Source organism: Plantibacter sp. AC185, assembly GCF_979258065.1.
Genome location: NZ_OZ409831.1, coordinates 2,086,481 through 2,311,785, shown reverse-complemented (window position 1 = coordinate 2,311,785; position 225,305 = coordinate 2,086,481). Strand labels below are relative to the sequence as shown.

The following is a 225,305-nucleotide window of genomic DNA, read 5'->3' as shown; positions in this document are numbered from 1 at the left end:
AGCGGGGCTTCGTCCGTTCGACCGGCACCGCCCGGCAGGTCGTGGATCCAGCGGTCGAGCGGGTATCGGTACTGCCGGGCGAGGAGCACGTCGTCGCCGTCGATGATCAGCGAGGCGACGGAGAAGGGAACGCTCTCGTCGACGAGATACCTCGATCGCGACCCGTCAGGCAATCGGACCTCGTGATCGACCAAGGTGACCCGACCTCGGTGGACCGTCGTCCTCTCGAGCGTGGTCCAACGTGATTCATCCGGAACAGGCATCCGCCCACCCTACGGTCGAGCGCCGTCCGGCGATCATGTCCTCAGCGGAAGTCGCCCAGCTGACGCTCGACGGGCACCGTGCCCTCGACGATCACGTCGCCGGTGTGGGCGGTCGTGACGGTCTCGATCAAGACGATCTCGACCTCCTCGTCGGCGATGGGATTGTGCTGCACGCCCCGCGGCACCACGAAGAACTGGCCCGGCGTGAGCACGACTTCCTCATCGTCGGGGAGCTGAATACGGAGCGTGCCCGAGACGACGAGGAACATCTCGTCCTCGTTCGCGTGGTCGTGCCAGACCAACTGCCCGAGGAGCTTCGCGACCTTCACGTATTGATCGTTGACCCGCCCGACCACTCGGGGAGTCCAATGGGCCTCGACCTGTCGGAGTTCGGCGGCGATATCGATTCCGGAGAGAGCGGTCATGCCTCCATCCTCTCCCGGCTGTCGTGCGTCGTGGCGCAGTATAGCCCCTCGGGCTCGGTGCGCGCCGGCTCGGTCAGCCGTCCAGCCGGTCCGCCGTCGACGGCTCCTCCGCGCTACGGTTCGCGATCGCACGGACGATCGCCAGGACGTCCTCGACGGCCACCCCGGCCGCATCGCTCGCCTCGACGAGCGCACGAGCCCGTTCGATGACCGCTTGCGGCGCCCGCGAGGCTCCGGGGGCGACGCGGGTGCCGGCCGCGGTACGGGTCACGACGAGACCTTCCTGTTCGAGCGCACGATAGGCCTTCGCCGCCGTGGCTTGAGCGACCGCGAAGTCCCGAGCGGTCTGCCGCACCGTCGGGAGGCGTTCGCCGTCTCCCAGCAGCCCTGACCGGATCGCGCCGCGGAAGAGTTCGGTGATCTCGTCGGCCGACAGGTGGTTCATCGAGCCGACCCGGCGAACTCGACGTCCGCGTCGGAGCGCGTTCGTGTGGCGAGCGCCGCTCTGACGGTGTCCACCGCGATTCGGAGCGCCAGAGCGACACCGGCTCCTTGGAGGGCGTAGCCGGCGAGGTTCATCGGCCGGGCGATCGCACTGTATCCGCCGTCGATGAACAGGCGCGTGTTCGAGACGTTCTCCGACACCCAGTACTCGTCGATCCCGACGAGCGACGTCCCCGCCGAACCCACGTGCATCCAGACTGCGCCGAGTGTGGCGGTGAGGCCGGCGAGCATGAGGAGCGTGAACACCCGGGCGGTCGACTCGCGATCCGGGCGAACACTCGGAGCGGTGGATCGGGCGAGGATCGGCCGGTTGGCGTCGGTGCGGAGCACGAAGACCAGCGTCAGTGCCGCGAGCAGGATGACGATGACCGTGGCGAGGTGGTTCGGCCATCCCGAGCCGGACACATAACCGAACCCGTTGTTGAAGTTCGTGTAGATCGGCAGGGGCGAATAGTCGGGGACGTGTCCGAAGAACTGGCCGTTCTCGGGCGCCGTCGTCGCACTGGCGATCTGCCAGGTGGCGGTCAGGAGGGCGAGCGATGCCGTAGTGCCCGCGATCCACAGCGACACCCGCGGTGCGAAGGTGTTCCACGCCCGCAGTGGCGTGATCGCTCGGTCACCCGGTGCGGGCACGGGGACACGACGCAGGGCGAGCGCCGCGATGACGATCACGAGGGTCGCCACGACGAGCGGTGCCGGTCGCCGCCACCAACCGTCGTATCCGGACGCGTCGTACACGCCGACGTTCAGTGCACTCGCGAGCGTCGCGGTGACCACGATCGCGATGGCGCCCGCCGTCCCTGCCCAGCGGAGCACGGTGTGACGGAAGCCTCGCTCGGGCAACGAGACGATGCGACCCGGGCGCACCCAGGACAGCGCGAAGATCGCCAAGCCGAAGGTCAGTGCGTTCTCGAGGGGCAGGATCTGCTTGACCTCGAACAGCAGCGTGAGGAGTGGCGTGAGCATCGGTACCTCTCAGAACGTCGGACGGAGCGCAGCGCGCCTTGTGCTGACAAGGTAGCACAAACTTGTACTGCGAACGCAGCTCAAGTTCGGATCAGGGCTCGAAAGTGCGCGTTCTACTCACTGCGAGGGGCCGATGAAGCAGAACGGGCACTCTGGGCGGCGACGTCACGCCGGCCGATACCGCATGGCGACCGCGCCTGAGCGGAACTCCCGGCGGTCCACGAGTTGGAGCTCGATGCGCTCACGCAGCCCGGCGAGCAGGGTCGGCCCGCGTCCGGCGAGCACCGGCTGCACGAAGAACTCGTACTCGTCGATCAGTCCCAGGTCGGCCAGCGCGAGCGGCAGCGTCACCCCGCCCACCCACAGGCCCTCGCCCGGTTCCTGCTCGAGCCGCCGGACCGCCTGCTCGAGGTCGCCTCTCATCAGCTCCGCGTTCCAGTTGGCGTCACCCAGCGTGCTCGAGACCACGTGCTTCTTCGCCCGGTCGATGGTCTCCGCGAAGGGGACCTGCCACGGCTCGACCCAGTCCGGCCAGGTGCCCGAGGCCGGTCTCCGCCAGGCGGACTCCATCATCTCGTAGGTCACCCTGCCGAACAGGAGGGCGTCGGCCCGCGCAAGCTGCGCGGTCCAGTACTGCATCGACTCCTCGTCGGGCGGGAGTCCCGCCTCGTGATGACAGCACCCGTCGAGCGTGACGTTGATCGAGTATCGGAGTGGTCTCATCGCACTGCGCTCCCTCACGGATCGACGGCCTCCCGACGCTGGGAACCCGTCTTGCCAGCGAACCACGTCACTGGTCGGATGTCGATCACGTGTGCCTCGTCGCCCTGCCAGACTGGCGTCGATGATCATCCGCACCGAACGAACCAGCCTCGAACCGATCTCACCGGCGCTCGCACGACGCATCGTCGAACGCGACGAGCGCGACGGTGACGACTGGCACCCGGAGTATCCGTTCGCCGATGAGCTCGGCCCGCTCCGTGGCCTCGCGGAATCGACCACTGGCGACCCGATCTTCACGCTGTACGTCATCCGTGACGCCGACGTGACGGCCGTCGGTGGACTCGGCTTCTTCGGCCCACCCGACAGCGATGGCCGCGTCGAGTTCGGCTACGGTCTCGTTCCCGCCGCTCGTGGGGTCGGACTCGCGACGGAAGCGGTCGTCGGCGCACTGGCGTTCGCCGCAGCGCACGGCGCAGAACGGGCGGCCGCTGAGACCGACGTCACGAACGTCGCATCCCAGCGGGTCCTCCTGAAGGCGGGACTCGCAGAGACCGGACGCACGGCCACAACGGTGTCGTTCGCGCGCGAACTCTGACAGGAGATGCCAGCCATGATCGAGGCCTGATGTCCCCCTCCGCCCGCACGGAACGTGAGCAGACCGTCTGGGTTCCGGGGAACGACGTATGGATCCCGTGAGGACCGCGACTCGGGCAGACGGTGAGGCGTAGACCGGAGGTCATGACCCTCACGACGATCCTGCCCTCGCTCCGCCGCAGCATCCCGGACCCGTTCGTCCCAGACCGCTGGCCGGCACACACCCACCTCAGCACCACGGACGTGATCGTCGACGACGTTCCGATGCTGCGTCTGGTCGAGCAGTGCGGAACCCCGTGCGTCCACTCGGCGGCAGCGGTGATCCCCGGCACAGGCGGGTGCCCGTCCCCGGCCGCACTCACCTCCGTGGTCGTCGCCCGCGTGAACACGGCGATCTTCGACGAGGACGGCCATCACCTCTCCCTCGACGCCCGCCTGTCGCACGTCGAGCCGTGCTGGTCGGAACTCCGGCTGATCGGGCGAGCGTCGACGACGCACACGGTGTCGTTCCACCTCGACAGCGAGGCAGGAACGGAGCAGCGCGTGCCGCTCCCCCGCGACCTCGCGCCCGGCGACCTGCTCGCCGTGCCGTGTCGCGGCGACGTCGCTCAGGCGGTCGGTTCGGCGTCGGGCTTCATCCAGAACGGCGAGTAGTGGTACCCGTCGGGGTCGTCGAACTGGCGCTGGTACATGAACGGGTAGTCGTCGGTGTCGCCGATCCGTCCACCCGCGGCGCCGGCCCGTTCGATGAGCTCGTCGACCGCCTCGCGGCTCCCGAGGTCGAAGGAGACCGTGACCTTCGAGGGCGTGTCTGGTCCGCCGATCAGCTCCTCGGTGCCGCCGACGCTCGCGTACATCTCGCGGCTGCCGAGCATGACGTACTGCTCGGGCGCGATCTCGAAGCACGACACCTGGTCGGTGGACATCGCGGCGTTGCGGGTCCAGCCGAGGGCGTCGTAGAAGGCGGTCGCGCGTTCGACGCTCTCGACCGGACAGGTGATGAAGAGGCTCATGCGGTCAAGCTACGCCCGGCGTGAGCACACCCACAAGGACGTCTTCCGAGATTCACTCGCGCGGCGCCCATGGCACGGTCGGATCGATCGTCGTCGCGATCTTCGCGCTGATCTCGGCCAGTTGCCGCACCTGCGCCTCCGTGAGCGAGCCGAAGACGAGCTCCTCGACCAGGGCGTGGTGCTCGGGCGTGGACCGGGCGACGTGGGCGTGGCCGTCGTCCGTGAGGACGGCGAGGGTGAACCGGCCGTCGGTCGGGTCGACCTCGCGTCGCACCCAGCCTTGCTTCTCCAGTCGCGAGATCGCGCGGGAGAGCCGGGAGAGCGTGCTGCTCGCATACCCGGCGAGTGTGCTCATCCGGAGCGTGCGGTCCGGGGCGGTGTCGAGCGCGAAGAGCAAGCCGTGCTCATAGTGACTCAGCCCGCTGTCGCGCTGCAGCTGGGCGTCGAGCGCCGCGGGAAGCCGCTCCATCAGGGTGGCGACCGAGGCCCAGGCCGCGAGCCGGTCGCCGCTGAGGCCGGGGCGTTCGGCGGATTCGGTCATGGGGCAAGCCTATTCGACTTGCTTGAGCAAGTGAACCAGCCTAAGGTGACTTGCTTGAGCAAGTGAATCGGCGCATCGCCGACAGAGGGAGACGACATGGACCTACAACTCCGAGGCAAGACGGCCTTCATCAGCGGATCGACCGGTGGCATCGGCGCAGCCATCGCCCGGACGCTCGCCGCGGAGGGTGCACGGGTCATCGTGAACGGGCGCTCCGAGCAGGCGGTGCAGGATGCGGTCGCCGCGCTTCGGCGCGCGCACCCCGATGCCGGCCACGACGGGATCGTCGCAGATTTCGCCGATCCCGCCTCCGTCGAGCGACTGCTCGGTGACCTCGGCGCCGTGGACATCCTCGTGAACAACGTGGGCCGGTTCGGTCTCGCGGAATTCGAGTCCATCTCGGACGACGAGTGGTCCCACGTCCTCGAGGTCAACCTGATGAGCGGCGTCCGGTTGTCCCGGCACGCCCTGCCAGGCATGTTGGATCGCGGCTGGGGACGCATCCTGTTCGTCAGCAGCGAGTCCGGCGTGAACATCCCCGCCGACATGATCCACTACGGCGTCACGAAGGCCGCGGTGATCGCCCTCGGCAACGGACTCGCGAAGCTGACCCGCGGCACCGCCGTGACGGTCAACACGATCCTCGGCGGCCCGACCTACTCGGACGGCGTCGCCACCACGATCGAATCCATCGCCGCCGACCAGTCCGTCCCGGTCGAGGCAGTGAAGGCCTCGATCATCGGTCGCAACACCACCACGCTGCTCGAACGGTTCATCGAGCCCGAGGAGATCGCCTCGCTGGCGGCCTACCTCGCGAGCCCACTGGCGTCGGCGACGAACGGCGCGGCCCTGCGTGCGGACGGCGGAGTCCTGACCGGGATGCTCTGAACCCAGCCAAGCACTCCGCCGCTCGTCGAGATCACGTCGTCTCGCTGAGGAACTCGGCTCAGGCGTTCCGGCGGCGGACGAGCAGGAACGCCGCGCCTCCGGCCAGCAGCGCCAGTGCGCCACCCACCGACGCCCACAGCTCCGCACCCGTTCGTGCCAGCTCTCCTCCGGGACGCCCATCGGTGGGCACGACAGGAGTCACTGCCGCAGGGACGCCCGTGTACCACGAGGCATCCGAAACCGACACGGTCTCCAGGTCGGGTCGTGCGGCGCCGGTCGAGTCGGCAGGGACACCGACGGCCGTCGCGGTGTTCATGTAGGGCCCGTCGATGGCCGTTCCGTTCGCGACGCAGGTCACCGACTCGCCGGGGGCGAGCAGCGCGATCACGTTGCCGCCATCACCACAGACGATGTCGGCGCCGTCGACCTGGTCGTCCGTGACGACGACCTCGGCGAGGTGGGTGTTGCCGGCGTTGCCGACCCGGTAGGTCCAGGCGACGGCGCTGTCGATCACGATCTCCGGGCCGGGTGCCTCGGTGACATCCTGATCGTTGGTGAACTTCTCCATCGAGATTGCTGGCGCGACCGCCTCGAGCGGGAGTTCGAACGCCCACCACAACCCGGACATGGGAGTGGTGTTCGGCGAGGAGCCGTTCAGCGTGATCGTGAGGTCGGAGATCTCGGTGTTGGTGGTGAAGGTCTGCGTGACGCCGTTCGCGCCGGCCGGGCACACCGAACTGATGTCGACCTGACCCGTCTCCGCATCCACCGTGACCGCGCCGGGGGTTCCGGATCCGGTGTCCGCCCGGTAGTCCAGCCAGGACCCGGCGACATCGGAGGACAGCTGTGCGCTCTCCGACGCCGCGTCGCCGCACACGTCGACGTCGTTGAAGGCCAGGACCGCGCCGGCGGGAAGGGCACCACCTTGCAGACCGGAGAAGTCGAAGGTGTAGGTGGCGCTCCCCTCGTTGTTGAAGACCGTCCAGGAATCCGCGTACACCTGCCCGACGGGCGTCTGTTCGGCGTTGTTGAACTTGGGTCCGATCGTCGGCAGGAAGGTACCGGCATCTGTCCGACCACTGGTCGACACGGCCATCTGGACCTCGCCGATCGCTGCCGGCGGGAGCACCTTGCCGGTCGACGGGTCCGGCTCGCGGAATCGCAGTGGGTAGGTCTGGCCATCAGCCAGCGTGGTCTGGTCCATTCCGGTCAGGCCGGTCACGCCATCGCTGGTCAGAGGCGGGACGGTGGTTCCGATCGGGTGGTCCGGCGTCATCGGTGCAGACGCCGCGTGAGCCGGCGCGGCCATCAGCGTCGAGCCGACGGTGGCGAGGACCGCCAGAGTGATGAGGTTCGTCGTCCGTTTCGTGGACATGGTTCTCCTAGGGGGCGCGGTGCATGGGTGGGCCTCACCGAAGCTGTCGCGAACGCGGGTCATCGACATCCGGTGAAGGGGCGGTGCGGCGGAACGTCATGACGACGCCTCGGGGAGGACGTCAGGTCTCGCCACATATCGACTCGTTTGAGTAACTGATATGTAAGACGTTATACGACGAATGCGAAATACTCAACCGTCGTTGCGGAGTGCAACCGCACGGTCGACGTCACTCGGTCGAGCGACGCTCCCGGACCGCGTCGAAGGTCCGCTGCAGCGCACCGATGGACGACTCGGAGTCGACCTGGGCGACACCGATGAAGAGACAGTCGACGACCATGAGCTGTGCGATCCGACTGCCGAGCGCTCCCGAGCGGAATGCCGTCTCCCGCGCGGACGTCTGGAGGACGATGTCCGCGCTGGTCGCCAGGGTCGACTCAGCATGGTTGGTGATCGCGATGGTCGTCGCCCCGGAGCGGGCCGCGAGCCGGAGGTAGTCGACGGTGTCAGCGGTCGCGCCGGAGTGCGAGATCGCGACGGCGACCGCCTGCTCGTCGAGGATCGCTGCGGCGGTCCAGGCGGCATGCGGGTCTGGCCATTCGAGCGCCACCCGTCCGATCCGCGAGAGCTTCCGCTGCAGGTCGACGGCGACGATGGAGCTCGCTCCGACACCGAAGATGTCGACCCGGCGAGCGCCGGCGACCGCTGCGACCGCACGGGTGAGGGCTGCCGTGTCGAGCGCCTGCGCGGTGTCGGCGATCGAGAGCGATTCGTTCGCGGCGACCTTCGCGACGATGTCGTCGAGGCTGTCTCCGGCGACGATGTCGGGTGACTGCACGTTCGTCCCGGCGAGCGCGAGCCGCTCGCGGAGGTTCTCCTCGGTCAGGTCGTGCCGGAAGTCCTTGAAGCGGTCGTAGCCGATCTTGCGCGTGAAGCGCACCACCGTCGTCGTCGACGTCGAGGCCTCCTCCGCGATCTCGGCGACCGACCGCGTCGCGAAGGCGCCCGGGTCGGTGAGCAGTGATTCGGCGATCCGACGCTCGGAGGGACGGAGTTCGTCGAGACGCGCGCGCACCTCGGTGGACACCGCCCGTGATGTCCGGTGGACGTCGGCTCCCATCGGTGCTCCTCTCGACCGTCAACACTGTACCGTCGGCACCCACCGGCGGGATGTATGGAAATTACCATCCACCATCGAATTGTGTATGTTTGTTGCACCGACTCGCGACCAGTGCCCTCCTCAGGTGCGGACTGGCCGACACGTGTAGCGGAGTACCGCGGGTGCTGCCGGCATGCACGATCCAGGAACCAAGGGAGGTCCCGTGACCAGCTCCACACCACGCAGCGACGTGATCAGCAGCACCGCCCGACGCCGGGCCATCGTCGCCGGCAGCGTCGGCAACTTCATCGAATGGTACGAGTTCGGGATCTACGGGTTCCTCGCCACGATCCTCGCCGCGCAGTTCTTCAGCGATGGCCAGCAGACCGGTATCGAGTCGCTCATCGCGACCTACGCGTCCTTCGCGATCGCCTTCTTCTTCCGCCCGGTCGGGGCGGCGCTCTTCGGCCGGATCGGCGATCGGATCGGCCGCAAGCCGACGCTCATCCTCGTCCTCGTCATGATGTCCGGGGCGACCGCACTCATCGGCATCCTCCCGACGTACGCCTCCATCGGCATCGCGGCGCCCATCCTGCTCACGATCGTGCGCATCCTGCAGGGCCTCTCCGCCGGCGGCGAGTTCGGTGGCGCCGTCTCGGTCATGACCGAGTTCGCCCCGGCCGGGAAGCGTGGCTTCTACGGATCGTGGCAGTCGTTCACGGTCGCGCTCGGACTCCTCGGCGGCGCCGGTACCGTCGCGCTGCTGGCATCCCTGCTGTCCGAAGCCGATCTGGCGGCGTGGGGCTGGCGGATCGCCTTCCTGCTCGCCATCCCCCTCGGCGCGGTCGCCCTGTTCCTCCGCCTGAAGCTCGAGGAGACCCCGGAGTTCCAGAAGGTCGCCGCCGCCGACACCACCACGGTCGCCGAGCCGGTCGTGCGTGCGGGTGCCGCAGAGACCGCCAAAGCGATCCTCCTGGGGATCGGTCGCCTGATGGGCTGGTCCGCCGCCGGGTACACCTTCCTCGTCGTCATGCCCTCCTACCTCCAGAGCAGCCTCAACGCCTCGTTCCAGGAAGCACTGATCTCCACGGTCCTCGCGAACGCCGGCTTCGCCGCGACGATCCTCCCGGCCGGCTGGCTGTCGGACAAGATCGGTCGGCGTTGGGTGATGCTCACCGGCACCGGGCTCATCGTGATCCTGGCGCTGCCCCTGCTCAACGTGCTGCAGAACCCGGACCTCGGCGTCGGAGTCCACGGCCTCGCCGTGTTCGTCGCCGGAGCGGTCGTCGGCCTGATCGCGGGCCCGGGCCCCGCCATGCTCGCCGAGATGTTCCCCACCTCCGTGCGGTACACCGGCCTCGGACTGTCCTACTCGATCTCGAACGCCGTCTTCTCGGGCAGCGCCGGCCTCATCATCACGTCGCTGATCGCCTCGACCGGCAACGTCGACGTCCCGGCGTACTACGTGATGGCGACCTGCCTGGTGAGCGCGATCGCCATCGGCACGCTCCGCGGGAACGCCCACCGGGCGGAGCTGCGCAAGTGAGCCGCCCGATGCGCGTCATCGGCCTCATGTCCGGCACCTCGCACGATGCGATCGACGCCGCCGCAGCCGAGATCAGCGTGGACGGCGACACCCTCGTCGTCCGCCCCCTCGGGATGCTCACCGCCAGGTACGACCCGGAACTGCGAGCCGCGATCACCGCAGCCCTGCCACCGGCGACCACCAGTGTCGACGACATCTGTCGGTTGGACACGCGGATCGGGCAGGCCTTCGCCGACCTCGCGGTCCGAGCGGTCGCGGAGCTCTGCGACGGTGACGCCGACCTGATCGTCTCCCACGGCCAGACGATGTACCACTGGGTCGAGGACGGCCGGGTCGAGGGCACGCTCCAGCTCGGCCAGCCGGCCTGGATCGCCGAACGCACGGGCTGCACCGTCGTCGCCGACCTGCGTTCACGTGACGTCGCGGCCGGCGGGCAGGGTGCTCCGCTCGTCAGCATGATCGACGCGCTCTGGCTGGGCGGCGAGACCGCAGCGGCCGTCAACCTCGGTGGAATCGCCAACGCCACCATCGTGCGGCCCGGCCAGGACCCGATCGCGTTCGACAGCGGACCGGCGAACGCCCTCATCGACGCCGTCGTCGCCGAGCACACCGACGGCGCCCGGCAGTTCGACGCCGACGGCGAGCTCGCCGCGCGTGGCACCGTCGACGAGGAGACGCTCGACCTCCTCCTGCGCGAGCCGTACTACCAGCGCCCCGCCCCGAAGTCGACGGGCAAGGAACTGTTCCACCTCGACTACCTCCGCGAGCAGCTCGCCGGCCGTCCGACGCTTCCGATCGAGGACCTCGTCGCGACCCTGACCGAATTGACCGCACGGACCGTGGCGGACGCCGTCCGCGGGGTGGAGCGCGTCATCCTCGCCGGCGGAGGGGTGCGCAATCCCCAGCTCGTCGCGCGCATCCGGGCTGCACTCCCCGAGGCCGACGTCGTCAGCAGCGACGACGCGGGCCTCCCGTCCGACGCGAAGGAGGCGCTCGCCTTCGCCGTCCTCGGCTTCCTGACGGTGAACGGCCAGGCGGGGTCCCTCCCCTCGGCCACCGGCGCCTCGCACGGCAGCGTCCTGGGCGCGATCGTCCCGGGGCACTCGCTCCCCGCGCGGACGCTCGACGGGCCGCCTCGCTCGCTGCGGTTCGAAGCATGACCGTCGACAGCCCCACGGACCACCACGACGGCGCCAGCCCGTCCGACCCAGAACGGAGGGCCGATCGTGCCTGAAGCATCGAGTACCTTGGCAGCGCTCTCCACCGAGGGACGCAACCCACGCACGGTCGACCTCGACACGCTGGACACGCTCCGGCTGCTCGAGGTGATCAACGACGAGGACCGACTCGTCGCCGACGCCGTCCGAGCGGAACTGCCGAGCATCGCGCGCGCCGTGGAGCGCATCACGGAGGCTCGTCGGCAGGGTGGACGACTGATCTACCTCGGCGCGGGGACGAGCGGTCGGATCGGACTGCTCGACGCGGTCGAGTGCCCGCCGACCTTCGGCACCGACCCCTCCGAGGTCGTTGGGCTCATCGCCGGGGGCGAGCACGCCTTCGTCGTCGCCGTCGAGGGTGCTGAGGACGACATCGAGCTCGGCGCCTCGGAACTCATCGCGGCCGACCTCCGCCCCACGGACGTCGTCGTCGGTCTCGCGGCCAGCGGTCGCACCCCGTACGTCATCGGCGGCCTGCGCTACGCACGCCACCTGGGCGCGGGGACGATCGCGGTGTCCTGCAACCGGAACGCCAGGATCAGCGCCGAGGCGGACATCGCGATCGAGGTGATGACCGGCCCCGAGGCGCTCACCGGTTCGACCCGTCTGAAGGCCGGTACCGCACAGAAGCTCGTGTGCAACATGCTGTCCACCGCGTCCATGGTGCGCTCGGGCAAGGTCTTCTCCAATCTGATGGTCGACGTGAAGCCGACCAACGAGAAGCTCGTCGACCGCGCGCAGCGGATCGTCGCCGACGCCACCGGTGTCGAACGGCCGATCGCCGACGCCGCCCTGGAGCAGGCCGGCGCCCACGCCAAGGCTGCCGTCGTCATGCTCCTCGCCGACGTGGACGCAGCGACGGCCGCCCGGCTGCTCGAATCACACGACGGCGACGTCCGCTCGGCCGTGGCCGCGGCGAGCGCCTGAGCAGGAACGAGAGGACACCGTGGAGATCATCATCCTTCCCGACGCCGCCGAGGTCGGTCGCGTCGCCGGCGCGAAGATCGCGTCGATCGTCGCCGGGCGGCCCCAGGCCGTCATCGGGCTCGCGACCGGGTCCAGCCCGCAGGGCATCTACGCGGAACTGGCCCGTCGCGTGCAGGCGGGCTCGCTGTCGTTCGCCGAAGCGCGCGGCTTCGCGCTGGACGAGTACGTGGGCATCCCCGCCGACCACCCCGAGTCGTACGCCAGCGTGATCGCGCGTGAGGTCGTCGCCCCGCTCGGCTTCGACCCCTCGCGCGTCCGCGTCCCGGACGGTCGCGCTGCGGACCTCGCGGCCGCCGCGAAGGAGTACGACCGGGCCATCGCCGAGGCCGGCGGCATCGACGTGCAGATCCTCGGCATCGGGTCGAACGGACACATCGGGTTCAACGAGCCGACGTCGTCGTTCGCGTCACGCACGCGCATCAAGACCCTGGCGCCGAAGACCCGCCAGGACAACGCCCGCTTCTTCGACTCGCCCGACCAGGTGCCGACCCACTGCATGACGCAGGGACTCGGGACCATCCTCGAGGCGCGCGAGCTCGTGTTGGTCGCCCAGGGGGCGGGGAAGGCCGACGCCGTCGCGGCCGCCGTCGAAGGACCGCTCAGCGCGTTCGTCCCCGGGTCGGCGCTCCAGCTGCACGAGCACGCCACCGTCATCGTCGACGAGGCAGCGGCATCAGGGCTGCAGTTGTCGGACTACTATCGCTACACCTACGACAACCGGCCGGACTGGCAACGCTTCGAATGAATCGGCCGGGCGATGGCCGACGACGCCCCATCCTCTGAGGCGTCCGGCCACCGCAGCCGCAACCCAGCACCCCGCTCCCCTGCACCCCGCTGACGCCCGCATTCGAGAAGGAAGCCTCGTGGCACACCCGACCACCGTCCCATCCCTCATGACCGAAGCCATCGGCGAAGCCGTGGGTGACCCCTCCCGGATCCGCACCCGGGCAATCGACCTGGCCGCGTACGCCGGGGATGCATCGCACTACCTGCTGACGCCCGAGGCGGTCGTCATCGCGGAGAGCGCCGCCGAGGTCGCATCGATCCTCCGGGCGGCGACGCGGTCCGCCGCGCCCGTCACGTTCCGGTCGGGCGGCACCAGCCTGTCCGGTCAGGCCTCCGGTTCCGGCATCATCGTCGACACCAGGCAGCGGTTCAAGTCCATCGAGGTGCTCGACGACGGCAAGCGTGTCCGGGTGCAGCCGGGGGCGACGGTGGCGCAGGTCAACGCGCGACTCACGCGACTCGGCTACCGCCTCGGCCCGGATCCGGCGAGCGAGGTGGCGTGCACGATCGGCGGCGTCATCGCGAACAACTCCAGCGGCATGGCCTGCGGGATCGACGAGAACACCTACCGGACGCTGGAGTCGATGGTGTTCGTCCTCCCGTCCGGCACCACGATCGACACGGCCGACCCGACGGCCGACCGACGGCTCCACGAAGCGGAACCGGAACTCGCCGAGGGCATCGAGCGCCTGCAACGCCGCGTGCGATCGGACCCGGCATCCGTCGCGTCCATCGAGCGCCAGTTCTCCCTGAAGAACACCATGGGGTACGGGATCAACGCGTTCCTCGACTTCGAGTCGCCCGTGGACGTCCTGCAGCACCTCATCATCGGCTCGGAGGGCACGCTGGCATTCGTCGCCGAGGCGACCTTCCGCACCGTCCCCGTCCTCCCGCTGGTGTCGACGGCGCTGGCCGTGTTCCCCTCCCTCGACGCGGCGACGCGCGCGCTGCCCGAGCTGGTCGCGTCCGGAGCCGCGACGCTCGAGCTCATGGACGCCACGTCCCTGACGGTCGGGCAGCGTCTCCCCGGCAGCCCGGCGGAGATCCAGGGCTTCACGCCGCAGGATCACGCGGCACTCCTCGTCGAGTACCGCTCCGAGGACGCCGTCGAACTCAGGGACCGCGCGACGGCGGGCGGTGTGCTCCTGAACGGTCTGGACGTGCACGCGCCGGTGGTGTTCTCGAGCGATGCATCCCAGCGGTCGCGCGCCTGGGCACTCCGGAAGGGCCTCTACGCCTCGGTCGCGGGAGCGCGTCCCTCCGGCACCACGGCCCTCCTCGAGGACATCGTCGTCCCGACCGCCGCCCTCGCAGACACCTGCGCGAGCCTGCAGGAGCTCTTCGTGCAGCACGCCTATCGCGACTCGGTCATCTTCGGCCACGCGAAGGACGGCAACATCCACTTCATGCTGACCGACCGGTTCGAGGGCGACGCCGCACTCGGCCGGTTCAACGGCTTCACCGAGCAGATGGTCGACCTCGTCCTCGCGGCGGGCGGCAACCTGAAGGCCGAGCACGGCACGGGTCGCGCCATGGCACCGTACGTCCGCCGGCAGTACGGCGATGAACTGTACGGGGTGATGCTCGAGCTGAAGCGGTTGGTCGACCCGGCCGGGGTGATGAACCCCGGCGTGCTGATCGACGAGGATCCCCAGGCGCACCTCCAGGGGATCAAGCTCCAGCCGACCGTCGAGGAGGAGGTCGACCGCTGCGTGGAGTGCGGGTACTGCGAACCCGTCTGCCCGAGTCGCGACCTGACGCTGACGCCGCGGCAGCGCATCGTCGTCCGCCGTGCCGAGGAGTCCGCTCGCGCTCGCGGGGACATCGCCCTCGCGGAGGAGCTCGCGGACGACTACGACTACGCCGGCGTGCAGACCTGTGCCGTCGACGGGATGTGTCAGACCGCCTGCCCGGTCCAGATCAACACTGGCGCGCTGGTCAAGCGCATCCGGCGCACGGAGGCGGCTCCGGTCGCCGCCGCGGGCTGGAAGGCGGCCGCCACCGGTTGGGGGCCGGTCACCAGGATCGGTTCGGTCGCGCTCTCCGGCGCGAAGCTCCTGCCGGCTCCGGTGGTCGGTGCGGTGACGAACGTCGCGCGTGCCGTCCTCGGCGCGGACACCGTGCCGAAGTACTCGGGCGATCTGCCGGGCGGCGGACGCTCGCGGAAGGCGCTCGGTCGGACGGTGGGCGCCGGTGACGGTCCGACCGTCGGCATCTACGTCCCGGCGTGCGTGAACAGCATGTTCGGCGCGGCGGACGGCGGGGACGGCGTCATGGGCGCCTTCACCCGGCTCCTTGAGCGGGCAGGCCTGAGCATGCTGGTGCCCGACGGCGTCGAGTCGATCTGTTGCGGCACCCCGTGGTCCTCGAAGGGGTTCGCGTCCGGTGCTGCGGTGAACGAGCAGCGCACGGTCGAACGCATCCGAGCGGCCGTGGCCGACAGTGGCCTCGTGGTCGTCAGCGACGCGTCGAGCTGCACGGAGGGCTTCGCGAAGCTCCTCAGCGAGAGCGGCGTGGTCGTCGAGGACGCGGTGGCTTTCGCAGCCCGGGAGATCCTGCCTCGGGTCGATGTCTCAGCGCAGATCGAGCAGCTCGTCCTCCACCCGACCTGCTCCTCACGGCAGATGGGCCTCGACCCGGCTCTCGTGCTGATCGGCGAAGCCGTGGCCGAGCGCGTGCACGTCCCGGACGACTGGGGCTGCTGCGCCTTCGCCGGCGACCGCGGCATGCTGCACCCCGAGCTGACGGCGTCCGCGACGAAGGCCGAGGCCGCCGAGGTCGCCGCCCTCGGCGCCGATGCGCACGCATCCTGCAACCGCACGTGCGAACTCGGGATGACCCGTGCGACGGGCGAGGACTACCGCCACGTGCTCGAGCTGCTCGACGCCGCGTCGTCAGCGCCCGCGGGCAGCGCGTCCGTCGGCCCGCGCTGATCCCCGCACCGGGTTGCCGGCCGGTTGGACCGACCTGTCACGATCCCACCAGTTGGTGTCACGTATGCGCGTTAAGTGTCACTACGTGGCCGGGCTGGCGTCCGTCGTGGCGATGGGCGTGCTCGCGTTCCTCCCGTCGACCGTCCACGAGCGGGTCGACGGCGATGATCATCCCGGATACACCACCGTGTGCTCATCCGTGGTCGTCGCCGGCTGGCCCCGCGAGCTCGGCGCGGGAGGCGACCGGATGGTCGCTCGCGGGATCGTCTCGACAGACACCTCGGAGCCGCCCTACGACGTCTGCGCCAATCGGCGCTCCCTCTCCGCCGCGGGGATGGCTGTACTCGCCATCCCAGCCAGCTCGCTGCTCGTCCTCGCCGGGGGCTCCGTTCGCCCGGCCCGCCGCGCCGGAACACGCATCCGGTGACCGTGGATGACGACTCGGACCGGCATCCAGCCAGGAGGTGATCGTCGACAGACCGACGACCAGGGCTTCCAAGCCGAATGACCCCGCACTCCACTGCCCCCACCATGGGCAGGGCAGGCGTCGACTACGGTGCGGGATCCGGTCGCGCGCGACCTGCGAGGAAGGCCCCGACGAGTTCGGTCTGGTAGTAGGTGCTCAACGACATGTCCAGTTGCGGCTCTCGGAGTGCCGGGTCGGCCCCACGCTGGCGGAGGAGGTCGAAGATCCGCGAGAGGTCTTCGACGAGCTCCGGGTTCAACGGTCTGCCGTCTCGCGCATCGGGCTGTCCGTGCGGCCTGCGAGGAAGGACGTCGTGTGCTGCGCGTGCGGCGCGACCGAGCGGCGTGCATCCTTTCGAATCCACTGCGCGTACATCGGCGCCCGCATCGAGCAGCGCCACGACGACGCTGTACGCGTCGTCCGACTTCGATGCGCTGTTCACCGTTCGGAACGCTCGCTCCGACTGCGCAGTGAACGTCTGACGCATCCAGCGTGAGCGTTGCACTGCAGCCACGAGCGCATCGTGGAGCACAGGTTTGGCCCATCCACTCGGCGAATCGACGTCGACGAACCCGGGATCGGCGCCGCTCGCCAGCAAGAAATGCGCGATGGCGAATTCGCCGGAACGGACTGCCACCTGCAGAGTGGATTGTCCGGCGTACTGCTTCGGCGTACCCGCGGCGACGGCTCCGACGACCGACGGATCCTGTGCGATCCGGTCTCGGACCTGCTGCTCGGCCCCGTTGACGATGTCCGTGAAGATTGCGCGCATGGCCCCATCCTCACCCACTCGGTGGCCGGTCTCGTGTCCGACGCTCTGTGGCGGACACGAGACCGACTCTCGACAGACCGATCAGTGACCGGGCCCACCGTAGGCGGCGTCGGCGACGAAACCGCAGGACGCCTCCCAGGTGCTCTGCTCCGACTCGGGGAAGGAGTAGTCGTAGCCGGTGGCATCCAACTTCCACTGGTGGCTCTCCTCCGGAGACAGGCCGTCGGGCATTCCGGTCGCCTGCTGACCTTCGGGATACGGGTAGGCCTGGAGCGTCATGTCGACGGCGCCCACGAACTCGTGACCGCGGTCGGCCATGCATGAGCGCATCGCATCGATCCAGCCCTGATACTGCGTCGCGAACGCCAGTGCCGTGGCACGCTCCTCGTCGGTCGGGACGTAGGCCGCCTCGGCAGCAGCGGTCGCCTCGTCGCGCTCCTCCAGGCAAGGGACCGCAGCCACCTGCCAGGCGTCCTGGTCGGCCTCGCTCAGACCTGGCGGCATCCCGTCGAAGCTGGTGTCGTCGAACCCGAACCCCGCTTCGGTCATGCAGGACGCCATCGCGGCTTTCCCAACCTCGAAGAATCGCTGCCAGAGGCCCTGCAGGTAGAACTCGTTGATGTGCGTGGACTCGGTGGGCGGCGTGGTCGCGGTCGGCGACGCGGTCGGCGTCGCGCTGTCGGTCGGCGTCGCGGTCGCCTCCGCCGGCGCCTCCGCGGAGCTCGCCACGGCCTGCGCCGCCACACCGCCGAGTCCGCCGGCGACCACCAGTCCGGACGTGAGCAATACCAGGATCTTCTTGCGAATCATCATCTCCCCCAATGTTCTTGGAACGTGTTTATAGGAAGATAGCTTCCCCAAACGGATGTCGCAACCGGTTACTGAGTCGGAACACGTCTCTCGGCCACTCGTCGAGCAGTGCGGCGGTGCCTCTACCCTGGTTCTGTGAGCATTCCTCGGAACGACAGTGGGCCGGTGCGTGGCTGGCTCGGCCCGGATTGGGAAGCGAGCGTCGATCCTCGCCGCCTCGACGAGTTGCGGTGGAGCATCGAGCAGGAGATCAGCACCCTCGGCGGCTTCCGTCGCCGGTTGAAGACTGAAGGCGAGTACTCCCTACTCGGGCTGGTGCTCGGGATCCCGTTCCTGATCCCACAGGTCTTCGGACTGGTCGATGCCTTCACGACAGCATCCGAGCCCGGCATCGGCGTGCTCGGGGAATGGCTCTCGAGGCCGGCCGTGGCAGGGTGGGTCGCCACGGGCCTCCTGCTGATCGCCATCTCGGTGGTGTCGATACAGGTCCGTCTCCGGCGAGAGTTCGGGATCTTCCGCAAGGACGGCTGGGTCGCCCTGCAGGCACCGAGCGGCCTCGCCGAATGGGGTGGCGAGGGTTCGCCCACCATCACGTACGACCAGCGTCTGGTCGGCGGCAGGGGTGAAGCTCGCGCTCGTGATCTCCAGAAGCCGTTCATGCTCGTCTCAGGCCCGCGGATGCCGACGTGGGTGTTCGCGGGCGCCCTGCGCACGGTCCGCGCGGCCACGGTGGCGCGTGCATTCGACATCCACCGACTGGCGGTGCTCAAGCAGCAGATCGGCGTCTTTCGCGCCATTCCCGCGACGGTGGTGTTCCCTCAAGCGGACGGTTGCCTGTTCGGCGCCCAGGACGAGGGACCGCTCACCGTGGCCCTTCCGCGACCAGTGAAGGGCGGGCAGCGGATCCGCCTCGCCCGGGTCAAACTCACCCGCGCCGAGCGGGAGAGCGTCACGATCGGCCATCCGTCCTGATGTACCCGAGGCCGTCCCGACCGTGGTGATCGCCGTTCACCATGCTCGGGATCGCGATCTGTATTCGGGTTAATTTCAGTAACCCCGAATAAGGTAGCGCCATGATCTCGCCTACCGACTCCGCAGGGCTGGAACGGTCCTGGCCGGCGACGAGTTACGAACCGCGGCCATGGACGCACGACAGCGACGCGGTCGCGTCCAAGCGACGCCGCCGGTTGGCCGCGGGCCCATACCAGGCGGCAGTCCCACCCTTCATCGCGGATCTGTCTGTCGAGCTGCCCGCGGACCTCGTGGCTGCAAGCGAGGACGCCGGCCGCGAGCTGACCCGCTTCGACGCCGAGGTCGGCACACTCGCGGCTCCGTTCTCGTCGATCCTGCTGCGGACCGAGAGCGCATCGAGCTCCGAGGTGGAGCATCTCACCTCGAGCGCGAAGCAGGTGGCGCTCGCCGAGATCGGCGACTCGACGTCGGTCAACGCCAAGCTCGTCGTGCAGAACGTCGCCGCCATGGAGGCGGCCGTGGCGCTGGCGGACCACCTGGACCACGAGGCGATCCTCACGATGCACCGCGCACTGCTGGAGCGGTCCGATCCCGACATCGTGGGTCGGTGGCGCGACGACCAGGTGTGGATCGGCGGAACCGGCTTCTCCCCGCATGGCGCTGCGTTCGTCCCCCCGCACCAGGATCGTGTGCCTGAGCTCATGACGGATGTGATGACGTTCGCGAACCGTCTCGATGTGCCCGTCATGGCGCAGATCGCGATCGCTCACGCTCAGTTCGAGACGATCCACCCCTTCCCGGACGGCAACGGACGCACTGGCCGCGCGCTCGTGCAGGGCATGCTGCGGGCAGCTGACGTGACGAGGAACGTCACTGTACCCGTGTCCGCTGGCCTGCTCGGCGACACTGACCACTACTTCCGCGCGCTCACGGCGTACCGATCCGGTGACCTGCGCCCGATCATCGAGACGATGACGGAAGCCGCGTACGCGGCGGTCGCCAACGGCCGAACGCTGGAGCGCGACATCACGTCGATCGCAGAGCGGTGGGACGAAACCGTGAAGGTGCGCAGCGATTCATCCGTGCAGCGTCTGAAGCAGCTGCTCCTGCGGCAGCCGGTGATCACGACGTCGCTGGTGGCATCGACCCTTGGGCTGCACTTCTCGACGGCGGACACCTCGGTGCAGAAGCTCGTCGACGCCGGGATCCTCGTCCAGTCCAGCGCCGGCCGACGGAACCGCCACTGGCAGGCCAGCGACGTCCTGCAGGCGCTGGACGCCTTCGGCGCACGGGCCCGTCGTCGGCGGGGAGGTTCCTGACCTCTGGTCGGCCCGGGGCTGTCGGTCACCAGTCACTGGCATCATCGACCCATGAGTGAATCCCCGATCGAACGAACGACCCTGAGCACGATGACGCTCGATGGGGCTCCGAGCTTCGCCTCCGTCGAAGTGCGACGCATCACGATCGCCCCCGACTTCCACGTCGGGCCGCACTGGCACAACGGCCCGGTCTTCGGCACCATCGAAACCGGCTCCGTGAACTTCCAGGTGGGGGCTGGGCCTCGGACCGTCCTGCGCGCCGGCGACACCTTCCATGAGCCGGCGAACGAGACGATCGTCTTCGACGCGACCGACGAGGGCGTCACCTTCCTCGCATGGTTCCCGCTGCCGGCCGGCGTCGAGCCGGAACTGACGATGGGCGAAGTGCCCGCCTGACGTCCGACCAAGCGGCATTGGGCGTGGACGTGACGGTCGGTGTCGGAGGTGTCGGACCCGCACGAATCCGGGTCTGACCGCGGACTGGCCCCCAGAGGTCCCCCGGGGCCCCGATGCCTCGCGAGGATCGGCTCGGCGCGGTGCCGACCAGTCCCGACACGGACGATCGCGGTCGACGACTCAGCGTTCGACCGGTGGCGCGAGGTCGAGCGCATCGAGTTCCAGGACTAGTTCCATGCACCGCAGGCGTGCGCGGGAGAAGTCGTAGGGCATCATCCGGACGGCCTCGGTGAGGCTCGTCGAGCCGCACGTCGAGCCTCCGCCGTCCTCGTCGTCGGGAAGGGGGTGCGACTCGTCCCACGCGTCGAAGCGGTCGTCGTCAGTCTGCGCCAGGCCGGAGTCCTCGATGACCGTACGGAGAGCCGCCTCGAAGGCATGCCGTTCGGTGGCGATCTCCGCCACGCGGGGATCGTCGACCGCGACCGTGTCGTCGAGTGCTGCTTCGGCGGCGTCGACTCGGTCGGACTCCTCCCGCAGCTCCGGGTGGGTGGCCAGGGCGATGAACCGCGACGCCTGGACGGACGCGCCGAGCCCGCCGAAGATCCGTTCGGTCACGAGCAGGGTGTCCAGGTCGTCCTGCCGCAGAGCGCCCTCGGGCAGGTCTGTGAGGCGGTCGCTCACGACGTCGGAGAGCAGCCCCAACCTGCTGCCCTGCGTACGCATGCGCTGCACGGCGGTCCGCTGCTGCTCGAGTTCCGCCTGCCGAGCGACGAGGGAGCCCTCCAGGCGGTCCAGGATGCGCGCGACATCGTCGTCGGTATCGGTGATGCCATCCGCGAAGGCGTCGCGGATGTCGTCGAGGGCGATGCCGGCGTCCGCCATCCGACGGATCCACAGCAGCCGGATCATCTCGTCGTAGCCGTAGCGGCGGCGATCGTCACTCCCCCGCTCGGGCTCAGGGAGCAGACCGATCTGGTGGTAGTGACGGATCGCCCGTGGGGTGGTGCCGACGAACGCAGCGGCGCCTCCGATCGTGACCTGGCGCGGTGGGGTGAAGGACGAGAACATGTGGGGGCCTTCCTCGGTGGGCGGAATACGTCCACTGCACCACATGACGCTACGGCAGGTGCAAGTCGACCCACGGCCGTGCCCCGGGAGACGGGTCCCCGATCGAACGAACGCCCCTGGGCACGGTGACGTTCGATGGTGAGCGGTCCCCATTCGCTGAGCCGATTGCGACCGGTACGGTTTGGCCATGGGGAATCGCATCGCACGCATCACAACACTTCGGGACGCACTGCGAGAACATGCGCTGAGCGCGACCACAAGGTTGCGAGGAACCCCATGATCACGAGCATCGAGATACTCGGCACTGAGGAGCTGCTGCTGCAGCGGAATCCGCGAGCGGCAGCCGTGCACCAGGCGATCGTGGCTCGCGGCCGCGAAGCCGTGATCGCGCTGAACGAACGATTCAACGACCCGTCGGACGACACGGCGATGAAGCGACTCGACGCCGAGCTCGAGGCGATCGTCCAGCGGAGCGTCAGTGAGTACGTCCGTCAGGCCAGTGGGCTGTTCAGCGCCGAGGACGTCGACCTGTGGACCGCGAAGATCAGCCGGGTGCCCGGCAGCTATGTCGGACGGGCAGCTGCCGTGGGTGTGCCCGGAGCCCTGCTGCTGACGGAGTCCGTGGAAGAGGCGGAGTCGGACGAGAACACCACCTTCGTCTCACTCGACGACACCCTTGCCAACATCGCGGGGTATTGCCAGTGCGGCTATGCCACGAGCCGCATCGTGCCCAAGCAACTGTGCCGCCTCTGCTCCGGCGGCGTGCTCATCGCGTGGAGGACCGAGGAGGACCAGGTCATCGCGACAGCCCCCAAGGTCCGTTCCGAGCTGCACGCGGTGTTCGAGGAGTTGCTCGACGAGCTCGCCACCATCCACCTCGCGACGGGCGACGCCTCGGCCGAGACCCCTGCGCGCCGTCGAGCGGGCAACACTGGGATCACCCGGGTGAACGAGACGTATGCCGAGGAGATCGCGCTGCTCGACCTCACACGATGGCGGGAACTCAGCGATCTGAACCAGCTCAGCCAGATCACGGCGGTGACGGCTCACGCGAAGCACTGGTCGCAGTGGGGTCTCGGATCGGCGCGGTTGGCGATGTTGGCGATGCAGAGCGATCCGGAGATCCAGGCACGGATGCGCCGGATCGCCGGCAGTCGGCCCGCTCCGAAGCCCTCGCTGTTCGAGCGGCTCTTCTCCCGACGATGAGGTCCGCGACGGCGACGATCAGAGCCCTTGCGGCCGTCGTCGGTACCGGCCGCCTCCGCCGACGCAGGTCGGCCACCCAGGAAGTGGTGTGAGATGTTCTTCCAGCCGACCCTTCGCGAACCCCGGCCGAGACCGCCGCGCACCCGTCGCAGTAGGGCCGGCCGGATCGTCGTGCTCGTCCTCCTCATCGCCATGGCCTGCATCGCAGCGCTGATCCTGTACTCCTGCTCGACGATGAAGATCGCCTCCTGGCGGGTGACACCGGTCCTCCAGGAGGTCGTCGGCGATCACGGCACCGTCTCGGCGTACGCGAAGGAGTTCACCTACAGCTCCGGCTCAAGCTGCACCCTGTCGGTGGACCTCGACGAGGACATCACGGTCGATGAGACGGCGACGGTCCTGCAGTCACTCGCACCCACCGACCGCTTCGCGCCCTGCGACATCAGCACCGTCGAAACGGCCACCCGTTCGACCGTGTTCGCCGAGAACTGGAACACCATCTCCGACGACGGCTGGGTGTCGGTCGCCGAACACCTGGCCGGCCCGGGGCCGATCACGCTGTACTTCGCCACCGACGCCCCAGCCCATCTGGACGCTTCCGAGCGGGGACGGTACACCGACTTCGTCGACCTGCTCCGTCAGCACACGACCGGCGACCGCCTCGAGGACACCGTCGGTCCCGTCCGGTGGACCCTGACCTGGGACAGCGGCACCGGCGCCTACAAGGGCGTACGCATCACCACTGACGAGACACCGCCCGCCGCGCTCGCCGAGTTCCTCGACGCGCTCACCATCCCGTTCCAGGGATCATCGGGCCTGGACAGCATCATCTACACCGTCGCCGACGGCGAAACCACGCTCCACGCCAACCTCAGCAAGCCGGATGACCAGGTCACCGCCGCCATCCAAGCGGCGTTCGCAGCCTCCGGACTCCCCGGCGAACTCACGATCAACCCGCCAGCGGCCTGAGCCGTCCGAGCCGGACGCGCCGCCGCTGATCGGTTCAGGTGGAGGGACCGACCCGCCGGGCTAGGCGCTTCGGTCAGTCGTCCGGAGCCAGTCCGTGATGGTGTCAGCGACCTGGTCGAGGTCGGATTCGAGGAGGAAGTGTCCGCCGTCGACGAGTTCGACGCGAGCATCGGGGGCGTCGCGGGTGAACGCTGTGGCGCCGGCGGCGGCGAAGATCTCGTCGTCACGACCCCAGATCGCGAGCACCGGTACCTGTGAGGTGCGGAGCCATTCGTGCACCGCGGGGTAGAGGTCCCGGTTGGTGGCGTAGTCGCGGAAGAGCGCCAGCTGCACGTCGTCCTGACCCGGACGGGCGAGGAGCGCGAGGTCGTGCTCCCAGGCATCGGGGTCGACGGTCGTCACGTCCGGTACGCCGTGGGTGTATTGCCATTCGACGGCTTCCCGTCCGAGGGCTGGACGGAGCGCGTCGCGCGTCTCGGTGGTCCGCTCGGCGGCGTCGGCCCAGATCGGGTCCCAGAAGCTCGGCACGAAGCCTTCTTCGTAGGCGTTGCCGTTCTGGGAGATGACTCCGACGACGGCAGTGGGGTCGTTGAGGGCCAGTCGCCAGCCGACCGGGGCGCCGTAGTCCTGGACGTAGATCGTGTACTGCGTCACTCCGATGGTCGAGAGGAACCGGCCGGTGACCCCGGCGAGGGCCGCGAAGGTGTACTCGAACTCGTCGGCCGAGGGGGCGGAGGAGCGACCGAAGCCGATGTGGTCCGGAGCGATGACGCGGTACTGGCCGGCAAGGGCCGGGATGAGGTGCCGGAACATGTGGGAGCTGCTCGGGTACCCGTGGAGGAGCAGGAGCACGGGAGCGTCTGCCGGGCCGGCCTCGCGGTAGAAGACGTCGAGCCCGTCGATCGAGACGGTGCGGTGGTGGACGGTGACCATTGCTAACCCCTTTAGATTGTTTTACTGGTTAGCCAGACGGTAGCATGGATCCAGGGCGCTGGCCGGCGCACGAGAACGGAGAACGATGCTTCGCGACGAGGAGCTGCTGCTGGGCCTGTTGAACAGTGCGCCGGTCGTCGAGGGCACCCCGACCGACCGTCTCGAGGGGGCGACCGGACGGGACCTGGCGCGCAGCTGGGGCGGCACGGGATCCGTGGACGAGGTGGCGCGCCTCCGACGTGCGAGACAGGCGCTGCAGACCATGGTCCGTGGAGATGACGGAGGAGCGATCAGAGACCTCGCGGGCATCCTCGACGATGCCGTGCGCATGCCGCGCATCACCCCGGACGGCGTGGTCTGGGAGCTTCAGGTCCCTGACGACGATCGCCTGGTGGCGGGGGTCGTGCTGGCGTGGTCGAGCGTGATCACGGAGTTCCCCGGGCGCCTCCGCGCCTGCGCGAACCACGAGTGCACGCAGTTCCTCGTCGACCACAGTCGACCTGGCACCGCGAAGTGGTGTTCGATGGCGGTCTGCGGCAACCGGATGAAGGCGCGCACACATGCGCGCCGCGCTCAGAGCTGAGCGGCCCGGCACACGCTCGGATCAGGACGAACGTCGTATTACGGCATCAGTTCGCGGCGGCAACATGAATCCCTCTCAAGCTGACGACCGGCGCACCAGGCTCGTTCCAGCGGAAGAGCACCAGATGCCAGAGCCCCGGTAGCTTGCGCGAGGGATCGATCAATCCGTTCGCGCCGCCGGCAAGGAGGCGGTCGCGGACCCTCCACGACGTCGGCGTGCCTCCGGCGGCGGCGAGGTCCTGCCACGGGGCTGTCGCGTCGGCGAGGTCGATGCCTGCCGACTCCAGCGCTCCCACGTCGCGCAGGTCGACGATGCCGGACGCCTCGACATCGACCTCCACGATCTCGCGCGCCGCCGCCCGAGCATCCTGGTGTGCGATCATCGCGGCCTCGACGCCATCGATGGACGAGCTCAGGTAGAGCGTCGGCTCGTTCGCCCGCGAGTAGCGCCCGGCGGCACGCGATCCGGCGATCGCGAACTCGCGGAAGCTCGGGTCGACGGCGCGATAGAACGTGCCCCTCAGCGGTGGCGCGAAGGTCAGGTCGATACCGGTCACAACGCAAGCTTCTCACCGCGGAATGTCGCGCGCGACCCGGTGCCGATCCAGAACCGACGATGGGCAAGGTGCCAAACTCAGGCGCAGGCAGTGTTCGCGATCTCGTGCGGAAGTCATGATTGGGGTGAGCAGTAGGGTGAGAAGATGACGAGCACCGGCATCGACGGCGTGGACGACACCGTGAGCATCGACGTCCCGAAGTTCGGCGGGTAGCCGTGACGCGTATCAGGAGCTGGACGTGACTCGTCCGCCCCGCCCCGACTTTCGTCGTGGGCCGTTTCCCTGGCTGACCGACGAACGGCAGGCGGGTCCGCACTTCTGGCCGGTGGTCAGCCCCTGGGGGCTAGGCTCCCTCGGCCTCCTCATGCTCGGCGCCGCCGCGCTCTTTGTCGTCATCGGAGTTACGAGTGGCGATCAGGAGAGGCTCACGGCGGGGATCTTCATCGCGATCCTCCCTGGCGGCGCCGGCGCGGTGGCGCTCGTCATGGCGATCATCCGCTGGCGTTGGTTCCGTGGAGCGCGTCGCTCGCGACCCACCCCACCACGAGAAAGCAGCATTCCCGACCATCCCGCTTTCGATGGTGAGAGAAACCAGCATCGACGGGCTTCACGCTAGAACGTAGGCCCTGGGTCGGTGCGGGGAACGGACATGAGGATCGAGCCGACCTACTGACCGTCCCACAACAGCGTGTGACGTTGGCGTTATCCACGATAAACCGCTGAGCGCCCTCCAGTAACGATGGCGGTCTCAACCGGTCGCCGTGCACCATGAGGTCGGCCGCGTATCAGATGTCGACAATGTCCACTCACCGGCGAGAACCGTGTGTCGTCCGATGCCCTTGCCGACGTGAACACCGACTTCTGCGTTGGCCAATACGGTAGGACGCCCAATCCGGAGTGGCTGAACATCGACGCAAGAGCGAACCCGAACTGCACCGAAGTGATCGCCTTCCGGATCGATCAGCGTCATGGCGTGGCAGCGACGGGTAGGCTCGACGACCGAGAGGAGCCAGCCATGACGATCTCCATCGAACTGCAACGCAGCAAATGGTTCGGCCCGGTATCGAGCGCGACGGCTGCGGATCGCGCAGCAGCACTGCGTGCCGCGCGGACGCCGGACGAGTACCTTCTCGCAGCACTCGACTCCTTCAGGGTCGGCGATCTCGATCCGAAGAGCATCCTCATCGATCTTCTCAATACGGTGCGTCACCAGCCATTCACGGACTTCGCTGTCCGAGTGTTCGCGTCGGTTGCGACGCACGACGACCTGGCCGACCTCGAGACGATGGCATTCCTGACGAATGCGGCTCCGTCCACGGTCGTTACCTTCGCGCACAGCAGCACGTCGATGATGTCCATCGAGGCTGTGGCGCTGATGTTGGGTTTGCTCGAGGACTGGAACGAAGACCCGGAGATCTCCGAGGCCCTGCTCCAGGCCATCGCCAGCCTGGTGCCGTTCCAGGCGGAACTCGGCGATTCTCCGTCCCCCGACGAACTCGCCGAGCACGTCGGCCGTGCCATCCAGTCGACTGATCGGACGGCATACGTCCTCTACGGTCAGCCCGCTCACCCCTCGCTGTTGGCACGGAGACTCGTCGAACACGCCTCGATCGCTGCGGCTTCCGGGGAACAGCTCGGGATCATCGTTCCGGGGAGTCTCCTGTCGATCTGGTCCGGTGTCGACTGTCCCGTCGACTACGACACGCAGATGAACGGCGACCGGCTCGACGCCGTGCACGCCTACGTCGAAGCACTCAGTCGCCAGGACTGGGTCCGCGGGGCGAAGTATTTCTACGGCCACCGACTCTGACTCGGAGCGACCGTGCAGTGCTCGGAATCTCACTCGATATGCTCCTCACGACCCCTGGGAGGCTCCCATGAACGGATCCCGCGACAACGAACAGCTTGTAACGGTGGCGGAGCGGTACTTCGCTCAACTCGATCCCGACGCAGAACTGCGCAGTATCCCGCTCGAGAACGGTGCAGGAGTCTGCGTCGTGCATACCACGCGCGGGGGCGGGACGATCTACGTCGCTCCCGACGAGAGTGCGCTTTTCGTCGGCTCCGCCATGGATTTCGACGCCGGACTCGCCGCGTTCCTCGCCGGCACTCGTACCCCGCCGGAGAAGTTCGTCCGCCCGACGTCCTGAACCCCGTCCCCTCGGAGCTGTTCTCATCCAGCTCCAGTCGCGGTGCTGCACCCGTTTCCCCGAACGACCGCAGCACTGCACTTCCGAGCGGAAGTGGATACGTCGCTCGGGCCCCACGGCTACTCCGGTCCCCTCCGAATAGCCGTGGGGCTTCTCCGTTCCAATCCCTTTGCACAGTCACGGTGACGCTAGAGTGCGTACCGACGTCGGGTAGTCGACACCACCTGCAAACTCGAGTTCGCATGAGCCCGGTTTCGTGGCCTCAGCCCACGTACACAGACGCCAAGCAGCCCAAAGCTTCCCCCGCACACTGAGATCTGCCGATCTCGTACGGTGAACCGCTGGGTAGACGAACTCGAGTGACTTCACCTACCAAGGTTGAAAGCAGGCCGCGGCGGATCGGGTTCCGCCACGGCCGGACCAGAGGGCAATTCGGGTTTGCTCTCACCGGGGCGCCCCGTCTCTTGTGCTGAAGAGACGCGCCGAGGCAGAAATGCCAAATAATCTGTCGCGCTTCACACGAAACGACGAGAAGTTTGGCCACGCGATACTTTGCGTGGCGCGTTCACAACTACATCCCCGGCGCCATGTCGGCGAAGCGCGAGAAGTGCCCATGGAAGCCCACGGTGATCGTGCGCGTCGGTCCGTTGCGGTGCTTGGCGATGATGAGGTCGGCCTCGCCCGCTCGCGGGCTGTCCTTCTCGTAGGCAGACTCACGGTGCAGGAGCACCACCATGTCGGCGTCCTGCTCGATCGAGCCCGATTCACGGAGGTCGGACAGCGCCGGCATCTTGTCGGCACGCTGCTCCGCACCACGGTTCAGCTGCGACAGCGCGATGACCGGAACCTGGAGCTCCTTCGCCATGAGCTTCAGCGCACGGGAGAACTCCGAGACCTCTTGCTGACGGCTCTCGACACGCTTACCGGAGGTCAGCAGCTGGAGGTAGTCGATGACGACCATCTTCAGGCCCACGCGCTGCTTGAGTCGACGGCACTTCGCGCGGATCTCCACGAGCGTCATGTTCGGGCTGTCGTCGATGTAGAGCGGAGCGTCGTTGATGCGGCCACGCACCTGCGCGATCTTCGTCCAGTCCTGCGAGTCGACGGTTCCCTTACGCATGAGCTGCAGCGGCACCGACGCCTCCGCACTCATGAGGCGCATCGCGATCTCACTGCGCCCCATCTCGAGCGAGAAGAAGATCGACGGCTGGTTGTAGTGGACCGAAGCTGCACGGGCGAAGTCGAGCGCGAGCGTGGACTTACCGATAGCGGGTCGGGCGGCGACGATGATGAGCTGACCCGGGTGCAGACCGTTCGTCAGTTCGTCGAGCTCGCGGAAGCCCGTCGGCACGCCGGTCATGGAACCGTCGGTGTGCTTGGCGGCCTCGATCTCGTCGATCGCAGCGCTCACCGCGTCGGTCAGCGGGACGTAGTCCTCGACCTCTTGGTTGCCCGAGACGGCGTAGATCTCGGCCTGAGCGGAGTTGACGAGCTCCACGGCCTCACCCTCGGCCGCATAACCCATCTGCACGATGCGGGTGCCCGCTTCGACGAGACGACGCAGCAAAGCGCGCTCCGCGACGATGCGGGCGTAGTAGCCGGCGTTCGCCGCGGTCGGCACGAGGCTCGTGAGCGTGTGGAGGTAGTCAGCTCCACCGGCGCGGGACAGTTCACCCGTCTTGACGAGCTCGTCGGTGACGGTGATGACGTCGGTCGGCTCGCCGTGCGAGTACAGCGTCAGGAGGGCGTCGTAGATGACCTCGTGCTTCGGGATGTAGAAGTCCACGCCACGGAGCGTCTCGACCACGTCGGCGACCGCGTCCTTCGACAGCAGCATGCCGCCGAGTGCACTCTGCTCCGCGAGGAGGTCGTGCGGAGGGACCCGCTCGTTGCCGCGCGGCTCATCGTACGAACCGCCGCCTTCGGAGCGGTTGAGGTGAGCGATCGACAAGTGGACATCCCTTCTCGATGTGGACTCGGGTGGTGCTGGTGGTGACGACTCAGGTGTAGCAGGAGCATCCGACACGCACGGGCCCTGCGGGACGCTCGAGGGCTACGGACGAGGGCTGCTCAGCCTGCTCGCCCGGCTGTTCCGAGACGCCGATGACTCACGATAGGGCCACTCGTCTCCACAACCAACTCTGCCTGTGGATAACTCTGTGGAGAGATCGGGGGAAACGCCGCGTGTCGTGTGCACAAGCTGTGGGAAACCCTGTGGAGAGAGAAGTTTTTCTGCCACGCAATACGCCTCTGACCAGCAAATTCTGATTCCACAGGCTGTGTGTGGAAAGTTCTTTCGATCCTGTGTCGAACGTTGGGGAGAACGGGGGTCACCTGTGTACAACTTGCTTGACGCAGAGGGCGAAACGGGTGTAGCACACAGGTGTCGGGGCGACGCGTCGCCCCCGTTCTGGGCACAGAAAAACGCGATGGCAGCAGACCTCTCGGTCCACCGCCATCGCGCTCATCACGACGTGCATGAGGCGCCGGACCCGAAGGCCCGACACCGCACGGCGGGTACTACTTGGCCGCGACCACCTGAAGGGTGATCGTGGCGACGATCTCGTCGCGGAGGCTGATGGTGGCCTCGTGCTCGCCGACGTACTTGATCGGGGTGTGGATTTCGATCTTGCGCTTGTCGACCTCGCCCAGCCCGGCTTCCGCCACGGCCTTCGCGATGTCGGCCGGCTTCACGGAACCGAACAGACGGCCTTCGCCACCCGTCTTGACCGTGAGCTTGACCTTGGTGGCCTGGAGGCGAGCCTTCAGGTCCTGGGCCTCTTCGATCGTGGCGTGCTCGCGCGCAGCGCGGGCCGACTTGATCTGCTCGACCTGCTTCTCGCCACCGCGGGTCCACGGGGTCGCGAAACCCTGGGGCACGAGGAAGTTGCGAGCGTAGCCGTTCTTGACGTCGATGACGTCACCAGCGGAGCCGAGGCCGGAGACCTCGTGCGTCAGAATAACTTTCGACATGTGCGGCGCCTCCTAGCGGCCAGAGCCGGCGTAGGGCAGGAGCGCCATCTCGCGTGCGTTCTTGACCGCACGTGCGATGAGTCGCTGCTCCTGGACGTTGACACCGGTGATACGACGAGCACGGATCTTTCCCCGCTCGGAGATGAACTTGCGAAGCGTGGCGACATCCTTGTAATCGATGACACCAACGCGGATCGCCTTCGCGGGAGCGACGTTCTTGCCGCCCTTAGCACCGCGGGCAGGCTTGCGGCGGTCGCCGCTCGACTTTCCAGCCATGGTTGTTCCTTTGCGTGTGAATGGAGTGATCGGCTAGCCGGCAGAACCGGACCGATCGAATCTGTTTAGAAGGGGGTCTCGTCGCTGTAGCTGCCCGGAGTGTTCCAGGCATCTGCACCGCCGTTGCCGCCGGAAGCTGCGGGTGCGCTCTGAGCCCAGGGCTCGTTCTGCTGCACCTGCGGAGCTCCGCCGCCGCGCTGCTGACCACCGCCGCCACCACCCGAGGGTGCACGGCTGATGGTCGCGGTCGCGTACCGGAGCGAAGGGCCGATCTCGTCGACTTCGAGTTCCATCGAAGTCCGCTTCTCGCCTTCCTTCGTCTCGTAGGAACGCTGCTTGAGACGCCCGGTCGCGATGACGCGGCTTCCCTTGGTGAGCGATCCGGCCACGTGCTCGGCGAATTCACGCCAGACGCTCGCGCGCAGGAACAGCGCTTCGCCATCCTTCCATTCGTTCGTCGCGCGATCGAAGTTGCGCGGCGTGGAAGCGATGGTGAAGTTGGCGACAGCCAGGCCGTTCTGCGTGAAACGCAGTTCCGGATCGCTGGTCAGGTTGCCCACCACGGTGATGACGGTCTCGCCGGCCATGAGCCCTAGGCTTCCTTGGTCTCAGCCGCAGCCGGAGCCGCGTCTGCCTTGGGAGCCGCGGCGACAGCAGCAGCGGGCTTGGCGGCAGCCTTGCGGGCGGCCTTCTCTTCGCTGCGCTTCGTCTCGGTGGCGACCTGAGCGATGGCCTCTTCGGCACGCAGCACCTTGGTGCGCATGACGGCCTCGGAGAGCTTCAGCTGGCGGTCGAGCTCCTGCGTGGCAGCGCTCGATGCAGTGAAGTCCACGACGGCGTAGATGCCTTCGGTCTTCTTGTTGATCTCGTAAGCGAGACGACGACGGCCCCAGATGTCGACCTTGTCGATGGTTCCACCATCGTTGCGGATGACGTTGAGGAACTTGTCGAGGCTCGGTGCAACCGTGCGCTCGTCAATCTCGGGGTCGAGGATGACCATGAGTTCGTACTGATGCGTCACTAACCCACCTCCTTCGGACTCGAACGGCCACAGACTTTCTGTGGCAGGAGGGTGTAAGCATCGTTGCGATCGGGTGAGAACAGAGCGGACGCACCCGGGCAACCTTCACAGCGTACCGGACGGGAGCCCGTACCGCCACCGCGGGCCTGTCGCGGGGCCGCCGCGCGTGGGATGCTGGACCCGATGAGCACCCCAGCCAGCCGACAGCGCGCCGACCGACTGATCGGTCTCGACCTCGCGCGCTTCCTTGCGCTCATCGGCATGATGGCCACGCACGTCTGGGCGTTCGACATCGCGACCGGTGGACACACGCCGATCACGGAGGTCCTCTCGGGCAAGGCCGCGGCCCTGTTCGCGGTGCTGGCCGGGATCGGGATCGTGCTCACGAGCCGCCGCGACCTTGCCGCCGGCTCTCCCGCAGCAGCGCGCCTCAACCTCTTCGGACGCGGCTTCGCCCTGCTCGTCCTCGGCCTCACCCTCGGCGTCCTGCCCGGCGGCATCTACGTGATCATCGCGTATTACGGCGTGACCTTCTGGCTCGCGATCCCGGCCGTCACGTGGCGTCCACGCACACTGTTGATCGTCGCGGCCGTCTGGGCGGTGGTCTGGCCGATCTGCTCGCAGGCGCTCCGGGTGCCGCTCAGTGGCGTCGACTCCCCCGAGATCGGCAGTGCGTCCTGGTTCGGCGTCTCGGGCGGCGGGTTCGCCCGCGGGCTGCTCCTCACCGGGGTGTACCCGGCGCTCACCTGGATCGTCTACGTCCTCGTCGGGATGGCGGTCGGTCGGCTACTCATGGATGCTCGGGCGAACGGGACCCTGCGGCGGTTCGCACTCCGGCTCGCTGCGATCGGACTCGTCGTCGCCATCGCCGCGGATCGCCTCGCCGCCCTGCTCCTCGGTCCCGTCGGCGGTGTCCAGGGCATCGCGCGCGCCTGGACCGGCGGCCTCGAGCCCGATCCGACGACGATCACCGCCGTCGAGGACGCCCTCGCCGAAGGGATGTACGGCACGAGCCCCACGGAGTCCTTCTGGTGGCTCGTCGCCCGCGCCCCGCACTCGGGCACCACGCTCGACCTCGTCTTCACGATCGGGATCGCGGCGGTCGTCATCGGCCTGTGCCTGGCGCTCGGCACCATCCTGAACCGCGGGTGGTCGCTCGCACTCCTGCCGGCGACCGGGGCCGGGGCCGCGCCGCTCACCGTCTACTCGGCGCACGTCTTCATGGCGTCGGTCGGCGCCTTGATCGCTGCGATCGCCGGGACGTATGCGGACACGGCGTGGCTCATCTCGAGCCCGCAGCTCTGGCTCATGCACGTCGCCGGCGCGCTCGTCCTCGGCTGGATCATCGCCCTCACCAAGCGTCGCGGTCCGCTCGAGGCCCTCGTCCACGCGGCCGGCCGGGCACTCACGGTCGTCGCGAACCGCCCTGGCCGGACGCCCGCGACGATGACGCCCGCGCCCGAACCGCACGGAACACCCCACGTGCGATGACCGCACCGACGACACGAACCACGACGCTGGACACGCGACCACTCACCGAACGGATCGACCGACGCGCGCTTCGCGAGTACCGCACGGGCCTCCCGGGCGAGGTCCGTCCACCACTCATGGCGGCGATCTGGCCCGCCGTCGTGCTGGCGGTGCTGCCGATCTTCTTCCTCTCCGCCTGGTGGTTCGTACTCGAAGACGGCTCGATGCCGGATGAGCCATGGGACTGGTCGGCCCTGATCCTCCTGCCCTACCTCGCGCTGCCCGTCGGCATGCTCGTCCTGCTGGTGCGGACGGTCCGACGACGCAGCGGCGGCCGCCAGTACCGGCTGGACCGGTTCGCGCGGGCGAACGGCCTGAGCTACCGGCCGTTCGCCATACCGGTGGCGCTGCCCGGCCTCATCTTCACGATGGGCGGGACGAGCGTGGTCAGGGACCTGCTGTGGCGGGACGGCAGGTCGCCGCTGTCCGTCGGGAACCTGCGCACGACCATCGGTTCGGGACGGAACCGCAAGGAGCATCGGTGGGGCTACGTGGCGCTCCGGCTGCCGCTGGCGCTCCCCCACATCGTCCTGGACGCCGTCGGCAACAACTCGCTCCTGCACCCCCGCCTGCCCGTCACCTACGCCAAGGATCAGCGGCTCTCACTCGAAGGCGACTTCGACCGCCACTTCGAGCTGTACTGCCCGCGCGGGTACGAGACCGACGCCCTCTACCTCTTCACGCCCGACATCATGGCGCGGTTCATCGACACCGTCGCCGAGCTCGATGTCGAGATCGTCGACGACCACCTCTTCCTCTACTCACCCAAAGACCTCTCGACCCTCGACCCCGAGGTGTGGACGTGGCTGATGTCGGTCGTCGACATCCTGACCGAGCGCATCGCGCAGTGGGAGCGCTGGCGGGATCGCCGTCTGGAACCGGTCGACGCGGCGATGATGCCGGGTTCGTTCCCGCTGATCCGTCCGCCCCGAGGCGTGGCCGGGCAGGGCAGACGCCTGTCCCGGCGGACGGGCTGGTGGTGGTTGATCGGGCTCGCCCTCGCCGTCTACGGGTGGTACCTCATCATCGGCGACGCGGTCCGGGCGATCACCGGCGGCTGAGCCCGTCCCAGCCCGCGAACTGTCACTTCGGAACAGTGCGGGCCGCGCACACCCGCATCTACTGACAGTTCGGGGGCTACTTGGCGTCGGCGTAGGAGGTGACGACGGCGGTGGTGACCGGGAACTCGACCGGGGCCGTGCCGAAGATCAGGCGACCGGCCTCCGCAGCCGCCTCGCGCACGAGGGCGACGACCCGCTCGGTCTGCTGCTCGGGGCAGTGGACGACGATCTCGTCGTGGAGGAAGAAGACGAGGTGGGCCGACCCGGTGAGCGCGGCCGCCGGACCGACCGTCTCTGCGGCGAGCGCCTGCAGCCGTGTCCGGAGGCCGGCCATCCAGCACAGCGCCCATTCGGCGGCTGTGCCCTGCACGACGAAGTTGCGCGTGAAGCGACCCCAGCTGCGCGCCTCCATGCGGGCGCGTTGGGTCGCGGCGGCGTTCGCCCCCTCCATCGAGGCGGCCGACTGGATCTCCCGCCAGTCGGCACCGGGGAGCGGAGAGGTCCGACCGAGTCGGGTGCTGACCCGCTCGCCGCGTTCACCGGCCCTGGCGGCCGTCTCGACGAACTCGATCGCCCGAGGGAACGCCCGCGTGAGCCGGGGCAGGAGGCGCCCGCTCTCCCCCGTCGTCGCGCCGTACATGGCACCGAGCATCGCGATCTTCGCGTGTGGTCTGGTGTCGACCGCGCCGACGTCGACCATGCCCTGGTAGAGGTCGACGCCGCGTCCGGCATCGGCCATCGCGCGGTCGCCGGACATCGCGGTGAGGATGCGTGGCTCGAGCTGGGCGGCGTCGGCGACGACGAAGCGCCACCCCTCGTCCGCGAGGACGGCACCGCGGACCTGGTGCGGCAGCTGGAGGGCACCGCCACCGTCGGACGCCCAGCGCCCGGTGACGACCCCGCCGGGAACGTAGGTGGGACGGAAGCGTCCGTCCTTCACCCAGGTCTCGACCCACGTCCAACCGTTCGCGGTGAGGAGACGCGACAACTTCTTGTACCGGAGCAGTGGCTCGATGACGGGGTGCTCGATCTCCTGCAGCTCCCACTGCCGGGTGGAGGTCGCGTTGATGCCGGCACGCTGGAGCGCCTTGAGGAGCTCGCCAGGTGACTCGGGGCTGAGCTCCTGCACCCCGAGGGCGGCCTTGACCTCCTCGAGGACCGCGGCCAGCTTCGCCGGACGGACACCGGGCGGCACCTTGGGACCGAGGGCGTCGGCGAGGATGCGGTCGTGGGCCTCGGCGTCCCACGGGAGACCGGCGAAGGTCATCTCCGTGGCGATGAGGGCACCGGCGGACTCGGCGGCGAGGAGGAGTCCGAGCTGCGAGCGTCCCTGCGGTGTCGCGCCGTCGACGGCGTCACGCTGGAGCGTGAACTCGGCGACGGGATCGCGTTCGCCGCCCGGGAGGTCGAGGTCGAAGAGGGTCCCGACCGCCTCCGCACGCTGGGCGACGCGCGGATCGAGGACCTCGTCCCACGGGCCGGCCGGAGCCGTCGCGAGGGCGGAGTCGGCGGTGAAGGCGGCGTTGCGGAGGAGGTTGTGGGAGAGCCGGAGGTCGACGCAGCGGGCCACCCGGACACCCGCGGCGAGGAGCGCCGGGTACCAGAGCGTGGTGTCGTCCCACACCCAGCGCGGCGGATTCGGCTCGGCTTCGAGACGCCGGACGAAGGCCGCGAGGTCGGCCCGCGGCATGGTGGTCCCGGACACCGGAGGTGGCTCGCCGGACGGAGTGGGGCGGTCCTCGAGGTGCACGACGCGCACGCGGGCGCCGTCGAGCTGCTGGAGGACGATGTGCACCACCCCAGTCTGCCGTCACCCGCCGACCTCGCCCGACGCGACCTCTCGCTGGAGACACGAGACCCGGACGGGATCGCCCGTTCCCTCCGGGTCTCGTGCAGGCAGCACTCGGGCGTTCAGCGCCTCCGGCCGCGGGCCAGGTTCACCCGCGTCATGACCAGGTACGCCGCGAGAAGCAGCTCGGCGAAACAGAGCGCCGAGCCGAGATACTCGGCGACGCCGAAGCCCGCTCGGACGCCGATGGTGATCGTCAGGAACGCGGCGACGATCGATCCGGCCGTGAGACCCTGGCGGATCTGGAGCGGCCGCGGGCCGTGCGTGGTGATCGGCGATTCGGGGTTCGACATACAGATATATTAGATTGCCTCGTATCAGCCGCCTCGACATCCTCGGCGCACGATATCGGGGGTCCCTGAGCCTGTCGAAGGGTCAGGCGCCACCGTGCTTGCACTTCGACAAGCTCAGTGACCGAGAAAGGTCGGCGACCGCGGAAAGGTCGGCGACCGGGGAAAGGTCGGTGACCGCTGTGAGGCCCGGGAGACCGGGACATCCCCCCTATGGGGGTGGGCGCAGCGGTGCCAGACTGCGAGCATGCTGATCTCGACGATGAACGATGTCCCCGGCCGCCAGGTCACCGAGGTGCTGGGCGAGGTGACCGGCCTCACGGTCCGTGCACGCAACGCGGGCGTGCAACTCGGCGCCAACTTCAAGGCACTGCTGGGCGGTGAGCTCTCCGGGCTCACCAAGCAGCTCGCTGAGAGCCGCGAGGAAGCGAAGCAGCGACTCATCGAGGCGGCCACCGCGCTCGGTGCCGACGCGGTACTCGCGATGCGGTTCGACGCGGCCGAGGTCGGCCAGAACTACCAGGAGGTCGTCGCCTACGGCACCGCCGTCAAGCTCGGCTGATCACGGGGCCTGAGCCATCCCGGTCCCTGGGCCATCCCGGTCCCGGTCCCTGAGCCTGTCGAAGGGCGCACTTCGACAAGCTCAGTGACCGGGTGGGTGGCTCAGGGACCGAAGAAGGATCAGGCGCGGAGGCGCTTGAGCTCCTCGCGACGGACGGCCTGCTCGGCCGGGTCTGGCACGGGGAGCGACGCGAGGAGACGACGCGTGTAGACGTCGCTCGGCGCACCGAGCACCGCTGAGCCAGGCCCCTCCTCCACGATGTCGCCGCGGTACAGCACGACGATGCGGTCGGCGAGGATGTCGACCACCGCGAGGTCGTGGCTGATGAACAGCGACGCGAACCCGAACTCACGCTGCAGCTCGGCGAAGAGTTCCAGCACGCGAGCCTGCACCGACACGTCGAGTGCCGAGGTCGGTTCGTCTGCGACCAGCAGTGCCGGTTCGAGCGCCAACGCCCGCGCGAGCGAAGCGCGCTGCCGCTGCCCACCGGAGAGCTCGTGCGGGAACCGGTCGCCGAACGCCTTCGGCAGCTGCACCGCTTCGAGGAGTTCGTCCACCCGGCGTCGGGCAGCTCGGGCGTCGCCGAAGCGGCCGTGCACGATGAGCGGCTCCGCCACGCACTCCGCGATCGTGAGCAGCGGGTTGAAGCTCGTCGCCGGGTCCTGGAACACGAACCCGATCTCGCGGCGCTTCGGGGCGAACTCGCGCTCCTTCACCCGGTTCATCTCCACACCGAGCACCGACAGCGAGCCGCCGGTCACCTTGGTGAGCCCGGCGATCGCGCGGCCGATCGTGGTCTTGCCCGACCCCGACTCCCCCACCAGGCCGAGGACCTCGCCCGCGTGGATCGTGAAGTCGACGCCCTTGACCGCCCGGAACCCGGCACGGCCGAAACGACCCGGGTACTCGATCTCGAGCCCCTTCGCGACGACCACCGGCTCACCGAGCTGCAGCTGCTTGCCGCGTTCGACCTCGGCCGGCGCGGAGCTCTTGCCGCGGCCGACGTGCGGCACCGACGACAGGAGCTTCTTGGTGTACTCGGCCTTCGGTGACGAGAACAGCTCCTGCACGGGAGCCTCCTCGACGATGTCGCCCTGGTACATGACCACGACGCGGTCGGCGAGGTCGGCGACGACGCCCATGTTGTGGGTGATGAGGACGATGGCCGTCCCGAACTCGTCGCGGCACCAACGCAGGAGGTCGAGGATCTCCGCCTGCACCGTGACGTCGAGCGCGGTCGTCGGCTCGTCGGCCACGATCAGTCCGGGGTCGAGCACGAGCGCCATCGCGATGACGATGCGCTGCTTCTGTCCGCCGGAGAACTGGTGCGGGAAGTAGTCGACCCGCTCCTCCGGCTCCGGGATGCCGACGCGGCGCAGGATGTCGATGGCCTTGGCCCGCGCCTCGGCCTTCGTGTACGACCCGTGCGCGCGGAGACCTTCGGCGATCTGCCAGCCCACCTTGTAGACGGGGTTGAGGGCCGTCGACGGCTCCTGGAACACCATCGCCGCGTCGCTGCCGCGGATGGACCGCAGCTGCTCCGCCGACGCCGTGACGACGTCCTGCTCGGTCGAACCGTCGCGGGAGCGCAGGACGACCGCGCCGGAGGCCGTCGCCGTCTCCGGGAGCAGACCGAGGATGGTCTTGGCCGTGACCGTCTTGCCCGAACCGGACTCGCCGACGATCGCGACGATCTCGCGCGGCGCGACCGACAGCGAGATGTCGTTGATCGCCTTCACGGCGCCGGCGTCGGTCGAGAACGAGACCCCGAGGTCGCGGATGCTGACGATGTCCTTGGTGCCGAGGTCGCGTGGACCGGTGGTCGGCGTCGACTGGCTCATGAGCGCTCGTCCTCTCGTCGGTTCTCCAGATCGCTGTCCGCCGCGGCGTCGCTCACGGCGCCCAGCGACTCGGCGTCCATCATCCCGGCGCCACCGGGGCTGTCGGGCGTGCCACCGGTGGTCGTGATGCTCGACGTCGCAGCGACCGACCCGCTCGACGCGCCCACCCGACGACGGCTGCGCAGACGCGGGTCGGACAGGTCGTTGAGGCTCTCACCGACGAGCGTGATGCCGAGCACGACGAGCACGATCGCGAGGCCGGGGAACAGCGCGGTCCACCAGATGCCGCTCGTGACGTCGGAGACGGACCGGTTGAGGTCGTAGCCCCACTCGGCGGCCGCGGTCGGCTCGATGCCGAACCCGAGGAAGCCGAGCCCCGCGAGCGTGAGGATGGCCTCGGAAGCGTTGAGGGTGATGATGAGTGGCAGCGTCCGGGTCGCGTTCCGCAGCACGTGACGGAACATGATGCGGGAGCTCGACGCACCGATGACCTTCGCCGACTCGACGAACGCCTCGCTCTTGATGCGCACGACCTCGGAGCGGATCACCCGGAAGTACTGCGGGATGAAGACCACGGTGATCGAGATCGCGGCGGCCAGGATGCCGCCCCAGAGGCTCGACTGCCCGCGGCTGATGACGATCGACATGACGATCGCGAGCAGCAGCGACGGGAAGGCGTAGACCGCGTCGCACACGACCACGAGCACGCGGTCGAGCCAGCCACCGAAGTACCCGGCGACGAGCCCGAGCAGGACGCCGATGAAGATCGACAGGATGATCGCGGACACGATGACGAAGAGCGCGGTCTGGGCGCCCCAGAGCACGCGGGACAGGACGTCGTACCCACCGACGGTCGTGCCGAGGAGGTTCGTCGCGTTCGGCGCCTGCTGCGTACCGAACGAACCGTCGTCGCCGCGCAGCTGGTTGTAGCGGTACGGCGCGACGAGCGGCGCGAGGATCGCGATGAGCACGAACACGCCCGTGACGACGAGACCGATGACGAGCATCGCCCGCTGCAGCCCGACCGACTGGCGGAACTGCTTGACGACGGGCAGGCGGTCGCGCAGCGGACGCTTCGCTGGCGCGGTCTGCACGGCAGTGGTGGCTGTCGGAGCACTCATGCTCAGTACCTCACCCTCGGGTCGATGATCGCCGCGATGATGTCGACGATGAAGTTGGTCAGGGCGACGATGACGGCCAGCAGCGCGACGATCCCCTGGACGGCGACGAAGTCACGCGCCTTGAGGTACTCGCTCAGCATGAACCCGAGGCCCTTCCATTCGAACGTCGTCTCGGTGAGGACTGCTCCCGCGAGGAGGAGCGCGATCTGCAGGCCGATGACCGTGATGATCGGGATGAGCGCCGGACGGTAGGCGTGCTTCGTCACGAGCCGGAACTCGCTGACGCCGCGCGACCGGGCCGCATCGACGTAGCCGGAACCGAGCGTGCCGATGACGTTGGTGCGGACCAGACGCAGGAAGACTCCGGCCGTCAGCAGGCCGAGGGCGATCGCCGGGAGCACCGCGTGGGCGAGGACGTCGCTGATCGCCGTCGGATCGCCGAGGCGGATCGCGTCGATCAGGTAGATGCCGGACGGGTTGGAGATGGTCTGGAGGGTCAGCTCGGTGCCGGTACTGGCTCGACCGGCGACCGGGAGGATCCCGAGCCAGACGGAGAAGATCAGCTTGAGCAGCAGGCCGGCGAAGAACACCGGGGTCGCGTAGCTGAGGATGGCGAAGACGCGGAGGCCCGCGTCCTGCCAGCGGTCGCGGCGGGCGGCGGCGAGCATGCCGAGCGGGATGCCGACGATGAACGCGACGATGAGGGCGTAGATCGCGAGTTCGAGGGTCGCGGAGCCGTAGGTGAGGAGGACCTCGATGACCGGGCGGTTGTCGGAGATCGTCGTGCCGAAGTTGCCGACGGCGATCTGTCCGAGGAACTCGAAGTACTGGACGAAGAGCGGCCGGTCGTAGCCGGCGGCGCTGATGCGTTCCGCAAGTTGGTCGGCTGGGAGGCGACCGCCGAGCGCCGCGGTGATCGGGTCACCGGTCAGGCGCATCAGGAAGAAGACCATGGTGACGAGGATGAACACCGTCGGGATGATCAGCAGGAAGCGGATGACGAGGTACCGCCAGAGTCCGCCACCTCCGGAACGTCTGGCCGCCTTGGGGGGTGGGGTTGCGACAGCTGCCGTCATTGCAGTGGATCCTCCTCGATCACCGACTCGGTAGAGCCCGGACAGACGATCGGGGCGGCTCTGTGGAGCCACCCCGATCGCGACGTCCGACTCACCATAGTCGGATATCAGTTGGTCAGGCTACTCAGCCCTTGGTGATGGGCGCGTAGCGGAACTTGAACGACGCATCGAGGACGGTGCCCTCGATGTCCTTGCCGACGACCGCCACCTGAGCGCCCTGGAGCAGCGGGATGGTCGACAGGTCGGCCGCCTCCGTGTCCTGGATCTGCTCGATGAGCTTCGTCCGTGCGTCCGCGTCCGTCGTCGAGCGCTGCTCGTTGATGAGGTCGTTGACGGCCGGGTTGTCGTAGTGGTTCGCGAGGAAGTTGTCCGTAGCGAAGAACGGCGTCAGGTAGTTGTCCGCGTCGGAGTAGTCCGGGAACCAACCCAGCTGGTACGCCGGGTAGACGTCCGTCGTGCGGTCCTTCGAGTACTGCACCCACTCGGTCTGCTGCAGGTTGACGGTGAACAGGCCGTCGGCCTCGAGCTGGTCCTTGATGAGCGCGTACTCGTCGCCGGAGCCGGAACCGTAGTGGTCACCGTTGTACTGGAGGTTGAGCGCGACCGGAACGGTCACACCGGCTGCCTCGAGCGTCTCCTTCGCCTTGGCGGCATCCGGGCCGCCGCCGCCGTCGCCGTAGAGGCCCTTGAGGGACTCGGTGGCACCGGTCAGGCCGGCGGGCACGTAAGAGTAGAGCGGCGTGTAGGTGTCCTTGTAGACGTCCTTGGCGATCGCAGCGCGGTCGATCAGGTCGGCAGCGGCCTGGCGGACGGCGAGCGCCTTCGCCGGGTCGGCGTCAGCAGTGGTCGCTCCGTAGGGCATCGTGTCGAAGTTGAAGACGAAGTAGCGGATCTCACCACCGGGGCCGTCGACGACCTTGACGTTCTTGTCCTTCTTCAGGTCTTCGATGTCGGTCGCGGAGAGGCTGCGCGATGCGACGTCGATGTTGCCCTGCTTGACGTCGAGCTTCAGGTTGGACTCGTCGGTGTAGTACTTCACGTTGACGGTGTCGTTCTTCGCCTCGCCGAGGAGGCCCTGGTAGTCGGCGTACTTCTTGTACGAGATGAGCTCGTTGAACTTGTAGCTGTCGATCGTGTACTGGCCGGCGAAGGCCTTGCCCTTGACGATGTCGTTGTCGGGCGTGACCTCGGTGGCGGAGAAGACGTCCTCGTCGACGATCGGGCCGACGGGGCTCGAGAGCACCTGTGGGAAGGTCTGGTCGTTCTCGGTCTTCAGCGTGAAGACGACGGTGAGGTCGTCGGGCGCGTCGGTCTTCTCGAGGTTGCTGAGGAGCGACGACGGGCCGTTGTCGTCGGCGATGGCCAGCTGGCGGTCGAAGCTGAACTTCACGTCCGAGGAGGTGAGGTCGTTGCCGTTGGCCCACTTGAGGCCCTTCTTGAGCTTCACCGTGTACTCGGTCGGCGAAGTGAACTCGGCCGACTCGGCGATGTCGGGCTCGACGTCGGGGCTGTTGTACGGCGTGTTCAGGAGGAAGGGGAAGACCTGGTTCATGACGGCGAAGGAGCCGTTGTCGTACGATCCGGCCGGGTCGAGCGTCGTGACCTTGTCGGTCGTGCCGATGACGATCGTGCCGCTGGCACCGCTGCTGGAGCCGCTGCCACCGGCGGCGCAGCCGGCGAGGGCGAGGGCGGTGATGGACAGACCCGCGAGCGCGACGGCGCTCTTCCGGAATCCACTACGTGGGGATGACATTGATGTCGACCTCGTTTTTCTGTGTGTGAGAGACGGCACGGCTGTGTGCAGGTTCTTCGCACGTGCTTGTAGAGGATTACAGCACGCTCCGAACAAATCCCTCAAACCGAGAAGCCTTCCGGTGCAGATTCGTTACGAGCACGAAACGTGCGCGAGTGACATCTCTAGCGCAATGACCGCGCGTTTCGCCAGGTTCGGACGCCACCGAGATCCCGGGCTCGACGCCCCGATGGCCGGGGTCGGTCAGTACCCGCGCTCGGCGTCGAACCGGTTCAGCAGCGGTCCGCCTGCACGGTAGCGGGCGAGGTTCTCGATGAACAGTGCCGTGAGCGTCGCGTTCTCGCTCTCGACCGTAGACGCCGAGTGGGGCGAGATGAGGACGTTGTCGAGGTCCCAGAGCGGTGAGTCCGCGGGCAGCGGCTCCTCGCGGAAGACGTCGAGCGCCGCGCCACCGAGCTTGCCCGACCGAAGTGCCTCGATCAGCGCGTCCTCATCGACGACCTGCCCTCGGGAGATGTTGACGATGGCGGCGCCGTCGGGCAGGAGCGCGATCCGGTCGGCGCTGATGAGGTTCTCGGTCTCGGGCGTGAGCGCCGTGCAGAGGACGAGCACGTCGGTGCCCGGCAGCACCTCGTCGAGCCGGTCCACATCGCTCAGCTCGACGCCGTCGGGGAGCTCATAGGTGCCACCGATCCGACCCACCGCGGTCACCCGTGCGCCGATGGCGTCGAAGGTCCGCACCACGTTCGACCCCATGCCGCCGACGCCGACGACCGTGACCCGCATCCCGGCGAGCTGCCTGGTCGTGTACCGCTCGAACCGGCGCTCACGCTGCCGTCGCTGGAGGAACGGAACACCCTTCACCACGAAGAGCGCCCCGGTGAGGGCGAACTCGGCGAGTGGGACGGCATGCACGCCGCCCGCCGTCGTGACGGTGATGCCGCTGCCGTCGAGTCCGGTCCGGCGCATGAACGCACCGATGCCGGCGCTCGTCGCCTGGATCCATCTCAGGTTCGGGGCGCGCTCCGGCAGTGCCGCCGGGTCCTGCCAGTCGAAGTCGAACGCGACGTCGGCCCGGGCGAGCATGTCCGCCCACCGTTGCTGGTCCGCTGCGGACAGCTCGGGTGCCGGCCCACGGTGATCGGCGACGTACTGCGGGACCGCGACGAGCGTCGGGTCGTACAGCACCTCGACATCCGGGTGGGAGGCGCCGATCGCCTCGACGTACTCAGGCTCGAGGTGACTCGCGATGAGGATCCGCATGATGGTCCATCATGCCCTGCGATACCCTGCGCCCGGACTCAGTCGTTGATGGCGGCGTTGGCCGCCTCCTGCGCCTTCTTGAGACCGTCGGCGACGGGCGTCGTGCCCGCGAAGATCTCCTTGAAGATCGGGTCGTAGGCGGCGAGTCCCTTCGCGTACCCGGCACCCGTCGGCGGCGCGATGGTCTTCGCGTCGTCGGCGATCACGTCGAAGAAGGGCTGCACGTCGACGTCCTGGCCCTTCCAGTAGTCGAAGTACTGCTTCTGGGCCGCGGTGACGGCGGGGACCGCCGAGCCGGACGAACCGACGGGGGCGTTGCCCTCGGTGCTGCCCAACCAGGCGAGCACCTTCTTCACCTGGTCGGGGTGCTTCGTGGCCGCGTTGCCCGCTGCGGCGATCCCGTTCGTGACGCTGACCTTGCCCGCAGGGCCGGCCGGGAGCTCGGCGACACCCCAGCGGAAGTCGGCACCGTCGTGCACGGCCTTCAGGCTGTAGAGCCCCGACTGGAACATCGCGACCCTGCCCTGGAGGAAGGCGTCGCGGGAGAAGTCACCGTCGGCGTTCGTGGAGGCGGCCGGTGGGGCGACCTTGGCGCCGTTGATCGCGTTGACGAGGTAGCTCACCGACTCGCTCGTCTTCGGGTCGTTGAACGCGAAGTCGTCGCCGTCCTGGTACTTCCCGCCGTTCGAGCCGATGAACGGCAGGAGCGCGGCCTGCAGGTCGTACCCGAGGCCGGTGCCGTAGGTCGCGGGCGCCGCGGGGTTGAAGCCGGGCTGGTCGGCCGAGACCCCGGCCGCGTCCTTCGTCAGCTTCTTCGCCAGGGGCAGGAAGGTGTCCTTCGTCGCGTCGGGCGACCAGGTCGCCTCCTCGAGCTCGGCGGGCTTCACGCCGGCCGCGTCGAGGAGGTCGGCGTTGTAGTAGACCGCGATGCCGGCGTCGGACAGTTGCGGGACGGCCCAGAGCTTGTCGTTCCGGGTGAACTGGCTGACGACGCTCGGCGCCCAGTCCTTCGAGGCGTCCTTGCCGAGCGTCTGCCCGACGTCGAGCACGCTCCCGCTGTCCGCGTACCCGGCGAGGTAGGAGTTGTTCAACCAGAAGACGTCGGGAGCGGTGTCCGCCGCGACGTCGGTGCGGAGCTTCGTCCAGTAGTCGGCCCACTCGACGACGTCGACGCGGACGCGGATGTCGGGGTTCTCGCGCTCGAAGGCGGCGAACGAGGTCTCATAGGCGTCGGCGACGGCGGCATCCCACACGCGCACCGTGACCGTCGTGCGCTCCGTGGATCCGGCGGCGCAACCGCTCAGCATCAGGGCGGAGGCGGCCGCGATCGCGAGGGCGGCGTGGCGCTTGAGCATGAGAATCCTTCGTTCCGTGAACCTCAGGGAGGCTAGCAGTTCAGTCTGAACGCTCGCGAGCTGTCAGAAACGGTCAGTGTGACGCCGTCTGACTGTGCGTTTGTGACAGTTCGCGGGCAGGTGGGGTGGTCACCGGGAGGACCACCAGTCGAGGAGGCGGCGGGTGGCCTCCTCCTCGCCGAGCGGGCCCTCGTCGAGACGCAGCTCCAGCAGCCAGCGGTACGCCTCGCCGACCTCGCGACCGGGTGCGATGCCCAACACCTCCTGGATGCGGTTGCCGTCGAGGTCGGGCCGGACGGACTCGAGCTCCTCCTGCTCCTGGAGCTCGACGATGCGCTGCTCCAGGTCGTCGTAGGCGAAACCGAGGCGGTCGGCCTTGCGCCGGTTGCGGGTCGTGACATCGGCGCGGACGAGCATGTGCAGCCGCTCGAGCAGCGGACCGGCGTCGCGGACGTAGCGCCGCACCGCGGAGTCGGCCCAGACGCCCTCGGAGTACCCGAAGAACCGCATGTGCAGCTCGACGAGCCGCGCGACGCTCTTGATCGTGTCGCCGTCGTACCGGAGCGCGGTGAGGCGCTTCTTCGCCAGCTTCGCCCCCACGAGGTCGTGGTGGTAGAAGGTGACGGCTGCGCCGGGGCCGGTCTTCTTCGTCGCCGGCTTGCCGATGTCGTGGAGCAGCGCGGCCCACCGAAGGACGAGGTCGGGCGCCTCACCGGGGTGCCGCGAGTGCTCGTAGCCGATCGCCTGCTCGAGCACCGTGAGCGAGTGCTGGTAGACGTCCTTGTGGTGGTGGTGCTCGTCGGGCTCCAGCCGGAGCGCGGGCAACTCGGGCAGCACGAGGTCGGCGATGCCGGTGTCGACGAGCAGCTCGAGGCCCGCGCGCGGGTGATCGGTCGCCAGCAGCTTGCCGAGCTCGGCCTGGATGCGCTCGGGGCTCACGATGGAGATGGTCTCGCGACGCTCCTCCATCGCCTCGATCACGTCGTCGGTGGGCCGGAAGCCGAGCTGCGAAGCGAACCGCGCGGCCCGGAGCATGCGCAGCGGGTCGTCACCGAAGGACACCTCCGGCGAGCTCGGCGTCCGCAGCAGGTGGGCGACGAGGTCCTCGACGCCGCCGGACGGGTCGACGAGGGTGATCTCGGGGATGCGGAGCGCCATCGAGTTGACGGTGAAGTCGCGCCGACGCAGGTCGTCTTCGAGGGTGTCGCCGAACGCGACGACCGGCTTGCGGGTCACGCCGTCGTAGGCGTCGGCCCGATAGGTGGTGATCTCGACCGTGTCGGCGTGCTCGACGCCGTCGTCGTCGGTGACGGTGACCTTCGCGCCGATCGTCCCGAAGTCGCGGCCGACGTCCCACCAGGCACTCGCCATCGGCTTGAGGACCGCGAGGATCTGGTCGGGCGAGGCGTTCGACGTGAAGTCGAGGTCGCTCACGGTGCGACCGAGCATCGCATCGCGAACCGGTCCGCCGACGAGGGCCAGTTCGTACCCGGCTTCGGCGAACGCCGACGCCACCCGAGCGACCACGGGCGACGAGGCCAGGTCCTGCAGGCGCACCAAGGATTCCGCCACGCTCACCATGGGGTCAATCGTACCCGGACGCCGCCTGCGACCCCGTCGCCGTCAAGCCGCGAGCGCTCCTGGGCGACGGCCGTACAATAACGAGGAACCCACTCCCCAGCAGACCAGAGGCGGACACGATCACGAACGAACTCGACGACCAGCGGCCAACCGTCGGCACTCAGGCACCGACGGCCTTCACCAGTACCGCGAAGGACCCGATTCCGCCGGAACTCCCGTTCACCACCGCCCCTGAGCTCGTCCTCGTGACCGGTGGCTCCCGATCGCAGCGCTTCGACCGCCCCGACGTGGTGCAGCGCAAGGGCGTCTACACCCTCATCAACGGTCACCTGACCCCACAGCAATCGATGGTGGAGGACCTGCTCGCCGTCGCCGACGTGCTCGACGCGGCCGAGATCGAGTACCTCCTCATCCGGGGCGAGCACGACCGCCCCGTCATCGTGGTCGACCGCTCCCTGCGCAAGCGCCTGCAGACCGCACTCGCGGAGGCGTTCGCCGACGAGCCCTTCTACAGCGTGCCGCTCAAAGCGCGCATGTCGACGGTGAAGCCGGCCGGCGATCCGCACCTCCTCTCCGACGGCCTGCTCACCGGCGCCCGCAAGGCCGAGGTGTTCCGGCTGTACCGGCCGCGCATCGAACCGCTCGGCCGCCTCCGCTACGGCATGGAGACCGCCCTGCAGCTCGAACTCTGGCGCTTCGGCGACGAGGAGATCACCGCTCCCGTGGAGAACGTCCTCATGCGGACGTACATGCCGCGGACGGAGGCCGTCGAGACGACCGTCGAACGATACGGCCGCAGCTGGCGGACGCTCGAGCACATGTTCGGCGCACTCGCGAGCGACGTCACCTTCGACATCGACCTCGTCTTCTCGTGGGTGGACGGCTCCTCCGAGGAGTTCCAGCGCGCCCGTGCCAAGCGGATGCAGAGCTACGTCGTCGGCGACGGCGACGACTCCGACGCCCGCTTCCGCCAGATCAACGAGCTCAAGTACGCCCTCCGCAGCGTGCACACCTTCGCCCCCTGGATCCGACGCATCTTCATCGCGACCGATTCCCCCGCGCCCGAATGGCTGGCGGAGCACCCGAAGGTCACCATCGTGCGCAGCGAGGAGTTCTTCGGCGACCTCGACGCCCTGCCGACGCACAACTCCATGGCCGTCGAGAGCCAGCTCCACCGCATCGAGGGGCTGTCGGAGCACTTCCTCTACTCCAACGACGACATGTTCCTCGGACGACCGATCAGTCCCGAACTGTTCTTCTCACCGGGCGGCATCAGCAAGTTCGTGGAGGCGACCACCCGCATCGGCCTCGGGGCGAACGACCCCTCGCGCAGCGGCTTCGAGAACGCGGCCCGCGTGAACCGTCGGCTCCTGCACGAGCGCTTCGGACGCGTCACCACCCGTCACCTCGAGCACTGCGCCGCACCCCTCCGCCGGAGCATCATGGCGGAGATGGAGCAGGAGTTCGCCGAGGAGTTCCGCGCGACCTCCCACAGCGCGTTCCGTGCGGCGGACAACATCTCGGTGACGAACTCGTTCTACCACTACTACGGCCTGATGACGGGTCGCGCGGTGCAGCAGACCCAGGCGAAGGTCCGCTACATCGAGACGACGCTCAAGCAGTCGCTCGGGCAGATGGAGCGACTCCTCAAGCGACGCGACCAGGACATGTTCTGCCTGAACGACGGCAGCCGGCCGGAGATCTCGGTGGAGCAGCGCACCACCGCGGTGATCGACTTCCTCGAGCGGTACTTCCCGTTCCCGGCCCCGTGGGAGCGCGAGGCCGCCGTGCCGAACGCGCTCGAGATCGAGCCCGCCAAGCTCAGCTGACCGCCCTTCGACAGGCTCAGGGACCGAGACGGTCACCGCCCTTCGACAGGCTCAGGGACCGGACGGGTGCCCAGGGACCGGAAGGGCGCCCAGGGGCGGGGGCCGATCAGGGGACGATGCGCTCCTCGCGGAGGCGGTCGAAGATCGCGGTGAAGGCGTCCAGCGTCCGCCGGTAGCCGGTGAACCCGGCGAGTCGGCTCTTGCTCATGTCGGTGACCACCTCGATGTCCCGGCCGAGGTCGCCGTCGGTGTGCCACCACGACGCCACGCGGGAGAGGTCGGCCTCGACGAGACCGTGTTCGGCCACCAGCTCGGCCCAGGTGCCCTCGACGCCCGCCATCTGCTGCTCGAGCGGACGAGGCTCGGTGTCGAAACCCTCCGGCTCGACACCGAGGTGCGCAGCCAGTCGCGGCCACATCCAGCGCCAGCGGAAGACGTCGCCGTTGACGATGTTGAACGCCTCGTCCGCACCGGCCGGTGAGGTCGCAGCCCAGAGCATCTGCTCGGCGAGGAGTCCGGCGTCGGTCATGTCGGTGAGGCCGTTCCACTGGGTCTCGGAACCGGGGAACACGAACGGTCGGTCGAGCCGCTTGCAGAGCGCCGCCTGCACCGCGAGCGTGGACGCCATGTTCATCGCGTTGCCGACCGCATGTCCGATCACGGTGTGGGAGCGGTGTACCGACCAGGTGAACCCCGCTCGCGCAGCCGCGGCGAAGAGCTCGTCCTCCTGCTCGTAGTAGAAGTTGGGCGTGTCGAGTCGGTCCTCGTCCTCGTGGAACGGGGTGTCGGGCATCTCGCCCGCCGCATAGGCCTCGAACGGGCCGAGGTAGTGCTTCAGGCCGGTGACCAGGGCGACGTGCTGAACGGGCTCGGCGGAGAGGGCTGCCAGCAGGTCGCGGACCATGCCGCCGTTGACCCGGATGTTCTCGGCCTCGGTGTCCTGACGTGACCAGGCGGTGAAGAACACGTGGGTGACGCCGGTGCCGCCGAGGGCGCGCGCGAGGTCGTCCGCGTCCCGGAGGTCGGCCGCGACGTGCTCGACCTGCGGGTGGGCCGCCGGCGCTCGGCGAGCGAGGGCGAGGATCCGCCAGCCACCGTCCTCGAGGAGCTGCGACACGATCGCGGAACCGGTGATGCCGCTGGCGCCGACGACGAGTGCGGTGCGGGGTGCTTCTGGGGAGGTCATCCGTCCACGATAGGCGCGTCGGTCTGGGGAGGCTCCCGGAACGGCGGACCCGCCGGGCTGCGGTACCCTGCCCGGGTGCGGCCCTTCGACAGGCTCAGGGACCGGAGAACGTGCGGCCCTTCGACAGGCTCAGGGAGCGAGGCAAGGCGAGGCCCTTCGACAAGCTCAGGGACCGGGGGAAGCTCAGGGACCGGGGGAAGTTCGGGGACCGGAGGGAAGTTCAGGGACCGGGGAGGTGCAGCCCTAGACGAGGACGCCGATCGGCATCGTCAGCGGCGGCTCCGGCTGCACCGACACCGTGTCCGACAGGGGCAGCTCGATGCCGTCGCGAGCGAGCAGGCGTGCACTCTCCTCGGCGTCGATGTAGTGCAGCGGCGGGGTCTCACCCAGCGGCACCACCGAGTGCAGGACCGTCTTGCCGTAGACGTGGACGAGGTTGAACGCCCGCGCGCCGTCGCGACCACGCGTCCCGCCGACGGGCACGTTGAGGTCCTGCGTGTAGCACGTGGCCGAGGCGACCGACACCGGGATGCCCGCGAAGGTCGCGGTCGACGAGTAGTGCAGGTGACCGGCGATGATGCTCCGGACGTCGGATCCCTCGAGCACTTCGGCGAGCTTCGCCTGATCGCGCAGCTCGACGCTCACGGCGAGGTCGAGCACACTCGGGACGGGCGGGTGGTGCATCGCGAGGATCGTGCCGTGAGGCGCCTTCGTCGAGAGTTCCTCGGCGAGCCAGTCGAGCTGCTCGTCCGAGATCTCGCCGTGGTGGTGACCGGGCACGCTCGAGTCGAGGGTGATGACGCGGAGGCCGTTGACGTCGTAGACGCGGTCGACCGGGCGGGTGGTCGGCACCTCACCGAACAGCCCGGCCCGGAACGCCTGGCGGTCGTCGTGGTTGCCCATCACCCAGATGATCTGCGATCCGAGGCGCTCGGCGACCGGCTCGACGATGGAGCGGATGCGGTCGTACGCGTCGGGTTCGCCCTTGTCGGCGAGGTCGCCCGTGAAGACGATCGCTTCGGGCCGACCGCCGGACGCCTCGAACTCGGCGAACAGGTGACGCAGATGCGTCTCGCTGTCGACGCTGTCGTAGAGGCTCCCCCCGCCGGCGAGGAGGTGCGTGTCGCTCACATGGAGCAGGAAGTGATCGGGCCTCGGGTACTCGGCCGTGCGAAGACTCACGTGACAACTCTCGTTCGAGCGATGCTCTCCGAACCGCATCGCAGCTGTTTGACCATCTGACCAGACTCGGTTGAACGGCAACGGAACGCCACGCTACGACGCGGGAAACTCGTGAGCAAGGTCACGAGCCGACATCCAGGGGACTCACACCTGACGGTGGGCTGCGGGAGGATGTCCGCATGCCCTACCTCGACGACGATGAGCAGCCGCTGCAGCGGATCGATCTGGCGCAGATCCCCCCGGCCGGACGCCGGTTCCGGCTCGAACGGCGGATCGGGTTCCAGGAGCACGCCCCTGACGGTCCCGTCGTGTGGGCACCGGCGTCCGACGGCGGGCACGACGGCGGCCGCACGGAGGGATGGACCGACCTCGCGTCCGTCCCGGGCGTCCTGTGGAGCTTCATCGGCAGCTACGGCCGGCAGTCCGCGCCGGCCGTCGTGCACGACCACCGGGCGCTCCTCGCACTCGGGCTCCCGCCGGACCAGGCACTCGAGCAGCGGTTCGAGGACGATCGACAGTTCCGCGTCGGACTCCGCCAGCAGCGGGTGCCGCTCCTCCGGGCCTGGCTCATGTGGGCGGTCGTGTCGGTCGAGCGGTACGTCAGGCACGCTCCAGGCATCGCCGCCGTACTGATCGGGCAGTCGGTCCTGGGCGTCATGGCCGTCTGGGTCGCGACGATCGGACTCGTCACGCCCGTGCTCGGCGCTCCGACGCCCGGGTGGCTCGGCCTCGCGATGGCACCCGCGGTCCTCGCCGTGTGCTGGCGGGAGGAACGGAGACTCCTCGTCTGGCTGCCGTACGCCGGTGCGCTCCTCGGGCCGCTCCTCCTCGTCCAGCTCGCGGCGGTCGGCGCGTTCCGCCTCCTCGAACTGCTCGTCCGGGAGACGATCGACCGCCCGTTCATCGACGACTCCCCCGGCCCGGTCGGCCCGCCGACCCTCCGCTGACCGTTCCCTGACTCAGGAACGCCTCGGCGTGTCGAGCGCGGGGGACCCGACACGCCGAGACGCTCCTGAGACAGGGACGGAGCAGGGGTCCGGCTAGGCGCCGGGGAGGGTGCCGAGTCCGTCGACGACCGGGATCGCCGCGAGGAGCCGCTGCGTGTAGGCGTCCTGCGGGTCGGACCAGACGCGGTCGACCGGACCGTGCTCGACGATGCGACCGGCGCTCATGACCGCCACGTCGTCCGCGATGACCCGCACGACGGACAGGTCGTGGCTGATGAACAGGAGCGCCGCGCCGGTCTCGACCGCGAGCTTCCGCATGAGCTTCGCCACCCGTGCCTGCAGGGAGGCGTCGAGCGACGCGATCGGCTCGTCACCGATGAGCAGCTCGGGGCCCGCCGCGATGGCCCGGGCGATCGCGATGCGCTGCCGCTGGCCGCCCGAGAACTGGTGCGGGTAGCGGGTGCGGCTGGCGGCGTCGAGTTCGACGTGCTCGAGCAGCTGACCGACGTCCCACGCGTCGCGCACCGGGTTGACCCGGAGGCCGTCCTCGATCTGACTCCCGACCGTGCGGCGCGGGTTCAGCGAGGCGTACGGGTTCTGGAAGACCATCTGGATCCGCAGCAGCTCCGGTGCGCGCTTCCGGAGACCCAGCTTGCCGATCGGCGTCCCGTTGAACGTGATCGCGCCACCCGAGGTCGGTTCCAGCCCGCAGACCGCTCGCGCGAGGGTCGACTTGCCGCAGCCCGACTCCCCCACCAGGCCGAGCACCTGTCGCGGCTCGAGGTCGAAGCTCACGCCGTCGACCGCGTTCAGCGTGCCGCGACCGGGCAGCTTGTACGTCACGTGGACGTCGTCGAGGTGCAGCAGCGTCATGACGCCGCCTCCGTTCCCGTGTCGGGCAGCGCGTCGATGAGCGCCTTGGTGTACTCGTGCTGCGGATCGGTGATGACCTGGTACCGGCTGCCGTGCTCGACGATCTCGCCGAGCCGCATGACCGCGATCGTGTCGGCGAGCGCCGACATCACTCCGAGGTCGTGGGTGACGAGGATGATCGCGATCCCGAGCTCGTCGCACAGCTTCCGCAGCAGGCGGAGGATGCCGGCCTGGACCGTGACGTCGAGGGCTGTCGTCGGTTCGTCGGCGATGAGCACCGAGGGCTCGCACATGAGCGCCGAGGCGATCGCGATGCGCTGCAGCTGCCCGCCCGAGAACTGGTGCGGGTACTTGCGCAGCGCCGCCTCCGGGTTCGGGACGGCGACGAGGCCGAGCATCTCCAGCGCCCGCGCGTGGGCGGCCGCCTTCGAGGCTCCCGTGTGGTGCCGGTAGTGGTCGACGAGCTGGGCCTCGACCGTGAGCATGGGGTGCAGGCTCGCGGTCGGGTCCTGGAAGATCATCGCGATCTCCGTGCCGCGGTACCGGTTCATGGTGCGCTGCTTGAGCCCGACGAGTTCAGTGCCGTCGAATCGGATGCTGCCGCCGAGGTCCGCGCCGGCCGGCAGGAGCCCGCAGATCGCGAGCCCGGTCATGGTCTTGCCGGACCCCGACTCACCGGCCAGCCCCGTGATGCGACCGGCGGGGACCTCGAGGTCGATGCCGCGGAGGATCTGCTTGGCGGCGGCGCCGCGACCGAAGCCGAGCGTGAGCCCCTCGATGACGATCCCGCCACCGCTGCCGCCTGCTGCCTGCGTCATGTCGCGTCCTTTCGGGTCGCTCGCACCGCGCGCGCCGCTCACAGCGCGCGCCCCTGCACGGCTTCCTGCGACCGGGGATCGAGGGCGTCGCGGAGGGCGTCGCCGAGGAAGTTGAAGGCGAGCACCACCGTGAGGATGGCGAGTCCAGGGAAGACCGCGATCCACCAGGAGGAGAAGTTCTGCACCCCGTCGGACACCATCGCGCCCCAGTCCGGCGTCGGCGGGACGGCACCGAGGCCGAGGAACGAGAGACCCGACAACAGCAGGATGGCCGTACCGACGTCGAGTGTGGCGAGCACGACGACCGGCGACACGACGTTCGGCAGGATGTCCTTGCCGAGCGAGGTGAACGGTCCGTTGCCGAGCAGACGACCGGCGATGACGTACTCGGCACCCCTGGCTCCGATGACGAGCGAACGCGTCACGCGGGCATAGGCCGGCCACGACACGATGAGCATCGCGATGACGGCGTTCGTGAGGCTCGGGCCGAGCGCTGCGGCGATGACCATCGCGAGGATGATCGTCGGGAACGCGAACACGAGGTCGGCGATCCGCATGATGGTCTCGTCGAGGGCTTTGCCGAAGTAGCCGGCGATCGCCCCGAGGAGCGAACCGATGAGCATCGCGAAGATCACGAGCATGAGGGCGAGCGGGATCGAGACCTGCGCGCCACTGACGACCCGGGACAGGACGTCGCGGCCCACCTGGTCGGTGCCGAACCAGTGCGCGGCACTCGGGGCCTGCAGCCGGTCGAAGTCCTGGGCGAGCGGGTCGAACGGCCGGATCCACGGCGCGAGCACCGCGACGAGCAGCCAGAAGAGCACGATCACACCACCCGCGACGGCGAGCGGGGTGCGCAGCTGCTTCGAGATGCGGAGGCGGCCCTTGCGCTTGGTCTGGACGGCGAGGACGTCGGTCATGCCACCCTCACTCTCGGGTCGATGAAGCCGTACAGCACGTCGACCAGGAAGTTCAGGCCGATGTACACGAAGCCGACGATGAGCCCGACGCCCATGATCGCGGGCAGGTCGAGTTTGGTCGCCGCGGAGTACGCGTACTCGCCGAGGCCGTGCCACGAGTACACCTTCTCGACGAGGACCGTCCCGGACAGCAGCGACCCGAAGGCGACGCCGAGCACGGTGATGATGGGGACGAGCGCACCGCGGAGGACGTACCGGGTCACGACGACGTGGCCGGGAAGGCCCTTCGCCCGCGCTGCCCGGACGTAGTCGAGGTCGAGCACCTCGAGGATCGCCGACCGTGCGAACCGGGTGAGCAGGCCGATCGTGTAGAGCGCCAGAACCGAGGCGGGCAGGATCAGGTGGGCGATGGCGTCGCCGAAGGTCGACCACTGGCCGGCGAGCAACGCGTCGATCGTGTACATCCCGGTGACCTTCGTCGGCGGGATCGCCGCGGGCGAGAGTCGCCCGGAGCCCGGGAACCAGTGCAGCTGGGAGAAGAACACGAAGTAGACGACGAGTGCGAGCCAGAACGACGGCACCGAGATGCCGATGAGGCTCACGACCCGGATGACCTGGTCGGTGATCGTCTTGCGGCGCAGCGCGGCCCACATGCCGAGGCCGACGCCGATGACGATCGAGATGACGATGGCGGTGAGCGCCAGTTCGGCCGTGGCCGGGAAAGCGCGACCGAGTTCGTCCGCGACGGCGCCGCGGGTCTGCTGCGAGGTCCCGAGGTCACCCTGGAACAGGTTCGCGACGTACGTGACGTACTGGACGGGCAGTGGCTTGTCGAGGCCGGCGCTCTCGCGGAACTGCGCGACGATCGTCGGATCCGCTGCGGCCTGCTCACCGAGCGCCGCCTGCACGGGGTCCGCGGGGACGAGGTTGGTCAGCGTGAAGGTGACGAGCGTCACCCCGAACATCAGGAGGACCGTGAGTCCGAGCCGGATGCCGAGGTAGCGCGCGAGCGGGTGGAGACCCGCTCGCGCGCTGGACGTCGTCGGTGCGACGCTACTTGATTCCGGCAAGATCGACGGTCCAGGTCGGGTTCAGCGGAACCTCGGTGATCGTGGTCGCGGTGACCACGTTCTGCGCCGGCTGCAGGAGCGGGATGAACGGTCCGCTCGCGTTCTGCGCCTTCTGGAGGTCCTGGTACGCGGCGGCACGGGCGTCCGTGTCGGTCGCGGCGAGCGCCGCGTTCGCGAGGTCGGTCACGGTCGGGTCGGCACCGGCCGGCCAGCCCGCACGGAGGCCGACGAGCTCGCCCGGCGTGAACGCGAGGTAGTTCGACGGGTCCGGGAAGTCCGGGCCCCAGTACCAGAGACCCACGGTCTCCTTGCCGTCGCGGTAAGCGTCCAGCTCGGTGGCGACCGGAGCCGGGGCCAGCGTGATGGTGATGCCGACCGACTTCAGCTGCGCCTGGACCGACTCGGCGATGCTCTGGAGCGACAGCCCCTGCACCGTGATGTCGTTCGGGAAGTTCAGCGTGACGGCTTCGCCCGCGTAGCCGGACTCCTTGAGGGCCGCCTTCGCCGCATCGGCGTCGAACTGGTTGCCGTCGGCGGCGTCGAGCGCACCGTTGAAGATCGAGGGGATGAAGCCACCGGGACGGACGGAACCGTCGCCGGCGAGGTCGACGATCTTGTCGTAGTCGATGCCGAGCTTGACGGCCTCGAGGAACTTCGGGTTGCTCGTGATGTCGCTGATCGCGGGGTCCTGGTTGAGCATGAGGAAGATCATGTAGCGCGAGGGGTTCGCGATGATCTTCACCTTCGAGTCGTCGAGCTCGGAGACCTGGTCGGGGTTCAGGTCGAGGGCGACCTGCGAGTCACCGGCCTCGACGTTGAGCTTCTGGGTCGGGCCCTGCACGTTGCGGAGGACGACGCGCTCGTACGCGGGCTTGGTCCCCGTGTACTCGGGGTTCGCCGTGAAGACGACCTGCGAGGCGGCGTCGAAGGATTCGAGCTTGTACGGGCCGGAGCCCGCGGAAGTGGTGTTGAGGAACGACTCGGCCGCGTCGTCGGCGGTCGCGCTGCCACCGTTCTCTTCGACGACCTTCTTGTTCACGACGCCGAGGGCTGGGTTCGGCAGGATGAACGGGAGGGCGGGGTTCGGCGTCGCCGAGGTGAGCGTGAGGGTCGTGTCCGAGGTCTTCTCGATCGTGACGCCGTCGAGCAGGAAGGACGGGTTGCCCTTCACGCCCTGGACGCGCTGCAGCGAGAACACCGCGTCGTCGACGGTCACGTCGGAGCCGTCGGAGAACTTCTTGCCGTCCTTCATCGTGAGGGTCATCACCGTGTTGTCGGCGTTCATCTCGTAGCTCGCGAGGCCGTCGACGGGGGCGGTGACGTCGTCGCCCTTGAAGGTGAGGAGGGTCTCGTAGAGCGCCTTCGCGACGATCGAGCCGGTCGTCTCGTACTCGCGGTTCGGGTCGGCGGTCTTGAGGTCGAAGGACGCGTCGACGACGAGCGACTTGCCCGCGCTGTCATCGGAGCCACCTGAGGGGGAGCAGGCGCTGAGCGCAAGGCCGGCGGCGAGGGCGAGGCCGAGGGCCGCCATGCCGCGCCGGCTCGTGCGGCTGAAGGATCGTGACAAGGTGGAGCTCCTTATCTGGTTGGAGGGATGAGCTGAAAGTAGTGCGATACGCGATCATTCGTCAATCCACAAGCCGTTACCAAAGAAGAATTGTCTCGATTTCGCGGCGAATCTGCCATATCCTCTCAATCGACCGCCAGGACCACCGCCGAATCTGGACGTTTGGAGCAATCGATGCAACTCGACGACACCCACATCCGCATGTTGGAGCTGCTCCGGGAGGACGGGCGGGCTTCGGTCGCCGCGCTCGCGGAGGAACTCGGGATCTCCCGCTCGAACGCCTACTCGCGCTACGAGGCGATGCTCCGCGCCGGCGTCCTGAAGGGGGTCCACGCGGAGATCGAGCCGGCCACGGTCGGGCTCGGTGTCGCGGCCATGGTCTTCATCACGCTGCGCCAGAGCCAGTGGGCGGACTTCCGCGCGCGGCTGTCCTCGGTCCCGGAGCTGGAGTACTTCGCCGTCACGACCGGCGAGCACGACGCGATGATGCTGATCCGGGCCCCCGACGTGGCGGCGATCCACGAACTGGTCGCCACCCGGCTCGCGCAGTGGCCGTCCATCAAGGCGACGACGACCGTCTTCCTCATGGACGAGGAGCGGTCGAACGTGTCGCTCCGCATGACGAGGTCCGAGCGCACGAGCGTCGAGGACTCCGGCGAGCGCTTCGGCATGACGCGGTTCGTCCGCACGAGCGACGAGCGCGCCCAGCGGGTGCCGGAGCGACGCGGACGCTGACCGGGCGTCGGTGGCGCGCCGGCCCTGGCCGGTTCAGGCGGCGGCGATCTCCCGACAGACGCTGACGTGGGCCTGCCCGTCCGGGCCGATGAAGTCCTCGGTGAGGACGAACGAGCCGTCCTCGGCGCGGGAGATGATCGAGCTCGCTTCGCCGCGCGTCGTCAGGTCGCCGGCACGATTGCGGTGCACGAACGAGATGTCGATGCGTTCGCCGGTGCGCACCCCGCAGAACCGTCCGACGGAGACGGTGTCGCCGACGTATTCGCCCCAGAGCACGCCGTGCGTCTCGTGGTAGACGAATCGCGTGGGCGCGTCGGCGTCGACGACGCTCGCGGACGACGACACCATGTCGAACACCTTCGCATCGAGGTTGAAGTCGAGCGTGGCGCTGGTGCCGGTGTCGGCGGTTCCTGTCATGCCGTCATTCTGCGGAGGCGTCCGAACAGGTGTCAACCTGCCGACGATCCGTCCATCCCGCCGGTCGCCTGAGCCGGTCGGACAGGACGAAACGCCGGATCAGACGGTACGGACGAGATGTTCCGCTGGCTCCGGGACCCGCAGCTTGACGGCGTCCACCTCGGGTGGCTTACTGATCTCCATGTGTCCAGACAGCCTGCAGTTCCGCGACCCCCGCACCCAGCCACTCCCCCGGGACGACGCGTTCCGCGAGTACCTCGCGACGGGCTGGGGCGCAGTGGACCGCTCCGTCGACCTCGCCGAGGGTGCCGGCGCAGCCGCAGGGCGTCACCGCGACGTCATCAGCGCCCAGTTCCCCGGCCACTGGCTCGTGGTCACCGCGGGACGCGCCGTGACGCGCGCGAACGACACCGAGTTCCCGTTCCGGCCCGACAGCGATTTCGTGTGGCTCACCTCCTGTCAGGCGGAGGGCGCGGTCCTCGTCATGCAGCCGACCGCCGGTGGGCACGACGCGACGCTGTACCTCGCCGAGCCCGTCGGTCCCGGTGAGGAGGCGTTCTACGCCGACGCCATGCGCGGCGAGCTCTGGATCGGCCCGTCCGCCGGACTCCCCCAGTGGGCGGAGGCGCTCGGCATCGAGGTCCGCTCACTCGAGGTGCTGGAGGAGTCCCTCGCGCTCGTGCCCGCCGACGCGCTCCGCGCAGGCGCCCCGGAACCCCGGGTCGACGGTCGATTCGCGGCGTCGCGAGCGCTCCTCATCGCCCTGTCCGCCGCGAAGCTCGTCAAGGACGACTGGGAGATCGCGCAGCTCCGCGCCGCCGTGGACGCCACGGTCGGCGGGTTCCGCTCCGTGGCACGCGAACTGTCCGCCGCCATCGAGTTCGGCGGCGAACGCTGGTTGCAGTCGACCTTCGAGCGCCACGCCCGCACCTTCGGCAACGGTGTCGGGTACTCGACCATCATCGGCAGCGGACCACACGCTCCCACGCTGCACTGGACGCGCTGCGACGGTCCGGTCCTCCCCGAGCACCTCATCCTCATGGACGCCGGTGTCGAAGCGCGCTCGCTGTACACCGCCGACGTCACGAGGACCTTCCCGGCGAGCGGGTCCTACACCGCGGCCCAGCGCGAGGTCCACGACCACGTCGAGCGGGCCCACCGCGCCGCGATGTCGCAGGTCGGCCCCGGCCGGTCGTTCATCGACATGCGGAACACGGCCTACGAGCAGATCGCCACGAGCCTCCGCGACCTCGGCATCCTGCAGGTGTCGGTCGACGAGGCGATGTCGCCGAACGGCCAGCAGCACCGCCGCTACCTGCCGAGCGGCACCGGCCACCATCTCGGACTCGACGTGCACGACTGCGCCCGCATCGGTGACGAGCGGTACCTCGACGAGCCGTTGCAACCGGGCGCCGTCCTGACGGTCGAACCCGGCCTCTACTTCCACGCGAACGACCTCACCGTGCCGCCGGAGCTGCGCGGCATCGGCGTCCGCATCGAGGACGACCTGCTCGTGACCGCCACCGGCCACGAGGTCCTCTCCGCAGCGCTCCCGATCAGCGCGGACGGTCTCGAGGCCTGGTTGCGGAGCTGACCGACGGTTCACGACTCAGGACGGTCGCCGCGTGTCGCGGCCCTTCCGTTCGGCGCGAGCAGCGACTCGCCGGGGCGTCCTGCGTTGTGAACGCGCCTAGGCTTGCACGGTGAGTCAGCCCGACGCGCCCATGCGCACCGCCGTCCGCCCGAGCCCCGGCGTCATCGCGACCCTGCGGAACCCCAGGGCTTTCAGTGTCGAGATCCTCGCCGGGATCGTGACGACGCTGGCGCTCATCCCCGAGGTCATCTCCTTCTCGATCATCGCCGGCGTCGACCCGAAGGTCAGCCTTATCGCCTCCGTCGTCCTCGCGATCTCGATGTCGATCCTCGGCGGGCGCCCGGCGATGATCACGGCCGCCGCGGGAGCCGTCGCCCTGGTCGTCGCGCCGCTCGTCAAGGATCACGGCGTGGAGTACCTGCTCCCCGCGGTGATCCTCGCGGGCCTCATCCAGATCGTGTTCGGCGTGACCGGTCTCTCCCGACTCATGCGGTTCATCCCCCGCTCGGTGATGATCGGCTTCGTCAACGCGCTCGGCATCCTCATCTTCGTCGCCCAGGTCCCCCACCTGCTCGGCGTCCCGTGGCTCGTCTACCCGCTGTTCGTCATCACGGTGCTGATCGTCCTGCTGCTCCCCAAGCTCACCACCGCGGTGCCGGCGCCGCTCGTCGCCATCGTCGTCGTCACCGCGATCACGATGATCGCGCACGCCGCCGTGCCGACCGTCGGCGACCAGGGCGACGTCTCCGGCGGCCTCCCCGGGCTGACCGCGCTGCTCGTGCCGCTGAACCTCGAGACGCTCGGGATCATCTGGCCGACCGCGCTGAGCGTCGCGTTCGTGGGGCTCATGGAGACCCTCCTCACGGCGAAACTCGTCGACGACATCACCGACACGACGTCGTCCAAGGGGCGCGAGTCATGGGCACTCGGCGTCGCCAACATCCTGGCCGGTTGGTACGGCGGGATCGCCGGCTGCGCGATGATCGGTCAGACGGTCGTGAACGTCAAACTGGGCCGCGCTCGGACGAGGATCTCCACCTTCGTCGCCGGCCTCTTCCTCCTGCTGCTCGTGACCGCGCTCAGCCCGGTGATGGCGCAGATCCCGATGGTCGCGCTGGCCGCCGTGATGATGATCGTCGCCATCAAGACCGTCGACTGGCACAGCGTGCGCCCGTCGACCCTGCGACGGATGCCGATCCCCGAGACGGTCGTGATGGCGGTGACCGTCGCGGTGGTCGTCATCACCCACAACCTCGCGATCGGCGTCGCTGCAGGAGCCGTCCTCGCGATGGTGCTCTTCGCGCGGCGCGTGGCCCACGTGATCCGCGTCCGCCGGGTCCTCGCGGACGACGCCGCCTCCGTCCGCTACAGCGTCATCGGCCCCCTGTTCTTCGGCAGCAGCAACGACCTGGTCGAACAGTTCGACTACGCGGCCGATCCCACTGACGTCGTCGTCGACTTCACCGCCTCGCAGATCTGGGACGCCTCGAGCGTCGCCGTCCTCGACGCCGTGCAGGAGAAGTACGCCGCACACGGCAAGCAGGTCGTGTTCACCGGACTCGACGAACGAAGCTCGGCGTTCCACGGAAAGCTCACCGGCCACCTCTGAGCCGATCGCTCCGGCACCACCTCAGAGGTGCAGCACTCGCCGGAGCCCCGCGTCCAGATCCAGTGACAGGGTGACGGGAACCCTCCCGGCGGCCGGACCGAGGTCGTCCTCATCGAGGGTGAGCAGCTGCGTGGTGTTCACGACCGAGTCCTTCGGCAGGCCGGAGGCCGTCGCAGGGAGGAACACGTTGCCCGGGAGCTCGGCGAGCGCCGTGTTCGACGTGACGACCGCGATGATTACGGTCCGGAGTGCGCTCCGCGTGTAGGCGTCATGTTGGACGACGACGACCGGGCGCCGACCGGCGGGCGCACTCCCCCGTCCGCGAGGGCCGAGATCGACCCACCGGATGTCACCGCGGCGGATCACCAATCGTCTCCGGCAGTGAGTTCGGCAAGGCGGTCGCGTCCGGCCGCGGCGACGCCCCGTGCTTCCTCCGCTGAAGCGACTCCCGCACGCCGCAGCGCGGTGTCCACTGCGTCAGTGAGACCGGCGGCATCGGTCTCGTCGAGATACCGACTCGCCGCCGCCGCGAAGAATTCGGACCGGTTGACACCGAGCTCGGCGGCGCGAGCCTCGACGCGGGTGAACAGTTCATCAGGCAACGAGATGGCGGTCTTCACAGGTGAGAGTATAACCGGGTATAACTTGGGTTGCGACCCTGGGCTGAAGATGTCGACGGCGTGACTGGGCATGCGACCACGGTACGCAGCCCAGGTCGGTCACGGCCTGGCCGGCGCAGCAGCGGTGACGAGGAGCCCCGCAAGCGGGGCTGTGGAGGACTGAAGTCGCCGATTCGCGGGCCACCAGAGGATGATGGAGTCATGGCAGAAACCGGAACGCCCAGAGTCGCGGTCTACATCGACTTCGACAACATCGTCATCTCGCGCTACAACCAGCTCTACGGGAAGGCGGCGTTCAGCCGGGATCGCGCGCGGTCCCACGTGCCCTCCGCCGCACCCGAAGGCGACGAGATCTCCGAGCGCCTGCAGGCCGCTCGCGTCGACGTGGGCGCCATCCTCGACTACACCTCGTCGTTCGGGAACATCGTCATCAGCCGTTCCTACGCCGACTGGTCCGAGCCGGTCAACTCCGCGTATCAGAAGGACCTCGTGGACCGCGCGGTCGACCTGACGCAGATGTTCCCCACGACGAAGGCGATGAAGAACGGTGCCGACATCCGCCTCGCCGTCGACGTCGTCGAGGACCTCTTCCGCCTCCCCGACCTCACGCACATCGTGATCGTCGCAGGCGACTCGGACTACATCTCCCTCGCGCAGCGCTGCCGACGCCTCGGACGCCACGTGATCGGGATCGGTGTCGCCGGTGCGACGAGTCGTGCGCTCATGGCGGCGTGTGACGAGTTCTCCGACTACGACGACATCCCCGGGATCGTCCGCCCGGTCGTCACGCGCACGCCCCGGACCCCTGCCGCCGTCGAGAGCACGGCGGAGGTCTCCGCTGAGGAGACACCGAAGTCCACGCCCAAGTCCGGCGGGCGTCGTCGCGCCTCGTCCGGGTCTACGCCGACGGCCGAAGCACCAGTCGCCCAGACACCTCCGCGGATCGGCGGCCTCTTCACCGAGCCGGTCTTCAGCCACCGCGACGCCGACGACCTGGACGACACCGACGACGAGACCGCGGACCCCTCCGGCCCCGACGCACAGCGTGCGGCGACCGAGCTCCTCGTGCGTGCGCTCCGCCTCGTGCACGCCAAGAACGACGACGAGGACTGGCTCCTGAACGCCGAGGTGAAGAACCAGATGATCCGCATGGATCCGGCGTTCAAGGAGAAGCCGCTCGGCTACCGCTCGTTCAGCGACTTCATCAACTCCCGCTCCGACCTCGTCGAGGTGAACCCGGACGCGAGCCCCGACGGACGTCGTCTGCGACTGCGCGAACTGGGCTGAGGCCGGCCCCGCAGCCGGAGATCAGCGCCGCAGCAGGACCGTCCGCCTTCGGGCGTCCTGTTCCCGCGCGGATGTCCTGCTGCGGCGCTGCTCAGGCGCCTCGGAAGAACGCCTGGACCGCTGCACTCAGGGCGGTCGGATCGTCGATGTGGCACAGCTCGCGGGCGGAATGCATCGACAGCAGCGGCGTCCCGACGTCGACCGTCCGGATGCCGAGCCGTGTCGCGGTGAGTGGACCGATGGTCGAGCCGCACGGCACCGTGTTGTTCGACACGAAGTCCTGCGAGGGCACACCTGCGGCGGCGCAGCTCCGGGCCCACAGCGCGGCCCCGAGGGCGTCGGTCGCGTAGCGTTGGTTCGCGTTGATCTTGAGCAGTGGCCCGCCACCGGCGATCGGCCGATTGGCCGGGTCGTGGCGCTCCGGGTAGTTCGGGTGGATCGCGTGGCCGGCGTCTGCTGACAGGCACCAGGAGGCCGCATAGGCCTGGAGCCGTTCGGACGTCGTCCCGCCCAGCGATGCGCCGATGCGGGTGAGGACGTCGTCGAGGAACGGACCGCTGGCACCGGACGTCGAGGCCGAACCGAGCTCCTCGTGGTCGAAGGCGGCGAAGACCGTGATGTGTGCGGCGTCGTCGGTCGCTCCCCCGTCACTCGCGGCCAGCAGCGCCGCGAGTCCGGCGTGGACCGAGGTCAGGTTGTCCATGCGTCCGGCGGCGAACAGCTGACCGTCGAGACCGAATAGCCGGGGCTCCTGGGTGTCGGCCACGAGCACGTCGTACCCGGCGATCGCGGTGGGATCGATGCCTGCGATCGCCGCCAGGTGCGCGAGCACGTCGGCGTGGGCGAGGTCACCGACCCCGTACACCGGCTGCAGGTGGCGCTGGCGATCGAGGACGAGGCCGTCGTTGACACCTCGATCGAGGTGCACGGCGAGCTGCGGGATGCGGAGGAACGGGCCGGTCCGGACGAGGTGCACGGTCCCGTCGAGCGTCACCAGGCGTCCGGCGAGTTCGAGCTCGCGGTCGAGCCAGGAGTTGAGGAGCGGTCCGCCGTAGACCTCCACCCCGGCCTGCAGCCACCCGTGGGCGCCGGTCGTCGGCTTCGGCTTGAGCTTGAAGCTCGGCGAGTCCGTGTGCGAGCCGAGAATGCGGAACGGCGTCGTGGCGTGGGCCTGCTCAGGTTGCACCCAGGCGATCACCGCGCCCTCGCGTTCGACGAAGAACCGGCCGGCGCCGCCGTCCCAGGACTCGGTCTCGAGCCGCCGGGTGAAGCCGGCCGCCGTGAGGCGCCGAGCACTCTCCGCGACCGCGTGATACGAGGTGGGTGAGGCGACGATGAAGTCGGCAAGGTCGGTGATGTGGGCGACGGAGTCCATCCCACCATCCTCCCACCACCCACGCACCCGGCACGTGGATGCACCAGGCCCTACCCTGGACGGGTGACGAAGACCCGGAGCGACCTCATCGGGCCCGCAAGCGGCCTGTCCGAGGATCGTCGCGGACGGATCGCACGCATCGTCGACGGTTGGTTCTTCGCCTTCGGCACGGCGGCGGCCGTCTTCCTGGCGTACGTGCTGCTCACCGAGGCGTTCGCCCGCGGTTGGGCCCAAGCCTGGTTCATCCTCGTCATCTACCTCGTCATCGCCTACCTGATCCTCCCCCGCCTGCACACCGTGCTGTCGCGCGTCTACCTGCCCGACTACTTCATCGGACGCACCCGCACGCGCGAGGGCATCCTCGGTGATCCCGTGAACCTCGGCCTCCGAGGTCGGGAGGAGCAGATCCACATGGCGATGCTCTCGGCGGGCTGGACGCTCGCCGACGACCTCGGCCTGCGCGCGAACCTGCGGATCGTGACCTCGACGCTGACCAGGCGCAGCTACTCCGAGGCACCCGTCTCGTCGCTCTACCTGTTCGGTCGTCCCCAGGCGTTCTGCTACCAGCAGGAGGTCGACGGCAGTCCGGGGAAGCGGCACCACGTCCGGTTCTGGCCGACCCCCGAGGGCTGGCTGCTCCCGGGCGGCTACCAGGCGGATTGGCTGGCCGCCGGGACGTACGACAGATCGGTCGGCATCAGCGTCTTCACCCTGCAGGTGACCCATCGGATCGCCGACGACGTCGACGACGAACGCGATCACATCGTCGCGTCGATCGCGGCCGCGGACCTCGGGGCGTCGACGTCCGTGATCGACAACTTCTCCACCGGCTACCACTCGCGGAACGGCGGAGGCGACGCGATCGTCACCGACGGCGACCTGCCGATCATCGATCTCAGCGCCGTGGTCGTGCCGCCGGCGGCGACCCTGCCGGCCGCCGACGCTCCCCCGACGCGCTCCCTCATCCGGGCCGGCGACCCGCGGCCCCTGGACACCACCGTCGGTGTGGTCCTCATGGTCGTCGCGGCACTGTCCACCGTGCTCTCCGGTGTCCTCCTGGTCTCCGATTGGAAGCAGGTCATCTCGGAGGCCCGCGCGACGGCCGCGACGGCCGACGACGTCGTCCTCATCCCGTGGGTCGTCGGAGCCGTGCTGGCCCTGTCGGCCGTGGTGACGCTCTGCTACCTCGTCCTCGCCTGGCGGGTCCATCGGGGAGGCAACCTCGCGCGCCTGCTCGCCATGACCTTCAGCTCGACGTCCATCGCCACCCTCGCCGCGAGCTATGTCGCCGGCGCCGGCGGATTGACGCTGCAGACCAACCTGATCGGCTTCGCGGTCGACTGTTCCATCATCCTCGCCCTCTCCGGAACCGAGGCCCGTGACTGGGCCCGTGGGCGACAACGACGCACCCGGAGGACGAAAGCATGACCGACGCACCCGACCAGACGGACGAGGGGCCACGCCCCGCCACCTCGCTCAAACGCGCGCTGCTCCTCGGCGCAGCCATCATCACGATCGTCGCCGGGCTGACGGTGCACTGGTCGGTGGCAGCGGCCTGGGCGAACCCCCTGACCAACGCGCTCTACACGGTGCTCGTCGCGCTCCTCCTGGCCTTCGCCGCCCCACGGCGTCCGCTGTGGCAGATCGCCCTCGGCGCGTTCGGCTTCTCGGCGGCGATCGAGTGCTTCCAGGCCACGGGCGTGCCGGCCGCACTCGCGGACCAGTGGCCGCCCTCGGCGCTCGTGCTCGGCACGACGTTCATCCCGACGGACTTCATCTCCTACGCCCTGGGCGCGGCGGCGTTCCTGTTCCTGTCGCTCGCCATGTCGCTGGTGATCCGTTGGGTTCGCAACGACATCCTCGAACGACGCGCACGGGCGGACCGGGCGGCGCGGCGCCGATCGGACTCAGGACCCGCCTGACGGGTGCCCTAGCCGCGAGTCGTCTCCCCGTACTGGACGTGCTCGAGGTCGAAGACGGCCTCCGCCAACGCCGACCTCGCCGCTTCGAACTCGACGTCGTCGGGGTGGCCCACCACCCGTGCGTGCTCGAGGTGCCAGGTGGCACTGCGCAGGAGTTCGACGGTCGTCGGAGCGGGGGAGGGCGCTCGCGTCGAGGCTGCGGGTGACGCGTCGGCGTTCGCCGCTCCGCCGGGGACGAACTCGATCGTGTTCGATTCCGCCGGAGCGTCGTCCTGAGCGTATGCCTTCTTCTTCATATGTCCTTCGTTGAGCTCGTGGCCTGTCATGGATTGCCGGGAGATCGGCTCCAGCGGCGGCGAAGATGCCTGCTGTGGAGCCGAAGTGGAATATGCCCCGATTGGAATGTCCGGTTTGGAGCGCTGTTCGGGTCGCGCCATCGCGAGGAGCGTCGGAACACGCCCACGGACGTCCGGAGCATCCGAGGCACCGAGGACCTGGAACCGTTCGAGCCCCCAACGGGACCAAGCGGATGCCGTCCACGCGCAGATGGCCGCGTCGATGAGGTCCTCGCGGTGCTTGTGCGCCGATTCCTTCAGCGGCGACGGTTCCGCGACGAGGAGCGCCGTCACCGGGTGGGTGTCGAGGTCGAGTGGCGGAGTCGCCGAGGTCAGCGCCTGCAGGCGCGAGATGAGGTCGTCACAGACCTCCGCGCGGCGTCGCCGTCGCTCGGCGACGGGGAGACCGGGGTCGAGGCGTTTGTAGCGGGGCCGCGCATCCGGATACCCGAACTCCTCGGCACCCACCAACGTGGTGTGGGGATAGGCCTCGAAGAACACGACGGCATCCGCCGCCGGCGTGCTCAGTCCGTCGAAGTATTGGAACCCCGCCGCCTCCAGCGCCGTGAAGAGCGCGACACCACCGAGCGCGGGCAGGCCGAGGTTCGACGGGTAGGCCGAGACCTGCCAGCGCCCGTACCGCTGCCCGACCTCACGTTCACAGAGACGCATGCCGGTCTCGTTCTGGACGAGCAGAGGGGCGTCGACCGCGATCACGGAGCCCGGTGAGGCGGTGGCGACGATCCAGGCGACGACGGCGTCGATCCCCACGGCCCACCCGGCCTCGATGACGGTCCCGGTCTCGTCGATGCACACCAGTCCCGACTCGTTCGCCGCGCGGGAGCCGGTCCCCTCGCCCCAGGCGAGGTCGACTCCGAGGAAGCGGGTCACGAGCGGTTCCTTCCGGTGGACGCGGCGAGGCACCGCCTCCCGAGCCTACTGGGCAGACGTCGACGACTCCTCGGATCCGGCGGCGGGCCGGAGGTGAGGAGTCGTCGAGCGTCCCGACCACGCGATCAGCCGACCGGGCCCTCGATCAGCGTCACGTCAGCGGTCTGGGAGGTTCCACTCGCCGTGGTCCAGGTGACGGAGACCGTCTGCCCGGGCTCGAGCGTCGCCATCGTCGCCGTCAGGGTCTGAGCGGAGTCGATGGCGACACCGTTGAGGCCGGTGATGACATCGCCGGTTGCGAGGCCGATCGACGCCGCCGGCGTGTTCTCGATCACCGAACCGACCACGGCACCCGGCACGGTCTGGGCTGCGCCGGACGCCGCCAGACCGATCCCGATGAAGGCCGGGTAGCCGATCGTGACGGTGTCGGTCTCGACGCCGGTGCGGATCTGGTCGACGATGGACAACGCGTCGTCGATCGGGATGGCGAATCCGTCGATGTCGGTCCCACCGGAGGAGGCAGCGGTGTCGACGCCGACGACCTCGCCCTCCGAGTCGTAGAGCGGCCCGCCGGAGTCGCCCGATTGGATGTCCGCGTCCGTCTGGATCAATCCGGTCAGCTGCTTGCCCGCCCCGGTCGCCTCATCCTGGACCGTGATGTCCTGCTCGAGGGCGGTCACGGACCCGTCCGCCGCGCTGGGCGTCCCACCCGTGCCGCCGGCGTTCCCGACCCCGGTGACGGCGTCACCGACGGCTGCGCCGCCGTCGTCGATCGTGACGGTGTCCAGCCCTGAGGCGCCGTCGAGCTGCAGGAGCGCGACGTCGTTCGTGGCATCCGTCCCGACGACGCGTGCGTCGTACTTCTCTCCGGTCGCCACGACGGTGACGACGATGCTCGTCGCTCCCGCGACGACGTGGTTGTTGGTCAGGATCTGGCCATCGGCGGTGAGGATCATCCCGGTTCCCGCGGCGGCGGCCCCCTGGTAGGCCAGCTCGGTGTCGATGTCGACGACTCCCACGGATTCAGCGGCGGTGGCACTCCGGGTGTTCGCCGTCGCGGCATCCGGCGTCGCCTGCTGCGGCCCAGGCTGCCCACCGGGAGCGCGGAAGCTCTGACCGCCGTCGTCCGGCACCGTCTCCGTCACCTGTGAGGAGGCGGCGACGCTCTGGAACGCGCCGGCCGCCAGCGAAGCGAGGCCGAGGCCACCGGTCACGAGGGACACGACCGTGGCGGCCGTCGCGGCGGCGATGATCCAGCCGATGGGCTGCTTCTTCGCGGGAGTACCCGTGGTCGACAGCGGCTGAGGGATCGTCTGCTGTCCGTACGGTTGGGGCTGCCAGGTGCCGGAGGGCGCGTACTGGCCCTGGCCGGCGGCGTACGGTCCGTACTGACCCTGCGGGCCCTGGTGATGACCGGGCCACACTTGACCGCTCGTCGCGTGGGGAGCCGTCGCGTAACCGAAGGGCGTCGTGGGCTCGCGTCGTTGACCACCCGCGGCCGTGTTCCCGGGGTAGCCGGCCGGGGGAGTGACGTCCACACCGGGCTGGGGCTGGTACGAGCCGGTGGGCGGCTGGTACGGATCGAGAGCGGGGGACGACTGCGGCGTCTCCGCCGCTCGAGTGCCGTCCGTTGGACGCGGCTCAGGGCGTTCTGGGTCTGGGGTGGTGTTCACGGGGATTCCTCTCGGCGGGGGTGCTGAGATCATCTGACTCCCGCAATCCGAGTGAATCGTCTGGTTCGACCATGAACGACCTTTGAGCTTCCCGACCGTTTCCCGGATGACGATCGTGTACAGGCTCCATGCGAGACGCCACCTCAGGGTCGCGTGAGCAACGCCTCCAGCGCAGGGCGGGCCGCTGCCTCGGAGATGTGTCCGGCGACGACGAGTTCCGCGAGCCCGTGGACCGCCGCCCAGACCGCCGTGGTCAGGGCGGCGATGACCTGCGGCTCGGCGCCGGGGGCCAGCGACGCCGTCGTCTCGGCGAGCAGCGCCTCGACGCCTCCGATGAGTGGCGCCATAGCCTCACTCGGTGAGCCGGGGACACAGACTTCGGGGTCGTAAATCAGGCGGAACCGCTCCGGGTGCTGCGCCGCGTAGTGCACATACGTCGAACCGATCCGGACGGCCGCCTCCCGTGGGTCTCGACCCGCCGTCGCCTCCCGCTCTTCGCGCATGGCGTCCAAGAGCTCGGCCATGCCGCGTTCACTCAGCCGCTTCAGGAGCGCGGTCCGGTCGCCGAAGTGGTGGTACGGCGCGTTGTGACTGACCCCGGCACGGCGTGCGACCTCCCGCAGGCTCAACGAAGCATGGCCCTGCGTCCGCATGAGTTCGAGTGCAGCGTCCTCGAGCGCCGGCCCGAGGTTGCCGTGGTGGTACGTCGTCGTCGATCTTGACACAAGCAACATCGTACCCGTAGAGTCGGTTCCAGCCGAAAGTGGACAGTGTCCAGATTCTTGGCACTGTCCAGACCTACAATTGTTGGAGAACTCATGCCCGCCCTCGTCATCGACGGACACCCGAACCCCGGGTCCCTCTGCGCCGCCCTCGCCACCAGCTACGCGGAGGCGCACGGCGACGCCACCGTCCTCGCCGTCCGCGACCTCGCGTTCGACCCGAACCTCCGCCTCGGTTACACCCGCCGTCAAGACCTGGAACCCGACCTCGAACGGGCGTGGGAGCAGATCCTCGCCGCGGACCACATCGTGATCGTGGCTCCGGTCTGGTGGGGATCGGTGCCCGCACTGCTCAAGGGGTTCTTCGATCGCCTGCTGCTGCCCCGTCGCGCCTACCGGATGAAGTCCAACGGCCTCCCTGAGGGGCTGCTGGCGGGCCGTACCGGTCGGGTGATCGTCACGTCGGACTCGCCCTCGTGGTACCTGCCGCTCGTCGGCGACACGACGGTGAAGCAACTCCGTACCACCACCCTCCGGTTCTGCGGGATCAAGCCGGTCGCCGTGAACCGGTTCGGTCGGGTGAAGGATTCGACCGTGGAGCAGCGTCAGCGGTGGCTCGCGAAGGCGGCGCAGAACGGTCGCACCGACGCGGCGCGACGGAATCCTCGCCCCTCCGCAGCCCCGGCGGAGCTGGTCAGTGGCCGTCGACCAACCGGATGAAGGCACTGAGCTCGGCCACGCCCTCCGGCGTGACCGGCAGGTACTCGGTGAGCGCGGGGGAGTGCACGAGGTACGCCGCCCACTGGGCGCGGGAGATCCCGACGTTCAGTCGGTTCTTCATCAACAGGAACGACATGCCCCGCGGGACGTCGGCGGGGGAGGACGCGGCCAGCGACACGATCGCGATGACGGCTTCCTGACCCTGGAACTTGTCGACGGTCCCGACGCGCACCGCGTCGAACCCGGCCGCGTCGAGCGTCGCTCGGACGACGGCGACGTGGGCGTTGTAGGGACAGACGACGATGATGTCGGCCTCGCCCACCGGGTCGTCGATGCGGCCGGCATCCGGATCGGTCCAGCGGAGCCCGATGCTCGACCGGACGAGCTCGGCGACGCGGTCGGCCTCCTCCTGCGAACTCGTCGCGTTTCCGACGTGGTGGACCGGGACGACGTGCAGTCCCGGCGCACGACCCTCCAGACGCCGCTTCGTCGTGGCCGCTGCTGAGCGCAGCTCGCCGCCGTACGACAATCGCGAGACCGGCTCGGTGACCGCGGCATCCATCCGCCAGGTCTCGTGGAGGAAGTAGCCGAGTTCCGGAGGGAGGACGTCGCGACCGTCGGCCACGAATCCGAGGGCCGAGGTGTCGATCGGTTCGGGATGCGTCCCCTGGCTCACCTGCGGCAGCTGCTGCGGGTCGCCCAGGAGCAGGAGGTTCCGCGCGGCGACGCTCGCCGCGATCGTGTAGGCGAGCGAGAACTGACCGGCTTCGTCGACGACGAGGAGGTCGAGCGATCTCCGGTCGAACCGGTTGGGGTTGCTGAAGTCCCAGGCCGTCCCGCCGATGACGAAGCCGCCGGTCTGCTCGGCCATGAACGCGCCATGACCATTGGCCGGGAGGACCGTGTAGCCGCGCTCAGCATCCGGGTCGGCACCGGATCGTAGGGTCTTCGCCACGAGCGCGGGGGAGAGCCCCGCCTTCACCACACGCTCGAGGAGGTTCTCGACGACGTCGTGCGACTGCGCCACGACCCCGATCCGCCAGCCGTGCTGCTGCACGAGGGCCGTGATGACGTGCGAGGCGACGTAGGTCTTGCCGGTTCCGGGCGGCCCCTGGACGGCGAGCGCCGAGTCGTCGAGGTCGAGCAACGCGGCGGTCACGTCCTCGATCGTCCGCCCGTCTCCGCGGTGGGGGAGCGGCTCACCCGAGCTCGTGCGGGGCGGCCGTCGCCGCAGGATGTCGACGACGCCGTCGTCCGGCCACCCTGGAGCGGCGTCGAGGACCGCTTGCCCCCACTCGGCGATCGCGTCGACCTGTGTTCCGGGTCGCGGGGGAGGAGACGGCGTGAGCGCGACCGGCAGCTCCGTGTAGGGCTCACGATCCGTCTTGAGCGTCTCCTGGATGAGCAGGGAGTCGTCGTCGACCTCGAGGACCGTGATCTGCCCCGCCGGTCGCGAGCCGGGCTCGGCGCGGGGGAGCGTGTACGGTCCCGGGTGGTCGTAGACCGCGAACGGGTCGGCGCCGACCTTCACACTGCTGCCGGGAGCCCATCGGCCGCGGAGTCGGACGTGACGGCGGTCGCTGCGCTGCCGTCCCTCGCGGAACCAGTCGCGCTCGACAATTCCCGAGGTGACGGTGAAGACGTTCCGGGTGTCCTCCCATTCGTCGCGCGCGGCGATGAGTCGGGAGAAGTGCTCCTGCCAGAACGATTTGTGCTCACGCCGGTGGTAGTCGATGGCGGCCGCCGCGAGCGCATACGCGGTGGCGTCGTCGGAGCGTTCGGGGTCGAGGGGGTCTCCGGCCAACGCCGTCAGCGCGTCGTGGAGCGGCGTCGGTTCGCCCACCAGGGGCTCAGGTGCGTCGGTGACGAAGGTGCCCGGCAGCACGCCCCGTTCCGCACCGAGGTCGAGCAACCAGTTCCGCAGCCGACGGGTCGACTCGCAGTCGTACGCGTTGTACTCGGCGATCTCGGCGAGCTTCCGTTCGCCTTCGGCGACGAGCTCCGGGTCGCCGCTCCGACTCAGCTCGCGCGCCTCCGCGTAGGCGGTGATGGATGCCGCGGCGTCGGTGACGTCGCTGTCGCGGTGGTCCTCACCCATGTAGAGCGGCTCGAGCTTCTTGATCGAGTACGACCGCGATCCGACACGCACCGTCTTGCGGACGAACGGGTAGAGGTCGAACAGCACGGCCTCGCGGAGGAGGTCGTCGATCGTGTCCTCCCCGACCCCGTGCCGGGCGGCCAGCGAGAGCAGGTGCGTCCGCTCGTAGGCGGCGTAGTGGTACACGTGCATGCCCGGGAACTCGGCACGGCGGGCGGTGAGGTAGGCGAGGAAGTCGATCAGGGCCGTGCGCTCCTCATGGAAGTCGTGCGCCCACCAGGATCGGAACCGGCCGTCGGTGTCGACCAGGCCGAACAGGTAGTCGATGCCCCACCTCGTGCGGTCGCCCCGTCGGGCGTCGCCCGGCTCGCCCTCGGTGTACAGCGGGTCGCCCTCGAAATCGAAGAAGACGTCGCCCGGATCGGGTTGCGGCAGGAGCCCGAGCGCCGCGGCGTCGTGCACGCGGAACGCCGGCACGCCGGCGGCGGGTGACGGCTCGAGCTGCAGGTGCGCCTGCTCGCGCAGCGCAGCGAGCGTGCTCTCGGCGATGCCGTCGACCGTCCCGCCGGCGCCACCCGACGGCCCGTGCGGCCCTGGTCGCTCGGTCGACCCGGTGAGCGTGAGCGACGCCAGATCGTCGATCGTGGCGATGCCGGCCGCCAGCAGGCGGTCGCGCTGCGTCAACCGGAGCCCGGCCACCAGCAGGACGTCGCGTGAGGCTGTGATCTCGGCGTCGCACCACGCGCATCGTCCGCAGACGCTGTAGCGCTGATCGCCCCAGGCCACCGGGGCGTCGGCTTCGAGCCGTTCGGCGACGATCCGCAGCAGGCGCGCACGGCGGCGACGGTACACCGGCAGGATGTCGGCCACCGCGTGGGTGCTGACGGTGCCGTCTCCCAGGATGAGGTCGACGTCGTCGTCGACCGGGATCCCGGCCGTCTCCAGCTGCTCCACGTAGGCGGCGAGCTGGAGGAGGGCGGTCACCTTCGGTGAGCGCGCGAGTTTGGTGTCCTGCACGCGATACCGGCCGTCGGGCCGGCGCACGATGAAGTCGGCGAAGCCGATGAACGATCCGTCGAAGAACGCGGCCTGGAAGACGACCGGGGCTCCGTCGCGGAACGCCGTGATCGTCGACTCGACGGCTGCGGCGAGCGCCACCGCGTCTCGGACGTCGGGGCGGTCGAGCTCGACGACGCCGGTGCCGAACTCGGCGCGGTACGACTCGAGGACGCGCAGCTCGTGCTGGTCGCCGAGCTTGGAGGTGCGCATCAGCATCTCGTCCTCGGGCTCGACGATCGGTTCGATCCGACCGAGCTTCGCGTCGACCGTGCGCAGGAAGGCGAACTCGCAGTAAGAGGCGTTGGAGAGGTCGCTGGCGCTCGTGATGGCGGAACCGTCGAGGAGGAACATCGGTGCGGTGGGTGCCTTTCGAGACGACTACTGCGGGGGCTGGTCCGCCTCCGATCGCTGTCAGTCTGGCACGCACCACCGACCACGGCGCCGCCGCGGGACGCAGGCTGTCGTCAGCCGAGGGGGAGCCGTCTGTGGAGCGGCGTCGGGCACCCTCAATCCCGCGTCCCCTAGCCTGGACAGCGACCACGACGCCACGGGACAGGAGCGCATGATGACCACCACGATCCAGGTCGTCGCGGGTGTCGCCTCACAGGACGACACCGTGCTCGCATGTCGGCGGGCACCCGGGCGGGCGTCCGGTGGACTGTGGGAGTTCCCCGGCGGCAAGGTCGAGCCCGGCGAGCAACCGCAGGACGCGCTGGCTCGTGAGCTGCGCGAGGAGCTCGACGCCGACGTCGCTGTGGGGGCGCTGCTGGACCGCTCCACCGTCACCGTGGGCGAGCTCGTCATCGACCTCGCCTGCTACGAGGTCGTCTTCCGAGGGGCACCCCCGGTCCACAGCACGGACCATGACGAACTGCGCTGGGTCACCCGCGAACAACTCCTCGGACTGGACTGGGCGACCCCCGACCTCCCGATGGTCAGGCGACTCACCGCGAGCTGACCCCGGAGACGCGGCGTGTCAGTCGGCCGCGTGGAGCGGAATGCGCGCGAGCGTGCGTCCACTGAGCACGAGATCGTCGTTGGTCGAGGTGATCGCCAGCTCGGTGACCGTCCACTCGAACAGGGTGACGTCGCGCCAACGCTCGAGGAATGCGGCGAGCGCCGCGGTCTCGGCAGCGTCGAGCTCATCGCGGAAGTGGTGCAGGCCCACCCCGACGAGCGGTGATGGACGCCCACCGACGGCCCGCTGGATGGGGCCGAAGGCGTCCGCGATGGCGGGGAGGTAACAGCGTCCGCGGTTGAAGCCGCCGATGACGGGGCCCGCCAGCCTGACCCGGAAGGGCGTGAACGCGCCGACGCTCGTCCGCAGCCCGTCGAGGAACCCGGAGTCCGCATCGATGGAGGAGAGCGTCGCGTGCAAGCGGTGGGCGCGTCGGAGCTCGATGCCTCGTGCGAGTTTGGGGGCGAAGGGTGCCGAGGCGAGATCGGCCTCGTAGCTCAGGAAGATCGGATCGACGAACAGTCGTTCGATCGGGACGGGGACGACGACCGCCAGGCGCGCCTCGGCGTACCGCCCGCCACGGTAGACGCCGTCAGGACTCGCCGCGAGCGCGAGCGGGTGGTCGGCGTCGATCAGGGGGAGCTGGGCGTACCGGTAGCGCTCGTCGAAGGTCAGGGCCTCACCTGGTCGGAAGGTGGAGCGGACGACGTCCCAGCTGCGGAGGGCGTCGTGCGAGTGCGACGACGTGTCCGCAGCGCTCGAGGCTGTTTCGGGGACATCGACCTCGAACGCCCGGTCGGCGGATCCACCGGTCACCGTCCGGATCAGACCCGTCGCGACGCCGGTCGGCAGCGCGCCGATCGTGTTTCCGGTCGCACCGGCGGGAGAAGGCATGTCGTGAGGTTAGTGGAGCCGTCAGCCCAGCGCGTCGGGGACACCCCGAATTCGGGCGATCGACCCAATTAGCGGCGAGGTCGACCAGAACGCCGACACCAGCGGCCGATCAGTGCGCCTTGCCGGCCTTCCAGTAGCCACAGAACATGACACGGTCCTTCGGCATGCCACCACGGACCCAGAGCCGACGCACGTTCGCGGCCAGGGACTGCTCTCCGACGACCCATCCGTAGCACGGGCTGGGCGGCACGCCGAGGGCCGTCGCGGCCGCCAGCGCCGCTCGTCCAGGGATGTCGTGCGGATCCTCTCGGACCACCCATCGCAGCTCGACCCCGTCCGGGACTCGCACGTCCTGCGCGTCGGCGGCGGAGGGGATCTCGACGATCGCCGTCCCGACGGTCGACGCCGGAAGCGAGGTCAGGATGCCTGCGACGGCGGGGAGTCCGGTCTCGTCCGCGACCAGCAGCACCCGGTCGACGTCGGCCGGGAGGTTGAACATGCGCCCCTCGTCCAGCAGTGCCACCGCATCGCCCACCTCGCATGACTGGGCCCAGCTCGCCGCGGGCCCCGCAGTCCCCTCGGCGGCCGACCCGTGGATGACGAAGTCGACGTCCAGCTCCGGCCCGTCGGGCCCGTCGCGCCGGAAATCCCGCACCGTGTAGTTCCGGAGCACCGGTCGCACGGACTTGGAGATCGCGAGGTACTTGGCGTAGGCCAGCATGTCGAGCTTGGTCGGCAGCCGCTCGAGCCCGCCCTCGGAGACCGGGATGAAGAACCGGAACCACTGGTCGTAACCGAGGAACGTGAAGTCGGCGATGTCACCGCCACCGAGGGTGACCCTGGCGATGTTCGGCGAGATACGCGAGCGGCGGACGACCCGCAGCGTGAGGAGTGTCGCCGCCTCGGGTTTGATGCGCGCCGTCTCGGCATTCGTGCGAGCCACTCGAGCCCCTTCCTCCGGCGGCTCCGGCGGCCGCGACTGAGGCTACCCTAACTCAGGTCACCCTTACTTGGAGGATTCGGGTGCGACGGCGTTGACCTTCCGCGAACGGGTGTCGAGCAGCGCGAAGACGAGCGCCACGACGACGAAGCCGATCGTCACGAGGGTGCTGTTGCGGTACGCGTCGTGATAGACGTCGAGCGAGGCGCCCGACGCATCGCCGCCGTTCTCCGAGTACACGGTCGCGTAGAAGGTGGCCGTCGCGGCGGCGAGCCCGACCGCGGTGCCGATGCGCTGGCCGAGCTGACCGATCGATCCGGCGACACCACCGGAGGCCACGGGGATGTCCGCGAGCATCAGCGTCTGGTTGGGAGAGATCACCGCGCCGCCGCCGATGCCGGCCAGGAGCATCGCGGCACCCATCGCGTACGGCGTGATCTCCGGGGGCGTGATGAACGCGAGGAGCGAGTTGAGACTGAACCCCACCACGACCAGTACGAGCCCACCGACGACCAGGGGGCGTCCGAGGCGGTCGACGACCCGCCCGCTCAACCACGAGCTGACGGCCGAGGCGAGGGCGAAGGGGATCGTGATCATGCCCGCGAAGACCGGCTCGAGCCCGAGCCCCTGCTGCACGAACAGCGTGAGCGTGAGGAAGGTGGCCGGCATCGCCGCGAAGTACGTCGTGGAGATCAGGACGCCGTTGCGGTAGCTGCCGAGCTTGAACAGGGAGAAGTCGACGACGGGTGTCTTCCCGGCGCGTTGGTAGCGACCCTCCCACCAGGCGAAGAGGCCGGCGAAGACGGCGAACGCGACCAGCAACCACCAACGCGCCGGGTCGTCGCCCGGGGAACCGGTCGTCAGGACGAACGGCAGCATGAGCGACAGCACGGCGAGACCGAGGAACACGATGCCCACCGGGTCGAGCGATCCGGCACCCGCCTCGTGCGGCTGCTGCTTGGGCAGCAATCGGGCGGCGATCGGCAACAGAATGATCGCGAGCGGGACGTTCATCCAGAAGAGCAGGCGCCAGCCGTCCTCCGGGCCGCCGATGGCGATGAGCAGACCGCCGAGCGTCGGTCCGAACGCCGTCGAGAGGCCGATGATGGCTCCGAAGAGCCCGAAGGCGCGGCCGCGCTCCTTCCCCACGAACAACTGCTGGATGAGCCCGATGACCTGCGGCATCAGCAGACCCGCGGCGATGCCCTGGAGGATCCGCCCGCCGATGAGGATGCCGACGCTCGGTGCGACGGCGCACGCGAGACTGGCCGCCCCGAACACGCTCAGGCCGATCATGAACATGCGACGCCGCGAGTGCAGGTCGCCGTAACGCCCGGCGGGCACGAGGATGAGACCGAAGGCCAGGGCGTACCCGGCGACGATCAGCTGCAGGGCGGTCGGGCCGGCGTCGAGCGCCTGCTCGATCGACGGCAGTCCGACGTTGACCTTCGAGAGGTCGAGGATCGTGAGGGCGGCGACCGACACGCAGATGGCGAACGCGCGCCACTTCGTCCGGTCGTCGGGGGCGGTTCGCTCGTCAGTCATCCTGGCCAGCCTAGGCCCGCGTCAACCCGGTCCGCCCCGGCTTGACGGGCACGAATCCACCGTCCTGTGCAGCATCTTCAGCCTCAGAACCGGCTCAGACGATGACGGGGCAGCCGTCACGGGCTACGCTCGGAAGATGCATATGGATGCCCCTCGCGGGCTGCAAGACCCCGACGAACTGGCCGAACGACACCGCATGCTGGCCGAGTCGCCGGCACTCGCACCGCTGCGCGACTGGTCGGACGCGATGATGACCCGCCGAGGACGGCGGCAGGCGGACCTCGTCCTCCCGCTCGTCGACCCGGCCGATGCGGCCGTCAACGCGAAGACGCTGATCCTCCTCGACGCCCCGGGGACCCTGGCCCCCGACAGCCTCGACGCCCCGGGATCCGGCTTCGCCTCGGTCGACAACGACGACCCGATCGCCGAGAGCCTCTGGAATCTGCGGAACGACATCGGCTTCGACGACGTCATGGTGTGGAACATCGTCCCGTGGTACCTGAGCGCCGGGCGGAAGAAGCCGAACGCGCCCGAGGTCGCTCAGGGAGCGATGGAACTGCGTGCCCTCCTGCCCCTCCTCAAGAACCTGCGCGTCGTCGTCCTCTGCGGACCCCACGCCCAGGACGGTTGGTGGAAGCACGTCGAGCCCCTGCTCGGCAACACCTACAGCGCCTTCAACGCTCCGCACCCCTCGCCGTTGTCGCTGAAGCAGCCGGGTCGTCGTGAGGAGATCGAGAAGGTCTTCGCCCGCGCCAAACAGGTCGCCGGCTGATCACACACCCCCGTTCCGCAACCCCCTCGCCCGTCGGGCGAGGGGGTTGCGTGCATCCGAGGCCTCGTTAGGGTCGATGGACGAGGAGAGGAGCATCACATGGACATCGGCACCATCGTCATCCTCGCCGCGCTCGTCCTCCTGGCGATCGCGGCCGTCTGGTACGTGTCACGGCGCGACCGCGCCGCCCGCTCGGCCGACGAACACCATTCGCACGACAACGACGCGGAGGTCGAGCGCGAACGCGCGAGAGGCCTCGCGGAGGGCACCGGCGGCGTGCCGCGCCGTGGCGGCGGCCCGATGGGGTTCTGACCCCGCGAGAGCGCAGCAACGGTCGCCATCCACGAGGAATGGCGACCGTTTCCGCGCTCTCGGCGGTGGGCTCTAGACGAGCGGCGGGAGGCCCGCTGCGACGCGAGCGCCCAGCGTGCCGTCGACGGCGGTCCAGTAGGCGATGACCCGGGCACGGAGCTCGGGGCGCGTCACCTTCGAGACGTGGCCGATGATGTTGCCGACGAGGCGGTCGCGGGCGGCGTCGTCGAGCACCTCGCGCACGAGGGTCCCGGCCTGGCCGAAGTCGTCGTCCTCGGCGTGCAGCGTCGCGGCTGCCCGCACGAGCTCGCCGTCGGACTGCCAGCCGTTGGACTCAGCGGCGCGCGCAGGGTCGGCGTGGGCGCCACCGACCGAGTTGGGTGCGTAGACCGGCGCGTCCGCGTCGTTGAAGGTGTAGCGCATGGCACCTTCCTTCGAGTACGTGTGCACCGGCGCGTGCGGCGCGTTGACCGGCAGCTGTGCGTGGTTGGTGCCCACGCGGTAGCGGTGTGCGTCCGCGTAGCTGAAGATGCGGGCCAGGAGCATCTTGTCGGGGCTCGCCGCGATTCCGGGGACGAAGTTCGACGGCGCGAAGGTCGCCTGCTCGATCTGCGCGAAGTAGTTCTCCGGGTTGCGGTCGAGGGTCATCTTGCCGACCTCGATGAGCGGGTAGTCGCTGTGCGGCCAGACCTTGGTGAGGTCGAACGGGTTGAAGCGGTAGCCCGCGGCGTCGGCGTAGGGCATGACCTGCACGGACAGCGTCCAGCTCGGGTGCTCACCGCGGGTGATCGCCTCGGAGAGGTCGCGGATGTGGAAGTCGGCGTCCTCGCCGGCGATCTGGTCGGCCTGGTCCTGCGTGAGGATCTCGATGCCCTGGTCGGTCTTGAAGTGGTACTTCACCCAGAAGCGCTCGCCTGCGGCGTTGACCCACTGGTAGGTGTGCGACCCGAAGCCGTCCATGTGCCGCCAGGAGCCCGGCAGGCCGCGGTCGCCCATGAGCCAGGTGACCTGGTGCGCGCTCTCGGGGGAGAGCGTCCAGAAGTCCCACTGCATGTCGTGGTCGCGCAGGTGCGAACCCGGGAGACGCTTCTGCGAGCGGATGAAGTCGGGGAACTTGATGCCGTCGCGGATGAAGAACACCGGCGTGTTGTTGCCGACGAGGTCGTAGTTGCCCTCGCTCGTGTAGAACTTCAGCGCGAAGCCACGGGGGTCGCGCCAGGTGTCGGGGCTGCCCTGCTCACCGGCGACGGTGGAGAAGCGTGCGAGCATCTCGGTCTCGACGCCCGGCTGGAACAGCGCGGCGCGCGTGAACTGGGAGACGTCACCGGTCGTGACGAACCGTCCGAACGCACCGCCGCCCTTGGCGTGGACGACACGCTCCGGCACCCGTTCGCGGTTGAACTGCGCGAGCTTCTCGACCAGGTAGTGGTCGTGGAGCGCGATCGCTCCGTCTGCGCCGACGCTCTGGGAGTGCTCGTCGCTCGCGACGGGTGCTCCGCTGTTGGTGGTGGTGTAGCTGGTCTCGGACATGTCTCTCCTCGAGGGTGGGGCTGGTCGGACGGTCGGATGGATTCAGCACTGCCACCTTGGCGGTGACAGCTGACGATCGGCATGGAGGTGCCGTCGAGTGGTCTGTGGAACGGCGTCAGGCAGCATCCGCCTGGCACGCGGGGCATACGCCCCAGAACGTGATCTCGGCCGTGTCGATGACGTACCCAGCCGTGTCGTCGGGGTGCATGCATGGCGCCGCACCCTGCGTGCAGTCGACGTCGACCACGGCGCCGCACGAGCTGCACACCAGGTGATGGTGGTTGTCGTCGACGCGCAGCTCGTACCGGCCGGGATGGCCGTCCGGTTCGATCCTGCGCACGAGACCGGCTGCGACGAAGGCGTTGAGCACGCTGTACACGGCCTGTGGGGAGGTCTGCGGGGCTCGCGGCTTCAAGGACGCGACCACCTGCTCCACATCAGCGTGCGGTGTCCGGGCGAGGATCTCGAGGACGGCGAGGCGTCCCGTGGTCACCCGCAGCCCGGCTGCCCGGATCTTCGTGTTGAAGTCGAACGTCGCCGACTCCACCTCCAATCCGTTCATGCAGCCACCGTACCGAGTTGTTTTGAATTAGTCAAAATAAGGACTTCCCCTCCGCGTTGTCCCGCAGCCACCCCAACTCTAATATCAGATATGAGTTGTGGACCGATGGATGACGCCGGATGTGGAGAATTCCCGGTCACGGCGGGGGAGCGCGGGCTACAGCTCGACGGTCAACAGGGGCCGCAGCGAACGTCGGGTCTCCTCGGCCATGTCCACCGAATCACGGTCGAGCAGCCACTGCAGCTGGAGACCGTCCATCATCGCGATGAGCATGCGTGCCGCGCTCGCAGGCTCGACGCCGGCCACCAGCTGGCCCTCGCGCGCCATCACCTCGAAGGAGACGGTCATCCCGTCGATCAACCAGCTGTACCGCCGGACGAAGTGCTCGTGCGCCGGGTGGTCCGGTGAGGTCGCCTCGGCGGACAGGACGCAGTGGAGCTCGACGAGACCGGGGACGCGCATGTTGTGCTCGACGAGGCGGAGGAGCCCGCGGATGCCTTCGATGCCGCTCCCGATCTCGATGCCGGACTCCTCGCGATCCCGGTCGTCGCGGAAGTCGAGGATCGCGGCGAGTAGATCGTTCTTGGTCGAGAAATGGTGGAGGAGGCCGGCCTGGCTCATGCCCACGCGCTCCGCGACCTCGCGGAGCGATCCACTGCGGAACCCCTGCTCGGCGAAGACGTCCATCCCCGCCTCGAGGATCTCCCGGCGTCTCGCCGCCGTCTTGGCGTAGCTGCCGCGGGAGCGGCCCGTCTGCGTCACCGTCATCCTGCGATCGTATCGGGCGTGAGGACCGCCGGAGAAGGGTTCCCGAGGCGCCCCTAGCCCGCTCCTTCCTCAGGTGTCCACCCCGGCACTTCCCCAGGTCGCTGTCGTACGGTGTCGCCATGAGACGCCGCATCGAGCCCGTGTACGACGCCGCTGTCGGTGTCGGTCGCTCCCTCTTCGGCTTCTGGCGCCTGCGCCGTCACACCACCGGCATCGAACACCTGCCCGACCAGGGTGGCGCGGTGATCGCGATGACCCACTTCGGGTACCTCGAGTTCGCACTCGTCGAGTGGGCCACCGTGCTCCACAACCGCCGCCGTATCCGCTTCATGGCCAAGCAGGGCGCCTTCGACCAGCCCGTCGTGGGCCGCCTCCTGCGGAGCATGCGGCACATCGCGGTCGACATGCGCGCCGGCGCGGCCGCCTACGCCGACGCCGTCGCAGCGCTCCGCAGCGGCGAGCTCGTCGGGGTCTTCCCCGAGGCCGGCGTCAGCGCCTCGTTCACCGTCCGCGACCTCAAGTCGGGCGCAGTCCGCCTCGCGCAGGAGGCCGGCGTGCCGATCATCCCCGTCGCGGTCTGGGGCGGTCATCGCCTCCTGACGAAGAACCACCGGGTCGGCTTCCGCGAGCGGTTCGGGGTCCCCGTGCACTTCTCGTTCGGCGAGCCGATCATCGTCGCGCCCGGCGACGACGTCGGAACGAGCACCGAGCAGCTCCGCGACCGCCTGCAGGGCATGGTCGACGAACTGCAACGCGACTATCCCGTCGACGGGACCGGGGCGTGGTGGCAACCTCGCGCCCTGGGCGGAACGGCGCCGACGCCCGCCGAGGCTGCAGCCGCCGACCTCGAACGCGAGCGCCGACGCGAGGCGCGTCGACAGACGGCGAGCTGAGCGCACGTCCGCCGCGGTCTATCCTGTGGAGGTGCCACCTCTGACCTCGACGACCCACCCAGCAGGGCATCGTCGCTCTGCCAGCCCGCGTCCCGAGCGGAGCGTGGCACCGTGAGTCGCGGGTGGAACGGCTTCGTCGCGAAGTCGACATGGCTTCCGAAGGCGTGGCGCGAACGCGCTGAACGTGCGCTCGCGGAGGACCCCTCGACGCCGGCCGCACCGGACACGGACGACGCCGAGTCCTCAGCGGACCACTCGCCGCGGCACACGCCGGATCCCGCGCCGCGGACGACGCCGACGCCCCCTGCGCAGCAATCCACCGGCTCGGAGCCGCTGGACGACCGCGAGGCGAACGCACCCCGGACACCCGTCGCCGGCCCGGACGTCGACGGGGCAGCACCAGCCCGGGAACGGTCCACGACCGGCCTGGTCGACCCGGTCGCCCTCCCCGTCACCGCGTCGGCCCAGGTCGTCCCCCTGAGCGTCGCCATCACCGATTTCGAGCTCGCCGACGACTCCGTCATCGGCCCGGCGTCCGTCCTCGACAACCTCGAGCTGACGAAGGCCGCCGTGACCCGCGTCGCGTCGGCGATCCTCACGACCGAGGGCCCGATCGCCGTCCCGCGACTCGTGACCATCGTGGCCCGGCGCTTCGGCGTCGACCGGCCGTCCGAGGAGTCGCGCACCGAGCTGTCAGCGCTGGTGACGGAGGCGTTCGTCGTCCAGAACGGCTTCGCCTGGCCCACCGGACTCGACGTCGTCACGTGGCGAGGCGTCCGCCGGGTCGTGCATCGCGACCACCGCGCGGTCACGGACATCAGTCCCGCGGAGATCTGCAACGCCATGGAGCTCGTGATCACCGCGAGCCCCGAGCACGAGGTCGACCGCGAGCAGCTGCCGATGCAGGCGGCATCGGTGCTCGGCTACGGTCGCCTCGGTGAGACCGCTCGACGTTGGCTCGACCTGACGCTCGCCCAGGCGGTGCTCCACGGTCGTCTCGTCGAGGACGGCGACCGCATCCGCCTCCCCTGAAGCGGGTCGTTCAGCGGACGGGCGGACCCTGCTGCCCGAACGGCAGGCTCGTGTCGGTGACGCCGTCGATGAAGGCGTCCATGCGCTGGAGGTTGAACCGGCCCTGGTCGTTGAGCAGGAACTGGTACTCGTGCTCGAGCCCTGGCCGGAAGTCCGGGTTGAAGATCATCGATTGCACGTCCACACCGAGGCCCTGGAGCTTCGCCTTGAACTCGACCGACTGCGGGTAGAGCGGATCCCAGTTGCCGACCGTGATGTACGTCGGTGGATACTTCGCCGTCAGATAGTCGACGACGGACGCGGACGCCACCTCCGGTCGGGTCTTGTAGTCGCGCGCTCCGAAGTACGACCAGAGCACCGTGTCGAGGAACCACCCGAAGCTGCCCTCGGCGTTGACCAGGCTGAGGTCGTAGGCCCCGCAGGCGAGGACCACCCCGGCGAGTTGCTCCGGTTCGATCGGCGATTCGACCTTGATGGAGCTGGCGTACTCCGAGCTCGTGACCACGTTCGCGACCTGGGCGGCGATCTGGGCACCGGCGGAGTCGCCGGCGAGGATGAGCTTGGACGAATCCACGTTGAGCGCGCGAGCGTTGGCGTCGAGGTAGCCGAGCGAGTCGGCGACCTGCTCGATGGGCAACGGGTACTGACCCTCGGGCGCGATCGTGTACTCGACCGCGATCGCCGTGTACCCCTCGCCGGCCAGCACGCGCATGTAGTTGGAGATGAGTTCCTTGCTGCCGGAGATCCACGCTCCACCGTGCACCCACACGATCGTCGGGAGGGCGGCACCGCTGCCGCGCACCCCGTCGGGCGTGTAGACGTCGAGCAGCGCGTCCGCGTCGCCGGAGCGGTACGGGACGTCCTGTCGGACGTCGACACCGTCGGGGACGTACTTCACGAGGTCGGATTGCACGACCTTCGCCCGCTCGTCGAATGCCATGCGGATGACCATCGAGCCCGGCCACGGGGTCAGCTGCAACCAGACGAAGATCACCAACGCGATGGCGAGGATCACGCCGATGATCCAGAACATCGTGTTGCGGACGACACGCAGGAAGCGCGCGAAGCCCGAGCGAGGGGGTGCTGTCCTCAAGCGATTCACCTCCTGGCGGGTCTGGACGGCGGCGCTGCCTGGCGGAACACGAACCTCCAGTCTCGCATTCGATCGGACACCGGCGGCGTCCCGGAAGTTTTTCGACGGATTTCGTGACGAATGCCCGCCGAGCTGCGTCTTACCCGATGACCGGACATCATCACCGGTTTCCAACGCAGACGAAGGAGAACGCCATGAGTGCATCGGACAAGATCCAGAACGCCGCTGAGGACCTCGCGGGCAAGGCGAAGGAAGCCCTGGGCAAGGTCACCGGCGACGACAGCAAGGTCGCAGAGGGTAAGGCCGACCAGACGAAGACCGACGCCAAGAAGGCCGGCGAGAATGTCAAGGACGCGTTCAAGCACTAGTCCTCGCGATACAGTGGCTGCCCCCGCCCACCGGCGGGGGCGGTAACACGGTCGACCGGCACCCCGTTCGATCCAGCAATCACATTTGGAGACATCATGAGCTTTCTCGGCTTCCTGCTGCTCGGCCTCATCGCCGGCGCCCTCGCCAAGGCGATCCTTCCGGGCCGTCAGGGCGGCGGCTGGTTGATCACGCTGCTGCTCGGCGTCGTCGGAGCACTGCTCGGCGGCTGGCTCGGCGGCATCCTCTTCGGCGCGAACCTGCAGGAGTTCTTCTCGCTGCAGACCTGGCTCCTCGCCATCGGCGGATCCATCGTCGTGCTCCTCATCTACGGCGCACTGACCCGCAACAAGAAGGCGTAAGCGCCTCCACACAGCACTCGGACGCCCGGCCCCTCCAAGGGGTCGGGCGTTCGTGCGTGTCGGAGGAAGGCCGGCGATCGCGGGGTGTCCGCCATTGAGGGGACTGTGCGACCTCCTGTGCCCTGTCAGGATGTCTGATGTTTGACGTCAGAAGCTGATATGAGAGGAGGTGGTCTCATGGACTTCTATCGAAAGTTGCTCGAGCTGCTCCGCGCGATCTGCGGCTGGGCCTGACCCGCACGGACGAACGCCCGGTCCACCAGGACCGGGCGTTCGTGCGTCGCGTTGCGACCGGAGTCAGGCGTGCTGACCCTCGTGCTCGCCCTCACCGATCTCCTCCACGAGCTTCGCGTTGAAGGCCGGGAGGTCATCAGGCGTCCGGCTCGACACGAGGCCCTGGTCGACGACGACCTCCTCGTCCACCCAGGACGCGCCCGCGTTCCGCAGATCCGTCTTGAGGCTCGGGTAGCTCGTGAGCTCACGACCGCGGACGACGTCCGCCTCGATGAGGATCCATGCGCCATGGCAGATGACCCCGACCGGCTTGCCCTGCTCGAAGAACGCCTTCGCGAAGGCGATCGAGGACTCGTCCACGCGGAGGTCGTCAGCGTTGACGACGCCTCCGGGCAGCACGAGTGCGTGGTAATCGTCGGAGGAGGCCTCGGCGACCGCGACGTCGACGGGCTGGACGTGTCCGTTCTTGCCGGTCACGTCCTGGGTGGCGGGCGACACCAGTCGGGCGGTCGCTCCGGCTCCGGTGATCGCCTCCCAGGGGCTCGTCAGTTCACTGTCCTCGTAGCCGTCCGTGAGCAGGAAGGCCACCTGCTTGCCGTTGAGTGCTGCGCTCATCGTCGCTCCAATCCGTCAGCGTCGAGGCACCGTCCAGCGCCTCGCCAGCGACGATACGCTCGGCTCCACATCTCGGACCCGGACTTCCGCCGAACGCGAACGGGGTTGCTCAGGCGTCGCAGGCGATACCGTCACCATCCCGATCGAGGTCGTAGACGTCGCTCCCGACGACGTACACCGGGCCGGGCGTGTACGCCGGTCCATTGCCGCTTCCCCCGGCGCAGTCGACGTCGCTGGCGATCGGAACGCACTGCCCCTCGTAGTTCGGGTCGCACCCTCCGCCTGCCGGATCGGCGACGGGAGCGGGAGGCGGCGGAGCGGGTTGCCGCGTCCCGACGGACGTTACCTGCGCGACCGGTTGGACCGACACGAGCTGCGCGACGAGCTCTCGAGTGATCTCGACCCCGGCTCGCGTGGTGACGCGGTAGGTGTTCGTCTGCTGCCCGGGGACGCCCGTCGTCGTCACGACGACCTGACCGACGTCGATGTTCGGGTCCTGCACCTCGGTCACCGCGAACGGGATCTCCACGACCTCGGTCACCTCGGTGACGACGTCGGTCGGGGTCGGGGTCGGCGTGGCACTCGGTTTGGCGACGGACGTCCCTTCCGGCGCCGACAGCAGCGCCGCGGGCCGGGGCCCGACCGGGTGGATGGCCGCGTTGGCGCTTCCGCCCACGACGACCAGGCATAGGGCGGCACCGATCACGGCGGCCGCGATCCCGCGGTTGCGGATCCCGAGGGAGGAGACGCGACCACGGACGAGCGCGACCACGCCGATCACCACGGCCACGATGGCGACGAGTGCGAGCATCGCCCAGAACGTGCCACCGACGGCGCTGACGAGCAACAGTGCTCCGACCAGGCTGAGCAGGACGATGTGGAGTGGTCCGAGGCGGCGCGTTCGCGTGGCCCCGGCAGCAGCAGCAGCAGGGACGGCGACCGGGGGAGCGGGCACGGCCGCCGGCATGCGTTGCCCACCCCAGCCGACTCCGGTCCACCATCGTTGCCGGCCGGGCTGCTCGGGATCGGGATACCAGCCTGCGGGAGAAGTCATGCCCTGATGCTGGGGCCCGGAGCACGACGGCACAAGGTCCCCGAGTGGGGCGGGAGGGGATTCCTCCCGTGCCGTGTCACGGCGCGTGTCAGAGGCCGACGAAGCGGATGGTCTGCTGCAGACGCGTGCGGATGTCGAACAGCTGGTTGCCGCCCATGCGGTCGACGCCCGGGAGACCGGTGCGGAGGAGGTCGGCCAGGCGGGAGCGCTCGACGAGGACCGTCACCGGATGCTTGCGGCCGATGAACTCCACCGACTCCGGGGTGGCGCCGTCCGGCACGACGATGACGGAAGCCGTGAACTTCACCCGCGCCGCCTTCGCGACGGTCCGAGCCGAGCGCACGATCGACCGGACGGGCTCCTCGCGAGGATCGAGCGTCTCCCCGACGACCTCTCCACGGTGCACCCGGACCGGCCCACCCCAGTCCTCCGACTTGACCGCGAAGAGGCCGGTCGGGCCGAGGACGACGTGGTCGAGCTTCGCCTCGCCCGGCGCCAGGACATCGTGCCAGACCGTGTATCCGATGCCGAGCGTCGCCACGGTGCGCGCCGTCTGCTCCTCGGCGAGCGCGTTGGCCAACTGGTGCCGAATCTCGCGCGGAGCCGAGCGGACGAGCTTCGGGTCGTAGGGGTCGTCGAGTGGGACACCTCGGCCGACCCACTCCCGGATGAGCCCGAGGTAGGCCTCGCGCGAGTCTCCGCCGGGGTGTCCGTAGGCTCGAGCGCGGGGTCGTGAGTCGGCGCGCTGCGTACCCGACCGACCAGTGGTCGACGCCGACCAGGTCGGAGCGTCGTCGTCGCCCGCGTCGGAGGACGGCACGTTGCGACCGCGGTCGTAGGCGGCCCGGTCCTGCTCGGTTCCGACGCGCTCCCAGGCGAGCTGGACGGCGTTGAACTGCCGCGCGCTTCCGCCGAGGTCGGGGTGGGTCTCGCGCATGAGCCGTCGGTAGGCCCTCCGGAGCTCGTCCTGCGTCGCCGTCGTGCTCACGCCGAGCACCTCGTACGGGCTGGCTGAGAGTGGGCTCTCCGGCATGGAGGGTGGTCGCTTTCGTCGGCGGCGTCGGTCGGTCCGACACGGCAGACTATCGCCATCACCTGGAAGACCGCCCGAACCGGCACCCTGTCGGGGCTGTGGACAACTCCAGCGAGCCGACGTACAGTTTGTTGTACTTGGAGGATGTCGATGCGTACCCTCAGTTATTCGGAATCCCGCGCGAACTACGCGGCCACCCTCGATTCGGTCCTCGACGACCGCGAGGAGGTGATCATCACCAGAGCGGGGCGCGACCCGGTCGTGATCGTCGCGCTCGACGACTACGAGTCCTTGAAGGAATCGGCGTATCTGCTCCGCACGCCGTCGAACGCACGTCGGCTCCTCCAGGCCATCGACGACCTCGAGGCCGGCGCGGGCACCGAGCACGACCTGGTCGAGTAGTCGGCGTGCGGCTCATCTGGTCCGACGCCGCCTGGGAGGACTACTGCCACTGGCAGCAACAGGATCGGCGCATCGTCAAACGGATCAATCTCCTCCTGAAGGACATCATCCGGAACGGCAACGAGGGCATCGGCAAACCTGAGGCGCTCAAGCACGGCTTCCAGGGATTCTGGTCACGACGGATCACCGACGAACATCGACTGGTCTACCGCCTCACGGACGACGGCGTCCTCATCGCCCAGGCACGCTTCCACTACGAGTAGGGCCAGCGTGCCGGAACACCTCAGGAGCTCGGCAGGAGGATGCCGTCGTCCAGCAATGCGCGGACCCGGGGGAGGAGTTCGGCGCGGAGTTCCGCCGCATCGACCTCGACGAGCTGGGCGATCGCGTCGATGATGGCTCCCAGGGTCAACTCGCCGTCGCAGGCCCCGACGAGCCCCGCCAGGCCTGTGTCGATGCCCACCGAGCGGGCCAAGCCGCCACCCTGCCGCAGGGTCATCGCCGTCGGGTCCTCGTCCCCGGGCCAGTAGTGGCGCTCCTCGGTGACGTCGCCCGCGAGGATGACGCGTTCGCCGAGCAGCTGCTCGTCGTCGAGCGCGACCTGCCAGTCGTGTGCGAGGAGACACACGGCGAGGTGCGCACCGAGCCCGGCGGCGTTCGAACCCGCCTGCCCGTGCAGCCGCTCGAAACGGCGCAGCGGAGTGGACGGGTCCGATCGACGGAGCAGGACATACCCGAAGCCGACGCCGGTCACGGCCCGAGCCGCGAAGTCGTCGAGCCAGGCTCCCGCGAGGCGCTCGAACTCCGGCGTCCCGAGGCGGGTGCCACCGTCCCGGATCCAGGTCTCCGCGTATTCGGCCGGATCCTGCACCTCGCGCTCGATGACCCAGGCGTCGACCGGTTCCGGACTGCGATCCACCCACTCGGCGACGCGCTCGAGCCCGTCGGCGCCGTCGCGGTACTCCCAGTTCCCGAGGAACTGCGCCACGCCGCCGGGCGTCAAGTGCCGGGCGGCCTCGAGGAACACGGACTCGACGAGCGCATCGCCGACGAGACCGCCGTCGCGGTACTCGTAGCTCGGCACGCCCTCGGCACGCGGGGTGATGACGAACGGGGGGTTGGAGACGATGCGGTCGAACCGTTCACCGACGACGGGTTCGAACATGCTGCCGTGGCGGAATTCGATCGAGTCGATGCCGTTCAGGTGCGCGTTGAGTGCGGCGAGCTCGAGGGCCCGTTCGGAGATGTCCGTCGCGACCACGTGATCGGCGATCCGCGACAGGTGGAGCGCCTGGATGCCGCACCCGGTACCGAGGTCCAGTGCCGTTCCGATCCGCTCGGGGAGGATGATGCCGCTCAGGGTCATCGATGCGCCGCCGACCCCGAGGACGTGCTCCTCGCCGAGCTCATGACCCAGAGCGAGCTCGCCCAGGTCGGAGGCGATCCACCAGGCACCGCTCCCGTTGGCGTCGACCCAGGCGTACGGACGCAGGTCGATGGCCGGGGCGACCGATCCGTCGTCGCTCAAACCGACGAGACCGAGCGCCACCGCGCCGTCGAGACCGAGCGACGGCAGAGCACGCGTCGCGTCATCGGCCCCCACGGCGACACCGAGCACGAAGAGTGTCGCCAGTGTCGCGAGCGGTTCCGCTCCCGCCGTCCAGCGGCGTTCGTCGAGCGAGCGGATCGCCACGACCCGGTTGGAGCGGTGCAGGGCGGCCTCGGCCGTCTCACCCCAGAGACCACGCACCCGTTCCACCGTGTACCCGGCCGCATCGAGGTCGGAACGGAGGAGGTCGATCAGTCGCTGGTCCACGCCCACCAGTGTGCCAGCTGCGGGGTGGGCCGAGCCGCCCACCCTGCAGCCGCCGTCAGCGATCCGTGGTGAGGATCGCGTCGAGGTCCTCATCGGTCTGCTCGTCGTGCTCCTCGACCTCGCGCTGCGCGGCCTTCGCCGTGCGCTTCCGCTCGCGCTTCGCCAGACGGCGCTCGGTCCGGCGCTCCAGCAGCAGGTACAGCACGGGCACGAGGATGAGCGTCAGGAGCGTCGACGACACCAGGCCGCCGATCACGACGATCGCGAGCGACTGCGAGATGAACACCCCACCGCCGGTGAGGCCGAGCGACATCGGCACGAGCGCGAAGATCGTCGCGCAGGCGGTCATGATGATCGGCCGCAGACGGAGTCGGGCTCCGTGCAGGACCGCGTCGTCGATGCCGTCGCCCCGAGCCCGGTACGAGTTGACCAGGTCGATGAGGACGATCGCGTTCGTGACGACGATGCCGATGAGCATGAGGAGGCCGATCATCGACGGGATGCCGAGCGGGGTCCCCGTGATGAGCAGGGCCGCGATCGCGCCGGTCGCCGCGAAGGGCACGGAGACCAGCAGGATGAGCGGCTGCAGGAGGCTCCGGAACGTCGCCACCATGACGATGAAGACGAGCACGATCGCGATGAGCATCGCGAGGCCGAGCTGCGCGAACGACTCCTCCTGGTCCTGGGCGACACCACCGACCGAGGCGGTGACCCCGCTCGGCAGGTCCAGGCCGTCGAGGCCCTCCCGGACGGCGAGCGTCGTCGCGCTGAGGTCGTCACCCGTCGGCGTCGCCGACACGGTCACGGTCCGGACGCCGTCGATGCGCGTGATCGCCGCTGCGGCGCGTTCCTCGCCCACCTGCGCGACGGCGCTGACCGGGATCGGGACGGCGCTGACGTTGGCGAGGTCCTTCTGCGCCTGGGTGAGGCGGTCTGCCTCCGCCTGCTGCTCGGCGGCCTCGCTCTCGGCGTCCCGCATCGCGGTCAGCTGCTCGTCGATGGTCGTGATCGAGCCCTGGAGCTGGGAGATGGCGTCGCTCAGCCCGGCGAGTTGGGCGGCGCGGGCCTCGTAGGCCTGTCGTGCCGCCTCCTCCTCCGGTGTCGTGGGCGTGACCGGCGGCACCTCGACGGGAGCCGCTTGCAGCGCGCTCAGCTGAGCCCGCAGGGCGTCGAGCTGCGAGGCCGCGGTCGAGCGGGCCTCCTGGAGTTCCGAGCGCTGGGTCGCGGCCTGGGATGCCGCCTCGTCCTTCGCGCGCTGGGTGGCCTCGTCCTGTTCTGCCGTGAGGGCGTCGGTCGCGGCCTTCTGAGCCGCGGCCTGCTGCAAGGCACTGACCGGAAGGGGGAGCGCGGCGATCTCGGCCGGCGTCGTGCCGACCCGCTGCGACCGCACGATGATGTCGCGAGACGATCCCTCGAGGATGACCGAACCCATCGGCGTGCCGCGGAGCGCACTGGCGATGGCCTGACCGACCTGTTCCTGCGTGAAGCCGTACCGGGCGGCGGCGGCGCGGTCGACGTTCACCTTGAGCAGGCCCTGCTCGTCGGCGAGGTCGCTCGTCGCATCGCGGAGGCCGTCGGTACCGCCGAGCATGTCCTGCACCGCGGCCGCAGCTGTGGCGAGCGCCGTGGGGTCCTCACCCTGCAGTGTGACCTCCATGCCGCCTCCGCCACCGGTGAATCCACCGGCCGCGTCACCGACGGTGACCTCGCCGACGTCGTCGAGCTTCGCCACGGCGTCCCGGATGGTGTCGGCGACGCCCTCGCGGGAACTCTCCTCACCGACGGTCACGCTGATCTGTGCCGTGTTGCTCGAGCCGTTCCCACCGACGGTGGTCAGGTACCCGGAGACGCCGGCGGTCTTCGCGAGGACCGCTTCGACGGCCGCGGCCGCGTCGCTGGTCACGTCGAGGCTCGTCCCCTCCGGCAGTTCCTGCGTGACCGTGACGGTGTTCTCACCCCCGATGTCGCCGAGGTAGTCGGTCTTCAGGAACCCGGCCGAGACGATCGTCCCGGCGAAGACCACCGCCGCCACGAGCAGGGTCACGACGGGACGCTTCAGGGCGGTGCGCAGGACCGGCAGATAGGCCCGCTGGAGCTTCGAATACGCCTCGGACTCGTCCTCGACCACGGACGCCTCGTCGGTGGCCGCGACGTCGGTGGCCTTGCCCACAGCCGGGGCGGAGGAGCCTCGCATGAACCAGTACGCGAGCACCGGCACGATCGTGAGCGACACCACGAGGGACGCGATGAGCGCGACCGACACGGTGACGGCGAACGGTCGGAACAGCTCGCCGACCGTCCCGCCGACGAAGGCGACCGGGAGGAACACGGCCACCGTCGTGATCGTCGACGCGGTCACCGCCCCGGCGACCTCGCGGACCGCCTCGACGACACTCGAGGTCGTCATCGCCCGCCCGGTGTGCCGCCGTTTGATGTTCTCGATCACCACGATGGAGTCGTCGACCACCCGCCCGACCGCGACGGTCAGTGCCGCGAGCGTGAAGATGTTGAGCGAGTAGTCGCCGATCCACAACCCGATCATCGCGATGAGGAGCGAGAGCGGGATCGACACGGCCGTGATGATCGTGGACCGGATCGACAACAGGAAGACCAGGATCACGATGATCGCGAACAACAGCCCGAGCCCGCCCTCGACGGAGAGGTCGTGGATGGACTGCTCGACCATCGGCGACTGGTCGAAGACGACGGTGAAGGCCGCACCCGAGCCGAGCTCCTGCTCCAGCCCGGGGAGGGCGTCACGGATGGTGTGGGCGAGTTGGACGGCGTTGGCCGACGGGTCCTTGAGGATCGTGAGCGACAGCGACGGGAGACCGTCCGCCCGGGCGATGGAGGTCTCGGCGGCGGGCACGAGCTCCACGTCCGCGACGGCGGAGAGCGCGAAGGGCCCGTCCTCGTGCTGGATGGGGAGCGCCTGCACCTCGGCCAGCGAGCCGACGGCCGAGCCGACCTCGATCGAGAGCTCCTTGCCGGCGTCGACACTCGTTCCGGCAGCCGTGACGACACCACTCGCTTGGACAGCCGCCATGACCTCCTCCGCGGTCACCTTCTTGGCAGCGAGGTCGGCCGGACGCATCGTGATGACGAGCTGCGTGGCGTTCTCACCCGCGAGATCGACCTGACGCACGCCGGCGATCCCACGGAGCGCGGGGAGCACGGTGGTCTCGACCCTGCCCGCGAACTCGCCGGACTCGTCTTCGGACGCGACCGCGAGCTGCAGCACGGGGATGTCGTCGCTCCCGCCGGCGTAGACCTCGGTGGTCGTGTCGTTCGGAAGCGTGCTCTTCAAGCCGGCGAGGGCGCTGCGGATGTCACCGACGATCTTCTCGTCGTCCTGGCCGAAGTCCCAGCTCACCTGCACGGACGTGGAACCGCTGACCGACGTCGAAGTGACGCCGGTGACACCCTTGACCCCTTGCACCGCCTGCTCGACGGGCTTCGTGACCTCGCGCTCCACCGACGACGGCGAGGCACCGGGGTAGGTCGCGGCTACGACGGCGCCCGGCTGCTGCACGGACGGCAGCAGTTCCTGCTTCAGGGAGCCGACCGCGAAGAGTCCGAAGACCACGATCGCCGCGGTGATGAGGCCGACGATCAGTCGATTGGCGAGGCTGAGCCTCGTGAGGAATGACATGGAAGGACGGGCCTCTCGGTCGCGGAGCGGGCGCGATCCGCCCCACTCCACGCTATGGAGCGCCGCCGCCGGTCACATCCGCACGAGGATGGACCTGATGCGACCCCGGCATCCGCCGATCGGACGACATCGGTGGTCCTGCGGTACCAGCCTCGGCCGCGAGGGAGCTGCGCCTTGACGGCATGGTCCACCGATACCGGGCGTACCCTTGATACCCGAGTGCGCGCCGCGGGGTGCGCCGGAGCGAGGAGGGTACGTGGATCTGCAGGCCGTCGACCTCCCCAGGTTGCGCCGCGACGCACAGCTCGAGCGCGAGGTGATCATCGAGCACCGCGCCCGCGACGGTGAGGACCCCTGGGACTTCCTGCCCTCAATGCCGACGGTCGACGAGCTCGTCGTCGCCGTCCTCAGGGACGACGCGCTGCACGCCCGGGGTCTGGCCGCCCAGCACGCGATGGCGCGGCTCGCCGGGTACTCGTCGCTCGACGACGCCCAGGACCACCGCGACAACGCGGACCACTTGGAGTACGAGGTGCTCCGTGAGATCGCCCGAGTGCACCCCGAGTTGACCCGAGCGGTGTGGCGGATGTCCGGCAAGGTCGCCCGGCCGCCGTGGGAGGGCGACGACGCCGAGTAGATCGACGCCGCCGCCCGGGTCACAGCGCCGAGGCGAGCCCCATGGCGACGACGGAGACCGTCATGCTCACCACCTCGACGACCACGACCCGCTCACGCCGTCGAGCCGCCTCGACCGCGATCCACGTGGACAGGGCGGCGAACCCCGCCATGCCGCCCGTCAGGAGCACGGCGGGGAGGGCGACCGTCCCGATCTGATGTCCTGCCGGGTGCATGCCCGATCCTGCATATATGGTCCCGGCGGCATGACCAGCCATGGTGCACACGAGCGCCGCCATGATCACGAGGCCGCCTGAGGTGTGCGCGATCATCGCCGCACGGTGACGCGTGGTGGCGAGCGCCACAGCGTCACCGACCGGAGTCGGCAGCCCGGCGATGGACCGCAGCCGGACCGCCGAGGCGACGGCGAGGACGATCAGGACGACGGCCCAGAGCAACGGATGCAGCATCCCGACACCGGTCGCCAGGTCGAGCATCGCCGCGAGCATGACGATCGCGGCCACGAGGTCGAGGGGTCCGCGTCGGCCGCCGACGGTGCAACAGGCACCGACGGCGGCCGGGACGAGCGCCCCGAGATGGAGGACCTCGCTCATCGCCGCGGCCTAGTGCCCGTGGCCACAGTGCTCTTCGGCGCCCTGGTCGTGACCGCCGTGTCCCACGTGCGCGGCGCCGGTGTCGTGCGAACAGTGCCCGACCGCTTCGTTCGGCGGGACGTTCAGGGTCGGGTTCTTGCCGAAGAAGCCGTAGGGCTTGAGCGTGAACCGGGCGTAGTCCACCGGCATGACCGGCCAGTCCTCCGGACGGGGGAAGTGCGTCGGTCCGAAGGTGTGCCAGAGCACGATGTCCTCGCCGTCGATCGACTCGTCGCCCTCGATGAAGCGCGTGATCCCGTCGCCACCCGGGTTCTGGTGGACGAAGTCGCCCGCCGCGTATCGTTCAGCCGGGTCGTACTTCGTCACGAAGAGGTGCTTCGTCGCGAACTCCGCCCGCTTGGCGATCGACGACGACGCGTCGGCCATGAGCGTCGGCGACTCCTGCGGGTACAGCACGTACCCCGTCGGGCGTCCCATCCGGTTCGTCTTCTCCGTGTTGACGATGTGCCAGGCTCGAGCGGCCGAACCGTCCGCCACGCGCCCGGACCCCGCTTCCGTGCTGAGCCGCGTGACCCGCTTCGTGAAGCCGTTGCCGTGCTCGTTCCCCGGCCCGATCGGCACCCGGACCGCGTCCACCTCCTCGACCGCGTTCGACAGACCGTCGACCATCATGTCCAGACGGGCCGAGAACAGGTGCTGGTGGTACGGCCCACCGAGCCCGGGCGCGACCTCCGAGGCGTACGGGTAGTCGGCGCCCTCCGCGTCGAGCCCGGGGTACGCGGAGGTGAAGAGGATGCCCGTCAACTTCGACTCGCACTCGATGGTGCCGTCGAGGTACAGGTACCAGTAGAACCCGTAGTCGTAGTTGCCGACGGTCGTGAAGAAGGAGATGACCAGCCGACGCGACCGCCGGACCTCGTTCGAGCCGGTGTACAGGTCGGAGTGCTTCCAGAGGGTGCCGAAGTCCTCCTCGTGCATGCAGATCCCGTTCTCGATCGTGAACGGATTGCCGAGTTCATCGGCGAGCACCGCGTCGAAGTACTTGATCTCGCCCACGCAGTCGCACCCGAGCGCCAAGGAGTTCGTGAACCGGCCGAACAGGTACTCGCCGGTGTCGAAGTAGTTCTGCCAGAAGCGCACGGGGGAGGGGTCACCGTAGGGGACCAGCATCTCGTTGATCGACGCCCGGTAGATGATCGGTCGTTCCTCGCCGGCATCGTCGAACGAGAGCTGCCGGAGGACGAGGCCCTCACGGACGTCGAACCCGACCTGGAACCGCCAGTTGCCCCACTCGACGAACTCGCCGTCGACCTGGAAGCTCGGACCCTCCGGCTGGGTGATGACGATCGGCTTGAGCGAGGAGAGCGGAGCACCCTGGACCACCGGGTCGTCGAAGTTCCCGGGCTCCGCCGGGATCGCCAGGGCTGTCGCGTCGATCAGGCGGGTGATCCGTCGCGCGGCGGTGTCGACATAGGCGCTCAGTCCGTCGACGGGGTGGGCCCACGGGTGGTCGGCCGGGTAGTCCTGACGGAACGCGAGGACCCGGACGATCCGGCGCCCGACCTCCTCGGGATAGTCGTAGAAGCCGGCCGACAGCGGGACGACCTTCACCTCGTCGACCGTGCAACCACGGGCGGCGAGGGCGGCGACCCACCCCTCGTCCTCCGCCACGATCTCCGCGATGGCGTCGAACTCCTCGATGAGGATGGGCAGCTGGCCGCGGGAACCGTCCAGGACGACCGTGCTGAGCAGGGACCCGCTGTCGATGGACACCACGTTGTCCGTCGATCGACCCGTGGCCATGTCGAGCAACATCACGCGGGCGAGGCGTTCCGGCAGTGGACCGTCGCCGGCCTGCCAGGCGAGCACCGCCCGCTTGTGGGGCTCCTCGAGGCCGACGTAGGCGAACCGGGTCGTCTCGGTGAAGTCGTCGAAGCCGGTGACGATGTCGCGGATGCGGTCGAACTCGGGTGCGGACAGGCTGGCGAGCGGGTGCTGGACGGGGGCGTCGTCGTCGGCGCTGCGCAGGTTTGTGGGGTCGGTGATGGTCATCGTGAGGCTCCTGGTTCGGTGATGCGGCTGGTCTCGGAAGGTGAGGGGAAGGGTCGGATGGTCAACCGCCGATGGCGTCCATGACGTCGGCGTAGGCGGCCGGGCGACGACGACGCAGGTACGCGGCCTGCACGAGGCCGACGACGGGGCAGACCGCGATGAGGGCGAGGAGGACGGCGCTCACGGTTCCGAACACGGGGTTGCCGCCCGCATCCACGTCTCCCACCAGCATCGGGAAGTAGACGACGATCACGACGGCCGAACCGACGAGTCCGATGAACCCGAGGCCGGGTGCGACGACCGTGTTCCACACCCGCCGATCCTGCTTCGTGCGAGCGAAGTACACGATCACCGCGAGGCTCGTGACCGCCATCAGGATCGCGATCGCGAGGGTCGCGACGCCGGCGAACCACGTGAACACCTGCAGGACGGGGTCGAGACCGAGCACGGCGAAGACGACGATCAGGATCGCCGCGGTGGCGCTCTGGACGAGCGACGAGGTGTGCGGCGAGAGGTGCTTGGGGTGGACGCCGCCAAGCCGGCCCGGCAGGACGCCGGCGTTCGACATCGTGTGCTGGTACCGGGTGATGACGTTGTGGAAGGAGAGGACGCAGGCGAACATGCTCGTGATGAGGAGGACGTTGATGACGAGCTCTCCGACCGGGCCGAGGTAGAGCAGGGTGGTGCGGAGGATCATCGCGCCGGGATCCTCACCGGCCACGGCGAGGACGTCGTCCGGGCCCCAGGCCATGACGAGCGCCCAGGAGGCGAGGGTGTAGAACAGGCCGATCCCGATCACCGCGATGTAGGTCGCCCGTGGGATCGTGCGGGACGGGTCCTTCGCCTCGTCGCGGAAGATCGCGGTCGCCTCGAACCCGATGAACGCCGCGATCGCGAACATCAGTCCGACACCGGGCGACCCGGAGAACACCTGCTCGGGCGCGAACGGCTCGGCCGACAGCCCGTCGGCACCGCCGGTCACGATGACCGCCCCGGCGAGGACGAGGACGATCCCGACCTCCGCAACGAGCAGGACGCCGAGGACCTTCGAGCTGAGGTCGATGTGGCGGTAGCCGAGCAGACCGACGACGGCGATCGACGCGAGCGAGTAGAGGTACCAGGGGATCTCCGGAGCGCCGAGACCGGCGAAGGTCACGCTCAACAGGTAGCCGATGTAGCCGTACACCGACACCTGTATGGTCGTGTAGGTCAGGAGGGCGAGGAACGCCGACGCGAGACCGGCCGGTTTGCCGAGTCCGTATCCGACGAAGGTGAAGAAGGCACCCGGCTTGGGCACATGCCGGGTCATGGCCGAGAGTCCGACGGCGAACAGCAGGAGGATCACCGCGGACACGACGTACATGCTCGGGAACCCGACCCCGTTGCCGAGCAGGATGCCGAGCGGTGCGGCTCCACCGACGACCGTCAACGGCGACGCCGCGGCGACGACCATGAAGACGATGGCGGTGACGCCGAGCGATCCCTTCAGGGACCGGGTGGGCTGTCCGGCATCGGTGGCCGGACCTTTCGTGACGGTCATGGACACTCCTCGAGCAATGCGGCGGTATCGGGACGAGGCCAGCATCCCGGTCTCCTGTTGCCGCCTCGTCTCGTCGCCGTAACACCTGCTCGGCACCGAATGAGACCGGTCGACACCGCTGTCTCATTTGACGGTCATGAAGCCGAAACACGCCCGCCACGCCGGTGCAACGGGACGCGCCTAGCCTGAACGACGAGGAGGAGGTGAGGGACGTGACGGCTCTGGAACGCGCGATCAGCAATCCTCCGAGCGTCCGTGGTCTCGAGTCCCGGTCACCGGTCGACGGCCTCCAGCGGCGCAGTGTCGGGTTCATCGACGTGTTCGCCCAGTCCGTCTCGGCGGTGGCGCCGTCCGCTGCTGCGACGACGATCCCGTTGATCGTCACCGTGACCGCGGGCGGGGCGACCATGTGGTCGCTCGCCATCGCGATGCTGCTGTCATTGCTCGTCGCCACCACCGTGAACGTGTTCGCGAAGCGCATCGCCGCAACCGGCTCGCTGTACACCTTCGTGTCGAAGGGGCTCGGAACGGGTGCGGCCTTCGTCACGGGCGTCGCGCTGCTCATCGGGTACGGCTTCATCGCCATGTTCGCCCTGGCCGGTGCCGGGTACTACCTGTCGATCCTGCTGCACCGGTTCTGGCCCGGTATGCCGAGTTCGACGGGTGTCGTTTCCGCACTCCTCGTGTGCATGGCCGTCGTCTGCCTCGTCGTGCTCGTCCGCGGGATCCACCTGTCCACCCGGGTGACCCTGATCGTGGAGAGCGCCTCAGTCGCGACCATCCTCATCCTCGTGGGCGTGCTCCTGTCGCAGCTCGGACCGACGCCCGATTGGGCGGTGCTCGGGCTGGACGCCTCCCCGGAACACCTCGCGGTCGGATCGGTCCTCGCCGTGACCGCCTTCGTCGGATTCGAGAGCTCCTCGACGCTGGGCGTCGAAGCCCGCCGGCCGTTCGCGAGCATCCCCCGGTCCCTGGTCTGGACGGTCGTCGGCGCGGGTCTCCTCTTCCTCGTCACCTCGTACAGTCAGCTGGCGGGCTTCGCGGCGTTGGGGGAGGACATCACCGCGACCCGGACACCCATCAACGACCTGGCGTTGGCCTTCGGCGTCGAATGGATGGGGCTGCTGCTCGACCTGTCCGTCGCGGCGTCGTTCCTCGCCTGTGCGATCGCCTCCATCACGGCGTTCTCGCGGGTCGTCTTCTCGATGGGTCGAGAGGGGGTCCTCCCGTCGCGCCTCGGGACCACGCACGGCCGGTTCCGTACGCCCCATGTGGCGATCATCTCGGCTCTGGCGATCGTCACGCCCGTCTCGGTGCTCGCGCTCGTACTGACCGGAGGAGCCTGGGCGGCGATGCAGGTCCTCATCGTCGTGGCCGCGGCCGGGTACATCACCGCCTACGTCCTCGTCTGCATCGCAGCCCCGGTCTTCCTCTGGCGGATCGGAGAACTGACGCTCTGGCCGCTCCTGCGAGCGGTGGTGGCCGGGGTGCTGCTGTCCGTCGCGCTCGTCGTCTATCTGGTCGTCGAGAGCACCGGCGAACGGGGCGTCGGCGTCTGGGTGTTCCTCGTCACGATGGCGGTCGGCATCGCGATCTGGGCGATCCGGCATCGACGCCGACCGTGGCTGAGTTCGACCGTGGGGGTCTACGACGAGACGGTGAGCGCCGACGTGCTCGGCGGACCGTCCGCGGAGCACCGGTGAGCGGCGCGGGCGAGCTCCGCGCCCGACAACCGAAAGCCGTGCACAGCGCGCTCACCGTACTCGAAGAGGTCGCGCGATGCGGTGCCGGTGTGACGGCGCAGGAGGTCTCTGCCGGACTCGACATGCCGAGGGCGACCACCTACCGACTCCTCAACCTCCTCGTCCAGGACGAATACCTCGTCCGCATGCCCGACCTGCGCGGATTCGCGCTCGGGCGGAAGGTCGTCGAACTCGCCCATCTCGTCGCTCCAGCACCACCCCCGCTCGCTGCGCGCGAAGTGATCGGACGTTTGCGGTCGAGCGTGCGAGGCGGGGTCCACCTCGTGCGCTACGAGGGCGATCGGATCAGGATCGCGGATGCGGATCCCGACTTCCCGTTGAGTGACGAGCAGCGGATCGTCAGGCGCCTCGACACCTCCGCGATCGGGCGTCTGCTCCTGCACGAGCTCGCTCACGGCGGATACGACTGGTCAGGACTCGTCCAGCGGCCGTTCCGGGACGCCGAGCCCTTGATCCACGACGTCGAACGACTCGGGTACGCACGGCAAGTGGGTGAGGTCACGCCCGGTCACGGTTGCCTCGTGGTCCCGATCCGGGACGACCGCGGCGGTCTCGTCGCGGGGCTGTCGCTCTCGGCACCGAGTGAGCGGATCGAGCGCCCCGCCGCACTCCTCGACCTCCTGATCGACGGCTCTCGTCAGCTGCAGCCGCTCCTCGTCTGACCGCCGGACGTCCGTGTGACATCAGCCTCGAGAAGGCGCATAATCAGAATATGCAGCCAGCTGATCGTTTCCGCGCATGACGGAGTCCACGCCTTCCGCGAAGCCTGAGCGCTCGCCGTCGGACCGTCGCAAATGGTTCGGCCTCGTCGTCATCAGCATCGCCGTCGCCCTCATCATCGTCGACTCGACGATCGTCAACGTGGCGATCCCGTCGATCGTCGACGACCTCGGGATCTCCTCGACCCAGGTGCAGTGGGTCCAGGAGTCCTACACGCTCGTCTTCGCCGCACTGCTGATCGTGTTCGGCACGCTCGCCGACCGGTTCGGCCGTCGTCGCATGCTGCTCGTCGGTGTCGTGGTCTTCGGCGGAGCCTCCGTCTTCGCCGCCATCGCGCCGACGGGCGACCTCCTGATCCTGTCCCGGGTCATCCAGGGCGTCGGCGGCGCGATGATCCTGCCGACGACCCTCTCGATCATCAACGCGACCTTCCGAGGCCGCGACCGTGCGATCGCCTTCGCGGTGTGGGGCTCCACGATCGGGGGCATGGTGGCGGTCGGTCCGCTCCTCGGCGGCTGGCTCACCACCGACTTCTCCTGGCGCTGGGCGTTCGGGATCAACGTGCCGCTCGGTGTCCTCATCATCGTCGGACTCCTCCTGTTCGTGGGGGAGTCCCGAGAACCCGCGACCGACCGCATCGACGCCGTCGGAGCCGTCCTGTCGATCCTGACGAGCGCGTCCCTCGTCTACGGACTCATCGAGGGCCGGAGTCTCGGGTGGTGGCTCACGGACAACCCGCTCGTCATCGGGGACTGGACCTGGCCGTTCAGCCTCTCACCGGTACCTGTGGCCCTCATGGTCACGGTCGTCGCAGGTGTCGCGTTCGTCCTCTGGGGACGCCACCGGATGCGCCAGGGGCGCAGCACGATCATCGCGTTCTCCCTGTTCTCGCTGCCGTCGTTCCGGAACGGCAACATCGCCGCCCTCATCGTCTCGCTGGGGGAGTTCGGCATCATCCTCTCGCTGCCGATCTGGCTCCAGTTCGTCCTCGGCTACAGCGCGCTGCAGACCGGTCTGATCCTCCTGGCCCTCGCGATCGGTTCCTTCGTCGCGAGCGGGTTCGCCGGCGCGTTCGGCAACCGGGTCGCGCCCGTCCTGATCGTCCGCGTCGGCATCGTCGCGGAGATCATCGGTGTCGCGGGCATCGGGCTGGTCGTCGGGCCGGCGACCGAATGGTTCGCGATCGTGCCGTTCCTGTTCGTCTACGGCTTCGGCGTCGGTCTCGCCACCGCACAGCTGACGGGCGTCGTCCTGAAGGACGTGCCCGTCGAGCAGAGCGGCCAGGGTTCCGGGACGCAGAGCACGGCGAGGCAGATCGGCTCGGCACTCGGTATCGCCGTCCTCGGGACCATCCTCTTCGTGAGCACGGCGTCGGTCCTCGACGGACGACTCGAGGACGCCGGTGTGCCGACCGCGCAGCGCGACGCTCTCGTGACGAGTGTCGTCGACAGCTCGGGCGCCGCCATCGCCGGTCTCGACGCGAACCCGGCGACCGCGACGGTCGCCGAGGACGCCAGGATCGCCCTGTCGGACGGCACACGCTTCGCGGCGTTCGCGGCCGCAGGATTCCTGGCGGTCGGCTTCCTCGCCACCCTGTCGCTCGGCGCGGGGCGCCGGGAGGACCGACCGGGCGACGCCGGAGCACGAGTGGACGGGACGGACTCCTCTGAAACGTCCGACCCGACCTCGCGGACGTAGGGCTCGAGGCCGCCTCACACCCCGGCGACCTCCGCATCGGCGTCTCCCAGGACACAAGCACCCAGGTTCGACTGGGAGGCCCCCGTACAATCGTCACCGGACGGCTCCGCCCGAGCGGACCGTCCCCACCGCCCATGACACGCCACCGCCACCGCCCACGCCTCCTCAGCGCCCTCGCCGCAGCCGCGCTGTCGTTCGCCGTGGTGTCCGCCGGCGCATGGTCCACGGGTTCCGGCGCAGTCGCCTCGCCCGAGCTGAGCGCGAACACGGCATCGACTCCCGACGGCCTCGTGTCCGTCGAGGTGAGCCCGAGCGACGGAGGAGCGGTCGAACCCTCGTCCCTCACCTCGTTCGGCATCACGCTCACGAACGGCACCGACGCCGACCTCCCCGCCGGCTCCGTGTCCGTGGCGGTCACCACGGCGCGGATCACGGGCACCGCGGCGCTCGACGCCTGGCTCGACACGACCGGGGCGGACGCCGCTGCGACGCCCGCCGGCACCACCGTGGTACGGACGATCGACATCCCCGAGCTCATCGCCGGACAGCAGTACGTCGTCAGTGGGCTCGACTTCACGCCTCCGGCGCTGGGCTTCGACGACGCCGACGCGTGGGGCTCCTACGGCGTCTCAGCCGGCTACGTCGCGGGCGACACGGCAGCCGGAGGTCGGACGGCGCTGGTCTGGCGGGCGCAAGGACAACCCACGTCAGCCACCGTCGCGCTCGTGGCCCCGCTCACCGTGCCCCTCAGCTACGGCGGTCTCCTCGATGCGGACGAACTCACCGAGCTCACGGCCGACGACGGCGCGCTCACGACGCAGCTCGACGCACTGTTCGGCGAGCAGATCGCGCTCGGGATCGACCCACGCATCATCGCGTCCGTCCGCGCGCTCGGCACGCGCGCACCGGAGAGCGCCGTCGCCTGGCTCGCCCGCCTCGAGGCCGCACCGAACGAGACCTTCGCGCTCCAGTACGGCGACGCCGAACCCGCTGTGCAGGCCGAAGCCGGCCTCGACCGCCTGCTGACCCCGAGTTCGTTCTCCTTCGCCCTGAACGTCGCCGACTTCCCCGTCGTGCAGCCGACCGAGACGCCCACCCCGACCGGGTCACCGACCACCGGGCCCGACGACGTCCAGCCGACGCCGCAGGCGGGGTCCTCGCCGGCCACAGCGTCCGACCCGTCGGCGGCAGTCACTCCGTCGGACGAGCCGACACCCACACCGAGCCCCTCCGAGACGCCCGGCCAGGCGGTGCCGACCGTTCCGACGATGGACGAGCTCCTCAGGTGGAGTTACTCGCTCCCCAGCATCGTGTGGGCGGGAGGCGCGGTGACCGATGCGGATCTCGCCGTCTTCGCCGCATCGGGCGGAACGGTCACGATGCTCGACTCCGCGAACACGACCGACACCGGACAGTCCGTGCGCGCCTCGGCGACGGTCGGCACGACACAGACGCTGCTGGCCGACCACGGCCTTGCCGAGTCACTGGACGAGGCCGCCGCGGCCACGACGGACGCCGCGTTCGAGAGCGCCATCGCCGACGTGAACGCGCGGGCGGCCGCCATCGGCACGGAGGGTTCGGCCGGCGGAACGGTCGTCGCCGTGCTGCCTCGGGGAGTGGACGCGACCCTGCCCGCCCTCGCCGACACCGTGAACGCGCTCCGCTCCCTGCCGGCCACGACGCAGACCTCCCTGGCGGCGACGCTCGCCGAGCCTCCGGCCGCGGCGACGCTCGGGGCGATGGCACCCGACAGTGAACGCGTGTCCGATGTGCAGGTCCTCCTCGACGAGGAACAGGACGTCACCGCCTTCTCCTCGGTGCTCGACGAACCCGAGCTGCTGACCGGACGGGAGCGCGCCACCCTGCTCTCCACCCTCGCGGCCGGCTGGCTGCGTGCGGAGGGCGGCTGGGGATCGGCGGTCACCGCACAGCAGGAACGGACGGACACGGTCCTCGCGTCGGTGCGCGTCACCGACAGCAGTCGCATCAACATGGTCGGCGGCGAGGTGTCCCTGCCGTTCGCCGTGCGCAACGACCTGCCCTATCCCGTCACCGTGGTCATGGAGGCCTCGCCGAGCAACGGTCGACTGAGCATCTCCGGTTCCGTGACGCAGGAGATCGCCGCGGACTCGCGCGCCACCGTGCTCGTCCCCGTGCAGTCGCAGATCGGCAACGGCGACGTCACCCTCCGTCTGCAACTCTTCAGCACCAGCGGGCAGGCGATCGGTGAACAGTCCTTCGTGGGCGTGAACGTCCGCGCCGACTGGGAGGGCATCGGTGCCGTCGTCCTCGCCCTGCTCGTCGCCCTGCTGTTCGTCAGCGGTGTGGTCCGCATGGTCCTCAGTCGACGAGCCAAGCGACGCGGCCCGGGTGCCGCCTCCGCCGCCTCCGCAGATGCTCCGGACAGCGGTCAGCCCCCCGGCGGTGAGCCCCCGGTAGAGTCGTCACCCGGACGACAGGAGACGAATGGCTGACGGCATCGGCAGGGCGAGCGCGCTCCTCGCCTCGGGAACGCTCGTCTCCCGACTGCTCGGCTTCGTCAAAGCGATCCTCGTGGCTCAGGCCATCGGCGTCCTGGTCATCGGCGACACCTTCGCGATCGCCAACCAGCTCCCGAACACGATCTACGTCATCATCGGTGGCGGCGTGCTCAGCGCCGTGCTCGTGCCGCAGATCGTCCGTGCGGGGATCCATGCCGACGGTGGCAACGCGTACATCAACAAGCTCGTCACCATCACCCTCGTCTTCATCGGCGGGGCCACCGCGCTCATCACCCTGCTCGCACCCGTGTTCGTGTTCATCGTCGCCGCGACGCTGTCTCCTGATCAATTCGCGCTCGCGACGGCGTTCGCCTACTGGTGTCTCCCGCAGATCCTGTTCTACGCGCTCTACACCGTCCTCGGCGAGGTCCTGAACGCACGCAAGATGTTCGGGCCGTTCACCTGGGCACCGGTGCTCAACAACGTCATCGCGATCGCCGGGCTGATCGCCTTCATCACGCTGTACGGCCGCGGCGACCTCGCGGTCAGCGAGTGGACCGACGGTCGAACGGTGCTCCTCGCAGGCTCCGCTACCCTCGGCGTCGTCGTCCAGGCCGCCTTCCTCATGCTGTTCTGGCGTCGAGCCGGACTGCGTTTCCGACCGGACTTCCAGTGGCGAGGCGTCGGCCTCCGCGCCACTGGGCGGATCGCCAGCTGGACCTTCGGCATGCTGCTCCTGACGACCGGTGCGGGGATCGTCGAGACCCAGATCGTCGCTTCCGTGAGCAAGCAGGGACCCTCGGTCGCGATCCTCAACTACGCCTGGCTGATCTTCATGCTCCCGCACTCGATCATCACCGTCTCGATCGCGACGGCCTATTTCACGCGGATGAGCGAGCACGCGCAAGGCACACGCGATCGCGGACGGGACATCCAGCGGCTGCAGGCCGACATCTCCGGGGCCATCCGCGTCGTGAGCGTGCTCATCGTGCTCGCCGCGGCCGTCATCATGGTGGTCGCCGTGCCGTTCGGCAGTGTCTTCGCCGAGACGTTCGAACAGGCGCAGGCGATGGGCGGCATCATCATCGCGTTCGTGATCGGACTCGTGCCCTTCTGCATCCTCTTCGTCCTCCAGCGCGCCTTCTACGCCCTCGGAGACACGAAGACGCCCTTCTTCTTCACCCTGTTCCAGACCCTCCTGTTCGTCCTCCTGGCGCTGATCGTGCTCCTGGTCCTCCCACCGCATCTGGTGGGTGCCGGCGTCGCGCTCGCCATCACGATCGCGTGCATCGCACAGACCGTGGTCGCCGCACTGCTGCTCCGGCGCCGGCTGGGGGGTCTCGACGGCCGACGTATCGTCCTGAGCCTGGTCCGGTTCATCGCCGCCGCCGTGCCTGCGGCTGTGGTCGGAGTCGTCGTGCTGCTGCTGCTCGGCGGTGTCAGCGAGGAGGGGTTCCCGACCGCCACGATCCCCGGCGCCATCGTCACCATGGCCGTCGTCGGGGCGGCGATGGCCGCCGTGTACCTCGCGGTGCTCGCCCTCCTGCGCACGCCGGAGCTCAAGGCGGCCTTGGCGCCCGTCCTCGCCCGGTTCGGGCGCTGACACCCACGCGTCGACACCACCTCACGCACACCGGCTGAGAGCTGCCCGAGGCCCCGGGGGGAGCGGAATAGCGGCCGGTTAGGATGTGTTACACCACTCGGAACCCCGGAACCCACCTGGTCCGGGAGCCCACGAACCACTGAGGAGCATCGTGCGTCAGGTCATCATCATCGGATCAGGACCCGCCGGCTACACGGCGGCGATCTACGCTGCCCGCGCCTCGCTGCAGCCGCTGCTCGTCGCGTCATCGGTCGAGGCCGGCGGCGAGCTCATGAACACCACCGAGATCGAGAACTTCCCCGGCTTCCCCGAGGGCATCCAGGGCCCCGAGCTCATGATGAAGCTCCAGGAGCAGGCCGAGCGGTTCGGCACGGAGGTCCTCTACGACGACGTCACCGAGCTCAAGCTCGACGGCGACGTCAAGACGGTCACCCTCGGCAACGGACAGGTGCACGAGGCCCACACCGTGATCTTCGCCACCGGCTCCGCCTACCGCAAGCTCGGTCTGCAAGACGAAGAGCGGCTCTCCGGCCACGGTGTGTCCTGGTGCGCCACCTGCGACGGCTTCTTCTTCAAGGAGAAGACGATCGCGGTCATCGGCGGCGGCGACAGCGCCATGGAGGAGGCCACCTTCCTCACACGGTTCGCGTCGAAGGTGTACGTCATCCACCGCAAGGACACCCTGCGGGCGTCGAAGATCATGCAGGACCGTGCGTTCGCGAACGAGAAGATCGAGTTCATCTGGAACAGCGAAGTCGCCGGCATCACCGGTGCCGACGCGGTCGACGGCGTGACGCTGCGCTCGACCACCGACGGCACGGAGACCCATCTGCCGCTCGGTGGCCTGTTCATCGCGATCGGCAACGACCCGCGCACGCACCTCATCCACGGGCAGCTGGAGCTCGCCCCCGAGGGCACGATCGCCGTCAAGGGCCGCTCGTCGAAGACCAACCTCCCCGGCGTCTTCGCCGCGGGCGACGTCATCGACCCCACGTACCGACAGGCCATCACCGCGGCCGGCAGCGGCACCATCGCCGCCCTCGACGCGGAGCACTACCTCGCAGACCTCGAGCAGGCTGCTGGGGAAGCGTCGGCCATCGGCGAAGCACAGACGGCCGGTCGTCCGCAGCCGGCCGACCCAGTGCTCACCACCACCGTTTGATCGACGGCCAGGCTGTCGGCCTGGCCACCACGAAGGAGAACACTCATGTCAGATGCAGTCACCGAGGCCACGTTCGACGAACTGGTCATCAACAGCGACAAGCCCGTCCTCGTCGACTTCTGGGCCGCCTGGTGCGGTCCGTGTCGCGCGGTCGGCCCGATCCTCGACACGATCGGTTCCGAGAACAGCGACAAGATCACCGTTCTCAAGCTGAACGTCGACGAGAACCCGAACCTGGCCATGAAGTACCAGATCACCTCCATCCCCGCGATGAAGGTCTTCAAGGGCGGCGAGGTCGTGCAGACCGTCATCGGTGCCAAGCCGAAGGCAGCACTCGAGAAGGATCTTGCAGCTTTCCTCGCCTGATCAGGTTTTTCTAGATCACGGAACCGCCCGACTCATCCGAGTCGGGCGGTTCTTCGTTGTCGGGGTGTTTCACGTGAAACATCCCGAATTATCGCTCTGATCAGGTTTTATCAATCACAGAGCACGCGCGCGGCACTTCGACAGGCTCAGTAACCGAGATGGGGCGGCCGTCCGCCAATCCACGGATTCCGCCGCCTTGGTCCCTGAGCTTGTCGAAGGGCATACGGTACCCCGCGGCCGACTGGCCCATGTTTCACGTGAAACAGCGTCAGGAGGACTGACCGAATCCCGACTCGCCAAGCTCGCTCAGGATTCGGTTGAGGTCGGCGATGGTCGCGAACTCCACGACCATCTGTCCCTTCTTCGCGCCGAGCGTCACCTTCACGCGGGTGTTCAGACGGTCGCCGAGGCGGTCTGCGATTTCGTCGAGTTGCCCGCGTCGCGATCCGGCGATCGGACGCGGCTTCTTCGCCTGAACGCCCTGAGCCGCCGCAGCTTCCGCGGCACGCACCGACAAGTCTTCGTTCACGATCTTGTCGGCCAAGCGCTGCTGTGCCTCAGGATCGGTCAGCGACAGGATGGCGCGGGCATGTCCGGCGCTCAGCACACCGGCAGCGACGCGCTGCTGCACGGCCGCCGGTAGCTTGAGCAGGCGGATGGTGTTGCTGATCTGGGGGCGGGAACGACCGATGCGGTTGGCAAGCTCGTCCTGGGTGATTCCGAAGTCGGCCAGGAGCTGCTGGTATGCAGAAGCCTCCTCGAGCGGATTCAGCTCGGATCGGTGCAGGTTCTCGAGCAGCGCATCGCGCAGCATGTCCTCGTCGGCGGTGTCCTTGATGATCGCGGGGATGCGGTCGAGACCCACCTCCTTCGAAGCGCGAAGACGCCGCTCACCCATGATGAGTTCGTATCGCTCGTCGTCGCCAGGGATCGGCCGGACCACGATCGGCTGCAGTACGCCGACCTCACGGATGCTCGTGACGAGTTCGGCGAGGTGGTCCTCATCGAAGACCGTGCGCGGCTGGTTGGCGTTCGGCACGATCAGTTCGGGGGAGAGGTACGCCAACCGGGCACCGGGGACGGCCACGAGCTGCGGCCCATCTGCCGTGGTAGCAGCGGCGTCCGGTGCAGTGGGGGCGTCAGCTGCCGCCGCCTCTGCTGCGGCGGCGTCCGCAGCGGCGGTAGCCGCGTCCTTCGCTGCCTTGCGGGCAGTGCCCTGGTTGTCGGGGAAGAAGACGTCGACGGGACGGTTCGCCTGCGAGTCTGAACTCGTCGTCGGAATGAGTGCACCGATCCCGCGACCGAGTCCAGTTCGTTTCGTTGCCATCAGTGACTGACTCCCTCAGGGTGGTTCGTATCGGGTGTATCGGAGGAGCCTGCGGCCCATCGGTTGGCGATCTCCGCCGCTGCTTCGAGATAGGACACCGCGCCGAGCGACGTGGGGTCGTAGCTGATGACGCTCTGTCCGAAGCTGGGGGCTTCAGAGATACGCACCGCTCGTGGGATGACCGACTCGAGAACCTGCCCGGTGAAATGGTCTCGGACGTCCTGAGCCACCTGCTGCGCGAGGTTGGTGCGCCCGTCGTACATCGTCAGGAGGATGGTGCTGACGGCGAGCCCTGGGTTCAGGTGCCGCTGGATCAGCTGGATGCTACTGAGGAGCTGACTCAATCCCTCGAGCGCGTAGTACTCGCACTGGATGGGGATGAGGACTTCCTTGGCCGCGACGAAGGCATTGATCGTCAGGAGTCCGAGGGACGGCGGGCAATCGATCAAGACATAGTGGAACGGCTCTTCGGCGTCCTGGATGAACTGTTCGAGGGCCGTGCGGAGACGGTGCTCACGCGCGACCTGTGACACGAGTTCGATCTCCGCGCCGGCGAGATGGATCGTCGAGGGAGCGCAGAAGAGCGTGGGGAACTCGGGGCTCTGCTGGACGACATCGGCTAGGGGGAAGTCGTCGATCAGGACGTCGTAGACACTCGGGACATCCGAGTGATGCTCGACGCCGAGTGCGGTGGACGCGTTCCCCTGGGGATCCAGATCGATCACGAGGACACGTGCACCCGAACGGGCGAGGGCGGCGCCGATGTTGACGGTGGTCGTCGTCTTGCCGACTCCACCCTTCTGGTTGGAGACCGTGAAGACCCGAGTGTGGTCGGGCGTCGGCAAGGTTGCGTGAGCCAAGGCTTTACGCCTCTCAGTCAGATGATGGAGCTCGCGAGCCAACGGCGTGGACGCGTCGAAGGCGCTACCAACGGAGTCGCGCTCGGGAGCCGCGGAATGCGTTGGTTCGGGTTGTTTCACGTGAAACCTTCTTGCTCGAAACGTGTACTTCAACCGTACCAGCGTGGGCTGACGCCAGGGGAGCGATCTCCGACAGCGATCGGGGGAGTGTGGAAGCGTCGCGGCCCTCGAGCGCCGTTTCGCGACACCCGCATGTCGTCGATCGCCCCGCATGGCGCCCAGAAGGGACGCCTCGCCCTCTCTCTTCCACAGGGTTATCCACAGGGCTCCGAGATTCCCGATGCCGCGGAACCGCGTGCGCCTCGGGCGTGCAGGCCGAAGCTGGTCAGATCAACACGAGACGAGCCCGGCGGACGTATGTTGACAACCATGGGGGGAAGTGCCTCTGCAATCAGTCAGAGATCCGCGTCTTTCCGCGGAAGTTCGCACCCGATCGCGCCACGCCGGGTCCAGTACGTCCAGGCTCTTGCCCCGGTGCGTGTTGACCACAGTTCGGTGGTACGCCGGTTGGGGCCCGGTTCTTCACGGAGGATCGCCGGTTCCTCCGGCTACGTGCGAGAACTGTCCACAGAGTTATCCACAGGCGCTATCTCCACGCGCTCGTATGGTGGAGAGCTGTACGACTGGCGCAAGTCCGCGCCAGCGTTTCACGTGAAACCAAGACTCCGTGCACGCCGAGCCGTCCCGCGGCTCACATCGATAGGCGCCTTTCCGGCCTCTGGCCACAGCCCGCTGTCCGCCTCACCGGGGTGATCCGACAGTGGGGGAGCGGTAGCGACAAAGCATCACGCAACCGGTCCGATCCCACACGCGGTCCGTCGTACCCGCCCGCTGTTTCACGTGAAACACTCTCGACAGGACCAACGCAACGGATGGGGTAGTCTCGAGCGCAGGCCAGCCTGCTACCGCGCCCTGTGCTCGTCGAACTCAACTTGTCTCCACCGCCGCGCTACAGCCGCGCAGGAGCAGACCGCCACCCATGTTCCACGTGAAACATCGAACACCGCGGCGGTCCCGGCACGACGGCCTGGGAGCGCACTCACTGAGTGAACTGGGACACACGACTCCAGGCCGATAGGAACCACTCCTGAAAACGAAGAACTCAAGCGAGTGGCATCGTCCCACGTTCCACGTGAAACGTCGCTCAATCTCATCCTTCCGGCGGCAAGCACGCTCCGCCGAGCCTATCTGGGCGCAGAACCATGCATCGTCAGTCGGAAGTACACCAGCTCATTCCAAGCTGACAGGAGTCACGAGCACGACCTCCGCAGCGCCAGCGCACTTCGACACATCGTTACGCCGAGTGGCCGCCGTGCACCGTGCGTCGCAGCCCCGTCGGGGAAAGCGCTCGGAGTAGCAGCAGGGGCTCCGGCGTGACCGCACCGCACGGCGCCAGAGCCTCCAAGACCGGGGCGCCTTCGACGCACGCGATAGCAACAGGCCGACCATCCTCTCCTTCTTCGGCCGGCAGCTCACCCGCACCTCAGCCAGCGCCGACCCGCCGGTGCACATGAGCCTGCCGACGGTCGGGCGCCAGTCGGCCCGCAGGCACATAGGGAACTGGCGGAATGCGCATCTCGCAGCAGTTCTCCAACGACAGGTCCGCCACGTGATGCACCCCCGGGAGTCAGTTGAACGTGTGGGACGGGGACGGGGTGACGCATCTTCCCTGCAACCAAGGAACGCCTCGGACCTACCCGGGGTTCGAACGAAGGCCACAGATCACTGACACGCCCGACCGGATCACCAACCTGGGAGGTCCACCGTTGCCACCCGCACTCGTCCGTCATCTCCGAGGGGGCAGCTAGCTGGCCGGCCACCGCGCACAACAGCATCGACGTCTGGGGGCGCCGACCACCGAAGCGCGGAGCATCGCCGCCCGTCGATCGCGGTGCCGGCGCCGCGTCACAAGACTGGGGCTACAGGCCAAGTGAAGAACATATATGAGATACCAGAAGCATTACCGCTGGCAAACGTCAGAAAACACTCGAATCCGGCCCACCCAGCACCCCAGATTCGTGTCAAATTAGACCGGAGAATCGTTCCTGACGAACTCAGGACCTCTGAATTGGCCGCAGGTTCCGGGCCGGTTCGTCAGGAGCCATTCTCCCGAGAGCTCGCAAGCCGCGGAAGATTGTCTGCGGTGCCCCTCGCGGAGGCCCGAGCGTTCCCGACTGACCTCAGCCGCGGACGGTTCCAACGATGACTCGGGTCGGCTCCGCGAGAACGCCCTCGCCAAGCGTTCGAACCTCGACACCGGAGACCCGGTACTTGCGAAGCTCCTTGGTCGATGCATCGACCTCCGCCTGCGCGCCGGCACCCTTCATGAGGACCAGCTCTCCGCCGTCCCGAAGCAGGGGAGCGGTGAGGGGGAGCAACTTGCGGAGCGCACTGACCGCGCGCGCGGTCACCTGGTCGAGGGGCTCATCGAGACGAACCTCCTCAGCGCGCGCTCGCACGACGGTGACATTCTCGAGCCCGAGGACTCCGACCTGATCGTTGAGCCAGGCGACTCGACGTTCCATCGGCTCGATGAGCACGAACTCGACGTCCGGCCGGGCGATCGCGAGGACCAGTCCAGGCAGTCCCGCGCCAGTGCCGACATCCCCGACTCTGCCGGCACGAAGGAGCGGGGCAACGATCACGCTGTTGAGGATGTGGCGCGTCCAGAGACGCGGAAGCTCCAGGGGCCCGATCAGCCCGAGTGGCTCACCGAACTCCGCCAGGTTCGCGGCGAATGCACGACCGACATCGATCCGGTCACCGAACAACTCGGACGCTTCCGCCGGTTCCGGTTCGAGTCCTGCAGGCACGTCAGTCATCGCAGTTTCACGTGAAACGATCAGGCCGCGTCAGCCGCGGGTGATGACGGTGTGACGGTCGCGGCCTTCGCCGTGCGACTCGGACACGAAGCCGCGAGCCGACACGATGTCGTGGACGAGCTTGCGCTCGTAGCTCGACATCGGGGGGAGTGCCGCCTCGGTGGAACCAGCCTCGATGCGCTCGACCGCTCGCTCCACGAGGGCGCCGAGCTCCTGCTGACGCGCTTCGCGGGATCCGCCGATGTCGAGGATGAGCCGGGAGAAGCCACCGGTGCGGTTCTGAACAGCCAGGCGGGTCAGCTCCTGCAGCGCGTTGACCGTGTCGGGACGCGAGAGGAGACGCAGGTTGCTCTCCGTGGGGGAGTCGATCGACACGTACGCACGACCATTGCGGGCATCGATGTCGATGTCGCCATCGATGTCGCAGATGTCGAGGAACTCTTCGATGTAGTCCGCTGCGACGTCGCCCTCTTCTTCGAGCTGCGTGATGGTGGGTGCTTCGTCCTGGGCCGGGGCCAGTTCCTGGTCAGTCACCGATACTCCTACTTGTCTCGTCCGTCGGTCTGCTGCTTCTTCGCACGCGCCTTGCCCATGGGCTGCTGGCGCTGCGTCGGGGTCTTCTTCTCGGGTACCGGCGCCTCGGAGATCGAGATGACGTCGCCGTTCGGCGTCATGAGCTTGCCCTTCCGCGCGAGACGCTCCTCACGAGCCTTCGCAGCGTCGGAACCAGGCGTCGGCATGTTCCGGATGACGAGGAACTGCTGCACCATCGTCCACGCGTTAGACGTCAGCCAGTAGAACATGACGCCGAGCGGGAAGGCGAAGCCGGAGAAGAGGAACACGAACGGCAGGATGTAGAGGAGGATCCGCTGCTGCTTGAACTGCGGGCTGGCCTTCGTCTCGGCCGACATGTTCTTCGACACGATCTGCAGCTGCGTGATGAACTGCGACGCGCACATGAGGATGACCATGACGGCGGCGATGATGACGACCGCCCAGTTGACCGGGTTGCCGGCGAGTGCCGCCTGCATGCTCGTGTGCAGCGGAGCGATCCCGAACAGGTTCGCGTCGCCGAACTGCACGGCGAGGGTCTCGTTCAGGGGACCGACGCCGGCCTTGCTCTTCTGGGCGTCGTTGAGCACGGAGAACAGGGCGAAGAAGATCGGCATCTGGACGAGCAGCGGCAGACAACCGCTGACGGGGGAGGTGCCGTGCTTCTTGTACAGCTCCATCGTCTCGCGGGACATCGCCTCACGGCTGGCCTGGTCGCGCTTGCCCTTGTACTTCTCCTGCACCTTCTTCATCTGCGGCGCGATCTCGAGCATCTTGCGCTGGCTCTTGATCTGCTTGATGAACAGGGGGATGAGTGCCGCACGGACGACCAGGACGAGCCCGACGATCGAGAGCACCCAGGTGAGACCGGCCGCGGGGTCGAGTCCGATGGCCGTCCACAGCAGGTGCCAGCCCACGAGGAGCAGCTCGACCGCCCATTTGAGCGGCCAGAGAATTGTGCCGATGATGTCCATAGGTGCGGGTCAGCCCTTTCCGTGGCTCGGTTGCACGACAAATCCGTGAGAAGTGACGCTGTACCGGAAGTTCTTCTTGGGCGGTACCTCGTCGAAACGAGGTGCTGCCCAGGGGTGGCATCTCGCGATGCGCGCCGCTGCCATCGCCGAACCGACGACGACACCGTGTTGCTGCACCGCTCCCAGAGCGTACGCGGAACAGCTGGGGTAATACCGGCAGACGTCGCCGTACAGCGGGGAGATCGCGGCGCGATACCCGCGAAGCGCCAGCACCGCAGCATTGCGGGGCGCGAGGCAGGTGGCAGCGATGACGCCGTTCATCGGTGCGCGTCCGCAGCCTCGGCGATGACGCCGCGTTTGGCGAAGGCTCGATCGACCTCGGCATGGAGCGAGGCGAACGGAGCCGTCGCTGCAGACGGCAGCGCACGGATGACCACGTCAGCGCCGCGGGCAGCGTGAACGACGCTGTCGTGACAGATGGCCTTCAGGCGACGTCTGACGAGATTGCGGGTCACTGCGTTACCGACCGTTTTCGCAACGATGAACCCGAAGCGCGGCTGTCCGCCCTTCGGGTTCATGCGTACGTACGTGACCGTGTGCTCGCCGACGAACCGGGACCCGCGACGAACTACCCCTCGGTAGTCGTCGCCGGACGTGATCCGGCTCGCACGCTCGAGCACGACGGCTCTACGCGGAGAGTTCGGTGCGGCCCTTGGCGCGACGAGCCGACAGGATGCCGCGGCCGGCACGCGTGCGCATGCGCAGACGGAAGCCGTGCTTCTTGGCGCGACGACGGTTGTTCGGCTGGAAGGTTCTCTTGCTCATAATTACGATCTCCGGATCATGACCCACCACTGCACAGGTGGCAGCAGGGTACGGAAGGGTGCCCGTGGGCAGAAGTCAACTGATTAAACCTACGGTCTACTCGCGCGAAGGTCAAACCAGCGGCGCCCAAACGAATGATTATCCACAGGATTCTCAGAAATTGTAGCAGTGACACGCAGGGCGGCCGTACAGTGATTTGGGACTGGGGCGACGTGTTGTTAGCGTAAGCCCTCGGGTTATGCACAGCGTGTGGATAGCACCGCGCTCAGCCCCGAATACTCAGGGGAGAGCCTGTGGATGAACCTGTGAGTATGTGTGGGGAGAACTATGTCGGACGCCGACGATGCGATCGCTGAGACCTGGCAATCGGTGCTCGAGATCCTCTCCGTCGACGACCGCATCACCCCGCCGCTCCGCGGGTTCCTCAACCTCATCGTCCCCAAGGGCATCATGGGCGGCACCTTCTACCTGGAGGTGCCCAACGAGTTCACGATGGGCATGCTCAACCAGCGCATGCGGGCACCGATCCTCGCCGCACTCGCGTCCATCGTCGACGGCGGTCCCGTCGGCAACTACGCGATCGTCGTCAACCCCGACATCGTCGAGGAACGGTACGAGCAGACCGGCTTCCAGCACATCGACCCGGCGCCGCTCGAGTCACCGCAGCCGCAGCTGACCCCGACGCCCACGCTGCCGGCGCGGGAGAACGACACCCGACTCAACCCGAAGTACAGCTTCGACAACTTCGTCATCGGCCAGTCCAACCGGTTCGCGCACGCGGCCGCGGTGGCCGTGGCTGAAGCGCCGGCCAAGGCCTACAACCCGCTGTTCGTGTACGGCGACTCCGGGCTCGGCAAGACCCACCTCCTCCACGCCATCGGCCACTACGCGATGAACCTCTACGCGGGGATCCGCGTCCGGTACGTGTCCAGCGAGGAGTTCACGAACGACTTCATCAACTCGATCGCCAACAACCGCGGCTCGTTCTTCCAGTCGCGGTACCGCGACATCGACATCCTGCTGATCGATGACATCCAGTTCCTCCAGGGCAAGGCGGAGACGCAGGAGGCGTTCTTCCACACCTTCAACACCCTCCACGATCACAACAAGCAGGTGGTCATCACCAGCGACCTGCCGCCGAAGGCACTCACCGGCTTCGAAGAGCGGATGCGTTCACGCTTCGAGTGGGGACTCATCACCGACGTCCAGGCTCCCGACCTCGAGACCCGCATCGCGATCCTGCGCAAGAAGGCGCAGAACGAGAAGCTGCACATCCCGGACGAGGTCCTCGAGTTCATCGCCACCAAGGTGTCGAGCAACATCCGTGAGCTGGAGGGCACGCTCATCCGGGTCGTCGCGTTCGCGAGCCTGAACCGGACCGCTGTCGACATGACGCTGGCCCAGACGGTGCTGAAGGACGTCATCAGCCTCGACGACGACAACGTCATCTCGCCGATCGACATCATCAACACCACGGCCGACTACTTCAAGCTCTCGGTCGACGACCTGTACGGCTCGAGTCGGTCGCAGGCCGTCGCGACGGCGCGGCAGATCGCGATGTACCTCTGTCGCGAGCTCACGAACCTCTCACTCCCGAAGATCGGTCAGCTGTTCGGCAACCGGGACCACACGACGGTCATGTACGCCAACCGGAAGATCACCGACCTCATGCAGGAGAAGCGCTCGATCTACAACCAGGTGACCGAGCTCACGAGCCGCATCAAGCAGAACCTCCGCTACGGCGCCTGACCCCTGTTCGGTCACTGAGCCTCACTCGGTCCCTGAGCTTGTCGAAGGGCCCTCGACAGGCTCGGGGACCGGGGAACCGCTACGGCGCCTGAGGCGTCCTGATGAACGTTTCCGGCCCCTCGACGCACTCGGTGCGCTCAAGGGGCCGATTTCGTTCATCAGGCGACGACGAGCGCTCATTCGACGACATGATCCGCGTCCGATCTGTCCACATTCCGGCCTCGCAGCCCTGTGGATAACCTGTGGAGGGATGTGGAAGCTCCGGGCACGCTTGTGAGTGAACACCGTTCACCCGCCTCCGCGTCCCACACCCTCGCGTCGTTCTCTCCACAGGCCGCCACCAAGTTACACACATGTAGTTCCCTGTGTTCGAGCGGGTTCGGCGGACTTATCCACAGTTTCCACACCGGTTAAGACTGTTAACCGTTAATTCAATGATCTCTCCGCCAAACAACCTTTCCCCAGGCTCGCTTCTCCACAGCACCTCGTCCCACTCGACCCCGGAAGCAGACCCACTAGCATTGGTGACGTCATCGAGAGCCAGAGACAGGGGACTTGTCGTGCGATTCAGCGTCAACCGGGATGTATTCAGCGAAGCCGTCTCGTTCGCAGTGAAGCTGCTCCCGCAGCGCCCGACGCTGCCGATCCTCAACGGCATCCTCATCGAAGCCGGTGACGACGGTCTCATCCTGTCCTCGTTCGACTACGAGGTCTCCAGCCAGACCGGCATCGCGGCCGAGGTCGAGGAGGCCGGTACGGCACTCGTCAACGGCCGGCTGCTCTCGGAGATCGCCAGCCGACTCCCGAACGCGCCCGTGCGGTTCAGCAAGGTCGAGAACCGCATCGAGGTCACCTGTGGTTCGGCCCGGTTCACCCTCGGATCGATGCCCGTCGAGGAGTACCCGACGATCCCGCAGGTCGACGCCGACTTCGGTCTCGTGCCCGCCGACGAGTTCGCCACCGCAGTGAGCCAGGTCGCCGTCGCCGCGAGCCGCGACGACGTGACCCCGGTCATCACCGGTGTGCAGCTCGAGGTCTCCAAGACGAGCCTCAGCCTCGTCGCGACCGACCGCTACCGGGTCGCGGTCCGCGAGATCGACTGGGACTCGGGCCAGGGCGACGGTTCCAGCGAGACGATCACCGCCCTCGTGCCGGCCCGCACGCTCCAGGAGGTCGGCAAGACCTTCGGCCACAGCGGCAACATCAACGTCGCGATCACGAATCGTGACGACCGCGAGCTCATCGCGTTCCGGGCCGACCGCAAGACGGTCACCTCGCTGCTGATCAAGGGCAACTTCCCGCCGGTCAAGCGGCTCTTCCCCGAGACGACCGACAACTACGCGATCATCAACACCGCGGAACTCATCGAGGCGACCAGGCGTATGTCGCTCGTCCTCGAGCGCGAAGCGGCCCTCCGCTTCACCTTCACCATCGACGGCCTCACGCTCGAAGCCGTCGGATCCGAGCAGGCGCAGGCATCCGAGGGCATCGACGCCCTCCTCACCGGCGACGACATCGTGCTCTCCCTCAAGCCGCAGTTCCTGATCGACGGTCTGACCGCGGTCCGGAGCGAGTACGTGCGGTTCTCGTTCACGAAGACGGAGAACACGAACAAGCCGGGACCCATGCTCATCACGAGCCAATCCTCCAAGGATCAGCCGGGTGCCGACAGCTACAAGTACCTGCTGCAGCCGAACCTGCTGCTGCGCTGACACGCAAAGGATCCACCATGCACATCGGTCTCGTCGGTCTCGGCAAGATGGGCAACAACATGCGCACGCGTCTGCGTGCGAACGGCATCGAGGTCACCGGTTTCGACCGGAACCCCGATGTCACCGACGTCGCGACGATCAGCGACCTCGTCGCTGCGCTCCCGGCACCTCGCACGGTCTGGGTCATGGTCCCCGCCGGGGCCATCACCGACTCCGTGGTCGAGGAGCTGAACGGCCTGCTCGAGGCCGGCGACCTGATCATCGACGGCGGCAACAGCCGCTTCACGGACGACTTCAAGCACGCTGAGCTGCTGTCGGCGAAGGGCATCGACTACATCGATGCCGGCGTCTCCGGCGGTGTCTGGGGTGTCGACAACGGCTACGGCCTCATGGTCGGCGGTTCCAAGGAGCAGGTGGAGCGGGTCATGCCCGTCTTCGACGCCTTGCGTCCTGAAGGCCCGCGCGATGAGGGCTTCGTCCACGTCGGAGAGGTCGGCGCCGGCCACTACGCGAAGATGGTGCACAACGGCATCGAGTACGCGCTCATGCAGGCGTACGCCGAGGGCTTCGAGCTCCTCGACAAGCGCGAGGACATCATCAAGGACGTGCCCGGCACCTTCAAGGCCTGGCAGCGCGGCACCGTCGTGCGGTCCTGGCTGCTCGAGCTCCTCGTCCGCGCCCTCGAGGAGGACCCGGACTTCGAGCAGATCGAGGGCTACGTCGAGGACTCGGGCGAGGGCCGCTGGACGATCGAGGAGGCCATCGCGAACGCGGTGCCCGTCCCGACCATCTCGGCATCGATCTTCGCCCGCTTCGTGTCGCGCCAGGAGGACTCGCCGGCCATGAAGGCGGTCGCCGCACTCCGCAACCAGTTCGGCGGTCACGCGGTCAAGAAGGCCGACGACTGACGACACGACGTCTCCTGACGAACGAAATCGACCCTCCCGGAGCCTTCCGCTTCGCTGGAGGGTCGATTTCGTTCACCCTGCGTCGTCGTGACGGGCGCGCTCGGACGTCCGACGGCGCCCCGACCCGTTCGGCGTCAGGGCGAGGCGGTAGGGTGACGTGGTGATCGTGCGGCACTTGAATCTCACCGACTACCGCAACTACGCGGTGGTCGACGTGGCGCTCGAACCCGGACCCAATCTGTTCGTGGGTCGCAACGGCCAGGGCAAGACCAACCTCGTCGAGGCGATCGGATACCTCAGCAGCCTCGGGTCTCATCGGGTCTCCTCCGAGCAGGCGCTCATCCGACACGGTGCCGACGCGGCGATCATCAGGGCGCGCATCGTGCACGACGGTCGTGAGCTGCTCGCCGAGGTGCAACTCAACCGGGGTTCGGCCAACCGCGCCCAGGTGAACCGGTCCCAGATCAAGCCGCGCGAACTGCCGCGATACGTGTCCACCGTGCTGTTCGCCCCGGAGGACCTACTGATCGTCCGCGGCGACCCGTCGGCGCGCCGGCGGTTCATCGACCAGCTCCTCGTGCAGCGGATCCCCCGGCTGGCCGGCGTGATGGCCGACTACGACCGCTCCCTGAAGCAGCGGAACTCGCTCCTCAAATCGGCGAGGGCGCGTGGGCTGAAATCCGGGCCCCTGGCGACGCTCGACCTCTGGGACGACCGACTCGTGCAGTACGGCACGGAGATCATCGCCGAACGTCTGCAGCTCCTGGCCATGCTCGGTGGACCACTGCGCGGAGCGTACGAGGCCGTGGCCGGCGACGATCACCGACCGGTCCTCCTGCCCGTGCTCAGTATCGCCGGCACCGATGCCGAGGACGAGTCGGCAGCCGCCGATCCCACGGAGGGCGTGGAGCCGGGCGCCCCCGTCGATCTGGCGCGCATCGCGGAACGGTTCCGTGCGGCGCTCGCGCAGCGCCGGTCGGCCGAGCTCGAGCGGGGCCTGACGCTCGTCGGACCGCACCGAGACGACGTGTTCTTCGGTCTCAACGGGCTGCCGGTCAAGGGCTACGCGAGCCACGGCGAATCGTGGTCGTTCGCGCTCGCCGCCAAACTCGCCTCAGCCGAGCTCCTCCGTGCCGACTCGTCCCTCGGCGATCCGGTGCTCATCCTCGACGACGTCTTCGCCGAGCTCGATTCGCGTCGCCGGGAACGCCTCGCGGCCGCGGTCGCGGAGTACGACCAGGTCATCATCACCGCGGCCGTGTTCGACGACGTCCCCGAACGGTTCACCGCGCACGTCGTGCGCATCGAGGCCGGACGGATCGTGGACGGTCCGGACGAGGCTGCCGGCCCAGTGAACGAGCCGCTCCCCACGGAGTCGACGCATGACTGAGCCGCGGCGACTCGGACGGGACGCCGACCCAGCGGGGGAACTCTCCGCCACGGTGTACCTCCGGTTCAAGGAGATCTTCGGCGGCGAACGGGTCTCCCGTGATCGCAAGCGCCGCGAACGCTCGGCCGAGGGGCCGCAGGACTCGGTGCCGTACGGTGTCGGTCGCGACCCGAAGGGCCTCGGGACGGTCATCGATTCACTGACCGCCGGACTCGGATGGAACTCGCCGCTCGCTCAGCACGAGGTCCTCGGGAACTGGGCGGAGTTGTGCGGCGAGGACACCGCCAGATACTCCGAACCGGTGTCGATCGCGGACGGCGTCCTGATCGTCCAATGCCAGTCCACGGCCTGGGCGACGCAACTGCGGCACATGCGCCATGAGATCCTCGTCCGCATCGCCGAACGCTATCCCGATGCCGGTGTCGACACGATCCGTTTCCAGGGCCCCGGAGCACCCTCCTGGAAAAGAGGCCCCAGGTCGATCCCAGGGCGTGGTCCACGCGATACTTACGGCTAGGGAGGCAAATACGGCCTCCGGGCATGGAAAAGTGCCTCAAACGGGCGTTTTCTCGCGGCTTCACGGGGTCTGTTTGGTAGGATGGAACGGTCGAATCTCGACGGTTTGGAGCCCTCTTTTCCTATGACATCAGAACCCAACACGCACGCCCAAGACTCTGATTACGGCGCAAGTGCCATCCAGGTTCTCGAAGGTCTCGAAGCCGTCCGGAAGCGGCCCGGTATGTACATCGGGTCCACCGGTCCACGTGGTCTGCACCACCTGGTCTACGAGATCGTCGACAACTCCGTGGACGAGGCCCTCGCCGGCTACTGCGACACGATCCTCGTGACCATCCTGGAGGACGGCGGCGTCCGCGTCATCGACAACGGTCGAGGCATCCCGGTCGACATCCACCCGGTGGAGAAGAAGTCGACCGTCGAGGTCGTCCTGACCATCCTGCACGCCGGCGGCAAGTTCGGCGGCGGCGGGTACGCGGTCTCCGGTGGGCTCCACGGCGTCGGTTCGTCCGTCGTCAACGCACTGTCCACGCGCCTCTCCGTCGAGGTCCGTCGTCAGGGTTCGGTCTGGCGCCAGAGCTTCCAGCACGGTGTCCCCGACGCCCCGCTCCACGAGGACGAGCCGTCCTCCGAGACGGGCACCACGATCACCTTCTGGCCGTCCGCCGAGACGTTCGAGACGACGGAGTTCGACTACGAGACGCTCCGGACCCGCTTCCAGCAGATGGCCTTCCTCAACAAGGGCCTCCGCATCGAGCTCGCCGACGAGCGTCCGTTGCGCGACGCCATCGAGGCCGACGACGTCGACGACAACTCGGCGGCACACTCGCAGCGCAAGGACGTCTTCTTCTACGAGCGCGGTCTCGAGGACTACGTCGAGTACCTGAACAAGGCCAAGCGTGCCGAGCTCGTCCACGACGAGATCATCTCCTTCGAGTCGGAGAACACCGAGCGCAAGATCGCGCTCGAGGTCGCGATGCAGTGGACGACGGCGTACAACGAGAGCGTCCACACCTACGCGAACACGATCAACACGCACGAGGGTGGCACCCACGAAGAAGGGTTCCGCGCGGCGCTCACCACGCTCGTGAACCGCTACGCACGTGAGAAGGGCATCCTCAAGGAGAAGGACGACAACCTCTCCGGCGACGACGTCCGCGAGGGCCTCACCGCCGTCATCTCCGTGAAGCTCTCCGAGCCGCAGTTCGAGGGCCAGACGAAGACCAAGCTCGGCAACACCGAGGCGAAGGCGTTCGTGCAGAAGGTCGTCAGCGAGCAGCTCAACGACTGGTTCGACCGCAACCCGAACCAGGCCAAGGAGATCATCCGGAAGGCGCTGCAGGCCGCGACCGCTCGTCTCGCCGCCCGCAAGGCCCGCGAGACGGCCCGTCGCAAGGGCCTCCTCGAGGGTGGCGGCATGCCCGGCAAGCTCAAGGACTGCCAGTCGAAGGACCCGTCGCTGTCCGAGATCTTCATCGTCGAGGGTGACTCCGCAGGCGGCTCCGCCGTGCAGGGGCGCAACCCGGAGACCCAGGCGATCCTCCCGCTCCGTGGCAAGATCCTCAACGTCGAGAAGGCACGCCTCGACCGCGCGCTCGCGAACAACGAGGTCCAGGCCATGATCACGGCCTTCGGTGCCGGCATCGGTGAGGACTTCAACCCCGACAAGGTGCGGTACCACAAGATCGTGCTCATGGCCGATGCCGATGTCGACGGCCAGCACATCACGACGCTGCTGCTGACCCTCCTGTTCCGCTACATGCGCCCGCTCGTCGACCTCGGATACGTGTACCTCGCGCAGCCGCCGCTCTACCGCCTGAAGTGGTCGAACGCCGACCACCAGTACGTGTACAGCGACCGCGAACGCGACGCCCTCCTCACCGACGGTGTCGCCTCGGGCAAGCGCATCCCGAAGGAGAACGGGATCCAGCGCTACAAGGGTCTCGGCGAGATGAACTACAAGGAGCTGTGGGAGACCACGATGGACCCGCAGACGCGGACGCTCCTCCAGGTCACCCTCGACGACGCCGCGGCCGCCGATGAGATCTTCTCCACACTCATGGGCGAGGACGTGGAGTCCCGCCGGACCTTCATCCAGAAGAACGCGAAAGACGTCCGCTTCCTCGACATCTAGCCGGCCCGGTCACTGAGCTTGTCGAAGTGCGACAGCCTCGAGGACCGTCCGGCCCCGACATAGCCCCTCGACAAGCTCGGGGAGCGAAGATCGTTCAGCTCCGCAATCGAAAGAGTCAGTAGACACATGGCAGACGAAACCAACGACGAGATCACGGTCCCGGACGAGGACCACGGCGTGCACGGACGGATCGACCAGGTCGACCTGCAGCTCGAGATGCAGCGCAGCTACCTCGACTACGCGATGAGCGTCATCGTCGGCCGCGCCCTGCCCGACGTCCGCGACGGTCTGAAGCCCGTCCACCGCCGCGTGATCTACGCGATGTACGACGGCGGCTACCGCCCCGACCGCTCGTTCTCCAAGTGCGCGCGCGTCGTCGGCGACGTCATGGGTCAGTTCCACCCGCACGGCGACACGGCCATCTACGACGCGCTCGTCCGCCTCGTCCAGCCGTGGAGCCTTCGGTACCCGTTGGCGCTCGGCCAGGGCAACTTCGGCTCACCGGGCAACGACGGCGCGGCCGCCCCTCGGTACACCGAGACGAAGATGGCCCCACTCGCCATGGAGATGGTGCGCGACATCGACGAGGAGACCGTCGACTTCCAACCCAACTACGACGGCGAGTCCCAGGAGCCGGTCGTCCTGCCGGCGCGCTTCCCGAACCTCCTCGTCAACGGTTCCGTCGGCATCGCGGTCGGCATGGCCACGAACATCCCGCCGCACAACCTCCGCGAGGTCGCCGACGGTGCCCTGTGGCACCTGGCGAACCCCGAGGCCAGCCGGGAAGAGCTCCTCGAGGCGCTCATGCAGCGCATCAAGGGGCCGGACTTCCCGACCGGCGCGCAGATCCTCGGTATCAAGGGCATCCAGGACGCCTACCGCACGGGTCGCGGTTCCATCACCATGCGGGCCGTCGTGAACGTCGAGGAGATCCAGGGCCGGACCTGCCTCGTCGTCACCGAGCTCCCGTACCAGGTGAACCCCGACAACCTCGCGCTGAAGATCGCCGACCTCGTCAAGGAGGGCCGTCTCGGCGGCGTCGCCGACATCCGCGACGAGACCTCCGGTCGCACCGGCCAGCGGCTCGTCATCGTGCTGAAGCGCGATGCGGTCGCGAAGGTCGTCCTCAACAACCTCTACAAGCACACGCAGCTGCAGGACAACTTCGGCGCGAACATGCTCGCGATCGTCGACGGCATCCCGCGCACGCTGCCGCTCGACGGGTTCATCACCAACTGGGTGACGCACCAGGTCGAGGTCATCGTCCGCCGCACCGTGTTCCGACTCCGCAAGAAGGAGGAGCGCGCACACATCCTCCGCGGCTACCTGAAGGCGCTCGACGCCCTGGACGAGGTCATCGCGCTCATCCGCCGTTCGCCGTCCGCCGACGAGGCGCGCACGGGCCTCATGGACCTCCTCGAGATCGACGAGCTCCAGGCCAGCGCGATCCTCGACATGCAGCTGCGTCGTCTCGCCGCCCTCGAGCGTCAGAAGATCATCGACGAGGCCGCCGAGATCGAAGCGCAGATCGCCGACCTCAAGGACATCCTCGCGAAGCCGGTCCGCCAGCGCGAGATCGTCAGCGAGGAGCTGACCGCGATCGTCGACAAGTACGGCGACGACCGTCGCACCGAGATCATGTTCGGTTTCGACGGCGACATGAACATGGAAGACCTGATCCCCGAAGAGGAGATGGTCATCACGGTCACGCGCGGCGGGTACATCAAGCGCACGCGCAGCGACAACTACCGTCAGCAGCACCGCGGCGGCAAGGGTGTCAAGGGCGCCCAGCTGCGCGCGGACGACGTGGTCGACCACTTCTTCGTGACGACGACGCACCACTGGCTCCTCTTCTTCACCACGAAGGGCCGCGTGTACCGCGCGAAGGCCTACGAGCTGCAGGAGGCCGGCCGCGACGCCAAGGGCCAGCACGTCGCCAACCTGCTCGCCATGCAGCCGGATGAGGAGATCGCCGAGATCCTCGACATCCGCGACTACGAGGCCGCGACGTACCTGGTCCTCGCGACACACGACGGCCTCGTCAAGAAGACGGCGCTCTCGGAGTACGACACGAACCGCTCGGGCGGCATCATCGCGATCAACCTGCGCGAGGGCGACGAGCTCACCTCCGCACTGCTCGTGGAGAACGACAGCGACGTCCTGCTGGTGTCCCGCAAGGGTATGTCGATCCGCTTCACGGCGAGCGACGAGACCCTGCGGCCGATGGGACGAGCGACGAGCGGCGTGATCGGCATGCACTTCCGCGACGACGACAAGCTGCTCTCGGCGTCGGTGCTGCCGTCAGTCGAGGGTGAGGAACGCGAGGCGTTCGTCTTCGTCGTGACCGAGGGCGGCTACGCGAAGCGCACCAACATCGACCAGTACCGCGGCCAGAACCGCGGCGGTCTGGGCATCAAGGTGGCCAAGCTGAACGACGATCGAGGCACGCTCGCGGGCGCGTTGATCGTCGATGAGAGCGACGAGGTCCTTGTGGTTCTTGCCAGTGGCAAGGTGGTAAGGTCTGCCGTGGCCGAAGTTCCAGCGAAGGGGCGCGACACGATGGGCGTCGTCTTCGCACGTTTCGCGGAGAGCGACCGAATCATCGCGCTGGCCAAGAACAGTGACCGAAACCTTGAGACCCAGGATGTTCCGGAGACGGTTGCAGACGCAGCCGCCACGGAGGGTGCAGAACCCGAGGCATCCGTGCCGGACGAGACTCCGGCGATGAAGGAAGAAGTAGATGAGCAGTAGCGTCGCAGAGAAGTTGGCCAAGAAGTCGACCAAACGCACCAGCACCAAGCAGGTGCGCCTGAAGCTGGTGTACATCGACTTCTGGTCGGCGGTGAAGCTGTCGTTCCTGGCGGCGATCGCGGTCGCCGTGGTCATCGTGGTGTTCTTCTTCCTCGTCTACACGGTGCTGAACACCACCGGTGTCTTCACGAAGGTCGGTGGCCTGTTCACCGACATCGCCGGCCCGGGGAACAACATCCTGCAGTACGTCAACCTGCCGCAGGTCATGGCCTTCGCCGGCATCGTGGCGCTGCTCAACCTCATCGTCATCACGCTGATGGGAGCCCTTCTCGCGGGGCTCTACAACCTCAGTGTGAAGATCACGGGTGGCCTCCTCGTCGGGTTCACCAACAACTGACGCTCCGTCGGGACGGCGCCGCCCAGTGCGGCGCCGCTCGATTATGAGTTGCGGCGGGAATCGGGTAGTCTCAACAAGGTTCAAAACGGGGCTATAGCTCAGGCGGTTAGAGCGCTTCGCTGATAACGAAGAGGTCCCAGGTTCAAGTCCTGGTAGCCCCACCCTGCACGACCAGTAACACACCGATTGGATCGGATCCCCGGATCTGCTCCATCCGGGGCCTTAGCTCAGTTGGTAGAGCGCCTGCTTTGCAAGCAGGATGTCGGGAGTTCGATTCTCCCAGGCTCCACAGTCCAGAAACGCCCTCGGCAGACGCCGGGGGCGTTCTCCGTTGTCGCGGGGACCGGCGGTTAGGCTGGCGGCATGGATATCCGCGTCGCTGCATATGCCGTCATCGTCGACGAACGGGGCATGCTCCTCTCCCACTGGAACGAGAGCGGACACAGCGGATGGACGCTCCCGGGCGGCGGGATCGACCCCGGTGAGGACCCGGCCGATGCTGCGGTCCGCGAGGTGTTCGAGGAGACCGGCTACCACGCCGAGCTCGACGACCTGATCGGCGTCGACTCGCAGGTCGTGCCGGCGGAGCGTCGCCTCAGCACGACGGCCACCGGGCCGCTCCACACGCTGCGCATCGTCTACCGGGCGCACCTCACCGGCGGCACGCTGACCTACGAGGCCGACGGCAGCACCGACTACGCCGCGTGGTACCCGCTCGAGGAGGTCGGCTCACTCGACCGCGTCAGCCTCGTCGACGTCGGACGACGCTTCGCCGGCCTCATCTGAGCACAGCCGTCACAACACGAAGCCCCTCCCCGGTCGGAACCGGCGAGGGGCTGCGTCGTGCGAAGCGAGATCAGGAAGCGGCAGGCTCCTCGTCGGAGACCCACAGCTCGTCGTCTGCGCGGAACGTCTGCCAGACGGCGTAGGCGACACCGGCAGCGGCGAGGACGCCGAGGCCGATCGCGATGACGGTACCGGCGCTCGCGCCCTTCTTGGCGGGCAGCACCTGCTCGGGGACGTGGAGGCGACGGAGGGCCGCCTGCACGCGGGTGTCCTTGGCGATGTCGCCGATGCTCAGCACCGTACCGACGACGCCACCGACAGCGGGGACGACGCCATCCGAGATGCCCTTGCGCACGCCGTCGACGGCGTTGCGGGAGACCTTGATCCCCCGGTCGACCGTCGGGACGACGCGGTGCTCGTAGGTGTCGCGCACGACGGGGACCACCTGCTCCTTCGAGAAGTTCCCGAGCTGACGGCTCACCTCACGAGCGACTTCGTTGGCGTGGTTCAGGACATCCTGCTGGGAGTCCCAGAGGTCGGCAGCGGAACCCTTGAGCTTCTTGAGCTCTTTCCGGCGCTTGCGTGACAGGCTCATGTGGTCATCTCCAATGATCGCGGCAACAACGTAACCTCCATCTTGCCACTTAGACCCCTGGATACCATCCGAGAGTCCCGAACCCTTGTGCAAGAATTGGGAGTATGTCAAAGCACACCGCAGTCGCCACGTTGCACACCAACCACGGTGAGATCAAGGTCAACCTCTTCGGGGACCACGCTCCTAAGACGGTCAAGAACTTCACCGACCTGGCGACCGGCGGGCGCGAGTGGACGGACTCGAAGACGGGCCAGACCCGGAACGACGCGCTGTACAGCGACCTCATCTTCCACCGCATCATCCCGGCGTTCATGATCCAGGGCGGCGACCCGCTCGGAACCGGCACCGGTGGCCCGGGCTACAACTTCGACGACGAGATCCACCCGGAGCTCAACTTCGACGAGCCCTACATCCTCGCCATGGCGAACGCCGGCAAGCGCCGCAACGCCATCACGGGCGCCGTCGAGGGCACGAACGGTTCGCAGTTCTTCATCACCACCGTTCCCACGCAGTGGCTCCAGGGCAAGCACACCATCTTCGGTGAGGTCGCCGACGCCGAGTCCCGCGCGGTCGTCGACGCCATCCAGGCCGTCCCGACCGGTGCCGGCGACAAGCCGATCGAGCCCGTCGTCCTCGAGAGCGTCACCATCTCCGAGGCCTAGGCCCCGCTCGGAGGACAGACCGTGACCCTGCCCCGGGATCCGTCGGCCAACTTCTGCTATCGCCACCCCGACCGACAGAGCTTCGTGCTCTGCCAGCGTTGCGGTCGGACGATCTGTGGAGAGTGCCAGACGCCCGGGGCAGTCGGTTTCATCTGTCCGGAGGACATGAAGGCGCAACGACAGAGCGCCCCCCGCAACCGTCTCGGCGCGAGGATCAGCAACTCCTCCCCCATCGTCACGTACGCGATCATCGCCGTGACGGCGTTCGTGTTCCTGTTGCAGTGGATCCCCGGGCTCGGCGTCACGAACGCGCTCCTCTACGCCGGCGTGTACTCCGACCCGTCGTACGGTGCCTTCCAGCCCTGGCGGATGCTGACCGCCGTGTTCGTGCACTCGCAGGGGTTCATCTTCCACATCCTGCTGAACATGTACACGCTCTGGATCTTCGGCCGGATCCTCGAGACGATGCTCGGGCACTGGCGGTTCCTCGCGCTCTACCTGGTCGCCGGGTTCGCCGGTTCGGTCGGTGTCCTGTTCCTCGCCGACCCGAGGACGGCCGTCGTCGGCGCCTCGGGCGCGATCTTCGGGCTCCTCGGGGCGTTCCTCGTCATCCAGCGACGCATGGGTGCCGACACCCGCGGGCTGCTGGTGCTCCTGGGCATCAACCTCGTCATCGGCTTCATCCCCGGCGTGAACATCGCCTGGCAGGCCCACCTGGGCGGGCTCGTCGGCGGCGCCCTCATCGGCCTCATCCTCGTCAACACCCGCAAGCGGACGCAGCAGCCCCTCCAGGCAGTCCTGATCGGCGTCTCGAGCGTCGTCCTCGTGGGCGCCAGCCTCCTGCCCGCCCTGCTCTGAGCGGGACCGCACTTCGTCAGGCTCAGTGACCGGGTTTGGCTCAGTGACCGGGTTTGGCTCGGTGACCGGGTGTGGCTCGGTGACCGGGTGTGGCTCGGTGACCGGGTGTGGCTCGGTGACCGGGTTCGGATCCGTGACCGGGTGCTGCCCGGTGACCCGCGTCGACCAGTGGTGCGCCCGGCGGCGCGCCACAACCGTGCAGCAGACGTTGAAGGTTTCTCGAGTTATCCACAGAGTTATGAACACTGGGGATAATTACACCGGTGTGGTTCCCCGTGTTTCCGGGACTCCCTGCGGTTCTCCACACCGGCATGTGGATAACTCGGAAGTTCTCCACATTCCTGTGGAGAACTCGATACGCCGGATCCCGAGTACAACGAAACAGCGGGCCGTCCGAGAGGACGACCCGCTGTGCACGACGTGAAGTGAGAGAGGCTAGCGCCACCTGGTGGTCATGAGGAAGCCGATGAAAGCGATGCCGAAGCCGACGAGGATGTTCCATGGGCCGAGCGACTGGATCGGGAGCAGCGTGCCGCTCAGGTAGTAGACGACGATCCAAGCGAGGCCGAGGAGCATGAAGCCGAACATGACCGGCTTGAACCAGACCGCGTTCGGTGCGGGTTCGCCGCTCGTCTGCTCGGGTTCGCGGGACGGTTTGCTTCGTGACTTCGTGCGTGCCATGCCGACATTCTACCTGTTCACCCCAATCGGTGCCTTGGGGATCAGCCGATCCCGGGTTCTTCTCGGTAGAATCCATGCGTGACCGACGACCTACCTTCGCGAGCGAGCGCACGCGCCGCTGAGCGCAGAGCGCCGTCGAAGCACCGGATCAGCGTCTTCGGGGTGGCCGGGGAGCTGCTCATCACCGCGGGCATGGTGGTCCTGCTGTTCCTCGCCTGGCAGCTCTGGTGGAACGACATGATCATGGCCGGCAGCCAGGCGAACGCCGCGTCGAACCAGTCGCAGGAGTGGATCAAGAACGCCGAGAGCGCTCCGGCGCCCGAACCGACCGTCGATGCGACCGGCGCGCCGAACTACGGTGAGCCGCCCGTGACCGCCCGGCCCGCGCCGGGCGACCCGTTCGCTGTGCTCTACGTGCCGCGGTACGGCGCCGACTACCGCCGCGTCGTCGCCGAGGGTGTCGACACCGCGACCGTCCTCAACAGCTTCGACCTCGGCGTCGGTCACTACCCGAGCACCCAGATGCCCGGAGAGGTCGGCAACTTCGTCGTCGCCGGTCACCGCAAGGCTTACGGCGGCGCGATGACCCTGATCAGTGACCTGCAGATCGGCGACAAGGTCTACGTCCAGACGGCCGACGGCTATTACACCTACGTGTTCCGGAACATCACCTACGTGTTGCCCACCCAGGTGGACGTCCTCAATCCCGTCCCACAGGTGGACGGCGTCGCACCCACGCAGCGCATCCTCACCCTGACCACCTGCAACCCGCTGTATTCGACGGCGGAACGCAGTATCGCTTACGCGGTGTACGAGTCCTGGCAGCCGCTGTCCGCCGGGCCGCCCGCCGAGATCGCCGCGTCCGTCGCGGCCGCTGGAGGCTGACGATGTACGGCGCACTCTGGAGGGTCCTGCCCGGACCCGTCTGGCTGAGGATCATCATCCTCGTCGTCCTGTTCGTGGCGATCGTGGCCGCCCTCTTCACGTGGGTGTTCCCCTACGTGGACTCGTTCATCGTCGATCAGAATGTGACCGTCGGCGACGAATGACCCGCGTCCTGGTCATCGACAACTACGACAGCTTCGTCTACACGCTGAACGGGTACGTCGAACAACTGGGTGCAGAGACCCTCGTCGTGCAGAACGACGGCATCGCGCTCGACCACCTCGAGCAGCGGATCCTCGAGTTCGACGGCGTGCTCGTCTCGCCCGGACCCGGCCGGCCCGGTGACGCCGGGATCTCGCTGGCCACCGTGCGCGCCGTGTACCGCACCGGGACACCGCTCCTCGGGGTGTGCCTCGGCCACCAGGCGATCGCCGAGGCGTTCGGAGCGACCGTGCACACCGCCGACGAGCTGATGCACGGGCAGAGCTCGCTCGTGGAACACGACGGTAGTGCCCTCTACCGCGGGATCCCGCAGCAGTTCAACGCCACCCGGTACCACTCGCTGGCCGTCGTCGACGGCAGCGTTCCCGAGGAGCTCGTCGTGACGAGCCGGACGACCGGCGGCGTCATCATGGGCCTCCGCCATCGTGACGCCCCGATCCACGGCGTGCAGTTCCATCCGGAGTCGGTGCTCTCCGAGGGCGGCTACCAGCTCCTGGCGAACTGGCTCGAGACGGCCGGGCTCACCGGTGCGCATCAGCGGGCACGAGGGCTCAGTCCGCTCATGACCCGGTAGGCCCTTCGACAGGCTCAGGGACCGGAGAGCCTACGGACCGGTGCAGTAGGTGAGTGTGATGACCGACTTCTGCGGAATGTCGCCGGGTGCGGGTGACATGGCCGTCACCGGGTCGCCGGCGACGGCCTTGCACGTCGCGTCGGCCTGCGGCTGCACGGTGAACTGCCTCGTCGCATCCTGCAGGTAGTTCGTCGCGTCGAGGAGTGGCTGCCCGACGACGTCCGTCAGCGTGACGTTCCCGCTGGAGACGACGAGGTTCACCGTGGACCCCTGGTCGACGGAGGTACCCGCTCCGGGATCCATCCGCAGCACGACACCTGCCGGCACGGTCGGCGAGTTCTCGCGGGTCACGGAGCCTTGGGTGAGGCCGGCAGCGGTGACCGCGGCCCACGCGGCCTCGGAGGATTGGTTGGTGACGTCGGGTACCTCGACCTGAGCGCGACCGGTCGACACGTAGACCTTGATCTGCGTGTTCTTCGTGACCGTGGTGCCGCCTGGCGGGTCGGTGCGGATGACGTGCCCGGCATCGTAGTCGCTGCTCGCTTCGTCGAACTTGGTGGGGACGAGCTCGAGCTGCTCGATCGTGCTGTTCGCGCTCTCCCACGTGGCGTCGACGAGATCCGGCACCTCTCGGGAGTCCGTGGAGATGCTTGTCGCGGGCGGGAGCTGCACCACCCAGAACACGAGTGAGAACAGGATGACGGCGATACCGGCGATGGCAGCCCAGATCCACACGACCGGTGGCCGGCGCTGAGTTCGCGTCACGGTGTCGTCAGAGGTGAGCTGACGGATCGCCTGCTCGGTGCTGGACGCCGCCGTCGGAGATGGGCCGAACAGCGAGTCGTGGTCGTCGCGTCGGACCGGGACATGGCCGGCTCCGGCTTCGTCGAGGTCCTCACGGAACTCGACGGCGCTCTGGTACCGCTCGAAGCGATCCTTCGCGAGGGCTCGGAGGACGACCTGGTCGAGTGCCGGCGACACCTTCGGGTTGATCGAGCTCGGTTTCGCCGGGCGCTCGCTCACGTGCTGGTACGCGACGGCGACGGCGGTGTCGCCGCGGAAGGGCGCCTTGCCCGTCAGCATCTCGAAGAGGACGACGCCGGTGGAGTAGAGGTCGGTCCGGGCGTCGACCGTTTCGCCCTTGGCCTGCTCGGGCGAGAAGTACGCGGCCGTGCCGAGGATGGCGGTCGTCTGGGCGACCGTCGTGGACGAATCGGAGACGGCGCGCGCGATGCCGAAGTCGGTGACCTTGACGTCGCCGGCCGTGGTGATCATGACGTTGCCCGGCTTGATGTCGCGGTGCACGACGCCGGCTCGGTGGGAGTACTCCAGCGCGGTGAGGATGCTGTGCGCGATGCGCACCGCCTCGTCGGACGCGACGGGGCCCTCGGCGATGAGGTCCTTCAGCATGCGCCCTTCGACGTACTCCATGACGATGAAGGGCTCGATGAGGTCGTGACCGGATCCGTCCTTCACCCGCTCCTCGCCGGCGTCGTAGACCCGGACGATCGTGGGGTGCGCCATCCGTGAGGCGGCCTGCGCCTCCTGACGGAAACGGGAGCGGAATGCGGGGTCGGTGGCGAGCGTGGACTTCAGGACCTTGATGGCGACGGTGCGACCGAGCTTGGTGTCGACGCCGCGGAAGACGTTGGACATGCCCCCGCGACCGATGAGGTCGCCGACGACGTATCGGCCTGCGAGCAGGCGTTGATCGTCAGCCACGTACCACCCCTGAATTCGCTTGGAGGACAAACACTAACAGCTTACCCGGGCACGCTTCCAGTGCTCTCAGGGATGCCCCTGAGAGCACTCGAAGCGGTACTAGGAAGTCGCCTTGACGACGGTGATGGGCGACGGTGCGGGGGAACCCGACGATGTGCCTGTACTGCACCGTACCGCGTACGTCGCCGACAGGGATCCGGGGGTGTCCACGGTGACCGTACCGAACGTGGTGTTGGCGTCGAACTCACCCGAGGTGTTGTTCTGGAACGTTCCGCCCGTAACGGTCACGGTGTAGCCCAGGAAATCGGTTCCGCTCGGGCAGGCGTTCTGCACCGCGAGCCAGTCGACACGGATCGTCGTCGACGCGGCATCCTTCGGGATCTCGAGCTGACCAGCGTCGTTGAGGACGGACTGGTCGAACTTCGGCGCCTCCGTGGGCGGGTCGATGACCGCGATCTCCCCGTACACGGTGAGGGTGATCGCCGACCCGGTCTTCACGTTACCCGTCGGGTTGACGTCGTACACCGTGTTGACCTGCTCCGGCGAGGTCGCGGCATTGCCGACGTTCTTCGACACGCTGAAGTTGTACGGCGGCGCGCTGAAGATCGTGTTGAGTTCGTCGAAGGACCGGCCCTGGAGGTCGCTCAGGTTGATCGGGAACACCGTGGGCGTGGGCGTCGGTGTGGGCGTCGGGGTCTTCGTCGGCTTCGGCGCCGCGGACGTCGTCGGCGGGGGCGTGGTGCCCCCGGCATCGTTGCCCTGGTTGGCGAACACGGCGATCAGCGAACCGACCAGCACGATGACGAGCAACGCGACCAGACCGATGAGCGGCCAGGTCCACTTGCTGCGCTTCTTCTTCTCGCCCTCGCCCTCGCCCTCGACGTCGTCCTCGAGCTGGTCCGCCTCGGCGGCGGACAGCAACTGCGTGGTCGCGTCGTCGGCTGCGGGCATCCGGCGGGTCTGGTCCATCACGGTGGTCGCGGCGTCGCCGGCCCCACCGAGGATCATCGGCACGGCTGCGGCCGCGGCGTTGAGGTCGCCTCGACGGAGCGCCTGAGCGGCGCGCGCGACGTGGGCGGACGATGCCGGACGGTCGACCGGGTTCTTCGCGATCATCGACATGACGAACCGGCGGACCGGCTCGGCGATCGTGACGGGAAGCTCCGGCGGCTGCTCGTTGATCTGCGCCATCGCGATGGCGACCTGCGACTCGCCCGTGAACGGACGGCGTCCGGCGAGGCACTCGTACGCGACGATGCCGAGCGAGTAGATGTCCGTCGACGGCGAGGCTGGGTGCCCGCTCGCCTGCTCGGGCGAGAGGTACTGCACGGTGCCCATGACCTGACCGGTGGCCGTGAGCGGCACCTGGTCGGCGATGCGGGCGATGCCGAAGTCGGTGATCTTGACGCGACCGTCCGGCGTGATGAGCAGGTTGCCCGGCTTGATGTCACGGTGGACGAGGCCTGCGGCGTGCGCGGCCTGGAGTGCCGACGAGGTCTGCGCGACGATGTCGAGCACCTTGTCGGTGGGCAGGACACGCTCGCGCTCGAGCACGGTGGACAGGGCCTCACCGGGCACGAGTTCCATGACGAGGAACGCGCTGCCATCCTCCTCGCCGTAGTCGAAGACGTTGGCGATGCCCTCGTGGTTCACGAGCGCGGCGTGCCGTGCCTCAGCACGGAACCGCTCGAGGAACCCGGGGTCCCCCATGTACTCGTCCTTGAGGATCTTGATGGCGATGGTCCGGCCGATGACCAGGTCAGTGGCCTGCCACACCTCGCCCATGCCACCGATCGCAATGCGAGATTGCAGTTCGTAGCGACCTCCGAAGGTCAGCCCGGCTGTCGGTCTCATTTGTTCAGCACCGCCTCTAGTACTTTCTTCGCGATCGGAGCGGCCACGAGGTTGCCGTAACCGTCCTGTCCGAGTCCACCGCCATCTTCAACAACGACCGCCACGGCGACCTTCGGGTCGTCCGCAGGCGCGAAACCGGTGAACCACAGCGTGTACGGATCGTCGGATCCGTTCTGTGCCGTGCCTGTCTTTCCAGCCACATCGACCCCATCTATTCTTGCATTAGTCGCAGCACCGCTCTGGACGCCCTGGACCATGATGTCCGTGATCTGCTTGGCCACCGAACTCGAGATCGGCTGCGACAGCTGCGCCGGTTCGAACTCCTTGAGGACGCTCAGATCGGGGTTCACGACGCGGTTCACCAGCTGCGGGTTGCAGACGATGCCACCGTTCGCGATGCCGGCCGAGACCATGGCCATCTGGAGTGCCGAGGCCCGCACGGTGTACTGCCCGAAGGCGGCCATGGCGGTCTGGTCGTCGCTCAGCGCGTTCGGGAAGGTGCTCGGCTGCATCGGCATGGGGTTGAGTCCCGTTCCGGTGATGTTGACGTCCATGTTGAAGCCGAAGCTCTGCGCCATGTCGCGGATCTTCTCGTAGCCGAGTTCGACGCCGAGCTCCGCGAGCGGGATGTTGCAGCTGAGCTCGACGGCCCTCGCGATGGACACCGTCGCCCCGCCGCCGCAGCTTCCGCCCTCGGAGTTGCGGATGACGGTGCTCGTCCCGGGCAGCGTGTAGGTGGAGGGGTTCGGGAACTCCGACTCCGGCGTGTAGTCGCCCGAGGCGAACGCCGCGGCCGCGGTGACGAGCTTGAACGTGGAACCGGGCGGATCGAGGTCGCCGTCGACGCCCTTGTTGAGGAGCGGCTGGCGGTCGTCATCGTCGAGGGTCCGATAGGCGTCGAGCACGGCCGCGTTGTCGTGGCTGGCCAGGACGTTCGGGTCGTAGCCGGGGCTCGACACCGAGGCGAGGATCTTGCCCGTCTTCGGCTCGATGGCGACGATCGCGCCCTCCTGGTCGCCGAGTGCGTCGAAGGCGGCCTGCTGAACGACGGGGTCCAAGGTGACCTCGACCGCGGCACCCTTCGGGGCCTGACCGGAGATGAGCCGGTTGATGGAGTCGAGGAACTGGGAGTTCGACGTGCCGCTGAGGAGGTCGTTCGTCGCGAGTTCGAGACCGGACGAGCCCTGGGTGGGCGAGAAGTAGCCGGTGACGGGCGCGTACAGCGGGCCGTTGGCATAGACGCGCTGGTACTTGTACTCGTCGTCGCTCGCGACCGACGAAGCGATGGCGGTGCCGTCCGTGAGCAGGATGGGCCCCCGCTCCGTCCGGTAGCTGTCGTAGAGCGTCCGGGTGTTGCGACCGTCGGCGTTGAGGGTGTCGGCCTGGAACATCTGGATGATGGTGGTCGACCCGAAGAGCGCCAGGAACATCGCCAGGACGACGATGCTCACCCGCTTGAGTTCGCGATTCATGAGACCACCGCCTTGGGTTGGGTTCGGACCGTGTCGGAGATGCGGAGCAGGACGGCGATGATGATCCAGTTCGCGACGAGCGACGACCCGCCGGCCGCCAGGAAGGGTGTGGTGAGCCCCGTGAGCGGGATGATGCGGGTCACGCCGCCGACGACGACGAAGACCTGCAGCGCGACGGTGAACGCCAGGCCGATCGAGAGGAGCTTGCCGAAGTCGTCGGTACCGGCGTAGCCGACTCGGAAGCCCCGCGAGACGAGCAGCAGGTAGAGCGCGAAGATCGCGAAGAGGCCGGCCAGACCGAGCTCTTCACCGAGGCTGGCGATGATGTAGTCGCTCTGCGGGACGGGCGTGATCTCGGGCATGCCCTGGCCGAGCCCGGTGCCCAGCAGTCCGCCGTGGGCGAGGCCGAAGATGCCCTGCACGAGCTGGTAGCTGCCGCCGTCGCGGTCGAAGACCTCCGGGTTGAAGGCGTCCCACCAGTTGTGGAACCGACCGGCGACGTAGGAGAGGGTCTGGCCGGCGATGAACGCACCGGCGAAGAACATCGTCAGGCCGATGATGATCCAGCTGGCGCGGCTCGTCGCGACGTACAGCATCACGAGGAACATGCCGAAGTAGAGCAGACCGGTTCCGAGGTCGCGCTGGAAGACGATCACGCCCATCGCCATCGCCCAGACCACGAGGATCGGGCCGAGGTCGCGCAGACGGGGGAACTGGATCCCGAGGAACTTCTTGCCGACCATCGAGAGGCTGTCGCGCGTGCGCACGAGATAACCGGCGAAGAAGACCGCGAGAGCGATCTTCGCGATCTCGCCGGGCTGGAAGGTGACCGCGTCGCCGATGCCGATCCAGACGCGGGCGCCGTTGACCTCCCGACCGATGCCCGGCAGCAGGGGCAGCAGGAGGAGGACGAAGGCGAAGAGGCCGGCGATGTACGTGTACTTGAAGAGCACGCGGTGGTTGCGGATGATCAGGACCACGGCGATGGCCCCGGCGATCGCGATCGCACTCCACACCATCTGTCGGACCGCGGCGCTCGCCCAACCGGAGTCGCCGAGGGCGATGTCGATCCGGTAGATCTCAGCGATGCCGACGCCGCCGAGCACGGTGGCGATCGGTAACAGGAAGGGGTCGGCCTCCGCCGCGGTGTAGCGCAGCACGATGTGGAAGGCGAGGACCAGGAGTGACAGGCCCGAGCCGAAGGTGATCAGGGCGAAGTCGAGGTGCCCGAGGGCGCCGAGCTGCACGAGCATGACCGCGACCGCGTTGATGGCGAACGCGAAGATGAGGAGCGCGAGCTCCAGGTTGCGGAGCTTCTTCGGCAGCCGGAGTCGGCGCATCGTCTTGATGACGCCGGTATCGGCTTGGATGGGGGCTGCGACGTCACTGGTCATCGGTCACCCGCAATCGCTTCACGATGTCGAGGGCCTCGGTGAACGAGGACGCGCTGATGGTCTGGTCGACGGCCTGGCGGTCGAAGTCGGAGAGTGAGCCGAGCGGGATGCCGGTGTCCTCCTTGACGTTCGACAGTTTGATGGGGCCGACGTCCTGCTGGATGCCCTGGTAGATGACCACCGTGTCGTCGTCGCCGCCGACGAAGTAGCGGGTCTGGGTCCACGCGTACCCGAGCACGACACCACCGACGATCGCGACGATGACCACGATGAGACCGACGAGCCAGGTGATGCGCCGACGTCTCGCGCGGCGCTCGTCCTCCTCGATGAGCTCGTCGAGGTAATCCTCGGAGGCGGGCTCGAAGTGCGAGTTGCCGAGCGAGGTGACCCGCCCCGGGTGCAGCCAGCTGTTGGGGATGAGCGACGGCTTCTTCACCGACGGGGTGAGCGCGAAGGCCACGGGCTTCGAGGCCGAACCGACGACGACGGGCTCACCGTCACTCACCGGCTCGTCGACGATGTCGACGACCACGACGGTGACGTTGTCCGGTGCACCGCGGTCCAGGCTCTGCCGGACGAGCTTCTCGGCAGTGCGCTGCGCCGACAGCTGCTCGGTGAGGGTCGCCGTGATGTGCGTCTCGTCGACCACGCCCGAGAGACCGTCCGAGCAGAGGATCCAGCGGTCACCCGGCTGCGTTCCGAGCGTCATCGTGTCGATTTCGGGGGAGGCGTCGACGTCGCCGAGGACGCGCATCAGCACGGATCGGCGGGGATGGACCATCGCCTCCTCCGCCGTGATCCGGCCGGAGTCCACGAGACGCTGGACGAACGTGTGGTCGACCGTGATCTGGCTGAGCTCGCCCTCACGGAAGAGGTAGATGCGGGAGTCGCCGATGTGGGCGATGGCGACCTCGTTGCCGATGACCGCGAGCGCGGAGACCGTGGTGCCCATGCCGGTCAGCTCGCGGTGCTTCGAGACCGTGTCGCCCAGGATGGAGTTCGCCGCGAGGATCGCGGACTGGAGCGTCGCCTCAGCGGCTTCGGAGGACGGATACGGTTCGTCGGCCTCGATGATGCGGTTGAGTGCCATCGCCGAGGCGACGTCACCGCCGGCGTGGCCACCCATGCCGTCGGCGACGACGAACAGGTGGTGCCCGGAGTATCCGGAATCCTGGTTGTTTGAGCGCACTTTACCCACGTGGGAGAGCGCTGCGCCGGCGCCGCTGGTCGTCACCGGGTTACCGCCGCAACTCGAAACTGGTCTGGCCGACCTTGACGGGGGTGTCGAGTGGGATCTGCGTCGGGACGCTCACGCGCTTGCCGGCGAGGAAGGTGCCGTTGGTGGAGTCGAGGTCCTGGACCATCCACTCGTCGTTCCAGAGCATGAGGCGCGCGTGATGCGTGGACGTGTAGTCGTCGCGGATGATGAGGCCGGAGTCCGCTGAGCGGCCGATGGTGATCGGCTCGCGGCCGAGGGGGAGCTCGGTGCCCTGCTTGGGCCCGGACACGATGACGAGGCGCGAGGTGTTGTCGACCGTGGCGCGCGGAGGCGTGCCGCTCGATCCGCCGGTGGCGGGCCGACTGGGGGCCGGGGCGGCCGCGGCGCGCATCGGCTGCGGCGGTGTGGCCGGGGCTCCGTTCGACGACTGCTGCTGCGGCTTCCGGACACGTGGTCCGAAGAGGTCGGTGCGGAGGGCGTAGACGATGCCGAAGACGAACGTCCAGAGCAGGAGCAGGAAGCCGATGCGGAGGACCAGCAGGGTCAGTTCGCTCACGCGCCGTCCCCCCACGAGTCGCCGAAGGACGACACATCGTGACGTCGGGTCGCATCGCTCATCTGGCGATCGGATCCGCCGGCCTTGGCGACCACCCGGAACACGATCCTGGTGCGGCCGATCTCGATGACGGAGTCGGGGGAGAGTGCCGCCTGGCGGAAGGACTGGCCGTTGAGCTTCGAGCCGTTCGTCGAGCCGAGGTCGCGCGCCTGACCGGCGTTGCCGTCCCAGAGGATCTCGACGTGCTTCCGTGAGGTGCCGGTGTCGGGGATCGTGATGTCGGCCTCGGTACCGCGGCCGATGACCGTGCGGGCCTGCGTGATCGGGTAGCGCTTACCGCCGATGTCGAGCACGGGTGCCCAGGTGACGGAGCCCTTGAGGTTGACGCTGTCGATCTGGACGAGGCCGTCGGGGAGCGAGCGGTCGCCGGAGAGCTTGATGGTCACGGCACCTGGAAAGGAGTACCCCTGGCTCTTGGCATGCTTCTGGACGAGCGAACCGAGTTCGTCGATGAGGGAAGGGCCGATGGCGTCCATGCGCTCGAAGTCGGTGGGCGACATGCGGACGGTGAACTTGTTCGGCACGAGGATGCGGTCGCGGGAGACGACGGCGGCCTTGGTGTCGAGCTCGCGTCGGAGCGCGCTCGTGATCTCGACCGGCTGGAGTCCGGACTTGAAGGTCTTCGCGAAGGCGCCGTTGACGGCGCGCTCGAGTCCCTTCTCGAAGTTGTCCAGAATGCCCACGGTCTCTCGATTCGTGTCGGTGTCCAGGCAATGTTAGACGGTTTGCCTGCACACGAGGCCAATCGACGCGGGCGCCGACGCCAGGTGTTCACCCGCTCGGCAGCAGGAGATCAGCATCGGCACCGGACCGTCGGGGCCGTTTCGTCCTGCTCTGGCGCGGATCTCCGGTGTTCTGCCACCCGGGCTCCGCGTGCTATCCTCGATAAGTTGCCGCGAGAGCGGTGACGTCTGGTGTCTCGCGCGAGTGGCGGAATTGGCAGACGCGCTGGCTTCAGGTGCCAGTGCTCGAAAGGGCGTGCGGGTTCAAGTCCCGCCTCGCGCACCAGTGGATGTGACACGAAGGCCCCCGAGGAATCGGGGGCCTTCGTCGTTCCCGGTGGCGGGGCGCGACCGCTACCGTGTCGACATGGAGACCCTCCGCAAGCCGGTGAGCATCGCGATCACGATGTTGCACGACGGTCGAGTGCTGCTGGAGTTGCTGGCGGACTACTCGTCGGCGTTCAGCAGCGCCGAGACGCACATCGACGATCGCGACCGCACGTCGGCGATCGTGCGCGAGTGGGTGAACGCTCCGCTCGCGGTGCCGGATCGCCGCAGTTCACACCGTCCGTCGAGCTACCACGACGGCTACACCCTCGTCATCTCGGCCGAGTCGACCCGAGATCTTGCGGCGTTCAGCACCTTTGGCAACTCGCTGCGGGTCGACTTCGTCAGGGCGTTCGGCGCGGCGCCCGGCACGGCGGGGGATCCTGAACCACTCGCGCGCGCGCTCCCGCGTGATCTGGCGATCTGCTTCCGGCGCGCGCAGGAGAAGGCCGCCTGGCGGATCGCGCAGGGCGCATATCTTCCTGTCCTCGTCGGATACCTCGACGAACTGCGGGCGATGACGTCGATCGAGGAGCAGTACGCCTATGAGACGACGACCGCCGGTGTCGGAGGAATCCTCGACGACGAGCGCTACCTCCTGGTGGCGGACGATGAACGCGCGCGGCAGGTGTACCTCGAGCTCGTGGCGGAGCGGTCCTCGCTCTACAACTGGTACATGGATCTGGCCAAAGGTGGTCACGCCCGCCCACGGCGGTGACCGGTCAGTCCGTCACGTGCCCGGTTCGGCGACGTGAAGTGCTCCGTGCAGCCGCTTCGAACGTGCAGTGAAGACATCCCGAAGGTCAGGATCCGACTGCTGCTGATGCATGGCCGCGTCACCGACGCCCGCGGATGCGCTGCACCTCCAGGACGAGGACGGCGAGCCCGACGGCGACTGCTGTCCCGAGGACGGTCACGATCGGCGCTGCCGCAGATGCGAGCACGGCTGCGGCGGCCAGGAGGAAGAGGACCGAGGCTGTCGTCGAGATCCTGTCGCGCAGGAGGACGACCCACACCGCGACCATGAACACCGACACGGGGACGGTCAGCGAGAACGACGCGTCGGAGGCGGTGAGGTGCTCGCCCGCGTGGGTCAGGAGGTCGAGCTCCACCTCGATCCCCGCCGAGACGGCACCGGCGGCGGCGAAGACGACGTAGTGGGCGTACCCGAAGGCGAACCCCTCGCGTGACGAGGTCAGCCGATCACCCTGCTCCCGGCTGAAGTAGATCCACCACATGCCGGCTGCGAGGACGATGCCGGCGAGGGCCAGGCCGACGAGCCCATCGATCCGCTCGTCGCTGTTGGCTGCGTCGATGATGGCGTTCGCCGACCCCAGCAGGCTCTCGCCCAGCAGGATGAGGGTGAACAGCCCGTATCGCTCCGCGACGTGATGCGGATGCCAGGGGGTGCGGTGGATGCGTTCGGCCCACACCGGTACGAGGACCTCCAGCAGCATGGCCGGCCAGAAGGTCCAGAACTGCCCCTCGACGGGCAGGGCGAGACGGGCGACCCAGAGCACCTGGACGAGGCTGATGCCGATGGCGAATCGGAGCGCGACCGCCCGTTGCTCGGGATCCGAGATCGCGAGGCGCACCCACTGCGCCACCATCGCCAATCGCATGATCACGTATCCCACGGTGATGATCGCCCACTGGCCGTCGACCATCGCGTCGTGCACCCCGGCGGCGAGGACGAGGACACCTGCCATTTGGACGATCGTCGTGAGGCGGTACAGCCAGTCGTCGGTGTCGAAGGCGGAGGCGAACCAGGTGAAGTTCATCCACGCCCACCAGATGGCGAAGAAGATCATCGCGTAGGAGACGGTCGTCTCCGCCGCGTGGCCCTCGACGATCCCGTGGTGGAGGTTCTGCGAGGCCTGGGACACGGCGACGACGAAGACGAGATCGAAGAGCAGCTCCAACGGGCTCGCCACCCGGTGCCCCTCACCGGGGTCGCGGCCGGTCATACGGAGGAGACCCAGTCGGTTCAGCACGATCCCATCCTGCCGTGCCTGTCGTTGCCAAGGAAGCTTGACACATCACCGGATGACAAGCATGCTTGACGTATGTCAGGTCTCCTTGTCATTTCGACCCCGATCGTCCAGGTGCGCCGACGATGACGGCGGACGACACGTCGGCCCGACGCGGTGGCGCCGCGTTCCGGCGGCTGGCGTCGATGAGCGCTCGCGACGTGCTCCGGAGCCCGCTCACCGGGATCTCGATGTGGTTCATGACCGGCATCATCCTCGTGATCTACGTCTCCATGTGGCTCGCGTTCGTCGTCCTGGGCCCTGCTCCGGTCGTCGCGCTGGACACGGACGACCCGGGAGTCTCGTCGGCGCTGGAACGGGCCGGTGTGCGGGTGGTCGCCGACGGCGCTCCCGATCGGAACACGCGGGTGACCGTGCACGAGGGGCGCGCCCTGGTCGTGCTCGACGCCGCGGACCAGGCTGCGTGGGACCCGATCTGGCGAGGGCTGCGCGACGCAGGCGTCCCGGCCCACGGGGTGACGGTGACGGACGACGAGGGCGATGTGAAGATCGACCCGCTCCAGGAGAACCTCGGCATCGTGGTCCTGGTCGGCGTCGCGAGCCTGGCGTTCATCGGGACGACCGTCCCACTCGTGGCGATGCGGGAGCGCGGGCTGCTCCGGCTGCTCGGCGTGACGCCGCTCCGCCGGTCGACCTTCCTCCTCGCCCAGCTCCCCTTGCGCGCGCTGGTGGCGGTGGGGATCCTGGTGCTGACGACCGGGATCGCAGTCTGGCGCAGGTACGTCGACGGTGTGGACCTCCTCGCCCTGGGGGTCTCGTTCCTCCTCGGAGCGGCGATGCTGTTCGCTCTGGCGCTGGTGTTCGCCGCCCGATCGCGGAACGCCGAGGCGACACAACAGACGATGGTGATGGTGACGATCGGGCTCGTGTTCGCGTCGGGTGGGCTCCTGCCGCAGTCCATCCTCCCCGCCGCCGTGCAGGTCGCCATGAACTGCCTGCCGACCACCTGGTTCGTCGCCGCCGCGAGTGCCTCACTGACCGGGGCCGAACCGTTCCTCCCCGTCCCCGCGCTCTGGGGGCTCATGTCGCTCGTCACCGTCGCAGCAGGCGTGCTCGCCGTGCGGTGGTTCGAGTGGGATCAGTCCGAGCGCGATGGGTGGACGACCACGATGTCCGACACGCAACGAGAGGTGGCAGCATGAACGAACACACGACACGGGGATCGACGCCGCAGGAGCGTCGTGCGTCCCGCAGATACATGTGGGAGATCGCGGCCGGTGCCGTCGGGTTCCTCGTGACGTTCCTCTTCCTGCCGGAGCTGTTCCCCACCGAGCCGGGATCGCCCGCAGCCGTCGCGGTCGCACTCGTCCCGCTCGTGCCGGTGGTGTGGATCGTGATCGCCCTCATCCGGCACGTGCGCCGTGTCGACGAACTGCAGCGCGGAGTGATCGTGCTGAGTCTCGCGATCGGGTTCGGCGCGGCGATGCTGATCAGCCTCGCGGTCGTGTTCCTGTCGACCGCCGGTGTCGTCGTCCCCCAGCCGGAATGGTGGGTGTTCATCGGCGGGATGGCGGTCTGGGGCGTGACCATCGGTGTCGTCTCCTTCCGGGCCACCCGATGAAGAACGACGTCCGCGCCCTGCGCACCGAACGCGGGTGGACCCAGGTCCAGTTCGCTGAAGCACTCGGCGTCTCCAGGCAGACGGTGAACGCGCTCGAGACCGGGCGCTACGACCCCTCCCTGCCGTTGGCGTTCCGGGTCTCCGCACTGCTCTCCCGCCCGATCGAGGAGATCTTCTTCCCGGGTGAACACGATGCCCCGCCGTCTGGAGGACGACGATGAACGGATCGGACCGAGTGGTCGTCACCGTCGACCGGCTCAGCAAGCGCTACGGCGACCGGAGCGTCCTGCGCGACGTCTCCCTCCGGGTCCACGCGGGCGAGGTGTTCGGCCTGCTGGGACCGAACGGCGCCGGGAAGACCACCACGCTCGAGACCATCGTCGGACTCCGCCGTCCCACCGACGGAACCGTCCGGGTGCTCGGACGAGACCCGTCGATCGACCGCCGATACGTGACCGAGCGGATGGCGGTGCAGCCGCAGGCCGCCACCCTGTTCCCGACGCTGACGGCCGCGGAGACGCTCGACCTCTTCGCGTCGTTCTACCGCGACGTGCGGCGCCCCGAGGAGGTCTTGGACGAGCTCGACCTGGGGGAGGCACGGCGCGTGCGCGTCAAGCACCTCTCAGGCGGCCAGGAGCGTCGCCTGCTGATCGCCATCGCGTTGATCGGCAATCCCGAGATCGTCGTCCTCGACGAGCCGTCGGCTGGACTCGACCCGCAGGCTCGACGGAACCTCTGGGGCATCATCCGGCGCCAGCAGGAGCGCGGGACCACGATCCTGCTCTCGACGCACCACATGGACGAGGCCACCCAGGTCTGCGACCGGATCGCCGTCCTCGTGGACGGCTCGATCGCCGCCTCGGGGGAGCCGGAGACCCTGGTCCGGGAACACGCCGCGACGGCCACGGTGACCTTCGAGGTCCCCGGCCGGACCACCGCGGACGAGTTGCGTTCCCACGACATCCCCGGCGAGATCACCGTGACGGCGAAGGGCGCCGTCAGCCTGGTCGGGATCGTGACCGACGACCCCGACGCCGTGTTGCGCCGACTCACCTTCTCCACCGGTCTCAGACCGCGCGGGTTCCGAGTGGCGCACGGGTCACTCGAGGATCTCTTCATCGATCTCGCGAATCGGCCGACGTCTGCAGCCGAGGGCGACCGGGCCCACAGCCCATGAGCACGACGCATGCGTTCCCAGCGCAGGTCCGGAGCTTCGCCGCGGCCCACGCGCGTGACCTCGTCCGGGACCCGCGCTCGATCATCGCGCTCGTGGCGAGTTTCCTGGCCTTGATCGGACTGCTCTGGGGTGTGGACGCCCTCGTGGCGACGGCGTCCGGCACCCCGGCCGGCGTGCTGGAGCGAGGCCTCCCGCTCGTTTCGAGCACGGGCTTGATGGCGATCGCGTTCATGCTCACCACGGTCCCGCTGGTCCGGCATCGCAGCACCGGCCTGCTGCGGGCGCTGTCGACCTCGCCGGCCCGACGCGACGCGTACCTGCTCGGACACCTGCCGATCCGTGTGGGGATGGTCGTCGGCGAGGCCGCGGTGATCCTCGCCCTGGCCGCTTGGACGGTGCCGACCCGTCCGCTCTCCGATCTCGTCGCGGTCGCCGTCACGATGCTGCTCGGCGGCGCGATGCTGCTCGGCTTCGGCTATCTCCTCGCCGCCCGGCTGTCGAACCCGGACATCGCCATGCAACTCGCGTACCTGCTGCCGATGCTCGCTCTGGCCACGTCCGGGGCCCTCTTCCCGCTCGCGTTCCTTCCGGAGTGGGTCGCCGGTCTCTTCCGGCTCCTGCCCACGACCTGGATCGTCGGCGCGCTCGAGGCGACCATCTCCCAAGGCCCTCAGCCCGTACCGCTCGCGGTGGTCTGGAGCCTGATGGCGGCGTGCGCGCTCGTGTCGGGTCTCGCGGCCGCCCGGCTCCACCGATGGGACGCCGGCTGATCGGCGAAGCTGCCGTCCGTCGCTTCAGGCCCGGCGCGGGGGTGCCGTCGAGTCGCGCACGATGAGCTGCGAGTCGAGACTCGCGACCGAACGGGGCGACCCTCCGGCCATGGCGTGGAGCAGCACCTCGACCGCCAACGACCCGCACCGGTTGATCGCGAGCCGCACGGTGGTGAGACCGGGCTGGCGGATGGACGCCATCTCGATGTCGTCGGTGCCGATGATGCTGAGGTCCTCGGGGCAGCGCTTGCCCATCGACGTGATCCCGGCGTCGATGCCGAGGGCGACGAGGTCGTTGTAGGCGATGACCGCCGTCGCGCCGCTCGCCACGATCGTGGCCGCTGCGGCGAGGCCGCCCTGGATCGAGGCCGCCTGGTGGCCCAGGCGGGTGAACTCGATGTCGAGCTGTGCACATGCCGCCGCGACCGCGTCGCCACGGCGGAGGTCCGCCCAGGAGTGCTTCGGACCGGCCGCGTAGGCGATGTGTCGGTGACCCAGGGCGGCGAGGTGCTCGACCGCCTGCCGTGGCCCGCTCTCGGTGTCCATCACGACGTAGGGCAGGCCGTCGATGATGCGGTTGACCACCACGACCGGGGTGTCGCCGACGAGCGCGCGGATCTCGTCGTCCGGGAGGCGTGGCGAGCAGAGGAGCATCCCGTTGAGCTTCCGCGCCAGTTCCAGCTGCTCGTGCTCCCGATGCAGGTCCTCATCGGTGTCGAACAACACCGGGCGGTGGCGTCCCTGCCAGGCCTGGGCGTGGACGCCCTTCAGGAGTGTCGCGTAGACCGGGCTGGCGATGTCGGGGACGATGACGCCGAAGGTCTTCTCCGCCGTCGAGCCGTTCGGGTTCGAGTACCCGAGGTCCGCCGCCGCCGTGAGGACCCGCTCGAGCGTCGCGTTCGCAAGGCGATCCGGCTCGCCGAACGCCCGCGACGCGGTGGCGATGGAGACGCCCGCGTGACGGGCGACATCGGTGAGGGTGGCGGTCACGGTTGATCCTTCGCGGGGTCGGGTGTACTCATGATGCGGCATCGCGCTGCCATGAAACTACTTGACAAACTTTGTACAAACCATTCAGAATCACTTTCATGATGATCGACGCGGATCTCCTCCAGCCGACGACGCAGTGCCCCGAGGCTCGGCGATGACGGCCCTGCCGCCGCGACTGGGCGCCGGTTCGGGCCCGCGTCCGGAGCACCCGGAACCGTCCGCCGCCGGCATCCTGCACCTCGGCCTCGGCAACTTCCACCGAGCGCACCAGGCCGTCTACACGGCGGCTGCGCTCAGCGCGGGCAGCGATGAATGGGGCATCGTCGGTGTCGCATCCCGGTCCCGAGCGGTCGTCGACGCCATGCAAGCGCAGGATCTCCGCTACACGGTCGCCGAGATCTCACCCACCGGGGCCTCGTTCTCCGTGCCTGCGGTGCACACCGACGTGTTCGTCGCGACGGAGGATCCGGAGCGCGTGGTCGGTACCCTCGCGGACGACCGCATCCGGGTCGTCACGCTGACCGTGACGGAGCACGGCTACAGCGCCTCACCGTCGACCGGCCTCCTCGACCTGAACGACCCGCTGATCGCAGCCGACCTCCGGGGAGGTGCCCCGCAGACGACCATCGGCCAGCTCGCTCGCGGTCTGCAGCGGCGGGCTTCCGGCAGCGGTGCCCCGATCACGATCCTGAGCTGCGACAACCTGAGCGAGAACGGCGCTCGCACGGAGGCGCTCGTCCGAGCCTTCCTCTCCGAACTGCGCGGCACCGAGGGCGCGGAAGCGCTCGCCTACCTCGACAGCGCGGTCGCCTTCCCGTCCAGCATGGTCGACCGCATCGTCCCGGCGACGACCTCGCAACTGCGCGAGCTCGTGGCAGCCCGCCTCGGCGTCCGGGACGACGCACCCGTCTCCGCCGAACCGTTCACGATGTGGGCGATCGAAGACCGCTTCGCCGCTGCGCGTCCCGCCTGGGAGGCCGGAGGCGCCGTGTTCACCGACGAGGTGGGGGCGTACGAGCAGATGAAGGTGCGGCTCCTCAACGGGACTCACTCGCTCATCGCCTACCTCGGTGCGCTCCGCGGGGTGGCCACGATCTCGGAGTCGATCGCCGACACCGCCGTCGAATCCGCCGCACTGGCGATCCTCCGCGACGAGTACGAACCGTCCGTGCGGTTCCCGTCCGGCGTCGACGTCCGCACGTATGAGCGGCAGCTCTTCGAACGCTGGGCCAACCACGCCCTCGGGCACCGCACGGCGCAGGTGGGCACCGACGGATCGGTGAAGCTCCGCCAGCGCATCCCGGAACCCGCCCTCCGCCTGCTCGAGGCCGGATCCGTTCCGCACCTCATCGCCCTCACGGTCGCGGCCTACCTGTCCTGCATCGCCCCGATGCCGGGGTTCGACCCCGGTCCGCACGCGCGCGCCATGGTCGATCCGGCCCGCGAGGAGCTCGCCCGGCTGGCGGACACGTCGACGGACGGCCGGCACCTCGCGCAGCGGGTGATCGCCGAGCTGCACCACTTTGGGCAGGACCTCGCCGAGCAGCCGACCTTCGTCTCGCGGGTCGGCGAACTGATCGACACCATCCGCCGACACGGCGTCGACGCGGCCATCCGCGACAGCATCGCCGCCTCGCAGGCACCCATGACCACGACAGGAGCCAACCGATGAAGACGCTCGCGATCCACGGCGCGGAGGACATCCGCTGGGAGGACGCCCCCACCCCGGAACCACGCGACGGCGAGGTCCGCCTCCGGGTGCGGTACGTCGGTATCTGCGGTTCCGACCTGCACTACTACTTCAACGGAGCGAACGGCGAATACGTCATCCGCGAACCACTCACCCCCGGCCACGAGCTCTCGGCCGTCGTCGACGTGGACCCCTCAGGGCGGCTCGCCCCCGGCACCCGGGTCACCGTGCACCCGGCGCGCTACGGCCCGAGCCTGCCGGGGCTCGAGGACCGCCCACACCTGCGACCTGGCGGCGACTACCTCGGGAGCGCCGCGGCGAACCCGCACCGACAGGGTGGGGCCTCGGAGTACCTGATCGTCGAACACTCGATGGTGCGCGTCCTCCCCGACGGGCTCCCGCTCGAGCGGGCGGCGCTCGCCGAACCCCTCGCGGTCGCCATGCACGCGGTCGGGCTGGCAGGTGACGTGCGCGGTGCGCGGGTCCTCGTCATCGGTGCCGGGCCCATCGGTCTGCTCGTGATCGCCGCGGCCGGCCGGGCCGGTGCAGCGACGATCGCGGCGAGCGACATGCGCGAACAGGCATTGGAACGCGCCGCGACCGTGGGAGCCGGTGAGCTCCTGCTCGTGGGTCGCGACGCCGTCGCCGACGAGTCCTACGACGTCGTCTTCGAATGCTCGGGCGCGCCGGTCGCCCTGACCCAGGCGGTCCGGGCCGCGAGACGAGGCGGGTCGATCGTGCAGGTCGGCATGCTCCCCGACGCCGACAGCCCGATCAACCTCGCCCCCATGCTCGCCAAGGAGCTCACCATCCGCGGCGCGTTCCGCTTCTCCACCGAGATCGACGACGCGATCGCGTTCCTCGCCGAGGGCGATCTCCTCGACGCCGTCGTGACCCAGGTCATCCCAGCCGAAGAGGCGGTCGACGCCTTCGCCGTCGCTCGGGACTCGTCCCGCTCGGCGAAGGTACTCCTCGCCTTCTGAGCCACCCGCCGCACACTCCCACCCCCACTTCCGCTGCATCCCGTAGGTCCGAAGGAGTACCTCATGTCAGAACCCAAATCGTCCGTCGCCACCAGCGACCCCACCGCGAACCGATCCGTCCGCGACCTCGTGAGAGCCGCCATCTCCGGGTGGCTCGGCACCGCGCTCGAGTTCATGGACTACCAGCTCTACTCGCTGGCCGCCGCGCTCGTGTTCGCCGACCTCTTCTTCTCCAACGAGGACCCGGCCATGGCCGTCGTCGCCGCGATGGCGACGTACGGGGTCGGCTACGTCGCCCGTCCGGTCGGCGCGTTCTTCTTCGCCCGGCTCGGCGACAAGACCGGCCGGACCAAGGTCCTCTTCTACACGATCCTGCTCATGGGCCTGTCGACGACGCTCATCGGATTCCTGCCGACCTACTCGCAGGTGGGCCTCCTCGCGCCGATCCTGCTGGTCCTCCTGCGGATCGCGCAGGGCTTCGGAGCCGGTGCCGAGATCTCGGGCGCCGGCGTCATGCTCGCCGAGTACGCCCCGGCCAAGCGACGCGGCATCATCGCGTCGCTCGTGGCGCTCGGGACCAACTGCGGCACCCTGCTCGCCTCCGCGCTGTGGGCCGGTCTGCTCCTGGCGTTCAGTGAGGACGAGGTCATCGCCTGGGCCTGGCGCATCCCCTTCATCGGCAGCGTCGTGATCATGCTCTTCGCGGTCTGGGTCCGCTTCAACCTCAAGGAGAGCCCGGTCTTCGAGGAGCGCGACGACGTCGTCGACGGCAAGGCGCTCACCAAGCAGGAGACCATCGCCCTCGCGACCGAGACCGGCAACCTCCGCACGCTCGAGGCCATGAACCGCAAGCCGATCAAGGCGTTCAGCATCGCGCTCCTGCTGCGGTTCGGTCAGGCCGGCAACTCGGGACTCGTCCAGACGTACCTCATCAGCTACATCACCGTCGTCCTGCTGCTGGACCGGTCGATCGGTGTCAACGCCGTCATCGTCTCCTCGCTCGTCGCCTTCATCACCGTGCCGCTCTCCGGCTGGCTCGGTGACCGGTACGGACGGAAGCGCATGTACATGGTGTGGGCGATCATCGCGCTCATCATCATCGTCCCGACCATGCTCATGATCCACAGCAAGGACACCGTCCAGGTGTTCGTCGGCTACGTCGTCCTGCACAACCTGGCCGTGATGAGCTTCGCGTCGCTCGAGAACCTGACCCTGCCGGAACTCTTCGGCGCGCGGAACCGCTACACCTACACGGCGATGGCCCGGGAGATCGCCGCGATCGTGGCGACCGGCGCGGGTCCCGTCATCGCCGCCGCCTGGGTGTCCGCCGCCACCGGTTCGTTCATCCCGATCATCATCATGCTCGGCGTCTTCACCCTCTGCGCCCTGGTCGCGTCCATCTGGATGCCCGAGGTAGCCGGTCGGGACCTCACCGACCCGCGCGACGCCATCTGACCGGCATCCGACCTCCTCGAAAGGAACCTCATGAGCATCGAACGCGCGGACGTCATCGTCACGAGTCCCGGCCGGAACTTCGTCACCCTGAAGATCACCACCAGCGACGGTGTCGTGGGCTGGGGCGACGCGACCCTCAACGGGCGCGAGCTCGCTGTCGCGTCGTACCTCGGCGACCACGTCGCGTCGATGCTGATCGGCCGCGATGAGGACCGCATCGAGGACACCTGGCAGTACCTGTACCGCGGACCCTACTGGCGGCGCGGCCCCGTCACGATGGCGGCCATCGCCGCGGTGGACATGGCGCTCTGGGACATCAAGGCCAAGAAGGCCGGGGTGCCGTTGTACCAGCTGCTCGGCGGCGCGAGTCGGTCGGGGATCCGGGCGTACGCCCACGCCTCGGGGACGGACTACCAGGCGCTCGCCAACGCGATCACCGGGTACCAGGAGCTCGGGTTCACCGCGGTGCGCGTGCAGACCGGTGTGCCGGGGCTCGGGCAGGTGTACGGGGTGTCCGCCTCAGGGCCCGGCGTCCGCTACGACTACGAGCCGGCGAAGCGCGCGGCGGACGGCTCGGCGGCCACGGCACCGACCGAGGAGTCCTGGGACACCGCCGGCTATCTCGCGCACATGCCGGGCGTCTTCGAACGGATCCGCGAGGACTTCGGGACGGGCCTCCGGATCCTGCATGACGGACACCACCGCATGTCGCCGATCGAGGCCGCCCGGTTCGCGAAGGACATCGAGCCGTACAAGCTCTTCTGGCTCGAGGACTGCACACCGGGGGAGGACCAGACCGCCCTGCGACTCGTCCGCCAGCACTCGACCACGCCGCTGGCGATCGGCGAGGTCTTCAACTCGGTGTACGACTACCAGACCCTCATCACCGAGCGCCTCATCGACTACGTCCGCTCGGCGGTGACGCACACCGGTGGCATCACGGCGATGAAGAAACTGCTCGACTTCGCGGCGATCTACGGGATCCGTTCCGGCATCCACGGCCCCACCGACATCTCGCCCATCGGGATGGCCGCAGCGCTGCACCTCGACCTCGCGATCCACAACTTCGGGATCCAGGAGTACATGCCGCACAACGAGCAGACCCTCGAGGTGTTCCAGACCTCCTTCACCTTCGACGACGGCTTCCTGCACCCCGGCGAGCAGCCCGGCCTCGGCGTCGAACTCGACGAGGACGCGGCCGCCGCATTCGAGTACACGAAGGCGTACCTGCCGGTGAACCGGCTGACGGACGGCACCGTCCACGACTGGTGAGTGGCGGCGGCATAGCATCGGCCGGCGGTCGCGCCGACGATAGGGTGAGGACCCGTGACGGCCGCCCTTCCCCCTGAGCATCGCGAGACGACGCCCCGCGGGGTCCTCGTCTCCGTCGTCGCCTCGTTCCTGTTCGCGGCGCTGTTCTTCCTGCCACCGCTGCTGGAGCCGTTCGGGGCGAACGAGATCTTCGCCTGGCGCGTGATCGCGACGGTGCCGGTGCTGGCGACGCTCATCGCGGTGTTCGGGTGGTGGCGGGACGTCCGCGACATCGCGGTCCGTCTCGCACGTCGTCCGCTCCTCGTCCTCGTGGTCGTCCTCGACGGGCTCCTGTTGTCCCTGCAGCTGTGGCTCTTCGGTTGGGCACCGCAGACGGGGCACGGGCTGGAACTCGCGCTCGGCTACCTGCTGATGCCACTGGCGATGGTCGTGGTCGGCGTCGTCCTGCATCGGGAGCGACTCGCACCGCTCCGGATCGCTGCGGTCGCTGCAGCCGCCATCGGCGTCACCGCCGCGATCGTCGTGGCCGGTGGGTTGTCCTGGGCGACCATCGCGGTCGCCGTCGGCTACCCGGTGTACTTCGCGATCCGGCGCCGAGCCGGGCTCGACTCCATCGGTGCGTTCTGCTTCGAGCTGGCGGTCCTCGTCCCCGTCGCAATCGTGCTGGCGCTGCAACCGGCCTCACTCGCCGTCCTGGCCGCGCACCCGCAGCTGGGCTGGGGGATCGTGCTCCTCGGGGTGATCGGTGGCGTCGCCCTCGTGCTGTACCTCGTCGCGAGTCGCCTGCTGTCGTTCGGCGTCTTCGGACTGCTCAGCTACCTGGAACCGGTGCTGCTGGTCCTCGTGGCGGTCCTGCTCCTCGGCGAATCCCTGACGTTCGCCGACGGGTTCGTCTACGGCCCGATCGTGGCGGCCCTCGTGCTCTTGGGGCTCGAGACCGTGCGACGCCCGCGCTGACCGCCGTCCACCAGCACGGCGCGTCGCCGCGAACCTGTGAAGTCAAGCCTCGGGACGCGTTCCGCGAGCGCGCCTAACCTGATGGCATGGTTACGAAGCATGCTCCAGCACTGTCGCTCGAGTCGCCGTTTCCTCCAGCGCGAGACTCGTCCGAACGGCACCACGTCGTCCCGATCGGTGCCCGGCAATGGCGGATCTCGAACGACGCCGATCCCTCCTCACCCGAATGTTGTCTCGCATACGTCGAGGCACAGGGCGCCGGTTACGACGTCCTCATCGTGGCGCCCAGCCCGCCTGAATGGCTGCATGTGGACACCTTCGACGAGGCCAAGCGCGCCGCGATCCGACGGCCGTCACCGCAGCTCTGAGTCGCTCCTCCGGCATTCGTTCGCCCATTCTTGGGCGACGGAGTGCTGGTTCGCCCAGGAATGGGCGAACGAACGGGTTCAGACGCTCCCGCGACGCACGATCGACGTGGGGACGAACGAGCCGACCGGCGAGATGTTCTCGCCCCGGAGCTGCGCGAGGAGCACCTCCGCCGCGCGCTGACCGACGGCCGCCGCCGGCTGGTGGACGGTGGTGAGCGGCGGGTGGCAACGGAGCGCCCACGCCGAGTCGTCGAAGCCGACGACCGACACGTCCTCCGGCACACTCCGCCCTGCCGCACGGAGGGCTTCGAGCGCTCCGGCCGCGACGGCGTCCGAAGCCGCGAACACGCCGTCGACGGCCGGCTCCCGGCGCAGCAGTTCCGACATGCCGGCGAAGCCGTCCTGGTGCGAGTAGAGCGGGACCTCCACGACGAGTCGTTCGTCGAAGCGGTCGCCGAGCGCATCGCGGAATCCGGCGAGTCGGTCGGAGCCGGAATCCCGGTCGAGGGCCGCCGCGATCATGCCGATGTGCCGTCGGCCGGCGCCGATCAGCTCACCGGTGATGTCGACCGATGCCGACCGGTTGTCGATCCCGACGAAGGGGAGCTCACGGAGGTCGGGCGGGTGGCCCACGAAGGTCGCCGGGAGGCCGAGGCGTTCGATGACGCGCGTGATCGGGTCGTTCTGGCGCGCGGACACCATGATCACCCCGTCGACGAAGCCGCCCGAGAGGTACCGGGTGATGCGATCGGTGTCGCGCTCGGAGTCGACGACCAGACAGACGAGCTGGTGGTCGGCCTGTGACAGGGCCTCGTTCGCCCCGAGCAGGATGTTGCCGATGTTGGGATCGTCGACGAACAGGCTGTGCGGCTCGTGGACGACGAACCCGACGGCCTGGGTGCGCTGCATGACGAGGTTCCGGGCGGCCGTGTTCGGCACGTAGCCGACCTTCTCGATGGCGGCCTCGATCGCCTCGCGCGCTTCGGCCGACACGTAGCGCTCGCCGTTGACGACCCGGCTGACCGTGCCCCGGGAGACGCCGGCTTCGACGGCGACATCGTGCACCGTCGCTCGCTTGCGTCGGGTCGGCGGAGGGGTCACGGCTCCACCCTAGCGCCGGTCCGGGCGGCCTTCGGCGGGCTCCGTGTTGACAGATTCAGAAACGCACGCCTACTCTGTGTACGTTCACAGACTCTCAACGTGGAGTTGTCACTCTTCGATCTGTGCACGTTCACAGATCGCGGAAGGCACCATGAGCACGACCCCCACGTTCAGCCACGACGGCATCGCCTACGGCTGCGACTACAACCCCGAGCAGTGGGATCGGTCCGTCTGGCGCGAAGACGTCGCGCTCATGCAGGAGGCGGGCGTCGACCTCGTCGCCCTCAACATCTTCGGCTGGTCGCACCTCGAGCCGCGGCCGGGGGAGTTCGACTTCGCCGGGCTCGACGAGATCCTCGACCTGCTCCACGAGGCCGGCATCCGGGTCAACCTCGGGACCGGCACCGCATCGGCCCCACCGTGGCTGACGTTCCGGCACCCGGAGATCCTCCCCGAGACCGAGGACGGGACGACGCGCTTCCCCGGTGGTCGCCAGGCCTGGTGCCCGTCGTCTGCGGTCTTCCGCCGCTACGCCCTCGAACTCGTCGAGCGCGTCGCCGTCCGCTACGGCGCACACCCCGCCGTCGAGCTCTGGCACGTGTCGAACGAACTCGGCTGCCACAACGCGCTCTGCTACGACGACGAGAGTGCCGAGGCCTTCCGGGGCTGGCTCCGCGCCCGCTACGAGACGATCGAGCGTCTGAACACCGCGTGGGGCACGTCGTTCTGGAGTCAGCAGTACAGCGACTTCGCCGAGATCCTGCCGCCGCGCCTGACCCTGTCGAGCCGGAACCCGAGCCAGGTCATCGACTTCCACCGCTTCTCCTCCGACGAGCTCCTCGGCTACTACCGGGCCGAGCTCGAGGTCCTGCGCCGCCACAGCTCGGTGCCCGTCACGACCAACTTCATGGTCACCGCGCACATCCGGAACCTCGACTACTGGCAGTGGGCGCCCGAGATGGACGTCGTCGCCAACGACCACTACCTCGACAACCGCCTCGCGGACCCCACGGCCGAACTCGCGTTCGCGAGTGACCTCACGCGCGGTCTCGCCGGGGGCGGCGCGTGGTTGCTCATGGAGCAGTCCACCGGTGCGGTCAACTGGCAGCCGCAGAACCTCGCGAAGGCACCGGGCGAGATGACCCGGAACTCCCTCACGCACGTCGCGAAGGGCGCGGAGGCGATCTGCTTCTTCCAGTGGCGTGCGTCGCTGCAAGGCTCGGAGAAGTTCCACTCGGCCCTGCTGCCGCACGCGGGCACCGACTCCGACGTGTGGCGCGAGGTCGTCGAGCTGGGCGGCACGCTCGACCGACTCGACGAGATCACCGGCACGCGCGTCCAGGCCGATGTCGCCCTCCTCTTCTCCTGGGAGAACTGGTGGGCGGCCGACGGCGAGAGCCGCCCGACCCACGCGATCGACCACCTCTCGCAGGTCCACGCGGTCCACGCGTCGCTGCGTCGTCTGGGTCACACCGTCGACGTCGTGCGTCCGGGCGCCGACCTCTCCGCCTACCGCCTCGTCGTCGTCCCGAACCTGTACCTGGTGCGCGACAGCGAGGCCGCGGTCGTCTCGGACTTCGTCGCGGCCGGTGGGCACGCCGTCGTCACGTTCTTCAGCGGGATCGCCGACGAGGAGGACCGGGTCCGCCCCGGCGGCTACCCCGGTGCGTTCCGCCAGCTGCTCGGCGTCAACGTCGAGGAGTTCGCTCCCGTCCTCCCCGGCCAGGTGCTGACGCTCGCATCGGGCCGGACCGCGACGGCATGGTCCGAGCGGACCCGCGCCCGCGGTGCCGAGGTCGTCGACTCCTTCGCGGACGGCCCGTCGGCCGGTCGCCCGGCCATCACGCGCAACCGCATCGCGGGTGGTGGCGACGCCTGGTACCTCGCGACGAACCTGGACGCCGTCGCGCTCGACGAGGTGCTCCGCGACGCAGCCGCGGGCGCCGGGGCGCTGCCGCAGGGTGATCCGGAGCAGCCGGGCCTCGAGGTCGTCCGCCGCGCCGATGAGGGACGGAGCTACCTCTTCCTCATCAACCACTCGACGAACGACGTCGAGCTGCCGGCCAGCGGGCGCGAGCTCGTCACCGGCGAACCCGTCGACTCCATCGCACGCGTGCCAGCCGGCGCCGTGCGCGTCATCAGAGAGGACCGCACGCGATGAGCGTCAACATCGAGACGGCCGAGGCGACGTCGCCACGGCCCGTCCGCCCGCCGAGGGCGGCCAAGCTGCCGAAGGCGGTGGTGCAGCACAAGCGGGCGATCGCCATCTTCATCGTCCCGTTCGCCGTGCTGTTCGCGCTGTTCTACCTCGTGCCGATCGGGTACGCGGTCTACCAGTCACTGCTCGTGATCGAGCGTGACGGCACCTTCGGCCAAGCACGGGAGGTGTTCGGCGGACTGGCGCAGTACGTGCAGGTCTTCCAGAACGGCCCGTTCTGGCAGTCCGTCGGACGGGTGCTCCTGTTCGGCGTCGTCCAGGTGCCGGTGATGCTCGGGCTCGCGCTCCTCTTCGCACTGCTACTCGACTCGCCGCTCCTGCGGGGCAAACGGTTCTTCCGCCTCGCGTTCTTCGTCCCGTACGCGGTGCCCGGCGTGATCGCCGCCATCATGTGGGGCTTCCTCTACTCGCCGAACCTGTCGCCGTTCACCGCGGTCACGCAGAGCGTGGACTTCCTCTCGGCCGACCTCGTGCTCTGGGCCATCGCGAACGTCGTCACCTGGGTGTTCGTCGGCTACAACATGCTCATCATCTACTCCTCGCTGCTCTCCATCCCCACCGAGATCTACGAGGCCGCCCGGCTCGACGGCGCCGGTCAGGCGCGCATCGCCTGGTCGATCAAGATCCCGCTCGTGATGCCGGCGATCGTACTCACGGCGATCTTCTCGATCATCGGCACGCTGCAGCTCCTCGCCGAGCCGCAGGTGTTCCGCACCTTCAGCTCGGCCGTCAGCAGCACCTTCACCCCGAACCTCACCGTCTACACCACCTCGTCCATCCCGAACGTGAACCTCGCAGCCGCCTTCTCGGTCGTGCTCGCGTTGGCGACCTTCGTCCTCTCCTTCGGGTTCCTGAAGTTCACGCAGCGAAAGGAAGGCAAATGACCGCCATCCTGTCCACCGGCCGCGGCCCGCAGGAGAGCCGCCTGTCGCGCGCCGGCGCGCTCATCGTGATGCTCGTCTTCACGCTCTACTTCCTCATCCCCATCTGGTGGCTGTTCATCGCCTCGACGAAGTCGTCAGCGCAGTTCGGCAACTCGACTCCGCTCTGGTTCGCGGACTTCAACCTGTTCGAGAACATCGGCCAGCTCGTCGCCTACCGCGACGGCGTCTACCTCAAGTGGATGCTGAACTCGGTCCTGTACGCCGGCCTCGGCGCACTGCTCGGCACGCTCTTCGCGGCCATGTGCGGCTACGCCCTCGCGAAGTACCGGTTCCCGGGACGCGACCTGATCTTCAACGTCGTCCTCGGCGGTGTGCTCGTCCCCGCGACCGCGCTCGCGCTCCCGCTGTTCCTCATCTTCAGCCAGGTGGGCCTCACGAACACGTTCTGGGCGGTCTTCCTGCCCTCGTTGGTGAGCCCCTTCGGTGTCTACCTGACGCGGATCTTCGCGGCGTCGAGCGTGCCCGAGGAACTCCTCGAGGCCTCGCGTCTCGACGGCGCCGGTGAGATCCGGACCTTCTTCACCATCTCCGTGCGACTCATGTTCCCGGCGCTCGTCACCGTGTTCCTCTTCCAGTTCGTCGCCATCTGGAACAACTTCTTCCTGCCGCTCATCATGCTGCGCGACGAAGCCCTGTTCCCGGTCACCCTCGGGCTCTACTCCTGGAACTCGCAGGTCAACCAGATCCCCGAACTGCGCCTCTACGTCCTCGTCGGCGCATTCCTGTCGATCATCCCGCTCGTCATCACCTTCCTCCTGCTCCAGCGGTTCTGGCGCTCCGGCCTCGGTGCCGGCGCCGTGAAGTAGTCGGACCGACGAGCTGACACTCCTCTCCATCCCGCACCAACACCCATCCCGCACCATTCACAGAAGAACGGATTCGCTATGAACCTCAAGAGAACAGCGGTCGCCGCAGCGGTGCTGTCGGCCGTCGTCCTGAGCGGCTGCTCCTCCACCGGGTCGGAGGGCGGCAGTGCTGCTGCCTCCTGCGCCCCGGCCGAGGGCAAGGTCGACCTCAGCTTCACCTCCTGGATCCCCGGCATCGAAGAGGTCGTCGACGTCTGGAACAAGGAGAACCCCGACATCCAGGTCAAGGTCCAGACCGGCCCGAACGGCAACAGCGGTACCTACCAGAACTTCTTCAACCAGCTGAAGGCCGGCAACGCCCCCGACCTCGGCCAGATCGAGTACGACGCCCTGCCGAACTTCCGCGTGCAGAACGGCCTCATGGACCTCGGTGCGTGCGACGACGTCATGGCCGCCAAGGACGACTTCGTCGACTGGACCTGGGGTCAGGTCTCGCTCGGTGAGTCCGACTCGGTCTACGCCGTCCCGCAGGACTCCGGCCCGATGGCCATGTTCTACCGCGCCGACCTGTTCGAGCAGAACGGGATCGCCATCCCGACGACGTGGGCCGAGTACAAGGAGGCCGCCAAGCAGGTCCGCGCCACCGGTGCGTACATCACGAACTTCTCGCAGGGCGACATCAACCAGTTCGCAGGCTTCGTATGGCAGGCCGGCGGCAGCTGGTTCAACAACGACGGCTCCGACTGGACCGTCGACCTGACCGACCCCGCCTCCAAGAAGGTCGCCGACTACTGGCAGGACCTGATCGACGAGGACCTCGTCTCGACCGTCCCCACCTGGACGACCGAGTGGGACAACGCCTACAACTCCAGCGCCGCCTGGACCTGGAACTCCGCCGTCTGGGGCGCGAACTCCATCGCGTCGGGCGCTCCCGACACCGCCGGCAAGTGGGCCGTCGCGAAGGCTCCGCAGTGGGAGGCCGGCGACTCCGCGGCTGGCAACTGGGGCGGTTCCTCGACCGCCGTCTTCACCGGTTCCAAGCACCCCTATGAGGCGTCGAAGTTCGCGCTGTGGCTGAACACCTCCGATGAGGCGCTCACCATGCTCAACAAGAGCGCCAACATCTACCCGGCGACGAAGGAGGGCCTGAACCTGCCCGTCCTCAAGGAGGGCGTCGACTTCTACGGCGGCCAGCCGATCTACGATGTCTTCGCGGAGGCTTCCTCCGAGGTGTCTGAGGACTTCGCCTGGGGTCCGACGATGACGCAGACGTACAACGACGTGTCCGACGGCTTCAAGGCTGCGGTCTCCGGTGACGGAACCCTGCTCGACGCCCTCACCAAGGGCCAGTCCGCGACGATCGACGCCCTGAAGGCGCAGTCCATCCCCGTCAAGGAGTAACAGAACAGTGATCCACCACCTTCGTGCCGCGGGCGTCAGCCTGATCGTCGACGCCCGCGGCACGAAGGTGCCCACCATCCTTCACTGGGGAGCCGATGTCGGCGAACTCGCCGCCGACTCCCTCATCGCCCTCGCCCACGGGCTGACGCCGGCGATCCCGCCCTCCTCCATCGACGCCCCGCCGCGTCTCAGCCTCCTGCCCACCGTGTTCGACGGTTGGAGCGGCCGCCCGGGTGTCGGCGTGCACCGGCCGGGCGGAACCGATGCGTCGAACCTGCTCGCGCTGCGGCTGATCGACCAGCAGGCCACCGACACCTCGCTGGTCCTGACGACGTCCGACGAGCGTGCCGCGGTGGCGATCGTCTCGACGATCGAGTTGACCCCCCAGGGCGTGCTCCGCGTCCGGCACACCGTGCGGAACGACGCCGAGGTCGACCGACCACTCGCCGTCGACGCCCTCGCCGTCGTGCTCCCGGTTCCCGACCGCGCCACCGAACTCCTCGACTTCACCGGTCTCTGGACGCACGAGCGCACGCCGCAGCGCCACCGCCTCGGGCAGGGTGCCTGGACGCGCGAGCACCGTCACGGACGACCCGGTCACGACGACGCGTTCCTGTCCGTCACGGGCGCACCAGGCTTCGACTTCCGCAGCGGCGAGGTGTGGGCGACGCACCTCGCGTGGAGCGGCGACAAGGTGATCTGGAGCGAGCGCTCGCCACTCGGCCCCGTGGTCACCGGCTCCGGTGAACTCCTCGCACCCGGCGAAGTCACGCTAGCGCCGGGGGAGACCTACGAGTCGCCGTGGACGGTCGCCGTCTACTCCGACGCGGGTCTCGACGGCGTCTCCGCGCGACTGCACCCCTGGGCCCGCTCGTGGAGCACGATCACGAAGCCCCGCCCGGTGGTGCTGAACACCTGGGAGGCCGTGTACTTCGACCACGACCTGCCGACACTGCTCACCCTCGTCGAGCAGGCGAAGCGCGTCGGCGTCGAGCGGTTCGTCCTCGACGACGGCTGGTTCACCGGCCGCACGGACGACCGCCGTGCGCTGGGCGACTGGTTCGTCGACCCGGAACGCTGGGCGGGCGGGCTGTCGCCACTCATCGACGCGGTGACCGGTGCCGGCATGGACTTCGGACTGTGGGTCGAGCCGGAGATGGTGAACCCCGACTCGGAGCTCGCGCGCACGCATCCCGATTGGGTCCTCGGGCATCCAGACGCTCCGAGCTGGCGCTTCCAACGGGTGCTCGACCTGGACAACCCGGACGCCTTCGCCTACCTCCTCGGCCGACTCGACGCGTTGCTGACCGAGTACGACATCGCGTTCCTCAAGTGGGACCACAACCGCGACCTCCTCGGCGGCTCGGCGCACCGGCAGACGACGGCGCTCTACCGACTGCTCGACGAGGTGCGTGCCCTGCACCCCGGTGTCGACATCGAGTCGTGCGCGTCAGGTGGCGCGAGGATCGACCTCGGCATCCTCGAACGGGTCGAGCGGGTGTGGACGAGCGACACGAACGACCCGCTCGAGCGGCAGTCGATTCAGCGCTATACGGGGCTCGTGATCCCACCGGAGTACCTCGGCGGTCACCTCGGTGCGGCGCGCTCGCACACCACCTGGCGCACCTCGGACCTCGCGTTCCGCCTGGCCACAGCCCTCTTCGGGAGCGCTGGCATCGAGTGGAACCTCAACGAGGCGAGCGAGTCGGAACTCGAGCTGATCTCGGCATGGATCGCGCACTACAAACGCCTCCGCCCGCTGCTGCACGCGGGCGAGGTCGTCCGCATGGACAGCGCCGACCCGGCACTGCACGCGCACGGGGTGATCGCCCAGGACCGCTCGTCCGCGATCGTCGCGCAGGTGGCGCTCGCCGCACCGCTGACGGCGATCCCCGCGCCACTTCGCGTGCCCGGCCTCGATCCCGAGCGTCGCTATCGGGTCCGCCCGCTCGACCTCGGCGCGCCCGCCCGGTCGATCCAGGACGTGCCGCCGGTGTGGCTGACCGAGGGCTCGGTCGTGCTCACCGGCCGCGCGCTGGCTGAGGTCGGGATCGCGATGCCGCTCCTCGCTCCCGAGCAGGCGCAGCTCTTCACCCTCGACGCGGAGTAGCCGTCGCGTTCGTCCGCCCGTCCCCGGGCGAACGAGAACTCCCTCGCCCGAACCTGGGCGAGGGAGTGTCGTCGTGCGGGTCTGGTCAGATGTTGCAGCCGGAGGCGCGAGCCGCGTCGTACGGGTACCACGAGATCGGGCCGGGGCCCATATGCGGCCCGCAGAGGATGTTCCAGGTCTCGGCGCCCACGACGCCATCGACCTGCATGCCCCAGTACGTCTGGAAGGCCACGACGGCCGCCCGGGTCTGCTCGCCGAACTGACCGTCGACCTCCAGGTTGGACACACCACCGGGGATCCTCGGTCCGAAGGCGTTGAGGAGCGTCTGGATGTTGGCGACGCACCCGCCGTCGCCGCCGATGGAGTACTGGTAGTCGACGCACTGGCCGGCTGCTTCGGCTGGTGTGGCGGTGGCGACCCCGCCGACGGAGCCGGCGATGGCGAGACCGAGGACGGCCCCCGCGATGGTGATCCTGTTGCGCATCGTTCGTGTGGTCATGATGTTCCTCTCGGTCGACTGCTCGGACCCCACGAGCGTAGGTCGAGCGTCTCGAGCGGTGAATGGGCAGTGGTGCCCATGCCCGGGTTCAGTCCGCGAGGAGATCGGGCGGGGTGACGACCAAGCAGAGGACGCCCCAGAACATCGCGCCGAACATCGAGAGGACGACCGGCAGCGCGACCAGGTCGGCTCCCGTGCCGGCCAATCGGGTGAACTCCACCGACCACATCCAGACGACGAGACCCAGCACGGCTGCTCCTCCGGCCAGAGCTCGCTGCACCCGACGGTTCGCCTGCCACGACTCGCGGAGCCCGGCGAGGCCGAGTATCGCGGCGACTACGGACAGCACGAGCGGGACTGCGACCATGAGCCAGGTCGGCGCGGTGCCGTCGACCACTCCGCTCCGGTCGACGTGGACGTCGAGCGTCGGGGGTACGGTCGGGAGAACGGTCCAAGCAGTGACGATCCCCACTGCCAGCGGGAGGCACATCATCCCGGCCGAGACGACCTCGCGGACGGTCCTGCTCATCGGTTCGCCCCCCCCAGCGCCTCCGGTGTGTCGGTTCGTTCGCCCATCTTCGGGCGAATGTGTGCTCGTTCGCCCATGTTTGGGCGAACGAAGCGCGGTCAGTCGATGCCGATGTCCTCGCCGACGACGGTGATCTGGGCCGGGACGGGCCACGGGTGGTCGCCGACGGGTGCGAGACGGACGAGCTCGGTGACCCGGGGCGCCGGCGCACCCGCGGAACCGATGAGCCAGCCGCCCACGAGGAAGGTGGTGCCGGGGACCGACCAGACGGCGATGCCGGTCACTCCGAAGTCGCCGTAAGCGCCATCGGAGAACCGCACCGTGACGAGGTCGCCGTGTGAGAGCTCGGCGAGCTGAGCGGCGACAGCACCGGCGTCGGGGTCGACGGGGTCGAGCTCGGGGATCGTCTCGAGCACCTGCAACGGCTTCGTCGGCTTGCCGTTCTGATCGAGTGCCGTGCCGGCCAGGAGGAGTCCGCCGATGATCGGCGAGCGGCGGGCCCGGCCGACGAGGTCGAACACGCCGTAGCGGGGCACGCTCAGACGCGCTTGCAGTGAAGCAGCGTCCTCGGCCGACTCGATGGCGGCCGTGAGGCCTTTGATGTCGCGGCGAGCAGGAGCGCTGAGGTCGTAGTTCACCCATCAACTCTCCCATGTCCACTCCGGCAGCGGACGGACGCTCTTAAGAGACAGTTTCAATCAAGTACGAACAGTCCGTTATTGAACCGTGACCACCGCGCGTTGACCTGTCACGCGGACACCGGGCATGCTGAACAACACTTGGCCGCTGATAAGAGCGCCGCCGCCCCAGGAAGCCCCGCATGCAGCGGAATGCTCCTCACAAGGATGTGAGTATGACGACTTCACAGTTAGATACAGTTTCGAACAAACCAAGACGGATGCCGGACGGGATGTTCGCGTTCGTCCTCGTCCTCCCGGGGCTCGCGCTCCTGGTGGCGGTCGTCGCCTATCCGCTGCTGACCGCGCTCGTCACGGCGTTCTTCAAGCAGAGCCTGGTCGTCCCCGGACGCGAGTTCGTCGGATTCCAGAACATCATCGACGTGCTCCAGGGTGACTTCCTCAAGCTGCTCGGGCAGACCATGGTCTTCACCCTCGGGACGACCATCGCCCCCTTCATCATCGGCTTCGCGCTCGCCCTCGCGCTCAACACGCGCATCCGCGGTGCCAAGATGCTGCGCGGACTCATGCTGATCCCCTGGCTCGTTCCGGGTGTCGTCGTGTCGTTCCTCTGGATGTGGATCTTCAACGCGAACTACGGGGTGGCGAACGCCGTCCTCGGCCTGTTCGGGGTCGACGCGCAGGCCTGGCTCGCCCAACCGCAGACGGCCATGTTCGCGGTGATCGTCGCGAAGACCTGGCAGTCCTTCCCCTGGATCATGGTCATGCTGCTCGCCGGCCTGCAGACCGTGCCACAGGAACTCCATGAGGCGGCCGAGATGGACGGCGCCGGGACCATCCGACGCTTCTTCTCGATCACGGTCCCGCAGCTCAAGGGCATCATCGGCCTCGTCCTGCTGCTCGAGTTCATCTGGAACTTCCAGCACTTCGACATCATCTACGTCCTGACGGGCGGCGGTCCGGCTGGGAGCACCCAGACCTTCGCCACCGCCGTCTACGAGACCGCCTTCCGCGGCTTCGACCTCGGCCACGCGGGCGCCCTCGGGCTGCTCTGGCTCATCCTCCTGATGGCGCTCGTCGTCGTCTACGTCCGATTCTCGGAGAAAGGCGAGCAGAAATGAGCGTCTCCACCGCCCCGCTTGCACCGCAGGACACCACACCGGACCCGCAACCGCCGTTCGTCGCGACCGAGCTCGGCACGCTGCGACGCCGACCGTCGCTCTTCCGCTCGGAGAGCCGGGCGGTCCGGATCAGCGCTTGGGTCGCGGTGATCGTCTGCGGCGGCTTCGGGCTGCTGCCGGTGTACTGGTTGCTGGCCACCTCGCTGACCCCGCGAGCCCAGGTCTTCTCCTACCCACCGAAGCTCTTCCCCACGGAGATCAGCTTCGAGGCCTACACCGCGCTCGCATCGAACCCGGACCTGTTCGGTTACCTGCGGAACAGCATCATCGTGTCCGTCATCACCGCCCTGCTGTCCGTGATCGTCTCGGCCTACATGGGCTACTCGTTCTCGAAGTTCCGCTACCGCGGGCGTCGATCACTCATGTACTTCGTGCTCGCCTCGCAGATGTTCCCCCAGGCGCTGCTGCTGATCACCCTGTACTCGGTGTTCAGTGCCTACGGGCTCCTCAACACCTACGCGGCGCTGGTGCTCTCGTTCACGACGTTCACCCTGCCGCTGTGCGTCTGGATGCTGAAGGGGTTCTTCGACACGATCCCGGACGAACTCATCGAGGCGGCTCGCGTCGACGGGGCGTCCCGACTGCGGATCATCCACTCCATCGTGCTGCCGCTGTCCGCACCCGGCCTGGTCGCCGCGGGCCTGTTCGCCTTCGTCCGCGGGTGGAACGACTTCATCTTCGCGCTCACGCTGGCGGGACCCGACAAGCAGACCCTCCCGCCCGGCCTCGTGAACACCTTCGTCGGTGAGGCGGCCACGGCTTGGCCCGAGCTCATGGCCGCGTCCCTCGTCGTCTCCCTACCCGTGGCGATCGCGTTCATGGCCCTGCAGCGTCACCTCGTCGGCGGACTGACCGCCGGTGCCGTGAAGGGCTGAGCGCAGCACACCGAACCGGCCCGCCGCCGGTCTCCCCACAATCCGTTCCACCAACCCAGACACGTCCCACCAGGATCACGCTCGAGGAGGAGCCATGTCCCACACCACCCCGTCCTTCGCCACCGCCGCACAGCAGACCGTCATCACCCGCCGCCGTGCCCTGCAGTTCCTCGGCATCGGCGTCGCCGCAGCCACCCTCGCCGGATGTGCGCCCACCGGTGCCGCGCCCGGAGCGGGATCCATCCCGAAGGCGACCGCCGGCGGCACAGCGACCGACTTCGACTTCGCGAGCTGGTCGCTCACCGAGAAGGCTTCGGCACCCGCCATCCAGAGCCTCCTGCAGAAGTACGAGGGCAAGGCCAAGATCGACGTCGGTGAGGTGTCCTTCCCCTACAACGAGTACATCAACCAGCTCATGCTGCAGGTCCGCGGCGGTCAGTTCTCAGGAGTCGCCCACGTCGATGTCGCGTGGCTGGGTTCCCTCGCGAGCCTCGGCAAGCTGCAGGACGTGTCCGGGCTGACCGAGGGACGCGGATACACGAAGGCCGGACTCACGGCCGCGACGTTCGACGGCGTGCAGTACGGCCTCCCGTGGACGATCGGCGCGATCGGCCTCGTCACCAACCAGGCGATCCTCGACCAGGCCGGCATCGGCGAGTTCCCCACGACGATCGACGAGTTCGAGGGCTCACTCAAGCAGCTCAAGGGCCTCGGCAACGGCATGATCCCCTACGCGGCGTCGACGAAGGCCGCGCAGCTGAAGGACATCCTCATCTGGATGCAGACCTTCGGCAGCCCCCTGGTCGACGGGGACACCGTGACGATCGGCGATGACGCCAGCATCGAGGCGGTCACCTGGTACAAGAGCCTGTACGACCAGGGCCTCATCGCAGCAGACGTCGACCGCTTCGACGCACGCTCCCTCTTCGCGCAGGGCCGCACCGCGATCTACGACGACGCGATCGTCGGACGGAGCGCGGTGACCGGCGAGTCACCCGACCCCGACTTCGCGAGCAAGCTGCAGCCGGTCTCCCGGCCGGTCCTCAAGCAGGGGGACACGCCCCGTGCGCTCGTGTGGGGCGGGGCGCTCGCCGTGGTCGACGGTCCGGCCGCCGGCACCGCAGCGGACTTCGCCCAGTGGGTCACGTCCGACCCGGAGACCGTGCTCGAGGACTTCGCTGCCCGTGGTCTGCCGCCGGCGACCGAGGACGCGCTCAACTCCGACGCCGTGAAGAACGACTCGTTCGCCACGAACTTCAGCGACCGGATCACCAAGACGAGCTCGACGAACCCCTTCTGGAAGTTCGTCCAGTACTCGCAGATCGAGACGAAGATCGCGGAGAAGGTGCAGGCGGTCCTCGTCGGCCAGGAGAAGCCCGCTGAAGCCATGAAGGCCGCCGGGGCAGCCGCGCAGAAGCTCGTCGGCTGAGCCGCGGATCGGACGATCGTGACCGGCACCGGGAGAACCATGCGACGCAGCTCATCGAACACGGTCCGCGCGCTCGCCGCGGCCGCACTCACGGTCCTCGCGCTGGGGGTGACGGCGCCGGCGGTCGCCGCTCCAGGAGGACCAGTGCGGAGCGACGAGGGTGCGAGTACGGTGACCGACTCGGTCGAGACCGTGCCCGTCACCGTCGACACGTCGAACCAGGCCGGCTGGTGGCGACCGCTCGACGTCGTCGACGGTGTCTCCTACTTCGCCTTCAACGCGCCGGCGTCCACCGCTTCCAAGCACGAGGTGCACCTGGCCTCGCGGGGCGCGGACGGGACATGGACCGAAGGGTGCCTGCGCTCGACGGCCAGCGGTGCCTGCGTGACCTTCACCGACGACAACGGTCACAACCAGCCGTCGATCGTGGTCGACGGCGACGGCATCATCCACGCCTTCGTGTCGATGCACAACGCGCAGTGGAACGTGTTCCGGTCCAGTGCACCCGGCGACGTCACCTCGCTCGTGGAGACGACGTCGTCCATGCCCGACCTCGACGCGGCGATCACCTATCCGGTGACGGCGCGCGGGCCGGACGGCGACGCCTGGGTACTCGTGCGCGTCGGGACGGACGCACAAGGACGACGTGAGGGGCGGCTCTATCGGTACGACCTCGACACCGGTGTCTGGGAACGCGAAGCGGCGGTCGCCGCAGCGACCGGCTACTCCTTCTATCCCGACGACCTCGAGGTGGACGCCGACGGCCGCGTCCACGTGCTGTGGGAATGGGGCCCATTCCCGGCGGACCCGGCGCGGCACCTCGGGTCGTACGCGACGTACGACCCGTCCGACGGTTCCTTCGCCGACGTCGCGGGGACAGCGCTCACCGGACCGATCACCCCGACCACCCCGGGATCCGTCGTCTGGCGCCCCTTCGGTGCCGGTGAGGCCATCGGCAGCTACACGCCGGCGCTGCAGACCGCGAAACTCGCCCTCGATGGCACGGCGCTCGCGGGGATCGTCTACCGGTTCGTCGAAGCCGACGAGACCGCATACGACGTGCGATACACCTCGTGGGACGGCGGTGCCTGGAATGACGAGTCGCTCATCGACGCCTCCGCGCTCGGTTCCGGCGTCTCGACCGTCGCCGCGATCGACACGACGAGCGCCGGCGGGGTCGACCGCGTCTACGCGGTCCTCGCCGTGCAGGTCTGCGGCGAGAACCGCAGCCAGGTGGTCCGGCTGGAGCGAGGGGGAGCCGGCTCGACCTGGTCGGCTCGCGTCGTGGGTGATCCGGAGTCCGGCCCACAGCGCCTGCGAGCGGAGACCACGAGCGGGACCGACGTCCTCTATCTGACGGCACCGGTCAGCGAGACCACGCGCGGGACCCTGCGCTGGGCCTCGATCTCCCGCGGCACGGCCGCGGAGACCGGCGGCACGACGCTCGCCGACATCGTGTCCGGACTCCGAGGCGACCTCGGCGGGACGAACGTCGCGCTCGGAGCCACGGTGACGGCCTCCTCCGCGCTGCGCGCCGACACCGGCGGGGCACTCGCCGTCGACGGCGTGTGCACGGACGCGAGTCGCTGGATCTCCGCGGTCGGCGACACGGCACCCACGATCACGGCCGCCTGGCAGACCCCGACGGCGCTCGCCGAGGTCAGGGTCAAGAGCGGCTACGCCGGGGGAGTCTCGACCGATTCGGTGCTCCGTGACTTCACCATCGAGGTCCGGACGGGTGGTGCCTGGGTCGAGGTCGGACGGTTCGACGACAACACCGCAGGCACCGTCACCGCGCCCGTGGACGGACTGGTCGTCGACGCGGTGCGCCTGCTCATCACCGACCCGTCCGCCTCGGCGACCGACGTCGCGCGGGTCTTCGAGATCGAGGCGATCGAGGCACCGGCCACCGAATCCGCGAGGAACGACGATGTCCCGGGATAGCGTTGTGCTCAGTCGGGACCGCAACGGTCCCGAGCGGCCGGGATCCACCCGGTCAGCAGTGAGGAGCAGCACCATGTCGGACGCCGCCTTCGGCTCTCAGCGGTCGGCACCGGTACCGCGCCGTTCGCGCACGGGCATGGTGGCGCTCGCCGTCCCGAACCTCGACGAACCGTACTTCGCGGAGCTCACGACGCTCCTCGTCCGCGGCGCCGACGAGCGTGGACTGTCGATCCTCATCCAGCACACGGAGGGCGACCACGACCGCGAGGTCGACATCGCCAACGGGGTCGGCCTGCCGCTCACGGACGGACTCATCCACATCCCCCGCTCGTTGACGGTCGGCGACCTCACGCGGCGGACCTCCCCGGGGCCCCTGGTGCTCCTCGGCGAGCACATCCAAGTGAGCCCGTTCACGCACATCTCCATCGACAACCGGGCGGCCGCCGACGCCGCGACGACGCACCTCGCCGAGGCCGGCTGCTCCCGCATCGCGTTCGTCGGACCCAGGGACGAACGGCCGTCCGACGCGGCGGATCAGCGGTACGCCGGGTATCGGGACGTGGTCGCGCGGCTCGGGCTCGCGCAGGAGCCGTCGCTGATCGGGCACGTCGACGCGTTCACCCCCGAGGAGGGACGCCGCGTGATGCGTCGGATGACCGCCGAGGGCGTCGAGCTCGACGGCGTCGTCTGCTCCAACGACTCGATCGCCTTCGGTGTGCTCGCGGCCCTCCACGAAGCCGGCCGGCGGGTGCCCGAGGAGGTCGCGGTGATCGGCATCGACGACGTCCACGCCGCCCAGTTCTCGACCCCGTCGCTCACGACGGTCGCTCCCGACTACGACGCGATCGTGCGCGCGGCCTTCACCGAGCTCGAACGCCAGATCGCCGCCCCGCCCGGTGCCGACACGCCGGTCCGGCACGTGGTCGTCGACGCACGGATCGTCGTGCGGGACAGCACGGCACGCTGAGGTCCATGAGCGGGAGGACAGGCCGGCGCTCCGCCGTGGCGGGGTGCTGGAGGTGTCGCGGTCAGGCGTCGATGCGGTCGTCGTCGGCGGAAGCGGAAGCGGAGGCGACCGGCGCGAGCCAGACCTCGCCGAACTGCGCGCGGAGCGTGGTCTCGACGTCCTCGGCCACGTCGTCGTCCATCACGAGGTGGTCCACCTCGCGGAGGTCGACGATCGTCGTCAGTCCGACGGCGCCCCACTTCGAGTGGTCGGCGAGGACCACGGAGCGACGCCCGGCGCCGACGAACGCCCGGTTGGTCTCGGCCTCGAGGAGGTTCGAGGTCGTCAGCCCCGCCTGCAGGTCGATCCCGCGGACGCCGAGGAAGACGACGTCGCAGTGCAGGGACTCGATCGCGCGCACGGCGACCGGGCCGACCAGGGCGTCCGAGGGGGTACGGACGCCGCCGGTCAGCACGACCGTCTGGGTGTACGGCTCGTCGGCGCGGTCGGGCCGCGCGAACACGTCGGCCACCGGGAGGGAGTTCGTGACGATGGTGAGCTCCGGGATGGCTCGCAGCTCCTGCGCGAGGGCCCAGGTGGTGGTCCCGCCGGACAGGCCGACCGACATGCCGGGCTCGACGAGGATGGCCGCGCGTCGGGCGATGGCGCGCTTCTCGGCGAGCAGTCGGCGTGCCTGGTTGGGAAAGCCCAGCTCGGCACGGTCGGGCAGTCTGGGCGTGGTGGCGCCACCACGGACGCGGTCGACGAGGCCCTCCGTCGCGAGTTGCTCGATGTCGCGTCGCACGGTCATCTCGCTGACGCCGAGTGCGGTCGCGAGGTCGACGACGCTCGCCGCACCGTTGCGGCGCACCTCCGACATGATCTGCGATCTGCGTTCCGCACCGAGCACAGCGTCCTCCTTCGACCCGGTTGCCAGTCTGGCACGCGCGCACGGCGAACCTCGGCACCGGCGATCCACGACGACGAGACGGAGGCGGACAACGCATGCGTGAGGGACGACATCGGGACTGGTTCGGCGACGAGGTGCGGGACGGCACCTACGGCTATGACCTCGAGGGGCTCCTGGCGGTCGAACCGGTCGTGCCGCCGGCTGGATTCGAGGAGCTGTGGCGCGGGTGGTACGCGGCGGCACGTGAGGTGTCTCCGGATCCCGTCTTGACCCCGATCGGCCGACAGGGTGCGCACGAGGTCTTCGTCGTCGAGCACACGGTCGCCGACGGCCTCCGCCTCCGTGGATGGCTCGCGACGCCGGCGGACGGGCAGGCGCGCTTCGGGATGGTGCACGGGCACGGCTACGGCGGACGCGACGCACCGGACTGGTCCCGCGTCCCCGATGACGCCGCCGTCATCTTCCCGATCGCGCGCGGTCAGGGCGTCTTCAACACCGGACTCGGGGCACCGACGCCGGAGGACGGACACGTCCTGTTCGGCATCGACAGCGTCGAGCGGTACGCGCTCGGCCGCTGTGCTGTCGACCTCTGGCACGCGGCGTCGGCGCTGCTCGACGTCGTCGGACCGCTCCCGCTCTACTTCGTCGGTGAGAGCTTCGGCGGTGGGATCGGCGCGCTCGCCCTGCCGTGGGACGACCGCTTCGTCGGAGCGACGCTCGTGGTGCCGAGCTTCGGTCAGTACGACGTGCGCCTGCGCCTGCCGTGCGAGGGGAGCGGGGAGCGGGTGCGACACCACGTCGCCGAGCACCCCGAGGCGCGCGAGGTCCTGCGGTTCTTCGACGCGTCGACGGCCGCGGGGTTCGTCCACGTGCCGGTGCGGGTGGAGGCCGCGCTCTGGGACGGACACGTGCCACCACCCGGGCAGTTCGCCGTCGCCAACGCGCTCGAGGACCTCGAGCTGAGTGTCCTCCCCGCCGGGCACACCGAGTACCCGGGGCTCGAGGCCGTGCTGGAGGAGTCGTACGCGGCGACGAGGGCGCACGCACTCCGGTCGGTCGCGCTCGCGGTGGCAGGAGCTGCCAGCGAGAGGTGAGAGGGTGGAACGATGATCGCCGCGCTCACGCTCCCCACCACCCTCACCACGCCGGGACAGGAACTGCTGCTTCGCCGGGCCACCCTCGCCGACCTCGACGCGCTGATGGCGCTCCTCGCCGACGACCCGATCAGCGCGTCCCGTGGTGACCAGGCCCAGGAGAGCGATCTCCCCGCCTATGAGCGTGCGCTCGCGGACCTCATCGACGATCCGGCGAACGAGATCCTGCTGGTCGTCGACGCGGCGGAGGCCGTCATCGCGACGATGCAGCTGACACGGATCCCCGGGATGGCTCGGCGTGGCTCCACCCGACTGCTCGTCGAAGCCGTGCGGGTCTCCTCCGCGCTGCGATCCGGCGGCGTCGGAACGGCGATGATGCGCTGGGTGACGGACGTCGCCGCCCCCGCGACCGGATCGTCGATCGTGCAGTTGACCTCCGACGAGGCCCGAGTCGACGCCCACCGCTTCTACGAACGACTCGGCTTCGTCGGCTCGCACCGCGGCTTCAAGTACGCCGTGACGGCCGTGAGCTGACGTGGAGTTCGTCCGCACACTCGCCCGCTGGCTCCTCGGAGCAGCCCTCGTCTTCGCCGGCGTCGGCCACCTCACGTTCGCGCGGCAGTCGTTCGTCGCCCAGGTGCCGCAGTGGTTGCCCCTGCCGGTCGACGTGGTCGTCGTGGCGTCGGGAGTCGTCGAGATCCTGCTCGGCCTCTCGCTGATCCTGCTCGCCCGGTACCGCGTCGCCGTCGGCTGGATCATCGCCGCGTTCTTCGTCGCGGTGTTCCCCGGCAACATCGAGCAGTTCGTCCGCGGCACCGACGCCTTCGGCCTCGACAGTGACGTCGCGCGCGGTGTTCGACTGGTGTTCCAACCGCTTCTCGTCGTCTGGGCGCTCTGGTCGACGGGAGCGTGGCGAGCGTGGCGGACCAGCCGCCGCCGGTCGTCCTCGACCGAGTCCGGCCTCGGAGCTGCCTAGTCATCCGGCCCCACCGGGTGTCAAGGGGCCTGAGGTTCCAGGCCTGATCCGGCAGGGTTGATGCATGCGATGCATTACATACGCGGGTGAGAACGTTGTGACGACCGACGAGGTCGCGGCCCTGCTGGTCGAACTGACGGCGGAGCTCGCGAAGCGCGGACGCGCTGAAGCGGTCACCATTCCGATCGTCGTGGACTCCGACGTCGAAGACGCATCAGCCCAGCTCGTGATTGGTCTCGGCAACGACGTGCTGTCCGTACCGCACGCCTGGGACCAGGACGTACCGGACTTCAGTGAGGCCGAATCGCGCCTTCAGGGCTACCTCGACGACATCCGTCCGTCCACGACGGCCTACGAGCCGCGCGACTCCATCGAGACCTCGGACGTGCTCGAGGATCCCGACCTCGACCTCCGCGACTTCGCCCGCTGAGTCGGACTTGCGCGACAACGCCGGCGTCGACCCCTCTGGTCGACGCCGGCGTTCGTCCGGGTCGCTCAGCGCGGGAGCGGCAGCTTGGCCGTCTCGCGGGCCCGCAGCACGACGATCAACGTGATGAGCGCGGCCGCCATCACATAGAACGCGGGGGCGAACCGGTTGCCGGTCGAGGCGATCAGGAATGTCGCGAAGTAGGGCGTGATCCCACCGAACACGGCGACCGACAGGTTGTACGCGATCGCCATCGAGCCGTAACGGATGCTGGTCGGGAACAGCTCGGCCATCGCAGCACTCGACGCACCGTCGTACGCCGCCATGAAGACGCCGAGGATCACCATCGCGACGGCCGCGGCGGCGAAGTTGCCCGCGCTCATGAGCATGAGCGTCGGATACGTCAACACCAGGAACCCGACGCAACCGGCGATCATCACGGGCTTCCGTCCGATGCGGTCGCTCAGCAGGCCCATGAAGGGTACGAGGATCGCGATCGCGAGCAGCCCGAGCACCGTGACCCCGTAGCTGAGCGGCTGCGAGTAGCCGAGGTCGGTCTGCAGGTACGACGGCATGAAGGTCTGCAGGATCCAGTGGCCGACCGCCTTGATGACGACGAAGCCGACGCAGAAGAGCAGCGCCTTCCAGGAGGTCCGCAACGACGTGCGCAGCGGTGACTTCGAGACGGCCCCCTTCGCTTGGATCGCTTGGAACTCCGGGGTGTCTTCGAGCTTGTTCCGCAGGTAGAGGCCTGCGAGGCCGAGTGGCAGGGCGAGGAAGAAGAGCGCACGCCACCCCCACTCGTTGAGGGCGTCCGTGCCGAGTGTGGAGGTGAAGAGGAGGACGAGACCTGCGCCGACCACGAAGGCCGCGAAGCCGAACACGTCGATGAAGCTCGTCACGAAGCCGCGTCGGTTGGACGGGGCGTACTCGGCGAGGAGCGTGGTGGCGCCGGAGCTCTCGCCGCCGGCGGCGAAGCCCTGCACGAGCCGCACGATCACGAGCAGGATCGGCGCCCAGAGGCCGATGAGGTCGAACGTCGGTAGCAGACCCATCACGACCGTCGCCCCGGAGGTCACGAGGATCACCGTCGCGAGGACCGTCTTGCGCCCGATGCGGTCGCCGAGCGAGCCCCAGAAGAGGCCACCGAGCGGACGCATCACGAAGCCGGCGCCGAAGACGGCGAACGCGGACAGCAGCGCCGCCTGGGTGTTGCCCTGCTGGAAGAAGTTGAGGCTGATGACCGTCGCGAGCGTGCCGTACAGACCGAAGTCGAACCATTCGACGAAGTGTCCGGCCCCCGCGGCCCAGATGACCTTCCGCATCCGGCGTGATCGCTCAGCGTCGTCGTAGGGGGTCTGCGCACTGTGCGCGGCGGCTTCGGCCAGGGCTGCGGCCTGGGTCCTGCTCTCGTCCATCGGTCCTCACATCGTTGTCGGGGTGCTTCGAGGTTCACCTGCCGAAGAATCTTACCCACTGAATGGGAAAGTCGTACCGCTGAATGGTAGCGTGGCAACCGTCCGGTGGTCGACACGTGTCCGACGGCTTCCAGGATCACGCATCACGAAGGAGTGTCTCCCATGCAGCACCGCACCCAGTCCGCCGACGTCGTCGTCATCGGTGGTGGTCTCGCGGGGGTCTCGGCCGCCGTCGCAGCCGCCCGTCTCGGCTCCCGGGTCTCGCTCGTCACGAACCGGCCGGTGCTCGGTGGCAACTCGTCGAGCGAGGTGCGGGTGTGGGTCGTCGGAGCGACCGCGCACGGGCACCAGCGGTTCGCGCGGGAGACCGGCATCATGGGGGAGCTCTTCCTCGAGAACCAGTACCGCAACCCGGAGGGCAACCCGTTCTACTGGGACCAGACGGTCCTCGACCTCGTGCGGGCCGAGCCGAACCTGCAGCTGCACCTCAACACCGACGTCCGCATCGTCACGATGGAGCAGCCGGCGGACGGTGGGGAGTCGCCGTCGCCGCGGATCGCGTCCGTCAGCGGATGGACGATGGGCAGCGAGATCGAGACCGAGTTCGTCGCCCCCGTCTTCATCGACTGCACGGGAGACGGGCTGGTGGGTCATCTGGCGGGTGCGACCTCCCGCATCGGTCGCGAGGGCCGCGCCGAGCTCGGTGAGCCGTGGGCGCCCGAGGTGGCGGACGACGAACTCCTCGGCAGCTCGATCTTCTTCTACACGAAGGACGCCGGACGCCCAGAGCGGTTCGTCGCCCCTGACATCGCGCGCGACATCCGCGACACCCCGATCCTCACCAACCGGATCATCCGGACCGGCGACAACGGCTGCAACTACTGGTGGATCGAGTGGGGCGGCGAGCTCGACACCGTCGCTGAGAACGAGCAGATCCGCGACGAACTGTGGAGCGTCGTCTTCGGGATCTGGGACTACATCAAGAACTCCGGCGAGTTCGACGCCGACAACCTCACGCTCGAGTGGGTCGGATCGATCCCGGGCAAGCGTGAGTACCGCCGGCTCCTCGGCGACCACACCCTCACGCAGAACGACCTGCTCGACCAGGTCGACTTCGAGGACACCGTGGCCTTCGGAGGGTGGTCGATCGACCTGCACCCTGTCGAGGGCGTCTACGCCGAGACCGCCGGTGCGCAACAGCGCTTCAGCAACGGCACCTACGGGATCCCCTTCCGCAGCCTGTACTCGCGGGACGTCGGCAACCTGCTGTTCGCCGGACGCAACATCTCCGCCTCCCACGTCGCGTTCGGGTCCACCCGCGTCATGGCGACCTGCGCCACGCAGGGTCAGGCGGTGGGGACGGCTGCGGCGCTCATCGCCCGCGATGGACTGACGCCGCGGGAGCTCGCCGGGCAGGCGCTCCCGCTCCTGCAGCGCACGCTCCTCCGCGAGGACGCCCCGGTCATCGGCATCACCACGGACGACCCCGACGATCTGGCCGGGCGGGCGACGGTCACCGCGTCGAGCGCGCTCGATGCGATCTCCACGCTGGAGCACCTCGGCTCCGGCGAGCGGTTCCCCCTTGACCGCGACGTCGCGATCCTCGTACCCGTCGCTCCGTCACTCGACCAGATCACCCTGCTCGTCGACGCCGCACGCGACACGACCCTCCGCGTCGAACTCTGGAGCACTGGCAAGCGCCAGAACGCCGTCCCGGTCGAGCACCTCCTCGATGGAGCTGTGGAGATCGCCGCCGGGGTGGGCGTGTCGGCCACCGTCCGCTTCGGATGGACGCCGGAGATCGAGCAGAACGCGGTGCTCGTCGTCCGCGCCAACCCGGACATCAGCCTGCTCCTGACTGAAGGCCACCCCTACGGGCTCCTCGTGCTGACCGCCAAGCACGCTTCCGACGAGGTGTTCGACGACCACATCCCCGAGGAGCAGGACCAGGCGATCCTCGACTGGAACGCGCGGAAGCTGCGCGGCCGGAGCGTCGCGCTGACCGTCGGTGGAGACACCACGGCGTACCGACCGGAGCGGATCGTCGACGGCTACCAACGTCCCTACGGCGGACCGCACCTGTGGTCCTCGGAGCGACTCGATGACAACCGCGATCTGGTCGCCGAGCCCGAGGTCCTCACCCTGCACTGGGATGAGCCGGTCGATGTCGCGTCCGTCCGGATCGTGTTCAACGACGACGTCGACGTGGACCTCATCAACCTGCACCACCACCGCACCGACTTCGAGGCGGTGCCGGAGCTCGTCGCCGACTACCGACTCGAGGGGAGACCGACGGGTGCGGCTGAAGGGACGTGGACGGTGTTGGCCGAGGTCGAGGGGAACCGCCACCGCCACCGGATCCACGATGTCGAACCCGTGCGGGTCGACGCCCTCCGTGTCGTCGTCACGGCCACGAACGGGTCGCCCTACGTGAGTGTCGCGAGTGTGAAGGTCTTCGAGCAGCCGAGCGGGCGCACCACCCGGCCGCGCCGAGCCCGACCGCTACGCTGAACACGGCCTCCGAGGCCGGACATCCGAACCGACACCGACACCGTGGAGGACCAGTGGCAGGTGAGATCCAGCAGGGCATCGGCCGTGCAGCATCCGTGCTCGCCGTTCTCGGCGCATCGACCACCGGGCCGTTGCGGGCCTCCGACATCGCCCGTGCGACCGGTCTCGGCACCTCGACGACCGCACGCCTCCTCGGCACGCTCGAGGAGCTCGGCTATGTGACGAAGGTGGCCGACAGTCCGTCCTACGCCATCGGCGCGACCATCCTGGCGCTCGCAAGCGAGGGACTCAACCAGAACCCGGTGCACCGGGAGTCGCGTGCTCCCGCCCAGGAGCTCGCGCAGCGGATCGGACTCAGCGTCAACGTCGGCGTCCTCGACGGCTCGAGCCTCATCTACCTCTGCCACTTCGAGGGAGCCCTCGCTCCGAAGTCGCACTCGATGATCGGGCTGCGCCAGCCGTTGCACGCGTCCGCGCTCGGGAAGTGTCTGCTCCTCGACCTCGACGCGGACGGCCTCCGTGCGCTGCTCGGTGACGAGCCGCTCCCGCGCTACACGGCCAACACCATCACGGAGCACGCGGCGCTCGCGGCCGAGCTCGCGACGGCGCGGGAACGCGGCGTCTGCATGGAGGACCAGGAGCTCGCGCTGGGTCGTCTCGGGATCGCGGCGCCGATCCGCGACGCGAACGCCAGAGTCGTGGCGGCGATCTCCATCTCGGGTCGACTGAGCCTGATGCGCGAGCGCGACCTCGACGTCCTCACCGAGGACCTCATCGAGGTGGCCGACCGCATCAGCGTCGGTCTCGGACTCATCTCCGCGATCCCGTCCTCCTGACCTCTTCCCCACCCGTATCCGATCTCACGAACCGAAGGTGACCCGTGGCGCAATTCGACCTGCCCCTCGCCCAGCTCCAGCAGTACCTGCCCGACCGCGAGGAGGCGCCGGACTTCGACGCGTTCTGGACGGACACCCTCGCCGAAGCCCACGCCCTCGCGCAGCCGACGGTGCGTGAACGATCCAACCCTGAGCTGACGGGTCTCGTCGTCGAGGACGTCACGTTCTCCGGGTTCGGTGGTGACCCGATCAAGGGGTGGTTCATCCGACCGGCCGGCGCGACCGAGCCGCTCCCGTGCATCGTGCACTACATCGGCTACAGCGGCGGACGCGGGCTCGCCCACCAATGGACGATGCACCCGTCCGCGGGCTACGCGGTGTTCGTCATGGACACGCGCGGCCAGGGGAGCGCGAACCTGCCGGGCGCGACGGCCGACCCGTTCGGGAGCGGTCCGCAGGTCGCCGGGAAGATGAGCGCCGGGCTCGGCAGCCCCGAGACCTACTACTACCGTCGGGTCTTCACGGATGCGGCACTCGCCGTCGACGTGGTGCGCAGCTTCCCGGAGGTCGACCCCGCCCGGGTCGTCGTCGCCGGTGGCAGCCAGGGTGGCGGCATCGCGCTCGCTGCGGCCGGGCTCTGCGAGGGACTCGCCGCGGCGCTCGTCGACGTCCCGTTCCTGTCGCACTTCCGTCGTGCCTTGCAGATCACCGACGCGAGCCCCTTCGCCGAGCTGAAGACGTACCTCATCAGCCGACGTGGTCACGAGGAGGAGGTGTTCCGGACGCTCTCGTACTTCGACGCGACGAACTTCGCCGCCCGCGCGACCACCCCTGCACTGTTCTCCGTCGCGCTCTGCGACGCGGTGTGTCCGCCCTCGACGGTGTACGCGGCGTTCAACCACTACGCGGGCACGCAGAAGGACATCGCCGTCTACCCGTACAACGGGCACGAGGGTGGCGGGCCGGTGCAGCAGCAGGCGCAGCTGACCTTCCTCGCGGACCTCCTCGCCTGACGCTTCATTCGCCCGAAGATGGGCGAACGGGCGTGGGACGATGTGCACGTGACTGAGACCGGCGGCACCGACCCGACCCTGACGACCACCCGGCGTCGGACGCGTGCCGGCATGATCGCGGCGATGGCGCTCGTGCTGTCGTTCGCGGCCGGGGCGACCGACGCCTTCGCGTTCCTCCAACTCGGCGGCGTCTTCACCGCGAACATGACCGGCAACTTCGTGCTGGCCGGACTCACGAGCCGGCCGGACTTCGGCGAGGTGCTGCTCGGGGCGACGGTCGCCGTGCTGCTGTTCTCCGTCGGGACGTTCCTCGCCTTCCGCTTCACGAGGCTCGTCGCCACCGCTGACAGACCGACCCCGGAGGCGCCGCAGCACCGGCTCGTCCTCGTGCTCGGCGGTGCGGTGATCGCGCAAGCGTGCGTCCTCATCGGATGGATCGTGTCCTCCGACCTGCGCACGACGCCCGTGATCTGCGTCCTCATCGCGCTCTCCACGCTCGCGATGGCGGGGCAGACGGCCGTCGCCCGTCGCATCGAACGCTCAGGCGTGACGACCACCTTCGTGACCGGCACCCTCACGAGTCTCATGCAGAGCCTCGCCGACGGCGTCCACGACCACCACCTCATCCGCATCGGCGCGATCGTGCTGCTCGTGGCGGGCGCCCTCTGCGGCGCGCTCCTCACCGGCGTGGACCCGGTGTTCGGTGCGGCGCTGCCCCTCCTCCCGTCGATCGTCGGGCTGGTCCTCCTCCGGCTCGCGCCGACGGCCTCCAGCGACTGACGACGAGCATCGGCACCGATCGGTGTCAGGCGACGGCGGCGGTCGCCTCGATCTCGACGAGCTGGTCGTCGTAGCCGAGCACGGTGACCCCGAGGAGCGTCGACGGCACGTCGTGATCGCCGAAGGCGGCGCGTACGACCTCCCATGCGGTGACGAGGTCGGACTGCTTCGCCGAGGCGACGAGCACCCGGGTACTGGCCACGTCGGCGAGCGTCGCACCGGCGGCCTCGAGGGCGATGACGAGGTTCTCGACGCACTTCTCCGCCTGCCCGGCGACGTCCCCGACGGCAGCGGTCGAGCCGTCGACGTTCAGCGGGCAGGATCCGGCCAGGAACAGCAGCCTGGCGCCCGCCGGAACGGATGACGCGTAGGCGTACCCCGCGGTGTCGGAGAGCTCGTCGGATCGGATCAGCGTGACGACGGACATGGTTCCTCCTCGTGGTGCGGGTGCGATCGTACGACCGCTCTCGATCCATCGTGCCCGACATCGTCGGACGGCGTCGGCGAGGACACCTCGGCGTCTGATCGCCGTCAGTGGGTGAGCTGCGCCCGGATGAGGATGGGGAAGTGGTCGCTCGCCTCCGAGGTGGGGTCCTGCTCGTCGACGAGGGCTTCGATCGGTTCCAGTCGGGTGTGCGGAGCGACGCTGCCTGAGCGACCGAGCACCCAGTCGATGCGTGCGTTCCCGGGACGCTGGGGACCGTAGCCCTGGAACGTGCCGATACCGTCGCTCTCGACCGGCGAGAGGTCGATGAACCCGGCGTCCGCCAGGGAGTCGTGCGCCGCCGATCCGCGTTCGGTGTTGAAGTCGCCGGTGAGGAGGACGGGGACGTCGACGCCGGAGAATCGGTCGGCGATCAGCTTCGCGCTGCGCGTGCGGACGTCGTCGCCGTGCGGTGAGCTCTCGTGGTCGAGGTGGGTGTTGGCGAAGACGAGCTCGTCGCCGGTGCGACGCTCGCGGAGCCTGACCCAGGTGACGAACCGTGCGTGCAGCGACGGCCAGGTGTTCGAGCCCGGTTCGTCGGGGGTGTCCGACAGCCAGAACTCGCCGGCGTCGAGCTGTTCGAACCGCGAGCGGCGGAAGCACACCGGCCCGTACTCGCCGGCCGAACCGCCGTCGCGACCCTGCCCGAACCAGTCGTACTCGGCGAGACCCGGGAGCAGGTCGTGCAGCTGGTGTTCGCGGACCTCCTGCAGCCCGAGGAGGTCGGGTGCGTTGCGGGCGATGACCTGTGAGACCAGCGGTGCACGGTCCACCCACTCGTGACCGGGCTGGGCGACGGCGGTGCGGATGTTGTAGCTCATGACGGTCAGGACGTTCTGGGTCAGGATGGATTCGCTCACCCGGCCAGCGTAGGGGAGCCGGGTGACGGGGAGCTGTCCCCATGTCGCCGGGCGGCCCGGCTGCCTAGACTCGCCCCATGACCTTCGACCTCCGCGACGCCCAGGCCCGGATCCTCGCGCTCAACAGCGAAGAACTCCCCTTTATCTACGACCCGACACCCGACGGCATCGTCGCGCACTGGCGGTACGCCGACCAGCGCTGGCTCGGCTTCATCGGCGCCGGGATGTTCAGTGCCGAGTACGAGCTGCGGGTCGAGCTGCACCCCGAGGACGGCGAGTGGGAGTTCCACGAGCAGTCGTCCTCCTCGAAGACCACCGTCGGCCTCGACGGGCTCTCGACGAAACGCACGTGGCAGTCGGGGCCCCAGAAGACCTTCACCTTCGGTGGCCGCGCCGCGCCGATCGCACAGTCGACCGACCGGAACGGCACCACGACCGGCCACCTCATGGGCTACCAGTTCACGACGGACGAGGTGAAGCAACCCGTCATCGACGCCCTGACCGCCGCCGGCTGGAAGCCGCGAAAAGGGTTCTTCGGCAAGCTGTTCGGAGGCTGATCAGCCGGCCCTGAGTCGCCTGGATCTGCATGAAACGGAACGAATTCCGCGCAGATCCGGGCGACTCACGCACGCACCACGACCGCCGCTAGGCTTTCAGGAACCTCGCCGCCGACCGGACGGATGGACCTGTGCTCGTCACCATCACCTCGACCGCGCCGTCGGCCGCCGACCTGGGGCACCTCGTCCGCAAGCATCCCGCGCGGGCGCAGAGCTTCGACCTCAGCGTCGGGCGCGCCCACGTGTTCTACCCGGAGGCGACCGACGAGCGATGCACCATCGCCCTGCTGCTCGAGGTCGACGCGATCGCGCTCGTCCGTCAGAAGCGTTTCGGCGGCGGTGACAGCGCCTCGCTCTCGCAGTACGTGAACGACCGACCGTACGCGTCGTCGTCGATGGTCGCCGTCGCGATCGGGCAGGTGTTCCGCAGCGCCATGACCGGCCGCAGCGACTCCCACCCGGAGCTCGCCGCGGCAGCGCTCCCGCTGACGATCACGGTCGCGGCGGTGCCGTCGCGAGGCCTGGAGCAGCTGGCGACCCGACTCTTCAGCCCGCTCGGCTGGACCGTCGTCGAACGGGCGATCCCGCTCGACCCGACGGTCCCCGCCTGGGGCGACTCGCGATACGTCGACCTCGAACTGACCGGGCACCTCCGCCTCGCGGACGCCCTCCGCCAGCTCTACGTCCTGCTGCCCGTCCTCGACGACGCCAAGCACTACTGGGTCTCCGACGACGAGGTCGGCAAACTCCTGCGCGCCGGCGAGGGGTGGCTGGCCGACCACCCCGACCGGGACCTGATCACCAAGCGGTATCTCGCGCACCAGTCGCGGATGGTCACCGATGCGCAGTCGCAGCTGGACCCGGAGGCGCGGACCGACGGTGCCGACGGGGACGACGCGGCCACCGCCTCACAGACGAAGCGCGCCCCGGCGCTCGCCGGCCTGCGCGCCGAGGCGGTCCTGCAGGCGCTCGCCGACGTGCGGGCGCGGTCGGTCGCCGACGTCGGGTGCGGCGAGGGCGCCCTCCTGACTCGCCTGATGGCGGATCCCTTGGTCAGCACGGTGATCGGTACCGACGTCTCCGCACGCGCGCTCGCAGCCGCGTCGCAGCGGCTCGGGCTCCGCGACGCGAGCGATCGCGTCCGCGAGCGTGTCCAGCTGCTGCAGTCCTCGGCCACCTACGCCGACGGCCGGCTGCGCGGACTCGATGCGATCGTGCTCATGGAGGTCGTCGAGCACATCGACGCCGAGCGCCTCGATGCACTCGAGGCCTCGATCTTCGGTGCTGCGGCTCCCGAAGCCGTGATCGTCACGACGCCGAACCGCGAATACAACGCGTTGTACCCCTCGTTGCCGGCGGGCGGGTTCAGACACCCCGACCACCGCTTCGAGTGGGACCGCCAGGAGTTCGCGACCTGGTGCACCGCTGCGGCCGAGCGGTATGGCTACGGCGTCGAGCACCGCACGGTCGGCGACGTCGACCCGCAGCACGGCTCGCCGACGCAGCTCGCCATCTTCCGGAAGGCCATCTCATGAGCGACCTCGAGCAGACCCCCGCCGCCCTGCCGATCCCCGAACTGTCGCTCGTGGTCCTCATCGGCGTGAGCGGGTCCGGCAAGTCGACCTTCGCCGCCACGCACTTCGGCCGGTTCGAGACCCTGTCGAGCGACTTCTTCCGCGGTCTCGTCTCCAACGACGAGAACAACCAGGCCGCCAGCGCCGACGCCTTCGCCGCACTCCGCGATGTCGCCGCTCGCCGCCTGGACGCCGGGCTCCTCACAGTCATCGACGCGACCAACGTCCAGCCGGCCTCGCGCAAGTCGCTCATCGATCTGGCACGCAACCACGACGTCCTCCCCGTCGCCGTGGTGCTCGACGTCCCTGAGCGCGTCTGCATCGAGCGCAACGAGGTCCGCGAGGACCGCTCGTTCGGCGCGGCCGTCATCAAGCGCCAGCAGGACCAACTGCGCCGGTCGATGCGGCACCTGAGCAAAGAGGGCTTCCGGAAGGTCCACGTCCTCTCCGGGGTCGAGGCGATCGCGCAGGCGTCGTTCGTCCGTGAGCCGCTGCTCAACGACCGCCGTCAGGAGCGCGGTCCCTTCGACGCGATCGGCGACGTGCACGGGTGCCGGAGCGAGCTCGAGACGCTGCTCACGAAGCTCGGTTACGTGATCGAGCGCGACGTGGAGGGTCGACCGATCGACGCCGCGCACCCCGAGGGACGCCGCGCGATCTTCCTCGGCGACCTCGTCGACCGCGGGCCGGACACGCCTGGCGTGCTGCGGCTGGCGATGGGGATGGTCGGCGCGGGGCACGCGTTGGCCGTGCCCGGCAACCACGAGTCGAAGCTCGTCCGCGCGCTGCAGGGCAAGCGGGTGCAGACCAGTCATGGGCTCGCCGAGTCGCTCGCGCAACTGGCCGAGGAACCGGAGGAGTTCCGTGCCGAGGTCGAGCGGTTCTGTCGCGAGCTCGTCGCGCACCTCGTCCTCGACGACGGGAAGCTCGTGGTCGCACACGCCGGCCTGATCGAGCAGTATCACGGACGCGCGTCCGGTCGAGTGCGGTCGTTCGCGCTGTACGGCGACACCACGGGGGAGACCGACGAGTACGGCCTGCCCGTGCGACTGCCCTGGGCGGAGGACTACCGGGGCAAGGCGACCGTCCTGTACGGCCACGTGCCGACCCTCGACGCCGAGTGGGTCAACAACACGATGTGCCTCGACACCGGCTGCGTCTTCGGCGGCAAGCTGAGTGCCCTGCGGTGGCCGGAGCGCGAGGTCGTCGACGTCCCGGCCGAGCAGGTCTGGTACGAACCCGTCGTGCCGCTCGGCCGCCTGACCGGTCCGGCCGGCGAGCAGCGGGATCCCGGGCTGCTGCGCATCGACGACGTCCTCGGCAAGCAGGTCGTCGAAACCCGCGTCTCGGGCCGGGTCGGCATCCGCGAAGATGCGGCGGCCGGCGCACTCGAGGTCATGAGCCGGTTCGCGATCGACCCGCGGCGCCTGGTCTACCTGCCGCCGACGATGAGTCCGCCGAGCACCTCGCAGCGGAAGGACCTCCTGGAGCACCCCGCTGAGGCGTTCGAGGCGTATCGCCGGGAGGGGCTCGATCGGGTGGTCTGCCAGGAGAAGCACATGGGCTCGCGAGCCGTCGTGCTGCTCACGCGTGATCCGGCACCCTTCGGCGCTCCCACGGGGTGGCGTGGCACCGTCCACACCCGCACCGGTCGGCCGTTCTTCGACGAGGAGACGACGCAGACGCTCCTGGCCCGGCTCGACATCGCCGTGGAGCGAGCCGGTCTCTGGGAGGAGCTCGACGCCTCCTGGCTGCTCGTCGACAGCGAGCTGCTGCCGTGGTCGGTGAAGGCGGAGAGCTTGATCCGCGAACAGTACGCCTCGGTCGGAGCTGCCGCGACCGCTGCACTCCCGGCGGCCGTGCACGTGCTGGAGCAGGCGGCGGCGACGGGTGTCGACGTCTCGGACCTGCTCGAGCGGACGCGTCGACGGGCCGAGGCCGCCGACGCCTACGTTGCGGCCTACCGCCCGTACACCGCGCCCTCGAACGGTCTGGAGGGCGTGCAGATCGCTCCGTTCCAGCTCCTCGCCTCGACCGGGGCGAGTCACCTGGGCCGCGACCACGCCTGGCATCTCGCGGTCGCGGACCGTCTGGCGGACGCCGACCCGGAGCTCATCCGCCGGACCCGCTCGATCGAGGTCGACCTCACCTCGGCGGCCTCCGAGGACGCCGCGACCGCGTGGTGGGAGGAGCTGACCGGTGCGGGTGGTGAGGGCATGGTGGTGAAGCCTGTGGCCGGTCTCGTCCGCGGTGAGAAGTCGCTCGCGCAGCCCGGCATCAAGGTGCGCGGGCGTGAGTACCTGCGCATCATCTACGGTCCCGACTACACGGAGCCGCACAACCTCGAGCGCCTGCGCGATCGGGACATCGGCCACAAGCGGTCGATGGCGCTGCGCGAGTACGCGCTCGGCGTCGAGGCGGTCGAACGGTTCGTCGCCGGTGAACCGACCTGGCGGGTGCACCAGGCCGTCTTCGGCGTGCTCGCGATGGAGTCCGAGCCGATCGACCCGCGCCTCTAGCGTCGGCCCGTCGCACCCGTCCGTTCCCTGCGCTCCCCGTCCGGTCCCTGAGCTCCCCGTCCGGTCCCTGAGCTCCCCGTCCGGTCCCTGAGCCTGTCGAAGGGCGGGGTCAGGCCGTGTGCCCTTCGACAAGCTCAGGGACCGGGTTTCAGCTCAGGGACCGGGTTTCAGCTCAGGGACCGGGTTTCAGCTCAGGGACCGGGTTTCAGCTCAGGGACCGGGGCTGAAGCTCCGCGACCGCGACCGCGGCGTCAGCGCAGGACGGAACTCAGCAGGAGGCTCGTCTCGCTGTTGACGACGCCCTCGATGCGTCGGATCCCGCCGAGCACGCGGTCGAAGTCGGTCAGCGTCTCGGTGCGGAGTTCCGCGACGAGGTCCCACCCGCCGTTCGTGGTGTGGAGCGCGCTGATCTCCGGGAAGCCGCGGAGCTGGCGGATGACGTGGTCGGTGGTGCGACCCTCGACCTCGATGAAGGCGATCGCGCGGATGGTGCCGGGGTCGAGTTCGTCGCGCACCCGGACCGAGAACCCGACCACCGTGCCGGAGGAGATGAGTCGCTCCAGACGGCTGTTCACGGTCGCCCGGGCGACGTCGAGCGACCGGGCCAGGCTCGCGACCGACGCACGGCCGTCGGCTCGGAGCGCAGCCAACAGCCTCCGGTCCAGATCGTCCAGCGCAGCCATGCACACAATGTACAACGCAGTTACTCACATTGTGCATAACCTGTGCACAAGTCGCGCATCTCTGGAATAGAAAGTGCAGATCGTCGAAACCTAGGCTCGAAGCAACCGCGAGTGGTCTGCTCCGGTCGGCTCCGAGCCCGAACTCGTCTGGAAGGGAACGTCATGACGCGTTTCGTCGATGTCCGCAACATGGTCCGCTGGACGGCCGACCGAGGTCCTGAGCGCATCATCGCCGGCATGATCGGCTACCTCGAGGCCGACTTCCGCCGCTGGCCGTCGTTCGACAAGAGCCCGCGCGTCGCGAGCCACACGCCCTTCGGCGTCATCGAGCTCATGCCGACGAGCGACCACGAGACGTACGCCTTCAAGTACGTGAACGGCCACCCCTCCAATCCGGCCCGGGGCTACCAGACGGTCACGGCCTTCGGCGTCCTCGCCGACGTGCACAACGGCTATCCCACCTTCCTCGCCGAGATGACGCTCCTCACGGCCCTCCGGACCGCCGCGACGTCGGGCATGGTCGCGAAGCACCTCGCCCGCCCCGACTCGAGCGTCCACGCCCTCATCGGCGCCGGCAGCCAGGCCGAGTTCCAGGCCCTCGGCATGCGGGCCGCCCTCGGGATCAACACGGTCCGGATCTGGGACGTCGACCCGCTCGCGATGGACAAGTTCGCGCGCAACCTGGAGCCGCTCGGGTTCGAGGTCGTCATCGGGACGAGTGCCGCGGACGCCGTGGCGGGGGCGGACGTCGTCACGACTTGCACGGCCGACAAGGCGCTCGCGACCGTGCTCACGAACGACCTGGTCGAGCCCGGCATGCACCTGAACGCCATCGGTGGCGACTGCCCCGGCAAGACGGAGCTCGAGGCGTCGATCCTCGATCGCGCCGACGTCTTCGTCGAGTTCCCGCCGCAGACCCGCATCGAGGGCGAGATCCAGCAGATGGCTCCCGACTTCCCGGTGATCGAGTTCTGGCAGGTCCTCACGGGCGCCGTCCCCGGCCGCAGCTCGCGGGAGCAGATCACGCTCTTCGACTCCGTCGGTTTCGCGATCGAGGACTTCACCGCGCTGCGCTTCCTCCGCGACTCCGTCGACGGCAGCGAGTACTTCGAGGAGATCGACCTCGTCGCCGCCCCCGACGACCCGAAGGACCTCTTCGGACTCGTCGGCGCGCTCTCTCCCGTCGGCTGAGTCCGACATGTCCGTGCAGGCGCCGTCGGCCGTGGTGCTCATCCGGCCGCACCGGTTCACGCCGAACCCGCTGACCGCAGCCGACAACGTCTTCCAGGTCGCGGACGGCGTCCCGTCGGCGTCCGTGGCCGGGGTGGCTCACGCGGCGTTCGATGAGGTCACCGCCGTGGCCCAGGCGCTCGACGCCGCCGGGGTGCGCGTGCACCTCTTCGACGATGAGGACCCGGACCGCCCGGACAGCGTCTTCCCCAACAACTGGCTGTCCACCCATGCGGGCGGGCACCTCGCGGTCTACCCGATGTACGCGGTGAACCGCCGACGCGAGCGCCGGTGGGACATCGTCGAGATGCTGAAGCGCGAGTACCGCGTGCAGGACGTCATCGACTACTCGGGGCTGGAGCTCGACGACGTGTTCCTCGAGGGCACCGGTGCGATGGTGCTCGACCACGCGGCCCGGGTGGCGTTCGTCGCGCGATCCCACCGGGCCGACCCGATCGCCCTCGAGCGGTTCTGCACCAACTTCGGCTACGAGCCGCTCGTCTTCGACGCGGTCGACCCGCACGGGGTCCCGATCTACCACACCAACGTCATGATGGGCGTGGCGACCGAGTTCGCGCTCGTCGGCCTCGACCTGATCGCCTCGCCGGCGCGGCGCGATCAGGTGATCGAGCGGCTCACGGGCCATGGGCGGACGATCGTCGACCTCGACTACGGACAGGTCTGCGACTTCGCCGGCAACGCGATCGAGCTGCGATCGGCGACGGGGGAGCGCCTCCTTGCGATCTCGAGTCGCGCCGTCCAGAGCCTGCGGGCGGATCAGTTGGCGGTCATCGAGCGCAGCTGCCGGATCCTGCCACTGGACGTGCCGACCATCGAGCTCGCCGGGGGTTCCGTCCGCTGCATGATCGCCGGGATCCATCTCGACCGGCGGCCGGCGGTTGCCGCATCCAAGGCGGCACCGACCCCTCAGCTCGCCCGCTCCTGATTCCACTGATCGGTGATCCGATTAACGCAAATCCATCCGTCCGACGCGATGGCTGAGCGCTCCAGGCCTGCGACGATGGCTGTCCGCGTGCGCATGGGTTAGATTGACGTCGATCAGCTGATCGACGTGGAATCCGGCCGACGTCCTCTCTGACCGAGCTGGAGAGAGTGGGCGATCGTGCCGCTGTTGGAACATGAAGCCTCTCGACGCGGCCGATTCCGGGTGTTCGCCCGCGCACAGCTCCCGTTCGCGATCGCCTTCGGCATCGTCGCGATCCTCGTCGCGATCGTCCTGCCCGAGCGGTTCTTCACGGTCGCCGTCCTCTCGGGCACCGCTCTCGCGGCGATCAGCACCCTCCTCGCAGCTGTCCTGCCGTGGGAACGCTGGCCGACGCACGCGATGGCCGCCATCGCCGTCCTCGACCTCCTCGCCGTCGCGAGCGTCCGGCTCGAGCTCATCAGCGTGACTCCGGGCGCGAGCCTGCTCTGCATCTTCCCCGTGCTGTGGTTGGCGTTCGGGTTCACCCCGCGGATGATCATCCTGGCCGTGGCGGGGACCCTGTTCATCAGCAGCGCTCCCTATGTCCTCCGGGCTCGCACGCCGGAGACCGCCGTGGACTGGCTCAACGTCGCCCTGCTGCCCATGCTCACCATCGGTATCGCCGTCGCCGTGAACATCGGAGCCCGCCAACTGCGACGGAGCCGGCATGCCATCCAGGAGCAGGCCGCGCAGCTCGAACGCTCGCTCGCCAGGGCGCTCGACGCAGAGGCGCTCGCCGAGTCGATCCTCGAGACGGTGGACGCGGGCGTCGCCTTCTACACCGCTGACGGCACCCTGGGCGTGGCGAACGCGCATGCTGCGGACATGGTCGCCGCCGTCGGGTTCCGGCTGGACACCCCGCCGTACGCCGGGGAACACGTCTTGCAAGCCGATCGTCGGACACCCATCCCGTTCGACGAGCAGATCATCCCCAGGGCGCTGCGGGGCGAGCTGCTCTCGAATCATCTCGAATGGGTGGGGGAGGCCGGGCAACAGCGTGCGATCCTCGCCAGCTCCGCGCGGGTCATGCGCAACGGGGACACGCACCTGGGAACGGTCATCGTCGCGCACGACGTCACCGAACTCGCCAACGCGATCGACGTCCGCGAGGCGTTCCTCACGACGGTGTCGCATGAGCTGCGCACACCGCTCACGTCCATCCACGGCTACCTCGAACTGATCGTGGACGACGCCGAGGTCGACGCCCCCGGTCTGCTCCCGGCGCTGCGGGTGGTCCAGCGCAACGCGGTCGAGCTGGAGCGGCGGGTGCAGGAGCTGTTGACGGCATCCGATTCGACGGTCCAGATCGAGCCGAGCCGTATCGACCTCTCGGACGTCGCCGCGCGCGCGATCGAGACGGCGACCGCGGGAGTCTCGGTGCCGGTCGTCCGACTGCACGCCGACCCGGCAGCGGTCGTCTCTGCGGATCCCGAGCAGGTCCACCGTGTGATCGCCGAGCTCGTCGCCAACGCCGTCAAGTTCACGCCGGCCGACGGTACGGTCGACGTGGCCGTCGAACCGGGTGCCGGCCGTGTCGAGGTGGTCGTCAGCGACACGGGCGTCGGGATGAGCGCCGACGAACTCCGTCAGGCCTTCGACAAGTTCTACCGGGCGGATTACGCCCGTGACCAGGCGGTGCAGGGCGTCGGGCTCGGCCTTCCCGCGGCGCGGGCGATCGCCGACGCGCATGGCGGTTCCGTGACCCTGCGGAGCACCCCTGCTACGGCCGGCGCCCCCGGCACGACCGTCGCGACCTTCGTCCTGCCGCAGGAGCCGTCGGTCATCCCGTCACGATGACGCGGACGTTCGCGCCGTCAGTCTGCTGACGGCTCGCCGAGGAGCGCCGACCGTGCCGCATCGAGTCCGGTGACCTCGGCGGTCCAGTCGGGTCGCACGAACTCGTCGCGGTGCAGCCGGAGGCCCTGCGACTCGACGAGCTCGCCTGGCCGCCCGATGAAGCGTTGGAGGCCGTTGTCCCGATAGCCGAGTCGACGCGAGACGCCGAGCGATGCGCCGTTCCAGACGGCCGCGTCCGACACCGCGACCTGCGCGTCGAGGTGGTCGAAGGCGAACTGGAGCATGCCCGCCCGCATCTCGATGCCGAGCCCCTTGCCCTGCTGCGCCTGCGTCAACCAGGAACCGCTCCCGACCGTCCGGGTGACCACGAAGTCGCGGGCGGCGATGTCCTGCAAGCCGATCGGCGTCCCGTCCAGGAGGATCGCGAGGTTGAGCGTCCAGGACGACGGCGTCGCTCCCGCGCGCTGGGTCCAGAGGTGCCGTGCGGTCTCGCGGATGAGTTGTTCGCGCGGCTGGTCGGTCCACGGCGTGGAGAACGGCATGACGGCGGGATCGTGGACGCCGGCGAGGGCGGCCTCGATCAATCCGGGGAGGTCCTCGTCGCGCACGAGGCGCAGGACGAGTCTCGGCGTGCGGATCTCCAGGCCGAACAGCGGCCAGACGTCGGTGAGGCTGAGCATCAGGCCACGGTATCGCCTCGGGCTGTAGCCGGTCGAGGCCGCCCTGTCGAGCCGGGGGTGTAGCGGGCGGCTTCCGTGACACACTCGACGCGCCGCGGGATCGCGGCCCGGTTCGACGATGAGAAGGGCTCCACGATGAAGTACACGCACCTCGGCCGCACGGGGACGACGGTCTCCCGGATCGTGCTCGGCACCATGAACTTCGGCGACCGGACCAGCGAGGAGGACTCGTTCGCGATCATGGACCGGGCGTTCGACCTCGGCGTCAACTTCTTCGACACGGCGAACGCGTATGGCGGCAGCGCCGGTCGTGGCGTGACGGAGGAGATCATCGGCCGCTGGTTCGCCGCCCGCCCCGGCGTCCGTGACGACATCGTCCTGGCGACGAAGGTCCACTCGCCCATGGTCGCCCCGAACGACGACGGCTCGGACGTCGTGAACGCGCGTGGCGCGTCGGCCTGGCAGGTCCGTCGTGAGGCGATCGCCTCCCTGGAACGGCTGCAGACGGATCGGATCGATCTGTACCAGTTCCACCACATCGACCGGCACATCTCCTGGCAGGAGCTGTGGCAGGCGATGGAGGTGCTCGTCGCTCGCGGCGAGGTGGTCTACACGGGCAGCTCGAACTTCGCGGCATGGAACATCGCGCAGGCGAACGAGGTCGCAGCTCAGCGACACTTCCTCGGCCTCGTCAGCGAGCAGTCGCTCTACAACCTCGCGCAGCGCTCGATCGAACTCGAGGTCATCCCCGCCGCGCAGCACTACGGGCTCGGCATCCTGCCGTGGTCGCCGCTGTCCGGTGGTCTGCTGAGCGGTGGTTCCTCCGACAAGGGCGCTCGGTCGGGCGAGTCCCGCATCACCGAGGCCCGAGCCAAGCAGCAGGACCAGCTCGAGGCCTACGACCGCTTCGCGGCCGAGCGTGGCTGGACCTCGGCGGCCCTCGGTCTCGCGTGGCTCCTGCACCAGCCCGGCGTCACCGGCCCGATCATCGGACCGCGCACGATCGAGCAGCTCGAGTCCGCCGTCGCAGCAGTCGACATCGAACTGAGCGCCGACGACCTCACCGCCCTCGACGAGCTCTTCCCCGGCCCCGGTGGCCAGGCCCCGGAGGCCTACGCCTGGTAGGCGTGTGCGATGCGGCCGACCGCCTCGGTGATGGCGGTCGGCCCGGTGTTCAGTTCGAGGATCTGTCGGCTGATGTTCGGCTCGAGGATGAGTGCCTCGAGGACCGCAGCCACGTCTTCGCGCGTGATCTCGTCGTGGAGTTCGGCGGGCCCCAGGGCGACCGTTCCCCGGGCCGGGTCATCGGTCAGCAGCGACGGGCGGAGGATGACCCAGTCGATCGGCTGGCGGGTCAGCGCGACCTCCGTCCGCTTCTTGACGGCGAAGTAATGTTCTTCGTCGTCGCTCAGTTGCCGTTCGCGCCAAGCCTCCGGCATGACGGACAGCAGTATGAGGCGCTTCCCCGGTGACGCAGTGACCGCTTCCGACACGCGCTGGAGCGCCGCGTCGTCGATATCGTCCGTCACGCTCTGGGGTCCGGCGTTCGACCCTGCCGCGAAGACGATGACGTCCCAGTCCGAGATCATCGCCGTGATCTCCTCCGTGGTGGCGACCCCGAGCTCGCCGGTGACGGTCGTCACTCCATTGGCTTCGAGGGTGGGATCCGGCAGCGACGACCTCGTGAGGCCTGAGACGATGACACCTCTGGCGCGGAGCCGTGTCGCCAGGAGTCGGCCGACCCTGCCCGTGATCCCGAAGATGAACACACGCGTGGTGGGTGCGGCTGAATCGTCGTGGGATGCGTTCTCGGTCGCGGCGGTGGTGTCTCGTGACGTCATGGGTGATCCTCTCGATCTCTTACTTACCAATAGTAACTTACCAATAGTAGGTAGAATCGGGGGATGGAAACCACCGCGGATGACAGCTTCAGCTCTGGGCCGAGACGTCGCCTCTCGTGGGACGCGCGCCACGCGCAGTTGCTCGATGCGTTCCGCGACCTCATCCGCACGCATGACCTCGCGGACGTCACGCTGGCGCGGGTGGCTGCGCACGCCGGCGTGACGAAGCCCGTGGCGTACGACCACTTCGGCGATCTGTCGGGCTTGCTGTCCGAGGTCTACCGGGCCTTCGAATCCCATCAGCGGGACGCCCTGGTCGCGGCGCTCGCGCGTGCACCGCAGGATCTCACCGCCGTCGCGGACCTGGTCGCCGAGGCCTACATCGGCTGCTGCATCGCGGAAGGGATGGAGCTTGCAGCCGTCGTTTCCGCACTTCGCGGATCGACGACGTTGAATGCCCTCCGATCCGAGGCGGAGCTGGCGTATCTCGAGATCTGCCGCGAGGCGCTGGAGCCCTGGACCGGCGCAATCGACCCGGCGCGGTTGAGTGCCATCCCCGGCGCCGGGGACGCCCTCGCCCGAAGCATCCTGTCCGGGGCCCTCTCAACCGCCCAGGCCTCCTCGACACTCGCCGCGGTGGTTCGTGCCGTCGCGTCGGCGTCTGCCGTTCCCGATGCGACTCGAGACCGCAGGACCTGAGCGGCGGCTTCCTCAGCGTGGGCCGCCCCCCCGTTATGGTTGCTCCATGGCTCGCGCACCCTGGAATCGACCCGGCGAATCTCCACAGACGCGACGGCTTCGCATCGTGATGTTCTGGACCGCGGTCGTCCTCGTCGTGGCATTCGTCGCCATCCTCGTGTACTTCGTCGTGCGATCGGCTGAAATCGCCGGTCTGTAAGGGCGGCTCGCGGCGAGCCGCTCGGGCTCGGTGCGACAACGGCCTCTTCGCTGTCGGGACCCTCGGGCGCCGTCCCGGGGACGGGGTCGGTCACCGACCCTTCGGGAATCCGATCGAGCGCAGCTCGGGTGCCAGTTCCTCCCACTGCCAGGCACGCTCAGCTTCCTGAGCGGCCTGACCCTCTCTGCCGAGGCCCACGGCTTTCGCGGCGTAGGTCGCCGCGTGCGGAGCGTGGTCGAACATGTGGGCTACCGCGCACGCCTGACCGGCTGCACGAGCAGCGGCGACGGCGGCGGCCGCTCCTGCTTCGGTCGCGTCGCGTGCGGCCGCATGTGCTGCGAACGCAGCGGTGCGGCACGCCGTCATCGGAAGCTCGCCGCGCTCCCAGGCGCGGAGCGCCGCGATCGCTGCACGTGGTCGATCGTCACCGGGGCGCTGTTGTTCGAAGATCGGTAGAGCTCGTTCCGCGCAGTTCGCCGCCCACAGCGCGATCGCGTGATGGATCGCCGGCTCAGGGTTTGCCCACTTCGGTTTCGTCTCTTCGCTCACTCCCCGATCGTCTCAGCGATCGAGCGGAGAAAGATCGGCCCGACGCAGCTTGTGTCCGGGAGGCGTCCGCGTACGTATTGGAAGTGGCTCGGAAGCGATGGCGGTCTCGACTGGTCGCGCGCCACCCAGGATTGATCTGGGAGTTCGCGTGTCACGAAGGATCAGGTCGGCACGGTATGGAAACAGGTGGAAGGCCGGACAGTCTCGCTGCGGGTGGTCAGAACCCGAACGTGAGGACCGCTGATCTGCGCCCCTCGCGCAGGGCGTCCATTGCAAGTCGCTCGTGAGGGGGCATGTTGACCGGCAGATCGTCGAGGCGAAACCACGACAGTTCTGCGCACTTGGTTGGTTCTCGGATCAGTGGTTCGCCACCCCAGACGTCGCAGACGAAGAACCAGTCGACGCGCTGTTCCAGCGGGTTCGCTGTACCATCGGTGCGCTGCATGACAGCCACGGCCGATAGTGCCTCGGGTGCCACCTGGACGCCGAGTTCTTCCCTCGCCTCGCGGATTGCGGCAGACGTCGCAGTTTCACCAAGCTCCACATGACCGGCGGCACCCGCTGACCAACAATCGTCCATGTAGCCGGTGTTCTGCCGTCGTTGCAACAGGACCGATTGATCGCGGCGTAGGAAGACATACGACGCGGGAACAACGGAGAAGTGGCTCATAGGAGTCAAACCCTATGGCGCATAGCCGCTATGGACGCTGGTTCCCAGCAACCACTCCGCGCTCCTTGCTCCCGAACGACCGCACGCTGTCCCGTGTCGAATCCACGGCGCGCGACAGAGGCCTGAACGACTCGCGGCGATTGACGCTCACTGGCCACCCGGGCATGATGGCTTCGATGAGGCTGAAGCTCGCGTCCACGGATGACTTCACCACGCTTCGTCGCCTGTTCGATGATCCTTCCTTACACGGATGGGGCGGGCCGGGACGGCTGTCCGACGAGCTCATCCGCGCCAAGTATCTGGGGGCACGACTGCCCGACGTCGAGTGCTCCCTCGTCCTCGTCGACGAGCAGGCGGTCGGACTCGTTCAGCTGCACGTGGACGGGACTGACTTCGGTGGGATCGACCTCATCTTGTCGCCCTCCGCGCGAGGTCAGGGGACCGGTCGACGGGTGGTCGATGCCATGGTGTCCCGCGCGAGGGAACGGAACATCGCTCGACTCACCGTCGACCCGGACGTCCAGAACGAGCGCGGAGTGCGATTCTGGCGTGCCGTTGGGTTCGAACCGCAATCGACCATCACGGACGACTGCGGACGTGCACCGTATGTCCTGATGTCCCGCAGCACCGATCTCGAGCCTGCGTCGGGGTCGTGGAGTTCCTCGCGTCGATAAGCTCACCCCATGGGCGTTCTCGGCATCGGCGGGTTGTTCTTCCGCAGTCATGACCCGTCGGCGCGCGCGGCCTGGTACCGCGAGCATCTCGGCATCGAAGCCGGCGCAGAGGGCGAAGACGCCGTCTGGATGCAGGAGGCCGGCATGACCGTCTTCGCGCCTGTTGCGGGGACGAGCGAGTCGTTCACTCACGACCAGCCCTTCATGCTCAACCTTCGCGTGAGCGACTTGGATGCCCTGACGGAGCATCTCGAGGGAGCCGGGATCGCCGTCGAGCGTCGAACCGAGTGGGAAACGGAATACGGCCGATTCGTCCGCATTCACGACCCCGAGGGCCTCCCGATCGAACTCTGGGAAGTCCTCGAATAGACGCCCCGTCTCCCTCGCGGACGGCTTGACTCCGGCTCACGAGACCGCGGCGGTGTTCGCGGCGCACCGATCTTCGCGTTACCCCGTGTGCACGACCGAAGTGACAACCTCGGCAAGCATCGGAACGGCTCTGCGGTCCTTTCTGACCTGTCGAAACCTGTGGCCTGTCCCCATGTGCTCCTCTCCGCGTATCCGAGTTCAGGTAGCCCTCGACCACGATGGCTCCGACCGGAAGCCGTCACGTCTCGACGGTGCCGCCGCTGTGAATCAGCCGGACCTCGACCCCTCCTCCTCGCTGAACTTCAGGGTTCGTGGCAGCGATGGTGAGCGCATCCTCGAACGTCGACGCTTCGATGATGTAGACACCCGCGACCACCTCTCGAGAGTCGATGAACGGACCGATGGTCACTCCGGACGCGCGGATCGATCGCGCAAGATCGCGAGGAGTGAACGCGTAGGCGGCCCGCAGCGAACCAGCCTCAGTGAGCGCTCGTCCGTGTGCATCTGGAACCGCCAGTTCCTCCTCAGTCGCATCTCCGGCGTGAATGGAGTCCTCGGTGTAGATCAGGACGGCGAAGTGGGGCATGGGCTCTCCTTTCTTCGAAGGGTACGCGAGGCCATATCGATGTCAACCGGAACCGTGGGATGACGTGTGATGCCCGGCCCGAGTGAGCCCCTGCATCGTTCATGGCACGGGTCGGGAGCTGTCCCGATGGACGAGCTCGGACCGTCGGCGGAGAGTTCCTAGCTTCCGCTGATGACGCTCACCGCTTGGAGGCCGACGACGATGGCGTTGATCGGTACGGCGATGATGAGCACGACAACTGCGCCGATGACGGCGATGATCGAGTGCCGAGGTGTCCGCTTGTGGACCCGCGCCTGCAGGATGAGCACGACGATGGGCGAACCGATCGCGATCGCGGCGCCGAGCATGAACCCGCCGAGCGTCCCGCCCCCACTGAGCCGGTCCTCGGACGGACCGAACTCACCCTGCAGCGCGAAGGAGAGTTGGACGAGCCAGCTCACCACCAGCAGCCCGAACAGGAGCAGCGTGATGCCGACGCCGGACGCTCGTCCGGTGACCGGTCCGTCCTGGTCGGCTGCTCCAGGGTCGGCGGCTGACACGGATCCGGGATCCGACGCGGCGGGCCCTGTGGCCGGGCTCGGCCCCGATGGCCGTTCGACCGGCGGCCGCAGTCCGTCGCCGGTGTTCGGTTCGTCGCTCACTGACTGCCCCTCAACGCTGGATCGGATGCCGGTTTCTCTGCGTCCTCGTCGGCCCGTTGGTCTCGTCGAGAGCGCCGAGATGATGCACCGGCGGAATCGATGCTGCCACAACGCGAGGTGATACCGGCTCCGAGCTGCACCCGAGCGGTGACACGAACGAACCAATCGCCGGGTGAGTCCGTCGGTCATGGCCGACCGTTGCGATGACCAGCGCCCAGCTCAGACGGCCATCCTCACGAGGAGGTCGTTCGCTGCCGGTCCCCATCCCGTTGGATCCTCTCCCGGAGGAACCAGCACCAGGGAGAACCACAGCACGAGGACGTTCCACCAGTCTGCCTCAGCTGCTGTCAGCGGACGCTCAGACGCGTATCCCTCGAGCAGCCAGGCGTGGACGTGGGGCGATACCGGACCCCAATCACGGAAACGCGTTCCGAGCATCACGGCCGATTGCGCTAGCTCCATGATGGGGAAATCGAAGCGGGCCTCCTCGAAGTCCAGCACCGCCGCGATGTCGTGTCCTGCGCACAGGATGTTCGCGGCCCGGAAGTCTCCGTGGACGAGTTGCGCCGACAGCGGCTCGGTCGGTGAGTTGTCGACGAGCCTGATCAACGTCTCACGCGCTGAGGGCGTCAGCAGGCCCGAACGGTCGGATTCCAGCCAATCGTTGATTCGTGTTGCAAGCGGCTTGGGCGGATCGGCGAACCCGCGCACGTCCTCGGTGTCCGGATATCGCGCCAGCGCAAGGTGCAGCCTGGCGAGAGCGGCGCCGGCGGCGATGACCTGATCCCTGTCCGTGACGTCCAGCAGTGCACCGCTGATCTGGTGTTGGAGACTCATCGACGTCCCATCGTCGATCGGTATCTGGACCCGCCGGTCGACCGAGGGCACGGGTGCTGAAACGGGGAGTCCGCGCTCACCAAGCCATGCGGTGAGCTGCGTCAACGCAGCAAGCCGCGGGAACCTCGGCGGGAGGACAGACCACTTGGCGAGGAACGACCCGGACGGAGCGCTGATCCATGCCAGAGCATTGTGACCGCTCATCACGACCTGCGTGACCGATTCGACGTCGAGACCCCAGTGATCACCCACGGTGGCGGCCACCCATTCGCCGACCGCGGCGGCATCACTGAACCCGAACCGCGCGGCAACCACCTCCGCGGGATCGTCCGTCTCCCACAGCATCTCCAGCAGCGGTGCGGTGACCCTGGTCATGCTTCCCCCTCTCGGTCAGAGCTCGTGCCGCACGAGGGTACCGCGCGCCCTCGAGATGACGCTCTGCTCGCGACCTCGACGCCTGCCCGGTGACCGGTCCCGTTCGTCACGCCGAGAGCGCCGCCCTCACCTGCGCGGCGAGGAGCGGAACCGTCTCCTCCTGGAACCAGGGGTTCTTGCTGCGCCAGCCGCGCGCGAGCGGCGACGGGTGCACGATCGGGAAGAGCGGGAGGTGGGTCTCCGCGGCCCGGACGTTCTCCGTCAGGGTGCGTCCGGCACGCGGTCCGAGGTAGGCGCGCTGGGCGTAGGCGCCGATGAGGATCGTCAGGCGCACCTCGGTCAGCTGCTCGAGCAGGCGCGGATGCCAGCGCGGCGCGAAGTCGCGGCGTGGCGGCAGGTCGCCGCTCGTCCCCTTACCCGGGAAGTAGAAGTCCATCGGGACGATCGCGACGTTCGCCGGGTCGTAGAACTCCTCGGGGGTCACACCCATCCAGGAGCGGAGGAGGACGCCGCTCGGGTCGTTCCACGGGATGCCCGACTCCTGCGCGAGGCGACCAGGCGCCTGACTGATGATGAGGACCCGTGCCTCCGGGGAGGCGACGAAGAGCGGTTCCCAGCCGAGTTCGCCGGCCCAGGCGTTCGACTCGTGCGCGGCGACCTCGGCTCGGAGTCGATCGATCGGATGCATCCCTGCAGTCTCCCACCCGCCGCGCAATACAGTGAGGGGATGGACGACGACCAGCGGCGACGGCGACTCATCCCCGAGCCGGTGGACCGGTTCGCGACCGGCGAGGAGTACCCCGAGTACCGGGTCGACCTCGAGCGCATCCGGTTCTCCCCCTACTTCGCGCGGTTGTCTGCGGTGACGCAGGTCGTCTCGCCCTCCGGCGTCGGTCAGGTCGTCCACAACCGGCTCACGCACTCGATCAAGGTGACCGCGGTCGCCCGCGCCATCGCCATGCAGCTCACCACGACCGATCCCGAGCAGAACGCCATCGTCGAGCGACTCGGCGGGTGCGACCCGGTCGTGGTGCAGGCCGCCGCCTCCGCCCACGACCTCGGCCACCCGCCGTTCGGCCACCTCGGCGAGCAGGTCCTCGACCGCCTGGCCCGCGAGCGGCTCGGCCTCGCCGAGGGCTTCGAGGGCAACGCGCAGTCGTTCCGCATCCTCTCCGCGCTCGACGTGTGCGAGACGGTGAAGGAGGGCCTCAACCTCACGGCCGCCTCCCGCGCCGCCGTGCTCAAGTACCCCTGGGGCCGCACCATCCACCGCCCCGACCTCGACCCGGCAGATCCGACGAGGATGCCGCGCGGGTCCACCGCCAGCCGCTGGGAGACCGCGCCGCCGAAGTTCTCCGCGTACACCCTGGACCTCGACGACATGCTCGACGCCCGCAGTGCGTTCACCGCGATCGCCCCCTGGCAGCAGACCGTCGAGTGCTCCGTGATGGACGTCGCCGACGACATCGCCTACTCCCTGCACGACCTCGACGACTTCTACCGGGCCGGCGTCCTGCAGCAGGCGGCGGTGGCGGTCGAGTTCCGCACCTTCCTCCGCGATCAGCACACGCTCGCCGCGCTCGACGCCGACGAACTCTGGAGCCGCGCACCCGGGCACTCGCTCGAACTGCTGCGCCGGCGGATCGTCTCACGCGACCCGTGGATCGCCAGCGACGAGCACTTCCGGGCGTCGGTCCAGCGGGTCGCGACCGAGCTCGTCGAAGGACTCCTCGCTGTGCCCTTCGACGGTTCCAGCCGAACCGAACGCGCCATCGAATCGTTCGTGTCGTCCTGGATCGGTCGCCTCCAGCGCTCCGTCCTCGTCGTCGAGGAGCCGAACGTGCGCTCCGGGCACGTGTCACTCCTGCCCGAGGCCTGGCACGACGTCACGGTGCTGAAGTTCGTCCACACCCGGTTCGTCATCGACCGGCCGGACTTCGCCACCTACCAGCGAGGCCAGTCCCGGGTGCTCGACGTGCTCGTCACCGAACTGGACAGCTGGCTCGACGACCCCCGCGACGGCCCGCGTGCGCCGCAGAAGCTCCTCGACTTCGTCGAACTCGCCACCGACGGCTACTTCCGACTCCGGGCGGACAACCCCGACTGGCTCCCGGCAGACCCCGAGTCCGACAGTGGCCGCCCGCAGAGCGACCCACGCGCCCTGGGGCGCCTCGGTCGGGCGCGTGGCATCCTCGACTACGTCGCCTCGCTGACCGACGAACAGGCGACGGCGCTCGCCGCCAGACTGCGCGGAGACCGCGAGGCATGGGCCTTCGGCAGCTGAGTGCAGCCTGAACGCCGACCCGGTTCCGAGCAATACCCGACGCATTTCGGATAGGTCAGAGCGGGGGATTGCTAGAACATCTAGCGTTATCAACGGCGCCGGGAACCAGCCCGGAACCGAAACAGAACGGATGGCGCGCCTCATGGGAAACCTCCTCTACGGAACCCCTCCGACCCCGCACGAGATCGAAGACCGACTGCTCGCTCACCTGCAGACGGTCATCTTCACCAAGTTCCGACGCAACGAGAGCTTCGCGTTCCACCTCGAAGCCGTCCCCGGCCGTGGGACCGGACGTCAGTCGCTCTGGCTGAACCCGATGATCCCCCTCCAGTTCTCCTTCTACGGCAGCCGCGCCCCTGAGCTCAACCGTGAGTGGTTGGCCGCGCTCCTCGAGCAGGCCAACAGCGCCAAGGGCATGCGTGTCGTCCCTGAGCCGGCAGCCGGCGCCGCAAAACGCGTCGAGTCCGCGGCCTAGGTCCGAGCGTCCGCTTCGGCGGATCGATCAACGCAACGACGAGCTCCGGCCGTCGGGCATCTGTGAAACACCAGTTGGGGGTGGGACCGTGACGACCTGGTCTCCGAGCGCGCCCGACTTCCTCGACCTGGATGATGCGCGCACGACGGGCCGACTGCTCGACCGCACCGACATCGTCTTCGAGACCTCACACGTCAGCGCCGAGTCGGGTGGCGGCCTGTCACTCAGCCGTGTAGCCATCGCGCTGGACGTCGACGGCGACACCGTCCGCGTCCTCACCCGGCACATCGTCGCGTGGTCGCTCCGCGCCGAGGGTGGACTGATCGTCGTGACCGTCTGGTCCGAGCGGCCGACCGCCGTCCACGAGACGACGATCCTGCCGCGCTTCGCCAGCATCACGTCGTCCGCGATGACCGACGTCCTGGGCGCGGAGCACGGCTTCCTGCAAGGGACCGCCTGACATCGAGTGGACTGCTCCACGTCCGGACGCCCCCGTCGAGGGTGACAGTTCGGCACCGTCGTGAGATTCTATGAGCGATGAGCGAACACACGGGACCCGCCGAGCGGTCCGAGGTCGCAGGTCGCGACGTCGATGAGGCCCGCGACCTGTTCGCCGGTGCGTACAACGCCGGCGAGATGGTCATCGAGCCCACGGAATCGGAGTTCACCTTCCGGTACACCGCCATCGGCGACGACGAATTGACCCTGCGCGGCACCCAGTTCGACGGCCATGTCACGGGTACGGTCCTGACACAGGGCGAGTACATCGTCTCGTGGTTGACCGCGGGTAGTGGAGCCACCGACCTCGCCGGCGACCCGGTGCGTCTCGTCCATGGGCAGCCGGCCATGTTCGCGAACAACCGGCTCGCCGAATTCGACTTCACGGACTACCGGCAGAACCTCATGCACTTCGACGGGAGCTTCCTCGAGCGGGTGGCCGGCGAGGTGGAGGGTACGAGCGGCCCGATCCTCTTCGACACGACAGCCCGACCGACCGGTGAGCAGCTCCGCCGGTGGGCCGCTTCGGTGACGTCCGTCGCCCGGGTCATCTATGACGACACGAGTCCAGCGCTCCTGCGGGCCGAGGCGAACCGTGCGGCGGCGGTCGCGCTCCTGGAGACCTTCCCGCACACCGCGCTCCACGCACCGGTCGAGATCGGGGTACCGAACGGCGGGAAGACCCGCGCCGCCGTCGAGTTCATGATCGCCAACGCGCACCTCCCCATCCGCACCGAGGACGTGGCGGAGGCGACCGGCATGAGTCAGCGCAGTCTGCAGAGTGCCTTCCGCAAGGAGCACGACATCACGGCGATCGACTACCTCAGACGCGTCCGACTCGACCGGGTGCAGGAGGAGCTTCGCAAAGCCGACCCAGGGCGTGCCACGGTCGCCGAGATCGCCAACCGATGGGGGTTCGCCCACCTCGGACGCTTCTCCGCCTCGTACACCAACCGCTTCGGCGAGTATCCGAGCACGACGCTCGGTTCGTAGCCGTCGAGGACGGTCGGGTCAGAACTCGCCGAACTCGTCGTATTCGTCGAGACCGGACAGGGTTCCCGTCTCGATCGTGGGGACGATCTCCAGGGCACGGTTCGCGAACGACTCCACCGTGATGTGCAGGCCAGGGCTGGCGAGCACGTCGATGGTCCGGTCGGAGGAGAGCGGCACCCGGACGAATCGGCCACCGGCTTGGACGGCGGATTCGATCTCGGACATGAGCGCAGGCAGATCGACACCCGGTTCGATGTCGTAGGTGGCACGGCCGATGGCGATGCTGTACTGCATGACCATCACCTCCGAGCTCGGGTTGTTGATGCCAGCGTAGGGAACGGTCCTGAGGATGGCGGTGGGTTGACCAAGGCGGCGACTCATGCAGGGGGGTGTCGCCTCAGTCTTCCTCCTGGGCGGCGAAACTGCGCAGCACGGATGCGACGAATGCGAGCTCCCCGTCACCTGTGGCGACGCTGTTCATGAACGCCTCCGCTGCATCCACGTCGAAACCGTGGCTGAGCCGGATGTCGTGACCCATGCGAATCACGAACGGCGGGCCGTTCCGAATGCGGTGGCGACGGCTGTGAACCTGTCCTCGGGATCGAGATGGAGGCAGTTCATGCGAGGCGCGCGTTGAGCCCGGCGGAGGTCGCTGCGACCTCCTGCGCGAGTTGGACGATCATCCGCTTCCGGTCGTTCGCCGCGACCAACGCCGCATCGTGGACGAGCGACTCCTGGGAGGTCTCCGTGCCCGAGGCGTCTGCGTGCAGCTGGTCGAGTTCCGCGTCGATGGAGGTCACATCGCTCGCCGGCATGCATCGAGGATAGCTCGGTGGTACCCGCTATCGCGCGCGGTCGACGCGGGTCTCCTCCCAGACGGGCTCGTCGGAGGCCTGCACCCGGCCGTCGGAGCCGAAGACGAGGAAGCGGTCGAAGCCGCGCGCGAACCAGCGGTCGTGGGTGACCGCGATCACGGTGCCCTCGAAACCCGCCAGGCCCTGCTCGAGCGCCTCCGCCGAGACGAGGTCGAGGTTGTCGGTCGGCTCATCGAGCAGCAGCAGTGTGGCACCGGAGAGTTCGAGCAGGAGGATCTGCAGGCGCGCCTGCTGTCCGCCCGAGAGGGATTCGAACGACTGCTCGGCCGCACCCGCCAGCCCGTAGCGGTCCAGCACGCGGCTGGCGGCCTCGCGGGGGAGACCCGACCGGTGCTCGTCCCCGCGGTGCAGGATGTCGAGCAGGGTCCGGCCGACGAGTTCGGGGTGCCGGTGCGACTGCGCGAACCACCCCGGCTGCACGCGCGCGCCGAGCTTGGCATGGCCGTCGTGCTCGACGGGGACGAGCGCGTCGCCCGCTGCGGCGAGGTGCCCCGCGCCAGGATCGGGATCCGTCCCACCGCCGGCGAGCAGCCGGAGGAAGTGCGACTTGCCCGAACCGTTCGAACCGAGGACGCCGATGCGCTCGCCGAACCAGATCTCCGCGTCGAACGGCTGCATGAGGCCGGTCAGTTCCAACCCCGTGCAGACGATTGCGCGGCGGCCCGTGCGTGCGCCGCGGAGGCGCATCGTGACCTGCTGGTCCTTCGGTCGCTCCTCAGGTGGACCGGCCTCCTCGAACTTGGCGAGTCGGGTCTGCGCGGCGCGGTAGCGGGAGGCCATGGAGTCGTTGAACTTGGCCTGCTCGCGCAGACGCAGGACGAGTGCACGGAGCTTCACGCGGTCCTCGTCCCAGCGCCGGCGGAGTTCGTCGAGTCGGTCGAGGCGGGCGTCGCGGGCCTCGTGGTAGCTGCGGAAGCTCGCGCCATGGGTCCACGTCGTGCTGCCGGCCGCGCCGACCTCGAGGGTGATGATGCGGGTCGCCGCTTGTGCCAGGAGCTCGCGGTCGTGCGAGACGAGGAGGACGGTCTTGCGGGTCTCGGCGAGCATCCCCTCGAGCCAGCGCTTCGTCGGGACGTCGAGGGAGTTGTCGGGCTCGTCGAGGAGGAGGACCTGCTCGGGGCCGCGGAACAGGGCTTCCAGGACGAGCCGCTTCTGCTCGCCGCCGGACAGCGTTCCGAGCGTCCGCCACTGCGCGCGGTCATAAGGCACCCCGAGTGCCGCCTCGCAGCAGCTGTCCCAGAGCACCTCCTGGTCGTACCCGCCGGCGTCGGCGTACTCGGCGAGTGTCGTCGCGTAGGCCATCTGCGTCGCCTCGACGTCGTCCTCCATGAGGGCCAGCTCGGCGCGGTCGACCGCCTCGGCCGCCGCACGGACCCGCGGAGGCGCGACCTGGACGAGGAGGTCACGGACCGTCCGGTTGTCGTCACCGCGACCGACGAACTGGTCCATCACGCCGAGACCGCCGTCGATGGAGACGACCCCGGAGTCGGGCAGGAGTTCGCCGCGGATGATCCGCAGGAGCGTCGTCTTGCCGGCACCGTTCGCTCCGATGAGCGCGGCGATCGCCCCCTCGCCGACGCGGAACGAGACCTCGTCCAGCAGGGTCCGTCCGTCGCTCAGCGTGTAGCTGAGGTCGCTGACGTCGATGTAGCCCATGGTGCGCACTCCCCAGGGAGCCGATCGCTCCCGAACGGGCCCGCGCAGGTTCGCGCCGGGCCGCCCACCGCCTGGCGAGCCGACCAGTCTAGCCGCGCGGGTCCGCCCGCGCGCAACCGCCGCTGCGCACAACTCCCGGTCACTGAGCCCCCACCCCGGTCACTGAGCTTGTCGAAGTGCCCCGACCGCCCTTCGACAAGCTCAGGGACCGGGGGGTCGGCTCAGCGACCGGAGGGGGTCGGCTCAGGGACCGGAGGAGGGCAGCTCAGGGACCGGAGAGTCGCGCGGCTCAGGCGAGCGAGGCCGCGATGTCACCGATCCACGTGCGCACCGACGCGTCGTGTTCGTCGAACCAGCCGCCCTCGTAGCCACGCGGGACACCTTCGACCACCATGACGAGCGCGAGGTACAGCGACCACAGGCGCGCGCGGGTCCGGGCGTCCTCATCGGGCAGGAGCTCGCGGCCGGACGTCTCGCGGTAGGCGCGGAGGAGTTCCGAGTCGGCGGCGACCGTCTCCGGCACGTCGGTGAAGAGCGCCAGGGAGACGAGGTCGGCGGTGGGGTCGGCCCAGTGCGCGCGCTCATGGTCGATGACGCCGGTCAGTTGGGCGGCCTCCGCCCCGTGCTCGGGCATGACGAGGAGGTTGCCCTCCCAGAGGTCGAAGTGGACGAGTGTCGGCTCCGTCACGCTGTCGAAGGCCGGCAGCGCGGTGTCGATCAGGTGTCGGATCTCGTCCGCCGCGACCGGAAGGTCGACCTCGAACCGCAGGGCATCGGCGAGGACGGCCTCCACGACGAGCCGGTAGGCGTCCGCGGCACTGGCCGCCTGAAGCTCCGGGCGGAAGGGGTAGCCGAATCGGTTCCCCTCGGCGAGGCCGGTCGCCGAATCGATGGACGCGGCCTCCGCCGGGATGTCGACGTCGTCTGGTTCCACGTGGAACGGCGTGCGACCCGCCTCGTGCAGACGGGCGAGCGTGCGGCCGAGGACGTCGCGGGCGAGGGGGACGGTCTCGGTGCTGTTCGCCGGCCGGCCGGTGAGCTCGGTCATCACGAGCGCGTCGCGTCCGTCGAGCGTCGCCTCGAAGACGATCTCCGGCTGCGGCACCTCCGCACGGCCGAGGATGCGGAGCGCGAGCGCCTCGGTCGCCATGAGGGACCGCTCGTAGGTGAGGCCGGCCGCGTCCGCGGGTGAGAGCTTCACGATGACGCGCTCGCCGCCGTCGAGTTCGACCGCTGCGACCTCGTTCGCCGTGCCAGCTCCGAGCATCGTGATGGTCGGGCTGCCGGGCTGCATCGCCGGTCGCTCGGCCGCCCAGTGCTCGGCGACCGCGATCATGGTGTCACTGGGGCGAGGGGTTCGGCTCATCCGCCCACGGTAGCGCGCCCTTCGCCCTCCGTTCGCCGCTGGCCCGCTCGCCGGGTGCCCGTTCCCCTGCCACCGAGTGCCCCACCCCGGTCACCGAGCACCCCACCCCGGTCACCGAGCACCCCACCCCGGTCACCGAGCACCCTGCCCCGTTGCCGAGCGCCCCATCCGGTCACCGAGCTTGTCGAGGTGCGCAGCCCAGAGTGTTCACAACTCCTGCCGGAGTCGCGGGCGGCTCACGCGGGGTGCGGGATCTCCTGGCGGGCGGCGTCGACGGGCTCATCCTGCAGGAGTTGTGGACGACGACGGGAGCGCTTCGCGGCGGTGGACGCACCGATGATGACGATCAGGCCGAGCAGGGTGATGGCCGCACCGGCCCAGATCGGCGAGGTGTAGCCGAGGCCGGCGGTGATCGTGACGCCGCCGAGCCAGGCGCCGAGCGCGTTGCCGAGGTTGAATGCGGCGATGTTCGCTCCCGAGGCGAGCGTGGGAGCGGCCGATGCATACCGCATGACCCGCATCTGCAGTCCCGGCACGGTCGCGAATCCGAAGCCGCCCATGAGGACGAGGGCGATCACGGTGGCGACGGGCGACTGTGCGGTCGCGGCGAAGGCGACCAGGATCACGGTCAGCGCCGCGATCACGACGATGAGTGTCCGGTCGATGTTCCGGTCGGCCGCCTTGCCGCCCACGATGTTGCCGACCAGGAGTCCGACGCCGAAGAGGATGAGCAGCCACGGCACCGTGGTCGAGGCGAAGCCGCTGACCTCCGTGAGTGTGTACGCGATGTAGGTGAACGCGCCGAACATGCCGCCGTAGCCGAGGACCGTGACAGCGATCGAGAGCCAGACCTGGCCTGAGCGGAACGCGCGCAGCTCGGCGAGGAGCGACGCCGGGGCTTCGTCACGCTTCGGCTTCGGCACGAGTGCCAGGATGCCGATGAAGGCGATGACCCCGATCACCGTGATGGCCCAGAAGGTCGAGCGCCAGCCGAAGTGCTGGCCGAGCAGCGTGCCGAAGGGGACGCCGAGCACGTTCGCCGCGGTGAGGCCGGTGAACATGATCGCGATCGCGCCGGCCTGCTTGTGGGCGGGGACCATCGCCGCCGCCAGGACCGAGCCGATGCCGAAGAACGCTCCGTGGCTGAGGGCGGCGAGGATGCGGCCGGCGAGCATGACCTGGTAGTCACCGGCGAGTGCGGAGACGAGGTTTCCGGCGATGAAGAGCACCATCAGGGCCAGCAGGACGGGCTTCTTCGGCAGTCGGGTGACCGCCGCGGTGAGGGCGAGCGCCCCGACGACGACGGCCAGGGCGTAGCCGGAGATGAGCCAGCCGGCTGCGGCCTCCGAGACGCCGAAGTCGGCCGCCACCTCGGGCAGCAGCCCCATGATGACGAACTCCGTGAGGCCGATGCCGAAGCCGCCGAGGGCGAGGGCGATGAGACCGAGTGGCATGACGATTCCTGCGATTCCTGGGGGTCGTGGGGAGAGTGCTGGTGGCCGGTAGGCGGGACGCGTACGCTGATAGTTGCAGACGCGCGATAGATATCGTTGCACGCGCTAGGTAATAGCGCAAGCAACTATGTGCGTCTGCAATCAATCATTCGATGTTCGAACCGAGGAGTCCCGATGGGCATCGCCGACGACGCTGTTGAGATCCGCGCGCAGGGGTGGCGGACGCTCGCCGCTCTGTACGGATCGATCGAGTCCGATCTGGAACGTGCGCTGCAGGCGGAGGCCCGGCTCTCGGTGGTCGAGTACACCGTGCTCGACGCCCTGGGGCGCCAGGACGGCTGGCACATGCGCATGCAGCAGCTCGCCCGCGCGACGGCCCTGTCGCCGAGCGCCACCACCCGGCTCGTCAACCGCCTCGAGGACCGCGCGCTCCTCACCCGCGTGCTGTGCGCCGACGATCGCCGAGGGGTCTACACCGAGCTCACTGCGGCCGGGAAGGCGCTGCTCGAGGAGGCCCGACCGGTGCACAACCGCGCCCTGGAGGAGTCGCTCACCACCGCGGAGTCGCTCCCGGAACTCGCGCCGCTCGTGGAGGCGATCCACCGGCTGGAGCCCGTCGCCACCACCGCCTGACCCGTTCGCAATTCAGGAAGCCTCCGGCGTGTCCGTGCTGCGGCGCGGCGGAGCCGGCGAGACACGCGGGTGCGTCCTGAATTGCGAACACGGCGTCGGTGGGTGATGCCAAGCTGAGTCGTCCGACTCGAGGGAGCACGATGAGCACCGCAGCACCGAACACCCGTGTCACCGCGCTCGTCGCACCAGGGTCCCGCAGGGTGCTGGGCGCCTATCTCGGCGCTGCGCTCATCTGGGGCGCCAGCTTCCTCTTCATGAAGACCGGCCTGACCGGGCTCGCTCCGGCGCAGGTCGCCCTGTCCCGCGTGGTGCTCGGTGCCCTGACGCTCTGCATCATCATGCTCGTCACCCGCCGTCGCTGGCCGCGGGAGCGTCGACTCTGGGCGCACCTCGCCGTCGTTTCCGTCTTCCTCTGCGTCGCCCCGTTCCTCCTGTTCTCCTGGGCGGGACAGTTCCTGCCGTCCGGCCTGTCGAGCATCCTCAACGCGACCACGCCGATCATGACGCTCGCCGTCGGCGCGGTGTTCCTCCCGAAGGAACGATTGAACGGCCTCCAGGTGTTCGGCATCTTCGTCGGCGCCCTCGGCGTCGCGATCGTCGTCGGTCCCTGGCGCGTCCTGGCCGACCCGGCGATCCTCGAGTCCATCCCGGCGCAGCTCGCCTGCCTCGGCGCAACCCTCTGCTACGGCATCGCCTTCGTCTACCTCCGGAAGTTCGTCCTCGGCACCCACAGCTACGACGCGGTCGTCATCTCGGCCGTGGAGATCTCGCTCGCCGCCGTCATCATGCTCGTGCTCTCACCGTTCATCGCGATGCAGCCGGTGTCGCTCGACGCCCCGGTCGTCCTCAGCATGCTCGCCCTGGGAGCACTCGGTACCGGCGTCGCCTACATCTGGATGACGACGATCGTCGACTCCTGGGGCCCGACGGCGGCGTCCACCGTCACGTACCTCACACCCCTCGTCGGTGTCGTCCTCGGCATCCTCGTGCTCGGTGAGATCCTGCACTGGAACGAGCCGGTGGGCGGCGTGATCGTCGTGCTCGGCATTCTCGTGAGTCAGGGCAGGCTCCGGTTCCGGCGGCGCACGCCCCCACTCTCGGCATAGGGTGGCTGGACGGCCGCGCGCCGACGGTCGCGGCCCTTCCCACGGAACGAGGTTTCACATGCGCATCGCATCCGGGCAGTTCTCCGCCGGAACGGACATCGACGAGAACCTCGCCAGCGTGATCGCTCTGCTCGGTGAGGCCGCGGCGGGCGGCGCCGAACTGCTCGTGCTGCCGGAGATGAGCAGCTACGCCACCTCGGAACCGCCGAGCGCGCTCGCCGCGATCGCCCAGCCACTCGACGGCCCCTTCATCACGGGCGTCGCCGCCGCAGCCGCCGCGCGCTCCCTCCCGACGGTCGTCGGCACCATCGAGGAGAACCCCGGTGGGTTGCCCTACAACACGCTCGTGGCGATCGACGCCGAGGGTGACATCACCGCGACGTACCGGAAGGTGCACCTCTACGACGCCTTCGGGTACGCGGAGAGCGACGGCATCTCGGCCGGCGAGCTCACCGAACCGTTCGTCCTCGAGGTCGGCGACCTCCGCATCGGGGCCTTCACCTGCTACGACCTCCGTTTCCCGGAGAGCGCGAGGCGTCTCATCGACGCCGGCGCCAACGTCATCCTGCTGCCCGCGATGTGGATCGTCGGCCCCGGCAAGGAGGACGCCTGGACCACCCTCGTGCGCGCCCGGGCCATCGAGAACACCGCCTACGTCGTGAGCGCCAACCAGACCGGCCCGCTCGCCACCGGCAACTCGATCATCGTCGACCCCGCCGGCGTCGTCATCGCGGCCGCCGGCGAGGCACCGGGCGTGGTGTTCGCCGAGCTCGATCCGGCCCGACTCGACGCCGTGCGGGCGCGGGTTCCCTCGCTCGCCAACCGCCGGTTCACCGTGATCCCGCGGACCGCCGAATGAGCGTGGGCGAACGCGTGAGCGACCCGGTCGGTCTCTCGGAGGTCGTCTCCATCACGCGCGACCTCATCCGGATCGACACCTCGAACTACGGCGGTGGGCGTGCCGTCGGCGAATCCCGCGCGGCGGACCTCGTCGAACGCCTGCTCGGTGAGGTCGGGATCGTGTGCGAGCGCTTCGAGGCCGAGCCCGGCAGGACGAACCTCGTCGCGCGGTGGCCAGGTCGCGACCGCACCTTGCCCGGCCTCCTACTGCACGGGCACCTCGACGTCGTCCCGGTCGACGCGGCCGCATGGACGGTCGATCCGTTCGGCGGCGAGATCGCCGACGGCATGCTGTGGGGCCGCGGCGCCGTCGACATGAAGAACATGGTGGCGATGATCGTCGCGTCGGTCCGGCGCATGGTGACGGCGGGGGAGCAGCCCGAGCGCGACGTCGTCCTGGCGTTCTTCGCCGACGAGGAGGCCGGGTGCGTCCTCGGCTCGCAGTGGATGGTGGAGCACCACCCGGAGCAGTTCGCCGGCGTCCGCGATGCGATCAGCGAGGGCGGCGGGTACAGCGTCACCCTCGGTGAACGAGCCGACACCCGCGCGTACCTGCTCAACACCGGCGAGAAAGGCGTGCTCTGGTTGCGGCTGACCGCCCACGGTGCCGCCGGTCACGCCTCGCTCGCGAGCCAGGATTCGGCGATCGTCAAGCTCGCCGCCGCGGTCGGCCGGATCGGCGCGCTCGACTGGCCGGTGTCGTTCACCGAGACCACGACGCACCTGTTCCAGCGACTGCGTGAACTGACCGGAGCCTCCTCCGAGCTGTCGCCGTTCGAACTCGCCGCGCTCGTCGGCCCCAGCGCGTCGCGGCTGCGCGCCGGCCTGCAGAACGTGGCGAACGTCACCATGATCTCCGGCGGGTACAAGGAGAACGTGATCCCCGAGTCCGCGACCGCGACGGTCGACGCCCGGTTCCTGCCCGGCCAGCGGGACGAGGTCATCGCGCGCATCCGCGAGGCGGCGGGCGAGGGGGTCGACGTCGAGGTTCAGCTGGAGCTCATCGCGATGGAGTCGCCGAACGACGGTGAGCTCGTCTCGGTGATCGAAGCGGTCATCGAGCGGCACGATCCCGGTGCGACCGTGCTCCCGCACCTCATCCCCGGCGGCACCGACGCGAAGGCGCTCAGTCGACTCGGCATCACGGGGTACGGGTTCATCCCGCTCCGGTTGCCGGCGGACTTCGACTTCCCCGGAATGTTCCACGGAGTCGACGAACGCGTGCCACTCGACGCGCTCGACTTCGGCTGCGCGGTGCTCACGGACATCATCCGCTCGGTCTGAGCTGAGGTGCGCCGGTCCCTGAGCCTGTCGAAGGGCGGTGGTGGGCTCGGTTGAGGCGCCCTTCGACAAGCTCAGGGACCGGAGCTGCGCTCAGGGACCGGAGTCTCGCTCGGGGACCGGAGCTGTGCGCGGTCTGACGGGCAGGCGACCGGGTGGCCGACCGGTGTTCGGGTTCGCCGATCGGCCACCCGGGGACGGGTGGCACGGTGTTCTGGCGAGCTCGGGGTCCGGGAGTCTCGGCGGTACTAGCGTGCGGGCGGAACAGGCGTCGGTGCCGTCGCGAACGGGCCGGAGAGCCTCGCCCACTGCAGCAGCATGATGGTCTTCGCGTCGATGATGTCGTCGCCGATGCGCGCGATCGCGTCGTCGATGTCGAGTTCGAGGAGTTCGATCTCCTCGCCCTCCTCGGCGAGCCCGCCCCAGTCGCCGCGACGCGCAGCGGGGTCGTACTCGGCCGCGTAGAAGTGCAGGCGCTCGGTCACGGAGCCGGGGCTCATGAAGGCGTCGAACACATGCTGGACGGCCTCGACCGCGAACCCCGTCTCCTCGCGGGCCTCACGGGCGACCGCCGTCTCGGGATCGTCGTCGTCGAGCAAGCCGGCGGCGGTCTCGATGAGCTCGCCGGTCGGGTGTCCGTTGACGTAGGCCGGGTAGCGGAACTGCCTGGTGAGCAGGACCTTCCGGGAGTCACCGTGGTAGAGCAGGATGGTCGCGCCGTTGCCGCGGTCGTAGGTCTCGCGCTGCTGCGTCGACCACGCGCCTGAGCGGTCCTGGACCCGCAGGGTCGTCCGGCGGAGGACGTGCCAGGCGGCGGCGACCAGTTCCACGTCGGTCACCTGGACGCGCGGATTGCCGGTGAGGTCGAGGCCCGTCTGGTGCAGGCCGGTGCGCCCGCGGGCGTCGGGGAGGTCTGCTCCGGGTTGCGGCTCCCGGACCGTCGTGGAATCGGCCATCCATCGAGTGTACGACCGCCTGCGAACGGCATGCCGGCGGGGTGTCCCGGGTGCGCCGCTCGGGTGAGCCCTGCTGTGCGCCGCGCCCGATCGCGAATGGCGACTGCTCTTCGGTTTTCGCGGGTTCTGCAACATACTGGTGGGAGCACCGGTCGCGGTCCACGGAGGACCCCCGTCGAAAGGCACTCGATGACGAGCAGCAATCCCGCCAGCAGCAGTCCCGCCGCCAGCGAAGGCGCCCCGGCAGCAGCGCGGTCGGTCGCCTGGGTCGTGACCACCCAGGACGCACCCTGGCAGGAGCAGGAGCCCCTCGGGTTCGGACGAGTCGCGGGGATGCCGAACGTCATGGTCGACCTGACGAACCCGCAGCAGACCGTCGACGGTATCGGCGGATGCTTCAACGAGCTCGGCTGGACGGCGCTGGGGCTCCTATCCGAGGATGACCGCGAGGGCATCCTCTCCGAGCTCTTCACGCCGGGCGCGGGACTGAACCTCTCGCTCTGCCGCATGCCCGTCGGCGCCAACGACTTCTCCACTGACTGGTACTCCTACGACGAGGTCGACGGCGACTTCGACCTCGAACACTTCAGCATCGATCACGACCGCGCGACGCTCGTCCCCTTCATCCAGGCGGCGCAGCGGTACCAGGGCGACCTGCGTCTCTGGGCGTCGCCGTGGAGCCCGCCCACCTGGATGAAGACGAACGGGCACTACGCGGCCGCGCGCCCCTGGGCAGGATCAGATGTCGACAACGGCATCCGTGACGATCAACTCGGCGCAGAGGGGACCGATCTGTTCGTCCTCGAAGACCGCTACCTCGAGACCTACGCCCGGTACTTCGCCCGCTTCGTCGAGGCCTACGGCGAGGAGGGCATCCGCGTCGAGATGGTCATGCCGCAGAACGAGTTCAACTCGGCGCAGGTGTTCCCGAGCTGCGTGTGGACGGCCGAGGGGCTCGCGCGGTTCATCGCCGTCCTCGGCCCGGAGATGGACCGTCTCGGAGTGCGGGTTTTCCTCGGCACGCAGGAGCGGCCGCACGACGCGCAGATCGAGACCGTGCTCCAGGATCCGTCGGCTGGCCCGTGGGTCGCCGGAGTCGGATTCCAGTGGGCCGGCAAGGGCGCGATCGCCGCAGTGCACCACGCCCACCCGGACCTCGCGCTCTACCAGACCGAGCAGGAGTGCGGCGACGGCCGGAACGACTGGCGCTTCGTGCGGCACACCTGGGGACTCATGCGCCACTTCTTCACACACGGCGCACAGGTCTACACGTACTGGAACCTCGCGCTCACGGAGGGCGGGGTCAGTCGCTGGGGCTGGGCGCAGAACTCGCTCGTCGTCGTGGACCCCGAGAACCGGACCTTCCGCTACACCCATGAGTACTTCCTCATGCGGCACCTCGGGCACTTCCTGCAGCCGGGGGCGCAGCGACTCGCGACGATGAGCTGGACCGGGCACGAGAACCTGCTGGCCTTCCGCAACCCGGACGGCGGCGTCGTGCTCGTGATGCAGAACGACCTCGGCGAACCGCTCCCCGTGCAGATCGTGGTGGGCGACGACGTCATCACCCCGACCCTGCCGGCCGACTCCTTCGCGACGCTCGTCATCCCGCCCGCCTGACTTCGGTGCCGGAGCCACCCCTTGTGGGCGGTCGCCTCTGCGGCCTAGCCTCTCGCGTACCGGCACTGGCGACGGAGGACACATGGGCAGGCTCATCTACTCGGCGATCAGCTCGCTCGACGGCTACCTCGCCGATGAGGAGGGCCGCTTCGACTGGAGTGCGCCGGACGCCGAGGTGCACGCGTTCGTGAACGAGCTCTCCCGCCCGATCGGCACCTACCTGTTCGGCCGACGCATGTACGAGATCATGACGTTCTGGGAGACCGCGGACGAGCTGCCGGACGAACCTCGCGAGATCACCGACTTCGCGGCACTGTGGCTCGCGGCCGACAAGGTCGTGTACTCGACGTCGCTCGATGCGGTCTCGACGGCCCGGACGACGCTCGAGCGATCGTTCGACCCGGAGGCCGTGCGCCGGTGGAAGGCGGAATCGGACCGCGACCTCAGCGTCGGCGGCCCGCACCTCGCGGCCGAGGCGATGGCCGCGGGGCTCGTCGACGAGGTGCAGTTGTTCCTCTCGCCGGTGATCGTCGGTGGCGGCTTGCGTGCGCTGCCGGCCAACCTCCGGCGACGTCTGGAACTCGTCGACGAGCGTCGCTTCGAGGCCGGCGTCGTCCACCTCCGCTACACCGTCACCGGCGAGCCCGTCTGAGTCGGCAGCGCGGCCAGCTCGCCCCGCGCACAACTCCTGCTTCTCCGATGCGGTGATCCCCGCTCATGCGCACAACTCCTGCTTGGAGTCGCGCGGCTCACTCGACACGCCGGGGCGTGCGGCGACGCGGCGCGATCAGCAGGAGTTGCGCACGGGCGGGGATCGGCGCCGAGCGTCCAGCAGGAGTTACGGACGGATCAGACGGCCTCGAGGATGATCGCTGAGCCCTGGCCGCCACCGCCGCAGATGCCGGCGGCACCGATCGAACCCGAGCCGGCGGCGGCGAGGCGCCGGGCGAGGTGCCCGACGATCCGGGTGCCGGAGGCGCCGATCGGGTGACCGAGGGCGATCGCGCCGCCGTTCGCGTTCACGATCACGGGATCCACACCGAGCTCATTGGTCGAGTGGACCGACACGGCGGCGAACGCCTCGTTGATCTCGACCGCCGCGAGGTCACCCGTCGTGTGGGAGGTCTTGGCGAGGGCGGCGACGATCGCATTGGAGGGCTGGGCGTGCAGGCTGACGTCGGGTCCGGCGACGAGCGCATGCGCGACGACGCGGGCGATCGGGGTGAGTCCCCGGGCTGCAGCGACTTCCTCGCTCATCAGCACGACCGCGGCCGCCCCGTCGGTGATCTGGGAGGAGTTGCCCGCGGTGATCGTGCCCTCGCCGCCGAACGCGGGACGCAGCCCGGCCAGCGAGTCGGCGGTGGTGTCGGCGCGGAGTCCGTCGTCGGCGCTCACGACCGTCGGACCCTTGCGCCCCGGCACGGAGAAGGGTTCGATCTCCTCGGCCTGGACGTCCGCAGCTGCTGCGAGCCGCTGGTGCGATCCGGCCGCCCAGGCGTCCTGCTCCGGGCGTGCGATGCCGAGCGAGCCGTTGCGCTCCTCGGTGGACGACCCCATCGACCGGTGCTCGAATGCATCGGTCAGGCCGTCGTGGTCGAGGGTGTCGACCAGCTCGATGGCGCCGTAGCGCTTGCCGGCGCGCGAGCCCGACCAGGCGTGCGGGGCGAGGCTCATCGACTCCTGGCCGAGCGCGACGACGACGTCGACCTCGCCGGCGTCGATGAGACGCGTGCCGGTGACGATCGCCTCCATGCCGGAGAGGCACACGGCGTTGACGGTGATGGCGGGGACGGTGAAGGGGATGTCGGCCCCGACGGCGGACTGCCGGGCGGGGTTCTGGCCGGCGGCGCCCTGCAGCACCTGGCCGGCGATGACCTGCTGCACGTCGGCGGCGTCGACCCCCGCCCGGGACAGGGCCGCGCGGATCGCGTGGGCGCCGAGCTCGGTGGCCGGCACGGACGCGAACGCCCCGTTGAACTTCACGAACGGGGTGCGGGCGTACCCGACGATGACGGTGCTCATGCGTGTGCCTCCTGAGGCGTGGCGGGTGCGGTCGGCACCTCGCCGGTGGTGGTGGGGTCGAGTTCGACGGAGAACTCCGCGCCCGTCAGGGTGCGCAGCTCGGCGACGCTCGTGTCGGGCGCGAAGGCCCGCAGGACGAGCGCCCCCTCGACGATATCGAAGACGGCGCGGTCGCTGATGATCCGGTCGACGACACCGACGCCGGTGAGTGGGAGATCGCACTGCTCGACGATCTTCGGGCTGCCGTCCTTCGCGACGTGCTCGGTGACCACCACCACCCGCGGGGTCCCGGCGACAAGGTCCATCGCGCCGCCCATGCCCTTGACGAGCTTGCCCGGGATCGTCCAGTTCGCGAGGTCGCCCGCACCCGAGACCTGGAGCGCGCCGAGGATGGCCAGCTGCACGTGGCCGCCGCGGATCATGCCGAACGAGGTCGCCGAGTCGAAGTAGCTCCCGCCCTCGAGGAGCGTGACCGTCTGCTTCCCGGCGTTGATGAGGTCGGCGTCCTCCTCGCCCTCGATCGGGAACGGACCCATGCCGAGGAGGCCGTTCTCGCTCTGCAGCGTGACGTGGACGCCCGGCGGGACGTGGTTCGCGACGAGCGTGGGGATGCCGATGCCGAGGTTCACGTACTCGCCGTCGCGGAGTTCGGTCGCCGCGATCGCGGCCATGTCGTCTCTCGTCCACATGATGATCAGGCTCCTGCCGGTGTCGTGGTGGCGGCCGCCGGACGGACGGTGCGCTGTTCGATGTCCTTCACCCGCGGCGTCGCCGTGACGAGGCGCTGGACGAAGATGCCGGGGGTGACGACGGTGTTCGGATCGAGGTAGCCGTCCTCGACGACCTCCTCGGCCTCGGCGATCGTCAGCCGCCCGGCGGTCGCGACGATCGGGTTGAAGTTCCGAGCGGTGTGGCGGAAGACGAGGTTGCCCTCGCGGTCGGCGCGGAACGCGTGCACGAGGGCCACGTCGGCGACGATGCCGCGCTCGAGGACGTAGGTCTCCCCGTCGAAGACCTCCGTCGGCTTGCCCTCGGCGACCGGGGTGCCGACGCCGGTCTTCGTGTAGAACCCGGCGATACCGGCGCCGCCCGCGCGCAGCCGCTCGGCGAGCGTGCCCTGCGGGGTGAACTCGACCTCGAGCTCACCGTCGAGGAACTGCTTGGCGAAGAGCTTGTTCTCGCCCACGTACGACGCGACGACCTTCCGCACCTGTCGGTTCTCGAGGAGGATGCCGAGGCCTTTGCCGTCGACGCCCATGTTGTTGGAGACGATCGTGAGGTCGGTGGCACCCGTGTCCCGCAGGGCCTCGATGAGGTCCGTCGGGTTGCCGCTCAGGCCGAACCCGCCGACCGCGATGGTCGCTCCGTCCCGGACGACCTCGTGCAACGCCTCGGCGGCGCTCGACCAGTGTTTCGTCATGTCACTCCCTTGTGGATGGCGGACCGGCCTGACCACATGGTGGCGTAGGCCGTTCGTCTCTCCTGTAGTCAGTCACAGCCGTCCTGCGGTGTCAAAGGTGTCGTGGAGCCCGGTCCCCGATTCACTCATGACGTGGTCCCGGCTGCGGCGTAGGCTCACCATGTGGACAAGCTGATGGTGCGACGTGGCTGAGGGGATGCGTGGCGCCCAGGTCGTCTCACGCGTGAGCCGGATCCTGAAGATCGTGTCGGAGCACCCCGGTGGTGCGTCGTCTTCTGCGGTGGCCGTGGCCGCCGGGCTCACACGGCCGACGGCACACCGCCTGCTCGCCTCGCTCGCCGCCGAGGGCTTCCTCGACCACGACGTCCGCGCCGCGCGGTGGCACCTCGGTCCAGAGTTGTTCCTCCTCGGATCGCTCGCGGCGGAGCGGTACGACGTCGCCGAGCTCGCCCGGGAGAGCGTGCGGATCCTCGCGCACGAAAGTGGCGAGAGCGCGTTCCTGTCGGTGCGTCGCGGGTTCGAGACCGTGTGTCTGCTGCGTGAGGAGGGGAGTTTCCCGGTGCGGTCGTTTGTCCTGACCGAGGGTGTCCGCTTCCCGTTGGGGGTCGCGTCGGCGGGGCTGGCGATCCTCGCGTTCTCGAGCGACGAGGAGATCGACGACTACCTGGGTCGCGTCGACCTCACCGAGCGGTGGGGCGAGGCCCACGCCGCCGACCGTGTGCGCGAGCGGATCCGCGAGACGCGCGAGCGCGGGTACGCGGTGAACCCGGCGCTCATCCTCGAGGGCAGCTGGGGGATGGGTGCAGCGGTCTTCGATGCGGCGGGGAAGCCCGCCTGGGCGCTCAGTCTCACCGGGATCGAATCCCGGTTCCGGCCTGAGCGCCAGGCGTTCCTCGGTGGCCTGCTGCTGGAGCAGGCGCACGAGCTGTCGAAGCGACTCCGCTGAGCCGGGTGGTCGGTCCCTGAGCTGCGCTGCACTTCGACAAGCTCAGTGACCGGGTTGTCGCTCAGTGACCGGGTGGCCGCTCAGTGACCGACGGTGCGGTCCCTGAGCCTGTCGAAGGGCAGTGACCGACGGTGCGGTCCCTGAGCCTGTCGAAGGGCGGCGGCACGACGCCGGCGAGCCGTAACCCGACGCTGCTCCAGCGGTATCGCTGACCTCCCAAGGTGGCGCGATGAGGCGTGGAGGGACTCTCGACCATCTTTCGACCCACGCGCTGGGTCTCGCGCTATGGCGGTGAGTCAGTCATATCAGCGAACCAGGAAAGCCTGAAATATTAACTGGACATGCAAAATATCTGTTCGCTAGGGTCGACCCACGCTCAACTCCTCAAGCCGAACCGACCAAAAGGAGCCATTCAGGTGGCGATAGTCGGATCGGCTGCGGACAAGATCGCGGGGCGTTACCGTCGGTGGCGCTCGACTCAAAGGGTTAGAGGGGAAACACATAATGAGGATCAAAAAGGCACTCACAGTCACGCTACTGTCTGCGGGACTGTTGGCTGGAGGAGCAGGTGTCGCGCACGCGGAAACCGTTTACTACAAAGGGTCTGCGATCAGCTGGGATCACGGTCGCTCTTGGGGGGTAACGAGTTACTCGAGTGTGCAGTCGGGCGCCTACGAGCACAGCGCCACCGCAAATACGACCTTCTCAGGTTGGAAAGCCCCGGGAGTGCTTGCGAGCGCTGAACAGTGGGTCGGGACGGGCTCGGCGACGGCCTACTGGAACGCCCGAGGATAGGTTCTTCGTTCACATCTTCGGCCTCTCGTGAGGTCTCCGTCGTCTGGGGCGACCTCACGAGAGTGTCCGGAGAACCGGCGGTCGGCGAAAGAGAGACGGCAACACACATGGCCCTCTGGTCGAAAGTGACGAGCGTCGTGCTCGTGATCGTCATCGGAGCACTGATGAGTGTGCTCTACGTGATCGGTCAAGGGAGCCTGCTTCGTCGAGAGATCGATGAGTATCCTCGCGGTTCCACAGAGATCTCCCTCTATGACGTTTCCGAGGCGCAAACGACTCGCGTACTGGGCATTCTCGGTGAGTTCGCCACCGCCGACGAGGCAGCCATCGTGAGAGTGGATCAAGAGTTGTCCGATGCTGACGGCTCATTGACCGGGATGCGCGTCGGGGTCATGACCGGAGACAATGCTCCGGCATCGCTCACGTTGGATTTCCTCGGGACGACGCTGGTCGACATCGACCAGATCGCCGATCTCGCCAGGGCCGATCCCGCCGCATCGATCGGCCTCGACGCCAACGCGGCAGATGTGATCCACCCTGTTCCGGAGTTGTTGTTCGCGCCGCGGTTCTCCGTGGTGCAACTCGCGCGGCTCGTGGAAACGTCGGGTACGGTCAACGGTGCTTACCGGGTTTCGGGAGCCGACGAGGAGCAGTTGACGGAGTTGCTCAGTTCGCTCGAATCGGCGACGGGGCTCTCGTCGGACCGGATGCTCGCACCGCTCCGCGGTCATGTGACGGACAGCGGGATGAGCGCCCGCCTGCTTCAAGGATTCGTGATAGCCACGGCTCTCCTGCTGTTGCTCGTTCTCCTCTTCGAGGCAGTGCGTGCGTTCCGCGTGCTCGGCGTGCATCTCCTCCTGGGAAGGTCGCGCTTGGGTTTCGCCGTCGTGCTGTTGAGACCCGTCGTCGTCGCGATCGTTGCGACCATTGCGCTGTCGATGATCGCCGTACCGCTGATGGCGCCGGGATACAGCGTGAACCCGACGATGCTCGTCGCTGCATGGAGTGCCGCAGTGGCCGGAATGCTCCTACCAGTCGGGTGTGTGGCGATCGCGGCCCTCGCGCTCGTCGCGGTCAAACCGGTCGACGCGATCGCCGGACGCTTCTCGCGGCGAATTCTGCTCGGCGTGCTCGCCGGTATTCACGCGATGGCGATGGCCGGATTCACCACGACGTTCATCTTTCTCGACGGTCCGATGAAGGAAGCCGGAACGCTCGCAGGGGTCAGCGAATCATGGGCGGCGGTGGCCGATCAGGAGATCCTGTACCAGACGAAGGCGGGT

At 68.6% G+C, this 225,305-nt stretch carries 217 protein-coding genes and 3 tRNA genes (2 of these 220 running past the window's edge); 116 read left to right on the top strand and 104 right to left on the bottom strand.

Annotated elements, in window-relative coordinates; genetic code table 11:
* The 5 genes from ACZZZB_RS10985 to ACZZZB_RS10965 all read right to left on the bottom strand — a co-directional run.
* Positions 1-173 carry the 5' end (the start) of an NUDIX domain-containing protein gene (locus tag ACZZZB_RS10985; RefSeq protein WP_463529678.1) on the bottom strand. The gene continues 313 nt to the left of window position 1, outside the view, so the window shows 173 of its 486 coding nt (coding positions 1-173); its start codon is at positions 171-173; its stop codon lies off the left edge, out of view.
* Between the two features lie 131 nt (positions 174-304).
* Entirely contained in the window at positions 305-688 is a 384-nt protein-coding gene (locus ACZZZB_RS10980; protein WP_071262105.1) for a cupin domain-containing protein, read from the bottom strand.
* Positions 689-761: 73 nt separating this feature from the next.
* Complete coding sequence (locus ACZZZB_RS10975) at positions 762-1,133, bottom strand: GntR family transcriptional regulator (RefSeq protein ID WP_202937957.1); 372 nt, start codon at positions 1,131-1,133, stop codon at positions 762-764.
* A complete protein-coding gene (locus tag ACZZZB_RS10970) occupies positions 1,130-2,158 on the bottom strand; it encodes a hypothetical protein (protein WP_463529677.1) in 1,029 nt (342 codons plus the stop codon). The genes ACZZZB_RS10975 and ACZZZB_RS10970 overlap by 4 nt, the downstream gene beginning before the upstream one ends.
* Positions 2,159-2,323: 165 nt before the next feature.
* Positions 2,324-2,881, bottom strand: a complete 558-nt coding sequence (locus ACZZZB_RS10965; RefSeq protein ID WP_463529676.1) for a dihydrofolate reductase family protein — start codon at positions 2,879-2,881, stop codon at positions 2,324-2,326.
* 121 nt (positions 2,882-3,002) lie between these two features.
* Here ACZZZB_RS10965 and ACZZZB_RS10960 point away from each other — a divergent pair, with 121 nt between their 5' ends.
* Both ACZZZB_RS10960 and ACZZZB_RS10955 read left to right on the top strand, forming a co-directional pair.
* The gene (locus tag ACZZZB_RS10960; RefSeq protein WP_229939105.1) at positions 3,003-3,476 is read left to right on the top strand and encodes a GNAT family N-acetyltransferase; all 474 of its coding nucleotides are present in this window, start codon (positions 3,003-3,005) and stop codon (positions 3,474-3,476) included.
* A 143-nt stretch (positions 3,477-3,619) separates the two neighbouring features.
* On the top strand, positions 3,620-4,129 hold the full coding sequence (locus ACZZZB_RS10955) for a hypothetical protein (RefSeq protein ID WP_463529675.1): 510 nt from the start codon (positions 3,620-3,622) through the stop codon (positions 4,127-4,129).
* Here the strand turns inward: ACZZZB_RS10955 and ACZZZB_RS10950 are convergent.
* Both ACZZZB_RS10950 and ACZZZB_RS10945 read right to left on the bottom strand, forming a co-directional pair.
* Positions 4,084-4,488, bottom strand: a complete 405-nt coding sequence (locus ACZZZB_RS10950) for a VOC family protein (protein WP_463529674.1) — start codon at positions 4,486-4,488, stop codon at positions 4,084-4,086. The genes ACZZZB_RS10955 and ACZZZB_RS10950 overlap by 46 nt on opposite strands.
* Positions 4,489-4,540: 52 nt before the next feature.
* The gene (locus tag ACZZZB_RS10945; RefSeq protein WP_463529673.1) at positions 4,541-5,029 is read right to left on the bottom strand and encodes a MarR family winged helix-turn-helix transcriptional regulator; all 489 of its coding nucleotides are present in this window, start codon (positions 5,027-5,029) and stop codon (positions 4,541-4,543) included.
* Between the two features lie 96 nt (positions 5,030-5,125).
* On the opposite strand from ACZZZB_RS10945, the gene ACZZZB_RS10940 reads away from it, so the two are divergent.
* Positions 5,126-5,917 (top strand): SDR family NAD(P)-dependent oxidoreductase, encoded by a 792-nt coding sequence (locus ACZZZB_RS10940; RefSeq protein WP_463529672.1) that lies wholly within the window; start codon positions 5,126-5,128, stop codon positions 5,915-5,917.
* A 58-nt stretch (positions 5,918-5,975) separates the two neighbouring features.
* Here ACZZZB_RS10940 and ACZZZB_RS10935 read toward each other — a convergent pair whose 3' ends face one another.
* Both ACZZZB_RS10935 and ACZZZB_RS10930 read right to left on the bottom strand, forming a co-directional pair.
* On the bottom strand, positions 5,976-7,292 hold the full coding sequence (locus tag ACZZZB_RS10935) for a DUF7507 domain-containing protein (RefSeq protein WP_192003925.1): 1,317 nt from the start codon (positions 7,290-7,292) through the stop codon (positions 5,976-5,978).
* A 229-nt stretch (positions 7,293-7,521) separates the two neighbouring features.
* Positions 7,522-8,412, bottom strand: coding sequence for a MurR/RpiR family transcriptional regulator (locus ACZZZB_RS10930; protein ID WP_463529671.1), 891 nt, complete (start codon positions 8,410-8,412; stop codon positions 7,522-7,524).
* Between the two features lie 202 nt (positions 8,413-8,614).
* Between ACZZZB_RS10930 and ACZZZB_RS10925 the strand changes: the two genes are divergently transcribed.
* The 6 genes from ACZZZB_RS10925 (at position 8,615) to ACZZZB_RS10900 (ending at position 16,287) form a co-directional block, all read left to right on the top strand.
* Positions 8,615-9,937 (top strand): MFS transporter, encoded by a 1,323-nt coding sequence (locus ACZZZB_RS10925; RefSeq protein WP_463529670.1) that lies wholly within the window; start codon positions 8,615-8,617, stop codon positions 9,935-9,937.
* Between the two features lie 8 nt (positions 9,938-9,945).
* Complete coding sequence (locus ACZZZB_RS10920; RefSeq protein WP_463529669.1) at positions 9,946-11,097, top strand: anhydro-N-acetylmuramic acid kinase; 1,152 nt, start codon at positions 9,946-9,948, stop codon at positions 11,095-11,097.
* An 87-nt stretch (positions 11,098-11,184) separates the two neighbouring features.
* Positions 11,185-12,081, top strand: coding sequence for an N-acetylmuramic acid 6-phosphate etherase (gene murQ, locus ACZZZB_RS10915; RefSeq protein ID WP_463529668.1), 897 nt, complete (start codon positions 11,185-11,187; stop codon positions 12,079-12,081).
* A gap of 19 nt (positions 12,082-12,100) precedes the next feature.
* Positions 12,101-12,886, top strand: a complete 786-nt coding sequence (gene nagB / locus ACZZZB_RS10910) for a glucosamine-6-phosphate deaminase (protein ID WP_124767739.1) — start codon at positions 12,101-12,103, stop codon at positions 12,884-12,886.
* 148 nt (positions 12,887-13,034) lie between these two features.
* Positions 13,035-15,860: an FAD-binding and (Fe-S)-binding domain-containing protein gene (locus tag ACZZZB_RS10905; protein ID WP_463530556.1), complete on the top strand. Its 2,826-nt coding sequence runs from the start codon at positions 13,035-13,037 to the stop codon at positions 15,858-15,860.
* A 64-nt stretch (positions 15,861-15,924) separates the two neighbouring features.
* On the top strand, positions 15,925-16,287 hold the full coding sequence (locus ACZZZB_RS10900; RefSeq protein WP_463529667.1) for a hypothetical protein: 363 nt from the start codon (positions 15,925-15,927) through the stop codon (positions 16,285-16,287).
* Positions 16,288-16,411: 124 nt separating this feature from the next.
* Here ACZZZB_RS10900 and ACZZZB_RS10895 read toward each other — a convergent pair whose 3' ends face one another.
* The gene (locus ACZZZB_RS10895; protein WP_463529666.1) at positions 16,412-17,098 is read right to left on the bottom strand and encodes a hypothetical protein; all 687 of its coding nucleotides are present in this window, start codon (positions 17,096-17,098) and stop codon (positions 16,412-16,414) included.
* An 81-nt stretch (positions 17,099-17,179) separates the two neighbouring features.
* Positions 17,180-17,911, bottom strand: a complete 732-nt coding sequence (locus ACZZZB_RS10890) for a hypothetical protein (RefSeq protein WP_463529665.1) — start codon at positions 17,909-17,911, stop codon at positions 17,180-17,182.
* A 162-nt stretch (positions 17,912-18,073) separates the two neighbouring features.
* On the opposite strand from ACZZZB_RS10890, the gene ACZZZB_RS10885 reads away from it, so the two are divergent.
* From ACZZZB_RS10885 to ACZZZB_RS10875, 3 genes are all read left to right on the top strand, one after another.
* A complete protein-coding gene (locus tag ACZZZB_RS10885; RefSeq protein WP_463529664.1) occupies positions 18,074-18,880 on the top strand; it encodes a hypothetical protein in 807 nt (268 codons plus the stop codon).
* A 101-nt stretch (positions 18,881-18,981) separates the two neighbouring features.
* Entirely contained in the window at positions 18,982-20,199 is a 1,218-nt protein-coding gene (locus ACZZZB_RS10880; protein ID WP_137243000.1) for a Fic family protein, read from the top strand.
* A gap of 51 nt (positions 20,200-20,250) precedes the next feature.
* Positions 20,251-20,595: a cupin domain-containing protein gene (locus ACZZZB_RS10875; RefSeq protein WP_463529663.1), complete on the top strand. Its 345-nt coding sequence runs from the start codon at positions 20,251-20,253 to the stop codon at positions 20,593-20,595.
* A gap of 180 nt (positions 20,596-20,775) precedes the next feature.
* On the opposite strand, the gene ACZZZB_RS10870 is transcribed toward ACZZZB_RS10875, so the two are convergent.
* Positions 20,776-21,663 carry a helix-turn-helix domain-containing protein gene (locus ACZZZB_RS10870; protein ID WP_463529662.1) on the bottom strand — a complete coding sequence of 296 codons (888 nt, stop codon included), beginning with the start codon at positions 21,661-21,663 and terminating at the stop codon, positions 20,776-20,778.
* 276 nt (positions 21,664-21,939) lie between these two features.
* Here ACZZZB_RS10870 and ACZZZB_RS10865 point away from each other — a divergent pair, with 276 nt between their 5' ends.
* Complete coding sequence (locus tag ACZZZB_RS10865) at positions 21,940-22,869, top strand: hypothetical protein (RefSeq protein ID WP_463529661.1); 930 nt, start codon at positions 21,940-21,942, stop codon at positions 22,867-22,869.
* Between the two features lie 93 nt (positions 22,870-22,962).
* On the top strand, positions 22,963-23,838 hold the full coding sequence (locus ACZZZB_RS10860) for a hypothetical protein (protein ID WP_137242994.1): 876 nt from the start codon (positions 22,963-22,965) through the stop codon (positions 23,836-23,838).
* Between the two features lie 60 nt (positions 23,839-23,898).
* Here the strand turns inward: ACZZZB_RS10860 and ACZZZB_RS10855 are convergent, their stop codons facing one another.
* Entirely contained in the window at positions 23,899-24,771 is an 873-nt protein-coding gene (locus ACZZZB_RS10855; RefSeq protein WP_463529660.1) for an alpha/beta fold hydrolase, read from the bottom strand.
* A gap of 85 nt (positions 24,772-24,856) precedes the next feature.
* On the opposite strand from ACZZZB_RS10855, the gene ACZZZB_RS10850 reads away from it, so the two are divergent.
* Entirely contained in the window at positions 24,857-25,354 is a 498-nt protein-coding gene (locus ACZZZB_RS10850; RefSeq protein ID WP_137242992.1) for a CGNR zinc finger domain-containing protein, read from the top strand.
* Between the two features lie 46 nt (positions 25,355-25,400).
* Here the strand turns inward: ACZZZB_RS10850 and ACZZZB_RS10845 are convergent, their stop codons facing one another.
* Complete coding sequence (locus ACZZZB_RS10845; protein ID WP_370582524.1) at positions 25,401-25,910, bottom strand: RES family NAD+ phosphorylase; 510 nt, start codon at positions 25,908-25,910, stop codon at positions 25,401-25,403.
* A 1,015-nt stretch (positions 25,911-26,925) separates the two neighbouring features.
* Here ACZZZB_RS10845 and imm47 point away from each other — a divergent pair.
* Positions 26,926-27,720 carry an Imm47 family immunity protein gene (gene imm47 / locus ACZZZB_RS10840; RefSeq protein WP_463529659.1) on the top strand — a complete coding sequence of 265 codons (795 nt, stop codon included), beginning with the start codon at positions 26,926-26,928 and terminating at the stop codon, positions 27,718-27,720.
* A 67-nt stretch (positions 27,721-27,787) separates the two neighbouring features.
* Positions 27,788-28,060 (top strand): hypothetical protein, encoded by a 273-nt coding sequence (locus ACZZZB_RS10835; RefSeq protein ID WP_463529658.1) that lies wholly within the window; start codon positions 27,788-27,790, stop codon positions 28,058-28,060.
* Between the two features lie 571 nt (positions 28,061-28,631).
* Here ACZZZB_RS10835 and dnaB read toward each other — a convergent pair.
* From dnaB to rpsF, 5 genes are all read right to left on the bottom strand, one after another.
* Complete coding sequence (gene dnaB, locus ACZZZB_RS10830) at positions 28,632-30,005, bottom strand: replicative DNA helicase (protein WP_369808454.1); 1,374 nt, start codon at positions 30,003-30,005, stop codon at positions 28,632-28,634.
* Positions 30,006-30,580: 575 nt separating this feature from the next.
* Entirely contained in the window at positions 30,581-31,033 is a 453-nt protein-coding gene (rplI, locus tag ACZZZB_RS10825; protein ID WP_056780635.1) for a 50S ribosomal protein L9, read from the bottom strand.
* 12 nt (positions 31,034-31,045) lie between these two features.
* Complete coding sequence (gene rpsR, locus ACZZZB_RS10820; protein ID WP_056010351.1) at positions 31,046-31,309, bottom strand: 30S ribosomal protein S18; 264 nt, start codon at positions 31,307-31,309, stop codon at positions 31,046-31,048.
* A gap of 65 nt (positions 31,310-31,374) precedes the next feature.
* A complete protein-coding gene (locus tag ACZZZB_RS10815; RefSeq protein ID WP_064295656.1) occupies positions 31,375-31,896 on the bottom strand; it encodes a single-stranded DNA-binding protein in 522 nt (173 codons plus the stop codon).
* Between the two features lie 5 nt (positions 31,897-31,901).
* Positions 31,902-32,309, bottom strand: a complete 408-nt coding sequence (rpsF, locus tag ACZZZB_RS10810) for a 30S ribosomal protein S6 (protein ID WP_194718777.1) — start codon at positions 32,307-32,309, stop codon at positions 31,902-31,904.
* Positions 32,310-32,513: 204 nt separating this feature from the next.
* Between rpsF and ACZZZB_RS10805 the strand changes: the two genes are divergently transcribed.
* Both ACZZZB_RS10805 and ACZZZB_RS10800 read left to right on the top strand, forming a co-directional pair.
* A complete protein-coding gene (locus ACZZZB_RS10805; protein ID WP_463529657.1) occupies positions 32,514-33,821 on the top strand; it encodes a heparan-alpha-glucosaminide N-acetyltransferase domain-containing protein in 1,308 nt (435 codons plus the stop codon).
* Complete coding sequence (locus ACZZZB_RS10800) at positions 33,818-34,921, top strand: hypothetical protein (protein WP_463529656.1); 1,104 nt, start codon at positions 33,818-33,820, stop codon at positions 34,919-34,921. The genes ACZZZB_RS10805 and ACZZZB_RS10800 overlap by 4 nt, the downstream gene beginning before the upstream one ends.
* Positions 34,922-34,997: 76 nt before the next feature.
* On the opposite strand, the gene ACZZZB_RS10795 is transcribed toward ACZZZB_RS10800, so the two are convergent.
* Both ACZZZB_RS10795 and ACZZZB_RS10790 read right to left on the bottom strand, forming a co-directional pair.
* Complete coding sequence (locus ACZZZB_RS10795) at positions 34,998-36,716, bottom strand: bifunctional 3'-5' exonuclease/DNA polymerase (RefSeq protein WP_463529655.1); 1,719 nt, start codon at positions 36,714-36,716, stop codon at positions 34,998-35,000.
* A 116-nt stretch (positions 36,717-36,832) separates the two neighbouring features.
* Positions 36,833-37,063 (bottom strand): hypothetical protein, encoded by a 231-nt coding sequence (locus ACZZZB_RS10790; RefSeq protein WP_202937926.1) that lies wholly within the window; start codon positions 37,061-37,063, stop codon positions 36,833-36,835.
* Positions 37,064-37,307: 244 nt separating this feature from the next.
* Here ACZZZB_RS10790 and ACZZZB_RS10785 point away from each other — a divergent pair, with 244 nt between their 5' ends.
* On the top strand, positions 37,308-37,622 hold the full coding sequence (locus ACZZZB_RS10785) for a YbjQ family protein (RefSeq protein ID WP_064294105.1): 315 nt from the start codon (positions 37,308-37,310) through the stop codon (positions 37,620-37,622).
* Positions 37,623-37,741: 119 nt separating this feature from the next.
* On the opposite strand, the gene ACZZZB_RS10780 is transcribed toward ACZZZB_RS10785, so the two are convergent.
* The 7 genes from ACZZZB_RS10780 to ACZZZB_RS10750 form a co-directional block, all read right to left on the bottom strand.
* Positions 37,742-39,463, bottom strand: coding sequence for a dipeptide ABC transporter ATP-binding protein (locus ACZZZB_RS10780; RefSeq protein ID WP_463529654.1), 1,722 nt, complete (start codon positions 39,461-39,463; stop codon positions 37,742-37,744).
* A complete protein-coding gene (locus tag ACZZZB_RS10775; RefSeq protein WP_124767787.1) occupies positions 39,460-40,584 on the bottom strand; it encodes an ABC transporter permease in 1,125 nt (374 codons plus the stop codon). Before ACZZZB_RS10775 ends, ACZZZB_RS10780 begins: the two co-directional genes overlap by 4 nt.
* Before the next feature lie 2 nt (positions 40,585-40,586).
* The gene (locus ACZZZB_RS10770; protein ID WP_202937924.1) at positions 40,587-41,660 is read right to left on the bottom strand and encodes an ABC transporter permease; all 1,074 of its coding nucleotides are present in this window, start codon (positions 41,658-41,660) and stop codon (positions 40,587-40,589) included.
* Positions 41,661-41,784: 124 nt separating this feature from the next.
* Positions 41,785-43,413, bottom strand: a complete 1,629-nt coding sequence (locus ACZZZB_RS10765; RefSeq protein ID WP_463529653.1) for an ABC transporter substrate-binding protein — start codon at positions 43,411-43,413, stop codon at positions 41,785-41,787.
* 243 nt (positions 43,414-43,656) lie between these two features.
* The gene (locus tag ACZZZB_RS10760) at positions 43,657-44,676 is read right to left on the bottom strand and encodes a D-2-hydroxyacid dehydrogenase (RefSeq protein WP_463529652.1); all 1,020 of its coding nucleotides are present in this window, start codon (positions 44,674-44,676) and stop codon (positions 43,657-43,659) included.
* A 38-nt stretch (positions 44,677-44,714) separates the two neighbouring features.
* Positions 44,715-46,031, bottom strand: a complete 1,317-nt coding sequence (locus tag ACZZZB_RS10755) for an ABC transporter substrate-binding protein (RefSeq protein ID WP_463529651.1) — start codon at positions 46,029-46,031, stop codon at positions 44,715-44,717.
* Between the two features lie 129 nt (positions 46,032-46,160).
* On the bottom strand, positions 46,161-47,612 hold the full coding sequence (locus tag ACZZZB_RS10750) for a CCA tRNA nucleotidyltransferase (RefSeq protein WP_079704275.1): 1,452 nt from the start codon (positions 47,610-47,612) through the stop codon (positions 46,161-46,163).
* 245 nt (positions 47,613-47,857) lie between these two features.
* On the opposite strand from ACZZZB_RS10750, the gene ACZZZB_RS10745 reads away from it, so the two are divergent.
* Positions 47,858-49,441, top strand: coding sequence for a stealth family protein (locus tag ACZZZB_RS10745; protein ID WP_244175511.1), 1,584 nt, complete (start codon positions 47,858-47,860; stop codon positions 49,439-49,441).
* A 106-nt stretch (positions 49,442-49,547) separates the two neighbouring features.
* Here the strand turns inward: ACZZZB_RS10745 and ACZZZB_RS10740 are convergent, their stop codons facing one another.
* Together ACZZZB_RS10740 and ACZZZB_RS10735 are read right to left on the bottom strand one after the other, a co-directional pair.
* Positions 49,548-50,627, bottom strand: coding sequence for an SDR family oxidoreductase (locus ACZZZB_RS10740; RefSeq protein WP_463529650.1), 1,080 nt, complete (start codon positions 50,625-50,627; stop codon positions 49,548-49,550).
* A 243-nt stretch (positions 50,628-50,870) separates the two neighbouring features.
* Positions 50,871-51,848, bottom strand: a complete 978-nt coding sequence (locus ACZZZB_RS10735; RefSeq protein WP_192003967.1) for a phosphodiesterase — start codon at positions 51,846-51,848, stop codon at positions 50,871-50,873.
* Between the two features lie 140 nt (positions 51,849-51,988).
* Here ACZZZB_RS10735 and ACZZZB_RS10730 point away from each other — a divergent pair, with 140 nt between their 5' ends.
* Positions 51,989-52,756: a DUF1353 domain-containing protein gene (locus ACZZZB_RS10730; protein WP_463529649.1), complete on the top strand. Its 768-nt coding sequence runs from the start codon at positions 51,989-51,991 to the stop codon at positions 52,754-52,756.
* A 93-nt stretch (positions 52,757-52,849) separates the two neighbouring features.
* Here ACZZZB_RS10730 and ACZZZB_RS10725 read toward each other — a convergent pair whose 3' ends face one another.
* From ACZZZB_RS10725 to ACZZZB_RS10705, 5 genes are read right to left on the bottom strand one after another with little or no spacing between them, the layout of a single operon-like run.
* Positions 52,850-53,629 (bottom strand): ABC transporter ATP-binding protein, encoded by a 780-nt coding sequence (locus ACZZZB_RS10725; protein ID WP_079003721.1) that lies wholly within the window; start codon positions 53,627-53,629, stop codon positions 52,850-52,852.
* On the bottom strand, positions 53,626-54,447 hold the full coding sequence (locus tag ACZZZB_RS10720; RefSeq protein ID WP_463529648.1) for an ABC transporter ATP-binding protein: 822 nt from the start codon (positions 54,445-54,447) through the stop codon (positions 53,626-53,628). Before ACZZZB_RS10720 ends, ACZZZB_RS10725 begins: the two co-directional genes overlap by 4 nt.
* Positions 54,448-54,485: 38 nt before the next feature.
* On the bottom strand, positions 54,486-55,367 hold the full coding sequence (locus tag ACZZZB_RS10715; protein ID WP_079704282.1) for an ABC transporter permease: 882 nt from the start codon (positions 55,365-55,367) through the stop codon (positions 54,486-54,488).
* Complete coding sequence (locus ACZZZB_RS10710) at positions 55,364-56,437, bottom strand: ABC transporter permease (protein ID WP_240043999.1); 1,074 nt, start codon at positions 56,435-56,437, stop codon at positions 55,364-55,366. Before ACZZZB_RS10710 ends, ACZZZB_RS10715 begins: the two co-directional genes overlap by 4 nt.
* Positions 56,421-58,004, bottom strand: coding sequence for an ABC transporter substrate-binding protein (locus ACZZZB_RS10705; RefSeq protein WP_197977346.1), 1,584 nt, complete (start codon positions 58,002-58,004; stop codon positions 56,421-56,423). Before ACZZZB_RS10705 ends, ACZZZB_RS10710 begins: the two co-directional genes overlap by 17 nt.
* A gap of 174 nt (positions 58,005-58,178) precedes the next feature.
* Here ACZZZB_RS10705 and ACZZZB_RS10700 point away from each other — a divergent pair, with 174 nt between their 5' ends.
* The gene (locus ACZZZB_RS10700; protein WP_079003723.1) at positions 58,179-58,739 is read left to right on the top strand and encodes an Lrp/AsnC family transcriptional regulator; all 561 of its coding nucleotides are present in this window, start codon (positions 58,179-58,181) and stop codon (positions 58,737-58,739) included.
* A 33-nt stretch (positions 58,740-58,772) separates the two neighbouring features.
* On the opposite strand, the gene ACZZZB_RS10695 is transcribed toward ACZZZB_RS10700, so the two are convergent.
* Positions 58,773-59,156 carry a hypothetical protein gene (locus ACZZZB_RS10695; protein WP_198425018.1) on the bottom strand — a complete coding sequence of 128 codons (384 nt, stop codon included), beginning with the start codon at positions 59,154-59,156 and terminating at the stop codon, positions 58,773-58,775.
* Positions 59,157-59,337: 181 nt separating this feature from the next.
* On the opposite strand from ACZZZB_RS10695, the gene ACZZZB_RS10690 reads away from it, so the two are divergent.
* Together ACZZZB_RS10690 and ACZZZB_RS10685 are read left to right on the top strand one after the other, a co-directional pair.
* Positions 59,338-60,750, top strand: a complete 1,413-nt coding sequence (locus ACZZZB_RS10690) for an aminopeptidase P family protein (RefSeq protein WP_463529647.1) — start codon at positions 59,338-59,340, stop codon at positions 60,748-60,750.
* Positions 60,751-60,880: 130 nt separating this feature from the next.
* Complete coding sequence (locus ACZZZB_RS10685; protein WP_463530555.1) at positions 60,881-62,359, top strand: SulP family inorganic anion transporter; 1,479 nt, start codon at positions 60,881-60,883, stop codon at positions 62,357-62,359.
* A 21-nt stretch (positions 62,360-62,380) separates the two neighbouring features.
* Here the strand turns inward: ACZZZB_RS10685 and ACZZZB_RS10680 are convergent, their stop codons facing one another.
* A complete protein-coding gene (locus ACZZZB_RS10680; RefSeq protein WP_342365612.1) occupies positions 62,381-62,725 on the bottom strand; it encodes a type II toxin-antitoxin system PemK/MazF family toxin in 345 nt (114 codons plus the stop codon).
* Complete coding sequence (locus ACZZZB_RS10675) at positions 62,722-62,979, bottom strand: CopG family ribbon-helix-helix protein (protein ID WP_159876470.1); 258 nt, start codon at positions 62,977-62,979, stop codon at positions 62,722-62,724. The genes ACZZZB_RS10680 and ACZZZB_RS10675 overlap by 4 nt, the downstream gene beginning before the upstream one ends.
* Positions 62,980-63,180: 201 nt before the next feature.
* Here ACZZZB_RS10675 and ACZZZB_RS10670 point away from each other — a divergent pair, with 201 nt between their 5' ends.
* A complete protein-coding gene (locus tag ACZZZB_RS10670) occupies positions 63,181-64,266 on the top strand; it encodes an NYN domain-containing protein (RefSeq protein WP_192019996.1) in 1,086 nt (361 codons plus the stop codon).
* A gap of 91 nt (positions 64,267-64,357) precedes the next feature.
* On the opposite strand, the gene ACZZZB_RS10665 is transcribed toward ACZZZB_RS10670, so the two are convergent.
* Positions 64,358-65,641, bottom strand: coding sequence for a M18 family aminopeptidase (locus ACZZZB_RS10665; RefSeq protein WP_137242961.1), 1,284 nt, complete (start codon positions 65,639-65,641; stop codon positions 64,358-64,360).
* A 63-nt stretch (positions 65,642-65,704) separates the two neighbouring features.
* Between ACZZZB_RS10665 and ACZZZB_RS10660 the strand changes: the two genes are divergently transcribed.
* Both ACZZZB_RS10660 and ACZZZB_RS10655 read left to right on the top strand, forming a co-directional pair.
* Positions 65,705-67,069, top strand: a complete 1,365-nt coding sequence (locus tag ACZZZB_RS10660) for an LssY C-terminal domain-containing protein (RefSeq protein WP_240043998.1) — start codon at positions 65,705-65,707, stop codon at positions 67,067-67,069.
* Positions 67,066-67,563: a ribosomal maturation YjgA family protein gene (locus ACZZZB_RS10655; protein ID WP_463529646.1), complete on the top strand. Its 498-nt coding sequence runs from the start codon at positions 67,066-67,068 to the stop codon at positions 67,561-67,563. The genes ACZZZB_RS10660 and ACZZZB_RS10655 overlap by 4 nt, the downstream gene beginning before the upstream one ends.
* Before the next feature lie 8 nt (positions 67,564-67,571).
* On the opposite strand, the gene ACZZZB_RS10650 is transcribed toward ACZZZB_RS10655, so the two are convergent.
* From ACZZZB_RS10650 to ACZZZB_RS10640, 3 genes are all read right to left on the bottom strand, one after another.
* Entirely contained in the window at positions 67,572-68,789 is a 1,218-nt protein-coding gene (locus ACZZZB_RS10650; protein WP_463529645.1) for a DUF429 domain-containing protein, read from the bottom strand.
* Positions 68,790-68,914: 125 nt separating this feature from the next.
* Entirely contained in the window at positions 68,915-70,462 is a 1,548-nt protein-coding gene (locus tag ACZZZB_RS10645; RefSeq protein WP_463529644.1) for a S1C family serine protease, read from the bottom strand.
* Between the two features lie 143 nt (positions 70,463-70,605).
* Positions 70,606-71,187, bottom strand: coding sequence for a TetR/AcrR family transcriptional regulator (locus tag ACZZZB_RS10640; protein ID WP_229939165.1), 582 nt, complete (start codon positions 71,185-71,187; stop codon positions 70,606-70,608).
* 93 nt (positions 71,188-71,280) lie between these two features.
* On the opposite strand from ACZZZB_RS10640, the gene ACZZZB_RS10635 reads away from it, so the two are divergent.
* Complete coding sequence (locus tag ACZZZB_RS10635; protein WP_124767806.1) at positions 71,281-71,904, top strand: NAD(P)H-dependent oxidoreductase; 624 nt, start codon at positions 71,281-71,283, stop codon at positions 71,902-71,904.
* On the opposite strand, the gene ACZZZB_RS10630 is transcribed toward ACZZZB_RS10635, so the two are convergent.
* Positions 71,879-75,412, bottom strand: a complete 3,534-nt coding sequence (locus ACZZZB_RS10630; RefSeq protein WP_463529643.1) for a TM0106 family RecB-like putative nuclease — start codon at positions 75,410-75,412, stop codon at positions 71,879-71,881. The genes ACZZZB_RS10635 and ACZZZB_RS10630 overlap by 26 nt on opposite strands.
* Positions 75,413-75,626: 214 nt before the next feature.
* Between ACZZZB_RS10630 and ACZZZB_RS10625 the strand changes: the two genes are divergently transcribed.
* Positions 75,627-76,019, top strand: a complete 393-nt coding sequence (locus ACZZZB_RS10625) for a (deoxy)nucleoside triphosphate pyrophosphohydrolase (RefSeq protein WP_124767808.1) — start codon at positions 75,627-75,629, stop codon at positions 76,017-76,019.
* Between the two features lie 18 nt (positions 76,020-76,037).
* Here the strand turns inward: ACZZZB_RS10625 and ACZZZB_RS10620 are convergent, their stop codons facing one another.
* From ACZZZB_RS10620 to ACZZZB_RS10610, 3 genes are all read right to left on the bottom strand, one after another.
* On the bottom strand, positions 76,038-76,913 hold the full coding sequence (locus ACZZZB_RS10620; RefSeq protein ID WP_124767809.1) for a hypothetical protein: 876 nt from the start codon (positions 76,911-76,913) through the stop codon (positions 76,038-76,040).
* A gap of 109 nt (positions 76,914-77,022) precedes the next feature.
* A complete protein-coding gene (locus ACZZZB_RS10615) occupies positions 77,023-77,856 on the bottom strand; it encodes a siderophore-interacting protein (protein WP_124767810.1) in 834 nt (277 codons plus the stop codon).
* A 63-nt stretch (positions 77,857-77,919) separates the two neighbouring features.
* Positions 77,920-79,398 carry an MFS transporter gene (locus tag ACZZZB_RS10610; RefSeq protein ID WP_124767811.1) on the bottom strand — a complete coding sequence of 493 codons (1,479 nt, stop codon included), beginning with the start codon at positions 79,396-79,398 and terminating at the stop codon, positions 77,920-77,922.
* 136 nt (positions 79,399-79,534) lie between these two features.
* Here ACZZZB_RS10610 and ACZZZB_RS10605 point away from each other — a divergent pair, with 136 nt between their 5' ends.
* Positions 79,535-80,170: a uracil-DNA glycosylase gene (locus ACZZZB_RS10605; protein ID WP_158596626.1), complete on the top strand. Its 636-nt coding sequence runs from the start codon at positions 79,535-79,537 to the stop codon at positions 80,168-80,170.
* 99 nt (positions 80,171-80,269) lie between these two features.
* Positions 80,270-80,482, top strand: a complete 213-nt coding sequence (locus ACZZZB_RS10600; RefSeq protein ID WP_137242951.1) for a hypothetical protein — start codon at positions 80,270-80,272, stop codon at positions 80,480-80,482.
* 72 nt (positions 80,483-80,554) lie between these two features.
* Here the strand turns inward: ACZZZB_RS10600 and ACZZZB_RS10595 are convergent, their stop codons facing one another.
* From ACZZZB_RS10595 to ACZZZB_RS10585, 3 genes are all read right to left on the bottom strand, one after another.
* Complete coding sequence (locus tag ACZZZB_RS10595; protein ID WP_079704299.1) at positions 80,555-82,012, bottom strand: catalase; 1,458 nt, start codon at positions 82,010-82,012, stop codon at positions 80,555-80,557.
* 115 nt (positions 82,013-82,127) lie between these two features.
* The gene (locus ACZZZB_RS10590) at positions 82,128-82,574 is read right to left on the bottom strand and encodes a Fur family transcriptional regulator (protein ID WP_191939941.1); all 447 of its coding nucleotides are present in this window, start codon (positions 82,572-82,574) and stop codon (positions 82,128-82,130) included.
* A gap of 156 nt (positions 82,575-82,730) precedes the next feature.
* Positions 82,731-83,342, bottom strand: a complete 612-nt coding sequence (locus tag ACZZZB_RS10585; RefSeq protein ID WP_064294065.1) for a TetR/AcrR family transcriptional regulator — start codon at positions 83,340-83,342, stop codon at positions 82,731-82,733.
* Between the two features lie 119 nt (positions 83,343-83,461).
* Here ACZZZB_RS10585 and ACZZZB_RS10580 point away from each other — a divergent pair, with 119 nt between their 5' ends.
* Both ACZZZB_RS10580 and ACZZZB_RS10575 read left to right on the top strand, forming a co-directional pair.
* Positions 83,462-84,235: a lysophospholipid acyltransferase family protein gene (locus tag ACZZZB_RS10580; protein WP_463529642.1), complete on the top strand. Its 774-nt coding sequence runs from the start codon at positions 83,462-83,464 to the stop codon at positions 84,233-84,235.
* Between the two features lie 111 nt (positions 84,236-84,346).
* Positions 84,347-85,267, top strand: coding sequence for a hypothetical protein (locus tag ACZZZB_RS10575; RefSeq protein ID WP_463529641.1), 921 nt, complete (start codon positions 84,347-84,349; stop codon positions 85,265-85,267).
* Positions 85,268-85,277: 10 nt separating this feature from the next.
* On the opposite strand, the gene ACZZZB_RS10570 is transcribed toward ACZZZB_RS10575, so the two are convergent.
* A complete protein-coding gene (locus ACZZZB_RS10570; protein ID WP_463529640.1) occupies positions 85,278-86,360 on the bottom strand; it encodes an alpha/beta hydrolase in 1,083 nt (360 codons plus the stop codon).
* Between the two features lie 194 nt (positions 86,361-86,554).
* Between ACZZZB_RS10570 and ACZZZB_RS10565 the strand changes: the two genes are divergently transcribed.
* Positions 86,555-86,728 carry a CsbD family protein gene (locus ACZZZB_RS10565; protein WP_463529639.1) on the top strand — a complete coding sequence of 58 codons (174 nt, stop codon included), beginning with the start codon at positions 86,555-86,557 and terminating at the stop codon, positions 86,726-86,728.
* 96 nt (positions 86,729-86,824) lie between these two features.
* A complete protein-coding gene (locus ACZZZB_RS10560) occupies positions 86,825-87,088 on the top strand; it encodes a GlsB/YeaQ/YmgE family stress response membrane protein (RefSeq protein ID WP_064294061.1) in 264 nt (87 codons plus the stop codon).
* A 297-nt stretch (positions 87,089-87,385) separates the two neighbouring features.
* Here ACZZZB_RS10560 and ACZZZB_RS10555 read toward each other — a convergent pair whose 3' ends face one another.
* The 3 genes from ACZZZB_RS10555 to ACZZZB_RS10545 all read right to left on the bottom strand — a co-directional run bounded on the left by ACZZZB_RS10555 (position 87,386) and on the right by ACZZZB_RS10545 (position 90,024).
* Entirely contained in the window at positions 87,386-87,937 is a 552-nt protein-coding gene (locus ACZZZB_RS10555; protein WP_463529638.1) for a type 1 glutamine amidotransferase domain-containing protein, read from the bottom strand.
* Positions 87,938-88,046: 109 nt separating this feature from the next.
* Positions 88,047-88,991: a G5 domain-containing protein gene (locus ACZZZB_RS10550; RefSeq protein ID WP_463529637.1), complete on the bottom strand. Its 945-nt coding sequence runs from the start codon at positions 88,989-88,991 to the stop codon at positions 88,047-88,049.
* Between the two features lie 88 nt (positions 88,992-89,079).
* The gene (locus ACZZZB_RS10545) at positions 89,080-90,024 is read right to left on the bottom strand and encodes a J domain-containing protein (RefSeq protein ID WP_079704305.1); all 945 of its coding nucleotides are present in this window, start codon (positions 90,022-90,024) and stop codon (positions 89,080-89,082) included.
* 150 nt (positions 90,025-90,174) lie between these two features.
* On the opposite strand from ACZZZB_RS10545, the gene ACZZZB_RS10540 reads away from it, so the two are divergent.
* Positions 90,175-90,426, top strand: coding sequence for a type II toxin-antitoxin system Phd/YefM family antitoxin (locus ACZZZB_RS10540; RefSeq protein ID WP_064294058.1), 252 nt, complete (start codon positions 90,175-90,177; stop codon positions 90,424-90,426).
* A 5-nt stretch (positions 90,427-90,431) separates the two neighbouring features.
* Entirely contained in the window at positions 90,432-90,689 is a 258-nt protein-coding gene (locus ACZZZB_RS10535) for a Txe/YoeB family addiction module toxin (protein WP_064294057.1), read from the top strand.
* Positions 90,690-90,709: 20 nt separating this feature from the next.
* Here ACZZZB_RS10535 and ACZZZB_RS10530 read toward each other — a convergent pair whose 3' ends face one another.
* The gene (locus ACZZZB_RS10530) at positions 90,710-92,335 is read right to left on the bottom strand and encodes a DUF7059 domain-containing protein (RefSeq protein ID WP_191939944.1); all 1,626 of its coding nucleotides are present in this window, start codon (positions 92,333-92,335) and stop codon (positions 90,710-90,712) included.
* Positions 92,298-95,894, bottom strand: a complete 3,597-nt coding sequence (locus ACZZZB_RS10525) for an efflux RND transporter permease subunit (protein WP_463529636.1) — start codon at positions 95,892-95,894, stop codon at positions 92,298-92,300. Before ACZZZB_RS10525 ends, ACZZZB_RS10530 begins: the two co-directional genes overlap by 38 nt.
* A gap of 256 nt (positions 95,895-96,150) precedes the next feature.
* Here ACZZZB_RS10525 and ACZZZB_RS10520 point away from each other — a divergent pair, with 256 nt between their 5' ends.
* A complete protein-coding gene (locus tag ACZZZB_RS10520) occupies positions 96,151-96,531 on the top strand; it encodes a hypothetical protein (RefSeq protein ID WP_064294055.1) in 381 nt (126 codons plus the stop codon).
* A gap of 19 nt (positions 96,532-96,550) precedes the next feature.
* Here ACZZZB_RS10520 and ACZZZB_RS10515 read toward each other — a convergent pair whose 3' ends face one another.
* The 3 genes from ACZZZB_RS10515 to ACZZZB_RS10505 all read right to left on the bottom strand — a co-directional run bounded on the left by ACZZZB_RS10515 (position 96,551) and on the right by ACZZZB_RS10505 (position 100,715).
* On the bottom strand, positions 96,551-97,123 hold the full coding sequence (locus ACZZZB_RS10515; protein WP_463529635.1) for a hypothetical protein: 573 nt from the start codon (positions 97,121-97,123) through the stop codon (positions 96,551-96,553).
* Between the two features lie 9 nt (positions 97,124-97,132).
* The gene (locus ACZZZB_RS10510) at positions 97,133-99,175 is read right to left on the bottom strand and encodes a primary-amine oxidase (protein WP_194642850.1); all 2,043 of its coding nucleotides are present in this window, start codon (positions 99,173-99,175) and stop codon (positions 97,133-97,135) included.
* Between the two features lie 61 nt (positions 99,176-99,236).
* Positions 99,237-100,715 carry an APC family permease gene (locus ACZZZB_RS10505; protein ID WP_137242943.1) on the bottom strand — a complete coding sequence of 493 codons (1,479 nt, stop codon included), beginning with the start codon at positions 100,713-100,715 and terminating at the stop codon, positions 99,237-99,239.
* 212 nt (positions 100,716-100,927) lie between these two features.
* Between ACZZZB_RS10505 and ACZZZB_RS10500 the strand changes: the two genes are divergently transcribed.
* The 7 genes from ACZZZB_RS10500 to trxA all read left to right on the top strand — a co-directional run bounded on the left by ACZZZB_RS10500 (position 100,928) and on the right by trxA (position 110,507).
* Complete coding sequence (locus ACZZZB_RS10500) at positions 100,928-102,418, top strand: APC family permease (RefSeq protein ID WP_463529634.1); 1,491 nt, start codon at positions 100,928-100,930, stop codon at positions 102,416-102,418.
* Positions 102,415-103,140 carry an IclR family transcriptional regulator gene (locus tag ACZZZB_RS10495; RefSeq protein ID WP_086472467.1) on the top strand — a complete coding sequence of 242 codons (726 nt, stop codon included), beginning with the start codon at positions 102,415-102,417 and terminating at the stop codon, positions 103,138-103,140. Before ACZZZB_RS10500 ends, ACZZZB_RS10495 begins: the two co-directional genes overlap by 4 nt.
* 76 nt (positions 103,141-103,216) lie before the next feature.
* The gene (locus ACZZZB_RS10490) at positions 103,217-104,896 is read left to right on the top strand and encodes a DHA2 family efflux MFS transporter permease subunit (protein WP_137242940.1); all 1,680 of its coding nucleotides are present in this window, start codon (positions 103,217-103,219) and stop codon (positions 104,894-104,896) included.
* 134 nt (positions 104,897-105,030) lie between these two features.
* On the top strand, positions 105,031-107,370 hold the full coding sequence (locus tag ACZZZB_RS10485) for a DUF6049 family protein (protein WP_463529633.1): 2,340 nt from the start codon (positions 105,031-105,033) through the stop codon (positions 107,368-107,370).
* Complete coding sequence (gene murJ / locus ACZZZB_RS10480) at positions 107,363-108,979, top strand: murein biosynthesis integral membrane protein MurJ (RefSeq protein WP_463529632.1); 1,617 nt, start codon at positions 107,363-107,365, stop codon at positions 108,977-108,979. The genes ACZZZB_RS10485 and murJ overlap by 8 nt, the downstream gene beginning before the upstream one ends.
* A gap of 151 nt (positions 108,980-109,130) precedes the next feature.
* The gene (gene trxB / locus ACZZZB_RS10475) at positions 109,131-110,141 is read left to right on the top strand and encodes a thioredoxin-disulfide reductase (RefSeq protein ID WP_137242937.1); all 1,011 of its coding nucleotides are present in this window, start codon (positions 109,131-109,133) and stop codon (positions 110,139-110,141) included.
* 45 nt (positions 110,142-110,186) lie between these two features.
* Complete coding sequence (gene trxA, locus ACZZZB_RS10470) at positions 110,187-110,507, top strand: thioredoxin (protein ID WP_064294045.1); 321 nt, start codon at positions 110,187-110,189, stop codon at positions 110,505-110,507.
* Positions 110,508-110,775: 268 nt separating this feature from the next.
* Here the strand turns inward: trxA and ACZZZB_RS10465 are convergent, their stop codons facing one another.
* The 8 genes from ACZZZB_RS10465 to rpmH form a co-directional block, all read right to left on the bottom strand.
* Positions 110,776-111,834 (bottom strand): ParB/RepB/Spo0J family partition protein, encoded by a 1,059-nt coding sequence (locus ACZZZB_RS10465; protein ID WP_137242936.1) that lies wholly within the window; start codon positions 111,832-111,834, stop codon positions 110,776-110,778.
* A complete protein-coding gene (locus tag ACZZZB_RS10460) occupies positions 111,834-112,736 on the bottom strand; it encodes a ParA family protein (protein WP_274500041.1) in 903 nt (300 codons plus the stop codon). Before ACZZZB_RS10460 ends, ACZZZB_RS10465 begins: the two co-directional genes overlap by 1 nt.
* A gap of 2,198 nt (positions 112,737-114,934) precedes the next feature.
* Positions 114,935-115,576 carry a 16S rRNA (guanine(527)-N(7))-methyltransferase RsmG gene (gene rsmG, locus ACZZZB_RS10455; RefSeq protein ID WP_463529631.1) on the bottom strand — a complete coding sequence of 214 codons (642 nt, stop codon included), beginning with the start codon at positions 115,574-115,576 and terminating at the stop codon, positions 114,935-114,937.
* 30 nt (positions 115,577-115,606) lie between these two features.
* Positions 115,607-116,110, bottom strand: coding sequence for a Jag family protein (locus tag ACZZZB_RS10450; RefSeq protein ID WP_064294041.1), 504 nt, complete (start codon positions 116,108-116,110; stop codon positions 115,607-115,609).
* Positions 116,111-116,118: 8 nt separating this feature from the next.
* Positions 116,119-117,102, bottom strand: coding sequence for a membrane protein insertase YidC (gene yidC, locus ACZZZB_RS10445; protein ID WP_064294040.1), 984 nt, complete (start codon positions 117,100-117,102; stop codon positions 116,119-116,121).
* Positions 117,103-117,111: 9 nt separating this feature from the next.
* On the bottom strand, positions 117,112-117,423 hold the full coding sequence (yidD, locus tag ACZZZB_RS10440; protein ID WP_192003999.1) for a membrane protein insertion efficiency factor YidD: 312 nt from the start codon (positions 117,421-117,423) through the stop codon (positions 117,112-117,114).
* Positions 117,420-117,782, bottom strand: a complete 363-nt coding sequence (gene rnpA, locus ACZZZB_RS10435; protein WP_194642868.1) for a ribonuclease P protein component — start codon at positions 117,780-117,782, stop codon at positions 117,420-117,422. Before rnpA ends, yidD begins: the two co-directional genes overlap by 4 nt.
* Before the next feature lie 7 nt (positions 117,783-117,789).
* Positions 117,790-117,927, bottom strand: a complete 138-nt coding sequence (gene rpmH / locus ACZZZB_RS10430; RefSeq protein ID WP_056010217.1) for a 50S ribosomal protein L34 — start codon at positions 117,925-117,927, stop codon at positions 117,790-117,792.
* A 327-nt stretch (positions 117,928-118,254) separates the two neighbouring features.
* On the opposite strand from rpmH, the gene dnaA reads away from it, so the two are divergent.
* The 11 genes from dnaA (at position 118,255) to ACZZZB_RS10375 (ending at position 130,270) form a co-directional block, all read left to right on the top strand.
* Complete coding sequence (gene dnaA / locus ACZZZB_RS10425) at positions 118,255-119,676, top strand: chromosomal replication initiator protein DnaA (RefSeq protein ID WP_064294038.1); 1,422 nt, start codon at positions 118,255-118,257, stop codon at positions 119,674-119,676.
* A 560-nt stretch (positions 119,677-120,236) separates the two neighbouring features.
* On the top strand, positions 120,237-121,388 hold the full coding sequence (gene dnaN / locus ACZZZB_RS10420) for a DNA polymerase III subunit beta (RefSeq protein ID WP_064294037.1): 1,152 nt from the start codon (positions 120,237-120,239) through the stop codon (positions 121,386-121,388).
* Positions 121,389-121,405: 17 nt separating this feature from the next.
* Positions 121,406-122,296, top strand: a complete 891-nt coding sequence (gene gnd / locus ACZZZB_RS10415) for a phosphogluconate dehydrogenase (NAD(+)-dependent, decarboxylating) (RefSeq protein WP_064294036.1) — start codon at positions 121,406-121,408, stop codon at positions 122,294-122,296.
* Positions 122,297-122,456: 160 nt separating this feature from the next.
* Positions 122,457-123,686: a DNA replication/repair protein RecF gene (gene recF, locus ACZZZB_RS10410; protein WP_463529630.1), complete on the top strand. Its 1,230-nt coding sequence runs from the start codon at positions 122,457-122,459 to the stop codon at positions 123,684-123,686.
* Positions 123,679-124,203 (top strand): DciA family protein, encoded by a 525-nt coding sequence (locus tag ACZZZB_RS10405; RefSeq protein WP_137242931.1) that lies wholly within the window; start codon positions 123,679-123,681, stop codon positions 124,201-124,203. Before recF ends, ACZZZB_RS10405 begins: the two co-directional genes overlap by 8 nt.
* A 123-nt stretch (positions 124,204-124,326) precedes the next feature.
* Complete coding sequence (gyrB, locus tag ACZZZB_RS10400) at positions 124,327-126,336, top strand: DNA topoisomerase (ATP-hydrolyzing) subunit B (protein ID WP_064294034.1); 2,010 nt, start codon at positions 124,327-124,329, stop codon at positions 126,334-126,336.
* Positions 126,337-126,462: 126 nt separating this feature from the next.
* On the top strand, positions 126,463-129,087 hold the full coding sequence (gyrA, locus tag ACZZZB_RS10395; protein ID WP_079704324.1) for a DNA gyrase subunit A: 2,625 nt from the start codon (positions 126,463-126,465) through the stop codon (positions 129,085-129,087).
* Positions 129,077-129,484, top strand: a complete 408-nt coding sequence (locus ACZZZB_RS10390; RefSeq protein WP_056010202.1) for a DUF3566 domain-containing protein — start codon at positions 129,077-129,079, stop codon at positions 129,482-129,484. Before gyrA ends, ACZZZB_RS10390 begins: the two co-directional genes overlap by 11 nt.
* Positions 129,485-129,571: 87 nt before the next feature.
* Positions 129,572-129,645 (top strand) — tRNA-Ile (locus tag ACZZZB_RS10385).
* A 55-nt stretch (positions 129,646-129,700) separates the two neighbouring features.
* A tRNA-Ala gene (locus ACZZZB_RS10380) sits at positions 129,701-129,773 on the top strand.
* Between the two features lie 74 nt (positions 129,774-129,847).
* Complete coding sequence (locus ACZZZB_RS10375) at positions 129,848-130,270, top strand: NUDIX hydrolase (protein WP_079704326.1); 423 nt, start codon at positions 129,848-129,850, stop codon at positions 130,268-130,270.
* A gap of 70 nt (positions 130,271-130,340) precedes the next feature.
* Here the strand turns inward: ACZZZB_RS10375 and ACZZZB_RS10370 are convergent, their stop codons facing one another.
* Positions 130,341-130,865 carry a hypothetical protein gene (locus tag ACZZZB_RS10370; protein ID WP_079704327.1) on the bottom strand — a complete coding sequence of 175 codons (525 nt, stop codon included), beginning with the start codon at positions 130,863-130,865 and terminating at the stop codon, positions 130,341-130,343.
* Between the two features lie 104 nt (positions 130,866-130,969).
* Here ACZZZB_RS10370 and ACZZZB_RS10365 point away from each other — a divergent pair, with 104 nt between their 5' ends.
* Positions 130,970-131,527, top strand: coding sequence for a peptidylprolyl isomerase (locus ACZZZB_RS10365; RefSeq protein ID WP_064294028.1), 558 nt, complete (start codon positions 130,970-130,972; stop codon positions 131,525-131,527).
* Between the two features lie 165 nt (positions 131,528-131,692).
* Complete coding sequence (locus ACZZZB_RS10360) at positions 131,693-132,385, top strand: rhomboid family intramembrane serine protease (RefSeq protein ID WP_463529629.1); 693 nt, start codon at positions 131,693-131,695, stop codon at positions 132,383-132,385.
* Between the two features lie 435 nt (positions 132,386-132,820).
* Here ACZZZB_RS10360 and ACZZZB_RS10355 read toward each other — a convergent pair whose 3' ends face one another.
* Positions 132,821-133,066, bottom strand: coding sequence for a cell division protein CrgA (locus ACZZZB_RS10355; RefSeq protein WP_064294026.1), 246 nt, complete (start codon positions 133,064-133,066; stop codon positions 132,821-132,823).
* Between the two features lie 78 nt (positions 133,067-133,144).
* On the opposite strand from ACZZZB_RS10355, the gene ACZZZB_RS10350 reads away from it, so the two are divergent.
* Genes ACZZZB_RS10350 through ACZZZB_RS10340 form a run of 3 tightly spaced genes read left to right on the top strand, consistent with a single transcriptional unit; the run spans position 133,145 to position 134,747 of the window.
* Complete coding sequence (locus ACZZZB_RS10350) at positions 133,145-133,951, top strand: class E sortase (protein WP_191939953.1); 807 nt, start codon at positions 133,145-133,147, stop codon at positions 133,949-133,951.
* Positions 133,952-133,953: 2 nt separating this feature from the next.
* The gene (locus ACZZZB_RS10345) at positions 133,954-134,115 is read left to right on the top strand and encodes a hypothetical protein (RefSeq protein ID WP_463529628.1); all 162 of its coding nucleotides are present in this window, start codon (positions 133,954-133,956) and stop codon (positions 134,113-134,115) included.
* Positions 134,112-134,747: an anthranilate synthase component II gene (locus tag ACZZZB_RS10340; protein WP_463529627.1), complete on the top strand. Its 636-nt coding sequence runs from the start codon at positions 134,112-134,114 to the stop codon at positions 134,745-134,747. Before ACZZZB_RS10345 ends, ACZZZB_RS10340 begins: the two co-directional genes overlap by 4 nt.
* A gap of 30 nt (positions 134,748-134,777) precedes the next feature.
* On the opposite strand, the gene pknB is transcribed toward ACZZZB_RS10340, so the two are convergent.
* The 7 genes from pknB to ACZZZB_RS10305 form a co-directional block, all read right to left on the bottom strand.
* Positions 134,778-136,469: a Stk1 family PASTA domain-containing Ser/Thr kinase gene (pknB, locus tag ACZZZB_RS10335; protein ID WP_463529626.1), complete on the bottom strand. Its 1,692-nt coding sequence runs from the start codon at positions 136,467-136,469 to the stop codon at positions 134,778-134,780.
* Between the two features lie 99 nt (positions 136,470-136,568).
* Positions 136,569-138,323 carry a serine/threonine-protein kinase gene (locus tag ACZZZB_RS10330; RefSeq protein WP_463529625.1) on the bottom strand — a complete coding sequence of 585 codons (1,755 nt, stop codon included), beginning with the start codon at positions 138,321-138,323 and terminating at the stop codon, positions 136,569-136,571.
* A complete protein-coding gene (locus ACZZZB_RS10325; RefSeq protein WP_463529624.1) occupies positions 138,320-139,795 on the bottom strand; it encodes a peptidoglycan D,D-transpeptidase FtsI family protein in 1,476 nt (491 codons plus the stop codon). Before ACZZZB_RS10325 ends, ACZZZB_RS10330 begins: the two co-directional genes overlap by 4 nt.
* Positions 139,792-141,189: an FtsW/RodA/SpoVE family cell cycle protein gene (locus ACZZZB_RS10320; RefSeq protein ID WP_079704333.1), complete on the bottom strand. Its 1,398-nt coding sequence runs from the start codon at positions 141,187-141,189 to the stop codon at positions 139,792-139,794. Before ACZZZB_RS10320 ends, ACZZZB_RS10325 begins: the two co-directional genes overlap by 4 nt.
* Complete coding sequence (locus ACZZZB_RS10315) at positions 141,179-142,423, bottom strand: Stp1/IreP family PP2C-type Ser/Thr phosphatase (RefSeq protein WP_229939185.1); 1,245 nt, start codon at positions 142,421-142,423, stop codon at positions 141,179-141,181. The genes ACZZZB_RS10320 and ACZZZB_RS10315 overlap by 11 nt, the downstream gene beginning before the upstream one ends.
* 4 nt (positions 142,424-142,427) lie before the next feature.
* Complete coding sequence (locus ACZZZB_RS10310; RefSeq protein ID WP_192004009.1) at positions 142,428-142,964, bottom strand: FHA domain-containing protein FhaB/FipA; 537 nt, start codon at positions 142,962-142,964, stop codon at positions 142,428-142,430.
* Entirely contained in the window at positions 142,961-143,707 is a 747-nt protein-coding gene (locus ACZZZB_RS10305) for an FhaA domain-containing protein (protein ID WP_124767843.1), read from the bottom strand. Before ACZZZB_RS10305 ends, ACZZZB_RS10310 begins: the two co-directional genes overlap by 4 nt.
* Before the next feature lie 238 nt (positions 143,708-143,945).
* On the opposite strand from ACZZZB_RS10305, the gene ACZZZB_RS10300 reads away from it, so the two are divergent.
* Both ACZZZB_RS10300 and ACZZZB_RS10295 read left to right on the top strand, forming a co-directional pair.
* A tRNA-Leu gene (locus ACZZZB_RS10300) sits at positions 143,946-144,032 on the top strand.
* Positions 144,033-144,113: 81 nt separating this feature from the next.
* The gene (locus ACZZZB_RS10295) at positions 144,114-144,791 is read left to right on the top strand and encodes a hypothetical protein (protein WP_194642877.1); all 678 of its coding nucleotides are present in this window, start codon (positions 144,114-144,116) and stop codon (positions 144,789-144,791) included.
* A 118-nt stretch (positions 144,792-144,909) separates the two neighbouring features.
* On the opposite strand, the gene ACZZZB_RS10290 is transcribed toward ACZZZB_RS10295, so the two are convergent.
* Positions 144,910-146,067 carry a low temperature requirement protein A gene (locus ACZZZB_RS10290; protein WP_463529623.1) on the bottom strand — a complete coding sequence of 386 codons (1,158 nt, stop codon included), beginning with the start codon at positions 146,065-146,067 and terminating at the stop codon, positions 144,910-144,912.
* Positions 146,068-146,189: 122 nt separating this feature from the next.
* Between ACZZZB_RS10290 and ACZZZB_RS10285 the strand changes: the two genes are divergently transcribed.
* From ACZZZB_RS10285 to ACZZZB_RS10265, 5 genes are read left to right on the top strand one after another with little or no spacing between them, the layout of a single operon-like run.
* Positions 146,190-147,266 (top strand): ABC transporter permease, encoded by a 1,077-nt coding sequence (locus ACZZZB_RS10285; RefSeq protein ID WP_194642879.1) that lies wholly within the window; start codon positions 146,190-146,192, stop codon positions 147,264-147,266.
* Entirely contained in the window at positions 147,263-147,685 is a 423-nt protein-coding gene (locus tag ACZZZB_RS10280) for a hypothetical protein (protein WP_192018859.1), read from the top strand. The genes ACZZZB_RS10285 and ACZZZB_RS10280 overlap by 4 nt, the downstream gene beginning before the upstream one ends.
* Positions 147,682-147,906, top strand: coding sequence for a helix-turn-helix transcriptional regulator (locus ACZZZB_RS10275; RefSeq protein ID WP_079704339.1), 225 nt, complete (start codon positions 147,682-147,684; stop codon positions 147,904-147,906). Before ACZZZB_RS10280 ends, ACZZZB_RS10275 begins: the two co-directional genes overlap by 4 nt.
* A complete protein-coding gene (locus ACZZZB_RS10270) occupies positions 147,903-148,862 on the top strand; it encodes an ABC transporter ATP-binding protein (protein ID WP_192018860.1) in 960 nt (319 codons plus the stop codon). Before ACZZZB_RS10275 ends, ACZZZB_RS10270 begins: the two co-directional genes overlap by 4 nt.
* Positions 148,859-149,632, top strand: a complete 774-nt coding sequence (locus ACZZZB_RS10265; RefSeq protein ID WP_463529622.1) for an ABC transporter permease — start codon at positions 148,859-148,861, stop codon at positions 149,630-149,632. The genes ACZZZB_RS10270 and ACZZZB_RS10265 overlap by 4 nt, the downstream gene beginning before the upstream one ends.
* Before the next feature lie 24 nt (positions 149,633-149,656).
* Here ACZZZB_RS10265 and ACZZZB_RS10260 read toward each other — a convergent pair whose 3' ends face one another.
* On the bottom strand, positions 149,657-150,622 hold the full coding sequence (locus ACZZZB_RS10260) for a LacI family DNA-binding transcriptional regulator (protein WP_192018862.1): 966 nt from the start codon (positions 150,620-150,622) through the stop codon (positions 149,657-149,659).
* A 154-nt stretch (positions 150,623-150,776) separates the two neighbouring features.
* Here ACZZZB_RS10260 and ACZZZB_RS10255 point away from each other — a divergent pair, with 154 nt between their 5' ends.
* The 6 genes from ACZZZB_RS10255 (at position 150,777) to ACZZZB_RS10230 (ending at position 157,347) form a co-directional block, all read left to right on the top strand.
* Entirely contained in the window at positions 150,777-152,294 is a 1,518-nt protein-coding gene (locus ACZZZB_RS10255; RefSeq protein WP_463529621.1) for a mannitol dehydrogenase family protein, read from the top strand.
* Entirely contained in the window at positions 152,291-153,295 is a 1,005-nt protein-coding gene (locus ACZZZB_RS10250) for an L-idonate 5-dehydrogenase (RefSeq protein WP_463529620.1), read from the top strand. Before ACZZZB_RS10255 ends, ACZZZB_RS10250 begins: the two co-directional genes overlap by 4 nt.
* 63 nt (positions 153,296-153,358) lie before the next feature.
* The gene (locus ACZZZB_RS10245; RefSeq protein WP_463529619.1) at positions 153,359-154,750 is read left to right on the top strand and encodes an MFS transporter; all 1,392 of its coding nucleotides are present in this window, start codon (positions 153,359-153,361) and stop codon (positions 154,748-154,750) included.
* Between the two features lie 30 nt (positions 154,751-154,780).
* Positions 154,781-156,022 (top strand): D-mannonate dehydratase ManD, encoded by a 1,242-nt coding sequence (gene manD, locus ACZZZB_RS10240; RefSeq protein ID WP_079704346.1) that lies wholly within the window; start codon positions 154,781-154,783, stop codon positions 156,020-156,022.
* Positions 156,023-156,076: 54 nt separating this feature from the next.
* Positions 156,077-156,979, top strand: a complete 903-nt coding sequence (rarD, locus tag ACZZZB_RS10235; protein ID WP_194642891.1) for an EamA family transporter RarD — start codon at positions 156,077-156,079, stop codon at positions 156,977-156,979.
* Between the two features lie 86 nt (positions 156,980-157,065).
* Positions 157,066-157,347, top strand: a complete 282-nt coding sequence (locus ACZZZB_RS10230) for a hypothetical protein (protein ID WP_194642893.1) — start codon at positions 157,066-157,068, stop codon at positions 157,345-157,347.
* Between the two features lie 78 nt (positions 157,348-157,425).
* Here ACZZZB_RS10230 and ACZZZB_RS10225 read toward each other — a convergent pair whose 3' ends face one another.
* Positions 157,426-158,448, bottom strand: a complete 1,023-nt coding sequence (locus ACZZZB_RS10225) for a LacI family DNA-binding transcriptional regulator (protein ID WP_463529618.1) — start codon at positions 158,446-158,448, stop codon at positions 157,426-157,428.
* Positions 158,449-158,599: 151 nt separating this feature from the next.
* On the opposite strand from ACZZZB_RS10225, the gene ACZZZB_RS10220 reads away from it, so the two are divergent.
* The 5 genes from ACZZZB_RS10220 to ACZZZB_RS10200 all read left to right on the top strand — a co-directional run bounded on the left by ACZZZB_RS10220 (position 158,600) and on the right by ACZZZB_RS10200 (position 165,927).
* Entirely contained in the window at positions 158,600-160,609 is a 2,010-nt protein-coding gene (locus ACZZZB_RS10220) for a beta-galactosidase (protein ID WP_463529617.1), read from the top strand.
* Complete coding sequence (locus tag ACZZZB_RS10215) at positions 160,606-161,550, top strand: carbohydrate ABC transporter permease (RefSeq protein ID WP_079704353.1); 945 nt, start codon at positions 160,606-160,608, stop codon at positions 161,548-161,550. The genes ACZZZB_RS10220 and ACZZZB_RS10215 overlap by 4 nt, the downstream gene beginning before the upstream one ends.
* Complete coding sequence (locus tag ACZZZB_RS10210; RefSeq protein ID WP_426738971.1) at positions 161,547-162,416, top strand: carbohydrate ABC transporter permease; 870 nt, start codon at positions 161,547-161,549, stop codon at positions 162,414-162,416. The genes ACZZZB_RS10215 and ACZZZB_RS10210 overlap by 4 nt, the downstream gene beginning before the upstream one ends.
* A gap of 78 nt (positions 162,417-162,494) precedes the next feature.
* Positions 162,495-163,817, top strand: a complete 1,323-nt coding sequence (locus ACZZZB_RS10205) for an ABC transporter substrate-binding protein (RefSeq protein WP_463529616.1) — start codon at positions 162,495-162,497, stop codon at positions 163,815-163,817.
* A 7-nt stretch (positions 163,818-163,824) separates the two neighbouring features.
* On the top strand, positions 163,825-165,927 hold the full coding sequence (locus ACZZZB_RS10200; RefSeq protein WP_463529615.1) for an alpha-galactosidase: 2,103 nt from the start codon (positions 163,825-163,827) through the stop codon (positions 165,925-165,927).
* A gap of 85 nt (positions 165,928-166,012) precedes the next feature.
* On the opposite strand, the gene ACZZZB_RS10195 is transcribed toward ACZZZB_RS10200, so the two are convergent.
* From ACZZZB_RS10195 to ACZZZB_RS10185, 3 genes are all read right to left on the bottom strand, one after another.
* Positions 166,013-166,426: a peptidoglycan-binding domain-containing protein gene (locus tag ACZZZB_RS10195; RefSeq protein ID WP_463529614.1), complete on the bottom strand. Its 414-nt coding sequence runs from the start codon at positions 166,424-166,426 to the stop codon at positions 166,013-166,015.
* 88 nt (positions 166,427-166,514) lie between these two features.
* The gene (locus ACZZZB_RS10190; protein ID WP_463529613.1) at positions 166,515-166,955 is read right to left on the bottom strand and encodes a hypothetical protein; all 441 of its coding nucleotides are present in this window, start codon (positions 166,953-166,955) and stop codon (positions 166,515-166,517) included.
* Positions 166,956-167,053: 98 nt separating this feature from the next.
* Positions 167,054-167,593: a hypothetical protein gene (locus tag ACZZZB_RS10185; RefSeq protein WP_191939969.1), complete on the bottom strand. Its 540-nt coding sequence runs from the start codon at positions 167,591-167,593 to the stop codon at positions 167,054-167,056.
* A 215-nt stretch (positions 167,594-167,808) separates the two neighbouring features.
* Here ACZZZB_RS10185 and ACZZZB_RS10180 point away from each other — a divergent pair, with 215 nt between their 5' ends.
* The 5 genes from ACZZZB_RS10180 (at position 167,809) to ACZZZB_RS10160 (ending at position 173,989) form a co-directional block, all read left to right on the top strand.
* Positions 167,809-168,714, top strand: coding sequence for a carbohydrate ABC transporter permease (locus tag ACZZZB_RS10180; RefSeq protein WP_228501413.1), 906 nt, complete (start codon positions 167,809-167,811; stop codon positions 168,712-168,714).
* Positions 168,711-169,649 carry a carbohydrate ABC transporter permease gene (locus ACZZZB_RS10175; protein ID WP_228501415.1) on the top strand — a complete coding sequence of 313 codons (939 nt, stop codon included), beginning with the start codon at positions 168,711-168,713 and terminating at the stop codon, positions 169,647-169,649. The genes ACZZZB_RS10180 and ACZZZB_RS10175 overlap by 4 nt, the downstream gene beginning before the upstream one ends.
* A gap of 94 nt (positions 169,650-169,743) precedes the next feature.
* A complete protein-coding gene (locus tag ACZZZB_RS10170) occupies positions 169,744-171,078 on the top strand; it encodes an ABC transporter substrate-binding protein (RefSeq protein ID WP_192018876.1) in 1,335 nt (444 codons plus the stop codon).
* Between the two features lie 39 nt (positions 171,079-171,117).
* Positions 171,118-173,022, top strand: a complete 1,905-nt coding sequence (locus ACZZZB_RS10165) for a BNR-4 repeat-containing protein (protein WP_463529612.1) — start codon at positions 171,118-171,120, stop codon at positions 173,020-173,022.
* A 73-nt stretch (positions 173,023-173,095) separates the two neighbouring features.
* On the top strand, positions 173,096-173,989 hold the full coding sequence (locus tag ACZZZB_RS10160) for a LacI family DNA-binding transcriptional regulator (RefSeq protein WP_463529611.1): 894 nt from the start codon (positions 173,096-173,098) through the stop codon (positions 173,987-173,989).
* Positions 173,990-174,050: 61 nt separating this feature from the next.
* Here the strand turns inward: ACZZZB_RS10160 and ACZZZB_RS10155 are convergent, their stop codons facing one another.
* Positions 174,051-174,878 (bottom strand): DeoR/GlpR family DNA-binding transcription regulator, encoded by an 828-nt coding sequence (locus ACZZZB_RS10155; protein WP_202939568.1) that lies wholly within the window; start codon positions 174,876-174,878, stop codon positions 174,051-174,053.
* A gap of 95 nt (positions 174,879-174,973) precedes the next feature.
* Here ACZZZB_RS10155 and ACZZZB_RS10150 point away from each other — a divergent pair, with 95 nt between their 5' ends.
* The 4 genes from ACZZZB_RS10150 to ACZZZB_RS10135 all read left to right on the top strand — a co-directional run bounded on the left by ACZZZB_RS10150 (position 174,974) and on the right by ACZZZB_RS10135 (position 177,378).
* A complete protein-coding gene (locus ACZZZB_RS10150; RefSeq protein WP_463529610.1) occupies positions 174,974-175,972 on the top strand; it encodes an acetylxylan esterase in 999 nt (332 codons plus the stop codon).
* A gap of 12 nt (positions 175,973-175,984) precedes the next feature.
* A complete protein-coding gene (locus ACZZZB_RS10145; protein ID WP_463529609.1) occupies positions 175,985-176,506 on the top strand; it encodes a GNAT family N-acetyltransferase in 522 nt (173 codons plus the stop codon).
* A 1-nt stretch (position 176,507) separates the two neighbouring features.
* Positions 176,508-176,948: a DoxX family protein gene (locus tag ACZZZB_RS10140; RefSeq protein ID WP_463529608.1), complete on the top strand. Its 441-nt coding sequence runs from the start codon at positions 176,508-176,510 to the stop codon at positions 176,946-176,948.
* A gap of 64 nt (positions 176,949-177,012) precedes the next feature.
* Positions 177,013-177,378: a hypothetical protein gene (locus ACZZZB_RS10135; RefSeq protein ID WP_192018882.1), complete on the top strand. Its 366-nt coding sequence runs from the start codon at positions 177,013-177,015 to the stop codon at positions 177,376-177,378.
* A gap of 65 nt (positions 177,379-177,443) precedes the next feature.
* Here ACZZZB_RS10135 and ACZZZB_RS10130 read toward each other — a convergent pair whose 3' ends face one another.
* The gene (locus ACZZZB_RS10130; RefSeq protein ID WP_159876580.1) at positions 177,444-178,793 is read right to left on the bottom strand and encodes an MFS transporter; all 1,350 of its coding nucleotides are present in this window, start codon (positions 178,791-178,793) and stop codon (positions 177,444-177,446) included.
* Positions 178,794-178,955: 162 nt separating this feature from the next.
* Here ACZZZB_RS10130 and ACZZZB_RS10125 point away from each other — a divergent pair, with 162 nt between their 5' ends.
* Genes ACZZZB_RS10125 through ACZZZB_RS10110 form a run of 4 tightly spaced genes read left to right on the top strand, consistent with a single transcriptional unit; the run spans position 178,956 to position 183,933 of the window.
* The gene (locus tag ACZZZB_RS10125) at positions 178,956-181,304 is read left to right on the top strand and encodes an FAD-dependent oxidoreductase (protein ID WP_463529607.1); all 2,349 of its coding nucleotides are present in this window, start codon (positions 178,956-178,958) and stop codon (positions 181,302-181,304) included.
* A 53-nt stretch (positions 181,305-181,357) separates the two neighbouring features.
* On the top strand, positions 181,358-182,140 hold the full coding sequence (locus ACZZZB_RS10120; RefSeq protein ID WP_463529606.1) for an IclR family transcriptional regulator: 783 nt from the start codon (positions 181,358-181,360) through the stop codon (positions 182,138-182,140).
* Positions 182,141-182,184: 44 nt separating this feature from the next.
* Positions 182,185-183,153 carry an acetylxylan esterase gene (locus ACZZZB_RS10115; protein WP_463529605.1) on the top strand — a complete coding sequence of 323 codons (969 nt, stop codon included), beginning with the start codon at positions 182,185-182,187 and terminating at the stop codon, positions 183,151-183,153.
* Between the two features lie 48 nt (positions 183,154-183,201).
* Entirely contained in the window at positions 183,202-183,933 is a 732-nt protein-coding gene (locus ACZZZB_RS10110; protein ID WP_463529604.1) for a YoaK family protein, read from the top strand.
* A gap of 25 nt (positions 183,934-183,958) precedes the next feature.
* Here the strand turns inward: ACZZZB_RS10110 and ACZZZB_RS10105 are convergent, their stop codons facing one another.
* Both ACZZZB_RS10105 and ACZZZB_RS10100 read right to left on the bottom strand, forming a co-directional pair.
* The gene (locus tag ACZZZB_RS10105; protein WP_463529603.1) at positions 183,959-184,360 is read right to left on the bottom strand and encodes a RidA family protein; all 402 of its coding nucleotides are present in this window, start codon (positions 184,358-184,360) and stop codon (positions 183,959-183,961) included.
* A gap of 104 nt (positions 184,361-184,464) precedes the next feature.
* Positions 184,465-185,277: an endonuclease/exonuclease/phosphatase family protein gene (locus tag ACZZZB_RS10100; protein ID WP_192004038.1), complete on the bottom strand. Its 813-nt coding sequence runs from the start codon at positions 185,275-185,277 to the stop codon at positions 184,465-184,467.
* 77 nt (positions 185,278-185,354) lie between these two features.
* On the opposite strand from ACZZZB_RS10100, the gene ACZZZB_RS10095 reads away from it, so the two are divergent.
* The 3 genes from ACZZZB_RS10095 (at position 185,355) to ACZZZB_RS10085 (ending at position 189,927) form a co-directional block, all read left to right on the top strand.
* Positions 185,355-185,834: a hypothetical protein gene (locus ACZZZB_RS10095; RefSeq protein WP_124767881.1), complete on the top strand. Its 480-nt coding sequence runs from the start codon at positions 185,355-185,357 to the stop codon at positions 185,832-185,834.
* Positions 185,835-185,965: 131 nt separating this feature from the next.
* Complete coding sequence (locus tag ACZZZB_RS10090) at positions 185,966-187,369, top strand: 3' terminal RNA ribose 2'-O-methyltransferase Hen1 (RefSeq protein ID WP_463529602.1); 1,404 nt, start codon at positions 185,966-185,968, stop codon at positions 187,367-187,369.
* A complete protein-coding gene (locus ACZZZB_RS10085) occupies positions 187,366-189,927 on the top strand; it encodes a polynucleotide kinase-phosphatase (protein ID WP_463529601.1) in 2,562 nt (853 codons plus the stop codon). The genes ACZZZB_RS10090 and ACZZZB_RS10085 overlap by 4 nt, the downstream gene beginning before the upstream one ends.
* A 251-nt stretch (positions 189,928-190,178) precedes the next feature.
* Here ACZZZB_RS10085 and ACZZZB_RS10080 read toward each other — a convergent pair whose 3' ends face one another.
* Positions 190,179-190,610, bottom strand: a complete 432-nt coding sequence (locus tag ACZZZB_RS10080) for an Lrp/AsnC family transcriptional regulator (protein WP_064293981.1) — start codon at positions 190,608-190,610, stop codon at positions 190,179-190,181.
* 162 nt (positions 190,611-190,772) lie between these two features.
* On the opposite strand from ACZZZB_RS10080, the gene ACZZZB_RS10075 reads away from it, so the two are divergent.
* From ACZZZB_RS10075 to ACZZZB_RS10065, 3 genes are all read left to right on the top strand, one after another.
* On the top strand, positions 190,773-191,801 hold the full coding sequence (locus ACZZZB_RS10075) for an ornithine cyclodeaminase (protein ID WP_192018892.1): 1,029 nt from the start codon (positions 190,773-190,775) through the stop codon (positions 191,799-191,801).
* Positions 191,802-191,808: 7 nt separating this feature from the next.
* Positions 191,809-192,786, top strand: a complete 978-nt coding sequence (gene ctlX, locus ACZZZB_RS10070) for a citrulline utilization hydrolase CtlX (RefSeq protein WP_463529600.1) — start codon at positions 191,809-191,811, stop codon at positions 192,784-192,786.
* A 177-nt stretch (positions 192,787-192,963) separates the two neighbouring features.
* Complete coding sequence (locus tag ACZZZB_RS10065) at positions 192,964-194,622, top strand: sensor histidine kinase (RefSeq protein WP_463529599.1); 1,659 nt, start codon at positions 192,964-192,966, stop codon at positions 194,620-194,622.
* 17 nt (positions 194,623-194,639) lie between these two features.
* On the opposite strand, the gene ACZZZB_RS10060 is transcribed toward ACZZZB_RS10065, so the two are convergent.
* Entirely contained in the window at positions 194,640-195,302 is a 663-nt protein-coding gene (locus tag ACZZZB_RS10060; protein ID WP_463529598.1) for a GNAT family N-acetyltransferase, read from the bottom strand.
* Positions 195,303-195,437: 135 nt separating this feature from the next.
* On the opposite strand from ACZZZB_RS10060, the gene ACZZZB_RS10055 reads away from it, so the two are divergent.
* Positions 195,438-196,427 carry an aldo/keto reductase gene (locus tag ACZZZB_RS10055; RefSeq protein ID WP_463530554.1) on the top strand — a complete coding sequence of 330 codons (990 nt, stop codon included), beginning with the start codon at positions 195,438-195,440 and terminating at the stop codon, positions 196,425-196,427.
* Here ACZZZB_RS10055 and ACZZZB_RS10050 read toward each other — a convergent pair.
* The gene (locus tag ACZZZB_RS10050) at positions 196,415-197,143 is read right to left on the bottom strand and encodes an NAD(P)H-binding protein (protein ID WP_463529597.1); all 729 of its coding nucleotides are present in this window, start codon (positions 197,141-197,143) and stop codon (positions 196,415-196,417) included. The two genes, ACZZZB_RS10055 and ACZZZB_RS10050, sit on opposite strands and share 13 nt — an antisense overlap.
* Before the next feature lie 63 nt (positions 197,144-197,206).
* On the opposite strand from ACZZZB_RS10050, the gene ACZZZB_RS10045 reads away from it, so the two are divergent.
* Both ACZZZB_RS10045 and ACZZZB_RS10040 read left to right on the top strand, forming a co-directional pair.
* Positions 197,207-197,842 carry a TetR/AcrR family transcriptional regulator gene (locus ACZZZB_RS10045; protein ID WP_463529596.1) on the top strand — a complete coding sequence of 212 codons (636 nt, stop codon included), beginning with the start codon at positions 197,207-197,209 and terminating at the stop codon, positions 197,840-197,842.
* Between the two features lie 46 nt (positions 197,843-197,888).
* Positions 197,889-198,041: a hypothetical protein gene (locus ACZZZB_RS10040; RefSeq protein WP_158596628.1), complete on the top strand. Its 153-nt coding sequence runs from the start codon at positions 197,889-197,891 to the stop codon at positions 198,039-198,041.
* 90 nt (positions 198,042-198,131) lie between these two features.
* Here ACZZZB_RS10040 and ACZZZB_RS10035 read toward each other — a convergent pair whose 3' ends face one another.
* Together ACZZZB_RS10035 and ACZZZB_RS10030 are read right to left on the bottom strand one after the other, a co-directional pair.
* Positions 198,132-198,590 (bottom strand): putative immunity protein, encoded by a 459-nt coding sequence (locus tag ACZZZB_RS10035; RefSeq protein WP_463529595.1) that lies wholly within the window; start codon positions 198,588-198,590, stop codon positions 198,132-198,134.
* A gap of 217 nt (positions 198,591-198,807) precedes the next feature.
* Positions 198,808-199,260, bottom strand: a complete 453-nt coding sequence (locus ACZZZB_RS10030; RefSeq protein ID WP_463529594.1) for an NUDIX hydrolase — start codon at positions 199,258-199,260, stop codon at positions 198,808-198,810.
* A 176-nt stretch (positions 199,261-199,436) separates the two neighbouring features.
* Here ACZZZB_RS10030 and ACZZZB_RS10025 point away from each other — a divergent pair, with 176 nt between their 5' ends.
* Together ACZZZB_RS10025 and ACZZZB_RS10020 are read left to right on the top strand one after the other, a co-directional pair.
* Positions 199,437-199,934: a GNAT family N-acetyltransferase gene (locus ACZZZB_RS10025; protein WP_463529593.1), complete on the top strand. Its 498-nt coding sequence runs from the start codon at positions 199,437-199,439 to the stop codon at positions 199,932-199,934.
* Between the two features lie 9 nt (positions 199,935-199,943).
* Complete coding sequence (locus ACZZZB_RS10020; RefSeq protein WP_463529592.1) at positions 199,944-200,303, top strand: VOC family protein; 360 nt, start codon at positions 199,944-199,946, stop codon at positions 200,301-200,303.
* A 238-nt stretch (positions 200,304-200,541) separates the two neighbouring features.
* Here ACZZZB_RS10020 and ACZZZB_RS10015 read toward each other — a convergent pair whose 3' ends face one another.
* The 4 genes from ACZZZB_RS10015 to ACZZZB_RS10000 all read right to left on the bottom strand — a co-directional run bounded on the left by ACZZZB_RS10015 (position 200,542) and on the right by ACZZZB_RS10000 (position 203,430).
* Complete coding sequence (locus ACZZZB_RS10015) at positions 200,542-200,889, bottom strand: YciI family protein (RefSeq protein ID WP_463529591.1); 348 nt, start codon at positions 200,887-200,889, stop codon at positions 200,542-200,544.
* 158 nt (positions 200,890-201,047) lie between these two features.
* A complete protein-coding gene (locus ACZZZB_RS10010; protein WP_463529590.1) occupies positions 201,048-201,530 on the bottom strand; it encodes a hypothetical protein in 483 nt (160 codons plus the stop codon).
* 219 nt (positions 201,531-201,749) lie between these two features.
* Entirely contained in the window at positions 201,750-202,742 is a 993-nt protein-coding gene (locus ACZZZB_RS10005) for a phosphotransferase enzyme family protein (protein WP_463529589.1), read from the bottom strand.
* A 106-nt stretch (positions 202,743-202,848) separates the two neighbouring features.
* On the bottom strand, positions 202,849-203,430 hold the full coding sequence (locus tag ACZZZB_RS10000; protein WP_463529588.1) for a uracil-DNA glycosylase family protein: 582 nt from the start codon (positions 203,428-203,430) through the stop codon (positions 202,849-202,851).
* A gap of 39 nt (positions 203,431-203,469) precedes the next feature.
* Between ACZZZB_RS10000 and ACZZZB_RS09995 the strand changes: the two genes are divergently transcribed.
* The 4 genes from ACZZZB_RS09995 (at position 203,470) to ACZZZB_RS09980 (ending at position 206,992) form a co-directional block, all read left to right on the top strand.
* Positions 203,470-205,026, top strand: coding sequence for a deoxyguanosinetriphosphate triphosphohydrolase family protein (locus ACZZZB_RS09995; RefSeq protein ID WP_137242872.1), 1,557 nt, complete (start codon positions 203,470-203,472; stop codon positions 205,024-205,026).
* A 142-nt stretch (positions 205,027-205,168) separates the two neighbouring features.
* Positions 205,169-205,501: a DUF7882 family protein gene (locus ACZZZB_RS09990; RefSeq protein WP_079706140.1), complete on the top strand. Its 333-nt coding sequence runs from the start codon at positions 205,169-205,171 to the stop codon at positions 205,499-205,501.
* A gap of 88 nt (positions 205,502-205,589) precedes the next feature.
* The gene (locus ACZZZB_RS09985; protein ID WP_137242871.1) at positions 205,590-205,961 is read left to right on the top strand and encodes a hypothetical protein; all 372 of its coding nucleotides are present in this window, start codon (positions 205,590-205,592) and stop codon (positions 205,959-205,961) included.
* Positions 205,962-206,038: 77 nt separating this feature from the next.
* Positions 206,039-206,992, top strand: coding sequence for a helix-turn-helix transcriptional regulator (locus ACZZZB_RS09980; protein WP_202938262.1), 954 nt, complete (start codon positions 206,039-206,041; stop codon positions 206,990-206,992).
* Positions 206,993-207,010: 18 nt separating this feature from the next.
* Here ACZZZB_RS09980 and ACZZZB_RS09975 read toward each other — a convergent pair whose 3' ends face one another.
* The 6 genes from ACZZZB_RS09975 to ACZZZB_RS09950 all read right to left on the bottom strand — a co-directional run bounded on the left by ACZZZB_RS09975 (position 207,011) and on the right by ACZZZB_RS09950 (position 212,343).
* Entirely contained in the window at positions 207,011-207,286 is a 276-nt protein-coding gene (locus tag ACZZZB_RS09975; protein ID WP_192018900.1) for a hypothetical protein, read from the bottom strand.
* A 103-nt stretch (positions 207,287-207,389) separates the two neighbouring features.
* Positions 207,390-207,530, bottom strand: coding sequence for a hypothetical protein (locus ACZZZB_RS09970; protein ID WP_463529587.1), 141 nt, complete (start codon positions 207,528-207,530; stop codon positions 207,390-207,392).
* Between the two features lie 79 nt (positions 207,531-207,609).
* Positions 207,610-207,807 (bottom strand): hypothetical protein, encoded by a 198-nt coding sequence (locus ACZZZB_RS09965; protein WP_463529586.1) that lies wholly within the window; start codon positions 207,805-207,807, stop codon positions 207,610-207,612.
* A gap of 27 nt (positions 207,808-207,834) precedes the next feature.
* Positions 207,835-209,523 carry an ABC-F family ATP-binding cassette domain-containing protein gene (locus ACZZZB_RS09960; protein ID WP_463529585.1) on the bottom strand — a complete coding sequence of 563 codons (1,689 nt, stop codon included), beginning with the start codon at positions 209,521-209,523 and terminating at the stop codon, positions 207,835-207,837.
* Between the two features lie 289 nt (positions 209,524-209,812).
* Positions 209,813-210,889, bottom strand: a complete 1,077-nt coding sequence (locus tag ACZZZB_RS09955; RefSeq protein ID WP_426738947.1) for a phosphotransferase family protein — start codon at positions 210,887-210,889, stop codon at positions 209,813-209,815.
* 236 nt (positions 210,890-211,125) lie between these two features.
* Positions 211,126-212,343, bottom strand: a complete 1,218-nt coding sequence (locus ACZZZB_RS09950; protein ID WP_463529584.1) for an MFS transporter — start codon at positions 212,341-212,343, stop codon at positions 211,126-211,128.
* Positions 212,344-212,517: 174 nt separating this feature from the next.
* Between ACZZZB_RS09950 and ACZZZB_RS09945 the strand changes: the two genes are divergently transcribed.
* The 4 genes from ACZZZB_RS09945 (at position 212,518) to ACZZZB_RS09930 (ending at position 216,266) form a co-directional block, all read left to right on the top strand.
* Positions 212,518-212,976: a MarR family winged helix-turn-helix transcriptional regulator gene (locus ACZZZB_RS09945; protein WP_463529583.1), complete on the top strand. Its 459-nt coding sequence runs from the start codon at positions 212,518-212,520 to the stop codon at positions 212,974-212,976.
* A 140-nt stretch (positions 212,977-213,116) separates the two neighbouring features.
* The gene (locus ACZZZB_RS09940; RefSeq protein ID WP_463529582.1) at positions 213,117-214,082 is read left to right on the top strand and encodes a DMT family transporter; all 966 of its coding nucleotides are present in this window, start codon (positions 213,117-213,119) and stop codon (positions 214,080-214,082) included.
* 58 nt (positions 214,083-214,140) lie between these two features.
* A complete protein-coding gene (locus tag ACZZZB_RS09935) occupies positions 214,141-214,941 on the top strand; it encodes a carbon-nitrogen hydrolase family protein (RefSeq protein WP_229939769.1) in 801 nt (266 codons plus the stop codon).
* Entirely contained in the window at positions 214,938-216,266 is a 1,329-nt protein-coding gene (locus ACZZZB_RS09930) for a M20/M25/M40 family metallo-hydrolase (RefSeq protein ID WP_124767903.1), read from the top strand. Before ACZZZB_RS09935 ends, ACZZZB_RS09930 begins: the two co-directional genes overlap by 4 nt.
* 245 nt (positions 216,267-216,511) lie before the next feature.
* On the opposite strand, the gene ACZZZB_RS09925 is transcribed toward ACZZZB_RS09930, so the two are convergent.
* Entirely contained in the window at positions 216,512-217,219 is a 708-nt protein-coding gene (locus ACZZZB_RS09925) for an NUDIX domain-containing protein (protein WP_229939767.1), read from the bottom strand.
* A 189-nt stretch (positions 217,220-217,408) separates the two neighbouring features.
* On the opposite strand from ACZZZB_RS09925, the gene ACZZZB_RS09920 reads away from it, so the two are divergent.
* Both ACZZZB_RS09920 and ACZZZB_RS09915 read left to right on the top strand, forming a co-directional pair.
* On the top strand, positions 217,409-218,839 hold the full coding sequence (locus ACZZZB_RS09920) for a glycoside hydrolase family 30 protein (RefSeq protein ID WP_463529581.1): 1,431 nt from the start codon (positions 217,409-217,411) through the stop codon (positions 218,837-218,839).
* Positions 218,840-218,921: 82 nt separating this feature from the next.
* Complete coding sequence (locus ACZZZB_RS09915) at positions 218,922-219,491, top strand: dihydrofolate reductase family protein (RefSeq protein ID WP_086472568.1); 570 nt, start codon at positions 218,922-218,924, stop codon at positions 219,489-219,491.
* A 197-nt stretch (positions 219,492-219,688) separates the two neighbouring features.
* On the opposite strand, the gene ACZZZB_RS09910 is transcribed toward ACZZZB_RS09915, so the two are convergent.
* From ACZZZB_RS09910 to ACZZZB_RS09900, 3 genes are read right to left on the bottom strand one after another with little or no spacing between them, the layout of a single operon-like run.
* Positions 219,689-220,861, bottom strand: a complete 1,173-nt coding sequence (locus ACZZZB_RS09910; protein ID WP_191939990.1) for an acetyl-CoA C-acyltransferase — start codon at positions 220,859-220,861, stop codon at positions 219,689-219,691.
* The gene (locus ACZZZB_RS09905) at positions 220,858-221,550 is read right to left on the bottom strand and encodes a CoA transferase subunit B (RefSeq protein WP_369808440.1); all 693 of its coding nucleotides are present in this window, start codon (positions 221,548-221,550) and stop codon (positions 220,858-220,860) included. Before ACZZZB_RS09905 ends, ACZZZB_RS09910 begins: the two co-directional genes overlap by 4 nt.
* 5 nt (positions 221,551-221,555) lie before the next feature.
* Entirely contained in the window at positions 221,556-222,281 is a 726-nt protein-coding gene (locus ACZZZB_RS09900) for a CoA transferase subunit A (protein ID WP_085511404.1), read from the bottom strand.
* Positions 222,282-222,477: 196 nt separating this feature from the next.
* On the opposite strand from ACZZZB_RS09900, the gene ACZZZB_RS09895 reads away from it, so the two are divergent.
* Positions 222,478-223,227, top strand: coding sequence for an IclR family transcriptional regulator (locus ACZZZB_RS09895; protein ID WP_463529580.1), 750 nt, complete (start codon positions 222,478-222,480; stop codon positions 223,225-223,227).
* A 902-nt stretch (positions 223,228-224,129) separates the two neighbouring features.
* A protein-coding gene (locus ACZZZB_RS09890; protein ID WP_463529579.1) for a hypothetical protein crosses the window boundary here: on the top strand, positions 224,130-225,305 show its 5' portion. The gene runs 1,014 nt beyond the window's last position; 1,176 of the gene's 2,190 nt are visible here — the first part of the coding sequence; the start codon lies at positions 224,130-224,132; its stop codon lies beyond the right edge, outside the window.

Excerpts from the sequence above, each read along its gene's own strand:
- ACZZZB_RS10205 (WP_463529616.1), top strand. The coding sequence starts at position 162,495 with ATGAACCTCAAGAGAACAGCGGTCGCCGCAGCGGTGCTGTCGGCCGTC.
- ACZZZB_RS09940 (WP_463529582.1), top strand. The coding sequence starts at position 213,117 with ATGAGCACCGCAGCACCGAACACCCGTGTCACCGCGCTCGTCGCACCA.
- ACZZZB_RS10150 (WP_463529610.1), top strand. The coding sequence starts at position 174,974 with ATGCGTGAGGGACGACATCGGGACTGGTTCGGCGACGAGGTGCGGGAC.
- ACZZZB_RS10970 (WP_463529677.1), bottom strand. The coding sequence starts at position 2,158 with ATGCTCACGCCACTCCTCACGCTGCTGTTCGAGGTCAAGCAGATCCTG.
- ACZZZB_RS10755 (WP_463529651.1), bottom strand. The coding sequence starts at position 46,031 with ATGCTCAAGCGCCACGCCGCCCTCGCGATCGCGGCCGCCTCCGCCCTG.
- ACZZZB_RS10030 (WP_463529594.1), bottom strand. The coding sequence starts at position 199,260 with ATGAGCCACTTCTCCGTTGTTCCCGCGTCGTATGTCTTCCTACGCCGC.
- ACZZZB_RS10555 (WP_463529638.1), bottom strand. The coding sequence starts at position 87,937 with ATGAGCGCAGCACTCAACGGCAAGCAGGTGGCCTTCCTGCTCACGGAC.
- ACZZZB_RS10325 (WP_463529624.1), bottom strand. The coding sequence starts at position 139,795 with ATGAATCGCGAACTCAAGCGGGTGAGCATCGTCGTCCTGGCGATGTTC.
- ACZZZB_RS09935 (WP_229939769.1), top strand. The coding sequence starts at position 214,141 with ATGCGCATCGCATCCGGGCAGTTCTCCGCCGGAACGGACATCGACGAG.
- ACZZZB_RS10790 (WP_202937926.1), bottom strand. The coding sequence starts at position 37,063 with ATGTCGAACCCCGAATCGCCGATCACCACGCACGGCCCGCGGCCGCTC.
- ACZZZB_RS10215 (WP_079704353.1), top strand. The coding sequence starts at position 160,606 with ATGAGCGTCAACATCGAGACGGCCGAGGCGACGTCGCCACGGCCCGTC.
- ACZZZB_RS10275 (WP_079704339.1), top strand. The coding sequence starts at position 147,682 with ATGAAGAACGACGTCCGCGCCCTGCGCACCGAACGCGGGTGGACCCAG.
- ACZZZB_RS09905 (WP_369808440.1), bottom strand. The coding sequence starts at position 221,550 with ATGTGGACGAGAGACGACATGGCCGCGATCGCGGCGACCGAACTCCGC.
- ACZZZB_RS10940 (WP_463529672.1), top strand. The coding sequence starts at position 5,126 with ATGGACCTACAACTCCGAGGCAAGACGGCCTTCATCAGCGGATCGACC.
- imm47 (WP_463529659.1), top strand. The coding sequence starts at position 26,926 with ATGACGATCTCCATCGAACTGCAACGCAGCAAATGGTTCGGCCCGGTA.
- ACZZZB_RS10785 (WP_064294105.1), top strand. The coding sequence starts at position 37,308 with ATGCTGATCTCGACGATGAACGATGTCCCCGGCCGCCAGGTCACCGAG.
- ACZZZB_RS10190 (WP_463529613.1), bottom strand. The coding sequence starts at position 166,955 with ATGAGCAGGACCGTCCGCGAGGTCGTCTCGGCCGGGATGATGTGCCTC.
- ACZZZB_RS10045 (WP_463529596.1), top strand. The coding sequence starts at position 197,207 with ATGGAAACCACCGCGGATGACAGCTTCAGCTCTGGGCCGAGACGTCGC.
- ACZZZB_RS10935 (WP_192003925.1), bottom strand. The coding sequence starts at position 7,292 with ATGTCCACGAAACGGACGACGAACCTCATCACTCTGGCGGTCCTCGCC.
- ACZZZB_RS10870 (WP_463529662.1), bottom strand. The coding sequence starts at position 21,663 with ATGTTCTCGTCCTTCACCCCACCGCGCCAGGTCACGATCGGAGGCGCC.
- ACZZZB_RS10585 (WP_064294065.1), bottom strand. The coding sequence starts at position 83,342 with ATGACGGTGACGCAGACGGGCCGCTCCCGCGGCAGCTACGCCAAGACG.
- trxA (WP_064294045.1), top strand. The coding sequence starts at position 110,187 with ATGTCAGATGCAGTCACCGAGGCCACGTTCGACGAACTGGTCATCAAC.
- ACZZZB_RS10610 (WP_124767811.1), bottom strand. The coding sequence starts at position 79,398 with ATGACTGACGAGCGAACCGCCCCCGACGACCGGACGAAGTGGCGCGCG.
- gyrB (WP_064294034.1), top strand. The coding sequence starts at position 124,327 with ATGACATCAGAACCCAACACGCACGCCCAAGACTCTGATTACGGCGCA.
- ACZZZB_RS10265 (WP_463529622.1), top strand. The coding sequence starts at position 148,859 with ATGAGCACGACGCATGCGTTCCCAGCGCAGGTCCGGAGCTTCGCCGCG.
- ACZZZB_RS10015 (WP_463529591.1), bottom strand. The coding sequence starts at position 200,889 with ATGCCCCACTTCGCCGTCCTGATCTACACCGAGGACTCCATTCACGCC.
- ACZZZB_RS10060 (WP_463529598.1), bottom strand. The coding sequence starts at position 195,302 with ATGCTCAGCCTCACCGACGTCTGGCCGCTGTTCGGCCTGGAGATCCGC.
- ACZZZB_RS10105 (WP_463529603.1), bottom strand. The coding sequence starts at position 184,360 with ATGTCCGTCGTCACGCTGATCCGATCCGACGAGCTCTCCGACACCGCG.
- ACZZZB_RS10685 (WP_463530555.1), top strand. The coding sequence starts at position 60,881 with ATGCGCACCGCCGTCCGCCCGAGCCCCGGCGTCATCGCGACCCTGCGG.
- ACZZZB_RS10490 (WP_137242940.1), top strand. The coding sequence starts at position 103,217 with ATGACGGAGTCCACGCCTTCCGCGAAGCCTGAGCGCTCGCCGTCGGAC.
- ACZZZB_RS10230 (WP_194642893.1), top strand. The coding sequence starts at position 157,066 with ATGGTTACGAAGCATGCTCCAGCACTGTCGCTCGAGTCGCCGTTTCCT.
- ACZZZB_RS10855 (WP_463529660.1), bottom strand. The coding sequence starts at position 24,771 with ATGGTCACCGTCCACCACCGCACCGTCTCGATCGACGGGCTCGACGTC.
- ACZZZB_RS10890 (WP_463529665.1), bottom strand. The coding sequence starts at position 17,911 with ATGATGATTCGCAAGAAGATCCTGGTATTGCTCACGTCCGGACTGGTG.
- ACZZZB_RS10590 (WP_191939941.1), bottom strand. The coding sequence starts at position 82,574 with ATGAACGGATTGGAGGTGGAGTCGGCGACGTTCGACTTCAACACGAAG.
- ACZZZB_RS10075 (WP_192018892.1), top strand. The coding sequence starts at position 190,773 with ATGACGCGTTTCGTCGATGTCCGCAACATGGTCCGCTGGACGGCCGAC.
- ACZZZB_RS10270 (WP_192018860.1), top strand. The coding sequence starts at position 147,903 with ATGAACGGATCGGACCGAGTGGTCGTCACCGTCGACCGGCTCAGCAAG.
- ACZZZB_RS10295 (WP_194642877.1), top strand. The coding sequence starts at position 144,114 with ATGGAGACCCTCCGCAAGCCGGTGAGCATCGCGATCACGATGTTGCAC.
- gnd (WP_064294036.1), top strand. The coding sequence starts at position 121,406 with ATGCACATCGGTCTCGTCGGTCTCGGCAAGATGGGCAACAACATGCGC.
- ACZZZB_RS10945 (WP_463529673.1), bottom strand. The coding sequence starts at position 5,029 with ATGACCGAATCCGCCGAACGCCCCGGCCTCAGCGGCGACCGGCTCGCG.
- ACZZZB_RS10980 (WP_071262105.1), bottom strand. The coding sequence starts at position 688 with ATGACCGCTCTCTCCGGAATCGATATCGCCGCCGAACTCCGACAGGTC.
- ACZZZB_RS10020 (WP_463529592.1), top strand. The coding sequence starts at position 199,944 with ATGGGCGTTCTCGGCATCGGCGGGTTGTTCTTCCGCAGTCATGACCCG.
- ACZZZB_RS10670 (WP_192019996.1), top strand. The coding sequence starts at position 63,181 with ATGGCAGAAACCGGAACGCCCAGAGTCGCGGTCTACATCGACTTCGAC.
- ACZZZB_RS09900 (WP_085511404.1), bottom strand. The coding sequence starts at position 222,281 with ATGACGAAACACTGGTCGAGCGCCGCCGAGGCGTTGCACGAGGTCGTC.
- ACZZZB_RS09965 (WP_463529586.1), bottom strand. The coding sequence starts at position 207,807 with ATGCCGGCGAGCGATGTGACCTCCATCGACGCGGAACTCGACCAGCTG.
- ACZZZB_RS10510 (WP_194642850.1), bottom strand. The coding sequence starts at position 99,175 with ATGACCATCACCGACCCCACAAACCTGCGCAGCGCCGACGACGACGCC.
- ACZZZB_RS10835 (WP_463529658.1), top strand. The coding sequence starts at position 27,788 with ATGAACGGATCCCGCGACAACGAACAGCTTGTAACGGTGGCGGAGCGG.
- ACZZZB_RS10280 (WP_192018859.1), top strand. The coding sequence starts at position 147,263 with ATGAACGAACACACGACACGGGGATCGACGCCGCAGGAGCGTCGTGCG.
- ACZZZB_RS10690 (WP_463529647.1), top strand. The coding sequence starts at position 59,338 with ATGTGTCCAGACAGCCTGCAGTTCCGCGACCCCCGCACCCAGCCACTC.
- ACZZZB_RS10465 (WP_137242936.1), bottom strand. The coding sequence starts at position 111,834 with ATGGCAACGAAACGAACTGGACTCGGTCGCGGGATCGGTGCACTCATT.
- ACZZZB_RS10345 (WP_463529628.1), top strand. The coding sequence starts at position 133,954 with ATGTACGGCGCACTCTGGAGGGTCCTGCCCGGACCCGTCTGGCTGAGG.
- ACZZZB_RS10900 (WP_463529667.1), top strand. The coding sequence starts at position 15,925 with ATGCGCGTTAAGTGTCACTACGTGGCCGGGCTGGCGTCCGTCGTGGCG.
- ACZZZB_RS09915 (WP_086472568.1), top strand. The coding sequence starts at position 218,922 with ATGGGCAGGCTCATCTACTCGGCGATCAGCTCGCTCGACGGCTACCTC.
- ACZZZB_RS09895 (WP_463529580.1), top strand. The coding sequence starts at position 222,478 with ATGCGTGGCGCCCAGGTCGTCTCACGCGTGAGCCGGATCCTGAAGATC.
- ACZZZB_RS10905 (WP_463530556.1), top strand. The coding sequence starts at position 13,035 with ATGACCGAAGCCATCGGCGAAGCCGTGGGTGACCCCTCCCGGATCCGC.
- ACZZZB_RS09960 (WP_463529585.1), bottom strand. The coding sequence starts at position 209,523 with ATGGGCTACATCGACGTCAGCGACCTCAGCTACACGCTGAGCGACGGA.
- dnaA (WP_064294038.1), top strand. The coding sequence starts at position 118,255 with ATGTCGGACGCCGACGATGCGATCGCTGAGACCTGGCAATCGGTGCTC.
- ACZZZB_RS10805 (WP_463529657.1), top strand. The coding sequence starts at position 32,514 with ATGAGCACCCCAGCCAGCCGACAGCGCGCCGACCGACTGATCGGTCTC.
- ACZZZB_RS10955 (WP_463529675.1), top strand. The coding sequence starts at position 3,620 with ATGACCCTCACGACGATCCTGCCCTCGCTCCGCCGCAGCATCCCGGAC.
- rpsF (WP_194718777.1), bottom strand. The coding sequence starts at position 32,309 with ATGGTCATCCTCGACCCCGAGATTGACGAGCGCACGGTTGCACCGAGC.
- ACZZZB_RS09945 (WP_463529583.1), top strand. The coding sequence starts at position 212,518 with ATGGGCATCGCCGACGACGCTGTTGAGATCCGCGCGCAGGGGTGGCGG.
- ACZZZB_RS10765 (WP_463529653.1), bottom strand. The coding sequence starts at position 43,413 with ATGTCATCCCCACGTAGTGGATTCCGGAAGAGCGCCGTCGCGCTCGCG.
- ACZZZB_RS10000 (WP_463529588.1), bottom strand. The coding sequence starts at position 203,430 with ATGCATCCGATCGATCGACTCCGAGCCGAGGTCGCCGCGCACGAGTCG.
- ACZZZB_RS09910 (WP_191939990.1), bottom strand. The coding sequence starts at position 220,861 with ATGAGCACCGTCATCGTCGGGTACGCCCGCACCCCGTTCGTGAAGTTC.
- ACZZZB_RS10735 (WP_192003967.1), bottom strand. The coding sequence starts at position 51,848 with ATGCGGTTCGGAGAGCATCGCTCGAACGAGAGTTGTCACGTGAGTCTT.
- ACZZZB_RS10365 (WP_064294028.1), top strand. The coding sequence starts at position 130,970 with ATGTCAAAGCACACCGCAGTCGCCACGTTGCACACCAACCACGGTGAG.
- ACZZZB_RS10965 (WP_463529676.1), bottom strand. The coding sequence starts at position 2,881 with ATGAGACCACTCCGATACTCGATCAACGTCACGCTCGACGGGTGCTGT.
- ACZZZB_RS09990 (WP_079706140.1), top strand. The coding sequence starts at position 205,169 with ATGGGAAACCTCCTCTACGGAACCCCTCCGACCCCGCACGAGATCGAA.
- rpsR (WP_056010351.1), bottom strand. The coding sequence starts at position 31,309 with ATGGCTGGAAAGTCGAGCGGCGACCGCCGCAAGCCTGCCCGCGGTGCT.
- ACZZZB_RS10665 (WP_137242961.1), bottom strand. The coding sequence starts at position 65,641 with ATGGACTCCGTCGCCCACATCACCGACCTTGCCGACTTCATCGTCGCC.
- ACZZZB_RS10950 (WP_463529674.1), bottom strand. The coding sequence starts at position 4,488 with ATGAGCCTCTTCATCACCTGTCCGGTCGAGAGCGTCGAACGCGCGACC.
- ACZZZB_RS10620 (WP_124767809.1), bottom strand. The coding sequence starts at position 76,913 with ATGCCTTCTCCCGCCGGTGCGACCGGAAACACGATCGGCGCGCTGCCG.
- gyrA (WP_079704324.1), top strand. The coding sequence starts at position 126,463 with ATGGCAGACGAAACCAACGACGAGATCACGGTCCCGGACGAGGACCAC.
- ACZZZB_RS10390 (WP_056010202.1), top strand. The coding sequence starts at position 129,077 with ATGAGCAGTAGCGTCGCAGAGAAGTTGGCCAAGAAGTCGACCAAACGC.
- ACZZZB_RS09950 (WP_463529584.1), bottom strand. The coding sequence starts at position 212,343 with ATGCCACTCGGTCTCATCGCCCTCGCCCTCGGCGGCTTCGGCATCGGC.
- ACZZZB_RS10815 (WP_064295656.1), bottom strand. The coding sequence starts at position 31,896 with ATGGCCGGCGAGACCGTCATCACCGTGGTGGGCAACCTGACCAGCGAT.
- ACZZZB_RS10285 (WP_194642879.1), top strand. The coding sequence starts at position 146,190 with ATGACGGCGGACGACACGTCGGCCCGACGCGGTGGCGCCGCGTTCCGG.
- ACZZZB_RS10125 (WP_463529607.1), top strand. The coding sequence starts at position 178,956 with ATGCAGCACCGCACCCAGTCCGCCGACGTCGTCGTCATCGGTGGTGGT.
- ACZZZB_RS10505 (WP_137242943.1), bottom strand. The coding sequence starts at position 100,715 with ATGACCGTCACGAAAGGTCCGGCCACCGATGCCGGACAGCCCACCCGG.
- rpmH (WP_056010217.1), bottom strand. The coding sequence starts at position 117,927 with ATGAGCAAGAGAACCTTCCAGCCGAACAACCGTCGTCGCGCCAAGAAG.
- ACZZZB_RS10865 (WP_463529661.1), top strand. The coding sequence starts at position 21,940 with ATGATCACGAGCATCGAGATACTCGGCACTGAGGAGCTGCTGCTGCAG.
- ACZZZB_RS10780 (WP_463529654.1), bottom strand. The coding sequence starts at position 39,463 with ATGAGCCAGTCGACGCCGACCACCGGTCCACGCGACCTCGGCACCAAG.
- ACZZZB_RS10080 (WP_064293981.1), bottom strand. The coding sequence starts at position 190,610 with ATGGCTGCGCTGGACGATCTGGACCGGAGGCTGTTGGCTGCGCTCCGA.
- ACZZZB_RS10220 (WP_463529617.1), top strand. The coding sequence starts at position 158,600 with ATGAGCACGACCCCCACGTTCAGCCACGACGGCATCGCCTACGGCTGC.
- ACZZZB_RS10850 (WP_137242992.1), top strand. The coding sequence starts at position 24,857 with ATGCTTCGCGACGAGGAGCTGCTGCTGGGCCTGTTGAACAGTGCGCCG.
- ACZZZB_RS09930 (WP_124767903.1), top strand. The coding sequence starts at position 214,938 with ATGAGCGTGGGCGAACGCGTGAGCGACCCGGTCGGTCTCTCGGAGGTC.
- ACZZZB_RS09995 (WP_137242872.1), top strand. The coding sequence starts at position 203,470 with ATGGACGACGACCAGCGGCGACGGCGACTCATCCCCGAGCCGGTGGAC.
- ACZZZB_RS09955 (WP_426738947.1), bottom strand. The coding sequence starts at position 210,889 with ATGAGCCGAACCCCTCGCCCCAGTGACACCATGATCGCGGTCGCCGAG.
- ACZZZB_RS09980 (WP_202938262.1), top strand. The coding sequence starts at position 206,039 with ATGAGCGAACACACGGGACCCGCCGAGCGGTCCGAGGTCGCAGGTCGC.
- ACZZZB_RS10725 (WP_079003721.1), bottom strand. The coding sequence starts at position 53,629 with ATGACGCTGCTGCACCTCGACGACGTCCACGTGACGTACAAGCTGCCC.
- ACZZZB_RS10135 (WP_192018882.1), top strand. The coding sequence starts at position 177,013 with ATGCGATGCATTACATACGCGGGTGAGAACGTTGTGACGACCGACGAG.
- ACZZZB_RS10875 (WP_463529663.1), top strand. The coding sequence starts at position 20,251 with ATGAGTGAATCCCCGATCGAACGAACGACCCTGAGCACGATGACGCTC.
- ACZZZB_RS10930 (WP_463529671.1), bottom strand. The coding sequence starts at position 8,412 with ATGGGAGCCGACGTCCACCGGACATCACGGGCGGTGTCCACCGAGGTG.
- yidC (WP_064294040.1), bottom strand. The coding sequence starts at position 117,102 with ATGGACATCATCGGCACAATTCTCTGGCCGCTCAAATGGGCGGTCGAG.
- manD (WP_079704346.1), top strand. The coding sequence starts at position 154,781 with ATGAGCATCGAACGCGCGGACGTCATCGTCACGAGTCCCGGCCGGAAC.
- ACZZZB_RS10540 (WP_064294058.1), top strand. The coding sequence starts at position 90,175 with ATGCGTACCCTCAGTTATTCGGAATCCCGCGCGAACTACGCGGCCACC.
- murJ (WP_463529632.1), top strand. The coding sequence starts at position 107,363 with ATGGCTGACGGCATCGGCAGGGCGAGCGCGCTCCTCGCCTCGGGAACG.
- ACZZZB_RS10545 (WP_079704305.1), bottom strand. The coding sequence starts at position 90,024 with ATGCCGGAGAGCCCACTCTCAGCCAGCCCGTACGAGGTGCTCGGCGTG.
- ACZZZB_RS10655 (WP_463529646.1), top strand. The coding sequence starts at position 67,066 with ATGACCGACGCACCCGACCAGACGGACGAGGGGCCACGCCCCGCCACC.
- ACZZZB_RS10920 (WP_463529669.1), top strand. The coding sequence starts at position 9,946 with ATGCGCGTCATCGGCCTCATGTCCGGCACCTCGCACGATGCGATCGAC.
- ACZZZB_RS10210 (WP_426738971.1), top strand. The coding sequence starts at position 161,547 with ATGACCGCCATCCTGTCCACCGGCCGCGGCCCGCAGGAGAGCCGCCTG.
- ACZZZB_RS09970 (WP_463529587.1), bottom strand. The coding sequence starts at position 207,530 with ATGGGTCACGACATCCGGCTCAGCCACGGTTTCGACGTGGATGCAGCG.
- ACZZZB_RS10050 (WP_463529597.1), bottom strand. The coding sequence starts at position 197,143 with ATGACGTCACGAGACACCACCGCCGCGACCGAGAACGCATCCCACGAC.
- ACZZZB_RS10245 (WP_463529619.1), top strand. The coding sequence starts at position 153,359 with ATGTCAGAACCCAAATCGTCCGTCGCCACCAGCGACCCCACCGCGAAC.
- ACZZZB_RS10180 (WP_228501413.1), top strand. The coding sequence starts at position 167,809 with ATGACGACTTCACAGTTAGATACAGTTTCGAACAAACCAAGACGGATG.
- ACZZZB_RS10005 (WP_463529589.1), bottom strand. The coding sequence starts at position 202,742 with ATGACCAGGGTCACCGCACCGCTGCTGGAGATGCTGTGGGAGACGGAC.
- ACZZZB_RS10530 (WP_191939944.1), bottom strand. The coding sequence starts at position 92,335 with ATGAGGACCTCGACGCGATCCTCACCACGGATCGCTGACGGCGGCTGC.
- ACZZZB_RS10095 (WP_124767881.1), top strand. The coding sequence starts at position 185,355 with ATGACCTTCGACCTCCGCGACGCCCAGGCCCGGATCCTCGCGCTCAAC.
- ACZZZB_RS09975 (WP_192018900.1), bottom strand. The coding sequence starts at position 207,286 with ATGCAGTACAGCATCGCCATCGGCCGTGCCACCTACGACATCGAACCG.
- ACZZZB_RS10340 (WP_463529627.1), top strand. The coding sequence starts at position 134,112 with ATGACCCGCGTCCTGGTCATCGACAACTACGACAGCTTCGTCTACACG.
- ACZZZB_RS10550 (WP_463529637.1), bottom strand. The coding sequence starts at position 88,991 with ATGACTTCTCCCGCAGGCTGGTATCCCGATCCCGAGCAGCCCGGCCGG.
- ACZZZB_RS10145 (WP_463529609.1), top strand. The coding sequence starts at position 175,985 with ATGATCGCCGCGCTCACGCTCCCCACCACCCTCACCACGCCGGGACAG.
- ACZZZB_RS10255 (WP_463529621.1), top strand. The coding sequence starts at position 150,777 with ATGACGGCCCTGCCGCCGCGACTGGGCGCCGGTTCGGGCCCGCGTCCG.
- ACZZZB_RS10880 (WP_137243000.1), top strand. The coding sequence starts at position 18,982 with ATGATCTCGCCTACCGACTCCGCAGGGCTGGAACGGTCCTGGCCGGCG.
- ACZZZB_RS10040 (WP_158596628.1), top strand. The coding sequence starts at position 197,889 with ATGGCTCGCGCACCCTGGAATCGACCCGGCGAATCTCCACAGACGCGA.
- ACZZZB_RS10775 (WP_124767787.1), bottom strand. The coding sequence starts at position 40,584 with ATGAGTGCTCCGACAGCCACCACTGCCGTGCAGACCGCGCCAGCGAAG.
- ACZZZB_RS10720 (WP_463529648.1), bottom strand. The coding sequence starts at position 54,447 with ATGACGCAGGCAGCAGGCGGCAGCGGTGGCGGGATCGTCATCGAGGGG.
- ACZZZB_RS09925 (WP_229939767.1), bottom strand. The coding sequence starts at position 217,219 with ATGGCCGATTCCACGACGGTCCGGGAGCCGCAACCCGGAGCAGACCTC.
- ACZZZB_RS10580 (WP_463529642.1), top strand. The coding sequence starts at position 83,462 with ATGAGACGCCGCATCGAGCCCGTGTACGACGCCGCTGTCGGTGTCGGT.
- ACZZZB_RS10515 (WP_463529635.1), bottom strand. The coding sequence starts at position 97,123 with ATGAGCGAGGTCCTCCATCTCGGGGCGCTCGTCCCGGCCGCCGTCGGT.
- ACZZZB_RS10130 (WP_159876580.1), bottom strand. The coding sequence starts at position 178,793 with ATGGACGAGAGCAGGACCCAGGCCGCAGCCCTGGCCGAAGCCGCCGCG.
- ACZZZB_RS10560 (WP_064294061.1), top strand. The coding sequence starts at position 86,825 with ATGAGCTTTCTCGGCTTCCTGCTGCTCGGCCTCATCGCCGGCGCCCTC.
- ACZZZB_RS10320 (WP_079704333.1), bottom strand. The coding sequence starts at position 141,189 with ATGACCAGTGACGTCGCAGCCCCCATCCAAGCCGATACCGGCGTCATC.
- ACZZZB_RS10730 (WP_463529649.1), top strand. The coding sequence starts at position 51,989 with ATGCCCTACCTCGACGACGATGAGCAGCCGCTGCAGCGGATCGATCTG.
- ACZZZB_RS10635 (WP_124767806.1), top strand. The coding sequence starts at position 71,281 with ATGCCCGCCCTCGTCATCGACGGACACCCGAACCCCGGGTCCCTCTGC.
- ACZZZB_RS10330 (WP_463529625.1), bottom strand. The coding sequence starts at position 138,323 with ATGAGACCGACAGCCGGGCTGACCTTCGGAGGTCGCTACGAACTGCAA.
- ACZZZB_RS10800 (WP_463529656.1), top strand. The coding sequence starts at position 33,818 with ATGACCGCACCGACGACACGAACCACGACGCTGGACACGCGACCACTC.
- ACZZZB_RS10055 (WP_463530554.1), top strand. The coding sequence starts at position 195,438 with ATGAAGTACACGCACCTCGGCCGCACGGGGACGACGGTCTCCCGGATC.
- ACZZZB_RS10405 (WP_137242931.1), top strand. The coding sequence starts at position 123,679 with ATGACTGAGCCGCGGCGACTCGGACGGGACGCCGACCCAGCGGGGGAA.
- ACZZZB_RS10695 (WP_198425018.1), bottom strand. The coding sequence starts at position 59,156 with ATGACAGGAACCGCCGACACCGGCACCAGCGCCACGCTCGACTTCAAC.
- ACZZZB_RS10600 (WP_137242951.1), top strand. The coding sequence starts at position 80,270 with ATGGACATCGGCACCATCGTCATCCTCGCCGCGCTCGTCCTCCTGGCG.
- ACZZZB_RS10895 (WP_463529666.1), bottom strand. The coding sequence starts at position 17,098 with ATGCGCGCAATCTTCACGGACATCGTCAACGGGGCCGAGCAGCAGGTC.
- ACZZZB_RS10025 (WP_463529593.1), top strand. The coding sequence starts at position 199,437 with ATGAGGCTGAAGCTCGCGTCCACGGATGACTTCACCACGCTTCGTCGC.
- ACZZZB_RS09920 (WP_463529581.1), top strand. The coding sequence starts at position 217,409 with ATGACGAGCAGCAATCCCGCCAGCAGCAGTCCCGCCGCCAGCGAAGGC.
- ACZZZB_RS10175 (WP_228501415.1), top strand. The coding sequence starts at position 168,711 with ATGAGCGTCTCCACCGCCCCGCTTGCACCGCAGGACACCACACCGGAC.
- rplI (WP_056780635.1), bottom strand. The coding sequence starts at position 31,033 with ATGTCGAAAGTTATTCTGACGCACGAGGTCTCCGGCCTCGGCTCCGCT.
- ACZZZB_RS10170 (WP_192018876.1), top strand. The coding sequence starts at position 169,744 with ATGTCCCACACCACCCCGTCCTTCGCCACCGCCGCACAGCAGACCGTC.
- ACZZZB_RS10975 (WP_202937957.1), bottom strand. The coding sequence starts at position 1,133 with ATGAACCACCTGTCGGCCGACGAGATCACCGAACTCTTCCGCGGCGCG.
- ACZZZB_RS10630 (WP_463529643.1), bottom strand. The coding sequence starts at position 75,412 with ATGTTCCTCCTCGACGGTTCCGCCATCACGAGCGCCAGCGACCTCTCC.
- ACZZZB_RS10565 (WP_463529639.1), top strand. The coding sequence starts at position 86,555 with ATGAGTGCATCGGACAAGATCCAGAACGCCGCTGAGGACCTCGCGGGC.
- ACZZZB_RS10250 (WP_463529620.1), top strand. The coding sequence starts at position 152,291 with ATGAAGACGCTCGCGATCCACGGCGCGGAGGACATCCGCTGGGAGGAC.
- rsmG (WP_463529631.1), bottom strand. The coding sequence starts at position 115,576 with ATGACTGACGTGCCTGCAGGACTCGAACCGGAACCGGCGGAAGCGTCC.
- ACZZZB_RS10715 (WP_079704282.1), bottom strand. The coding sequence starts at position 55,367 with ATGACCGACGTCCTCGCCGTCCAGACCAAGCGCAAGGGCCGCCTCCGC.
- ACZZZB_RS10960 (WP_229939105.1), top strand. The coding sequence starts at position 3,003 with ATGATCATCCGCACCGAACGAACCAGCCTCGAACCGATCTCACCGGCG.
- ACZZZB_RS10605 (WP_158596626.1), top strand. The coding sequence starts at position 79,535 with ATGCATATGGATGCCCCTCGCGGGCTGCAAGACCCCGACGAACTGGCC.
- ACZZZB_RS10860 (WP_137242994.1), top strand. The coding sequence starts at position 22,963 with ATGTTCTTCCAGCCGACCCTTCGCGAACCCCGGCCGAGACCGCCGCGC.
- ACZZZB_RS10160 (WP_463529611.1), top strand. The coding sequence starts at position 173,096 with ATGTCGGACGCCGCCTTCGGCTCTCAGCGGTCGGCACCGGTACCGCGC.
- ACZZZB_RS10485 (WP_463529633.1), top strand. The coding sequence starts at position 105,031 with ATGACACGCCACCGCCACCGCCCACGCCTCCTCAGCGCCCTCGCCGCA.
- ACZZZB_RS10750 (WP_079704275.1), bottom strand. The coding sequence starts at position 47,612 with ATGGTGAGCGTGGCGGAATCCTTGGTGCGCCTGCAGGACCTGGCCTCG.
- ACZZZB_RS10740 (WP_463529650.1), bottom strand. The coding sequence starts at position 50,627 with ATGACCTCCCCAGAAGCACCCCGCACCGCACTCGTCGTCGGCGCCAGC.
- ACZZZB_RS10370 (WP_079704327.1), bottom strand. The coding sequence starts at position 130,865 with ATGAGCCTGTCACGCAAGCGCCGGAAAGAGCTCAAGAAGCTCAAGGGT.
- ACZZZB_RS10355 (WP_064294026.1), bottom strand. The coding sequence starts at position 133,066 with ATGGCACGCACGAAGTCACGAAGCAAACCGTCCCGCGAACCCGAGCAG.
- ACZZZB_RS10625 (WP_124767808.1), top strand. The coding sequence starts at position 75,627 with ATGACCACCACGATCCAGGTCGTCGCGGGTGTCGCCTCACAGGACGAC.
- ACZZZB_RS10525 (WP_463529636.1), bottom strand. The coding sequence starts at position 95,894 with ATGTCATTCCTCACGAGGCTCAGCCTCGCCAATCGACTGATCGTCGGC.
- yidD (WP_192003999.1), bottom strand. The coding sequence starts at position 117,423 with ATGAACGGCGTCATCGCTGCCACCTGCCTCGCGCCCCGCAATGCTGCG.
- ACZZZB_RS10165 (WP_463529612.1), top strand. The coding sequence starts at position 171,118 with ATGCGACGCAGCTCATCGAACACGGTCCGCGCGCTCGCCGCGGCCGCA.
- ACZZZB_RS10360 (WP_463529629.1), top strand. The coding sequence starts at position 131,693 with ATGAAGGCGCAACGACAGAGCGCCCCCCGCAACCGTCTCGGCGCGAGG.
- ACZZZB_RS10195 (WP_463529614.1), bottom strand. The coding sequence starts at position 166,426 with ATGACCACACGAACGATGCGCAACAGGATCACCATCGCGGGGGCCGTC.
- ctlX (WP_463529600.1), top strand. The coding sequence starts at position 191,809 with ATGTCCGTGCAGGCGCCGTCGGCCGTGGTGCTCATCCGGCCGCACCGG.
- ACZZZB_RS10700 (WP_079003723.1), top strand. The coding sequence starts at position 58,179 with ATGCAACTCGACGACACCCACATCCGCATGTTGGAGCTGCTCCGGGAG.
- ACZZZB_RS10085 (WP_463529601.1), top strand. The coding sequence starts at position 187,366 with ATGAGCGACCTCGAGCAGACCCCCGCCGCCCTGCCGATCCCCGAACTG.
- ACZZZB_RS10760 (WP_463529652.1), bottom strand. The coding sequence starts at position 44,676 with ATGCGGATCCTCATCGCGAGTCACCTCGAGCCTGAGTACGTCGAGGCG.
- ACZZZB_RS10595 (WP_079704299.1), bottom strand. The coding sequence starts at position 82,012 with ATGTCCGAGACCAGCTACACCACCACCAACAGCGGAGCACCCGTCGCG.
- ACZZZB_RS10770 (WP_202937924.1), bottom strand. The coding sequence starts at position 41,660 with ATGACGGCAGCTGTCGCAACCCCACCCCCCAAGGCGGCCAGACGTTCC.
- ACZZZB_RS10375 (WP_079704326.1), top strand. The coding sequence starts at position 129,848 with ATGGATATCCGCGTCGCTGCATATGCCGTCATCGTCGACGAACGGGGC.